This is a genomic window from Pseudarthrobacter oxydans (assembly GCF_034258515.1).
Classification (GTDB): domain Bacteria; phylum Actinomycetota; class Actinomycetes; order Actinomycetales; family Micrococcaceae; genus Arthrobacter.
Genome location: NZ_CP139438.1, coordinates 2,855,787 through 3,081,685 on the forward strand (window position 1 = coordinate 2,855,787; position 225,899 = coordinate 3,081,685).

209 protein-coding genes, 3 tRNA genes, 1 other RNA gene, 2 pseudogenes and 1 riboswitch (2 of these 216 cut by a window edge) are annotated in these 225,899 nt (G+C 65.1%); of the genes and pseudogenes, 76 read left to right on the top strand and 139 right to left on the bottom strand.

The genetic code is table 11. The annotated features are described in order from the left end of the window. From SMD14_RS12905 to SMD14_RS12955, 11 genes are all read right to left on the bottom strand, one after another. Positions 1 to 781, bottom strand: the 5' portion of a protein-coding gene (locus SMD14_RS12905) for a S1C family serine protease (RefSeq protein WP_157241793.1). 203 nt of this gene lie to the left of the window's left edge; only the first 781 of its 984 coding nucleotides appear in the window; its start codon is at positions 779 to 781; its stop codon lies off the left edge, out of view. A 207-nt stretch (positions 782 to 988) separates the two neighbouring features. Further along, positions 989 to 1,357: a transfer-messenger RNA gene (ssrA, locus tag SMD14_RS12910) on the bottom strand. 88 nt (positions 1,358 to 1,445) lie between these two features. After that, the gene (gene smpB / locus SMD14_RS12915) at positions 1,446 to 1,919 is read right to left on the bottom strand and encodes an SsrA-binding protein SmpB (RefSeq protein WP_009356865.1); all 474 of its coding nucleotides are present in this window, start codon (positions 1,917 to 1,919) and stop codon (positions 1,446 to 1,448) included. A gap of 86 nt (positions 1,920 to 2,005) precedes the next feature. Continuing rightward, positions 2,006 to 3,430 (bottom strand): peptidoglycan DD-metalloendopeptidase family protein, encoded by a 1,425-nt coding sequence (locus SMD14_RS12920; protein WP_321213891.1) that lies wholly within the window; start codon positions 3,428 to 3,430, stop codon positions 2,006 to 2,008. Positions 3,431 to 3,456: 26 nt separating this feature from the next. Then, entirely contained in the window at positions 3,457 to 4,371 is a 915-nt protein-coding gene (ftsX, locus tag SMD14_RS12925) for a permease-like cell division protein FtsX (RefSeq protein ID WP_157241791.1), read from the bottom strand. Next, positions 4,368 to 5,147, bottom strand: a complete 780-nt coding sequence (gene ftsE / locus SMD14_RS12930) for a cell division ATP-binding protein FtsE (protein ID WP_157241790.1) — start codon at positions 5,145 to 5,147, stop codon at positions 4,368 to 4,370. Before ftsE ends, ftsX begins: the two co-directional genes overlap by 4 nt. A 186-nt stretch (positions 5,148 to 5,333) precedes the next feature. Then, complete coding sequence (prfB, locus tag SMD14_RS12935) at positions 5,334 to 6,449, bottom strand: peptide chain release factor 2 (protein WP_157241789.1); 1,116 nt, start codon at positions 6,447 to 6,449, stop codon at positions 5,334 to 5,336. 86 nt (positions 6,450 to 6,535) lie between these two features. Then, positions 6,536 to 6,949 (bottom strand): pilus assembly protein TadG-related protein, encoded by a 414-nt coding sequence (locus SMD14_RS12940; protein ID WP_321216267.1) that lies wholly within the window; start codon positions 6,947 to 6,949, stop codon positions 6,536 to 6,538. A 44-nt stretch (positions 6,950 to 6,993) separates the two neighbouring features. Further along, a complete protein-coding gene (locus SMD14_RS12945; RefSeq protein WP_321213892.1) occupies positions 6,994 to 7,515 on the bottom strand; it encodes a hypothetical protein in 522 nt (173 codons plus the stop codon). Next, a complete protein-coding gene (locus SMD14_RS12950; RefSeq protein ID WP_409339684.1) occupies positions 7,496 to 7,921 on the bottom strand; it encodes a TadE family protein in 426 nt (141 codons plus the stop codon). Before SMD14_RS12950 ends, SMD14_RS12945 begins: the two co-directional genes overlap by 20 nt. Before the next feature lie 3 nt (positions 7,922 to 7,924). Then, positions 7,925 to 8,155 carry a hypothetical protein gene (locus tag SMD14_RS12955; RefSeq protein WP_157241787.1) on the bottom strand — a complete coding sequence of 77 codons (231 nt, stop codon included), beginning with the start codon at positions 8,153 to 8,155 and terminating at the stop codon, positions 7,925 to 7,927. 196 nt (positions 8,156 to 8,351) lie between these two features. Here SMD14_RS12955 and SMD14_RS12960 point away from each other — a divergent pair, with 196 nt between their 5' ends. Then, on the top strand, positions 8,352 to 8,531 hold the full coding sequence (locus tag SMD14_RS12960; protein WP_321213893.1) for a hypothetical protein: 180 nt from the start codon (positions 8,352 to 8,354) through the stop codon (positions 8,529 to 8,531). A gap of 78 nt (positions 8,532 to 8,609) precedes the next feature. Next, positions 8,610 to 8,924: a hypothetical protein gene (locus tag SMD14_RS12965; RefSeq protein WP_321213894.1), complete on the top strand. Its 315-nt coding sequence runs from the start codon at positions 8,610 to 8,612 to the stop codon at positions 8,922 to 8,924. 274 nt (positions 8,925 to 9,198) lie between these two features. On the opposite strand, the gene SMD14_RS12970 is transcribed toward SMD14_RS12965, so the two are convergent. The 3 genes from SMD14_RS12970 to SMD14_RS12980 all read right to left on the bottom strand — a co-directional run bounded on the left by SMD14_RS12970 (position 9,199) and on the right by SMD14_RS12980 (position 10,203). Then, on the bottom strand, positions 9,199 to 9,510 hold the full coding sequence (locus SMD14_RS12970) for a hypothetical protein (RefSeq protein WP_321213895.1): 312 nt from the start codon (positions 9,508 to 9,510) through the stop codon (positions 9,199 to 9,201). Beyond that, positions 9,507 to 9,686, bottom strand: coding sequence for a hypothetical protein (locus SMD14_RS12975; RefSeq protein ID WP_321213896.1), 180 nt, complete (start codon positions 9,684 to 9,686; stop codon positions 9,507 to 9,509). The genes SMD14_RS12970 and SMD14_RS12975 overlap by 4 nt, the downstream gene beginning before the upstream one ends. A gap of 265 nt (positions 9,687 to 9,951) precedes the next feature. After that, positions 9,952 to 10,203, bottom strand: coding sequence for a hypothetical protein (locus SMD14_RS12980; RefSeq protein ID WP_321213897.1), 252 nt, complete (start codon positions 10,201 to 10,203; stop codon positions 9,952 to 9,954). A gap of 157 nt (positions 10,204 to 10,360) precedes the next feature. Here SMD14_RS12980 and SMD14_RS12985 point away from each other — a divergent pair, with 157 nt between their 5' ends. Then, positions 10,361 to 11,614: an IS256 family transposase gene (locus SMD14_RS12985; protein ID WP_259460236.1), complete on the top strand. Its 1,254-nt coding sequence runs from the start codon at positions 10,361 to 10,363 to the stop codon at positions 11,612 to 11,614. Between the two features lie 289 nt (positions 11,615 to 11,903). On the opposite strand, the gene SMD14_RS12990 is transcribed toward SMD14_RS12985, so the two are convergent. From SMD14_RS12990 to SMD14_RS13095, 22 genes and pseudogenes are all read right to left on the bottom strand, one after another. After that, positions 11,904 to 13,157, bottom strand: coding sequence for an IS256 family transposase (locus SMD14_RS12990; RefSeq protein ID WP_259460236.1), 1,254 nt, complete (start codon positions 13,155 to 13,157; stop codon positions 11,904 to 11,906). A gap of 76 nt (positions 13,158 to 13,233) precedes the next feature. Further along, entirely contained in the window at positions 13,234 to 14,043 is an 810-nt protein-coding gene (locus SMD14_RS12995; protein ID WP_321213898.1) for a hypothetical protein, read from the bottom strand. 4 nt (positions 14,044 to 14,047) lie between these two features. After that, positions 14,048 to 14,236, bottom strand: coding sequence for a hypothetical protein (locus tag SMD14_RS13000; protein WP_321213899.1), 189 nt, complete (start codon positions 14,234 to 14,236; stop codon positions 14,048 to 14,050). 104 nt (positions 14,237 to 14,340) lie between these two features. Then, positions 14,341 to 14,640, bottom strand: a complete 300-nt coding sequence (locus SMD14_RS13005) for a DUF6907 domain-containing protein (protein WP_409339685.1) — start codon at positions 14,638 to 14,640, stop codon at positions 14,341 to 14,343. Between the two features lie 124 nt (positions 14,641 to 14,764). Then, on the bottom strand, positions 14,765 to 15,400 hold the full coding sequence (locus SMD14_RS13010; protein WP_321213901.1) for a hypothetical protein: 636 nt from the start codon (positions 15,398 to 15,400) through the stop codon (positions 14,765 to 14,767). Between the two features lie 3 nt (positions 15,401 to 15,403). Beyond that, positions 15,404 to 15,613, bottom strand: a complete 210-nt coding sequence (locus tag SMD14_RS13015; protein WP_321213902.1) for a hypothetical protein — start codon at positions 15,611 to 15,613, stop codon at positions 15,404 to 15,406. A 123-nt stretch (positions 15,614 to 15,736) separates the two neighbouring features. Next, entirely contained in the window at positions 15,737 to 17,143 is a 1,407-nt protein-coding gene (locus tag SMD14_RS13020) for a phage/plasmid primase, P4 family (RefSeq protein ID WP_321213903.1), read from the bottom strand. After that, positions 17,140 to 17,286 carry a hypothetical protein gene (locus SMD14_RS13025; protein ID WP_321213904.1) on the bottom strand — a complete coding sequence of 49 codons (147 nt, stop codon included), beginning with the start codon at positions 17,284 to 17,286 and terminating at the stop codon, positions 17,140 to 17,142. The genes SMD14_RS13020 and SMD14_RS13025 overlap by 4 nt, the downstream gene beginning before the upstream one ends. Next, positions 17,283 to 17,432 (bottom strand): hypothetical protein, encoded by a 150-nt coding sequence (locus SMD14_RS13030; RefSeq protein ID WP_321213905.1) that lies wholly within the window; start codon positions 17,430 to 17,432, stop codon positions 17,283 to 17,285. Before SMD14_RS13030 ends, SMD14_RS13025 begins: the two co-directional genes overlap by 4 nt. A 448-nt stretch (positions 17,433 to 17,880) precedes the next feature. Continuing rightward, positions 17,881 to 18,348: a hypothetical protein gene (locus SMD14_RS13035; RefSeq protein ID WP_321213906.1), complete on the bottom strand. Its 468-nt coding sequence runs from the start codon at positions 18,346 to 18,348 to the stop codon at positions 17,881 to 17,883. Continuing rightward, positions 18,345 to 19,760: a recombinase family protein gene (locus SMD14_RS13040; protein WP_321213907.1), complete on the bottom strand. Its 1,416-nt coding sequence runs from the start codon at positions 19,758 to 19,760 to the stop codon at positions 18,345 to 18,347. The genes SMD14_RS13035 and SMD14_RS13040 overlap by 4 nt, the downstream gene beginning before the upstream one ends. Positions 19,761 to 19,769: 9 nt before the next feature. Further along, positions 19,770 to 20,648, bottom strand: a complete 879-nt coding sequence (locus SMD14_RS13045; protein WP_321213908.1) for a type II secretion system F family protein — start codon at positions 20,646 to 20,648, stop codon at positions 19,770 to 19,772. Then, positions 20,645 to 21,502 (bottom strand): type II secretion system F family protein, encoded by an 858-nt coding sequence (locus tag SMD14_RS13050; protein ID WP_321213909.1) that lies wholly within the window; start codon positions 21,500 to 21,502, stop codon positions 20,645 to 20,647. The genes SMD14_RS13045 and SMD14_RS13050 overlap by 4 nt, the downstream gene beginning before the upstream one ends. Then, positions 21,499 to 21,753, bottom strand: a pseudogene (locus tag SMD14_RS13055) (CpaF family protein); the annotation flags it as partial. The gene SMD14_RS13050 and the pseudogene SMD14_RS13055, both read right to left, overlap by 4 nt. A gap of 36 nt (positions 21,754 to 21,789) precedes the next feature. Continuing rightward, entirely contained in the window at positions 21,790 to 23,025 is a 1,236-nt protein-coding gene (locus SMD14_RS13060; protein ID WP_321213910.1) for a hypothetical protein, read from the bottom strand. Between the two features lie 200 nt (positions 23,026 to 23,225). Then, positions 23,226 to 23,708, bottom strand: a complete 483-nt coding sequence (locus tag SMD14_RS13065; RefSeq protein WP_321213911.1) for a GNAT family N-acetyltransferase — start codon at positions 23,706 to 23,708, stop codon at positions 23,226 to 23,228. A 14-nt stretch (positions 23,709 to 23,722) separates the two neighbouring features. Beyond that, complete coding sequence (locus SMD14_RS13070) at positions 23,723 to 24,319, bottom strand: type II toxin-antitoxin system antitoxin SocA domain-containing protein (protein WP_321213912.1); 597 nt, start codon at positions 24,317 to 24,319, stop codon at positions 23,723 to 23,725. A gap of 366 nt (positions 24,320 to 24,685) precedes the next feature. Further along, positions 24,686 to 25,021 (bottom strand): hypothetical protein, encoded by a 336-nt coding sequence (locus SMD14_RS13075; RefSeq protein ID WP_321213913.1) that lies wholly within the window; start codon positions 25,019 to 25,021, stop codon positions 24,686 to 24,688. Then, positions 25,021 to 26,304 (bottom strand): phage major capsid protein, encoded by a 1,284-nt coding sequence (locus SMD14_RS13080; RefSeq protein ID WP_321213914.1) that lies wholly within the window; start codon positions 26,302 to 26,304, stop codon positions 25,021 to 25,023. The genes SMD14_RS13075 and SMD14_RS13080 overlap by 1 nt, the downstream gene beginning before the upstream one ends. Positions 26,305 to 26,590: 286 nt before the next feature. After that, positions 26,591 to 26,938 (bottom strand): hypothetical protein, encoded by a 348-nt coding sequence (locus SMD14_RS13085; RefSeq protein ID WP_321213915.1) that lies wholly within the window; start codon positions 26,936 to 26,938, stop codon positions 26,591 to 26,593. A gap of 168 nt (positions 26,939 to 27,106) precedes the next feature. Next, the gene (locus tag SMD14_RS13090; RefSeq protein WP_321213916.1) at positions 27,107 to 27,697 is read right to left on the bottom strand and encodes a hypothetical protein; all 591 of its coding nucleotides are present in this window, start codon (positions 27,695 to 27,697) and stop codon (positions 27,107 to 27,109) included. A 53-nt stretch (positions 27,698 to 27,750) separates the two neighbouring features. Then, positions 27,751 to 27,996 (bottom strand): hypothetical protein, encoded by a 246-nt coding sequence (locus SMD14_RS13095; protein ID WP_321213917.1) that lies wholly within the window; start codon positions 27,994 to 27,996, stop codon positions 27,751 to 27,753. A 503-nt stretch (positions 27,997 to 28,499) separates the two neighbouring features. Between SMD14_RS13095 and SMD14_RS13100 the strand changes: the two genes are divergently transcribed. Beyond that, positions 28,500 to 28,661 carry a hypothetical protein gene (locus SMD14_RS13100; protein ID WP_321213918.1) on the top strand — a complete coding sequence of 54 codons (162 nt, stop codon included), beginning with the start codon at positions 28,500 to 28,502 and terminating at the stop codon, positions 28,659 to 28,661. 370 nt (positions 28,662 to 29,031) lie between these two features. On the opposite strand, the gene SMD14_RS13105 is transcribed toward SMD14_RS13100, so the two are convergent. From SMD14_RS13105 to SMD14_RS13120, 4 genes and pseudogenes are all read right to left on the bottom strand, one after another. Beyond that, the gene (locus tag SMD14_RS13105; RefSeq protein WP_321213919.1) at positions 29,032 to 29,241 is read right to left on the bottom strand and encodes a hypothetical protein; all 210 of its coding nucleotides are present in this window, start codon (positions 29,239 to 29,241) and stop codon (positions 29,032 to 29,034) included. Between the two features lie 181 nt (positions 29,242 to 29,422). Beyond that, positions 29,423 to 29,872, bottom strand: a complete 450-nt coding sequence (locus tag SMD14_RS13110) for a hypothetical protein (protein ID WP_321213920.1) — start codon at positions 29,870 to 29,872, stop codon at positions 29,423 to 29,425. 1 nt (position 29,873) lies between these two features. Further along, positions 29,874 to 31,397 carry a recombinase family protein gene (locus SMD14_RS13115; RefSeq protein ID WP_321213921.1) on the bottom strand — a complete coding sequence of 508 codons (1,524 nt, stop codon included), beginning with the start codon at positions 31,395 to 31,397 and terminating at the stop codon, positions 29,874 to 29,876. Beyond that, positions 31,312 to 32,298 (bottom strand): annotated as a pseudogene (locus SMD14_RS13120) (CpaF family protein); the annotation flags it as partial. The gene SMD14_RS13115 and the pseudogene SMD14_RS13120, both read right to left, overlap by 86 nt. Positions 32,299 to 32,586: 288 nt before the next feature. On the opposite strand from SMD14_RS13120, the gene SMD14_RS13125 reads away from it, so the two are divergent. Further along, the gene (locus tag SMD14_RS13125) at positions 32,587 to 35,472 is read left to right on the top strand and encodes a GH25 family lysozyme (RefSeq protein WP_157241784.1); all 2,886 of its coding nucleotides are present in this window, start codon (positions 32,587 to 32,589) and stop codon (positions 35,470 to 35,472) included. A 63-nt stretch (positions 35,473 to 35,535) separates the two neighbouring features. Here the strand turns inward: SMD14_RS13125 and rfbA are convergent, their stop codons facing one another. After that, on the bottom strand, positions 35,536 to 36,405 hold the full coding sequence (rfbA, locus tag SMD14_RS13130; RefSeq protein WP_321213922.1) for a glucose-1-phosphate thymidylyltransferase RfbA: 870 nt from the start codon (positions 36,403 to 36,405) through the stop codon (positions 35,536 to 35,538). A gap of 55 nt (positions 36,406 to 36,460) precedes the next feature. Here rfbA and rfbB point away from each other — a divergent pair, with 55 nt between their 5' ends. From rfbB to SMD14_RS13150, 4 genes are read left to right on the top strand one after another with little or no spacing between them, the layout of a single operon-like run. Continuing rightward, complete coding sequence (gene rfbB / locus SMD14_RS13135; RefSeq protein WP_157241782.1) at positions 36,461 to 37,459, top strand: dTDP-glucose 4,6-dehydratase; 999 nt, start codon at positions 36,461 to 36,463, stop codon at positions 37,457 to 37,459. Positions 37,460 to 37,463: 4 nt separating this feature from the next. Further along, positions 37,464 to 38,888, top strand: coding sequence for a bifunctional dTDP-4-dehydrorhamnose 3,5-epimerase family protein/NAD(P)-dependent oxidoreductase (locus tag SMD14_RS13140; protein WP_157241781.1), 1,425 nt, complete (start codon positions 37,464 to 37,466; stop codon positions 38,886 to 38,888). A gap of 35 nt (positions 38,889 to 38,923) precedes the next feature. Beyond that, the gene (locus SMD14_RS13145) at positions 38,924 to 39,616 is read left to right on the top strand and encodes a glycosyltransferase family 2 protein (RefSeq protein ID WP_157241780.1); all 693 of its coding nucleotides are present in this window, start codon (positions 38,924 to 38,926) and stop codon (positions 39,614 to 39,616) included. 9 nt (positions 39,617 to 39,625) lie between these two features. Beyond that, on the top strand, positions 39,626 to 40,012 hold the full coding sequence (locus SMD14_RS13150; RefSeq protein ID WP_321213923.1) for a DUF2304 domain-containing protein: 387 nt from the start codon (positions 39,626 to 39,628) through the stop codon (positions 40,010 to 40,012). A gap of 73 nt (positions 40,013 to 40,085) precedes the next feature. Here SMD14_RS13150 and SMD14_RS13155 read toward each other — a convergent pair whose 3' ends face one another. Further along, a complete protein-coding gene (locus SMD14_RS13155; protein WP_157241778.1) occupies positions 40,086 to 40,967 on the bottom strand; it encodes a glycosyltransferase family 2 protein in 882 nt (293 codons plus the stop codon). Positions 40,968 to 41,131: 164 nt separating this feature from the next. Here SMD14_RS13155 and SMD14_RS13160 point away from each other — a divergent pair, with 164 nt between their 5' ends. From SMD14_RS13160 to SMD14_RS13190, 7 genes are all read left to right on the top strand, one after another. Beyond that, positions 41,132 to 41,893, top strand: coding sequence for a glycosyltransferase (locus SMD14_RS13160; RefSeq protein WP_321213924.1), 762 nt, complete (start codon positions 41,132 to 41,134; stop codon positions 41,891 to 41,893). After that, positions 41,893 to 42,828: a glycosyltransferase gene (locus SMD14_RS13165; RefSeq protein WP_321213925.1), complete on the top strand. Its 936-nt coding sequence runs from the start codon at positions 41,893 to 41,895 to the stop codon at positions 42,826 to 42,828. Before SMD14_RS13160 ends, SMD14_RS13165 begins: the two co-directional genes overlap by 1 nt. 57 nt (positions 42,829 to 42,885) lie before the next feature. Further along, a complete protein-coding gene (locus SMD14_RS13170; protein ID WP_321213926.1) occupies positions 42,886 to 43,929 on the top strand; it encodes a hypothetical protein in 1,044 nt (347 codons plus the stop codon). Positions 43,930 to 43,959: 30 nt separating this feature from the next. Continuing rightward, a complete protein-coding gene (locus SMD14_RS13175; protein WP_321213927.1) occupies positions 43,960 to 45,192 on the top strand; it encodes a hypothetical protein in 1,233 nt (410 codons plus the stop codon). Beyond that, complete coding sequence (locus SMD14_RS13180) at positions 45,189 to 47,165, top strand: DUF6541 family protein (RefSeq protein ID WP_321213928.1); 1,977 nt, start codon at positions 45,189 to 45,191, stop codon at positions 47,163 to 47,165. The genes SMD14_RS13175 and SMD14_RS13180 overlap by 4 nt, the downstream gene beginning before the upstream one ends. Before the next feature lie 67 nt (positions 47,166 to 47,232). After that, positions 47,233 to 48,300 (top strand): substrate-binding domain-containing protein, encoded by a 1,068-nt coding sequence (locus tag SMD14_RS13185; RefSeq protein WP_321213929.1) that lies wholly within the window; start codon positions 47,233 to 47,235, stop codon positions 48,298 to 48,300. Continuing rightward, a complete protein-coding gene (locus SMD14_RS13190; protein ID WP_321213930.1) occupies positions 48,297 to 50,000 on the top strand; it encodes a DUF2142 domain-containing protein in 1,704 nt (567 codons plus the stop codon). Before SMD14_RS13185 ends, SMD14_RS13190 begins: the two co-directional genes overlap by 4 nt. Positions 50,001 to 50,361: 361 nt before the next feature. On the opposite strand, the gene SMD14_RS13195 is transcribed toward SMD14_RS13190, so the two are convergent. Next, a complete protein-coding gene (locus SMD14_RS13195) occupies positions 50,362 to 50,841 on the bottom strand; it encodes a GtrA family protein (RefSeq protein WP_231754890.1) in 480 nt (159 codons plus the stop codon). A 224-nt stretch (positions 50,842 to 51,065) separates the two neighbouring features. Here SMD14_RS13195 and SMD14_RS13200 point away from each other — a divergent pair, with 224 nt between their 5' ends. Further along, on the top strand, positions 51,066 to 52,502 hold the full coding sequence (locus SMD14_RS13200; RefSeq protein ID WP_321213931.1) for a DUF2142 domain-containing protein: 1,437 nt from the start codon (positions 51,066 to 51,068) through the stop codon (positions 52,500 to 52,502). Positions 52,503 to 52,517: 15 nt separating this feature from the next. On the opposite strand, the gene SMD14_RS13205 is transcribed toward SMD14_RS13200, so the two are convergent. Next, entirely contained in the window at positions 52,518 to 54,542 is a 2,025-nt protein-coding gene (locus SMD14_RS13205) for a glycosyltransferase (protein ID WP_321213932.1), read from the bottom strand. Next, positions 54,539 to 55,726: a UDP-galactopyranose mutase gene (gene glf / locus SMD14_RS13210; RefSeq protein ID WP_321213933.1), complete on the bottom strand. Its 1,188-nt coding sequence runs from the start codon at positions 55,724 to 55,726 to the stop codon at positions 54,539 to 54,541. The genes SMD14_RS13205 and glf overlap by 4 nt, the downstream gene beginning before the upstream one ends. A gap of 188 nt (positions 55,727 to 55,914) precedes the next feature. Between glf and SMD14_RS13215 the strand changes: the two genes are divergently transcribed. Next, complete coding sequence (locus tag SMD14_RS13215; RefSeq protein ID WP_321213934.1) at positions 55,915 to 59,976, top strand: FtsK/SpoIIIE domain-containing protein; 4,062 nt, start codon at positions 55,915 to 55,917, stop codon at positions 59,974 to 59,976. Positions 59,977 to 59,998: 22 nt separating this feature from the next. On the opposite strand, the gene SMD14_RS13220 is transcribed toward SMD14_RS13215, so the two are convergent. After that, positions 59,999 to 60,487, bottom strand: a complete 489-nt coding sequence (locus SMD14_RS13220) for a hypothetical protein (protein WP_370460663.1) — start codon at positions 60,485 to 60,487, stop codon at positions 59,999 to 60,001. A gap of 230 nt (positions 60,488 to 60,717) precedes the next feature. Between SMD14_RS13220 and SMD14_RS13225 the strand changes: the two genes are divergently transcribed. Beyond that, positions 60,718 to 60,966: a WhiB family transcriptional regulator gene (locus tag SMD14_RS13225; RefSeq protein WP_015937605.1), complete on the top strand. Its 249-nt coding sequence runs from the start codon at positions 60,718 to 60,720 to the stop codon at positions 60,964 to 60,966. A 123-nt stretch (positions 60,967 to 61,089) separates the two neighbouring features. Here the strand turns inward: SMD14_RS13225 and SMD14_RS13230 are convergent, their stop codons facing one another. Genes SMD14_RS13230 through SMD14_RS13245 form a run of 4 tightly spaced genes read right to left on the bottom strand, consistent with a single transcriptional unit; the run spans position 61,090 to position 69,444 of the window. Beyond that, on the bottom strand, positions 61,090 to 62,556 hold the full coding sequence (locus SMD14_RS13230) for a PAS domain-containing sensor histidine kinase (RefSeq protein ID WP_321213935.1): 1,467 nt from the start codon (positions 62,554 to 62,556) through the stop codon (positions 61,090 to 61,092). A gap of 28 nt (positions 62,557 to 62,584) precedes the next feature. Further along, positions 62,585 to 67,438 carry an NAD-glutamate dehydrogenase gene (locus SMD14_RS13235; RefSeq protein ID WP_321213936.1) on the bottom strand — a complete coding sequence of 1,618 codons (4,854 nt, stop codon included), beginning with the start codon at positions 67,436 to 67,438 and terminating at the stop codon, positions 62,585 to 62,587. 57 nt (positions 67,439 to 67,495) lie between these two features. Further along, positions 67,496 to 68,803, bottom strand: coding sequence for a P-loop NTPase (locus SMD14_RS13240; protein WP_321213937.1), 1,308 nt, complete (start codon positions 68,801 to 68,803; stop codon positions 67,496 to 67,498). After that, a complete protein-coding gene (locus SMD14_RS13245; protein ID WP_321213938.1) occupies positions 68,800 to 69,444 on the bottom strand; it encodes a hypothetical protein in 645 nt (214 codons plus the stop codon). The genes SMD14_RS13240 and SMD14_RS13245 overlap by 4 nt, the downstream gene beginning before the upstream one ends. Positions 69,445 to 69,599: 155 nt before the next feature. Here SMD14_RS13245 and SMD14_RS13250 point away from each other — a divergent pair, with 155 nt between their 5' ends. Next, positions 69,600 to 69,815 carry a helix-turn-helix domain-containing protein gene (locus SMD14_RS13250; protein ID WP_009356834.1) on the top strand — a complete coding sequence of 72 codons (216 nt, stop codon included), beginning with the start codon at positions 69,600 to 69,602 and terminating at the stop codon, positions 69,813 to 69,815. 37 nt (positions 69,816 to 69,852) lie between these two features. On the opposite strand, the gene SMD14_RS13255 is transcribed toward SMD14_RS13250, so the two are convergent. Beyond that, positions 69,853 to 70,422 (bottom strand): hypothetical protein, encoded by a 570-nt coding sequence (locus tag SMD14_RS13255; protein ID WP_321213939.1) that lies wholly within the window; start codon positions 70,420 to 70,422, stop codon positions 69,853 to 69,855. Positions 70,423 to 70,551: 129 nt separating this feature from the next. Between SMD14_RS13255 and SMD14_RS13260 the strand changes: the two genes are divergently transcribed. Further along, a complete protein-coding gene (locus SMD14_RS13260; RefSeq protein WP_321213940.1) occupies positions 70,552 to 71,454 on the top strand; it encodes a LysM peptidoglycan-binding domain-containing protein in 903 nt (300 codons plus the stop codon). 91 nt (positions 71,455 to 71,545) lie between these two features. Beyond that, a complete protein-coding gene (locus SMD14_RS13265) occupies positions 71,546 to 72,055 on the top strand; it encodes an Rv3235 family protein (protein WP_321213941.1) in 510 nt (169 codons plus the stop codon). A gap of 98 nt (positions 72,056 to 72,153) precedes the next feature. Here the strand turns inward: SMD14_RS13265 and secA are convergent, their stop codons facing one another. The 7 genes from secA to mtrA all read right to left on the bottom strand — a co-directional run bounded on the left by secA (position 72,154) and on the right by mtrA (position 82,419). Then, complete coding sequence (secA, locus tag SMD14_RS13270) at positions 72,154 to 74,892, bottom strand: preprotein translocase subunit SecA (RefSeq protein ID WP_321213942.1); 2,739 nt, start codon at positions 74,890 to 74,892, stop codon at positions 72,154 to 72,156. 47 nt (positions 74,893 to 74,939) lie between these two features. Next, the gene (locus SMD14_RS13275) at positions 74,940 to 76,205 is read right to left on the bottom strand and encodes a DNA glycosylase AlkZ-like family protein (protein WP_321213943.1); all 1,266 of its coding nucleotides are present in this window, start codon (positions 76,203 to 76,205) and stop codon (positions 74,940 to 74,942) included. Between the two features lie 32 nt (positions 76,206 to 76,237). Then, a complete protein-coding gene (hpf, locus tag SMD14_RS13280) occupies positions 76,238 to 76,963 on the bottom strand; it encodes a ribosome hibernation-promoting factor, HPF/YfiA family (RefSeq protein WP_157241760.1) in 726 nt (241 codons plus the stop codon). Between the two features lie 144 nt (positions 76,964 to 77,107). Further along, complete coding sequence (locus SMD14_RS13285; RefSeq protein ID WP_321213944.1) at positions 77,108 to 78,031, bottom strand: phosphoribosyltransferase family protein; 924 nt, start codon at positions 78,029 to 78,031, stop codon at positions 77,108 to 77,110. A gap of 104 nt (positions 78,032 to 78,135) precedes the next feature. Then, positions 78,136 to 79,854 carry an LpqB family beta-propeller domain-containing protein gene (locus tag SMD14_RS13290; RefSeq protein WP_157241758.1) on the bottom strand — a complete coding sequence of 573 codons (1,719 nt, stop codon included), beginning with the start codon at positions 79,852 to 79,854 and terminating at the stop codon, positions 78,136 to 78,138. Further along, a complete protein-coding gene (gene mtrB, locus SMD14_RS13295) occupies positions 79,851 to 81,602 on the bottom strand; it encodes an MtrAB system histidine kinase MtrB (protein ID WP_321216270.1) in 1,752 nt (583 codons plus the stop codon). The genes SMD14_RS13290 and mtrB overlap by 4 nt, the downstream gene beginning before the upstream one ends. A gap of 142 nt (positions 81,603 to 81,744) precedes the next feature. Further along, on the bottom strand, positions 81,745 to 82,419 hold the full coding sequence (gene mtrA, locus SMD14_RS13300; RefSeq protein ID WP_102974915.1) for an MtrAB system response regulator MtrA: 675 nt from the start codon (positions 82,417 to 82,419) through the stop codon (positions 81,745 to 81,747). A gap of 560 nt (positions 82,420 to 82,979) precedes the next feature. Between mtrA and SMD14_RS13305 the strand changes: the two genes are divergently transcribed. The 6 genes from SMD14_RS13305 to SMD14_RS13330 are packed head-to-tail and all read left to right on the top strand — an operon-like array spanning position 82,980 to position 88,918. Continuing rightward, positions 82,980 to 84,005 carry a hypothetical protein gene (locus tag SMD14_RS13305; protein WP_321213945.1) on the top strand — a complete coding sequence of 342 codons (1,026 nt, stop codon included), beginning with the start codon at positions 82,980 to 82,982 and terminating at the stop codon, positions 84,003 to 84,005. Continuing rightward, entirely contained in the window at positions 83,995 to 84,669 is a 675-nt protein-coding gene (locus tag SMD14_RS13310) for a DUF4129 domain-containing protein (RefSeq protein ID WP_321213946.1), read from the top strand. The genes SMD14_RS13305 and SMD14_RS13310 overlap by 11 nt, the downstream gene beginning before the upstream one ends. Then, a complete protein-coding gene (locus SMD14_RS13315; protein WP_321213947.1) occupies positions 84,666 to 85,880 on the top strand; it encodes a DUF4350 domain-containing protein in 1,215 nt (404 codons plus the stop codon). Before SMD14_RS13310 ends, SMD14_RS13315 begins: the two co-directional genes overlap by 4 nt. Next, positions 85,877 to 86,872, top strand: a complete 996-nt coding sequence (locus tag SMD14_RS13320; protein ID WP_157241756.1) for a MoxR family ATPase — start codon at positions 85,877 to 85,879, stop codon at positions 86,870 to 86,872. The genes SMD14_RS13315 and SMD14_RS13320 overlap by 4 nt, the downstream gene beginning before the upstream one ends. Further along, entirely contained in the window at positions 86,872 to 88,164 is a 1,293-nt protein-coding gene (locus SMD14_RS13325) for a DUF58 domain-containing protein (RefSeq protein WP_321213948.1), read from the top strand. The genes SMD14_RS13320 and SMD14_RS13325 overlap by 1 nt, the downstream gene beginning before the upstream one ends. Positions 88,165 to 88,204: 40 nt before the next feature. Further along, positions 88,205 to 88,918: a DUF4166 domain-containing protein gene (locus SMD14_RS13330; protein ID WP_321213949.1), complete on the top strand. Its 714-nt coding sequence runs from the start codon at positions 88,205 to 88,207 to the stop codon at positions 88,916 to 88,918. A gap of 6 nt (positions 88,919 to 88,924) precedes the next feature. On the opposite strand, the gene SMD14_RS13335 is transcribed toward SMD14_RS13330, so the two are convergent. The 9 genes from SMD14_RS13335 to SMD14_RS13375 form a co-directional block, all read right to left on the bottom strand. Next, positions 88,925 to 89,929: a hypothetical protein gene (locus SMD14_RS13335; RefSeq protein WP_321216271.1), complete on the bottom strand. Its 1,005-nt coding sequence runs from the start codon at positions 89,927 to 89,929 to the stop codon at positions 88,925 to 88,927. A 65-nt stretch (positions 89,930 to 89,994) separates the two neighbouring features. Beyond that, entirely contained in the window at positions 89,995 to 90,402 is a 408-nt protein-coding gene (locus SMD14_RS13340; protein ID WP_157241753.1) for a chorismate mutase, read from the bottom strand. 98 nt (positions 90,403 to 90,500) lie between these two features. Beyond that, entirely contained in the window at positions 90,501 to 92,225 is a 1,725-nt protein-coding gene (locus SMD14_RS13345; RefSeq protein WP_157241752.1) for an ABC transporter ATP-binding protein, read from the bottom strand. Continuing rightward, positions 92,222 to 93,235: an ABC transporter permease gene (locus SMD14_RS13350; RefSeq protein ID WP_321213950.1), complete on the bottom strand. Its 1,014-nt coding sequence runs from the start codon at positions 93,233 to 93,235 to the stop codon at positions 92,222 to 92,224. The genes SMD14_RS13345 and SMD14_RS13350 overlap by 4 nt, the downstream gene beginning before the upstream one ends. 2 nt (positions 93,236 to 93,237) lie before the next feature. Beyond that, complete coding sequence (locus SMD14_RS13355; protein ID WP_321213951.1) at positions 93,238 to 94,329, bottom strand: ABC transporter permease; 1,092 nt, start codon at positions 94,327 to 94,329, stop codon at positions 93,238 to 93,240. 140 nt (positions 94,330 to 94,469) lie between these two features. Next, entirely contained in the window at positions 94,470 to 96,101 is a 1,632-nt protein-coding gene (locus SMD14_RS13360) for an ABC transporter substrate-binding protein (RefSeq protein ID WP_157241749.1), read from the bottom strand. Positions 96,102 to 96,338: 237 nt separating this feature from the next. Next, complete coding sequence (gene mnmA / locus SMD14_RS13365) at positions 96,339 to 97,478, bottom strand: tRNA 2-thiouridine(34) synthase MnmA (protein ID WP_157241748.1); 1,140 nt, start codon at positions 97,476 to 97,478, stop codon at positions 96,339 to 96,341. A 133-nt stretch (positions 97,479 to 97,611) separates the two neighbouring features. Continuing rightward, entirely contained in the window at positions 97,612 to 98,841 is a 1,230-nt protein-coding gene (locus tag SMD14_RS13370) for a cysteine desulfurase family protein (protein WP_321213952.1), read from the bottom strand. A gap of 53 nt (positions 98,842 to 98,894) precedes the next feature. Continuing rightward, complete coding sequence (locus SMD14_RS13375; protein WP_321213953.1) at positions 98,895 to 99,587, bottom strand: hypothetical protein; 693 nt, start codon at positions 99,585 to 99,587, stop codon at positions 98,895 to 98,897. 227 nt (positions 99,588 to 99,814) lie between these two features. Here SMD14_RS13375 and SMD14_RS13380 point away from each other — a divergent pair, with 227 nt between their 5' ends. The 4 genes from SMD14_RS13380 (at position 99,815) to SMD14_RS13395 (ending at position 103,007) form a co-directional block, all read left to right on the top strand. Next, entirely contained in the window at positions 99,815 to 100,765 is a 951-nt protein-coding gene (locus tag SMD14_RS13380; protein WP_321213954.1) for a J domain-containing protein, read from the top strand. Positions 100,766 to 100,807: 42 nt separating this feature from the next. Continuing rightward, positions 100,808 to 101,275: a tRNA (cytidine(34)-2'-O)-methyltransferase gene (locus SMD14_RS13385; protein WP_321213955.1), complete on the top strand. Its 468-nt coding sequence runs from the start codon at positions 100,808 to 100,810 to the stop codon at positions 101,273 to 101,275. Positions 101,276 to 101,488: 213 nt separating this feature from the next. Next, positions 101,489 to 102,127 (top strand): ECF RNA polymerase sigma factor SigK, encoded by a 639-nt coding sequence (gene sigK / locus SMD14_RS13390; RefSeq protein ID WP_321213956.1) that lies wholly within the window; start codon positions 101,489 to 101,491, stop codon positions 102,125 to 102,127. Between the two features lies 1 nt (position 102,128). After that, positions 102,129 to 103,007 carry an anti-sigma factor domain-containing protein gene (locus tag SMD14_RS13395; protein WP_409339686.1) on the top strand — a complete coding sequence of 293 codons (879 nt, stop codon included), beginning with the start codon at positions 102,129 to 102,131 and terminating at the stop codon, positions 103,005 to 103,007. A 100-nt stretch (positions 103,008 to 103,107) separates the two neighbouring features. On the opposite strand, the gene SMD14_RS13400 is transcribed toward SMD14_RS13395, so the two are convergent. From SMD14_RS13400 to SMD14_RS13415, 4 genes are all read right to left on the bottom strand, one after another. Further along, on the bottom strand, positions 103,108 to 103,887 hold the full coding sequence (locus SMD14_RS13400; protein WP_157241744.1) for a PIG-L deacetylase family protein: 780 nt from the start codon (positions 103,885 to 103,887) through the stop codon (positions 103,108 to 103,110). 4 nt (positions 103,888 to 103,891) lie between these two features. Further along, positions 103,892 to 104,845 (bottom strand): electron transfer flavoprotein subunit alpha/FixB family protein, encoded by a 954-nt coding sequence (locus SMD14_RS13405; protein WP_157241743.1) that lies wholly within the window; start codon positions 104,843 to 104,845, stop codon positions 103,892 to 103,894. Positions 104,846 to 104,859: 14 nt separating this feature from the next. Next, on the bottom strand, positions 104,860 to 105,651 hold the full coding sequence (locus tag SMD14_RS13410; RefSeq protein ID WP_104998470.1) for an electron transfer flavoprotein subunit beta/FixA family protein: 792 nt from the start codon (positions 105,649 to 105,651) through the stop codon (positions 104,860 to 104,862). 275 nt (positions 105,652 to 105,926) lie between these two features. Further along, positions 105,927 to 107,477 (bottom strand): trypsin-like peptidase domain-containing protein, encoded by a 1,551-nt coding sequence (locus SMD14_RS13415; RefSeq protein ID WP_321213957.1) that lies wholly within the window; start codon positions 107,475 to 107,477, stop codon positions 105,927 to 105,929. 283 nt (positions 107,478 to 107,760) lie between these two features. On the opposite strand from SMD14_RS13415, the gene SMD14_RS13420 reads away from it, so the two are divergent. The 3 genes from SMD14_RS13420 to SMD14_RS13430 all read left to right on the top strand — a co-directional run bounded on the left by SMD14_RS13420 (position 107,761) and on the right by SMD14_RS13430 (position 112,240). Continuing rightward, the gene (locus SMD14_RS13420) at positions 107,761 to 109,800 is read left to right on the top strand and encodes a TPM domain-containing protein (protein ID WP_321213958.1); all 2,040 of its coding nucleotides are present in this window, start codon (positions 107,761 to 107,763) and stop codon (positions 109,798 to 109,800) included. Positions 109,801 to 109,906: 106 nt separating this feature from the next. After that, entirely contained in the window at positions 109,907 to 110,698 is a 792-nt protein-coding gene (locus tag SMD14_RS13425; RefSeq protein WP_157241740.1) for a PspA/IM30 family protein, read from the top strand. 108 nt (positions 110,699 to 110,806) lie between these two features. Continuing rightward, positions 110,807 to 112,240 (top strand): deoxyribodipyrimidine photo-lyase, encoded by a 1,434-nt coding sequence (locus SMD14_RS13430; protein ID WP_321213959.1) that lies wholly within the window; start codon positions 110,807 to 110,809, stop codon positions 112,238 to 112,240. A 23-nt stretch (positions 112,241 to 112,263) separates the two neighbouring features. Here the strand turns inward: SMD14_RS13430 and SMD14_RS13435 are convergent, their stop codons facing one another. The 5 genes from SMD14_RS13435 to SMD14_RS13455 form a co-directional block, all read right to left on the bottom strand. Beyond that, on the bottom strand, positions 112,264 to 113,196 hold the full coding sequence (locus SMD14_RS13435; RefSeq protein WP_157241738.1) for a cytochrome b/b6 domain-containing protein: 933 nt from the start codon (positions 113,194 to 113,196) through the stop codon (positions 112,264 to 112,266). A 141-nt stretch (positions 113,197 to 113,337) separates the two neighbouring features. Next, positions 113,338 to 113,411, bottom strand: a tRNA-Met gene (locus SMD14_RS13440). Positions 113,412 to 113,513: 102 nt separating this feature from the next. After that, a tRNA-Met gene (locus tag SMD14_RS13445) sits at positions 113,514 to 113,587 on the bottom strand. Positions 113,588 to 113,754: 167 nt separating this feature from the next. Further along, a complete protein-coding gene (locus tag SMD14_RS13450) occupies positions 113,755 to 116,727 on the bottom strand; it encodes a UPF0182 family protein (protein ID WP_197432587.1) in 2,973 nt (990 codons plus the stop codon). Between the two features lie 167 nt (positions 116,728 to 116,894). Beyond that, entirely contained in the window at positions 116,895 to 118,094 is a 1,200-nt protein-coding gene (locus SMD14_RS13455; protein WP_409339687.1) for a PDZ domain-containing protein, read from the bottom strand. A 133-nt stretch (positions 118,095 to 118,227) separates the two neighbouring features. Here SMD14_RS13455 and SMD14_RS13460 point away from each other — a divergent pair, with 133 nt between their 5' ends. Then, entirely contained in the window at positions 118,228 to 119,721 is a 1,494-nt protein-coding gene (locus SMD14_RS13460) for a zinc-dependent metalloprotease (RefSeq protein WP_321213960.1), read from the top strand. A 33-nt stretch (positions 119,722 to 119,754) separates the two neighbouring features. Here SMD14_RS13460 and SMD14_RS13465 read toward each other — a convergent pair whose 3' ends face one another. Genes SMD14_RS13465 through nudC form a run of 3 tightly spaced genes read right to left on the bottom strand, consistent with a single transcriptional unit; the run spans position 119,755 to position 123,570 of the window. Beyond that, on the bottom strand, positions 119,755 to 120,309 hold the full coding sequence (locus SMD14_RS13465) for a M48 family metallopeptidase (RefSeq protein WP_321213961.1): 555 nt from the start codon (positions 120,307 to 120,309) through the stop codon (positions 119,755 to 119,757). A gap of 44 nt (positions 120,310 to 120,353) precedes the next feature. Next, positions 120,354 to 122,489: an ATP-dependent DNA helicase UvrD2 gene (locus SMD14_RS13470; RefSeq protein WP_321213962.1), complete on the bottom strand. Its 2,136-nt coding sequence runs from the start codon at positions 122,487 to 122,489 to the stop codon at positions 120,354 to 120,356. A 58-nt stretch (positions 122,490 to 122,547) separates the two neighbouring features. Continuing rightward, positions 122,548 to 123,570, bottom strand: coding sequence for an NAD(+) diphosphatase (nudC, locus tag SMD14_RS13475; protein ID WP_321213963.1), 1,023 nt, complete (start codon positions 123,568 to 123,570; stop codon positions 122,548 to 122,550). 143 nt (positions 123,571 to 123,713) lie between these two features. Here nudC and SMD14_RS13480 point away from each other — a divergent pair, with 143 nt between their 5' ends. Continuing rightward, the gene (locus tag SMD14_RS13480) at positions 123,714 to 124,961 is read left to right on the top strand and encodes a macrolide 2'-phosphotransferase (protein ID WP_321216274.1); all 1,248 of its coding nucleotides are present in this window, start codon (positions 123,714 to 123,716) and stop codon (positions 124,959 to 124,961) included. Here SMD14_RS13480 and SMD14_RS13485 read toward each other — a convergent pair. Genes SMD14_RS13485 through SMD14_RS13495 form a run of 3 tightly spaced genes read right to left on the bottom strand, consistent with a single transcriptional unit; the run spans position 124,948 to position 132,319 of the window. Next, positions 124,948 to 128,529: an ATP-dependent DNA helicase gene (locus tag SMD14_RS13485; RefSeq protein ID WP_321213964.1), complete on the bottom strand. Its 3,582-nt coding sequence runs from the start codon at positions 128,527 to 128,529 to the stop codon at positions 124,948 to 124,950. The genes SMD14_RS13480 and SMD14_RS13485 overlap by 14 nt on opposite strands. 8 nt (positions 128,530 to 128,537) lie before the next feature. Next, entirely contained in the window at positions 128,538 to 131,906 is a 3,369-nt protein-coding gene (locus tag SMD14_RS13490; protein WP_321213965.1) for an ATP-dependent DNA helicase, read from the bottom strand. Further along, positions 131,903 to 132,319 (bottom strand): MGMT family protein, encoded by a 417-nt coding sequence (locus SMD14_RS13495; protein WP_321213966.1) that lies wholly within the window; start codon positions 132,317 to 132,319, stop codon positions 131,903 to 131,905. The genes SMD14_RS13490 and SMD14_RS13495 overlap by 4 nt, the downstream gene beginning before the upstream one ends. A 63-nt stretch (positions 132,320 to 132,382) precedes the next feature. On the opposite strand from SMD14_RS13495, the gene SMD14_RS13500 reads away from it, so the two are divergent. From SMD14_RS13500 to SMD14_RS13515, 4 genes are all read left to right on the top strand, one after another. Further along, positions 132,383 to 133,093, top strand: a complete 711-nt coding sequence (locus tag SMD14_RS13500; protein ID WP_157241731.1) for a 3'-5' exonuclease — start codon at positions 132,383 to 132,385, stop codon at positions 133,091 to 133,093. A 332-nt stretch (positions 133,094 to 133,425) separates the two neighbouring features. Continuing rightward, positions 133,426 to 134,361 (top strand): ABC transporter substrate-binding protein, encoded by a 936-nt coding sequence (locus SMD14_RS13505; RefSeq protein ID WP_157241730.1) that lies wholly within the window; start codon positions 133,426 to 133,428, stop codon positions 134,359 to 134,361. 16 nt (positions 134,362 to 134,377) lie between these two features. Then, complete coding sequence (locus tag SMD14_RS13510) at positions 134,378 to 135,142, top strand: amino acid ABC transporter permease (RefSeq protein WP_104998485.1); 765 nt, start codon at positions 134,378 to 134,380, stop codon at positions 135,140 to 135,142. Continuing rightward, positions 135,139 to 135,876, top strand: coding sequence for an amino acid ABC transporter ATP-binding protein (locus tag SMD14_RS13515; protein WP_157241729.1), 738 nt, complete (start codon positions 135,139 to 135,141; stop codon positions 135,874 to 135,876). Before SMD14_RS13510 ends, SMD14_RS13515 begins: the two co-directional genes overlap by 4 nt. An 82-nt stretch (positions 135,877 to 135,958) precedes the next feature. On the opposite strand, the gene hemL is transcribed toward SMD14_RS13515, so the two are convergent. The 10 genes from hemL to hemE form a co-directional block, all read right to left on the bottom strand. Then, positions 135,959 to 137,290 (bottom strand): glutamate-1-semialdehyde 2,1-aminomutase, encoded by a 1,332-nt coding sequence (gene hemL, locus SMD14_RS13520; RefSeq protein ID WP_321213967.1) that lies wholly within the window; start codon positions 137,288 to 137,290, stop codon positions 135,959 to 135,961. Positions 137,291 to 137,326: 36 nt separating this feature from the next. Next, on the bottom strand, positions 137,327 to 138,424 hold the full coding sequence (locus SMD14_RS13525) for an LLM class flavin-dependent oxidoreductase (protein WP_321213968.1): 1,098 nt from the start codon (positions 138,422 to 138,424) through the stop codon (positions 137,327 to 137,329). Beyond that, positions 138,424 to 139,404 carry a porphobilinogen synthase gene (gene hemB, locus SMD14_RS13530; protein WP_157241726.1) on the bottom strand — a complete coding sequence of 327 codons (981 nt, stop codon included), beginning with the start codon at positions 139,402 to 139,404 and terminating at the stop codon, positions 138,424 to 138,426. Before hemB ends, SMD14_RS13525 begins: the two co-directional genes overlap by 1 nt. A gap of 60 nt (positions 139,405 to 139,464) precedes the next feature. Further along, positions 139,465 to 140,331, bottom strand: a complete 867-nt coding sequence (locus tag SMD14_RS13535; protein WP_321213969.1) for a uroporphyrinogen-III synthase — start codon at positions 140,329 to 140,331, stop codon at positions 139,465 to 139,467. 8 nt (positions 140,332 to 140,339) lie between these two features. Further along, positions 140,340 to 141,338 (bottom strand): hydroxymethylbilane synthase, encoded by a 999-nt coding sequence (gene hemC, locus SMD14_RS13540; protein WP_321213970.1) that lies wholly within the window; start codon positions 141,336 to 141,338, stop codon positions 140,340 to 140,342. Further along, on the bottom strand, positions 141,335 to 142,543 hold the full coding sequence (locus SMD14_RS13545) for a ferrochelatase (protein WP_321216275.1): 1,209 nt from the start codon (positions 142,541 to 142,543) through the stop codon (positions 141,335 to 141,337). Before SMD14_RS13545 ends, hemC begins: the two co-directional genes overlap by 4 nt. Positions 142,544 to 142,599: 56 nt before the next feature. Continuing rightward, the gene (hemQ, locus tag SMD14_RS13550; protein WP_321213971.1) at positions 142,600 to 143,301 is read right to left on the bottom strand and encodes a hydrogen peroxide-dependent heme synthase; all 702 of its coding nucleotides are present in this window, start codon (positions 143,299 to 143,301) and stop codon (positions 142,600 to 142,602) included. 116 nt (positions 143,302 to 143,417) lie between these two features. After that, on the bottom strand, positions 143,418 to 144,341 hold the full coding sequence (locus SMD14_RS13555; protein WP_321213972.1) for a hypothetical protein: 924 nt from the start codon (positions 144,339 to 144,341) through the stop codon (positions 143,418 to 143,420). A gap of 106 nt (positions 144,342 to 144,447) precedes the next feature. Beyond that, complete coding sequence (gene hemG / locus SMD14_RS13560) at positions 144,448 to 145,905, bottom strand: protoporphyrinogen oxidase (protein WP_321213973.1); 1,458 nt, start codon at positions 145,903 to 145,905, stop codon at positions 144,448 to 144,450. Positions 145,906 to 145,909: 4 nt separating this feature from the next. Continuing rightward, positions 145,910 to 147,004, bottom strand: a complete 1,095-nt coding sequence (gene hemE, locus SMD14_RS13565; protein ID WP_157241720.1) for a uroporphyrinogen decarboxylase — start codon at positions 147,002 to 147,004, stop codon at positions 145,910 to 145,912. Positions 147,005 to 147,162: 158 nt separating this feature from the next. On the opposite strand from hemE, the gene SMD14_RS13570 reads away from it, so the two are divergent. Next, entirely contained in the window at positions 147,163 to 148,479 is a 1,317-nt protein-coding gene (locus tag SMD14_RS13570) for a glutamyl-tRNA reductase (protein ID WP_321213974.1), read from the top strand. 200 nt (positions 148,480 to 148,679) lie between these two features. Here the strand turns inward: SMD14_RS13570 and moeB are convergent, their stop codons facing one another. Beyond that, a complete protein-coding gene (moeB, locus tag SMD14_RS13575; protein ID WP_321213975.1) occupies positions 148,680 to 149,879 on the bottom strand; it encodes a molybdopterin-synthase adenylyltransferase MoeB in 1,200 nt (399 codons plus the stop codon). Positions 149,880 to 149,962: 83 nt separating this feature from the next. Between moeB and SMD14_RS13580 the strand changes: the two genes are divergently transcribed. From SMD14_RS13580 to SMD14_RS13590, 3 genes are read left to right on the top strand one after another with little or no spacing between them, the layout of a single operon-like run. After that, positions 149,963 to 150,628 (top strand): TetR/AcrR family transcriptional regulator, encoded by a 666-nt coding sequence (locus SMD14_RS13580; RefSeq protein WP_104998498.1) that lies wholly within the window; start codon positions 149,963 to 149,965, stop codon positions 150,626 to 150,628. Positions 150,629 to 150,677: 49 nt separating this feature from the next. Continuing rightward, positions 150,678 to 150,902: a DUF3107 domain-containing protein gene (locus tag SMD14_RS13585; protein ID WP_321213976.1), complete on the top strand. Its 225-nt coding sequence runs from the start codon at positions 150,678 to 150,680 to the stop codon at positions 150,900 to 150,902. A 40-nt stretch (positions 150,903 to 150,942) separates the two neighbouring features. After that, positions 150,943 to 151,245, top strand: coding sequence for a hypothetical protein (locus SMD14_RS13590; RefSeq protein ID WP_321213977.1), 303 nt, complete (start codon positions 150,943 to 150,945; stop codon positions 151,243 to 151,245). Positions 151,246 to 151,337: 92 nt separating this feature from the next. Here SMD14_RS13590 and SMD14_RS13595 read toward each other — a convergent pair whose 3' ends face one another. The 4 genes from SMD14_RS13595 to thiO form a co-directional block, all read right to left on the bottom strand. Beyond that, positions 151,338 to 151,676, bottom strand: coding sequence for a 4a-hydroxytetrahydrobiopterin dehydratase (locus SMD14_RS13595; RefSeq protein WP_321213978.1), 339 nt, complete (start codon positions 151,674 to 151,676; stop codon positions 151,338 to 151,340). Between the two features lie 43 nt (positions 151,677 to 151,719). After that, the gene (locus tag SMD14_RS13600) at positions 151,720 to 152,535 is read right to left on the bottom strand and encodes a thiazole synthase (protein WP_157241714.1); all 816 of its coding nucleotides are present in this window, start codon (positions 152,533 to 152,535) and stop codon (positions 151,720 to 151,722) included. Between the two features lie 5 nt (positions 152,536 to 152,540). After that, positions 152,541 to 152,777 carry a sulfur carrier protein ThiS gene (thiS, locus tag SMD14_RS13605; protein WP_321213979.1) on the bottom strand — a complete coding sequence of 79 codons (237 nt, stop codon included), beginning with the start codon at positions 152,775 to 152,777 and terminating at the stop codon, positions 152,541 to 152,543. Beyond that, complete coding sequence (gene thiO / locus SMD14_RS13610; RefSeq protein WP_321213980.1) at positions 152,774 to 154,099, bottom strand: glycine oxidase ThiO; 1,326 nt, start codon at positions 154,097 to 154,099, stop codon at positions 152,774 to 152,776. The genes thiS and thiO overlap by 4 nt, the downstream gene beginning before the upstream one ends. Beyond that, positions 154,094 to 154,211, bottom strand: a riboswitch (TPP riboswitch). (Overlaps the previous gene by 6 nt.) A 28-nt stretch (positions 154,212 to 154,239) precedes the next feature. On the opposite strand from thiO, the gene thiE reads away from it, so the two are divergent. Together thiE and SMD14_RS13620 are read left to right on the top strand one after the other, a co-directional pair. Then, on the top strand, positions 154,240 to 154,995 hold the full coding sequence (gene thiE, locus SMD14_RS13615; RefSeq protein ID WP_321213981.1) for a thiamine phosphate synthase: 756 nt from the start codon (positions 154,240 to 154,242) through the stop codon (positions 154,993 to 154,995). 76 nt (positions 154,996 to 155,071) lie between these two features. Next, positions 155,072 to 156,592 carry an RNB domain-containing ribonuclease gene (locus SMD14_RS13620; RefSeq protein WP_321213982.1) on the top strand — a complete coding sequence of 507 codons (1,521 nt, stop codon included), beginning with the start codon at positions 155,072 to 155,074 and terminating at the stop codon, positions 156,590 to 156,592. Between the two features lie 137 nt (positions 156,593 to 156,729). Here the strand turns inward: SMD14_RS13620 and SMD14_RS13625 are convergent, their stop codons facing one another. After that, positions 156,730 to 156,870, bottom strand: coding sequence for a hypothetical protein (locus tag SMD14_RS13625; RefSeq protein ID WP_157241710.1), 141 nt, complete (start codon positions 156,868 to 156,870; stop codon positions 156,730 to 156,732). A 26-nt stretch (positions 156,871 to 156,896) separates the two neighbouring features. Between SMD14_RS13625 and SMD14_RS13630 the strand changes: the two genes are divergently transcribed. Both SMD14_RS13630 and SMD14_RS13635 read left to right on the top strand, forming a co-directional pair. Then, a complete protein-coding gene (locus tag SMD14_RS13630) occupies positions 156,897 to 158,585 on the top strand; it encodes a DEAD/DEAH box helicase (protein WP_321213983.1) in 1,689 nt (562 codons plus the stop codon). Positions 158,586 to 158,593: 8 nt separating this feature from the next. After that, the gene (locus SMD14_RS13635) at positions 158,594 to 159,508 is read left to right on the top strand and encodes a DNA methyltransferase (RefSeq protein WP_321213984.1); all 915 of its coding nucleotides are present in this window, start codon (positions 158,594 to 158,596) and stop codon (positions 159,506 to 159,508) included. Between the two features lie 26 nt (positions 159,509 to 159,534). Here the strand turns inward: SMD14_RS13635 and SMD14_RS13640 are convergent, their stop codons facing one another. Then, positions 159,535 to 159,765: a hypothetical protein gene (locus tag SMD14_RS13640; protein WP_157241708.1), complete on the bottom strand. Its 231-nt coding sequence runs from the start codon at positions 159,763 to 159,765 to the stop codon at positions 159,535 to 159,537. Positions 159,766 to 160,019: 254 nt separating this feature from the next. After that, the gene (locus tag SMD14_RS13645) at positions 160,020 to 160,874 is read right to left on the bottom strand and encodes a PHP domain-containing protein (protein ID WP_321213985.1); all 855 of its coding nucleotides are present in this window, start codon (positions 160,872 to 160,874) and stop codon (positions 160,020 to 160,022) included. A gap of 139 nt (positions 160,875 to 161,013) precedes the next feature. Between SMD14_RS13645 and SMD14_RS13650 the strand changes: the two genes are divergently transcribed. Continuing rightward, positions 161,014 to 162,600, top strand: a complete 1,587-nt coding sequence (locus tag SMD14_RS13650) for an aminopeptidase P family protein (protein WP_321213986.1) — start codon at positions 161,014 to 161,016, stop codon at positions 162,598 to 162,600. A gap of 98 nt (positions 162,601 to 162,698) precedes the next feature. On the opposite strand, the gene SMD14_RS13655 is transcribed toward SMD14_RS13650, so the two are convergent. Further along, the gene (locus SMD14_RS13655) at positions 162,699 to 163,604 is read right to left on the bottom strand and encodes a general stress protein (protein ID WP_321213987.1); all 906 of its coding nucleotides are present in this window, start codon (positions 163,602 to 163,604) and stop codon (positions 162,699 to 162,701) included. A 77-nt stretch (positions 163,605 to 163,681) separates the two neighbouring features. On the opposite strand from SMD14_RS13655, the gene SMD14_RS13660 reads away from it, so the two are divergent. The 3 genes from SMD14_RS13660 to SMD14_RS13670 are packed head-to-tail and all read left to right on the top strand — an operon-like array spanning position 163,682 to position 166,789. After that, the gene (locus SMD14_RS13660; protein WP_104998511.1) at positions 163,682 to 164,965 is read left to right on the top strand and encodes a magnesium transporter MgtE N-terminal domain-containing protein; all 1,284 of its coding nucleotides are present in this window, start codon (positions 163,682 to 163,684) and stop codon (positions 164,963 to 164,965) included. Positions 164,966 to 164,996: 31 nt separating this feature from the next. Beyond that, the gene (locus SMD14_RS13665) at positions 164,997 to 165,647 is read left to right on the top strand and encodes a DUF1003 domain-containing protein (protein WP_157243059.1); all 651 of its coding nucleotides are present in this window, start codon (positions 164,997 to 164,999) and stop codon (positions 165,645 to 165,647) included. Further along, on the top strand, positions 165,647 to 166,789 hold the full coding sequence (locus SMD14_RS13670) for an Mrp/NBP35 family ATP-binding protein (RefSeq protein ID WP_321213988.1): 1,143 nt from the start codon (positions 165,647 to 165,649) through the stop codon (positions 166,787 to 166,789). The genes SMD14_RS13665 and SMD14_RS13670 overlap by 1 nt, the downstream gene beginning before the upstream one ends. Before the next feature lie 7 nt (positions 166,790 to 166,796). Here SMD14_RS13670 and SMD14_RS13675 read toward each other — a convergent pair whose 3' ends face one another. The 3 genes from SMD14_RS13675 to sigE form a co-directional block, all read right to left on the bottom strand. Continuing rightward, complete coding sequence (locus SMD14_RS13675) at positions 166,797 to 167,204, bottom strand: Sec-independent protein translocase TatB (protein WP_104998514.1); 408 nt, start codon at positions 167,202 to 167,204, stop codon at positions 166,797 to 166,799. Between the two features lie 69 nt (positions 167,205 to 167,273). Further along, positions 167,274 to 168,089 carry an anti-sigma factor gene (locus tag SMD14_RS13680; RefSeq protein WP_321213989.1) on the bottom strand — a complete coding sequence of 272 codons (816 nt, stop codon included), beginning with the start codon at positions 168,087 to 168,089 and terminating at the stop codon, positions 167,274 to 167,276. 88 nt (positions 168,090 to 168,177) lie between these two features. Further along, positions 168,178 to 168,792, bottom strand: a complete 615-nt coding sequence (gene sigE, locus SMD14_RS13685; protein ID WP_139029816.1) for an RNA polymerase sigma factor SigE — start codon at positions 168,790 to 168,792, stop codon at positions 168,178 to 168,180. Between the two features lie 226 nt (positions 168,793 to 169,018). Between sigE and SMD14_RS13690 the strand changes: the two genes are divergently transcribed. Then, a complete protein-coding gene (locus SMD14_RS13690; protein WP_157241704.1) occupies positions 169,019 to 169,651 on the top strand; it encodes an O-methyltransferase in 633 nt (210 codons plus the stop codon). Positions 169,652 to 169,708: 57 nt separating this feature from the next. Here SMD14_RS13690 and SMD14_RS13695 read toward each other — a convergent pair whose 3' ends face one another. From SMD14_RS13695 to SMD14_RS13710, 4 genes are all read right to left on the bottom strand, one after another. Next, positions 169,709 to 169,876 (bottom strand): DUF3117 domain-containing protein, encoded by a 168-nt coding sequence (locus tag SMD14_RS13695; protein WP_009357720.1) that lies wholly within the window; start codon positions 169,874 to 169,876, stop codon positions 169,709 to 169,711. A 233-nt stretch (positions 169,877 to 170,109) separates the two neighbouring features. Next, a complete protein-coding gene (locus SMD14_RS13700) occupies positions 170,110 to 171,366 on the bottom strand; it encodes a hypothetical protein (protein ID WP_409339728.1) in 1,257 nt (418 codons plus the stop codon). A gap of 5 nt (positions 171,367 to 171,371) precedes the next feature. Beyond that, positions 171,372 to 171,755: a DivIVA domain-containing protein gene (locus tag SMD14_RS13705; RefSeq protein WP_321213991.1), complete on the bottom strand. Its 384-nt coding sequence runs from the start codon at positions 171,753 to 171,755 to the stop codon at positions 171,372 to 171,374. 49 nt (positions 171,756 to 171,804) lie between these two features. Then, complete coding sequence (locus tag SMD14_RS13710; protein WP_104998519.1) at positions 171,805 to 172,587, bottom strand: TIGR00730 family Rossman fold protein; 783 nt, start codon at positions 172,585 to 172,587, stop codon at positions 171,805 to 171,807. Between the two features lie 104 nt (positions 172,588 to 172,691). Between SMD14_RS13710 and SMD14_RS13715 the strand changes: the two genes are divergently transcribed. From SMD14_RS13715 to SMD14_RS13730, 4 genes are all read left to right on the top strand, one after another. Continuing rightward, positions 172,692 to 173,447: an amino acid ABC transporter ATP-binding protein gene (locus SMD14_RS13715; RefSeq protein WP_157241702.1), complete on the top strand. Its 756-nt coding sequence runs from the start codon at positions 172,692 to 172,694 to the stop codon at positions 173,445 to 173,447. Positions 173,448 to 173,517: 70 nt separating this feature from the next. After that, a complete protein-coding gene (locus SMD14_RS13720) occupies positions 173,518 to 174,405 on the top strand; it encodes a glutamate ABC transporter substrate-binding protein (protein ID WP_157241701.1) in 888 nt (295 codons plus the stop codon). A gap of 86 nt (positions 174,406 to 174,491) precedes the next feature. Continuing rightward, positions 174,492 to 175,142 carry an amino acid ABC transporter permease gene (locus SMD14_RS13725; protein WP_157241700.1) on the top strand — a complete coding sequence of 217 codons (651 nt, stop codon included), beginning with the start codon at positions 174,492 to 174,494 and terminating at the stop codon, positions 175,140 to 175,142. Beyond that, positions 175,139 to 175,978, top strand: coding sequence for an amino acid ABC transporter permease (locus SMD14_RS13730; RefSeq protein ID WP_157241699.1), 840 nt, complete (start codon positions 175,139 to 175,141; stop codon positions 175,976 to 175,978). Before SMD14_RS13725 ends, SMD14_RS13730 begins: the two co-directional genes overlap by 4 nt. A gap of 78 nt (positions 175,979 to 176,056) precedes the next feature. Here the strand turns inward: SMD14_RS13730 and dapE are convergent, their stop codons facing one another. Then, positions 176,057 to 177,193 (bottom strand): succinyl-diaminopimelate desuccinylase, encoded by a 1,137-nt coding sequence (gene dapE / locus SMD14_RS13735; RefSeq protein WP_321213992.1) that lies wholly within the window; start codon positions 177,191 to 177,193, stop codon positions 176,057 to 176,059. A gap of 50 nt (positions 177,194 to 177,243) precedes the next feature. Between dapE and dapD the strand changes: the two genes are divergently transcribed. Continuing rightward, positions 177,244 to 178,266: a 2,3,4,5-tetrahydropyridine-2,6-dicarboxylate N-succinyltransferase gene (gene dapD / locus SMD14_RS13740; protein WP_321213993.1), complete on the top strand. Its 1,023-nt coding sequence runs from the start codon at positions 177,244 to 177,246 to the stop codon at positions 178,264 to 178,266. Positions 178,267 to 178,272: 6 nt separating this feature from the next. Further along, complete coding sequence (locus SMD14_RS13745; protein WP_321213994.1) at positions 178,273 to 179,130, top strand: hypothetical protein; 858 nt, start codon at positions 178,273 to 178,275, stop codon at positions 179,128 to 179,130. Positions 179,131 to 179,168: 38 nt separating this feature from the next. On the opposite strand, the gene SMD14_RS13750 is transcribed toward SMD14_RS13745, so the two are convergent. Both SMD14_RS13750 and SMD14_RS13755 read right to left on the bottom strand, forming a co-directional pair. After that, positions 179,169 to 179,780 (bottom strand): hypothetical protein, encoded by a 612-nt coding sequence (locus SMD14_RS13750; protein WP_157241696.1) that lies wholly within the window; start codon positions 179,778 to 179,780, stop codon positions 179,169 to 179,171. Between the two features lie 101 nt (positions 179,781 to 179,881). Then, positions 179,882 to 180,484 (bottom strand): TetR family transcriptional regulator C-terminal domain-containing protein, encoded by a 603-nt coding sequence (locus tag SMD14_RS13755; RefSeq protein ID WP_321213995.1) that lies wholly within the window; start codon positions 180,482 to 180,484, stop codon positions 179,882 to 179,884. A gap of 134 nt (positions 180,485 to 180,618) precedes the next feature. Here SMD14_RS13755 and galE point away from each other — a divergent pair, with 134 nt between their 5' ends. Further along, positions 180,619 to 181,632: a UDP-glucose 4-epimerase GalE gene (gene galE, locus SMD14_RS13760; protein ID WP_157241695.1), complete on the top strand. Its 1,014-nt coding sequence runs from the start codon at positions 180,619 to 180,621 to the stop codon at positions 181,630 to 181,632. Positions 181,633 to 181,794: 162 nt separating this feature from the next. Here the strand turns inward: galE and SMD14_RS13765 are convergent, their stop codons facing one another. From SMD14_RS13765 to fdxA, 3 genes are all read right to left on the bottom strand, one after another. Further along, on the bottom strand, positions 181,795 to 183,081 hold the full coding sequence (locus SMD14_RS13765) for a citrate synthase (protein WP_157241694.1): 1,287 nt from the start codon (positions 183,079 to 183,081) through the stop codon (positions 181,795 to 181,797). Between the two features lie 241 nt (positions 183,082 to 183,322). After that, positions 183,323 to 184,474 (bottom strand): succinyldiaminopimelate transaminase, encoded by a 1,152-nt coding sequence (dapC, locus tag SMD14_RS13770; RefSeq protein ID WP_321213996.1) that lies wholly within the window; start codon positions 184,472 to 184,474, stop codon positions 183,323 to 183,325. A gap of 14 nt (positions 184,475 to 184,488) precedes the next feature. Continuing rightward, positions 184,489 to 184,815, bottom strand: a complete 327-nt coding sequence (gene fdxA, locus SMD14_RS13775) for a ferredoxin (protein ID WP_013601705.1) — start codon at positions 184,813 to 184,815, stop codon at positions 184,489 to 184,491. A gap of 136 nt (positions 184,816 to 184,951) precedes the next feature. Here fdxA and SMD14_RS13780 point away from each other — a divergent pair, with 136 nt between their 5' ends. Then, positions 184,952 to 185,191 (top strand): hypothetical protein, encoded by a 240-nt coding sequence (locus SMD14_RS13780; protein WP_321213997.1) that lies wholly within the window; start codon positions 184,952 to 184,954, stop codon positions 185,189 to 185,191. 48 nt (positions 185,192 to 185,239) lie between these two features. Here the strand turns inward: SMD14_RS13780 and SMD14_RS13785 are convergent, their stop codons facing one another. Both SMD14_RS13785 and typA read right to left on the bottom strand, forming a co-directional pair. Then, on the bottom strand, positions 185,240 to 186,049 hold the full coding sequence (locus SMD14_RS13785; RefSeq protein WP_321213998.1) for a hypothetical protein: 810 nt from the start codon (positions 186,047 to 186,049) through the stop codon (positions 185,240 to 185,242). Between the two features lie 198 nt (positions 186,050 to 186,247). Further along, the gene (typA, locus tag SMD14_RS13790) at positions 186,248 to 188,176 is read right to left on the bottom strand and encodes a translational GTPase TypA (protein WP_157241690.1); all 1,929 of its coding nucleotides are present in this window, start codon (positions 188,174 to 188,176) and stop codon (positions 186,248 to 186,250) included. A gap of 268 nt (positions 188,177 to 188,444) precedes the next feature. On the opposite strand from typA, the gene SMD14_RS13795 reads away from it, so the two are divergent. After that, the gene (locus tag SMD14_RS13795; RefSeq protein WP_321213999.1) at positions 188,445 to 189,287 is read left to right on the top strand and encodes an SGNH/GDSL hydrolase family protein; all 843 of its coding nucleotides are present in this window, start codon (positions 188,445 to 188,447) and stop codon (positions 189,285 to 189,287) included. A 67-nt stretch (positions 189,288 to 189,354) separates the two neighbouring features. Here SMD14_RS13795 and SMD14_RS13800 read toward each other — a convergent pair whose 3' ends face one another. The 6 genes from SMD14_RS13800 to ychF all read right to left on the bottom strand — a co-directional run bounded on the left by SMD14_RS13800 (position 189,355) and on the right by ychF (position 197,954). After that, the gene (locus SMD14_RS13800; protein WP_321214000.1) at positions 189,355 to 191,061 is read right to left on the bottom strand and encodes an ABC transporter ATP-binding protein; all 1,707 of its coding nucleotides are present in this window, start codon (positions 191,059 to 191,061) and stop codon (positions 189,355 to 189,357) included. An 11-nt stretch (positions 191,062 to 191,072) separates the two neighbouring features. Next, complete coding sequence (locus tag SMD14_RS13805) at positions 191,073 to 192,017, bottom strand: ABC transporter permease (protein WP_157241687.1); 945 nt, start codon at positions 192,015 to 192,017, stop codon at positions 191,073 to 191,075. Beyond that, positions 192,007 to 192,936, bottom strand: coding sequence for an ABC transporter permease (locus tag SMD14_RS13810; protein WP_321214001.1), 930 nt, complete (start codon positions 192,934 to 192,936; stop codon positions 192,007 to 192,009). Before SMD14_RS13810 ends, SMD14_RS13805 begins: the two co-directional genes overlap by 11 nt. A 122-nt stretch (positions 192,937 to 193,058) precedes the next feature. Further along, positions 193,059 to 194,744: an ABC transporter substrate-binding protein gene (locus tag SMD14_RS13815; protein WP_157241686.1), complete on the bottom strand. Its 1,686-nt coding sequence runs from the start codon at positions 194,742 to 194,744 to the stop codon at positions 193,059 to 193,061. Between the two features lie 267 nt (positions 194,745 to 195,011). Further along, complete coding sequence (locus tag SMD14_RS13820) at positions 195,012 to 196,784, bottom strand: ABC transporter family substrate-binding protein (protein ID WP_321214002.1); 1,773 nt, start codon at positions 196,782 to 196,784, stop codon at positions 195,012 to 195,014. An 84-nt stretch (positions 196,785 to 196,868) separates the two neighbouring features. Beyond that, complete coding sequence (gene ychF / locus SMD14_RS13825) at positions 196,869 to 197,954, bottom strand: redox-regulated ATPase YchF (protein ID WP_321214003.1); 1,086 nt, start codon at positions 197,952 to 197,954, stop codon at positions 196,869 to 196,871. 115 nt (positions 197,955 to 198,069) lie between these two features. Here ychF and SMD14_RS13830 point away from each other — a divergent pair, with 115 nt between their 5' ends. Next, positions 198,070 to 199,311, top strand: a complete 1,242-nt coding sequence (locus SMD14_RS13830) for a DNA recombination protein RmuC (RefSeq protein WP_321214004.1) — start codon at positions 198,070 to 198,072, stop codon at positions 199,309 to 199,311. A 19-nt stretch (positions 199,312 to 199,330) separates the two neighbouring features. On the opposite strand, the gene SMD14_RS13835 is transcribed toward SMD14_RS13830, so the two are convergent. Together SMD14_RS13835 and SMD14_RS13840 are read right to left on the bottom strand one after the other, a co-directional pair. Beyond that, the gene (locus SMD14_RS13835) at positions 199,331 to 200,410 is read right to left on the bottom strand and encodes a 4-hydroxy-3-methylbut-2-enyl diphosphate reductase (RefSeq protein ID WP_157241683.1); all 1,080 of its coding nucleotides are present in this window, start codon (positions 200,408 to 200,410) and stop codon (positions 199,331 to 199,333) included. A 9-nt stretch (positions 200,411 to 200,419) separates the two neighbouring features. Next, a complete protein-coding gene (locus SMD14_RS13840) occupies positions 200,420 to 201,268 on the bottom strand; it encodes a hypothetical protein (RefSeq protein WP_321214005.1) in 849 nt (282 codons plus the stop codon). Between the two features lie 194 nt (positions 201,269 to 201,462). On the opposite strand from SMD14_RS13840, the gene xseA reads away from it, so the two are divergent. Both xseA and SMD14_RS13850 read left to right on the top strand, forming a co-directional pair. Further along, on the top strand, positions 201,463 to 202,803 hold the full coding sequence (gene xseA / locus SMD14_RS13845) for an exodeoxyribonuclease VII large subunit (RefSeq protein WP_157241682.1): 1,341 nt from the start codon (positions 201,463 to 201,465) through the stop codon (positions 202,801 to 202,803). Then, positions 202,796 to 203,014, top strand: coding sequence for an exodeoxyribonuclease VII small subunit (locus SMD14_RS13850; RefSeq protein WP_321214006.1), 219 nt, complete (start codon positions 202,796 to 202,798; stop codon positions 203,012 to 203,014). Before xseA ends, SMD14_RS13850 begins: the two co-directional genes overlap by 8 nt. Before the next feature lie 10 nt (positions 203,015 to 203,024). Here the strand turns inward: SMD14_RS13850 and SMD14_RS13855 are convergent, their stop codons facing one another. From SMD14_RS13855 to SMD14_RS13880, 6 genes are all read right to left on the bottom strand, one after another. Then, on the bottom strand, positions 203,025 to 203,879 hold the full coding sequence (locus SMD14_RS13855; RefSeq protein ID WP_321214007.1) for a polyphosphate kinase 2 family protein: 855 nt from the start codon (positions 203,877 to 203,879) through the stop codon (positions 203,025 to 203,027). A gap of 51 nt (positions 203,880 to 203,930) precedes the next feature. Next, positions 203,931 to 205,151: a pyridoxal phosphate-dependent aminotransferase gene (locus tag SMD14_RS13860; protein ID WP_157241679.1), complete on the bottom strand. Its 1,221-nt coding sequence runs from the start codon at positions 205,149 to 205,151 to the stop codon at positions 203,931 to 203,933. Positions 205,152 to 205,318: 167 nt separating this feature from the next. Continuing rightward, the gene (locus SMD14_RS13865) at positions 205,319 to 206,281 is read right to left on the bottom strand and encodes an ABC transporter substrate-binding protein (RefSeq protein WP_157241678.1); all 963 of its coding nucleotides are present in this window, start codon (positions 206,279 to 206,281) and stop codon (positions 205,319 to 205,321) included. After that, positions 206,278 to 207,024 (bottom strand): ABC transporter permease, encoded by a 747-nt coding sequence (locus SMD14_RS13870; RefSeq protein ID WP_157241677.1) that lies wholly within the window; start codon positions 207,022 to 207,024, stop codon positions 206,278 to 206,280. The genes SMD14_RS13865 and SMD14_RS13870 overlap by 4 nt, the downstream gene beginning before the upstream one ends. Beyond that, positions 207,021 to 207,752 (bottom strand): ABC transporter permease, encoded by a 732-nt coding sequence (locus tag SMD14_RS13875; RefSeq protein WP_157241676.1) that lies wholly within the window; start codon positions 207,750 to 207,752, stop codon positions 207,021 to 207,023. The genes SMD14_RS13870 and SMD14_RS13875 overlap by 4 nt, the downstream gene beginning before the upstream one ends. Beyond that, positions 207,752 to 208,849 carry an ABC transporter ATP-binding protein gene (locus SMD14_RS13880; protein ID WP_157241675.1) on the bottom strand — a complete coding sequence of 366 codons (1,098 nt, stop codon included), beginning with the start codon at positions 208,847 to 208,849 and terminating at the stop codon, positions 207,752 to 207,754. The genes SMD14_RS13875 and SMD14_RS13880 overlap by 1 nt, the downstream gene beginning before the upstream one ends. Positions 208,850 to 209,098: 249 nt before the next feature. On the opposite strand from SMD14_RS13880, the gene SMD14_RS13885 reads away from it, so the two are divergent. Beyond that, on the top strand, positions 209,099 to 210,121 hold the full coding sequence (locus SMD14_RS13885; protein WP_321214008.1) for a pirin family protein: 1,023 nt from the start codon (positions 209,099 to 209,101) through the stop codon (positions 210,119 to 210,121). A gap of 5 nt (positions 210,122 to 210,126) precedes the next feature. Here the strand turns inward: SMD14_RS13885 and SMD14_RS13890 are convergent, their stop codons facing one another. Beyond that, on the bottom strand, positions 210,127 to 211,056 hold the full coding sequence (locus tag SMD14_RS13890) for a BadF/BadG/BcrA/BcrD ATPase family protein (protein WP_321214009.1): 930 nt from the start codon (positions 211,054 to 211,056) through the stop codon (positions 210,127 to 210,129). Between the two features lie 66 nt (positions 211,057 to 211,122). Beyond that, complete coding sequence (locus SMD14_RS13895; RefSeq protein ID WP_321214010.1) at positions 211,123 to 212,097, bottom strand: LysR family transcriptional regulator; 975 nt, start codon at positions 212,095 to 212,097, stop codon at positions 211,123 to 211,125. A gap of 173 nt (positions 212,098 to 212,270) precedes the next feature. Between SMD14_RS13895 and SMD14_RS13900 the strand changes: the two genes are divergently transcribed. After that, complete coding sequence (locus SMD14_RS13900; protein ID WP_321214011.1) at positions 212,271 to 213,512, top strand: MFS transporter; 1,242 nt, start codon at positions 212,271 to 212,273, stop codon at positions 213,510 to 213,512. Between the two features lie 131 nt (positions 213,513 to 213,643). Next, complete coding sequence (locus SMD14_RS13905; RefSeq protein WP_321214012.1) at positions 213,644 to 214,147, top strand: Lrp/AsnC family transcriptional regulator; 504 nt, start codon at positions 213,644 to 213,646, stop codon at positions 214,145 to 214,147. 17 nt (positions 214,148 to 214,164) lie between these two features. Here the strand turns inward: SMD14_RS13905 and SMD14_RS13910 are convergent, their stop codons facing one another. After that, entirely contained in the window at positions 214,165 to 215,418 is a 1,254-nt protein-coding gene (locus tag SMD14_RS13910; RefSeq protein WP_157241673.1) for an MFS transporter, read from the bottom strand. Positions 215,419 to 215,590: 172 nt separating this feature from the next. Here SMD14_RS13910 and SMD14_RS13915 point away from each other — a divergent pair, with 172 nt between their 5' ends. Genes SMD14_RS13915 through SMD14_RS13930 form a run of 4 tightly spaced genes read left to right on the top strand, consistent with a single transcriptional unit; the run spans position 215,591 to position 218,088 of the window. Continuing rightward, on the top strand, positions 215,591 to 216,070 hold the full coding sequence (locus SMD14_RS13915; RefSeq protein ID WP_157241672.1) for an Lrp/AsnC family transcriptional regulator: 480 nt from the start codon (positions 215,591 to 215,593) through the stop codon (positions 216,068 to 216,070). A gap of 31 nt (positions 216,071 to 216,101) precedes the next feature. After that, positions 216,102 to 216,527: a DUF1761 domain-containing protein gene (locus tag SMD14_RS13920; protein WP_157241671.1), complete on the top strand. Its 426-nt coding sequence runs from the start codon at positions 216,102 to 216,104 to the stop codon at positions 216,525 to 216,527. A gap of 37 nt (positions 216,528 to 216,564) precedes the next feature. Then, complete coding sequence (gene corA / locus SMD14_RS13925) at positions 216,565 to 217,560, top strand: magnesium/cobalt transporter CorA (protein WP_157241670.1); 996 nt, start codon at positions 216,565 to 216,567, stop codon at positions 217,558 to 217,560. Positions 217,561 to 217,563: 3 nt separating this feature from the next. Beyond that, positions 217,564 to 218,088 (top strand): hypothetical protein, encoded by a 525-nt coding sequence (locus SMD14_RS13930; RefSeq protein ID WP_321214013.1) that lies wholly within the window; start codon positions 217,564 to 217,566, stop codon positions 218,086 to 218,088. A 26-nt stretch (positions 218,089 to 218,114) separates the two neighbouring features. Here SMD14_RS13930 and SMD14_RS13935 read toward each other — a convergent pair whose 3' ends face one another. The 5 genes from SMD14_RS13935 to galU form a co-directional block, all read right to left on the bottom strand. Next, on the bottom strand, positions 218,115 to 218,879 hold the full coding sequence (locus SMD14_RS13935) for a PKD domain-containing protein (RefSeq protein ID WP_321214014.1): 765 nt from the start codon (positions 218,877 to 218,879) through the stop codon (positions 218,115 to 218,117). A 231-nt stretch (positions 218,880 to 219,110) separates the two neighbouring features. After that, positions 219,111 to 219,183: transfer RNA gene (locus tag SMD14_RS13940), tRNA-Ala, on the bottom strand. Between the two features lie 129 nt (positions 219,184 to 219,312). Then, a complete protein-coding gene (locus SMD14_RS13945; RefSeq protein WP_321216276.1) occupies positions 219,313 to 220,233 on the bottom strand; it encodes a hypothetical protein in 921 nt (306 codons plus the stop codon). A 105-nt stretch (positions 220,234 to 220,338) separates the two neighbouring features. Further along, the gene (locus SMD14_RS13950; RefSeq protein WP_157241666.1) at positions 220,339 to 220,959 is read right to left on the bottom strand and encodes a GNAT family N-acetyltransferase; all 621 of its coding nucleotides are present in this window, start codon (positions 220,957 to 220,959) and stop codon (positions 220,339 to 220,341) included. Positions 220,960 to 220,963: 4 nt separating this feature from the next. Beyond that, the gene (gene galU / locus SMD14_RS13955; protein WP_321214015.1) at positions 220,964 to 221,869 is read right to left on the bottom strand and encodes a UTP--glucose-1-phosphate uridylyltransferase GalU; all 906 of its coding nucleotides are present in this window, start codon (positions 221,867 to 221,869) and stop codon (positions 220,964 to 220,966) included. Between the two features lie 79 nt (positions 221,870 to 221,948). On the opposite strand from galU, the gene SMD14_RS13960 reads away from it, so the two are divergent. The 3 genes from SMD14_RS13960 to SMD14_RS13970 all read left to right on the top strand — a co-directional run bounded on the left by SMD14_RS13960 (position 221,949) and on the right by SMD14_RS13970 (position 223,838). After that, on the top strand, positions 221,949 to 222,572 hold the full coding sequence (locus SMD14_RS13960; RefSeq protein WP_157241665.1) for a 5-formyltetrahydrofolate cyclo-ligase: 624 nt from the start codon (positions 221,949 to 221,951) through the stop codon (positions 222,570 to 222,572). Between the two features lie 121 nt (positions 222,573 to 222,693). Beyond that, positions 222,694 to 222,966 carry an FmdB family zinc ribbon protein gene (locus SMD14_RS13965; protein ID WP_321214016.1) on the top strand — a complete coding sequence of 91 codons (273 nt, stop codon included), beginning with the start codon at positions 222,694 to 222,696 and terminating at the stop codon, positions 222,964 to 222,966. Between the two features lie 104 nt (positions 222,967 to 223,070). Further along, positions 223,071 to 223,838: an RcpC/CpaB family pilus assembly protein gene (locus tag SMD14_RS13970; RefSeq protein WP_321214017.1), complete on the top strand. Its 768-nt coding sequence runs from the start codon at positions 223,071 to 223,073 to the stop codon at positions 223,836 to 223,838. A gap of 85 nt (positions 223,839 to 223,923) precedes the next feature. Here the strand turns inward: SMD14_RS13970 and SMD14_RS13975 are convergent, their stop codons facing one another. Then, a protein-coding gene (locus tag SMD14_RS13975; RefSeq protein WP_321214018.1) for a DUF4011 domain-containing protein crosses the window boundary here: on the bottom strand, positions 223,924 to 225,899 show its 3' portion. 2,182 nt of this gene lie beyond the right edge of the window; 1,976 of the gene's 4,158 nt are visible here — the last part of the coding sequence; its start codon lies off the right edge, out of view; it ends in the stop codon at positions 223,924 to 223,926.

The following is a 225,899-nucleotide window of genomic DNA, read 5'->3' on the forward strand; positions in this document are numbered from 1 at the left end:
CGGCCAGCACCTCCACCACCCTGAGCCCCTCCCGCTGGCCCGTCCTGATCACCGCACTGGCGTTTAGCCGAATGGGGGTGCTGACCACTCCGAGGTAGGCCCGCCTGACCCGGCCATCTTTCAGCAGGGCTGCGATGATCCGCCGTGTCGTGGTGTTGATGGGCACGGCGAGGCCAAGCCCGGCGCCGGCCACTGCGGTGTTGATGCCCACGATCCTGCCGTGCGCGTCTGCCAGGGCGCCGCCGGAACTGCCTGGGTTGAGGGCCGCGTCGGTCTGGATGACGTCCTCGATCACCCGCCGGTTGCCGCCCGCCCAGACCGGGATGGAACGGCCCAGTCCGCTGACCACCCCGGCCGTGACCGATCCTGCCAGCCCGAGCGGATTCCCGACCGCAATGACCAGCTGGCCCACCCGCAGAGTCTCAGCGTCGCCGAACCGGGCAGGGGCCACCCTCGGTGCTTTGCCGCGGACCACGGCGAGATCCGACAACGGATCAACGCCAACCAGTTCGAGATCGGTCCGGCTGCCGTCGGCAAACGCGGCATGGCCCTTAGTGGTGCCGGCCACCACGTGGGAATTCGTCAGGAGATAGCCGTCCTCGGTAAAAAGGACTGCAGAACCTGCTCCCGCGCGGAACCGGCCGGTCCGGCGGGTGCTGGTCATTTCTATGGCCGCAACGTGCGGCGTAACCGTCTCAGCCACCCGCATGACCGTCTCCGAATATGAGTCCAGCGGGCCGTCGTCGAACTCTTCCGGGCTGGGCTTGCGCGTCTGGTTCATGGGGCACCTCCTGGCTGCTCCGGCTGCCTCCGGCCCAGCCCGGGCCGCGACGCCGGATCTTATAGAGGACAACCCATGGACGGCGGCTGCTAGTCCCGGACCGGCTACGCCGTCGGTGAACAGCCGCTTCTTGAGGCCGTGCGCTTAAACACTGAAAGACCCGGACGAGGGGTCCGGGTCTTTCAGTGTGCCTTGCGGCTTTTCAAAATGTGGAGATGGGGGGAATTGAACCCCCGTCCGATGTCGTGTTGTCAGGGCTTCTCCGGGCGCAGTTTGCGTCGGATTTTCTCGGCCCCAGCCATGCTGCAAACAGCTGGCTGATCCGGGCCCAGTCATCTAAGAGTCCCGCTCACCCCGATGACGGGGGTAAGCAGCAGTGGCTATCTAAATGACGCCAGGTTCCGGGGCAATAGCAACCTCGGGCTGACGGACTGTCTTACTGCTTAGGCAGCAAGAGCGAAGTCAGTGCGCTTAGAATTGGCACTTATTGGTTTGCAGACAGCGTTTACGAGATAATTCTGCATCCTCGGCCCGCTTCACCTGTCGCGACTAACATCGTCGAAACCGATCATCCCCGTATTTTGTTATCAAACCGGCGGGCTTCCCCTCCGGACTACTTATAGTAACGCATGTTCCCGGGGATTCATTCCCGGCCGCCGGATCACTAGCGGCGGCGGTTGCGTTCCCGCATCTCACGCTGCGCCTCACGGTTGTCCTGCTGCTCGCGGAGGGTCTGGCGCTTGTCGTATTCACGCTTACCGCGGGCCACGCCGATCTCCACCTTGGCCTTGCCGTCAACGAAGTACAGCTGCAGCGGCACGATGGTGTAGCCCGATTCCCGCACCTTGTGGGAAATCTTGATGAGCTCCTCACGGTGCAGCAGCAGCTTGCGGCGGCGGCGGGCGGCGTGGTTGGTCCAGCTCCCCTGGTTGTACTCGGGGATGTGGATGGCTTCCATCCACAGCTCGTCGTTGTAGAAGGTGCAGAACCCGTCCACCATGGACGCGTGGCCCTCCCGCAGCGACTTTACTTCGGTGCCCATGAGCGCGATTCCAGCCTCGTAGGTGTCCAGCACGTGGTAGTCATGCCGGGCCTTACGGTTGGTGGCCACCACTTTACGGCCACTTTCTTTAGGCAAGGGAAAGCTCCTCAGTTCGAGAATCGGATGTCCTCCGGCCCGGCCGGCGCGGAGTCATACCAGTCTACGGCAGGCTGACGGCCGCCCTACAGCAGGCGCATCGGGTCCACGGCGGCGCCGTTCAGCCAGGTCTCGAAGTGGGCGTGGCAGCCCGTGGAGTTACCTGTGTTGCCCGAGTAGGCAATCAGCTGTCCCTGCGAGACCCGCTGCCCGTTCGACACCACGATGCTGGCGTTGTGGTAGTAGATGGTGTTCAGGGTATTGCCCTCGATCAGGCCGTGGGAGATCTTGACCCGCCAGCCGCCGCCGTCAGCAGAACTCCAGCCCGAGCTGAAGACCTCTCCCGCCGCTGCCGCATAGACGGGCGTGCCGCAGGCGGCGCCGAAGTCGATGCCGGTGTGCAGGTACCCGCCCTGGCCGTAGAAGTCGATGGTGCCCGGCGGGGTTGCCCGCCAGCCGAAACCGGAGGTGATGGGAACGCTGCCGTCGAACGGGTGCCGGAGGCCAAAGGCCGACGGCGATCCTACAGAGGGCACAAAAGGCTGCACCGGGGGCGGCGGCTGGTTCCTCGCTGCCGCGGCGGCCGCGGCAGCGGCAGCGGCTTCCGCCGCCAGCCTGCGCTGCTCGGCTTCCCAGGCTTCGCGGAGTTTCCTGTCGCGTTCCTGGATTTCCGCGGCCACAGCGTTCTGGCTGGCCTGCACGCCGGCGAGCTGAGACTGGATGCCGGGCTTGGCCGCCTGGAGTTCGGCGTCAAGGCGGGTGGTGTCGGCGATCAGGCGGTCTACTTCTTCCTTCTTCGCGGCCGCTTCATCACGGGCCGCCTTCTCCCGCTCAAGGGCTGCGTCGGCCTTTGCCTTGAGGTCCTTGATCTCGGCTTCCACGGCCTGCAGGCGGGCTTCGGAGTTCACGTTGGTCGCGTTCTGCTGCGACAGCTTGTCCATGGCGGCGTTTTGGCTCCGCATGGCCTGGTCCGCCAGGTCCATGGTTTCGGTGAGGCTGCCGCCGTTGTTGGCCCCGAAGAAAAGTGACAAGTTGGACGGAACGCCGCCGGATTTGTACGCCTGGGTGGCGATCTGGCCGATCAGTTTTTTGGTGTCGGCAATCTTTTGTTTGTCCGTCTCAAGCTGCTGGGTGATCTTGGCTTTGTTCTGCTGCGCCATGTCCACACGGGCGGAGAGCGCCTCCACCTCCTTGACGGCACCGGCCACGCGCCCCTGCGCCTCGAGCAGTGCCTGCTGCGCGCCGGGCAACTGGCCCTGGTAGATCACCAGGTCGCTGGCCGCCTTGGCAATGCGCGAATCAACGAATTCCAGGGACTGCTGGACGCGGGCAGCCTCCGCTTCCAGTGCCCTCTGCCTGTCCTCGAGCTCGTCAGCGAAGGCCGGCGCCGAAGAGGAGGCCAGGCCCGCGGCTAGGACGACTGCCAGCACGCCGCTGAGAATGCTTTTGCGGTGCGCCGTGCGTCGGCTGTTGAGCCGGTGTCGCGGCGACGTTTGGTCCGTTAAGTTCATGGGCATTCCTAGTTCGGTTTGCATACCTAGACGCGAAGGTATCTGCGCAAGGTCAAGAGAGACGAAATTCCGGCCAAGGATCCGCCAAGGATTATCAATGCCGGCGCGAGGATCAGCGTCTGCCCGGCGGAGATGAAGGCTGTGTCCGGGTACTGCTGGGCCATGTAGTCGCCCAGGAAGAAGTGGGCCACGGCCCAGAGCGTGGCGGAGGCCAGCGCCGCGCCGATGACGGCGGCAATGACACCTTCCAGGATGAAGGGAAGCTGGATCACTGTCTTGGAGGCCCCCACCAGGCGCATGATGCCCGTTTCGCGGCGGCGGCTGAAGGCGGAGAGCCTGATGGTGGTGGCGATCAGCAGGATGGCGCACACAATCATCACGCCTGCGATGCTGACGGCCACCAGCGAGGCGCCGTTCATGACCGAGAACAGGCGCTCAAGGAGCTGGCGCTGATCGATCACCGTTTCCACTCCCGGCTGGGAAGAGAAGGTCTCGCTGATGATCTGGTACTTTTCCGGATCCTTCATGTTGATGCGGAAGGATGCCGGGAGCTGGTCCGGCGTGACCGAGTCAACGATGGGCGAATTCGAGAACTGGTCCTTGAAGTGCTTGTAGGCCTCTTCCTTGGACTCGAACTGGAAGTCGTTGATGTACTGCGCCACTGCGGGAGATTCCAGCAAGGCGTTGAGGCTCTCCTGCTGCTCGGGGGTGACTGGCCCGCTGGCGCAACCCGCCGCCGTCGACCCTTCACTGCACAGGAAGACGGCCACCTGGACTTTGTCGTACCAGTAGCCCTTCATCTGGTTGATCTGCATCTGCAGCATGCCGGCCGCGCCCACGAAGGTGAGCGAGACAAAGGTGACCAGGATGACCGAGACCACCATGGAGAGGTTGCGGCGGAGTCCGCTGCCGATCTCACCGAGGATAAACGCTAGCCTCATCGCTGTCCCTCGCCTTCGCCGGGCAGGCCCGCTTCGGGGTTTTCCCGGCCGCTGGCGTCCTTGAGCCTGCGCGACTGGCCGACAACGGGAATCATGGAGGTGTACAGCGCCTTGGCTTCGTCACGGATGACGATGCCGTTCTTGAGCTCAACCACGCGCTTGCGCATCTCGTTGACGATGTCGTCATCGTGGGTGGCCATCACCACGGTGGTTCCGTTTTGGTTGATCTTGTCCAGGACACCCATGATGCCCATCGAGGTGGTGGGGTCAAGGTTTCCGGTGGGCTCGTCGGCGAGGAGGATCCCGGGCCTGTTGACCACTGCGCGGGCAATGGCCACGCGCTGCTGTTCACCGCCCGAGAGCTCGTGCGGCATGCGGTGCTCTTTGCCCTCGAGGCCAACAGTCTTCAGGACCTCGGGGACAGTGTCCCTGATGACGCTGCGGCTCTTGCCGATGACCTGCATGGCGAAAGCTACGTTGGCGAAGACGTTTTTCTGGGGCAGGAGCCGGAAGTCCTGGAAGACGACGCCGATTCCGCGGCGGAGCCTGGGCACGCGCCAGCTTGATATCTTGGCGACGTTCTGGCCGGCGACGTAGACGGCGCCGGATGTCGCCCGGTCTTCCTTGAGCACCAGCCGGAGGAAGGTGGACTTGCCGGAGCCGGATGCGCCCACCAGGAAGGCAAATTCGCCGCGGTCAATCTCAAGGTTGACGGAGTCCAGCGCAGGCCGGGCTTTCTGGTCGTAGACCTTGGTGACATTTTCGAATCGGATCATGGCCCTAAGTACCCTGCAGGGCATGGCTGATTCTGATGCAGCCCAGTTCTGCAGCCGGTGCGCGGGTTTTCGTTTGGGGGAAGTAGGGCCCCGGCCCCTCGACTATACGCAGGAGTCTTTGCGTATCACGCTGTTATCCGGGGGCGTGTCGGCGAATTCGCTGTTGGGCCTTGGCGGCCGCGTGGCCTATTTTTCAGCGTTGCGGTTGTCGGTGCGCCAGCGGATTCCGGCGTCGATGAAGTCGTCGATCTCCCCGTCGAACACGGCCGAGGTGTTGCCCACCTCGTGCTCAGTCCGCAGGTCCTTGACCATCTGGTACGGGTTCAGGACGTAGGACCGCATCTGGTCACCCCAGGATGCCTTGACGTCGCCGGCCAGTGCCTTCTTTTCAGCGTCTTCCTGCTCCTTCTTAAGGAGCAGGAGCCGGGACTGCAGCACGCGCATGGCGGCGGCGCGGTTCTGCAGCTGCGACTTTTCGTTCTGCATGGACACGACGGTGCCGGTGGGGATGTGCGTGAGGCGGACTGCGGAGTCCGTCGTGTTGACCGACTGGCCGCCCGGGCCGGATGAGCGGAAAACGTCAACCCGGATCTCGTTGTCCGGTATTTCGATGGAGTCTGTCTGTTCGATCAGCGGGATTACTTCGACGGCGGCGAAGGACGTCTGGCGCCGGCCCTGGTTGTCGAAGGGGCTGATGCGGACCAGCCGGTGCGTGCCGGCCTCGACGCTGAGCGTGCCGAAGGCGTAGGGTGCCTTGACTTCGAAGGTGGCCGACTTCAGCCCGGCTTCCTCCGCGTAGGAGGTGTCCATGATCGTGGTGGGGTAACCGTGGCGTTCCGCCCAGCGGAGGTACATGCGCATCAGCATCTCGGCGAAATCGGCAGCATCCACGCCGCCGGCACCTGCGCGGATGGAAACCACTGCCTCCCGTTCGTCATACTCACCGGAAAGCAGGGTGACCACTTCCAGTTCCTTCAGGGCCTTCTTGATGGACTCGAGTTCAGCCGCTGCCTCCCCCATGGAATCGGCGTCGTCCTCGTCCTGCCCCAGCTCCACCAGGACCTCGAGGTCATCGATCCGTGACGCCAGGTTGTTGAGGCGTTCCAGTTCCGACTGTCGGTGGGAAAGGCGTGAGGTGATTTTCTGCGCCGCTGCGGGGTCGTCCCACAGGTCCGGCTCGCCCGCCCGCTCGCTCAATTCGGCGATGTCTTCCTTCAGTGCGTCTACGTCGGAGACCCGCTCAATGGACTCGTAGGTAGCGCGAAGGGCGCGGATTTCAGCAGAAAAATCAATATTGGCCATGGTTGTTTAAGCCTACGCTATCCGGGGCAGCGCACCGGCGTGCGCTAGTGGCGCCCGGAGCGCATACATTCAGCGCGTCCGGGAAGTCAGCGCGTCAGCCGCGAGCGGGCCGTCGACGTTGCTTCGATCCTGATGCCGTCGGGCACCAGGAAGTTCACCAGCGGCGGATGGACTGCTGCGGTCAAGACAACGACGGCGGTGGCGCCGTCGGGACTGCCTGTTGCCCCCGTGACCGCCAGGCCGTCGAAACGCTGCGATGCGGGGCTCCTTGCCAGGAAGTCGGCTGCGACGCTCCGGACCCGGGCGGGGTTGAGGGTGGCCGACGGGCTGCCGCCTTGCCCTTCCACCTCGCCCAGGGTGTAGCTGTCAGCGGCGGCCAGGGAGGCGCCGTCGGCCAGCGACAGCAGCCGCTTGTGCTCCAGGTAGACGGACGAAATGCCAACCACCACCGTTGCCACCAGCAACGCCAAGGTTACGTAGCCGAGGATCATCACCATCATCTGGCCGTCCTCGCCTCGTGTCCTGCCGGTCACGGTCCTGCTGGTCACCGGAACCGGCCCACCAGTTGAGTCGAGGATGCCTGTACCTCGCTCGCCGCCAGCCGGAAACCATCGTTAAAGGGCACGAACGGCAGGGGCACGGCCAGGGTCACTGTAACGGTGACTGCGGTGCCTGCGGCCTGGCAGTCTGCCGGATTGCAGGATGTGGCAACGGTCGCCTCCTCAGGCTGGTGCCCAAAGTCGGCAAGGGCGACGGCGACAGCCTGTTCTGCTGCAGCCTGGGCGGTTGTTCCGTCAGGCTGGGCCACATAAACCTTCGCGGCTTGGTCGGCTGCTCCCACCACGGCAAAGGAGCCGCCCTGGATCTGCCCCACGGTGATGACGAAGTAGACCAGCGGCACCATCAGCAGAAGGGCCAGGAACGTGAATTCGACCACCGCGCTCCCCTGTTCGTGCTTGCGGGCAGGTTCCTGCGGCGCATCGCTTTCCCGCGGTATCCGGCAAAGGGCTTCGCCCAGGCCGGCCCTGAGCGGGGACCACAGGCATTTATGGCTGGACCGCCGCATGCCCCTTCACCTCCAGCATCTCCCGGGGACCGATGAGACCGATCACGGGCATTGGAGCCCGGACTGTCACTTCGAGGGTGCGAAGCCCCTGGACGGTCACTTCGCTCGTGCTGACGTGTTCGGCGAATCCGGAAGTCAGGGCTACGCCAATCAGCCGACGGGTCCGTTCCTCTGCGTCTGCGGCTCCCCGGTCCGCCAGGGTTCCGTAGCGTGCCCCTGACGCCGCAGCATCGATCAAGGTATTCCGAACGTGCAGGATCAAGGTCAGCTGGATAATCGCCAGGAAGAACATGGTGAGGAGGCCTCCCACCAAGACAAAATCCACCACTGCCGAGCCCTGCTCCCGCGCCCCGGGCAACCCGCATTTGTTGCTGGCCTGGCCGGCGCGACGGGAGGATTGCGTCATCGGCTAGCTTCCGACCGTTTCCATCGCCTGGTTGAACATTGCTTCGAGCGCCGGTCCGGCAAGTGCCAGGAGCGCGGCCACCAGGACTGCTGACATCAAGGTGATCATGACCCACCCGGGGACGTCTCCCCTCTCATGGTCCTCAGCGTGGCGCCCTCCTGAGCAAAGTCCGGTGCCCAGCAGGGCACCCAACACCAGGAGCAGGGATGCCCAGCGGTTACCCATGGTTTTCATTTCTCGTCCTCTTCCTGATTTGATTCTTCGAGCTTCTTGCGTTCCGTGTCTTGTCTTCCTAGAAGCCCAGGTTGATGGCTGCAAGCCCGGGAAAAACGGCGAAGACCACAGTCAGGGGGAGCACGCCGAAAACAAGCGGCACCGCAAAGGTTCATTGTTACTAGTGCAAGCCCATCAAGTACTAGCGAGGAACAACGTGGATCTCCAGGACATGAAAGCCAAGTTCGCCGGTAAGCGCGTTCAATTCGTCGGAATGATGGGCAACACTGCCGGGCCTAGAGGCAAGGTCTGGCGTGTCACCAAGTGGGGCGTCTGGGTCACCTTCGAGGATGGGCACCGAGAACAGTTCCACCCTGAAGATATCCGCACCGTCTAAATGTCTGCCCTGATGGGTAGGCTCACTGCATCCGCTGGGGATGCGGTTTACAACAAAAATGAAAGCTGGGGGATCAGCATGAGCACTACAACCACCACGACCACTATGCCCGCAACCGTCCGGGATCTTGCCGAATATGCGGCAGCGCGAGGCGTGAAGCCTTCCGAGCTCATGCCGCCGGCTGGCTTCACCGTGGACGAATCAAGCTTTGGTGACTTCATCGCCGGATACTGGACAGGCCCCGCATTCCAGGGCAATCAGTGGAAGGTTACAAGCTTCTGGACCGCAGAAGATGGCGTCACGTTCTACGTTGACGGCGACGGAGACAACGCGATTCCAGGAGCAGAGGCCGGGAAGATCGCCGCCGCCCTGGCGGCAGTATCAGCGCTCTGACTTAGCCTAGGTGTGTGCAAAATGACGCACCTTACAGAATGGGGATATAGACATGGCAAAACCATCAGAGTCGTACGCGGCCGCTGCTTACTCATCAGCGTATGAGGCGCAGAATTCGGCCTCGGACCCTGCTCTGCGGAAATTGGCCGAGGCAATTCAGTACATGGCACTGAGTATGCAGGAGGCGGCTAAAGGCAACTAGCATTTAGCACAGGCGCGCTCCAAAGAAAGAGCCCTGCCGGGAATGATCCTGGCGGGGCTCTTCCGTGCCACTCTAACGGTCAGTCTCAACTCGGGGGCGGTCAGGGTCATCGCCGTCTGAATCTTGCTGCTCGGCTTCAAGCTGAGCGAATATCAGGAGCTGCCGGCGGATCTGCTCGTCAGCGTCCGGGGTGGGGTCTATAAACCTTGCCGCGGCCTCTGTGAGAGCCATGACAAGGTGTGCCACGGACTCTGGGTCACTGTCGCCCGCAGCCTCCCTAGCTACGAATTCAACTCCCATTTCATCGGAGTTACGAAACGCCAGGATTGCACGCAAGGCGCGGGCCTGATCAACCGGGCGGACGTTGGCCTTCGGGATGCTCATGACTCTGGAACCTCTCCCCTGTTCGGGCCATTGCCTGCCACCGCAGCATAAGCGCGGGCAAGAGCTTCCAGGGCGTCGGGGCGGCCCTCGTCCTCAGCGGCTTCAGCGATGGATTCGAGCAACGTTGCCTTAGTGGCGCGGGTGAGGTCTTCTATGGTCTTCGTTTCAACAGTCATAACGGGGAGCCTATCTGTCAGCGGGGCTAAATCAGGTGTTTTACTTCATCCCACGGCTGGTCCGGTGTGGACGCGGCGCGGGTAAGCATGTCGGGTAAGTCGTCCGCGCCATTAGGAAGGTGCTTCTCAGCCCAAGCCCGGCCCGCAGCGTCCCAAGCAACCCACCGCTGATACTCCGAACTGCCAGCCCAATCAGCGGAGACAAACACTAGAACGCTCTCCGGGATCCTGCCGCCGTCATAAGTGAAATCCCGCGGCCGGCGCCTCACCGCACACTCGAAACTGCCCGAACACCAACGCGGCGCTGAGTACGTCCCACGCCCTCTTCCTCATCAAAAGGGATCCGCAGAGAGGCCACAAGCTTGGCCAGCGTGACGCGCTGCTGGCGGGCCTCCACAAGCGCCGGGTGAGCCCTCACGCCCTGCGGTGAAACGTTCGTCACGCCCTCGTCCCTGACAATCTTTTCCAGCTCGTCCAAGGCGTCCACCGTGCGTGCCGCCTCAAGCAAGATGCTCAACTCGTGCTCGCCCAACTCAAATTCATCAGCAATCGAGCGCCACATCCTCTGCCCTGCCGCTCTCAAACCGGGACTGTCTGAATAACGGTGTGTGGAGTCCGGCCTGATCCGAAAGGAGACGGCCGTGTCAGAGTCCACGTCCGAGATGGCAGGGGTGATGATCGATCCTGTGACGGGAGAGATCATCGATCAGAAGGAGCTTGCGGAGCGGTTGCTCGCGCAGGCCAAGGAGCAGGGCGTGAGCCTGGTAGGCCCGGGCGGGCTGCTGAACCAGCTCACGAGGAATGTGCTGGAGACCGCTCTGGAAGCCGAGCTGACAGAGCACCTCGGCCACGAGCACGGCCAGACACCGATCGCAGCCAACATGCGCAACGGCACCAGGTCAAAGACCGTGTTGACCGAGATCGGTCCGGTCGAGATTGAGGTGCCCCGGGATCGGGACGGCTCGTTCGCGCCGGTGATCGTGCCCAAGCGGAAACGGCGTCTGGACGGGATCGACCAGATCGTGCTCTCCCTCTCTGCCCGAGGGCTGACGACCGGGGAAATCGCCGCCCACTTCGAGGAGGTCTACGGGGCCAGAGTCTCTAAAGACACCATCAGCCGCATCACGGAGAAAGTCGCCTCGGAGCTGGCCGAATGGTCGGCCCGGCCTTTGGATCCGATCTATCCGGTGCTGTTCGTTGATGCGGTCGTGGTCAAGGTCCGTGACGGGCAGGTGCGCAACACCCCGTTCTACGTCGTTATGGGCGTCACCACCAATGGGGAGCGGGAGATCCTGGGCATCTGGGCCGGCGACGGTGGCGAGGGTGCCCGGTTCTGGCTGCAGGTCTTCTCGGAGCTGAAGAACCGGGGCGTGGAAGATGTGCTGATCGCCGTCTGCGACGGGCTCAAAGGCCTGCCGGAGGCGATCACGACCACGTGGGAGCGGACGGTGGTGCAGCAGTGCATCGTGCACCTGATCCGCAACAGCTTCCGCTACGCCGGACGCCAGCACCGCGACGGCATCGTCAAGGCGCTCAAGCCGGTCTACACGGCCCCGTCCGAGCAGGCGGCGAAGGACCGGTTCGCCGAATTCACTGCCGAGTGGGGCCAGCGGTATCCGGCCATCGTACGGCTCTGGGAATCCTCCTGGGCCGAATTCGTGCCCTTCCTGGAGTACGACGTGGAGATCCGACGGGTCATCTGCACGACGAACGCGATCGAGTCGATCAACGCACGCTACCGAAGGGCGGTGAGGGCCCGCGGGCACTTTCCGAACGAGACCGCTGCCCTGAAATGCCTATACCTGGTCACCAGATCTCTTGATCCAACCGGCGGTGGCCGTGCACGCTGGGTGATGAGGTGGAAGCCTGCGCTAAACGCGTTCGCTATTACCTTCGCTGGCCGGTTCGAAAGAACCACTCAACAATGAAAACCGGCCGGACTCCACACACCGTTTATCGGACAGTCCCCTCAAACCTGCCGGTACTTCATGTTCCATCTTCTTAGTCCTCTCAATAAGGGGGCGAATTGCCCCTCGAATCCCCCGTAGGTCGATTCATCCAGCCCGCCATGAGTAAAAATGTCGCTATGCCGGAGGTGCGAACTGGGGGCGGTGGGGGGGAAGGGTGCCCGGGGTCTGAAGTCCTGGCACCCTTCCTCCTTTTGGCTTATGCCCGGCGGGACTGTCCGATAAACGGTGTGTGGAGTCCGGCCGGTTTTCATTGTTGAGTGGTTCTTTCGAACCGGCCAGCGAAGGTAATAGCGAACGCGTTTAGCGCAGGCTTCCACCTCATCACCCAGCGTGCACGGCCACCGCCGGTTGGATCAAGAGATCTGGTGACCAGGTATAGGCATTTCAGGGCAGCGGTCTCGTTCGGAAAGTGCCCGCGGGCCCTCACCGCCCTTCGGTAGCGTGCGTTGATCGACTCGATCGCGTTCGTCGTGCAGATGACCCGTCGGATCTCCACGTCGTACTCCAGGAAGGGCACGAATTCGGCCCAGGAGGATTCCCAGAGCCGTACGATGGCCGGATACCGCTGGCCCCACTCGGCAGTGAATTCGGCGAACCGGTCCTTCGCCGCCTGCTCGGACGGGGCCGTGTAGACCGGCTTGAGCGCCTTGACGATGCCGTCGCGGTGCTGGCGTCCGGCGTAGCGGAAGCTGTTGCGGATCAGGTGCACGATGCACTGCTGCACCACCGTCCGCTCCCACGTGGTCGTGATCGCCTCCGGCAGGCCTTTGAGCCCGTCGCAGACGGCGATCAGCACATCTTCCACGCCCCGGTTCTTCAGCTCCGAGAAGACCTGCAGCCAGAACCGGGCACCCTCGCCACCGTCGCCGGCCCAGATGCCCAGGATCTCCCGCTCCCCATTGGTGGTGACGCCCATAACGACGTAGAACGGGGTGTTGCGCACCTGCCCGTCACGGACCTTGACCACGACCGCATCAACGAACAGCACCGGATAGATCGGATCCAAAGGCCGGGCCGACCATTCGGCCAGCTCCGAGGCGACTTTCTCCGTGATGCGGCTGATGGTGTCTTTAGAGACTCTGGCCCCGTAGACCTCCTCGAAGTGGGCGGCGATTTCCCCGGTCGTCAGCCCTCGGGCAGAGAGGGAGAGCACGATCTGGTCGATCCCGTCCAGACGCCGTTTCCGCTTGGGCACGATCACCGGCGCGAACGAGCCGTCCCGATCCCGGGGCACCTCAATCTCGACCGGACCGATCTCGGTCAACACGGTCTTTGACCTGGTGCCGTTGCGCATGTTGGCTGCGATCGGTGTCTGGCCGTGCTCGTGGCCGAGGTGCTCTGTCAGCTCGGCTTCCAGAGCGGTCTCCAGCACATTCCTCGTGAGCTGGTTCAGCAGCCCGCCCGGGCCTACCAGGCTCACGCCCTGCTCCTTGGCCTGCGCGAGCAACCGCTCCGCAAGCTCCTTCTGATCGATGATCTCTCCCGTCACAGGATCGATCATCACCCCTGCCATCTCGGACGTGGACTCTGACACGGCCGTCTCCTTTCGGATCAGGCCGGACTCCACACACCGTTATTCAGACAGTCCCTGCCCGGCTGGCGTCGATGAGTGCTTTGCGGAGTGCGGGCTCGGAGTGTGGGTCTGCTTCCCGCTTGGTCCGTGCTGTGGCTGCTGCGGTTGCTGCCTGCTCTTCGGCTGTGGCCTGCGCTGCCTCTTCGATTGCTTTGGCTTCGGCGCTGGTGTTGAGGTTGAGGCTGTAGCCCTCGTGGGTGAGGTGGTGGAAGAAGTCGCCTGCTCCGCCCCAGTTGCTCTGTACGTTCCATACGTCCTGTGCGGTGAGTGGCCCGGCGGTGTAGAACAGTGCGGGGTGTGTGTTGTCGCGTTCGAGGTCGGCGATGATGGCGCGGGCGTTGCGGATTTGGGAGAGGGTGCTGCGTGCTTCGGTGAGGTCCTGCCAGGCTGCGGCGGCTTCCACTCCTGCGGCGAGGACGGTAGCGGCGTTCGCTTCGGGCTGGAAGTGCCGGCCTGCTGTGGTGACGGTTGCCGCGGCGGTGTTGAACGGTTCGCTGAGCTGGTCGATGAGGTTGTCGGCGTTGTCGCGGATGCCTGCGTTGAATGCGGCGGTGAGGGCTGATTCTGTGGCTTGTGCCGCCTGTGGGAGGCGTTCGGCGATGAGCATTGCCTGTGCTGCTTCGCGGAGTTTCTTGACCACGTTTGCCGGGGTGATGCTGCCGTCTGTGATGCCGTTGTTGAGTTCGGCCGCGGCGGTGGTGGTGGTCGCTTCGGTGATGGCTTCGGCGAGTTCGAGCGCCTGGGTGCAAGCCTTGGGAAGTTCGATGCCGAGGTTGGTAAAGGTGCGGGCGGTGGAGTGGAGGTTGTAGAACATTGGGTTAGTTCCCTTCGTTGGTGATGCCGAGCGCGGCTGTGAGTTTGGTGAGTAGCTGGTCTGAGTTGAGGGCTGGGGGTTCGGCGGCTGTGAGTGCCGGGGTTCCTGGTAGTGGCTCTTCGGGGTCGCCGTTCGCGTCGGTCAGTTCTAGGCCGACTGCCCGGCGTAACGCTGTTTCGAGGTTGTCCGTCATGGCTCGTCCTACTTTCTTGGCTTCGGGTTTTGCCGGGCGTGGCCGCGTTTTGCGAGTTCGCGGGCCTGCCGCTTCTTCCATCCGATGTCGTGTTTCTGAGGCATTTAGTTCTCCTGTTCGATGGTGTCTTGGAGGTTGTCGGCCATGTCGTGGAGCTTGTCCGCGAGGGCCCGGGCTTCGTCGGGCGTTAGGTGTGCTTTGAGTTCTTGGCCGCGGAACAGTCCGATACCTGGGGTGGTGTTGCGTTCGGTGTCTTTCCAGGACCACATTCGGGGCACCAGGTAGGGGCGGTAGCCAAGTCCCGAAGTTGTGGTGGTCCGGGAGGATCCGGCGGAGATAATCATGCTGGGGCCTCCGTGGGTGTTGGTTCTGCGGGTGTCTCGGGTGTGATGGGCTGGCCCCAAGGCCAGGGCGGGATGGGGTTGGGTCTGCCCTGCGCGGCTGGTGGAGGGGCTTCAAAGGTCAGCGGGGCCTCGCGTGCTTGCGCGGGGGTTTCGGGGGTCTGTGCGGTCATTTCTGGGAGTCCCTTCACTTGAGGAATATCGCTGTCGCCGCGATGCTGGCCTGGTTGGCTGGGTCTGCTACCCATGTGCTGGTGCCGGCGCGTGTGGCGACTCCTACGGTGATGGTGTCGCCGCCGGTGAGTCCCGTGAGCGTTGGCTGAAATGGAGACGAGAGGCTGGCGCCTATTCCCGCTGGTGCTGAGGTGTAGAGTTCCCCGCCGTTCACAAGCTGGACGGTCGCGGAGCAATACAGGTATTCGGCCGTGGTGCCGCTGTTGATGCCCCCGGCGGTGGCGTTGCTGATGACGATTGCGCGGGTAAATCCGGCTGGGACGGTCAGGGTCACGGATGCCCGGACTGTCGCTACTGTGTCGATGGCGTAGTTACTGATCCCTGCTGATGCCGTGGCGGTCTGGACGGGGTTAGTAGCGAGGGCGGCGTCCGGGACGCTGCCGGCGGGGAGGTCCAAGCTGCCGGTGATAGTCAGCGGCCCGTTTACGGTTTGGTAGCCCTCCACCACCATGCCGCCGTTTTGCAGGCGTAGGCCGGACAATCCAAACGGGTTCGCGGCGGCGAGTTCCCTTACTGTCCGTTCGAGGTCCTGAAGCTTCCTGACCAAAAAATCCTCGCCTTTTGGCTGGAAGGTTCCTGGCTGTGGCATGGTCTATTTCTCCTGATTCGTGAGGGTGCTGGCGGGCTCATAAGCCGTGCGGAGGGCGTTAATCTGAGCCCTGAGCAGGACGGCTTCATTTCGTGCCGCCCTGGCGTCGTCGTGGGCCTGTTGGGCCTTCTGCCGGTAGGTGTCGCATAGTTCGATGTACTGGGCTTTTGAGAGGCCCATGGCGGCTACTGAGGGCTGCTGGCCGGGGGTCATGCGTCGGCCCTAATTCCGCGTGTTTCCGGGGTTTTTGGGGTCCGGGTGTAGGGTGGTGTACCCATTCCGGAAACTTTTCTATGTTTCTTCTCGTGAGGAAGTTTGCAAAAGGGGTACATAGCCCTACACCCACCCCTCGTTTTCGTCCTCTTCGGCACGTAATCCGATGCCTGCCCGCACCATTCCGGCCTTAGTTCTGCGGGCCTCGAATCCGAGCCTGTCCAGCTCTTTGGCAAAGGGTGTTTCCTTGAGCGGGTCCGCGCCTTCTGCTGCCGCCCATGCTGTCCAGGCGTGGAAAAGGTCCCGCGTCTTGGCGTGGAAGTGTGGGCCGGTGATGCATGAGTCTTGAATAAACCGCTTTACGGCGTCGGATTCGGTCTGGTAGTTGTCCGTGGCGTTCACCACTGAGGCGGGCTCGTGCATCCCGCCCATATCCTCGTAGGCGTACCAGCCCTCTACAGACCAAGTCAGGATGGCGTCCGCAGAGTGCTTCAGCTTTTCCGGCAATTCGGGATCCCGGTCCTTGTCGGCAACCACAATGTCAAAGGGAATGACACGGACGCGGCGCCACACTGCCGGGTCGTTGCCCTTGACCTTGGGCAGATGGTTGGTGACGTAGACAAGCTGGTGCGTTGGGGACCATTTGACGGGTTCCTGGTAGAGCCTCCGGGCTGTGAGTTCATCGCCGCCGGTTAGACGTTTCATGGTGGCCGCGTCGAGCTGCCGGCCCTCTTCCGTTTCGGAGCCGATGACCAGCCGGGCGCCTAGCAGGGTCATCATTTCCGGGCCTCCCCCGCCCCGCTCTGAGGTCATGAGAATGTCCGGATTGATGATGGTTGCGTAATCCCCCATCGCGTTGGTTATCGCCCCGTAGGCGGTCCCCTTGCCGTTCTGGCCGGTGCCTGTCAGGACGGGAAACAGATGCTCCCTAACGGCACCGTAGACGCTCTGCCCGACGACGCGCTGTAGGTAGTCTCTCTCGTCCTTGTCAGGCAGCACAGAGCCTAGGAAAGCGTTCCAGTGCTGCCTGTCGCACATCATGTTGTAGGCGCCGCGGGTTACTCGAGTGATTCTGTCCGCTGGTGAGTGTGGCCGCAGTTCGCGGGTGCGAAGGTCCAGTGTCCCGTTAGCGCAGTTCAGCAGGTAGGGATCCGCGTCCAGGTCTGCTATCGCTGCCCTGAGCGCGGGGAGTGCTGAGGCAATGTCAAGGACTCCAGAAATGCCGGCGGATGACTCGCATTTCCTTACGTCTGTGCGGAGTTCCTTGTCTTCGATGGAGTCAGCGAGGGCGCGCCGCAGGGTTTCCAGTACGGCATTCTTGGCGCGGTCCTTTTCGTCTTCGGCCCATCGCTGCCCGTCCCAGAAGTGCCAGCCGATACCGCGGACGTACATAAGGCTTGACCTGTAGGCGGCTGCAAGCCGGTAGGCGATGCGGGCCTGTCCGCGGTGCTTTTCCCCTTCGGCACTGATGTCGTCGGCCGCGGCCATGTCGTCGAACGCTTCAGCGAGGAAGTAATCAGGAACTGTCATCGCTTGCCCCCGCCCATCGGCACGTAGCTTGATTCGGGGGATGCGCGGTGGGCCAGTACATCAATCCACTTAGCTGCCCGACGGGCAGCGGTGCGCTGGTCAGGGCAATCGTCCAGGGCTTCGCGGATCTCTTCGTCTGTCATGCGGCACCGCCTGACACGGGCATGAGCTGGCAGAGGATGAGAGTTGCGGGGTGACCGGCCATGATGGCCCTGTCAGCGGCCCGCTGCGCGCTGTCCAGCGACAGGAAGACGCGGCGGCGGTGCTTGCCTGTAGGCGTCTCCACCACCACGACATGAACACCAGTTACAAGCGCTACTGCCGTCGTTCTATCGATGCCGGCTGATAAGCTGGTGTTTGTTCCCCCCGAGAACATTTCGGCCGCCTGGTTCTCCGCCGGGCGGCTTTCTCGTGCCTGCTTCAAGCGGCACCACCACGCAGGAGGCCGGCCACACGGTCTATCTGTTCCTGGGTGAGTGGCGGGGCTTCAGCAACTACTCGGGCTACGTAGGCTTCAAGCTTTGCTGAAGCAAGATCGCGCCTGAGGGGGGAATCGTCGGATTCGGGGTGCCATCGTCTGGCTACTGCAAGCTTGCCTTTGGCGCTTGCGACTGCTCCGGTTTGGGGCATGGCGGAACCTCTCGGTTCCGGCGCCCTGCTGAGTTCCGGTTGCCTACATAGGCGGGCAGTTACTAGATACCAACTACTCTATCAGTTGGTAATGACATGCGTGTAATTTAGAGCCGTGTCGGCGCGCCCGGTTTGCCTGGAGTAACCCCAGCGCAGTCGCGCAAGACAGTTTCCGCGAGCACTGTTCCGCGGTGGTGACGGCAATTCATGCTCATCCCCGATTTGTTGGCACCTACTGAGAATTGCTCAAGCTGCGCCACGTCGTAGACATGGCCCGGCCAGTGCCGATCGCCGTCCAACGTGTTGCGCTCTCGGGCAGCGGGAACAGACGCCTGCTCATTCAGGCCGGGAGAGTACTTGTAGTCACGGACAGCGCAAAGGATCATCCCGCCGGCCATGAACGCAGTAGCGATCTGACAACCGCGTTTGCACATGTACTTATGGAGCGTGACGTTAGCGAGCAGGCCCCGCTGTTTCAGTTGCCGGTGCAATTCCTCCATCGCAGCCGCTCGGTCTTCCATCTGACTCAGCAGGGATGCAAACGCTTCTCCGGCCTGGCGGTCCGTCTCGTTCATGCCATTTTCCATTCGATTTTGACCTGCTCCGGGCTGAATCTGGTTCCCTTGCCTGCTGGCAAGACGGTTACACCGGCTAGCGCCCTGATTATCTGTCGTCGGATCCCCAAGGGCTGGCCTGCCCACGCCTCCCCAACGTTGTCGGCGGCGATGACCTCCGCGGCGGGGTTCAGGCTGTTCGCAGAGGACAGGGCGCTCTCCACCTGGTGCAGTTCAGTGCTTAGCCGCCCTGCCTGTTCCCGCACCGCGGAGGGAGAGAGTAAACCATCCGCCAGCATCGCCGCTAGCGCGTCGCGCCTGTCGCGTAGGTCGGTAGCCTTCTGCCGGAGAGCGGCCGTGTCATCCGATGCGGTAAACATTCGGGCGGCGTCGGGACGGGAGAGGCGTCCCACGATAACGGCGTTTACGACGTCGTCCACGAGGTCTAGACGGCGAGTGATGCAGTAGGCGCCGAAGCAGCGGTAGACCATCCATTCCTTTCCCTTGGATTTCATCGGAGAGGCGTACATCTTGTGCCCACATTTGCCGCAGATGCAGATTCCAGAAAGCAGATGCTTGCTATTTAGGTCATCGGGCGCGGTTCGCCGCCGTGGATCCGTTAGTAGCGACTCCAGCGCGTCCTGCGTTTCCTCAGTCAGAATTGGTTGCCACATGCCGCCGGCTTCCATTTCCTCGCCGTTGTAGAGGCGTTTGCCTGAGTAGCGGGGGTTGAGTAGCAGCCGGCGCACCTGCGTTACGCCCCATAGTCCACCCGCCTTGGTGATTGTCCCCTCAGCGTCTTTTCTAACATCTGTGGTCCGGATACCGGCCCGGTTCCATTCCCGAGCGATAGCGGCGAGCGTAGAGCCTGCCAGGACTGCGTCAGCGGCGGAGCGGATCAACTCTGCTTCCTGCTCCACAATGAACACGCCGTGCTCGTTCCTGTCGTAGCCAAATGGGCGCCGCGTCCAAAATGCTTTTCCAGCGACTGCACGTTGCCTGTTTGCCGCCTTCTGACGGGTTCCCTTGTGCTGCACTTCCATTGCGGCGATGGCCGTAAGGATGGTGGCCACTGCTACGCCCGTAGGGTCCCCAAGGTCCAACGAGACACCGTGAACGCAAGCGATATTTACGCGCTTTGTCTTGCCGGCTTCTATGACGCGGGTAAGGTCCCGGATTGTTCTAGTCAGCCTGTCCAGGTGAAAGACAACAACAGCGGTGACGCGGCCAGCGTCGATATCGCGCAACAGGCGTTCAAAGTCCGGGCGCTCCTTGCCGTTACTGGCAGATTTGTCGTTGTCCCGGTAGAGCGTGAGGTTTTCCCATCCTTTGGCTTCGGCCAGTTTGCGACAAGCTGTTTCCTGCCGGTCCACTCCGGCCTCATCCCCGGACTTGTCCTGCGACTGCCGGACATACACTGCAATTTGCATCATGTAGAAAGACTAACAGTTGACAACTACGACCATCATCGCGATCTCCTTCTTGCCCGCAGCTTCCATGAGGTCCCGTTTGGCTGTGTCCCGCACGTCCTGGGCCTGGGCACGAAGGACATCCGCGAGCGGTGTGCCTCGCTCAACTGCGACGATGATGCCGTCAACAAACCTGACCAGTGGCGCCAGATCCGTCCTGCCCGAGAATGCCTGCAGTGCCGTCACCAACGGTTTGCCGGCCCGGGTCTCGGCAAGAATGTTCGAGAACTCTTGGGACAGTTCGCCCTTGGCACTGCGGCAGACCCTCTCAAGCGCTCCGGTTGCGCTCTCCCCTGCGCTGACGGCGAGCGCCATCAGTTCGGCGAGACTCGGGAACTCCGCCATCATTCGTGCTTCCCGCCGACGGACCTGCGCGCCCAGCCAATAGTCACGCAGCATGAAGCCGCCCACGGCGCTGCCCAGGACTGCCAGGGCCGCAAACAAGGGGCTGAACCTCCCGGCTGCTGCTCCTATGAGGATTAAGCCAAGGGAAACCACGAAACCTGCAGCAGCCCACAGGAGCTGCTCCGCACGGAAGTCGATGGAAGATTTGTTGATGCCTGCCTGTGCCAGGCGTCGGGCGGTGGCTCCCGGCGAGGGGTTCAGCCGTCCCAGCGCCGCCATGCCGTCACGGAAAACCGGGCGAAGTATCCTTTCGAGCGGTCCGAAGGGCGTCAGGTTCTGCTCCGCGGAGTTCAGGAGCCGTGATTCGAGGTTCTGGGACCTCAGCTGCGGCTCGATGCGTTCTGTCAGTGTGGTGGCACGCATGAGCGGGGATCTAAACACGACGAGCCATAGGCCGACGCCCAGTACAGCCCCACATACAACTGCCGCCGGCGAAATCCCGATCACCTCAACACCCGCTCATCCTGCGGAAGAGCGCCAATCCTTAGCATGATGGAGTAGCAGACCAGCGAAACCACCAGTCCCCCGAGCAGGACTGCCGCGCCTACAGCCGTGTTGTAAGCCTGCACCGCTTCCGGCCGCGTTGCCAGCAGGATCATGACGATCCACGGGGCAGCGACAGCAAGGCGCGCCGCATTGACGGTCCAGGACTGCCTCGCTTCAAGTTCGCTGCGGGTGCGAGCACTTTCGCGGAGGAATTCGGCCAGCGTACCGAGCAGCCTGCCCAGATCGGAGCCCCCGACCTCGCGGGTGAGGCGCAGGGCCTCGACAATGCGGTCAGCGACAGGGTCGGCGAGCCGGTGTTTGAGCTTGTTCAGCGACGCATCGAACTGGCCTCCCGCGCGATAGTCGGCGGCGAATTCCCGAAAGACGTGCCGCAACTCTTCGGGGCCTTTGTCCCCCAGCTGAATCAGTGCCTCGGGCAGCGGCAAACCGGCGCGTATCGCGGAGCGGAGGTGATCGACGACGTCGGGCCACAACTGTCGCAACAGGGCGCTTCTCTTTTTCGCCCTCCAGCGCAGGACACTGACGGGGAGCCATGCCGCGAACAGCGCGAAGCAGCCAGCGATTGGCCAGGAGCGGCTAATGGCGTAGAACACCAGGGCCACGAAGAGCCCCAGGCCCAAGCACGTACCCAACAATCCGCCCGGAGATACTCTGTCCACGCCCGCGGAGGCGAGAAGATCGGCCAGGCGGCTGGCCTTCCGCTCCCGCGGACCGTGTGCCGGAGACTCCCAGCAGGACCACCAGATCAGGAAGAGGCCCGTCCCTGCCGTCACCCCCAGCAATGCTGACGTCATCGCGGATCCAGCAACGCCGCGACGTCGTAGCCTGCCCGGTTGAACTTTTCAGCGGCAGGCATCGAGTTGGCCCTGGCCTGCAGGGTGCCATCCATCATGGTGAACACCGGGGAGGACTCGATGATGCCGTTTTCGACGCGGCGGCCCAAGGACAGGATCTCGGTGACCTCCCTGCGTCCGTTGGCGTGCCGGCTGCAGTGCACCACCAGGTCGATGCAGGATGCGACGGTGGGGACAACAAAGGCGCTAGTGTTCTATGTCATGTCACCATTAGAGGAGACCAAGAGTCATCCTCCGGTGGTCTCGTCGAACGCTTCTAGCTCCGGAACCCCAGCCCCGTACTTACAGTCCCTGACGAGGAGCTTTTGAGCCGTTATGGGCAGAGCGTTAGGACCCCATTGAGGATCTTCGAAAACGTTCCCTTTAAAAAAGCACTCACTGAATGTAACGGTTCTCGAAGCAGCCCTCACAAACATTGAACCCGCTTCAAAACGGCACTCTTCGAAGATCACATCCCATCCCGGCGCGATCACGCTGAACGAGCCACCTTGGAGACTAAAATTGCGGATTCGCACCAGCTTCTGCTTTGCCGGCTTCGGGGAAGGAGTAGTCACCTTCTCCCCATCAAAATTTCTCTCTTGAAGGATGATCGAAATCGAACCGCTTTCCAGCACAGAATCAGTCAAATGGAACCGGGAGCCATCCATCTCTAGACAGGTGGCGGCATAACCAAGAAAACCACCTCGAACGTCTACGTCTTTAAGGCTCGCGAAATTGCAACTTGTTGCCCCCCGAATCCGCAATGCGCCAGGCCTCTCAATAACCACACCATCAAAGGAGGGCGCAGCCCCTGTAATGTCTAAAGCAATATTGCATCGCCCCCAAAACCTTTTCTCCGCGGTTTTCCCGTTGAGCCGGGTGGAGACCGCGTCAAGAGTGGCAGAACGGAGTTCTCTTCGGGCCGAGTCGCTCTCCCCCGGCTGAGCAGATCGGAAATAGGCTCCAAGCAAGTCGATACAAACTTGCCGCTCATCATCGTTGCCAATCACTGCCCAGTCATCTGCCAAGGCAGCCAAGCTGTAGATGCCAGCCATCCGAACAGCCAGATGATCGGAGCCCAGCTGCTCCACCGTCTTCACATAGCGAGATCGCAACTCCGCCGTTACAGTGTCTTGGCGCCTGGACTGATCCAATGCGTGCTGCTTGTTGGAAAGTTCTAAAGCGGCAGCTGCAGTCTGCTGGGCTTTTGCAGACGTGAGTTGCGCTTCCGAAGCTATGAGCTGGGTCTTCTCCGCGGTTTGTTGACGTCGATAGGAGAAGAATAGTGTTACGCCTACGCCCAGTGCGGCAGCGGTTGTTACAGCATTGCGAACAATTTCAAACCACTTGTCCTGGCTTAGTCTCGGTTCGTGGGACAGGGGCAATAGACTTGCGGTTTCGTATGCGGCGAAAAGCCAGATCATGCCACCTACGACGGCGAGCGAAGCAAGAAAGCCGAAGAGAAAGACGAACGGAAGCCGCATGGGTTCCCGCTTTCCAGACTCACGCAGAAGTGGCAATTCTTTTCCCCGATCCTTAGCCCAGCTGAAAGGTCAGATTACTGGAACAACGACCTTTCCGAGGCGGGGCACTCCGAACTTTCTTAGGGGGCTTTAAGAGACGAACCGCCCCTTGAGCTCGTCAGGAGCAGCGGTATGGCTGGGGTTCGCAGGGTTACAGAATATCAATTCGCGAGGGCCTTCACGACTGCCCCCATCGGCGCAATTAGCCTCAGCGTGTTGGGTATCAGCTGCATGCCGGGAAACTGATAAAAGCGCACCAAGTCCGCATTTGCAGCATCGACTAGGAACAGTTGGACAGGACTGCTGTGGTGCGCGGATGCTGCTTCGGAGAGGGCCTGTCGCAACAAGAGCTTTCCATGCCCGTTGCCCTGCACAGGCTTGGCCAACCCCATCTGGCACAGCAATATCCCTATCGACTGCCCATCCCGGGACCCGCTTCGAAGACGGCTAGAGTACCCTTCCGTGGCCACGATCACAGTCTTCAGGGCGAAGAACCCGACTACAACTCCAAACGAATCCAGGCAAACATGAGTAGCAACGTGTTGGGCATTCGCTAAGGCCTGCGTTTGAAACCACTCGTCTACTGATTCCAAGCCGCAGACCATGCGCGAAATATCGTGATTTGCGTGGAGTTTCTCCACCACGTCCCAAGGCGGTGTCACGAAGCCCAGTACGCTCGCATCTGCTCAGCAATTGCGTCCTCGTCCAAGCTCTCCACAAATCCCTCGGGGACCAGCACCACAGCCTCGTGGAAGACACGCTCCTGTGCTGGGACCTTCTGCCTGAAGAAGCTAACCATGGACTCGTCAGGAATCGTTACCCTGTAGGAGTTATCCATGTAGTGCTGTTTCCATGGGTCTTGGCAATGAGTCAGGTTGCGGAGCTGCCCGGCTGAACAATCCTTGTACTTATCCCAAACCGCATCCAAGAAGTGGGCGACATCCTCTGGGACGTGAACCCGCTGCTGTGCAACATGAGTACCCGAGGCGGCCAAGATCTGTCGGGTGCCGTTGTACTTTCGATAGGTCCTGTACACCACAGGGCCATGTTCAAACGCTTCAACGTCCTCATTGAAGAGTCGTTCATTAGTCGAAGCAAGATAATTGGCCTGCGCAAAATACAGAAGCTTCTGCAGCTTCAGATGGGTGACGTCGGGCTCTTCCCTGTCGGCGTCCCGAGTCAAAAAGTAATCTGCCACATCGTCAACATTCAGGTCATGGCTGAAGAGAACGCTGGCTTCATCACTGGCGCTCATCACCGCTCACATCCCCCCGGTACCCTTACCGACACGTACTCTGCCCCACTGCTGGCCCTATTTTGCAAGCAACTTTTCGCTTGCATTATCCACACCCCGCGCGTAGCTACTTATGAAACAACCTTACATCCCACCTATGACACCAAGGAACATGTAAGGGGTGCGATCCCTATTACTATGCGTGAAAGTGTGGCATTAGGTAGGGTGCAAGGCAAGCCCACCCGCGTGTTCGGCGAGCTTGCCCTGCATCGGGGTGCTGGCGAGGCCGTTCTGCGAGCAGTCACTGGCACGACTCGCAGCCTCCCATCGATCCGAACCGTTCAGCGAAAGGAAAAGCTCGGACGGTCGGTGACGTTGACACCCGACTTACTCCCCCGGTTGGGTAGCCTTTTTCGGTTTAGAGGCGCTGACGGCTCGTTTGGCGCCGCTGGCCACATCTGACACTGAGGTGTCAGTAGCGTTCAAGCGTGCAGCCTGGGCGTCGTTCTGGACGTTCATAGCCCAGGCCGGGAGTGCTTCTCCAGGTACGAACACCACCTCGTTCCCGGTGTCCGGGTGGACGGTGTGCAGGTACCCCTGCGAGATCCGCTCAGCCCCGCCACCGGTCGTCAGACCCGAGACGCCGATCTCCGGCACTGCCACAGCTTCCGCTTCCTCCCGGCTCAAACCGTGGTCCCGCAGTTCCTCGCTACCTTTGCTCATCACAGCGCCCCTTGGATCGCGCGGTACACAGCGAAGGCTGCTGGACGGGCGGGCTGCACATCGCCTCTCCAGTGAGCCACTATGCCGATCTGGCCCGTGTCCGCGTACTTCTCAGTCAGAACCTGGATCGTGATCCCGAGCCGCTGGCCGATCAGGAGCTGGTTCCAGTCGCCCACGAACAGATCCGTCGCGCGGTTCGTCATGGTTCCCTGAGTGTATGAAGGCACTTGGTTCGTCATGAGCCGCGGCAGGCCGTCCACGTCCGCCGGGAGCCTCAACGGCTGGCCGGTGGTGTCGTTGGCTCCGGCGTACTGCCGGGCCAGCTTCGCGTTCCAGATCAGAGCCGTAGGTTCCTCGTTCGCGTAACGGACCTTGAAGATCGTGTCCAGCACTTCGTTGTAGTACGTGGCCGCCGTCTGGGCCGTACCGTTGGCCGCAGCACCCAGGACGTTCCCCGGCAGGACTGCGTTCAGCGCTGCAAGCACGCCGCGCGGGTTCGGCGGTGTGGGGAGGTTGATTGAGCCAGCGCCCGCGACAATCCCGCCATAGAGACCAACCAGGTCGAGCCGCTGAGCCATCGCTTTGGAAATCGCGTCCTTCACAATCCGATCAGCGTTGGAAGCGTCCTGGAACCATTCCAGTGAGCCGATAACGAGAGTGCTCATGGTCGTGGCCGTCAGCGTCACGTTGTCGAACGTCGGATCACTCGGTGTGATCGCAGATGCCTCAGCGCGGAAAGCCGCCGTGGGATCCCCGGTCAGCCGGCCAATCTTCACGGTCCCGGCGTCCATCGGGATGATCGGAGCACCGGCCTGCATCACAGCGGACTTGTTCCGGGCCAGGTCGATCAGCTCCGCAGACCATACCGTCGGAATGACTGCTGCGCCGCCTGTCGTGGACAGGGCACGGATCATGTTGCCGAGATCCCCGTACTGGCTGACAGCGTGGTCCTCGTTCGGCTCTTGGTGTGCGGCGACCACGGGGTGGGACCGGAAGCTTTCATCCCGGCGAACCGCCGCGCGCTCCCCTGTGGCCTCGTAGACGAACGTCCCGGCACGGTTCTGGGCAGATGCTCCCCCGCCCAGCAGTCCGGCGTTCGCGCTCCTGACCTGCTCTTCGAACTCATCCTGGCTGCGGAGCTGCGCCTCGCAGGCATCGATCCTCTCCGCTACCTCGTCGAGGCCCCGGGCCTCGTCCTGGGTGAGGTCCCGGTTCTCGCTCTGCGCGTGATCCATGATCTTGCGGGCCTCGGCCCTGTGGGCGTCGAGCTTCTCCCAAATCATTTGCTTCATTGTCTTTGCCACGTCAATGGCCTTCCTTGGAAACCGCGCACTGGTGGCGCGGAAAGGTGAATGGTTGGTGTTTCTTCCCGGGATGCACTCGACGCCGCGCCCAGTGGCGCTGTAGCTGGTGCGGTTCACGCTGCCAGCGGCGGAGGGGTTCTCCGTGTGGTCCAACATGCGGTGGGTGTCGCCCTGCCGCGGGTACTGCCGCTCGCTCCCACTTACTTCGCCCGGGTGGTTTTCGACCTGCCCGCCGCGGTCCGTGGAAGCTCGCTTACCTCCAACTTTATCGCGCCGCGCTCAGCTCCTTCATGAGTGAAAGGAGATCCCGCGTCGACCGGCGCATCAGGTCCTGCCGCTGCCCCGTTGACCCTATGTGGTCAATCAGGCGGGCCGTCGTCATCGCCAGCGAAGCCAGCGACTCCCCATACGCCGACAGCGCCCCCAGACCGTCGATCCTCCGCAGCGTCAAGGCTTCCAACTCCCCACCCCCGGTCACCGGCAACGGCGCTTCCCTCTGCCGCTTCCGCTCCCGGTAGCGGGCCATCGAATCAGCCTGGGCGCGACCGCAAACACTGCACCGGCAACCCTGCTTCCAACCGCGATAGCCGTGCTTCACGACCTGCTCCTCCATAGTGACTCACTCCCCTATGCCCTACCCGGCGCCAGATCCGCGGAAATATATTGTGGACCACTGCGCGGTGGTCCAGCTTTCTCTCTGCTCAAAAACCCGGGCCCCTTTTTCGACCGCTTCTGTCTTCGGTTCCGCTTCTCCTGATCGCTTGGAGCCCTGTGGGCCTCCCTAGGCCTTTGGAAGGTCCTCCGTGGGTGTTTGCCCATCTGTGAGGCTGTGGCGAGGTGTGGGGTGTCGCTGGCTGTCCGTCTCCCGTAGGTCATGCCTCAACGCGTCGAGTATCTGCTTGCGGTGAGTATCCATATTCACCGGGAACCAATGCAATGTGTCCTGCTGGATTTCCTTGTGGTTGGTTGCCGCCCGTTGGACCAACTCTGCTACTGAACTAAGTTGCCAAGTGGCAGAGTCGAGAGCCTCCTGCAATTTGGGGTCGTCGTTGAAAAGCGCCACATGCGCCGCCGCTGCTTTGAATCTCACTTCAGCTTCCATCGCATGCTGCAGATCCCACTCGATCGGCTCCGCTGTGAAGGCCTTAGTAACCAGCACTTGGTATTCATCCATGCTCAGCAGGAGGTTCCGGTAATCCTCTTCCTTCTGGATGCGAAGGGACTCCTGCCGTGTGTGGTCCTTTTCAAGCTCCCACATCACGCGTTGGGCGTGATGGGTTCGCGCCGCGTTCCGGTTGGTGGAATATGCCGTGATGCCTGCGCCGACTAGACCGGACGCCACAACTCCTCCGGTGGAAATCAGGAGTCTCATAGTTTCAGGGTCCATACCCAGACATTAGCTTCAAGTGTTTCTTCGGTACGTCATCATTGTTCCGCGTCGGGTTCCGGGAGATTGCCGTCGACGGCTTCCGCTTGCTTGATCAGGTAGTCCAGAATCTGTTCCTGTTGCGGTCCGGCGGTCACGGCCTCGATGATGCTGATTGCCGTCATGAGTAACCCCTGCGCCTCGGGCAACGTCCTGGGAAGGAGGGCTTCCCCCGCTTCAAGGTCGCGTTCGAACGCTGCCCGGCGGAGGGCGATTATGGTCTGGATTGCTGCTGTCGTGCTCATTGACATGATGCTTTTCCCTTCGTTGTACGTCCGGCTGGTGGACGCCTGTGTGCGTTCGTTTTGCCCAAAGTGCGCGCTGGTCAAACCACCACGCCCTGATGAGCACAGAACTGACAAAACCTCGAACCCTTATTGACCTGCCCCTGATTCAAAGCGCCTTGGCAGCCGGTAGTGGCGCACGGATCCCCGAACCTCGGCGACGACTCAGTCCACGAGCCCTGAGGAACTTTCTCAATTTCAGGAGCTTCTTTCTTAAAAGCTTTCTGTTCCTGGCCTGTCCTGTACCTGTCCTGGGATTCTGAACTACTTTCTTCACCGCTTTCTGAACTCTTGGATGCACTACCGGATGCACTCCCGTCTGAACTTTTAGATGCACTCCCGGCTTTCATCGAGTCGCAGTTCTTCGGCTCACACAGGGAATGGTCACCGTGCTTGCACGCAGTCCTGCGCCGTTTGTCGGCCTTGTTCTGAGCCGTCTTGTTGCGGACCCACAAGGGCGGTGCATGGTTTTCCTCGAAGTCGAGAACGACGTATCCGCCCCCTTCGGCCTCTATGAGCCAACCGGCTTCCACCAACTGGGCAAGGCTCCCGGCAGGGTCGGAAACATCACTGCACCGCTCCGCCTGGACCTGGCTCAGATACCCGTCCCAGGACTCAAGCCGTGAACAAGTGCCGATCATGGAAGTCAGGTGATGCCTTGTTTCGTACGAGAGCTTGACGTAGCGCGGCTGTTCAAAGAAGTTATCGTCGTACCGCGTCCAAGCCATCAGGCCACCCCCTGCTTCAGTCGGCAGACCGGTCCCAGCTTGGCGGAGACGCTACGCGAGTTCCACAGCGGAGCATTGCACCGGCGGAAGCGGCAGCAGAGACTAAGCCCGAACGCGGCAGCGGACTTGCGGAGTATCTCCAGCGTTACGTCAGTGGGGTTGACGTGGATTGATCCAGTAGGAGCCACGTCGGCCGTAGAATTAGAGAGGTCGCCCAGACCACTTTGTATCCCCTCGGATCCCCCAACCGAGGGGATTTTCATTTCGCTCATGCCGACTTGCCCCCCGGCCTCAAAAGCATGGTGATGGCATCGACCTGGGCGTCTTGGAGAGGCGGCGCTTCACTGACAACGCGCTGGATGTACTGTGCGATATTCGCGGCGGCAAGGTCACGCCGCGCTTTCATCAGCCCCGGGGCGTCACCCCGGCGTGCTGCTACTCCGACCGCTGCACGGGCTTTAAGAACGTCCGCAGACATGAAAAGCTCCCTTGTGAAAAGCAGCATGTTGCTGCAACCTTCACCGGGAGCTGTTAGGCCACTTCACCAATATGGTGCCCTGCATCTTGCGGATCATGCGTTCATGCTTCGGAACTCACTTGTGTGGAACTCGAGCAAATTCAAGAGGCTTCCGCTGCCCCTGCATACTTACATTATAGGTCTAGGTCATCCACTTACAGGTCAGCTTGCCGTTGCCTGTGGTCAGAGCTTCAACCGCTGCCCTAATGCCGTATACGGCGCTCCTGCTTTGAGTTCTCCCGCAGCGGAGGCAGCAGATAGTGACAGAACCCCACTGTACGAATGGCCGCTCGACCGCGGGCCGGTCGTCAAAAGTGTCCCCGTCTCCAGGTTGGGCCAGCACATCGTAGAAAGCCTTCACCGTCGATTCCGCGAATGGGGCCTCCGCGATCATCAGGTAAACAAAAGACCCGGTGCCGTGCCCCTTGCAGCGCAGCTCTATGGCTGGCGTCCTGTTTGTATTCGCTATCGTGTGCTCTCTGACAAGAGCTAACAGTTCTGGAGCTGTGGTTATCGTCTTGAACTCATCAGGGGGATCCCCCACTGGGCCGCCGCGTGCTGTAAGCGTCACGCCCTTGGCGAAGTAGTGCACCTTATCCGACCTTCCACTCGATGCGGACCCGGTTAGGATCGAACACCCGCGGGGCGCTCCTCCGAATCGGATCCACAATAGGCACCATCAGAGCGTCAATGACTGCTCGCTGTCGTTCGAGCCCGGCCGCTTCCCACCAGCCGCGGACGTTCTCCGACGCTGTAGAAGGCACCACAGAGGCTCGGGCAGCTATCGCCAAGTCATGACTAATCGCTTCCAGCCTGGATCCCACGCGCTGGTTTATTGTTTCCAACTGCTTACGGGTAGTAAGGCCATCTGCGAAGCTGTCGGCTGCTTCGTCCATCCTGGCCCGCAACGTCGCCGCCTCGCTCTGTAAAGCATGCTGCTGCTCAGCATCTCGAGGGTCATTCAGTCTGGCGAGCACACCGGGCGTATTTAGACGCGCAATCACGGTTTCAGAAATGAGGTGCTCCACTGGTTCCGCCATTTGGAACGCGTGTCCCGATCCTGTGCTGGGGCATTTGTAGTAGAACTTGTCGCGAGATGTTCCTCCCCCGGCGCGGGAAGATGTTTTCATTGCTCCCCCGCAGTTTCCACACCGCAGCAGCCCGGCCAACAGGTGTTTCACGCGGGAGTCTGTCTGAGAACGTCGGGACGGGTTTGTGATGATCGCACAGACCGCCCGCCATTGGTCCTCGGTAATAATTGGCGGAAACGAGGATATTCCCACTACTTCGCCTCGATAAGCGGAAAGCCCCGCGTTTGTAGGCCGCAGGAGAAGGTTCCGGACGCTCGTAGAGGTCCATTTCTGTCCCCGCCGAGTGGAGACACAGCGGGCGTTCAAATCTTTCACTATGGAGCCTATGCTGGCCCCGGCAATGGTAGCTTCTATAGCCTTCCGGATCTCTGCAGCGTCCGCCTCCACGACAATGGCCTCTTTGTCCTTCAAAACCCAACCAAACGGCACAGGACCGCCCGAGAACGCTCCAGCCTGCGCGAGCTGCAGCTTCTTGCGGACAATGCGTTCGGATTTGTGTTCAGACTCGTACCTAGCCCAAGCTCCGAGCGTCCGGGCGACCGCCCGGCCAGACGGCGTGCTCAGATCGATCTCCCCTGCCCTTGCCGTGTGCGTTGCAATGCCGTGCTTCTCAGAAAGGTCAATGTATTCCTCAAGTTCGCGAGGCGACCGGTGGAGCCGATCTGTGTGCCAGGCGATGACCCTGCTCACGATGCCGCGCCTCATTGCCTCGAGAAGCGCACGGTACTGCGGCCGTGCTTTCCCGCTGAACGCACTTATGTCGTTGTCCACGAACACATGGGCGACTTCCCAGCCGAGCGCCTGGGCAACTTCCCGACAATCTTCTTCCTGGCGCTGCACGCCTAAACCGGCTCCTTCCCGGTCCTTTGAGATGCGGCAGTAGATCGCTGCTCTTACTGCAGGCGCCGGCTTTGTGGTCATGTAATAAGCGTAGTGCTTTGACATCAAGAACGCTTGAGATGTTTTCTCCCGCGAGCAGGGGCAGGGTGCAGATCTTCGTGACGGCGTCGTGTGCTGAATTTGCATGGACGGTGCACATGCCTGGAAGGCCACTGTTTAAAGCGATCAGCATGTCCAGGCTCTCCGCCTCACGGACCTCGCCCACCACCAGCCGGTCGGGCCGCATGCGAAGGGCTTCCTTGACCAACCGGCGAAGCGGGATCTCGCCTTCACCCTCCAGGTTCGGCTGCCGGCATTGGAGGCCGACGACGTCGCGCAGGGGAAACTGCAGTTCGAAGATCTCCTCAACGGTGATCACACGTTCCCGGCTGCCGATGCTCGCTGCCAGGCAGTTCAGCATCGTGGTCTTGCCGGCCTGGGTTGCACCGGAAACCAGGATGTTGAGGCCGCTTGATACGGCTGCACCCAGGAAACGGGCTGACTGCGGCGTGAGCGTGCCGAGCTCGACGAGATGTTCAAGGCGGCTGGCCTTCACCACGAACTTCCTGATGTTCACTGCCCAGTGCTTGCGTGTCACATCGGGAATGACGACGTGCAGCCTGGAGCCATCGGGAAGTGCTGCGTCCACAAAGGGAGACGACATGTCCAGGCGGCGCCCTGAGCTCTTGAGCATCCTCTCCACCAGGTCCCGGACCTGCTGCTCGGTGAGGCTCAGGGAGGTAAGTTCCGATTCGCCGTTGCGGGCCACAAAAATTTCATTGGGCGCATTGAGCCAGATCTCCTCAATTGAGGGATCGTCCAGCAGGGGCTGCAGCACGCCGAAGCCGGCAACAGCATCGAAGAGGAACCGGCGCGCTGCATCGAGTGGACCAATGGGAGGAAGAGGTCCCATGAGCGCTCGCTCGTCGTAGTCCGTAACCGCTGCCTCAACAAGCCGGCGCACCTCACCAGCCTGGTGCAGCGGATCCAGCCCTCGACGACGGATCAGCTCACGGACCTCGTCCTCGACAATTCCAAGCGCGTCCATACGTTCCCCAATACAACTGCCGCCCCCGGCGGAGGCAGTGCAACTGGGATAAAGACTAGGGACCATACAACATGCTGCCAAGTCATAAGGATTGTCTGTGGATAAGCGCAAGATAGCCACAGGATCAACACATGCACCATCAGCACCACTGTTTCCACCAGCAACACGGTGCTATGGTGAGCGCGTTAAGTGTCAAAAACCCCTGTCCGTCCGGTTCCTGGGGGAACCAGCCGGAACAGCAACCCAGATGAGGGCTCGTGGGAGCGCCTCATTGTCTCCGGAGCCAATATGAAACGGAACCTGTCTCAGTCCCGTCGCCCCGTCAGGAAGTCCCTTGGGATCGTTCTGCTGGCCGCTTCCCTGGTGGCCGGCCCAGGCCTGGCGGGTATTGCCTCCGCCGTTGAGCCTGCCCCGACGCCGACAACTTCCTCGCCGACGAGTGATCCGTCGCAAACTGTTTCACCTTCTCCGTCGGTCTCTACGCCGCCCCCTTCTCCCGAAGAAACAGCACCGGCGGCAGCGCCGGCCGCCCCGCCCACTGCAGAGGCTACCCAGTCCATGGCGGAAGCAGTCGGCGTCGGCGGAGCTGAGATGGGGCAGCGGTCCGCCCGCGTCACGGCCTCGGCTCCCTCGGACTCGTTCAAGCGGCTGAGCACGGAGTCACTGTCCACCGAAGGCACCTGGATGCCCACTTTTGGCATCCAGGGACTGGACGTGAGCGGCCACCAACCGAGCGTGGACTGGCAGCAGCAGTGGAATATGGGCGCTCGTTTTGCTTACGTAAAGGCCACTGAAGGCAATTACTACACGAACCCCTCCTACGGCCCCCAGTACCAGGGGTCCCGCAACGTTGGAATGATTCGGGGCGCCTATCACTTCGCCATACCCAACTGGTCTTCCGGAGCGGACCAGGCGCGCTACTTCGTGCAAAACGGCGGGGGCTGGTCCGCCGACGGGTACACCATGCCGCCCGTCCTGGACTTCGAATTCAACCCGTACGAGGGACGCACCATCAACGGGTTCTACTTCGGCAATACCTGCTACAACATGGCCCCAGCCCAGCTGCAATCCTGGGTTCGGGATTTTGGCAACACCATGCAGGCGCTGACCGGCAGGCTCCCGGTTATCTACACCAATACAAGCTGGTGGAACCAGTGCCTGGGAAATCCGGCCGGTTTTGGTGACTATCCCCTGTGGGTTGCGGCGTACCCAAGCTCTCCCACGAACAACGCCGGCCCGGTACCCACCGCCAGCTGGGGTACTTACAGCATGTGGCAGTACAGCAGCACCGGCCCCTTCGCCGGCGACTCCAATGTCTGGAACGGGGATTACGCGGGCTTGAAGGCATTTGCCTCAAGCGGCATCCCTCCTGCCGCGACCAGGGCCATTGATGCGCTCCGGTCATCCATGCCGTCGCTCGGAGCACAGACTTCTGACACGATCTGCGGGCTTAGGGATGGAGGCTGTTTTAGGGGCTACCAATCGGGAATCGTTATGTGGTCCTCCTTGTCAGGTGCCCAGCCGAGCATGATCGGGCCAATCCGCGATTCCTGGGCAAGGACTGGATTCGAGAACGGCCAGATGGGATATCCGGTCTCGGCTGTCATTTGCGGGATCAAGAACGGCGGCTGCTTCCAGAACTATCAAGGTGGATCAATCATGTGGTCGCCGGCGTCGCCGGCATCGCAGGTACCTTTCGGAGCGATCCGAGACTATTGGGCAGCCCAGGGGTACGAAAATGGCGCTCTGGGCTACCCCACAAGCGATCAGACATGTGGGCTCAAGAACGGCGGCTGCTTCCAGCTCTTCCAGGCTGGTTCTGTCCTCTGGAGCCCTGCCACAGGTGCCCGCCTGGTGAAGACAGGACCGCTCCTCGATGCCTGGTCCCGGGCGGGATTTGAGAACGGCCTGCTCGGCTACCCGAAATCGGAGGCCACCTGCAGCAGCTCAGCCTGCACCCAGGACTTCAGCGGTGGCGTTATTGCCTGGACGCCAACCTCAGGCGCCTGGCCTGTCTTCATGGGAATGGGCGAGACCTGGAAAGCGGCCAGGACGAACGGGGAACCCATCGGGTTCCCCGTGGCAGGGGAAGTCTGTGGCCTGCGGGAAGGCGGCTGCTATCAACTGTTCCAGGGCGGGACACTTATGTTCTCCCCGGCCCGCGGTGCCTTTACCCTTACCGGCCGCTTGCTGGATTACTGGCAGAAGTCCGGCTTTGAGAACGGCCGGCTGGGCTACCCGGCCGGCGCCGCGAGCTGCGGCGGAGTGCAGATCGAGTGCCGGCAGGCGTTTGAAAAGGGCGTTGTGGGCTACTCAGCCAGCACGCCCCCGGAAACGGTTCCTGCCGGTCCCCTGGCGGCAGGCTGGGAGCGTCTGGGGTGGGGCGCAGGAACCCTCGGCTACCCCGCATCTCCGCAGTATTGCGGGCTCAAGGACGGCGGCTGCTTCCAGATGTTTACCAAGGGCGCGCTTATGTACTCGCCGCTTACAGGGGCCCAGCCCAGCATTTGGGGACCGATCCGGGATCTGTGGCAGAAAACCGGCTTCGAGAACGGGGTACTGGGCTACCCTGCCTCCGACGTCATCTGCGGCCTCGTTGACGGCGGCTGCTTCCAGAACTACTCCACCGGGACCGTCATGTGGTCTCCTGCAACCGGAGCGAACGCCGTGATGTTCGGCCCCGTCCGGGATGCTTGGGTGGGCTCCGGATTTGAAGGCGGGAAGCTTGGTTACCCTGTCAGTGCACTGGTTTGCGGGCTCAAGAACAGCGGCTGCTTCCAGAACTTCGCCAGGGGAACGGTCATGTACTCGCCCACAACCGGGGCACATGCGATGACTTCAACGCCGATCAGGGAGCGGTGGGCGGCAACAGGCTACGAGTCAGGGTCATTGGGCTACCCCACAAGTGCCACAATCTGCGGCCTGAGGAACGGCGGCTGCTTCCAGAACTTCGAGAAGGGCACGGTGATGTGGTCCTCGGGAAGCGGCGCCCACCTTATGGTGCCGGGCCCGATCCAGCAGAGCTGGGCCAGCCAGGGCTTCGAAAACGGAACACTCGCCTACCCCACCAGCAGCCAGACGTGCACAGTCGACAGGACATCCTGCAGCCAGACGTTCCAGGGAGGAAGCATCAGCTGGACCGCCTCCGGTGGAGCGACAATCCGGCTGAACTAGCCAGGCGATAACGAAGAGCGGGACCCGGATCTCCGGGTCCCGCTCTTCGTTATGGACTATGTTCTAGTGGCCGTGCTCCAGCAGATCGATTAGATAAGATCCGTAGCCGCTCTTTACCAGAGGCTCGGCCCGCTCCCGCAGTTCGTCATCGGTAAGGAAGCCCAGCCGCCAGGCGATTTCCTCCGGTGCACCGATCTTCAGTCCTTGGCGATTTTCGGTTGTCCGGACGAAGTTCGAGGCATCGTTAAGATCGTTGAAAGTGCCTGTGTCCAGCCAAGCCGTCCCCCGCGGCAGGATCTCAACCTGCAGCTTTCCCCTCTCCAGGTACGTACGGTTGACGTCGGTGATCTCCAGTTCACCCCTGGCCGAGGGCTTGAGGTTCCTCGCGATCTCCACAACGTCATTGTCATAGAAATAAAGTCCGGGGACGGCGTAATGGCTCTTGGGTTTTGCCGGCTTTTCCTCCAGCGAGATGGCCTTGCCCTCGGAGTCGAACTCCACCACGCCGTAGGCCTTGGGGTCCGCCACCCAGTAGCCAAACACCGCCCCGCCATCGATGTTCTCGAAACGACGCAACTGTGTGCCCATTCCGTGGCCATAGAAGATGTTGTCGCCGAGGACCAGGGCCACGCTGTCATCACCGATGTGCTCTGCACCGAGCACGAATGCCTGGGCAAGGCCGTCCGGCGAAGGCTGCTGCTTGTAAGTGATGGACACTCCGAAACGGGACCCGTCCCCCAGCAGGCGTTCGAATTGCTCTGCGTCATGCGGAGTGGTGATAATCAGGATGTCCCGTATCCCGGCAAGAATGAGGGTGGAGAGCGGGTAGTAGATCATGGGCTTGTCGTAGACCGGGACCAACTGCTTGCTGACTCCCAGGGTTATGGGGTGAAGCCTTGAGCCGGTACCGCCGGCAAGTATTATTCCGCGCATGCTCCCATCTTTCCCTTCGCTAAGTGCGGCGGCAAATCCGGTACCCTTGGGAATTATGCAGCGACTTCTTGTTACCGGCGGCGCCGGCTTCATTGGCTCAAACTTTGTCCACTACGTTCTGGAGAATACGGACTCCCACGTCACTGTTCTGGACAAGCTGACCTACGCCGGCAACCTGGCATCGCTGCGGGGCCTCCCCGAGGATCGTTTTGAGTTTGTCCACGGTGACATTGGCGACGCGGCCCTGGTGAACCGCCTTGTCGCGGACACCGACGTCGTGGTCCACTATGCTGCCGAGTCGCACAACGACAACTCCCTGCACGATCCCCGCCCCTTCCTGGACACCAACATCATCGGCACCTACACGCTCATTGAAGCTGCCAGGCAGCACAACAAGCGGTTCCACCACATCTCCACGGATGAGGTGTACGGTGACCTGGAACTCGATGACCCGGAGCGGTTTACCGAACAGACACCCTACAATCCCTCCAGCCCGTACTCATCCACCAAGGCAGGCTCAGACCTGCTGGTCCGTGCATGGGTCCGGTCCTTCGGGCTCCAGGCAACCATCAGCAACTGCTCCAACAACTACGGGCCGTACCAGCACGTGGAGAAGTTCATTCCCCGCCAGATCACGAACGTCATCGACGGGATCCGCCCCAAGCTTTACGGCAAGGGCGAAAACGTCCGTGACTGGATCCACGCCAACGACCATTCCTCCGCGGTCCTGGCCATTATCGCCAAGGGCAGGATCGGCGAGACCTACCTGATCGGCGCGGACGGGGAGAAGAACAACAAGGACGTCGTCGAACTGATTCTCAAGCACATGGGCCAGGCGGCGGACGCCTACGACCACGTTGTGGACCGCCCCGGCCATGACCTGCGCTACGCCATCGACTCCACCAAGCTCCGCGAGGAGCTGGGCTGGGAACCGGAGTTCTCCAACTTCGACGAAGGCATCGAAGCCACCATCGCCTGGTACCGGGACAACGAGGACTGGTGGCGCCCCCAGAAGGCCCAGACCGAAGCGAAGTACAAGGAACAGGGCCAGTAAACGAATGCCGATCGAATTTTCCAAAAAGCTCGCCGCACACGAAACGCCCATTCCCGGCGTCGTGCTCTATGACCTCCCGGTCCACGGTGACAACAGAGGTTGGTTCAAGGAAAACTGGCAGCGGGAGAAGATGCTGGAAATCGGACTGCCGGATTTCCGGCCGGTCCAAAACAACATCTCCTTCAACGAAAAGGCCGGGACCACCCGCGGCATCCACGCAGAACCATGGGACAAGTTCATCTCGGTCGCAACGGGCCGGATCTTCGGTGCCTGGGTTGACCTCCGCGAAGGCCCCACTTTTGGTGCAGTCTTCACGGCGGAAATTGACCCGAGCCAGGCCATTTTCATTCCCCGCGGCGTAGGCAATGCCTTCCAAACCCTTGAGGACAACACTGCATACTCCTACCTCGTAAACGACCACTGGTCCGCTGACGCGCAGGGGCAGTACACCTTCCTGAACCTCGCGGATGAAACAGCTGCCATCGGCTGGCCGATTCCGCTGGAACAGGCGGAGCTTTCCGACAAGGATAGGGCGCATCCAGTGATGGCTGACGTCACCCCGATGCCGGCCAGGAAGATCCTCGTAATCGGTGCAGACGGGCAGTTGGGCAAGGCGCTGCGGAAGCTGTACGACGGCGACCCATCCGTCGAGTTCGCGTCCAGGGCCGAGTTCGACCTCACCACCGCGGAATCCTTCAGCAGCCGCAACTGGAAGAACTACACGGCGATCATCAACGCGTCCGCCTACACGGCGGTCGATGCTGCGGAAACTGCTGAAGGACGTGCGGCCGCCTGGAACGTAAATGTCACGGCCGTCGCGCAATTGGCCAGGACCGCCGTCGAGCACAACCTCACACTGGTGCATGTCTCGTCGGACTACGTTTTTGACGGCTCCCGCCGCGTTCACGACGAGAACGAGCCCTTCGCCCCGCTCGGCGTTTACGGCCAGACCAAGGCCGCCGGCGACGCCATCGTGAGCGTTGTTCCCCGCCACTACATCGTGCGGACGAGCTGGGTCATCGGAGCCGGCAACAACTTTGTCCGGACCATGGCTTCCCTGGCGGAACGCGGCGTAGCACCATCAGTGGTCAACGACCAGATCGGCCGGCTGAGCTTTACCCAGGACATCGCCGCCGGCATCAAGCACCTGTTGGAGCACGAAGCTGAATATGGCGTCTATAACCTCAGCAATGAGGGTGAGCCGCAGTCATGGGCCGACATTGCCGCCGACGTCTACGAGCTGTCGGGCAGCCCAAGGGAAGCGGTGAGCGGAGTTACCACCGAAGAATACTTCAGCGGTAAAACCGCCGCGCCCCGCCCCCTCGCAAGCACGTTGGACTTGACGAAGATCAAAGCGACGGGCTTTGAGCCGGCCTCCTCCAGCAACCGGTTGGCCGAATACTTGAAGAATGAGTTGATCAACCCGTGACACTAAGCAACCGCAGGCCCGAAACACTGGTCATCATGCCTGCCTGGAATGAGTCCGAATCCATTGGCAACACCATTCGGGAAGTGTACGAGTTTGGGCCTCTGTGCGATGTATTGGTCGTCGACGACGGATCCCGCGATAACACTGCCCAGGTGGCACGTGATGCCGGCGCCATGGTCCTCCAGCTTCCTTTCAATATGGGAGTCGGCGGTGCAATGCGTACCGGATTCAAATATGCGAAGAACCATGGCTACAGCCAAGTGATCCAAGTCGATGCTGACGGCCAGCACGATCCGCGGGATATCAAAACGGTGCTGGACGGCCTTCAGGATGCCGACATTGCCATCGGCGCCAGGTTCGCCGACAAGGGCAATTACACGGTGCGTGGACCCAGGAAATGGGCCATGAAAGTACTGGCGTGGACGGTTTCCCGTGTTGCCGGCACCACTTTGACCGACGTCACCTCAGGGTTCCGGGCCGCAAATACAAAAGCCATCCGCCAGTACGTGGATCACTATCCTGCGGAATACCTCGGCGACACCATCGACTCCCTTGTTGTCGCGATCCGTTCCGGCTGCACCGTTAAACAGGTTGGGGTTTCAATGCGCGCCCGCCAGGGCGGAACGCCAAGCCATGACCCCATCAAAGCCGCCATTTATCTCGGACGCTCAGGAATGGCTTTGCTGTTCGCACTGACGCGAAAGAAAACCGAGCCGTCCACCAACTAGGAATTCAACATGTCACTCCTTATGGGTTCCATCGTCGTCGTGGCGATCCTGTTCTTTGTGTTCGAAATGCTCCGCCGCCAGAAACTGCGTGAAAAGTACGCTGTGCTGTGGATCGTGATCGGTATCGGCACCCTCCTGCTCTCGGCCTTCCCCTCCGTATTGGAGAAAGCCAGTGGACTCCTCGGAATCCAGGTACCGGCAAACCTCCTCTTCATCATGACGCTGGTCCTCCTGGTGGGAGTGTGCCTGCACCTCTCGAGGGAGCAGTCTCAGGCTGAAGACGAGGTGCGGATCCTTTGCGAGGAAGTAGCCCTTCTCAGGGCGGACCTGGCCGATGTTCGACACCGCTTGGAAGCGGTCTCCACGTCTGGGAAGGAACCCGGGAACGGCCAATAGGAGAGCCCGGCCGCGGATGTGAGGGAAACAACAAAAAAGGACGCCCGAGGCGTCCTTTTTTGTTCGCTGCTCCCTATCTGACGACGTGCTTCGCCAGCCGGGGCAGTGAATCGAACTTGCCTTTCCCGACTGATTTGAAGATTAGCGACACAGCGTTGAGCCGGGAGGTGGTGTGGAAACTCGCAGCACGCGCGGCACCTTTCCAGCCAAGACGGCTGAACCGCTCAGCCTGCTGCTGAAAGAAGCGCCGCTCCTCATCAAAACGCCTGCCGTCCAGTGCACGCACCGACGAGTCGGACGCCTGGTGCCTGCGGTACAGGAAGGCCAGCACGGGATCAACAATCATCGAACCGTGCTCTGCGGCGATATCGAGCAAGAGGGCGAGGTCTTGGACAACGTCGAGACCTTCGGTGAACCCGATACGCTTGACCGTCTCTGAACGCCATGCCAGGGACGGGAAGTACGCCCAGTCGGCACGCACCAGGCTTGTCGCCATGGCCTCACCCTTAAGTTCGATGCGCTCACTGGTCTTGGGTGCATAGACCTTCTTCACAGCATCCACGAGCGGCGTGCACGCGATGCCCTGTTCATCAATTACCTGCACCCCCGGCTGGACAACGTCTGCCTTTGGGTACTCTTCGAAGGCGCTCACCACAACGTCGAGATAGTTGGGGAGCATGATGTCGTCGGCGCCCATAATGACGACGTAAGGGGCTTCTACGAGGGTCAGCGCCTTGCGGTAGTTGCCGTTTGCGCCCAGGTTCTGGTCGTTCTTGAGGTAGGTAACCCGAGGATCCGTGATGGTCGAAAACCATCGTTCGGGTTCAGGATCCGGGTACCCATCGTCGATGACAACAAGCCGCCAGTCCTGGTTCTCCTGATTCATTACGCTGCGGGCTGCAAGCTTCATCTGATGGACATCGCCGTAGTACGGCAACATTACGTCAACGGTCATGGACCTGAGGTTCCTTCCGTGGTTTCCGCGCGAAGAGCTCGGCGGCTGCGTCCCCTCGATTATAGTTGACTGGCATGCGTCCATTCGGGCAGGCACAGCTTGCTAGACTGCTTGGGACCTGCCCGCCCCGCTGGCACCGCCCGGAGGCCTGAGGAGAAAAACTGATGGAGCCCGAAACCGCCCCCAAGCCGCGCGTGAGCGTGTGCATGGCGGCGTACAATGGCGCGCGCCATATAGAGGAACAAATCGACTCAATCCTGAGCGAAATTGGCCCGCACGATGAGCTGGTAGTGGTCAACGATTGCTCCACCGACGAGACATCCCAGCTAGTGGCCGGCATCAATGATCCGCGGATCCGGCTCATCCAGGCCGAGCGCAACAACGGTTACGTCCGCACTTTCGAACGGGCCCTTGGTGAGGCGCGCGGAGAATTCGTATTCCTTTCCGACCAGGACGACGTGTGGCTCCCTGGCAGGGTGGAACGCATGATCTCCGCCATGGACGGCAAAAACATGGTTGTCAGCAATTGCCGGCACTTTGACGGTCCGCTGGGCTCGTTCCACGAAATTCGGCTGCGCTCCAAGGACTCGACACACAACCTCCGAAACATCCTCGGCATTGTCGTGGGCTACCGGTTGCACTGGGGGTGTGCCATGGCGCTCCGGCAGGAAATCCTCCAGCAGGTATTGCCTTTCCCCTCGTACATGACTGAATCACATGACCAGTGGGTGGCAACCGTGGGCAATGTCAACCGCTCCATTATCTACATGGAAGAAGACACCATCCTTCACCGACTGCACGGCGGGAACCTGACCCCTCACGGCATCCGCTCCGCCGCAAAGATAGTCCGGGCACGTATCGCGTTCCTCCGCAACGTTGTCGAGGCTGTACGACGACGCTTTCGCCACGCCAGGACGGCGCAGTAATGGCGCCTGCAGACTTTGAAGCCAAAGAACCGCACCAGGACGTGTGCGGGGTCGTTTCCGCATACAACCCAGGTCCGGAAAACGTCTCCAACGTCAAATGGCTGCTGCGCTTCGTCTCCCACGTTGTGGTCGTCGACGACGGCTCGCCGGGCGACGTTTCACAGGCGCTGGCGGAGATGGAGGACGCTGGCGCAATCGTGGTACGGCTGAGCAATAACTCCGGCATAGCACGGGCCCTGAATGTTGGAATCAAGGAAGCAGTGGAGCGGTGGGGTCCGGAGTGGATCGTCACCATGGACCAGGACTCCCGCTTTACCGGCGATTACATCACGTCCGCACTCGAAACCGCGGCTTCCTCCCGCGACCCTCGAAGCGTGGGCATGGTGTGCGCGGAGTCACATAACCATATTCCACTGCCCACCTGGGGCGATCGGCAGGAAGCCCAGATCTTCGACCCCATGACCAGCGGCAGCTTGGTACGGACAAGCGTCTTCAATGTCGTTGGGTTCTTTGACGAGGGCTTTTTCATCGACTGCGTGGACTCTGAATTCAATGCCCGCTTACGCGAGCATGGACTCCGTGCCCTCGCGGGACGGGGATGCAACCTGGAGCACAGCCTTGGCAGTGCGCGCCCCATGAAAATTCTGGGATGGCATGCCCGCGTCGGCTCAAAGAAGCTGTTCGTCTACTACCACGCGCCGTTCCGTGTTTACTACATCACCCGCAATTCACTCATCCTTGCCCGCCGGTATGCGATGAAACAGCCAACGTGGGTGCTTCGCAGGATTTACATGGAAATCCAAAGCAACGTTGTCCGCTTTGGATTTGGCCCCAATAGGCGGAAGCATTTCGTCGCGGCCGTGGCAGGTGTCCGCGATGCGCTCCGTCAGAAGATGGGCAAGATAGACGACGCCCTCGCCGCCCGCCTGCGCTAAGGAAGAATCCCAGTACTCAGGGCAACCCCCTGGCCCGGCCGAGATCGAAAGACACCCATGACCACCAACTCAGGAACCATCTTCGTCCTCTACCACAAGGGACTCAGGACCGGGGGGCCGGAAGCCCTCCACCAGCTCGTTGACATGCTGCGCGAGCTTGGCCAGGATGCCTTTCTCGTCCCGCATCCCCACACGGCCCGGAACCCGCGGGTGGAACAGTACAACATCTATGACGCACCGGAAGCCCCTGAAATCGTGGATGCGCCCGGGAACACGGTGGTTTTCCCGGAAACCTATGTTTTTGAGATGTCGAAAGTGAAGCACGCCCGGCGGATGTGCTGGTGGCTCAGCATCGACAATTCCCTGACGTTCATGGCCGAACGGATGTGGCACCGCAACCAGGCCGGCCTTTTGAAGAAGGCACGCGAAGCCGCCTTTCCCTATGCCCGGATGTGGAAGAACCGCGTTAATCCGGAGTCCCTTCGGAAGGACCGTGACGTTGTCCATTTGGTGCAGTCGTCCTATGCCTGGGCCTTTATCGCCACGCGCCTGGACGTCGTACCCTCACTCATCTCCGATTACACACCAACGGACGAGTTCCAGGGGACCACAGCCCTTCAGCGCAACCGCAACATGGTCACGTACAACCCCGCCAAGGGTGGGCACATCATCGAAGCCGTCAAGGCCCAATGCCCTCCTTCCTTGGAATGGCGTCCCATCGTAGGAATGACCCGGGCGGAAGTCGTCGAAACCCTCCAGGGCTGCGGCGTATACCTGGACCTGGGTCATCACCCTGGCAAGGACCGCATGCCCCGCGAAGCCACGTTGTCCGGCGCGCTCACCGTCGTTGCCCGCCGGGGCTCAGGTGCTTTCTATGCCGACGTCCCCATCCCCTGGGAGCACAAGATCACCCCCGGCGACGAAGAGGTGGCAACAGCCGTGGGGATGCTGCCTCGGCTCATCGAAAACTTCGATGTTGAAGTGGCAAAACAGGACACCTACCGGGCAACCATCCTGAATGAACGTTCCCGGTTCAAGCGGGAGGTTGAAGACGTGTTCGTGAACGGCCGGCTTGGCAAGGACGCGTATGACTACCTGTAGCAAACCAGCCAACCCCGGAGCAGCGACGGCATGATCAAAAGGATCGCGGCGTTCGCCGGGTTACCCTTGCTCGCCTCGCTGGCCTCCTTCATCCTCCTGCCAATCATTGCAAGGGTGGGCGGCGCTCCGGCGTGGAACTCTTTGGCTGTCGGGCAGGCCGTAGGCGCCATTGCCGCCATTGTCATCGGGCTCGGCTGGCCCCTCACGGGACCCGCCGCCGTCGCGTCAGCCAGCGAGGAAAGCGTGCGGCGCCGGCATTATGCCGTCAGCTTCGTCACCCGCTCGTTCATGTTCGTTTGCTCTGTGCCCCTGATGGCGCTCGCCCTGGGGTTCGCTAGCGGCACCAGCCAGTTCCCGGTCGCATTCCTGATGGCCTGCGCCCAGGCGGCGGCGGGCCTGACGCCGGCCTGGTACTGCATCGCGACCGGACACGCCGGCCGGATAGCCAAGTACGACGTCCTGCCGAGGATGGCAGCGACGCTCGGAGTGATACCGCTGATTTTCGCGACGAGTGAGATCTATCTGTACCCGCTGGCATTACTGGTGCTGGGCTTGACAGGAACCTTCTGGTTCAACAAGAACCACTCCGACCGCCAGGATTACAGGGGCCTGTCACTACCGGTTGTTTTCAGGGAAATCTGGGGATTGCGGGCAGGCGCAGGAATCACTGTAGCTGCCGGAGCTTACGCTTCAACGCCTGTACTGGTGGTTCAGTTTGCTGCGTCGGCAAGCGGCCTGGCCGCCTTTGTGTCGGCCGAGAAGCTGTACCGGATCGGTCAACTGGCTACTGCCGCGTTGGGCAACAGCCTGCAGGGCTGGGTCAGCGAGTTTGGTACGGACCACCGTCAGAGGCGGAAGTTTTCGCTGGTGGCGCTGTCCGGACTTGGTACCGCCGGGTGGCTGATCATGGCCCTCCTCGGGCCTTGGGCCAGCACGCTGCTTTTTGGCCCGGCACTGGCTGCGGACTTTTGGACGTGCTTCTGGTTTGGCCTGTCATTCCTCCTGGTATGTGTCACAACGTCGACTGGCGCCCATTGGCTGGTTCCGGCCAAGCAGATGCGGGTCGTGTTCACCAGTACCATCGCCGGTGCCGTTGTGGGCCTCCCCGCCATGATTGTCCTGGCCGGACTGATGGGCGGCCAAGGCGGGGCCCTTGGCCTGGCGATAGGTGAAATCCTGGTCACCGCAATTCAGTTCGCAGCCGTTTTGCGGCTCATCCGGGCCAAAGCCCCGGAGGACAAGGTGGGGGGATTGACTCCATGATATGGTTCGGCTTCCTCCCGGTGGTGGTTTTGGCAGCCCTCCTGCTGTACGTCCCCGGAGCCCTGATTGCCAGCTGCCTGAAATTCCGCCCGGGTGCTGTCCTTGGTCTTGCACCATTGCATTCGACGGCGGCCGCAGGCCTTGCGGGTGTCATTGCCGGACAACTGGGGATCCCTTGGAGTGTCCTGCCGTTTCTGCTGGTGAGCGCCCTGATTGCCGCGGCCGCACTGGTGATTACACGGGGCATTCCGTGGCGAATGCCCCGGATCCCGTCATGGCGGCAGTGTCTCCCCTTCGCTGCCATCGCCCTGGCTTCTGTTCCGATAACCTGGCGCTTCATCCAGCTGGTCGGCTCACCTGAGCATCCCTCACAGGTATTCGATAACGTCTTTCACCTCAACGCCATCCGGTTCATCCTCGACACCGGCAATGCTTCCTCGCTGAACCTTGCTTCTATCCAGGGGGTGAGCGGCTTGGATGCTGTCTATCCGGCGGCATGGCATTCTTTTGCCGCCTTACTGGTGCAGTTGGCCGCCGTCGATATCCCTACAGCGCAAAATGCACTGAATCTGGTCGTAGCAGCTGTTCTGTGGCCCGCTTCCTGCTTTTTTCTGGTGGCAAAGACCGTTTCGAGAAGGCCCGCTGCGCTTATCCTTGCAGCCGTTGTCGCCGGGACACAGGTGGCGTTCCCGTTCCTTATGATCGTCTGGGGACCGTTGTTCCCCTACGCCCTGGCAATTAGCATGATGCCCGCCGCCATCACTGCCCTGGCCGGGCTGGCACGGCTCGGACGGACCCGTACGGATCCGCTGCGGAGCTGGACCTGTGCGCTCGCCATCGCGATGGCGGGCCTTGCCTTCGCCCACACCAGTTCCATTAACACCACTATGGCTGCTGGTTTTCCGATCGCTGCCCTGCTGTGGTGGCGGCTTGCTGAGCGGGCTAAACTGCGGCAACCTGACCCGCGACGGGCCTGGCTGCTTATTGCCGGGACGTTGGCCGTTGTTGTTGTTGCAGCCGCCCTCTGGTTCAAGCTCCGCCCTGCTCCGTACGACAACTGGGGACCATCCGTTAAGCCGGGTGCCGCCGTCGGTGAAATCCTGACAATGAGCCCGATGCAGTCAGCCATCCCGGCTGTGGTGGTCTCGGTCCTGTCCATCGCGGGATTGCTCACGGTCTTCCGGATGGGCAGCCTCCGTTGGCTCGCCGCCTGTTATGGCATCGTCGGGGCGCTCTATGTCGTGGCAGCATCACTGCCTGAGAGCGCCCTTAGGGACGCTCTGGTGGGGACCTGGTACCAGGACACCTACCGGCTGGCGGCTCTCCTGCCGCTGTTCGCGACGCCGCTTGCCGTGGTCGGCGGACTGCGCATATGGGATTCCTGGCGCGCTTCCGCCGCGGCCTTCAAACTCCAGCGCGTGATCGGACACCGGTTTCGTTGGCGCTCACACACCGGGGCAACTGCACTGGCAACCATTACGGCCTTTGCCTTCGCTGCGCTCGCAACTGTCGCTGGCCCCTTGTCGCACTATATCGCCGGCGCCGCCACCGTCTATCGGTTCGACGCTGGATCCGACTTGTTGACTCCTGACGAGTTGGCGTTGTTGAAACGAATCCCCAGTCAGGTTCCTCCGGATGCAGTCATCGCCGATAACCCCTGGAACGGCAGCTCTTTGGCCTACGCTTATGCGAACCGGCGGGTACTGACGGCTCATCTGTTTGCGGAGAAGGACGCTGACACATCGCTTATCGACCGAGAACTGAAGGAAGCTCCGGACAACGAAGCCGTCTGCAGCGCGTTGAAGAAAAAGAATGTGCAATACGTTTTGGACTTTGGATCGCAGTACCTGATCGATTTGCCGGGATCCGAAACCTATCCCGGTGTAACCGACATAAGTGATGTCCAGGGGCTTGACCTTGTAGATTCACAAGGTGACGGGGCCAAACTTTACCGGATCACGGCCTGCCCATGACCATGGGCAACTGCCGGGAGACATCAGCCTGCCCGTACCTGCTCCGCGTCGGCATTAGGCTGGACAGGTGATTCCTGTTTCCCGCCGAACATCCCGTCTCCTGGCCGCCGCTTTACTGTCGGGGCTCTTCACCCTAACCTCGTGCTCCACCACTCCCCCCGGAACCATCCAGGGCGCTCTTACCGGCATCGGCAGCAACGCCGGGCAGGGAGCCGTCAGCGCTTGGGGTTTGGCATGGGGCAGCGCGGTCAAGGGCACTTCGGTCAGCTTCTCGCCCGATGGTTCCGCGGCGGGGCTCAAGGCGTTCCAGGACGGACAAGCGCACTTTGCAATCACTTCTGCTCCGCTGCCTGAGCGGGAGGCTGAAGCGGTGCGCGGTATGTGCACTGATAAGGGCGCATTATCGCTGGCAGCCGGAGTCCTGCCGGTAGGTGTTGCGGTCAAGATCAAAGGCGTAAATGACCTTGTGCTGGACCCTCGAACCCTCGCAGCCATACTGCGCGGGGAAATCACGCGATGGAACGATTCGAGGCTGGCTGAGCTGAACCCTGGAATTGCGTTGCCGGACCTGGCAATCACTGTTCTTGTTCCGGAAGGGCCGTCGGATACAGTGCGGCCCGTCAACAACTACATCAGTGAGCGGACAGGCACCGATTGGGATCCCGAGCATGAAGACCGCTGGCCAGCCGACGTAGTCGGGCAGTCGTCGTCGCCGCCGCTGGCTCTTGCGGACAAACTTGACGATACGAATGGTGGCCTCTCCATTCTCGATGGAAGCATTATCGGCAACAGGTTTACTGCAGCCCAACTGATGTTTGACGGGAAGCCCCGGAGGCTGCAAGCCTCCTCGGTGGTAGACGCTGTCAGTACGGGCGATGTAGAAGCCTCATCAACCTCAGTCGTCCAATCGTTGGATGGGCGCTCCGGATATGCCCTGGGCACTGTCATTTACCTGCACGTCTGCAGGGAGTACTCGGAACCGGCCCTGAGCCGGCTGGGCCGCTCGTTCAGCGAAAATGTCTTTGGCAGCGATGCCCAGAAGAACGCCAACGCATTCGCGTTTGTCATGTCACCTAGCAAAAAAGCCGCAAGCGAAGGACTGGCACTCATCAGCACCATTGGAGACGGACAATGACCCTGCTTTTCCGAAATGTTCGACGACGTGGGTTGCCCCGACCACTGCCTACTTTCGGTCTTCTCACGGCACTGTTCTTTCTGCTGTTCGGATTGTGGTCGGCCGCCACCCCCCTCATGGGCTCTCCAGACGAGCCCGCGCATACCATTAAGGCCGCAGCTGTAGTTCGCGGCCAGATCCTGGTGGAGGAAGGTACCTCGTTCGGCCACGGCGTCCACGTACGTGTACCCAACTATATTGCGAGCCTCCACGCCCAAAGCTGCTACAAGTTCAACCGGGCTCAGGCTGCCGATTGCACAGCTCCCATTTATGCCGACGACACCTTCACAAACATTGCTGTGACCTCTGCAGGCTCCTATAACCCGATGTACTACTTTGTTGTCGGGTTGCCATCACTACTGATGTCCGGCGCCCCGGCGCTCTATGCCATGCGGCTGGTAAGCGCTCTACTCTGTGCCGCTTTCTTTGCAGCCGGCTTCACCGCACTGACCGAACTGAGGCGTCCGAAGTACCCCGTCTTGGTTGCGGCCCTGACAATGACTCCGATGATCCTGTTCCTTGGCGGGGGCATCAACCCGAACTCCTTGGAGATTGCGGCCACCATGGCAGCATTCGCGGGGTTCGTGGTGATCCTCGACAACTGGCGGGACACAAGACGTGTGATCCCCGCGCTGGCCACTGTTGCCGCGTCCACGGTGGCACTCGCAAACGCCCGGCAAATATCGTTGATATGGCTTCTCTGCGCCCTGATCGTCGGTGTCTGCTCTTTCCGGTTCCGGCGCACTGTCACCGTCTTTAAGGACAGGCGGGTGCTCGCTGCCGTGGGTTTGGCCGTTCCAGGGGCATTGTTGGGGTTAGTTTGGATGTACCTGGCAGCTAACGGGCCAGCAAACGTCGGCGTGGCGCCAGAGGGAATTGCCAATCCACATCCCGACGCCCCCCTGTACCGCGGTTTCATGATTATGCTCGACCGGACGTACGATTTCTTCCCGCAGTACATCGGAACCATGGGATGGCTCGACACCCCTGCACCCGAACTGGTGACGCTGGTTTGGGGCGGATTGATGATCGCCGGCCTGCTGATCCCTTTCTGTGTCCGGCCGCTTCGCAACTGGACCGGATACTGGGTTGCCCTCGCAATGCTCTACCTGGTTCCTGCGCTGCTGCAGACCGCGCTATGGCGTGGGATGGGGTTCATCTGGCAAGGACGCTACACGCTTCCCCTTGTTGTGGTCCTATTCGTCAGCGTAGGTCTTGGGCTGAGGAAACTCAGATTCCCGGACGGCCCCGTTGCCTTACACGTTTCGCGGATCATGTTCTGGCTCATTGTTTTCTGCCACACCTTGACCTTCGCATATGTCTTGAGGCGCTACGTTGTAGGCATTAGTGAGATCGCCAATTGGCAGACGCTTTTCTCTTCGCCTGACTGGCAGCCGCCGTTCGGTTGGCTCCCCTTGACCATCGCTTACCTTCTTATAACCGCGCTCGCGGGCCTGATCCTGTTCCGCTACCTCTTCACCGGGCAGCCTTTGATAGCTCGCTCGGTGAGAGCTGGAAGGCCGGGCCGGCTCTCCACTTCGGGAGCCACCGCCCACGCGGAGCGGAACGCTGCGGCAGACCTTATTTCCGCATCCGGGGCCTCCCACCCCGTTTCCCCCGAGCCCGAAGTCTCCAGGGCGCCGCGGGAACCGTCCATGTAATTCGAAGGTGCCGCACGGCAGGGCCGTGATGCGTACGCTTCAAGCCTCCGGCACTCACAACGAGGGCCGGAGGCTGTTTTGGCTATGCACATGTGTAAAGCCCGGGCGTGGCCGAAGCGTTCCACCCAGCCTGGGCGGCGCCATAGCCCTCCCTGCCCCTTCAGAACGGGGCACTGGATGTGGTCACACCGTCGATCGTGCTGGACCGTTGGCCCGGGCTTGGATGTGTTCGGCTGGCCGCAGGGCCTGCTCACTGCGGAATGAAAGGTGCCCGGGAGCAGGCCCTTCAGGGTTTGGCGTCGTTCGTCCGGGCTGTCTGTTGCCCGAGTTGCCCCCCGGAAGCCCCCTACCGGGCAGAGAACTAGTTCGTTTCCACGTCCTGCGGTTCACGCCGGAAGATCCAGTGCCGGTAGAGGAAATAGTTCCAAACCGTGGTGAGAGTCGTTGCAGTGGTCTTGCCCAAAACATACGACCAGCCAAGAGCATCAAAACCGGTAACTATCACATCACTTACGACGATGTTCAGTAGAACCAGGAGCAGGTACTTTGCTGCGCTGACGCTTCCCTTGTTCGTTGCCTGGAAAGTGAATACTCGCTGGAGCAGAAAATTGAAAACCAGGCTAACGACGAACGCAATGGGCGTGGCAATCCAAAGGTCTACGCCGAACCCTTCGTGAAGCACCGCCAGCAGTCCCAGATCAAGCGCAAATGAAAGACCACCAACCGCCAGAAATCTGACTACGGGATGCCGGTAAAGGACCATAGCAAGGCGTGGCACAGGAGGAGCTGCCTCGGCGGAAGATTTATTGGATGACGGCATGCCAGAACCGGGAATTCGCATCGTGGGGTTGATCCTCTCCAGTGGAACGGAGTGTTCAGCCTCTTGACAGCCAGCCTCCAAGTACGCTTAAAGCTATCATGCCACATTCGACGCTCCCTCCCCTGTTAGCCAAGTTCAACCACCTAAAGACCCACCGACCCGCCCCCTCATCCTTCCGAGTCCTCATAGTTGCCTGGCTGCTCTTTGGATGCATCGGAAGCGTATGGAGTTTCGCTTCGCCCCTCATGTCCATTCCTGACGAACCCGCTCACACCATCAAGGCGGCAGCAGTAGCCCGTGGACAACTGTCGGGAACCAGCTCCGGAGTCCAAGGTGCCCCCTTGATGGTTCAAGTGCCCGGTTACATCGCGGATCTTAACCAACATGTATGTTTCGCGCAAAAATCAAACGTAACCGCTGACTGCGCGACTCCGATCGACTCCTCCGATCGAGGATGGAGAACCGGCAAGACATCCGCCGGAAACTACAATCCTGTGTATTACGGCATTGTCGGCCTGGGTAGCCGCGGCCTCAGCGGCGAAACTGCGATATATGCCATGAGGCTGATCAGTACGTGGATGGTGGCATTCTTCCTGGCTGCAATCTTCGCAGCCACCGCGTCCTTGCGTCGTTTCCACCGGCCAGTCATCGCGGCTTCAATAGCACTGACACCAGCTGTCTTCTTCTTAACCGGCTCGATCAACCCGAATGCGCTGGAGATTGCCTCCACGGGGGCCGTATTCGCGAGTCTTTGCGCCATCGCCGAGCAAACGGCCAGCAAGGTTAGGCTCAGCACTCTGCTCTTAGTTGTCTTCACCCTGTCCGCCTCAGTTCTCGCACATACCCGTCCGCTTTCCCTCTTGTGGTTGGCAATTGCCGCGACCGCCGCTGTGCTCTGTTTTGGCATCAATGCTTCTCTGCGCACGCTGGCACAAAGGAGATTCCAGGTAGCGCTGCTCATCGTCGGCGTATCGTGCGCTTTTGCACTGTGGTGGGTCGTGTCGGCGAAAAGCTTCGAAAGCCTGCTGGCGGGCGCCCCCATTCCTGCGGAGAGTGCAGCTGTTGCCATGCTCGACAAAACGGTTTTCTTCATGGTGGAGTACGTAGGTGTCCTTGGGTGGATCGACACTCTGCCGCCGCCGGCCGCTCTCTACGCCTGGGTCCTGGGGTTTGGGGCCATGTTGTTCCTTGCCTACACGGCCCGCCCTCTCAGGGCGCGCTGGGTCATGGTGCTGCTGACGGTTACCGTTATCGCAGTTCCAACCGCCCTGCAAGCAAGCTCAAGCGAACAGCTGGGTTGGATTTGGCAGGGAAGATACACGCTGGCAATGGTTGTCACCCTCATCTTGGCGGCTGGAGTCGCAACGCGCTTCCGGCCGTTCCGTATTACGCCTTGGACTAAGTCCATGGTCCGCTGGGGGTTGGTTCTTGGGGGATTGGCGCACGCCTATGTGTTCCTGGAAGGCTTGCGCCGCTACACCATCGGGATTCAAGATCACGTCAACTGGACAGAGATGTTTGAACCGCTGTGGCAGCCTCCAGGTACCTGGCAAGTGCTCGCGGTCATCTACATCCTGCTGTTGGCAACCTGCGGTAGTTTCCTCTACCGCCTCTTGACTACGCCGCCGGCACAGGCACGGCAGAAGCATATAGCCCCGTTGCAGCCACCGCTCAGCAGATGATGAGCGGCGGGAGATTCATTTAGAAGCGCCGGCGCTCCTGGTGGCAGGGTCATTTTTATGGCCCTGCGCCGGGGCGGCGGCATCGAAGGTGGCGCGCCAGGCCTCCATCGAAACAAGGGCCGGCAGCGCCGACCTGTAGTTATCAGCCAGCGCATTCCAGTCTTTGTACAGTCGTGCATGCTGTCTGGCCGACCGTGTCAGCATTGCCCTGAGCTTTTTCGGATCGCGCCTATACCAGGAGGCGGCCGTACCCTCCGCGTTTGAAACTACGACGGAGTCGTAGTGGGCTATCCGAAACCAGCGATTATCAAGGTGGGCGAGGTACGCCTGGGGGCGTTCCAGCGATTCCGGCGGGGGCTGCTTCATCAGCTGCCGCGCCACCATGGTCAAACCCCACTGGACCATGTCCTTCTTGGCGGGCATTTGGACATCGGCAGCGGCCGAGAGGCCGGCGCCCAGTGCAGGCGCAGGAAAATCGTCCACGTCCTCGCGCATCGTTGCGTCGGAGTATGACTCACGGAGTTCGTTGATCTCCGCGAGCTTTGTACTCAGGGAGGGATGCAGGTGCCCGGGACCTGTCAGGAGGTCGTCCCTTCCAGCCAAACGATTGTGCGCGGTGAAGTACTGCAGGGATACCAGATGTTTGACGTCTTCCTGGAAAGATTCCCGAAGGACGTTGCCCCCTTTGGGATAGGGACTATGGAGAAGTGCGGTAATGAGCCGGTTACGGTTGTGGAAGTAGGCCTGCCAGCCCACAAGGTCGTCTTTGTCTATCCAGGAGATGTGCCAGAGTGCCGCCCCTGGAAGGGATACCGTCCGGATTCCGGCAGCTCTGGCCCGAAGACCATACTCGGAGTCATCCCACTTAATGAACACGGGCAGGGGCAGGCCAATCGTCCGGATGACGGACGTCGGGATCAGGCACATCCACCAACCGTTGTAATCTACGTCGACGCGGCGGTGAAGCCATGGCGTCTGCCGAAGGTTGGAAACGCCAAAGTCGTGCCGCATCTGCATATCCTGATGCGGCTGGCCTGGCGAGAAGCGGCGGGCGTCGATGGTCTCGCCCATCGAATACAAGGTGCTCCTGCTGTAGAGGTCGAACATATGGCCACCAACGATGGTGGGATTCTTGCATCTGCCGGAAAAAGCCATCATCCGCATGATGCTCTCCGGCTCCATGACGACGTCATCGTCCAGGAGGAGAACGTAGTCGCTGCCGTTTTCGACAGCTTCGTACATTCCCCGCGCGAAACCTCCTGAACCCCCAAGGTTGGCCTGGTCGATCACCCTGAGTTTTGGGCCAAAGAGCTCCGCAACCTCTGCGAATCCGGGCTGGTGCGCCACTTTTCGTGACCCTTGGTCGACGATGATAACTTCCTTCGCCAGTTCAAGGGCATCCGGATGCTCAACGAGCGAGCGAATGTTGGCGAGGCAGAAGTCGGGCTTGTCCATAGTAGTGATCTGGATCGTCGCCCGCTCCCCGGACCTCAGCGGCTGGGGCCCTTCCCAGCGTGCCTGCTTTAGGACGAGGTCGCCGCGGCTCGACGCCAGATCGAACCAATACCAACCGCCATCACCGAATGGTTTGATGGACAACTCGAATGCCGTCGTCGTGTCGCCATCCAGCCTTGCGCCTTCAACACGCTGGATCGTTCCGCGGGCATTCGATTTGTAGACGGTGACCGAACCGTGTCCGGAGGTCTCAACGACAAGCCGGATTTGCCTGACATGGGTCCATCGCCGCCAGTAACTGGCCGGGAAGGCATTGAAGTAAGTTCCGAGCGAAAGCTGTTCGCCTGAACGCACACGAATGGAATAACGGGACACGAGGTCATCGAAATGCACCTCCTTCGGGCTTGCCCCAACAAGGTGCAGCCTCTCTCCAAGAGGCTTGGGATTCCGGGCAAACTCGTTGCTCTCCTGCATCCGAACGCCGCTTGCCGGGCCGGCGTCCGCATAGAGGGACATGGTGTCCACCCCTGATTCCGGAGGGAATATGACCCTCTGGAGCGTTGCCCAGCCCGGCGTGTCAGTCATGCGTCGACGCCTCCGCTTTCTAGCTTTACACCGCTTTCGAAGTGCGGCCGGATCTTGTTGTCAAACATGCTCAGTGCCGAACCGATGGCCATGTGCATGTCCAGGTACTTGTACGTCCCGAGACGCCCGCCGAAGAGGACGTCCTTCTCGGCCGCCGCCAGGTCGCGGTATTTCAGGAGCCGTTCCCGGTCAGCGGACGTGTTGACCGGGTAGTACGGCTCATCACCCTTCTCGGCGAAACGTGAGAACTCTCGCATGATGACGGTCTTTTCCGTCTGGTAGTCACGCTCGGGGTGGAAGTGGCGGGGCTCGATGACCCGGGTGTAGGGGACGTCGTCGTCGTTGTAATTCACAACGGAGGTGCCCTGGAAGTCCTCCATGTCCAGCACTTCTTCCTCGAAGTCGATGGTGCGCCAGGACAGGTCACCTTCAGCGAAGTCGAAGTAGCGGTCCACGGGGCCCGTGTAGATCACCGGGATGTTCCCGACCACCTTGTTCTTGCTGTACTCATGCGACTCATCGAAGAAATCGGTGTTGAGCCGGACCTCGATGTTCGGGTGCTCCGCCATCTTTTCGATCCACGCCGTGTAGCCGTTCGTGGGCAGGCCCTCGTACTTGTCGTTGAAGTACCGGTTGTCGTAGTTGTACCGCACCGGGAGCCGCGAAATGATGCCGGCCGGCAGGTCCTTGGGATCCGTCTGCCACTGCTTGCCGGTGTAGTGCTTGATGAAGGCCTCGTACAGGGGACGGCCGATCAGCTGGATGCCCTTGTCATTGAGGTTCTGCGGATCGGTCCCGGCGAGCTCGCCGGCCTGCTCCTGAATGAGTTCCCGCGCCTGGCCGGGTGTCAGGTTGGCACGGAAGAACTGGTTTATGGTCGCCAGGTTGATGGGGAGTGAGAAGACCTCCCCCTTATGCACGCCATAGACCTTGTGGACATAGTTCGTGAAGGTCGTGAACCGGTTGACGTACTCCCACACCCGCTCGTTGGATGTGTGGAAGAGGTGGGCGCCGTAGCGGTGCACCTCGATGCCGGTCTGCTCTTCTTTTTCGCTGTAGGCGTTGCCGCCGATGTGGTGGCGGCGGTCGATGACGACGACCTTCAAGCCCAGCTCAGTGGCGGCCTGTTCTGCGATTGTCAGGCCAAAAAAGCCGGACCCTACGATGACGAGGTCAGCGGTCACAAAATCTCCTGGATTGAATGCGGGCAGCGCAATTGTGCGCATTGTCTGCTGCTCTAGCCTACCCGAGGGATAGCGGGCCCCGTCGAATCGAATGCCCCTGCCACTTGTCCACATAGAAGATTCAGGCCGTGTTCCACACCATGCCAATTGCCTAGCGTGGATTCAAAGGCACCGAAGGATTCACGCCCATGACACTTCACTGCACACTGGTCCGCAGCCCCCACGCGCTTCCGGCCGGGCCGCCCATGGAACTTTCCATTACGGCACCACCGGGCACTTCCGGCGCAAAAATCCACGCCCTGCTGGTGGAGAGGTTCGGCACGGGGGCGGTCTCTATCGGCGGGGATGACCTGTGTTCCATGAGCCTCGGCAAAGCACCCCTTGTGAATGGCGCCATCCTGGTCGACGGCGGGAGCCAGCCCCCCAGCCGAAGAAGGCCGAGGAGTCCGGCTCCTGATCCCGCTGCACCCATCGCGCTGGCTGTGCACACCGGCGCCGGAGCAGGCATCCTGGTCCCCCTGAGGCGCGGCACCTACACGATAGGCAGAAGCAATACGCGCATCGTGGTTCCCGATCCTGAACTCTCCCGCGAACATGCCCGCCTGGTGGTCACCGAGAAGGACATCATGATCGTTGATCTGGAGAGCGCCAACGGCACCTATGTGGACGGCGGACGGGTCCGCCATGCGCGCGTCACCACTGACTCCACCATCCGCTGCGGCAACACGGCAATGTCGCTCGTCTTCCTGGACCTGCCTGACAAGGCACTGGCCGACGCCGGCACGTCAGTTAAGGAGCCCCTCACCGTTCCAGGCCTCACCGAGTCCGGCAATCGCGGAATCCTTCTGCTCACCGCAGTGCTCCCCCTGGCCATCGGCATAGAACTCGCGGTCCTCACAGGAATGTGGATGTTCCTTGCTTTCGCGGCCGTCTCGGCAGTCTCCGTACTCATCCCGCTGGCGACGGGCCGCCGCCAGGCGCGCGAGTTCGCACAACGGATCCAGTCGGCAGTGGAGGAGGACCGGAAGCGGCGGCAGCGGGCGGGGCCCTCCCTCCCGCTGCTGATGCTGGCTGCCCGCCACGGGCAGGTTGCGCCTTCGCGGGCCGAGGGGAACGGCAGGGTGTGGCTTCGCCTCGGGCAAGCGGCCCAGGAAGCCTGTCTGAAAGTCGAGTCGGGGACCGCGCCCCGCATTGTTCCGTCAGTCGGGGAAGTCCCCGTGCTGCTGGATCCGGATCCCCCCAACACCACGTTCCGCGGGCCTCGGACCGTGGCGGAGGCGATGATCAGGTCGCTCGTCATGCAGTTGGCAGGCTACCCGTGTGGCAGCAGGACCCGCATCATCATCTGCGGCCCGCTGGAAAGTCTTCCGCTCCCTGCCCGCTTTCTTCCCGGCGTGACCCTCGCAGGAACCCGGCGTGCCGGCATGAAGGCACTCGCGGACGGCTTCGGCTCCACCTATGATCACGGTGTCCTCCTGTCCATCGAAGCGTCACTCATGCACGAGGACGGACTACGGGAAAAGGCAGCAGGGTTGGGCTGGCAAGTGCTCCAGTTTTGTGAGCCTGACACCGTTCCGGGTGTCCCCGAAGTGGTACTCGCCGAGCGGCAGTCGTTCCTGCGGGAAACGGGGCGCCGCATTGCGTTCGTCCCGGACCTGGCACCCGAGGACGTGTTCAGCAGCTTCTGTCGGCAGGTAGCGGCCTCTCCGAGGCCGCCGGAGGGCCAGGAGCGCCCGGTCCCGTCTGCCTGCGCACTGGACGAACTGCTGCCGATCACTCCCGCAGACACTGCTGCCCGCTGGGCTGCGAGCGCCGGCGTCCGCGGTCTAGGCGTTCCGCTGGGACTCGGAGCAACGGGGCCTCAACTTCTTGACCTGCTGAATGACGGTCCCCACCTGCTGGTGGCGGGAACCACAGGCTCGGGCAAATCGGAACTGCTCCGAAGCCTGGCGCTGGCGCTGGCGCTCACCCACCCCCCGGACAGGGTCAATTTCCTCTTTGTCGATTTCAAAGGCGGATCGGGCCTGGGTCCGCTGGCGGGCCTGGTCCACTGCGTCGGCGTCCTGACGGACCTGTCCACCCACGAACTCGAACGGACCCTCGCATCACTTCGGGCGGAAATCAGGGTCCGGGAGGAAGCCCTCGCCGCTGCCCGGGTTCCGGACCTCACCGCCTACCGTTCCACACGCGCATCCCTTAGTTGTCCCCTTCCCCATCTGGTCATCGTCATCGACGAGTTTCGGATGCTCGTGGACGACGCTCCAGAGGTAATCCGCGAACTCATGCGGATCGCTTCCATCGGGCGCTCGCTCGGTCTGCACCTCGTCATGGCAACCCAGCGTCCCCAGGGAGCGCTGACCGCCGACATCCGCGCCAACGTCACGTCCAGCATTGCGCTTCGCGTCCAGTCGGAGATGGAGTCCCACGACGTCATCAGGACCGCGGCGGCGGCCGGCATCAGGCTGGCAACTCCGGGGCGTGCCTTTATCGCCCGCGGCATGGAGGAGCCGGAGGAATTCCAGGCGGCAGCAACTGGAGCGTGCCGTGCCATGGCAGTCGAAGACACGGACGTACAGCTCGCCACGGAGTATCTGGAGGCCGTGGGAGAAGACACCGCGGCCACCGCCGGCACCGCAGACCTGACACCGGCAGAAGCAGCAGCTCCACTCGTCTCGCTTGTTCGAAATCTTTGGGCCTCACAGGCAGGGGCAGCACCACGGCCGCCGGTTGCCCCTCCCCTGCCCCGGAAGCTCACTCAGCCCCAAAGGAAGATATCCCGTGGCGGCCTGACCGCCGGGGCAACGGCGAAGGATGGCACCAGCCAGTGGACCATTGATCTGGGCCTGGTGGACTTGCCCGAGCGCCAAGAGGTGACGCCCCTGCTGTGGAAACCCGCAAAGGACAGCCACCTCGCCTTTGTCGGAGGTCCGACGTCCGGCGCGGCGGAGGCCCTTGACCTGGCCGCCCGTGAAGTGGCCGGTCATACAGCGGAATCACACTGTTATTTCCTGGACGCCGGCGGATCCTTCCTCGGCCTGGCCGCGCACACCCGGACGGGGGCCCACGCAGGGCTGCACGAGCTGCGGCGTGCCGTCCGCATACTTGAACGGCTGGCCCAGGAACTGGCCAGCCGCCTGAACCGGGCTGACAGCTGCGTTCCGCTTGTCCTTGTGATCTCCGGCTGGGGGTCCTGGGTATCGGCTTTTCGGGCAGGACCGCTGGCCTGGGCCGAAGACCTTGTCCAGGATCTGGTCCGCGACGGCGCCAACGCCGGAATCACGGTCCTCATCTCCGGTGAGAGGGAACTGGTTACGGCCCGGTTCTGCGGATCACTTCCCAACCGCATCTACTTCCCCGCAGGCTCCAATGAGGACAGCCGAATGGCATGGCCAAAGATGCCTTCCACGGCCCCGGTCAAAGGCAGGGGCGCGGCCTTCGGGCCGATCGTCGGCGGCCCAGCAGCCGTCTGCCAGCTCTTCGAACCCGCTTCGGCCAGTGCAGCGCAGGACGGCACCAGCCCGAACGAAGTCGTTGCGGCGGGGACCCGGCCTTTCCGGGTTGAGCCGCTTCCCTCCCTGGTATCAGTCTCGGAGGTTGAGGCTTTGGCTGCCAGGATGGATGACGTCGGAGCGACGGTTCCCGAAGCGCCGCTCGCGAACGGGAAGGGACCACGCCAGAGTGACGGCGACGCCCACTCGCGGGACCTGCTCCTGGGCCTTGGTGGCGATGAACTTCAACCTGTCACCGTTCGGATTCCGGCCGGAGGCGTCTTCGCCGTCCTCGGTGGAGCCGGTTCGGGAAAGACGAACGTCCTGCGTACCCTGCAGGCTCTGAACCCGGCCGCGGGCCGGTGGACCTGCCCGGACGGCGGCACGGATCCGGAGGAATTCTGGAAGTGTTCGCTGGCCAAGGCCAGGGAGGGGGAACTGCCGAGGACGGCGGTGCTGCTGGCAGACGACATTGACCTCTTGCCTGCCGGCGCCTTACAGGACCTGACTGAGTTGCACGCCCTCGGCCACCCTGTGGTCCTGACCGCAAATTACAGTCCCTTGCTGCTTCAGCGCGTTCCGTTGGTCATGGATTGCCGGGCCGCCGGACGGGGACTCCTGCTGTCTCCGCGGTCCGCTTCGGAGGGCGACCTGTTCGGGGTCCGGTTCGACATCGAGCCGGATCCCCCTGCGGGCAGGGGGATGCTGATATCCCGGGGGCGGTCCTCCCCGGTCCAGGTTGCCTGGGCGGGGATGGAATAAAAGGACCGGGCGGCAGAACCTGCTAGAGTGCCGGCGTCCCCCCACCGGTGCGCGACGCATAACTGATCACCTTGCTTTGGAACAGAAGGACGATGGCAGTGACGGCCGGAACCAGCATAGCCAGCCCGGCAAGCAGGAGGCCGCTGCTGACCGTTGGAAATCCGATGGTCAGAACGAACAGCTGCGCTACAAGGGCAGCAGCCCGGGTCCAGCGGAAGCCACGGTTCAGGAAGAGGGCCACCGCATACAGCCAGGCGGAGAAGGCAAGCAGGAGTACAAGGGTGAACACAGCTCCCCAGAATGACAGGACAGGGCTCCCTGCCAGCAACTGGTAGCCGTACCACCCCGCCGCGACCAGGAGGGCAGTGGCCTCCGCGGCCACTACCAGGGCCACCACAAGCACCGCCGCGGGCCGGCCACTCGGGCCCTTATCGTGCTGGCCGTTTCGGCCCTGGCCGGGGTCCGGTGCGGGTGAAGGGGGCTCTGCTGGGTTTACCGGGGGTCTTGACACACTGGCACCCTACCGGACATAGTCGGACAGTGGTGAGGGCCAGCAGCGCCGGTGTGATGTATCGCTCAGCTTTCGGGGGATATCAAGCGTTATTACCCCTTGTTTACACAGCGTTAACATGACAGGCTTGATTCAGATGACCAAGGGGGCCCCGCCGGGCCCTTTTCCTTTGTAGCTACTAGTGAATAATTTCACAAGGGCTCTTCCCAGAAATGGAGCAACTGATCAGCATGGATTGGCGTAACCGCGCAGCGTGCCTCGAAAAGGACCCTGAACTCTTCTTCCCCGTCGGGAACACCGGGCCTGCCCTCCTGCAGATCGAGGAAGCAAAGAGCGTCTGCCGCCGGTGCCCCGTTGTGGATACCTGCCTGCAGTGGGCCCTCGAGTCCGGCCAGGACGCCGGCGTCTGGGGCGGCATGAGCGAAGACGAGCGCCGGGCGCTGAAGCGCCGCGCTGCCCGCGCCCGCCGCGCTTCCTGATTCCACCGGAAACCTCCAAGCACAAACAGCCCCGGCTGCAACCTTCCAAGGCTTGCAGCCGGGGCTGTTTCAGTTGTTCCTCCTCGGTAGTCCGGCTCCGGCGAAGGTAGCCGGGCTCCCGACCTACTTCCCGGCGAGGCTGAGGCGGATCTCGACGGCAGTGCCGCCGCCCTCCCGTGGCCGCCACTGGATGGTCCCGCCCAGTTCGCTCGTCACGAGGGTCCGTACGATCTGAAGCCCCAGCCCCTCAACGTGGGGTGTGTCAGGAAGCCCCACGCCGTCGTCGGCGATGGTGACGGTGAGCTCCTCGCCGTCATCCCCTTCCGACCGGTCAGCGATCAGCGAGACCGTTCCGGCCCTTCCCTCCAGTCCGTGCTCCACGGCATTGGTTACCAGTTCGTTGATGACCAGGGCCAACGGGGTGGCGAGGTCGCTGGGCAGCTCGCCAAAGGTGCCGGAGCGTTCCGTCCTGACCTGTTGCGAGGGCGAGGCGACTTCCGCGGAAAGACGGAACTGACGTCCGATCAGCTCATCAAAATCCACGCTCTGGGTGAGGCCCTGGGACAGGGTCTCGTGGACGAGCGCGATGGTGGCCACCCGCCGCATCGCCTGCTCCAGGCCCTGTTTGGCTTCGTCGCTGACCATGCGCCGGGACTGCATGCGCAGCAGCGCCGCCACGGTCTGGAGATTGTTCTTGACCCGGTGGTGGATCTCCCGGATAGTGGCGTCCTTGGTGACAAGCTCCATTTCCCGCCGGCGCAACTCGGACACATCGCGGCACAGGACCAGCGCGCCGAAGCGCTGCTGCTCGTCGCGCAGCGGAATCGCGCGCAGGGACAGGCTCACCCCCCGGGACTCGATCTCACTGCGCCAGGGCATCCGGCCGGTCACTACGAGGGGGAGCGTCTCGTCCACCATGCGGCGGTCCTTGAGGAGGCTGGCGGTCACCTCCGCGAGGGACCGGCCCTCAAGGGATTCCCCGTCACCAAGCCGCCTGAAGGCAGAAACACCGTTGGGACTGGCGTACTGCACGATGCCTTCTGCATCCAGCCTGATCAGCCCGTCCCCCACGCGCGGCGCACCGCGCCGGGAACCCGTAGGCGACGCGAAGTCCGGCCAGAGCCCCAGCGTGCCCATCCGCAGCAGGTCATATGCGCACTGGCGGTAGGTCAGTTCGAGCCGGGACGGCATCCGCGAGCTGGACAGGTCCATGTGCGTGGTGACCACGGCAAGGGTGCGCCCGTTGCGGACCATGGGGACCGCCTCCACCCGCAGGGCCATGTCACTGCTCCAGTTCGTTTCGCTGGAGCGTTCGATGGAACGGCTGTTCCATGCCTTGTCCACGAGCGGCTGCAGGTCGGACCGGATGCCCTCGCCCACGAAGTCGCCGTGGAACACCGTGTGCGTGGTGGAGGGCCGGACATGCGCCAACGCCACATACCCGTGGTCAGGGTGCGGGAACCACAGCGCAAGGTCCGCGAACGCCAGGTCCGCGACCATCTGCCAGTCCCCCACCAGGAGGTGCAGCCACTCGGCATCGCCCGGCCCAAAATCAGCATGTTCCCTGATAGGGTCCGTAAAGATTGCCACTGCACCTCCATTTGCGACGCCGGCTTGGCTAGCGTCGAACGATTGACCTCAAGAGCCTCAATGCTACCGACAGTGACGCCATATCGTCGGCCTCAAGTGAATTGACCTCGTCGAACATGGACTTGGCCCGGCTCAGCTGCTCGGCATTTTGAGCCTCCCAGTCCTTCAGGCGGGCCTCCGGCGAGTCGCTGGCAGCGGTGGCGTCCAGCACCGCCATCGTCATGTCCGAGATGGTGGAGTACAGGTCATCCCGCAGGGCCGCCCGGGCCAGGGCCTGCCACCTGTCCTGCCGGGGCAGGCTGCTGATCCGTTCCAGCAGCGAGTCGGCGTGGAACCGGTTGAAGACGGTGTAGTAGACGGCCGCGATTTCATTCACAGGCTCCTTGCGCCCATGCGCGATCTTGGCAATGTCCAGCAGCACGAAGCTCTCGAAAAGCTCCGCCCATCGCAGGGCGAGGCCTTCCGGCAGCTCCCATTCACGCGCTGTCTCCAGCCAGCCTGCCACCCGTTCCCGGTCATCACCCCGCAGGTAGTCCAGCAGGTGGGCCCGCATCGGCTCCATCACGGGTTTGAACTCCGACACGACGTCGGCTATCGGCCGGGAGACCGTGCCCTGGCCCAAGAGCCAGCGGACTGCACGGTCAAGCAACCGCCTGATGTCCAGGTGGACGGCGCTCCAGTGCTCGGTGGGGAAGGACGCCGGAAGGCTGTTCAGCTCCCCCACCATGTGGTCCAGCTCGTAGATCTCCCGCAGGGCCACGAATGCCTTTGCCACCGCTGCTTCGCTGGCCGACGTTTCCTCCATCACCCGGAACGCGAACGTGATGCCGCCGAGGTTAATCATGTCGTTGGCAACCACAGTGGCAATGATCTCGCGCCGCAGCGGGTGGGTGTCCAGTTCAGCGTCAAAACGCTCCCGCAGCTGCGCGGGGAAGTAGGCGCGCAGCGTCTGCCTGAACCAGGGGTCGTCTGCCAGGTCGCTTTCCCGCAGTGCCGTCGCGAGCTCGATCTTGGCATACGCGGCGAGTACCGACAGTTCAGGAGATGTCAGCCCCTGGCCCTGCTGCAGCCGCTCCCGGAGCGCTTCGGTGGAGGGAAGCGCCTCAAGGTCCCGTTTCAAGTCGGCCGTCTTCTCGAGCCAGTCCATCAGCCGTTCGTAGCTCGGGCTCCACTCGGCCACCTTGGTCCGGTCGTTCAGCAGCAGGATGTTCTGGTCAATGTTGTCTTCAAGAACCAGCCGGCCCACTTCGTCGGTCATCGATGCAAGGAAGCCGGAGCGTTCTTCCGCCGACAGCTTTCCGGCAGCCACCATCCGGTCCACGAAGATCTTGATATTGACTTCGTGGTCGGAGCAGTCCACGCCGGCGGAGTTGTCGATGGCGTCCGTGTTGAGGATGACACCCTGCAGCGCCGCTTCAATGCGGCCGCGCTGTGTCATGCCGAGGTTTCCGCCTTCGCCCACCACCTTGACGCGCAGGTCCCGGCCGTCCACCCGGATCGCGTCGTTGGCCTTGTCCCCCACCGAGGCGTTGGTCTCGGCGCTCGCCTTGACGTAAGTCCCGATGCCGCCGTTGTAGAGCAGGTCGGCGGGGGCAAGGAGGACTGCGCGGAGGAGTTCCGGCGGGCTGAGTTCGGTGGTTTCGGCCGGCAGTCCCAGCGCCGTGCGGACCTGGGGCGAAACCGGGATCGACTTGGCCTGCCGGGCGAAGACTCCGCCGCCTTCACTGATGAGCGACTTGTTGTAGTCATCCCACGAGGACCTCGGCAGCTCGAACAAACGCTGCCGCTCCGCAAACGAGGCTTCCTCGTCCGGGTTGGGGTCGAGGAAAATGTGGCGGTGGTCGAAGGCCGCCAGGAGGCGGATGTGGCGGGACAACAGCATGCCGTTACCGAAGACGTCCCCTGACATGTCCCCCACGCCCACCACGGTGAACGGCTGGGTCTGGGTGTCCAGGTCGAGTTCGCTGAAGTGGCGTTTCACCGACTCCCACGCACCCCGCGCCGTAATGCCCATCGCCTTGTGGTCGTACCCCACGGATCCGCCGGACGCGAATGCGTCCCCGAGCCAGAAACCGTACTCGGCAGCGAGCCCGTTGGCGATGTCGGAGAACGTCGCGGTGCCCTTGTCGGCAGCCACCACAAGGTAGGAATCGTCGTCGTCGTGCCTTACAACGTCCGACGGCGGCACGAGCCTTTCGCTGTCACCCTCGGTGAGGAGGTTGTCTGTGATGTCCAGCAGGCCCCTGATGAAGGTCTTGTAGCTTTCGATCCCTTCCGCCATCCAGGCGGCGCGGTCAACCGTGGGGTCGGGAAGCTGCTTGGCAAAGAAACCGCCCTTCGCACCCGTAGGCACGATGACGGCGTTCTTCACCGTCTGCGCTTTCACCAGCCCAAGGATCTCGGTGCGGAAATCCTCGCGGCGGTCGGACCAGCGAAGCCCGCCGCGTGCCACCTTGCCGAAGCGGAGATGGACCCCCTCCACCCGCGGCGCGTAGACCCAGATCTCGAACATGGGGCGCGGGAAGGGCAGGCCCTCAAGCCGGGCGGGATCGAGTTTGAAACTCAGGTGAGGCTTGTTCTGGTAGTAGTTGGTCCGGAGCGTCGCCTCGATCAGGTTGACGAACGTGCGGAGGACCCTGTCGGCGTCGAGCGTCTCCACCTTTTCAATGGCCAAGTCCAGGTCCTTGCGGGCGGACGCCTGGGCCTCATTGCGCTCTTCGTCGTTGAGGGAAGGATCGAAGCGCGCGGCGAAGAGCGCAGTCAGCCCCTTGGTCACGCGGGGGTTGGCCAGCAGGGTATCGGCCATGAAGCCGAAGGAGTTGGTGTTACCCATCTGGCGCATGTACCGCGCGTAGGCCCGCAGCACGGTGATCTTCCGCCACTGCAGACCCTCGCGCAGCACCAGCCGGTCGAAGCTGTCCGACTCGGCTGCACCCGTCACTGCAGCGCCGAAGGACTCGGCAAGGAGCTGGCCCGTGGAGACCGGGTCCACCTTTGCCGGGTACTTCAGGCCAAGGTCGTACAGGAAGAAGTCGCGGCGGTCCGCCGTTTCGATTTCGAAAGGCCGCTCGTCCAGGACCTCCAGTCCGAGGTTGTGGAAGTACGGCAGGATCTGGCTGAGGCTCTTGGGCTCCAGCATGTAGAGCTTGACCCGCGCGTCCTCCTCCAGTGTTGCCCCCGCACCTTCCGGGAGATAGACGTGCACGCCGGGGCGCTCCTGGACAGCACCTTCAGCCCGTTCCGCGGCGGCACCGTACTTCTCGAACCGTGCAATGTCTTCGAGTGCGTCCTCGACTTCGTAGTCCACCCGGTAGCTGGCGGGAAACGCTTCCGACCAGATGGCGGCAAGCTCCTTTGCCTCAGAAACGTCCCGCCCCTCGCGCAGGACCTCCGCGATCCCTTCGCTCCAGGAGCGGGCAGCCCGCACAAGGCGCTTCTCCAGCTCCTCCGCATTGACGTTGCTGATGTCTGCGTTCTTGGGCAGCCGGATGCGGAAGAACAGGCGGGCCAGCGCCGACTCCGTCATGCGGGCTTCGTAGTCAATGGAGACGGCCTGGAACGTTTCGCGCAGCTCCTGCTCGATGCGGAGGCGAACGTTCGTGGTGTACCTGTCCCGTGGAAGATAGACGACGGCGGACATGAACCGGCCGTAGATGTCAGGCCGAAGGAACAGCCTGGTGCGCCGACGCTCCTGGAGTTTCTGGATACCGAGGGCAGTGGCGGCGAGGTCCGGGACCTCAATCTGGAATAGCTCGTCCCTGGGATAGGTTTCCAGGATGCCCAGCAGATCCTTGCCGGAGTGGGAGTCCGGGGGAAAGCCGGCACTTCGAAGCACCGCGTCAACCTTCTCGCGCACAATCGGAATATTCCGGACGGAGCCGGTGTAGGCGCTGGTTGCCAGGAGGCCGATAAAGCGCCGCTCGCCGTTGACATTCCCCGCGGCGTCAAAGCTCTTCACACCGATGTAGTCCAGGTAGGCCGAGCGGTGGACGGTGGAGCGGGAGTTTGCCTTCGTGATGACCAGGGCGCGTTTTTCCCGTGCCTTCTTCCGGCCGGTGTCCGTCAGGTGCTGAATGTGGGGCGAGTCGGTGGAGGGCCGCAACAGCCCAAGGCCGCTGTCTTCACGGAGCTCCAGGACGTCTTCCCCGTCAACGTTGACCAGGTCGTATTCCCGGTAGCCCAGGAAGGTGAAGTTCCCGTCGTCGAGCCAGCGAAGGAGGTCCTGCGCCTGCCGCAGTTCGGCGATTTGCGAGGAGTTGGCTGTCTGGTCAAGGCTTTCCGCGATTTGGATGGCCTTCTGGCGCATCTTTGGCCAGTCCTCCACGGCGGCGCGGACATCCTTGAGGACCCGTTCAAGGCCTTCGAGGAGGGAGGCTTTCGCGTCTTCCGAGACGCGGTTGATCTCGACGGCGATCCAGGACTCCATGTGCGAGGCGTTCTCACCCTGGGCAATGAGGTGGGACAGGCTGGGCATGGCGGCCGTGTCGCCGCTGGAAATCCCAAGGTGCGCCGGGACCCTGCTGACCTTGGTGAGCTCGCCGCTCTCCCTGTTCCGGGTAGCCACGAAGAGGGGGTGGATGACCAGCTTGATGGCGGCATGCTGCCGGACGAGTTCGGCGTTGACCGAGTCCACCAGGAAGGGCATGTCATCTGTGACAACGAAGACCACGCTGCTGTCTTCCTCGTCCGCAATGGCGACCTTCGCCTGGCCAGGCCTCCGGACGGAGGCGATCTCCCGGTGATGGTCGGCACGGGCAACCAGCACGTCCCGGGGGTACGTTCGGGCATCCTCTTCGGCTAGGTGCTGGTAGTAGTCCCCAATGAAGCCCTCATCGCCTACAAGGGAAAGGGGCTGATCCTCCACGCTGGATCCAGACGACATCGACAAACGCCTCCATCACAAGATATTCGCTGCACCCTTGCAGCTCTTATGGCGAGCCTAGTCCTTCGCCCGGCGCCGTGCTGTGGAAGAAAATACAGAGGATTTCCGATTTTGCTGGTCGGATGCACAAACCAAATTGCGGATGGCGTGGCGGAGGGACGAATCTGGAGCAACCTCAAGCAGCAGGGACCCTCCCAACAGTGCGGCATCCGCCGCAGACACGTCGTAGGGAAGGAAAGCCTTAAGCTCAGACGCGGGACCGTACCGCTCCCAGGCATCCATCAGCTGCCTCTCCGGCCCTCTGCCTACCGACGAGGCGCGTACGCGGTTCATCACAACAATGGGTGATGCCTGCGGAACAGCCAACTCGAGCTCTGCGAGGCCACGGACCAGCCTCGGCACTCCCACCGGGTCCGCGGCACCCACAGCGTAGAGCGTGTCAGCCAGCTCGAGCGACCGCAGCGTGGCTGCGTTCCGCCGCGGGGCCAGCGTATCGAAACTGAGTTCTTCGTCCGCTTCAAGGCAGAACCCGGCATCCACCACCACGACTTCCGCAATCTCCCGGGCGCGTTCGAGGACCAGCGCAAGGGCGGAGGCCCGGAGCTCCGTCCAGCGGTCCGCCCGGGTAATCCCGGTAAGGACCCTGAAGGTGCCCGCTTTGGTTGCCACTGGCGCGGCGATCTTCTCGAGCGCCTCCCTGTCCAGCAGGCCCTGGTCCGCGAGCCTGCATGCCTGTGCCAGGCCCGCCGACTCATCGAGGAGGCCCAGGACAGCCGCGATGCTGGCGCCGTAACTGTCGGCGTCAACAAGAAGCACGGCCGTTCCTTCCGCAGCCAACTCACCGGCGATATTTGCAGCAACGGTGGTCCGTCCGGGAGCTCCGGCCGGCCCCCAGACCGCAATGATCCTGCCCGGACCCGGTTCATCCGGCCCCGCCGGCGGCTCGGCCTGGACGGACTTCAGTGCAGCCCCGGGGTCAGCCGGGCCGCTTCTCCGGGCAACACCTGGCCCCCGCCCTGTAAGTTGGGCTACCGCCTCCGCGATCCTGTCCGAGAGCGCCGCGGACTCCACGCCGGTCAGCGCTGAAGCTACCCCTATTGACCGCAGCCGGGCGGCTTCGTCGGCGTTGTCAGTCAGGGCAATGATTGCCACCCCAACTGCCGAAAGCCTGTCCACGAGCGAGGAAGTCAGTCCTTCGGACCCGTCCGCCACAACCGCAGCCCTGGCCAGGCCGCTTTGGCACGCCGCCAGAAGTTCGGGAAGTTCCGTGCACCTCCTGACCACCGTTACCGGTCCATGCAGGCGCTCGAGCCCGCCCACCAGATCGTCCCTGCTCTGGCCGACGGTAACTACCGGGATGCTCACCTGGCACCGCCGCCCGGGTTCCAGACCACAGAGATTTTCGCCTCGTTGGCCTGGGCCCCCAGAAGGGCCGGCATTTGACCATCCTCCACCAACACCATCAGGACGGTGGTTTTTGATGATCCCAGAGTCGTCGAGCCGGAAGTTACTTCCGCGATCTCAGCGCCGGGAAGGAGGAGTTTCGGTTCACTGAATCCGTTGCGGGCATCCGGCTGCGCAACCCAAACGTCCACCCTCGCGCCGGCGACGGCTTGCGTCGGGAGGGTTTCCTCGATGGTGAGGGCTACCGGCTTCCGGTCGAGTTGGTCGACTGAGCCAAGGCTGGCGCGGGGCACCAACTGGTCCTTGCCGATGCGCTGGACCGCCACCACCCCTTCGGGGATGCCTGATTCGGCCGTAATATACTGCTCCTCCGTCTCACCCAGGCGCACCTTTGCGCGCACAACGTTATCCCGGGTCAGCCTCTCCCCTACGGCGATGCCGTCACGGGCCGCATATACCTCGGTGGTCCGGTCCGCACTGCCGACAAGGAACACAACACCCGCCACGGACACCAGGACCAGGAGGACACCTACCAGCAGGCGGGGGTCCTTCCATGATGGCCGTTTCAGCCTGGCCGCCGTGGCAGATGAATCAGGAACCATGAAAATTTCTCCCCCTATGTGCGCCGGCCCTGCTCGCCGTGTCCAAACACCCTCATTGTTACCGCCGTGACGCTGGAACGAAAGTCACGATGCCAAACAGGGCCAATCTGTGGATAACAGCAGCATAAGGTCCCATTCGATGGCAAAATGGAGGCATGCCAAGGTTCCTAACGCTCGCAGATGTCGCCGAGCAGCTTCAGATCAACTCGCCGGCCGCGTACGCGCTGGTCCGCAGTGGAGAACTGAAGGCCATCCAGGTGGGCGGCCGCGGCCAATGGCGGGTTGAAGAAAAGATGCTGGAGCAATACATCGAGGAGCGCTACGCCGAGGCCAGCCGGATGATCCAGGAATCCAAGTCCAGGTCCGTCTGAGCTCCGTCCGGGACTTCGGCGCCAACAGCACCGCCGGCTAAGAATCGCCAGTCCGCCGTGACCTGACGGCCGCCAACGCCGCCAAGGGGATGACTGACACTTGGCCGACTTGGTTGCTGCGGCGCACCTCTCCCGGAGTGAACGTCGCCAGGTCCAGATAATCCTTCCCCACCCGGTCGATGACCCCGGCCAGCCTCACCGCACCGGCACCATGCGCCAACGTCACCGCCAGTTCCGCGCGGTCCCGTGCCAAAGCGCGCAGCGCGTGCGCAAGTCCCAGCGCCCTGCGCACCGCCGACGGTTCAGCCACGGAGAACCTGCCCAGGCCCACATAACGTACAGCGGCGGCATACGGGACCAGGACCTGGTGCCGCTCCTCATCGAGAACCAAGGCGTCCGCGCCAGCGTGGCTCAGCGCGCCGCGGACAACATCGCCACACGCGAGATGCACGGCGAGGCGGCACCCCAAGGCGCCGCGGAGCCGGTCCGCGAGCCCGACGTCCACCATCTCCGCCCGGGTCCGTTCGTTGATCTCCGCGTCCAGGGAAAGCCGCTCCGATTCGGCAAATTGGCTTTCCATGTCATTGAAGAGTGCATCCCAGCGCATTGCGTCAGCGTAGGACCGGGCCGGGCGGCCGGTCAATGCATCAAGTAATTCTTTCCAGCGTATGGACAAACCTGCACGCACGGGCTCAAACTTTCCTTATGCGTATCAAACAACATCAAACTGCATCAAATGAGCAGTTCTGTGGCTAGGCCGGGATCACCGCGGTTGTCTGCCGACGCCGTGGCAGCGGCAGCTGTTCTCCTGTTGGGCCTTCTACTGTGCCTCATCGGCTCGGGGCTGCTGGCACAGTGGAAGGATTCGTACGCGCGGCAGCAGCTGCCCGGCGTGGAAATTCATCTGGCTGCCGCAGCAGGCATTGCAGGAGCGGGCATTGTGGCCTGGTGGTTCGTGTCGCTGGCGTGCGCGGCCGCTACCGCCGTCCTGGCCAGAACAGGCAGAGCCCGGGCCGCAGCAGCCACGCGGAAGCTTTCCCCCGCTTTCATGCAGCGGTTGGTGCTTGGCGCGCTGTCCGTTCAACTCCTGGCCGGACCCGTGGCCCACGCCTCGGTACCGGCGCCCGGCCCGGTGTGGGCACCCACGCAAGGCCACTCATCCTCGGCGCCCGCCGGCCCTGCCACTGCGACAGCCCAAGATCCAGCTAAATCCCCGCCGGCCCATACGGAGACGCTGGCCGGTGCAGTGACCCGATCCGGGAATGAAGCACCGGCCGGCAACGTGGCGCCGGTCCATACAGGGAAGGAACACGCCGTCGTTGAAACAACGGCGCCACCGCCACCCGTCCACCCCGGCTGGCAACCGGTCCCGCCGGTGGTGAATCCGGGCATGCTTGCGGCTCCTGCCATCCGTGCCACCCGGGAAGCAGCGCCTGCGGAGGTTGAAGGCGTCACCGTCCAGGCGGGAGACACCCTGTGGGACATCGCTGCCCGTCATCTGGGACACGGTGCTTCGGACCTGGACATCGCGCTTCAATGGCCCCGCTGGTACCAGGCCAACCTGGCACTCATAGGACAGAACCCTGACGTGCTGCTCCCGGGACAGATTCTTCAGCCACCTTCACCCGCCCACAAATAGCCGGGCCGCGAATAGCCAGGCCACACCCTACGAGCCAAGCCCGATCCCGTCCGCCATCCCACTGACGGGCAATCCAACCAAGGGGAAACCAATGAGTGCAGTGACACCGATACGCACGGCCAAGACCACAAACAGGGCGGGCCAAGGGACGGCCCCGGGAGCGGAGGCAGGACATGCGCCGCGCCGGCCAACCACGCCACCGTTGTCTCCGGGCCGCCAGGCAGCTTCCACGCCTTTGCGTCCCGTCGACGACATGGCGGAGGTCCGCGCAGTCACCCGCACCACAGTGCAGGCGGCCATGGAGGTACTTGCCGGGATCCGGCCGATCCATCAGCTTGCCCGGCGCCTTGACCCCCGTTGCCTGGCGGCCCTGCAACACCGGGCCGCCCTTATCCGCCGCGAGCTCACGCGTACGGGCAGTCCGGCCCTGGCAAGGCTCCATCGCAACTCGACTGTCAGGTCGGTCCGGGTCTGCGAGGTCGCCGACGGCATTTACGAGGCCAGCGCAGTGGTGGTGGACGACGTACGGGCCCGTGCCGTTGCCGTCCGGCTGGAGCAAAGCAAGCAGGTTTGGCGGGTGACCGAACTTGTCATTGGTTGACGACGCAGCGGAAAGAAAGCAGGGCCGGGAACCACTGTTCCCGGCCCTGCCCGCACTCATTGCCTGGCACCGCGGCCGGCAGGCAGGTCGTTCTGTGGTCAGCGGCGCTTTTTCTTTGCGGGGCGCTTTGCCGCATCCTGCGCGGCCGCCTTGGCCGGATTTCCGGAACGGCCGGAGGAACGGGTCTCTACCCTGGTCTGCGTGCCACCGGTTTCGCTCGGAGCCGTGTACTGCAGCTGGGCAGGCTTTTCCGGAGCTTCCAGACCGGCGGCCCGTACCTGCGGTTCGACATGCTCGGTGTGTCCGCCCTGTGCATCCGGCACCACCACGTCCTGGGCAGGAGTGACTTCCACTTCGAGATTGAACAGGAACCCCACGCTCTCTTCGCGGATGGCTTCCATCATGCTCTGGAACAGGAGGAAGCCTTCACGCTGGTACTCCACGAGGGGATCACGCTGTGCCATGGCGCGCAGGCCAATGCCCTCTTTGAGGTAGTCCATCTCATACAGGTGTTCCTGCCACTTCCGTCCAATGACGGAGAGGACCACCCGGCGCTCAAGTTCCCGCATGCTTTCGGAGCCGATGGCTTCCTCGCGCGCCTGGTACACCAGCCGTGCGTCGGACAACAGCTCCTCTTTCAGGAACTCAACAGTGAGCCTGGACTTCCCGCCGGCTTCCTCGATGATCTCGTCCGGAGTAACGCTGACGGGGTAGAGCGTCTTGAGGTTGGTCCAGAGCAGGTTGTAGTCCCAGTCGTCCCCGTTACCTTCGGCCGTTGCGGCGTCGATGAAAGCGGTGATGGTGTCTTCGACGAAGAACTGGACTTTCTCATGCAGGTCGTCGCCTTCGAGGATCCGGCGCCTGTCGCTGTAGATCGCTTCTCGCTGGCGGTTAAGGACGTCGTCGTACTTCAGGACGTTCTTGCGCTGTTCGGCGTTGCGGCCCTCAACCTGCCCCTGGGCGGAGGCGATTGCCCGGGACACCAGCTTCGATTCCAGTGCGACGTCGTCGGGCACGGAGCTGTTCATGAGCCGTTCCGCCGCCCCTGAGTTGAAGAGCCGCATGAGGTCATCGGTCAACGACAGGTAGAACCGGGACTCGCCGGGATCGCCCTGGCGGCCGGAACGTCCGCGGAGCTGGTTGTCGATGCGGCGTGATTCGTGGCGCTCGGTGCCAAGGACGTAAAGTCCGCCGAGATCCAGGACTTCCTCATGCTCGTCCTTGACGGACTGCTTGGCAGCCTCAAGGGCGGCGGGCCACTGGGACTCGTACTCCTCGGAGTTCTCTTCAGGGTCCAGTCCGCGCTTCGCGAGCTCGGCGACGGCGGTAAACTCAGCGTTGCCGCCGAGCATGATGTCGGTACCGCGGCCGGCCATGTTGGTTGCCACCGTAACGGCACCCTTTCGGCCCGCCTGGGAAACGATGGCGGCTTCGCGTGCATGGTTCTTCGCGTTGAGGACCTCGTGGCGAATGCCTTCCTTGGCAAGGAGCCGGGAGAGGTATTCGCTCTTTTCAACGCTGGTGGTGCCCACCAGGACAGGCTGGCCCTTTTCGTGGCGTTCGGCAATGTCCCGCACAACGGCGTCGAACTTGACCGTTTCATTCTTGTAGACGAGGTCCGGCTGGTCGATGCGCTGCATGTCCCGGTTGGTGGGAATGGCCACTACGCCCAGCTTGTAGGTGCTCATGAACTCGGCCGCCTCGGTTTCGGCGGTGCCGGTCATGCCCGAGAGCTTGTCGTACATGCGGAAGTAGTTCTGCAGCGTAACGGTGGCCAGGGTCTGGTTCTCAGCCTTGATCTCGACGCCTTCCTTGGCCTCGATCGCCTGGTGCATGCCCTCGTTGTAGCGCCGGCCGGCCAGGATGCGGCCGGTGTGCTCGTCGACAATCAGCACTTCACCGTCCAGGATGACGTAGTCCTTGTCCCGCTTGAACAGTTCCTTGGCCTTGATGGCGTTGTTAAGGAACCCGATGAGGGGCGTGTTCGCGGACTCGTACAGGTTCTGGATGCCGAGGTAGTCCTCCACCTTTTCGATGCCGCTCTCCAGGACGCCGACGGTGCGCTTCTTCTCGTCGACCTCGTAATCCTTCTCCGGCTGCAGCCGCTGGACCACTTTGGCAAATTCGCTGTACCAGCGGTTTGTGTCCCCCTGGGCGGGGCCGGAGATGATGAGCGGGGTACGCGCCTCATCGATGAGGATTGAGTCCACCTCGTCAACGATGGCGAAGTTGTGCCCGCGCTGGACGAGCTCGTTCCTGTCCCACGCCATGTTGTCGCGGAGGTAGTCGAAACCGAACTCGTTGTTGGTGCCGTACGTGATGTCCGCGGCGTACTGCTGGCGCCGGACCGCCGGGTCCTGGTTGGCCAGGATGCACCCGCTGGTCAAACCAAGGAAACGGTAGACGCGGCCCATGAGGTCGGACTGGTATTCGGCGAGGTAGTCGTTAACGGTGACCACGTGGACACCCTTGCCGGTCAACGCGTTCAGGTAGGCGGGAGCGGTCGCCACCAGGGTCTTGCCTTCGCCGGTCTTCATTTCCGCGATATTGCCCAGGTGCAGGGCGGCACCACCCATCAACTGGACATCGAAGTGGCGCATCCCCAGGGTCCGTGACGAAGCTTCGCGGACTGCGGCAAAAGCCTCCGGAAGCAGGTCATCCAGCTCCTCGCCATCCTGGTGGCGTTCGCGGAGCCGGGCAGTTTCTTCCCGGAGTTCGGCATCCGTGAAGGTCTTGAAGGAGTCTTCCAGGGCATTGATGGAGTCGGCATAGTTCCTCAGCTGCCGGAGTGTTTTTTTGTCACCGGTGCGGAGAAGTTTTTCGATAAGTGATGCCACGTGAAGATGCTCCCAGTCTCATGCCGCCGAATTCTGGCGTTTTTAGTCTACGGGAGAGACGCCGCCGCGAGCCCCGTTTGTTCCCTCAGAGCGGATACTCCCCTGCCGCTGACCGCCGCGGCGAGGCTCCCGGCGAGGTCGCCAACCGGGAAGACTTCCACTTCGGACAGGCCGAGCCAGTCGGCCATGAGCCGAAGCTCCGCAGCGAGTTCGACGGCGGTGTCCGGTGGGGCGTAAGGCTCCGCGAAGGCGGACCTCGCCAGCAGGATCCCGCGTTGGCGGTCCGCCTTCAGGTCCACACGGGCCACGATCCTGTCGCGGAGGAGGAAGGGAAGGACGTAATACCCGTAGCGCCTCTTGTGTTCGGGCGTGTAAATCTCGATCCGGTAGTGGAAGCCGAACAGTTCCTCAAGCCGCCGGCGTTCGAACACCAGGGAGTCGAACGGACTCAGCAAGGCGCGGCCGGTGGCGCGCCGAGGCAACCTCGCTTCGACATGGCGGAAGACATCACGCTCCCAGCCCGGAACTGTGACGCGTTCCAGCCTGCCCATCCGCACCAGATGTTCGACGGCGGCCGCCGCGGCCTTCGGAGGGGTGCGGAAGTAATCCGCGAAACAACGTAGGGTGCCGATGCCATGTGCCTGGGCAGCGGCGTCGATCAGCCGGTGCATCGCTTCCGCTGGACCGGCGTCGCCTGTCGCCGGCCCGGACAACTCCGGCAGCACCCTGGATGTCAACGTGTACCTGCGCTCGAACTGCTCCGTCCGCGCTGCCGCGGAGACCACGCCCTCCTCGAACAGGTGCTCGAGCACCCGTTTGACGGCGTTCCAGTTCCAGCCCCAGTTGGCAGTCTCCTTCTCCTCGACGTGGCCCATCCTGGCAGTCAGCTGGGCCGCGGTCAGGGGCCGGGAGCGTGCCAGCGTGTCCAGGATCTTCCCTGCGATTGCGGCGCGAAGGTCAGGGTCCATGCGGGAGGCGCCGACCCAGGAGCGCTTCTGCCACAGGAGGAGGTCCGCGTAGTGCTCCGGGCGGATGTAGCTCGCTTCGTGTGCCCAGTACTCCACCATGCGCCGCGGATGGACGGCGGTCATTCGCTGGAGGATGGTTCGGTCGTAGTTTCCCAGCCGCGAAAAGAAGGGCAGGAGGTGGCTCCGGGAGACGACGTTCACGGAATCGATCTGGACGAGCTGGATCCGGGCAAAGGTGCGGCCCACCGCCCGTGAGGTCACGGGGCCGGTGGGCCGTCCTTTGTCGAGTCCCTGGGCTGCCAAAGCGATCCGCCGTGCCTGGTCCAGGCTCAGCGTCGCTGACACTTCAGTCCTCTCTGTGGATGGTGTCAACCACCCTACGCGTTTGCGGCGGCGTCGTCCGAACGGTACGCAATGACCTTTTCCTCCACCACGGTGTCTCCGGGTTCGCACTCGTGATCCAGCGTGATGACCCCGTAGGTCCAGCCGCGGCGCCGGTACACGACCGACGGCGTGTTGGTGGCCTTGTCCACGAAAAGGTAGAAATCATGGCCCACAAGTTCCATGTTGTCCACGGCGTCGTCGAGGGAGAGGGAGGCGGCAGGAAAAACCTTGCGCCGGATCAGGACGGGCGAGTTGCCGGCCGGGATGTCGTTTTCAACATCGTAGGGAGACTTGTCCTCGGGGGCGGCGACGGCCTCATTCCGGTGGCTGGCCTCGACATAAAGCGGTTCTTGCGTGCTGGCGGGTTCCAGGGTGGCCGTCGCTTCCCGGACAGCCTTAGGGGTGTGCCGTCCATGGTGGACCTTCTTGCGGTCCTTGGCCCGACGGAGCCGTTCAAGCAGTTTGTTGTAGGCAAGATCAAAGGCCGCGAACTTGTCAGCGGCGCTGGCTTCGGCACGAATCACGGGTCCCCGGCCCAGCACCGTCACCTCAACGGTCAGCTGGTCGCCGGTCTGCCGGGCATTGGTCTCCTTCGAGACTTTCGCGTCCACCCGCTGGACCTTGTCCCCAAGCGACTCGATTTTCGAAATCTTTTCCCCGGCATATTCACGGAACCGGTCTGAGACTGTCAGATTTCGTCCGCTGATCATAAACTCCATGGTGCCCTCCAAATGACTTCGGTGACACGACGGCGGCGCTTCCCTGGGCCGATCTGTGTGACAGTCGAGCCCCTCTCCGAGCCGCCATCGAAAGGTACATTCTGTTCTTGGTACCCACCACCGACGTTAGTTCATAGGCACCCGTTATTCATCCTTTCTTGGTTTATTTTTTTCTAAGTCATGGCGGCTTCCGCGGGTCTTCGGGAGTGGGGCGCCGTGGCCCTCGGCGTCCGGCGGGCGTGTCGCAGCGAGGACGACGGCACCCGTTACCTTTGCCCCTGCTGCATGGAGCGCGCGGGCTGCTTCGGCCAGCGTGGAGCCGGTGGTCAGGACGTCGTCGATGATGACGCAGCGGCGCCCGGCCACCTTTGCCCGCCCCCGCCTGGAGACCCGCATGGAACCGCGCACCCGCTGCGCCCGGGCGCCCCGGCCCAGGCCTTTTTGGCCGCCCGGCAGCTGCAGGACGGACCCGCCGGCCTTGGTGAGGACATCTGCGACAGGCAACCCTGCAAGCTGCTGCGAGGCCCTGGCCAGCAGCAGGTGGACAGGGCTGAAACCCCGATTCAGGTAGGCCTTGGTGCTGGTGGGCACGGGGACGAGGCAGATCTCTCCGGAGCCCTCGGCGGCTGCGCGAACCGCCCCGGCGAGCGCGCGGCCCAGGCTTCGCTTGAGCTGCTGCTGGCCGTGCCTCTTGAACGAAAGCAGGGCCTGCGCGAGCTCTTCGCGGTAGACGCCGGCAGCCACCACCGGAAGCAGCACCGACCCGTCCACATCCATGAGTGCCGGCGCTCCGCTTTCTGCCCGGAACGGGGCTGCGGTGAGGTGCCGGATGCGACGATCACAGGGGATGCAGAGCGCCCGGTCTTCCGCGCCGCAGCTGACGCAGTCAACCGGAACAGCAAGCGACAGGAGGTCCGCCGCCGCTCCCGTGAGCTGGTCGGTGAACCGGAGGAAGGCGCTGCCGTGGTCTGAGCGGTGCCGGGCGGCAATTCCGTCGGGCGGGTCAAGGTCGGGATCGAGCCGGACACCTGTCACGGCCCGCCCGCCGGCTGAGGGTCTGCGGCTCACCCCACCATCTTCGGCCTGCGCCCCGTCGCCGCGCAGCGGGCAGGCGCGCTATGTGGACAGTGCCCCGAAGCGCTACTGCCGGCCACGATGTCCGGCCGCGGTTCTCAGCCGGGAAATGCCGGATCGATCGGGCCCTTGATCTGCGGAGACCAGCCGTTACCAAGCCGCTGGAAAATCCCTTCAGCCGACTGTGCATAGATTTCCTCAGCCCCGTTGCCCGCGCTGAGGGCCACGAGGCCTGGCCACGGTGCCAGCTGCTGCGGCTGCCCGGAGGTGAGGGACAGCAGTTCCGGGGTGACGTTCTGCCCCGCTGATGCCTTCATCACGGCAACAGTTGTATCCGTGACCCAGACGCCCTGGTCCGGATCGCTGCCGGTGGCCAAGGTGGCCGGCGGTGTCAGCTCCCGCGGGGTGCCGTCGGCGCCCCGGATGATTCCGGTTACCTGAACCCTGGTTTTGCCGTTCTGCTCCGAAATCACCAGCGCCCGGACCCCTTCCCTGGAAATCCGGAACTCCTTGACTGTCCTTCCAGCCAGCCATGCGGGCGACAGGGTGACAGTTGGAACGGCGGCGCCCTCCGCAATCCCGGCCGGGCGGAACGCCACAACTTCAGTGCCGCCCGTGGCACCCGGACCTGCCGACCACACCCATTCGCTGAGGCCGAAGGATGGCCGGCTCAGGGTGCTCCTCGTGGTCAGGGCCCGGGCGGGTTGCCCGGGACTGATGCTGTACAGCGTCGTGCGGCTTTCGTTGAGGAAAGCGGCCGTCTGCGAAACCGGGGACTCCGCGGGGAACCGCGGCGCGAACGATGATACGGGCTGCATGTCCGGAAGCGGCGAAACCCTGTTGTTCTCGTACCGCACCAGCTCGTTGCCGCTGATGGCAATCTGGCGGGACGGCACGCTCTTGTCCTGGACCGGCGGGAGGACGGCTCCGTTGTCTTCCACCCGCACCAGGTCCTGGTTGGCGCGCAGCTCGACATTGACGACGTCGGGCTGGCTGCGGAACGTCAGCGTCAGCTGCATCTGCATCCGGAGCCGGTCCTCCGGGGACGTCTCCATCAGTTCCTTGGCCGTCAGGTCCACCTGCGCAGCCCCTGAGACGACGGGGACCGACTCCCGCGCGAGCTTGATGCCGGACGGAAAGGCACTCGCCACCGCCCCGCGCAGGTACGGCGCCGGCCCTGCCAGCAGTGCGCTGGTCATCGCCTTGACGGTCTTGTTCTTGATGAACCAGCGGACGTCCGGGACAGCGAACGTGAATGTGGGGTCGTAGAAGTAGATGGGGTAAGCCCCGTAAATCACCTTGAAGGTTTCCTCAGCAATGGCGGTGCCGTCCGGGAGGCCTGAAATACGCCATTCACCATCCACCTGGGTGAGAGTCACCGGGATATTCTCAATGGTTCCCTCCGGCGACTGTGTGGCGATGCCGTCCGCATCCACGGTGTAGGCGACATCCAGCTCGTAGTTGTAGACGTTCTCGTTTCCCGTTGCCACCACCCGCGCCTCCCGGTAGACGAGCGCCCGCTGGTCCGGCTTCCAGGACACCGAGGCGGCCTGGGTCAGGTACTGGCGTGCCACAGCGTAGTCGTCCTCATAGCCGCTGCCGGCCCGGTAGAAGTAATCGATGATGGTTTCCGGCAAGGCACCCGGTTGGGGAGCTGCCGGCAGGAACACCGGCGCGCTGACGTTGCCCGCGCTGCCTTCGCTGCTTTTGCCCACCGGCCCCGAGGTGGGAATACGGGCGCAGCCGGCCAGCAGCACCAGCAGGAGGACCAGCAGTGAAGCATGCAGCTTGGCCCGGCGGCCGGCGCGACCGATCATTTTCCCTCCTTCGGGGACGATGCCGGAGCAAGCGACGCGGCACCCGTTTCCAGGACGAGTATGTTCTCTGAGCGCGGCTCACCGGGAAGGGTGATGTCCTCCGGCTCCAGCTGGACCGGCGACTTGTCGATCTCTTCTCCTTGGCGGAGCGGCAGCGTCAGCCGGAAGTTGGCGCCGCTTCCCTTCCTGCCCCACGCCTGGAGCCAGCCATTGTGCAGTTTGGTGTCTTCCATGGCGATGGACAGGCCGAGGCCGCTTCCGCCGGTAGTGCGCGCCCGCGCAGGGTCTGCCCGCCAGAAACGGTCAAAGACGCGCGCCGCTTCCGCGGGATCCATTCCGATCCCCTGGTCCCGGACGGCAATCCCGACGGCGGTCTGGCTGGCCGCCACGGTGACAGTGACTGGCTTACCTTCGCCGTGTTCCACGGCGTTGAGGATCAGGTTCCGCAGGATCCTGTCGATACGGCGGGCATCCATTTCCACGATGACGGCACCCTCCGGTGCCCTGAGGACAATCTCGGAACCATATTCGGCAGCCACCGGGGCCGCACCCTCGATGGCGTGGGCGATCACCTGCAGGATGTCCTCCGCTTCCGCATCCAGTACCGCCACACCGGCGTCGAACCTGGAGATCTCCAGCAGGTCCGAGAGGAGCGACTGGAAACGCTCCACCTGGTTGTAGAGCAGTTCCGCCGAACGCTTGTTGATGGGGTCGAAATCGTGCCGGGCGTCGTACAGGACCTCCGCAGCCATCCGGACGGTGGTCAGCGGTGTCCGCAACTCGTGGGAGACGTCCGAGACGAAGCGCTGCTGCATCTGGGAGAGGGTTGCCAGCTGGGTGATCTGTTCCTGGAGGCTGGCTGCCATGTGGTTGAAGGAGGCGCCGAGGCGGGCCACTTCATCTTCACCCCGGACCACCATCCGCTCCTGCAGCTGGCCCGCGGCGAGCTTCTCGGAGACCATGGCGGCGTGGCTGACCGGGCTGACCACGTTCCGCGTGACATACCAGGCGACGGCTCCGATCAGGAGCACCAGCACCGCACCGCCCGCCCACAGGACGCTCTGGATCTCGTCCAGCGTCTTCTGGGCGGTATTCAGGTCGTAAATAAGGTAGAGCTCGTAGACGGTGCCGTTGAAGGTCACTTTGTTGCCCACGGCAATGCCTGGCCGGTCCTCGGTGCCGACCGGGATGACCGTGGATGCCCAGTACTGGTCCTTCCCGGATTCCTGCACGGCCTTGCGAAGCGCCGGCGGAATGACGCTGACGGTCAACTGGTCGGAGGCCCGGGATTCGACCCAGCGGTTCCGCGGTTTGGTCTGTTCAGGCACGGCCTCGAAGACGTACCTGCGCTGGATGACCGACCCGCGGCCCTCCACGGCGTTCAGGGTGTCGTAAACGAGGGTGATCACGCTGGCCTGGTCGGTGACCTGCGCGCCGTCGAACGTGTCCTGCACCTGCTTGACGTTGTAGCGGGTCTCCGACTCGGCCTGCGTCAACCGCTCCTGGAAGAGGTTGTTGGCAATCTGGTTGGACAGGTACGCGCCCACCACAGCGAAGGAGGTGACGGCCAGGAGCAGGGTGGTGAGGACAGTCCGGAACTGCAGGGACCGGCGCCACCGGCGGTGGAGGGAACGTCCGACGTACCGCAGCGCCGGCAGGAACCGGCGGACTCCGGTCTTGACCAGCCGCGCAACGCGCAGGCTGACAACCAGGGACCGCCGCTGCCAGAGATGGGCGCGGAACGTCAGGCCCCGCAGGCTGATGGCGTCCGTGTGTTCGGGGGGAGGCGGCGGCCCGGTGCCGCTGCTGTGGTGCCCGGAAGTTTCCCCCGGAGCGGGGTTCGCGGAAGCTGGCACGCCCGTACCGGGTGTACCGCCTTGCGCCGCGGGTTCAGGCCCCTGCTTTGTAGCCGACACCACGCACCGTCAATACGACTTCCGGAGCTTCCGGATCCTGCTCGATCTTGGAACGAAGCCGCTGGACATGGACGTTCACAAGGCGCGTATCGGCAGCGTGCCGGTAGCCCCAGACCTGCTCGAGCAGCAGTTCGCGGGTGAACACCTGCCAAGGCTTCCGGGCGAGCGCCACCAGGAGGTCAAACTCCAGGGGCGTCAGAGAGATCCGCTCGTTGCCCCGGCTGACGGTGTGCCCGGCGACATCAATGGTGATGTCCGCGATGCGCAACGTTTCGGGCGCTTTCTGGTCACCGGGTCGGAGCCGTGCACGGACGCGGGCCACGAGTTCCGCCGGCTTGAACGGCTTGGGCACGTAGTCATCGGCGCCGGACTCGAGTCCGCGGACGACGTCGGACGTATCTGACTTGGCGGTGAGCATGACAATCGGAACATCCGACTCCGCGCGGACCTGCCGGCAGACCTCGATGCCGTCCACACCGGGAAGCATGAGGTCCAGCAACACAAGGTCCGGCCGGGATGACCGGAAAACGTCCAGCGCCTGGGCGCCGTCCGCGCAGAAGACGGGCTCGAAGCCGTCGTTGCGGAGAACAATTCCAATCATTTCGGCCAGCGCTTCGTCATCATCTACCACCAGAATGCGTGCCTTCATAGCTATATATTCCCTTATGAGGATGGCTTTGTCCTATTGGACGCCCTCCGGCATGGCGGGGCGCTAGGATGCCCGACGCCGGAACTATAGGCTGGTGCCACGCCGTGCGTTGGCGCGCCGCGCCTGCGTCAATGGAGCGGGCGCCTGGCTGACGGCGCACTGGTACGGGGGAAGGAACATCGGTGTCACCACAGGATTCGGACGCGCAGGAGCCTCAGGACCGGCAGGCTGCCTGGCGGCACCCCTCCGGCCACCAGCCGCCAGGACCGCAGCCATCGGGACAACAGCCGTCCGGGCAACAACCTCCGGAGCAGCAACCACCGGCCCGGAACCCGTGGGGGCCGCCGTCGTGGCAACCGCATTCGGCGCAGCAGCCTTGGGGGCCGCCGCCGTTTCAACAGCCCTCGCCGCAGCAGCCTTGGGGGCAGCCCGGTTCTGCCTATCCCGGGTTGCCGCAGCCCCGGTATCCCAGCCAGCACTTTTCGAACCAGGGCCCTCCCTACGGCCAGCCGCGGTATGTTGCTCCCCCGAAGCCGGGCATAGTCCCGCTGCGTCCCCTGATGTTCGGGGAAATCATGGACGGGTCCTTCCAGGTGATCCGGCGGAACGCGAAGGCCATGCTGGGCGCTTCCCTGCTGGCGCAATCCCTCGCCGCCATCCTTACCGCTGTCCTCACCGCGGCCACGGCAACTTCGGCGGGCTCCATCGAAGGCTGGGCAAACAGCGCCAGTAATGCCGATCTGGCAACCCTCGGCCTGGGATTCGTGGCCGCCATGCTGCTGGTGGCCGTCCTCAGCCTCTTCATTGCCTCCGTCCTGCAGGGCGCCATGGTGGTGCCGGTGGCCCGGTCCATCCTCAACCGGCCCACCAGCTTCAAGCAGATGTGGTCGCTCGCCCGCCCGCGGGTCGGAGCCCTGGTCCGGCTTGCTGCCTTGCTGATGGCCGCCGGCCTGCTGGCGATGCTTGTCCCCGCAGCGTTGGCCGTCGCGCTGATCGCAAGCATGGAAGGGATCGGGATCCTGCTGCTCATCCCCCTGTTCCTCGGTTTCGTTGCCCTGTACGTATGGATTTACGTGAAGCTGATGGTAGCCCCGGCCGCGGTCGTGATTGAGGAGCTGGGTGCGCTGGACAGCCTCCGCCGGTCATGGGAACTGACCAGAGCCAACTGGTGGCGGATCCTGGGGATCACGCTGGTGGTGGGCATTCTGGTCGGCGTCGCCAGCCAGATCGTCATGATCCCGGTAGGCCTGCTGCCCCCGCTGGTGGCCAGTTTCCTGTCTCCGCACGGCGGCAGTGAGCAGGAGGTGGCCCTCGCCGTGGCAGTCGGAGTCATCACAGCAATCCTCGGCGCGCTGGCCGGGGCCCTCGGTTACGCCTTGCAGACGTCTGTGATGGCACTGGTCTACATGGACCTCCGGATGAGGAAGGACGGGCTGGACATCTCACTGCTCCGCCAGATGGAGTCCGGCGCCGATCCGGACGGCATTCCGGGCCGGGGCCACACAAGGGGCACGCCAGGCTGGAGCCAGCCTGGCTGGAGCCCCGGACCCGGACCCGTGGCGGGGGCATGGCCGGATGGCCGCTGAACCCCCGGTCCTGCCCGCGGCAGAGGAAGCCCGGCGGTGGGCGGCCGAGGAACTGGCTAAACCGGAGTACCGCGAAGCTGCTCCGGGCTGGCTTGAGGAGCTCTGGAAGGACTTCGTGGACTGGCTCCAGTCGCTGGACGGCTCCGCGGCTGACGGGAGCACAGTGCCCAGCCCGGTCATTGGGATCGTCATCGCCGTGGTCATCGCCGCCGCCGTGATCATTGCCAAACCCCGGCTAAATGCGAAAGTGCGGCGGGCCAGGGAGGTCTTTGAGCCTGACAGCGTCTTGACGCCAGCGGATTACCGGCAGCGCGCCGAAACGTCCGCTGCGGCCGGGAAGTGGGGGGACGCCGTTGTCGACCGCTTCCGGGCACTGGTCCGTTCTGCCGAGGACCGCACCATCCTGGATCCGCAGCCGGGACGGACGGCTGACGAGGTGGTCCGTGAGCTTGCTGCACCGTTCCGTACCGAAGCGGACCGACTGGGCAAGGCAGCAGGGACCTTCGACGCTATCCGGTACGGGAACTTGGCGGCGGACGCCGCCGACTACCGGGCAATGGCCAGCCTGGACAAGAGCCTCGAAGCCATGAAGCCCGCCCGCACCCCCGCCCAGCAGGAGCAGGCCCGGCAGGATTCCCTGCCGCACACGGCGGCGCGCCCATGACCGCCGTGTCTCCGGCACCCTCAACCCGCGAGGTGCCTGAGCCGGGCGCTGCACCGGACAGCGGCACCGGGAAAGCCAAGGGGCTGTGGGGGTGGCTGGGGCGGCACCGTGCACTCGCCGCACTGTGGGCCCTCGTCGGCGCAGCCCTGGCGCTGGTTCTCTGGGCGCAGCTCGCTCCGAAAGGTGACGCCGTTCCCCTGTCCCTCAACAACGCCGGCCCGGACGGTGCCCGGGCCGTCACGCAGATCCTGGGCCGGCACGGCGTCAAGGTCCACGGCGTCGGGAACTTCGAGGCGGCCATGGCGGCGCTGGAGGCGGGAACCTCCCCGACCCTTCTGTTGTACGACAGGAGCGGCTTCCTCGACGAGCCGCGGCTCCAGGAACTGGCGGCGTCCGCGGAGAGGGTGGTGCTGGTTTCGCCCAGGCTGCAGACCCTGGCCGCGCTCAGCGGCAGCATCCGCCAGGCAGGGGTGGTCCCGGACGCCTCCTCCGCGCTGGATCCCGGGTGCAGCCTTCCTGACGCGGAAGCAGCCGGACCGGTGTCCGGCGAGTCAGGCTTTATTTACGACGGCGGGACCTCCTGTTACCGGCCTGCCGGTTCTGCCGCCGGAGTGCTTGCCGTGGAGGGTCACGGGCGGCTCACTGTCCTGGGAAGCACCGGCATCCTCAATAACGGACGGCTGGACGATCCCGGCCACGCTGCGCTGGCCATCCGCACCCTCGGCACCTCCCCGGACCTGGTCTGGTACCTCCCGACCATCGAGGACCTGGAAACCGGCGCTTCCCCGCAGACCCTCGACGAACTCGCGCCCGACTGGGTGCGTTTCCTCGGGCCGTGGCTCGCCCTGGTGGCCGCCGCGGCAATAGCCTGGCGGGGCAGGCGCCTTGGCCCGCTGGTGTTTGAGCCCCTTCCTGTGGTGGTCAAGGCAGTGGAGACAGCAGAGGGCAGGGCCCGGCTCTACCACGATTCCCGCGCCGTGGACCAGGCCCGGGACAACCTCCGGGCCGGAACCCTGGTTCGGCTTTCAGGGCACCTGCGGGTTGGCGCCGCGGCCACGGCCGACCAGGTGGTCAACGCCGCAGCACGGCACCTCGGCCAGCCGGCCCGGCAGATACACGAACTCGTCAACGAACATCCGCGGACCGAGGCAAGGCTTGTTGCCTGGTCGCGGGAGCTGGACAACCTAGAGAAAGAAGTCAAAAGGCGATGAGCGAGCAAGGCAGCGGCCCCCGGGTCCTGGACCACATGGAACATGACTCCGCCCGGCAGGCACTCCTGGACGTGCGCAGTGAGGTGGCAAAGGCCGTGGTGGGCCAGGACGCCACCGTTACCGGCCTGTTGATCGCGCTGCTGTCACAGGGGCACGTGCTGCTGGAGGGCGTTCCGGGGGTCGCGAAAACCCTGCTGGTCCGCGCGTTGTCCGCCGCATTGAGCCTGGACACCAAGCGCGTCCAGTTCACTCCGGACCTGATGCCAGGCGACATCACGGGCTCGCTGGTTTATGACTCGCACACCTCGGAATTCACCTTCCGGGAGGGGCCGGTCTTCACCAACATCCTGCTGGCGGACGAGATCAACCGGACGCCTCCCAAGACGCAGGCTTCCCTGCTCGAAGCCATGGAGGAGCGGCAGGTGTCCGTGGACGGCGAGTCCCGGCCGCTGCCCGGACCGTTCCTTGTCGCTGCCACCCAAAACCCGGTGGAGTACGAAGGCACCTATCCGCTGCCTGAGGCGCAGCTTGACCGGTTCCTGCTCAAGCTGACCATGCCGCTGCCAGGGCGCCAGGACGAAATGGAAGTCATCCGGCGCCACGCCGCCGGCTTCGATCCGAGGGACCTTACCGCCGCCGGCGTCCGCGCCGTTGCAGGTGCGGAGGACCTGGCACGGGCGCGGCAGGCGGTGGCCTCCGTGGCGGTGGACCCTGAAGTCATCGCGTACATCGTGGACCTGGTGCGTGCCACCCGCTCCGCACCTTCATTCCTGCTTGGGGTCTCGCCCCGCGGCGCCACTGCCCTGCTGAACACTTCGCGGTCCTGGGCCTGGCTCTCCGGCAGGAGCTTTGTCACCCCCGACGACGTCAAGGCCCTGGCCCTCCCCTGCCTCCGGCACCGCGTGGCGCTGCAGCCTGAAGCCCAAATGGACGGAGTACGCGTGGACGACGTGCTGGGCAGCATCCTGGCGTCCGTTCCCGTTCCCCGCTGATGGCCGTCTCCGGGCGTTTCGTGCTGCTGGTGCTGCTGGGCGCCGTGCCGGTCCTGGCATTGCCGGGCTGGGGAACGGTGCTGCTGGTGGCCGCCGCGCTGGCGGCCCTTGCCGCCGTCGACCTCCTGCTGGCGGCTTCCCTGCGTCCGGTGCACGTCCTGCGTTCCGAGCCCGGCAACGTCACGCTGCATGCGGGTACGGACGCCGTGTTAAAGGTGCAGAACGACGGCGGCCGGCGGCTCCGAGGTGTCCTCCGCGACGCATGGCAGCCCTCCGCGGGAGCGCAGAATCCGGTGCAGGACATCGACGTCCCGGCCGGGGAAGGCAGGCGCGTCACCGTCCGGCTGCGGCCGGTCCGGCGGGGCGACCTGAAAGTACCCCACGTCACCCTTCGCTCTTTCGGCCCGCTGCTGCTGGCCGCGCGGCAGCGGACCATTGACTGCCCCGGCTCGCTGCAGGTGCTGCCTCCCTTCCATTCCCGGCGGCACCTGCCGTCAAAGCTGCGAAAACTGCGTGAGCTCGACGGCAAGGCTGCGGTGCAGATCCGCGGCGCGGGCACCGAGTTCGATTCACTGCGGGACTACGTCCGGGGAGACGACGTCCGGTCCATTGACTGGCGGGCCACCGCGCGCCGGTCAGCGGTGGTGGTGCGCACGTGGCGGCCTGAACGGGACCGAAGGGTGGTCATGGTCCTGGACACCTCACGGACCTCGGCGGCAAGGATCGACGACGAAACCCGCCTGGACACGGGCATGGAAGCGGCGCTCCTGCTGGGTGTGCTGGCCGAGCGGGGCGGGGACCGCGTGGACTTCGTGGCGTTTGACCGCCGCACCCGCGCCCGGGCGGGCTCTGCCGGGCAGGGGAACCTCCTGGGCCAGCTGGTCCAGGCGATGGCACCGCTTGAGGCTGAACTCATCGAGATGGACTGGCCAGCGGTCCCGGCCCAGGTCCGCGCCGTTTCCGCGCACCGTTCCCTGGTGGTCCTGCTGACGTCGCTGGACGGCGGCGCACCCGAGGAAGGCCTCCTTCCCGTCGCGGCACAGCTGGCCCGGCAGCACGTGGTGGTGGTGGCAGCCGTCCGGGACCCCCAGCTCGGTGCCATGCTCAAGGAACGCGACGACGCCACCGGTGTATTCCGCGCCGCCGCCGCAGAGCGGGCGCTGCTGCAGCGCGCGGCCATCAGTACCGAGCTCCGGCAGCACGGCGTGGAAGTGGTGGACGCCGAACCGCACCAGCTGCCGCCGAAGCTGGCCGACATGTACATCAGGCTCAAGGCCGCCGGTACATTGTGAGTTCACAGCATCTTGTCCTACCGTTTCGCAGGAGGCCCCATTGAACGTTCCCATTTACCAGCAGGCGCTCGGCGCGCACTTTTCCCGGCTCCAGCCGGAGCTCCAGGATTACTTTTCCCTGGCCCCGGGTTCCGGCAGCTACGGAGTGGGGGAAGGGACCTTCGACGTCGTTGGCTGCCGGCAGGAATGGCTGCGCCCCCTGCTGCGGCTTACCAGCGGGGAGGAAGCATTCTTCCCCGAGTACGGCGAGAACATTCCTTTCCGGATTGAGAACCATGCCCACCAGGACCCCTTTGGCCGCTCCAGCCTGACAGCCCGCCGCGAAATCCGGTTCCCGGGCCGGACGCGGATCTTCCAGGACACCACCAGTGCGACCCGCCGGGCCGGCGCCACCCAGCTGATGGACTACGTGGGACGGTACCGGAGGCTGGTGACCGACCTGAACCTGAGCGTCACGCCGGAGGGCCGGCTTCGCGGCATCTCCGAAGCCTCCCGGCTCTTCATTGGCCCCCTCCGCATCCCCCTTCCCGCCGCCTTGGATGCCAAAGCATACGCGGAACAGTGGTGGGACCCGGCCGACGGCGCCGCGGGCAAGCACCGCATCCAGGTAAAGGTGATCCAGCCGCAGATCGGCCTGGTGCTGGTGTATGCCGGCAGCTTCGACTACAGGCTGCGCCCCTACACCGGCGGCAGTTCAGCCCAGAGTTTCCTGCCCCGCTACGCGCAGCCGGACCGTTGGGAAAACCGGGTCTGAGTCCCGCTATCCCAGCGCCAGCTGGTTCAGCCCATCCGCCACCTGCGTGAGGCGTCCGAGGACCGCCGTGGCGTGTGCCGGGGTGCCGCCGGCCAGCCCCTGCGAGGGAGTGATCCGCACGGTGCCAAGCGCTGTGGCGGGCAGCCCCAGCTGGCGCCAGGGGCGCCACACGCCCTCGACGCAGTCCGACACCTTTGGCAGGGACCGTCCCGCAGTATCCAGCGCGCCGATCCACAGGCGCTTGTCCGCCTCAACCGCTCCAGCCAACTGTTCCCACTGCCGGGAAGTCAGGGCGTCAAACGGAACGGCAATGCCGTCGGCTCCTGCCGCGAGGATCTGCTCGAAGGGCGCCTCGATCGCCGGCACGGCTATGACGACTTCGGCTGCGCCGAACCCGCGCAGTGCGTCCAGGACCACCCGCCACGATTCCCGTACTTCGGAGGCGGCCACAGCACGCAGGGTGCGGTAGCCGCTGGAGGTGGGGATGGTGCCGGCCAGCACCGCGGCGATGTCCGGCTCATCCACCTGGACCACCAGCCGGGCACCCGGCACGGCAGCGGCAACCCGCGAGAGGTACCGTCCCACACCGGCGGCAAGGGAAGCCGCAAGGTCCCGGCGGGCCCCGTAGTCGATGAGTGCCCGTTCGCCGTTGTGCAGGTGGAGCCCGGCCGCAAGGCTCAGCGGCCCCACCAGCTGCACCTTGATTTCGGCTGCCGGATTTTCCTCGGTCCCGGCCACGTCGGCCAGGACATTGATGTCCGTGGCAAGGGCGGAGGCCGCACGCCGGAAGTCCTTGCCGGGACGGTCCACGAGCCGCCAGCCATACGGCTGGACGTCGACCGCCAGCTCCTCCAGGAGGCAGGCAGTGCGTCCCAGGGCATCAGAGCCGACGCCCCGGTCCGGCAGCTCGGCGAGGAACGGCAGGTGGGGGCTGCCCAGCTCGCCGCGGATGATTTTTGCCGCTTCCACCGGATCTTCACCCGGCCAGGGTCCCAGCGCGGTGGCCGTCACCTGACGCGTCGGAGCCCCGTTCTCCGGTCCGGTGCTGGCGTCGGCGCGGCGCCGTTCGTCCCGGCTCACGCGCGTGCTGGTGCCTGCGGGTGCTGTCCGGAGGCCGCCTCGTGGTCTTCGGCAATCGCCTCGTGATGCCTGATGACCTCGCCGATGATGAAATTCAGGAATTTTTCCGCGAACGCTGGATCCAGGTGCGCATCCTCGGCCAGCCTGCGCAGCCTGGCGATCTGGGCTGCCTCACGGCCGGGGTCGCCGGCGGGGAGCCGGTGGGCGGCCTTGAGGAACCCCACCTTCTGGGTGGCTTTGAAGCGCTCAGCCAGCAGATAGACCAGGGTCGCATCGATGTTGTCGATGCTGGAACGGATGGACAGCAGCTCAGCCATCACCGAGTTGTCCACCTGGCCGGCCAAAGAACTGGCGGAGGGGTCGTAGTCATCGGAATCAGGAGAGTGGGGGTTGTGCTGCGTCATGGCTCAAGTCTATGGGAGGGCACGCGGATAGCCCGGGTGTTAAGCGCCGGCGCCGCAACCGGCACCGGCGCCGCAAACCCCGGGCTTGCCGCGACCCATCAGATGCCGAGCAGTGCCCGGTGCTCCTCCCGGCGCCGTGCCTGTTCCTGCGGGTCCGGCACCGGCAGTGACGCGATGAGCCGCCGCGTGTAGTCATGCTGCGGGCTTCCCATCACCTGGCTCCCGATTCCCTGCTCCACCAGCTTCCCCTTATAGAGCACGCCCACCCAGGATGACAGCGTGTCCACGACGGCCAGGTCGTGGCTGATGAACAGGCAGGCAAAACCGAACTCCTCCTGGATGTCCTTGAACAGCTCCAGGACCTTCGCCTGCACCGACACGTCCAGGGCCGACGTCGGCTCGTCAGCTATCAGCAGGCGGGGGTTCAGGCTGAGTGCCCGGGCCAACGAGGCGCGCTGCCGCTGCCCGCCGGACAGTTCGTGCGGGTAGCGGCCCGCGTACGACGCCGGCAGCTGGACTGATTCGAGCAGCTCGCCTACGCGCTTGCGCGCCTGGGCCGGGCTTGGCTTCGTGTGGATGACCATGGGTTCGGCAATGCAGTCCCCGATGGTCAGCTGCGGGTTGAAGGACGCCGCCGGGTCCTGGAACACGAAGCCGATGTCCTTCCGGAGCGGCTTGAAGGTGCGTTCCTTTAGGTTCAGCATCTCGTAGCCCAGGACCTTGAGGCTGCCCCCTGTGGTTCGGTTCAGGCCGGCGATTGCGCGCCCGATGGTGGTCTTCCCGGAACCGGACTCCCCCACCAGCCCGAAGACTTCGCCCCTGGAGACGGTGAAGCTGACGCCATCCACTGCCTTGAACGCCGGCGTTCCCAGCCTGCCGGGGTACTCGATGGTGAGGTTCCTGGCCTCCACAAGGATTTCCTCATCCTGGTGGGCCCGGCTGGTCAGGCCCTCCGACGCCGAGTTGCGCCCCAGGTGCGGCACTGCTGCGAGCAGTTTCCGGGTGTAGTCCTGCTTGGGTTCAGCGAACAAGGTGCGGGCCGGCGCCTCCTCCACCACGTCCCCCTGGTACATGACCACCACGCGGTCGGCGAGGTCCGCGACCACACCCATGTTGTGGGTGATGAGCACGATGGACGTGCCGTACTTGTCCCGCAGGTCCCGCAGCAGTTCCAGGATCTCTGCCTGGACCGTGACATCGAGGGCGGTGGTTGGCTCGTCGGCTACGATCAGCCCCGGATTCAGGGCCAGCGCGGCGGCGATCACCACCCGCTGCTTCTGTCCTCCCGAAAACTGGTGGGGGTAGTAGTTGACGCGGTGTTCGGGGTCGGGGATGCCCACCTTGCGGAGCGCGTCGACGGCCCGGGACTTGGCTTCCCTGGCCGAAACCCGCTTACCGCCGCTGCCGGCGTGTGCGCGGATGCCTTCGGCGATCTGCCAGCCCACGGTGAACACCGGGTTCAGGGCTGTTGACGGCTCCTGGAACACCATGGCTACGTCGCGGCCACGGATCTGGCGCAGTTTGGCGGCACTGACGCTGATCACGTCAGCGCCGTTGATCACCACTGCCCCGGAGCTGCTGGCTGTTTCCGGAAGCAGGCCCAGAATGGTCTTGGCGGTGACCGTCTTGCCGGACCCCGACTCCCCCACGATGGCCAGCACTTCCCCCTTGCGGACCTCCAGGCTGACGTCCTTGACGGCATGGACCGGGCCGCCGTCGGTGGCGAAGGTGACCTGGAGGTGGTCGATGTCGAGGACCGGACGGCCGCCGCCGGACTCGTGGCCGGAGCCGGCCCCGGACGACGGATCGATGTTGACGGTCATGATGCCCTCACTTCTGTTGCGATGGCGGCGTTGTCCACCGGCGCGGGCGAACCGCCGCCCGTGCTCTTGCGGCCCCGGAGCCGCGGATCATTCAGGTCGTTGATGCTCTCGCCCACCAAGGTCAGGCCCACCACGGTGAGCACAATCGCCAGGCCCGGGAACAGGCCGGTCCACCAGATCCCGGAAGTCGTGTCGGCGAGCGCCTTGTTGAGGTCGAATCCCCATTCAGCGGCCGAGCTCGGCTCGATGCCGAAGCCAAGGAACCCCAGCCCGGCAAGGGTGAGGATGGCCTCGGAAGCGTTGAGGGTGAAGATCAACGGCAGGGTGCGGGTGGCGTTGCGGTAGATGTGGCGGGTCATGATGCGGATGTTGGAAGCGCCCACCACCTTGGCCGACTCCACGAACGGCTCGGCCTTGAGCCGGACCGTCTCCGCCCTGATCACCCTGAAATACTGCGGAATGAACACCAGTGTGATTGCCGTGCCGGCGGCAAAGATGCCGCCAAGCAGGCTGGACTGGCCGCCGCTGATGACAATGGCCATGACAATGGCAACCAGCAGGGACGGGAAGGCGTACACGGCGTCGGCGATGACCACCAGGATCCGGTCGAGCCACCCGCCCAGGTAGCCGCTGACCAGGCCGAGGGCAACACCCAGGACGATGGACATGGCGACGGCGACGACGATCACCAGGATGGCCGTCTGCGCTCCCCAGACGACACGGGACAGGACGTCGTAACCGCCCACCGTTGTGCCCAGAAGGTGCTTGCCTCCGGGGGCCTCCTGCGTGGGGAAGTTGCCGTCGGCGTCGGAAAGCTGGGAGAAACCGTAAGGTGCCAGCAGCGGCGCGAAAAGTGCCGTCAGGACAAAGAGGCCGGTGAGGATCAGGCCCGCCATTAGCATGCCGCGCTGGAGGCCCACGCTCTTGTTGAAATGTGAAACCACCGGCAGGCGCCGGTACCAGGGCGCCCTGGGATTTTCCATGGGGACGGGAACAGTGGGGATGCTCATGGTCAGTACCTCACGCGGGGGTCGATCAGCGCGGCGATGATGTCCACGATGAAGTTGGTCATGGCCACGATGATGGCGAGCAGCACCACGATTCCCTGCACCGCGACGAAGTCGCGCGCGGTGAGGTAGTTGGCCAGCTGGAACCCCAGGCCTTTCCATTCGAACGTCTTTTCGGTCAGTACCGCGCCGCCAAGCATGACCGCTATCTGCAGGCCCATCACCGTGATGATGGGGATGAGCGCGGGCTTGTAGGCGTGCTTGGTGACCAGTCGGTATTCGCTGACGCCCCTGGACCGCCCCGCTTCTATGTAGTCCCGGCCCAGGGTGCCGATCACGTTGGTCCGGACGAGGCGGAGGAAAATCCCTGCCGTCAGCAGTCCCAGCGCCACCGCAGGCAGGACCGCGTGCGCCAGGACGTCTCCGAGTGCGGCCATGTTGCCGCTCCGCAGGGCATCGAGCCAATAGATCCCGGTGGGGGCCTGGAGGGAGGTCAGGGCGAGTTCGCTGGAGGTCTTGGCCCGCCCGGCCACCGGCAGCCATCCGAGCCAGACAGAGAAGGTCAGCTTCAGGAGCATGCCGGCGAAGAAGACGGGGGTGGCGTAGCAAAGAATGGCAAAGACCCGCAGGACGGCGTCCGGCGCCTTGTCCCGGCGGTGGGCCGCCACCATGCCCAGGGGAATGCCCACCAGGAGGGCGACGAGCAGCGCGTTGATGCTCAGCTCCAGGGTGGCTGAGCCGTAGGTTGTCAGCATTTCGACGACGGCCCGGTTGTCGGTGAGCGTCCGGCCGAAGTTGCCGGTGGCCAGCTGGCCGAGGTACTCGAAGTACTGGACCAGGATGGGCCGGTCGTAGCCTGCAGCCTGGATCCGCGCCTGCAGCTGGTCCTCGGGCAGGCGTCCGCCCATGGCCGCGGTGATGGGGTCTCCCGTGATCCGCATCAGGAAGAAGACCATGGTCACCAGGATGAATATTGTGGGGAAAATCAGCAGGAAACGGATCAGGATGTACTGTCCCAATCCCCCGCCGGAGGATTTCTTGGCCGCCGGAATCAGGCCGTCCGCGTCTGTTGGCGGCGCGTCGATCAATGTAGTCATGGTGCCTCAGGTTGTTATTTGCGGTGCCCGCGGTGGGCGTTCACCGCTTCCCGACCAGCAGACGGGGCGGGACACGCGCACCTGTGCAGGCGCACCGCGTCCCGCCCCGTCTTAGGTCAGAGCCGGATTGTTCAGTGGACCTACTTGGACATCACGCCAAGACGGGTCTTGAAGGACGCGTCCAGGGTCTTCTCGACTCCCTTGACATCCGTTCCGGCCACCATCACCTGGGCGCCCTGCAGCAGCGGAAGCGTGGAGAGATCCTTCGCAATGGCTTCCTGGGCCTGGCCCAGGAGATCGCTGCGTTCCGCCTTGTCCGTTGTGACGAGCTGTTTCTTCACGATTTCCGTGACGGCGGGGTTCTCGTAGTGGTTGCCGAGGAAGTTGCCCGGGATAAAGAACGGGGTCAGGTAGTTGTCCGCGTCCGAGTAGTCCGGGAACCAGCCCAGCTGGTACACCGGGTACGCGTCCGCGCGGCGCTCCTTGGTGTAGGTGGTCCATTCCGTGGACTTCAGGTCAACGGCGAAGAGACCTGACTTCTCAAGCTGCTCCTTGACCAGGGCGTACTCGTCGGCAGCTGACGTACCGTAGCGGTCCGTGTACTGCAGCTTCAGGTCAACCACGGAGGTGACGCCGGCGTCGGCCAGGACCTTCTTGGCCTTGTCCACGCTTGGCTTGCCGTTTCCGTCGCCGTACAGGCTCTTCAGCGGCTCCGCTGCTCCTTCGAATTCCTTGGGGACGTAGGAATAGACCGGAGTGTAGGTGTTCTTGAAGACCTGCGAGGCGATGACGTCGCGGTCAACGAGGTGTGCTATCGCCTGGCGCACGGCCAGCGACTTCGCGGGATCGGCTTCGGGAGTCTTCGCACCGAACGGCATGGTGTCGAAGTTGAAGACCATGTAGCGCAGTTCCCCGCCCGGGCCCTTGTGGACCTTGACCTTGGAATCCTTCTCGAGGTCGGCGACGTCCGTGGCCGTGAGGATGCGGCCGGCAACGTCAATGTTGCCCTGCTGCACGTCGAGCTTCAGGTTGTTCGGGTCGGCATAGTGCTTGAGGGTTGCGCCGTCGTTGGCCGCCTTGCCAAGCAGGCCCTGGTAGTCCGGATTGGGTTTGAAGCTGACCAGTTCGTTCTTCTTGTAGCTTTCAATCGTGTACTGGCCGGCGAAGGGCTTTGCGGCGACGATGGCGTCGTCGTCCATGACCTTGTCCGCCGGGAAGACCTGCTCGTCCACGATCGGCCCGGGGTTGGAGGCGAGGACGCCAGGGAACACCTGGTCATTTCCGGCCGCAAGGGTGAACACGACGGTGTTGGGGTCCGTCGCTTCGATCTTTTCCATGTTCGAAAGCAGTGAGGCCGGGCCGTTGGGATCGTCAATGGCCTTGACCCGCTTGAAGGAGAATACGACGTCCGAGGAGTCCAGCGTGTTGCCGTTGGCGAACTTCAGGCCGGGCTTTAGCTTCACCGTGTACTCGGTGGGGCTGGTGAAGGAGGCGGACTCGGCGATGTCCGGCGCGGCGTCTGCAGTGCCGGGCTTGTAGTTGAGCAGGAACGGGTAGATCTGGTTCATCACCATGAAGGATCCGCCGTCATAGGATCCGGCGGGGTCGAGGGTGACCACCTTGTCCGTGGTGCCGTAGGTGATGGCACCGCCTCCTGCCTCGCCGGTTGAGGTTCCGCCGCCGCCTGAGGGGCCCGTGCAGGCTGTCAGTGCGATTGCGGAGATGCCTGCCAGCGCGATTGCGCCATGCAGTGCTTTGTTGCTCTTCGTCATCTGTGAACTTTCTGTTCGATGAGTGCGCGCCCGCCGACCGCTGACGGGTACATGTGCTCAGGCGGGAAGCGCGCGGTGCTGATGCCTAGATTCAATCAGAGAGTCAACCCTCAGACGGGACGATTTTGTGAGTTGAGACACAAAATTTACCTGAATGAGCCCCGGTCCTCCCGCCAGGGCGCGCACAACAAAGAACACCGCCCCGGCGGAACCGGGGCGGTGCTCGAAATTAAGGGTCTAGAGCGCGGCGCGCTGAAGCGAGCGGGCAGCGTCGATCGTTGCCTGGCCCAGCACGCGGCTGCCCTGGTAAAGGACTATCGTCTGCCCGGGGGCCACTCCGCGCAGCGGAGTGGCGAGCCGGACGACGAGCTGGCCTCCGCCCGCTTCCGTATCCCGGCCGGCCGGCTCCATGCGTGCCGTGGCAGGAACGGGATCGCCGTGGGCACGGACCTGCGCGTGGCATTCGAAGTCCCCGCCCGTCCCTACTTCAGCGATGGGCATTCCGGCCCAGGACACTTTGATGCCGCGGATCTCGTCAATCGCCAGCAGCGCCTCGGGGCCCACCACAACCTTGTTCTCCTTGGGCCGGATCTCAAGGACAAACCGCGGCTTGCCGTCGGCGGCGGGGGTGCCCAGCTTCAGCCCGCGGCGCTGGCCCACGGTGAAGGCGTTGGCGCCAGGATGTTCGCCCACCTTGGTGCCTGTTTCATCCACGATGTCACCGGTGGACATATCGATCTTTTCCGCCAGCCATCCGGCGGTGTCGCCGTCGGGGATGAAGCAGATGTCGTGGCTGTCCGGCTTGTTTGCTACAGACAAGCCGCGCCGCTCCGCCTCTGCACGCACTTCAGCCTTGGACGGCGTATCGGCGAGCGGGAACATGGAGTGCTTGAGCTGCTCGTGGGTCAGGACGCCCAGGACGTAGCTCTGATCCTTGGCCCAGTCAGCCGCGCGGTGGAGTTCGCGGTTACCGTCAGCGTCCTCGATCACCTTGGCATAGTGCCCCGTGCACACGGCGTCGAAGCCCAGCGCGATGGCCTTCTCCAGCAGTGCCGCGAACTTGATCCGTTCGTTGCAGCGCATGCAGGGGTTGGGCGTGCGGCCGGCGGCGTATTCATCGATGAAGTCCTGGACGACGTCTTCCTTGAACCGCTCGGAGAAATCCCAGACGTAGTACGGAATGCCCAGCACATCGCAGGCGCGCCATGCATCGCGGGAGTCTTCAATGGTGCAGCAGCCCCGGCTTCCGGTGCGCAACGTTCCGGGCATGCGGGACAGCGCCAGGTGGACGCCGACGACGTCGTGCCCTGCCTCGACGGCGCGGGCGGCGGCAACGGCGGAGTCGACTCCGCCGCTCATGGCTGCTAGAACTCGCATGTTTGCTTTCTGTTGGGGTACTTCCGGGGCCGAACTGCCGGAGGCCGGCTTAAAAGGCGGGCAGTCACCCGGAAACGATCTTCGCCTATCTATTCTACGGCGGTGTCAATTCGACGGGCGCGGCAAGCTCCCGTCATTCCTGGGCCGGCACCCGGCGGGCCAGGGTTCCTGCGGTTTGGATACTGGACTCGTGTCCTGCCATGCCCGCCTGCCGCGCCCGTGCATAGGCTCCCGGAAGCGCGGCCAGCAGCGCATCGACGTCGGCCTCCACGGATGCGTGGCCCAGGGTGAACCGCTGCGCTCCGCGCGCCGTCTCCTCGTCCAGGCCCATGGCCAGCAGGACGTGCGAAGGCCTCGGCACCCCTGCCGTGCAGGCGGAACCCGTGGATGACTCCACCCCTGCCAGGTCCAGGAGGAACAGCAGGGAGTCCCCTTCGCAGCCGGGGAAGGTGAAGTGCGCGTTCCCGGGGAGCCGGCCGTTCCCTGGGGCACCCCGCAGGACGGCTTCCGGAACCTGTGCATGGACGCCGTCAATCAGCCGGTCGCGGAGGGCCGCGATCCGCGCCGACTCCTCGCCCAGCGTGGCCGCAACCTTTTCCGCAGCCGCGGCGAAGGCTGCGATGGAGGCGGTGTCCAGCGTGCCTGAGCGGACGTCACGTTCCTGGCCGCCGCCGTGCTGGACGGGCGTCAGTTTCACCGCCCGCCCTAGCAGGAGGGCCCCCACCCCCACCGGTCCGCCGATTTTGTGCCCGGAGATTGACATGGCGTCCAGGCCGGAGGCCTTGAAGTCCACGGGAAGCGAACCGAATGCCTGTACCGCGTCCGAGTGCACGGGCACCCCTGCGGCGTGGGCCAGTTCCACGATCCGGCTGACGGGCTGGATGGTGCCCACCTCGTTGTTCGCCCACATGACCGTTGCCAGGGCAATGGTGTCCGGGTCACGGGAAAGTTCCTTTTCAAGGGCGGTCAGTTCCACGACCCCCTCGCTGTCCACGGGAAGCCATGCCACCTCGGCGCCTTCGTGCCGCTCCAGCCACTCCACGGTGTCCAGGACGGCATGGTGCTCGACGGCGGAACATAGGATGCGGCGACGGGCAGGGTTTTCTGCCACCCGGGACCAGTAGAGGCCCTTGACGGCCAGGTTGTCAGACTCCGTGCCCCCCGAGGTGAAGATGACTTCCGAGGGGTGGGCCCCCGCTGCAGCCGCAATGGCCTCCCGCGCGTCTTCCACCGCGCGGCGGGCGCGTCGGCCGGAGCCGTGCAGGGAGGAGGGATTCCCGGTGCGCGTGAGCTCACGCGTCAAGGCAGCCAGCGCCTCAGGTGAGAGGGGCGTGGTTGCGGCATGGTCCAGGTAAACGGGCACCTCCCAATTCTACTGTCCATGCCTTGAGGCAGGAGCGGCTGCGCCTGGGGCTGCTAGCCGGCCGGCGGGACCAGAGGCAGGAAACGCACGACGTCGGACCTGGCCGACGCGAGCGAGGCGGCGTCCGGGCAGGAGATGGAGACATAGACCGACGAACCGGCCGTGCCGAAAAGCCTGGCCAGCACAGCCGTTGCCCTGCCGCCCGGCTGCGGTGCCGGCTCCAGGGCCAGCACCTCCACCGCGCGCCCTGGCCCTTCCGGGGATGCGCCCCACTGCAGGGTCTCCGTTTTCAGGTAGCCGGGCAGGATGGACGGATCAAGGTATTCGAAGAGGGCAATGGTCGATTCCCGGTCATCAGCTCTGGCAAGGGCGTCCTGGTTGGTGCGGGCTTTGGCGGCAACCAGGCATCCGTCGGCCTTGGTGTACCGGCTTTCGCCCGCGACGTTGCGGCTCCCGGCCTTCCAGCCCGGAGCTTCCTTGAGTCCATCCGAGATTCCAACCGGCACCCCCGGGGCCAGGGTGCCGCCGGCAGCAAAGGGCAGGTCCCGGCCGGCTACTGCCTCAGCGTCGTGGCCCGGCGTTATGGTGGGCGTAGCCACTGCGGGCGTGCTGGCCGCAGGTTCCGGAGCCGCCGGGTCCCGTACTTCAACGCTGCAGCCGCCCATGAGCAGGGCCGCCAGTGCGGCTGCCAGTATCGGCACGGTCCGCTGCCCGGCCCAGCCAGCCGTTCCCGCCGTCGCCGGCATTTCCATTCCTACCCCAATGCATCCCGCCGCGGCCGGACGGCCGCGCATGCACGAGTCTAGAGGTATCCGGGCCCGGGCCAACGCCCTGGTCCCCGCCCCGCAACGCCAGCCCCCGCCGGCCGCAGGGAACCCGGCGGGGCCGGAACGTCGTTGTTCAGGCAGGGCCATTAAACTGTGCAGACCGGGCTACCCGCGAAGACTGGCCGAATCAACCAAAGGATGGGTGCTTGACCGAGAGCAGCGGCTCGTATTACCAGGTGCTTGGTGTGCCGGTGACAGCCACGGAGAAGGAAATCAAGGTGGCCTACCGCCGGGCTGCCCGCACGGCCCACCCCGATCACGGGGGAGATGCCGCAGCATTCCGGCGGGTGACAAAGGCCTATGAAACCCTCATCGACCCCATCCGCAGGAAAGCCTACGACCGCTCCTACGCCGCCGGCACTGTCCGCGGGGACGAGGCCGGGAGGGAGCCGCACTTCGACGCCCCGGCGGCAGGCAGCCGCGCTTCTGCCACCGTGCACCGGCCAGGCAACGCCCGCAACACCGCCGGAGATCCCCCGGTCTACGTCCCGGCGTACGACAGCGTTCCTGCCAGCGAAGTTCCCCTTATTCCGCTGGAACTCGCCAGCCGGCAGGTCCACGGCATGCCCCGGAAACGTGGAATATTCGGCGCCGAGGCACGCATTCAGCGGGAAATGCGCACCGTCCAGCTCCTCACCCGACAGGTCCTGCCGGCAATTCCGGCCGCCAGGCTCATCAATGGCCTCCAGTCCCCCGCGGACAACAGCCACATCGACCATGCTGTGCTGTCCGGGTACCGGCTGGCGCTGATCGGCTCCATGCTGTTGCCCAAAGGAGCCTATGCCTGGGACGGCCGGACCTTGAACCACGGCGGCCGTGCCATCCCCCCGCCGCAGCTCGCACACGTGGTGCGTGCCATGCAGGACATCTTCCCGGAACTGAATGTCACAGGCTGGACCGTCGTGCTCAGTCCGGGCGGCAACCTCCATGAGCCGGTGATCGACAACCACCGCCGGTCGGCAGGCGGGCTGGAAGCCGTACAGGTGGTCAATGCCGCGGGGATGGTGCGTGGCCTCAAGGAATTCCTTGCCGCCGGGCCGGCCCCCAACACGGTGAACGTTCCGGTGCTGGCCAGGCTGCTGCGCGGCATGCACTGACCCTGGACGCCCTGCGCCTGCAACGGTCGCTAGGATGGAACCGTGTTCCGCATCCTTTTCCATGCCCCCGAAATCCCCGGCAATACCGGCAACGCCATCCGGCTGGCAGCCATCACCGGGGCCGAACTGCACCTCGTGGAACCGCTCGGCTTCGACTTTTCGGATGCGAAACTCCGACGGGCCGGCCTCGACTACCACGACCTCGCCGTCGTCACTGTGCACCCGAGCATCGAGGACGCCTGGCAGCACCTGAAGCCGGAACGGGTGTACGCCTTTACGTCGGACGGAGCCGCCAGCTACACGGACATCTCCTACCAGCCGGGTGACGTCCTGATGTTCGGACGGGAATCCGTGGGCCTGCCGGCGGAACTGAAGGCAGATCCCCATGTCACCTCCACCGTCCGGTTGCCCATGCTGCCGGCACTGCGCTCCCTGAACCTGGCCAACGCCGCCTCCATCGCCGTGTACGAAGCGTGGCGCCAACAGGGCTTCGCCGGCGCCAGGATCTGACCCGCTCCGTTCCAGGCACACAACGGGCGGGCCGTATCATTTTTCCCAGCCAACCCATCCGCCCCTGCTGCGGCGTCGAATCACTCCCGACAACATTCCATCGTGTTCAAGGAGCTGCAGGTGACATTGCTGGAGTCACGTTCCAGGACCGCCCGCAGCAGCCGGGGCGGCACTGCTGAGGATTCACGGTCCGGACACTTATGCTTGGTAGTAATGGAAACCCCCAATGCCCCGCATTCCGAGGCCCAGCATTCCGAGGCCCCGCATTCCGAGGCCCATGCCGCGGTGACAGACCCTCCGGCCGATCTCAGCCACCGGCTTTCAGTCCTGCTGGAAGGCATAGGCCGGGGCGACCAGGCCGCCTTCGCCGAGTTCTACCGACTCACGTCGCGCCGGGTTTTCGGTATGGCCCGCCGCGTGCTGATCGACCCCGAACTCAGCGAAGACACCACGCAGGAGGTCTTCCTCCAGGTGTGGCAGAACGCGGCGAAGTTCGATCCCAAGGCCGGGAGCCCGCTCTCCTGGCTAATGACCATTTCGCACCGCCGCGCTGTGGACAGAGTCCGGTCCTCGCAGTCCTCCACTGACCGCGAGGCCAAATACGGCGCCAGCACCCAGGACATCGACCACGACACAGTGTCGGACCAGGTCGGGAGCAGACTGGAAGCCGAGGCCGTGGTCCGTTGCCTGGGAACGCTGACCGAAACGCAGCAGGAGTCGGTGCGGCTGGCCTACTACGGCGGCCTCACGTACCGGGAAGTTGCCGAACGCCTGAACGCAGCAGTACCGACCATAAAATCCCGGATCCGTGACGGATTAATCCGGCTGAAGACCTGTCTGGAGGTGAGTTGAGATGAGTGACATGAACCATGGCCGCGACGGCCGTCCAGGTTCGTTTGGTGACACCGTAGCCATGGACCTGGCTTCCGGCCGGGTCGTAGAGCTGGCGGAGCTGTATGCCCTGGACGCGGTGACCGACGAAGAACGCCGGGCGATCGAGCAGTACATCTCGGCTGCCCCGGAATCGGAACGTACCCTCTTTTTCGACCGGGTACGCCAGGCAAGGGAAACTCTGGCCAGGACTTTCCGGGTCGAGGAAGAGCCGCCGGCCGACCTTTTCGACCGCATCGTCGCACAGCTTCCTGCACAGGACAACCGCCCGGAAGCGGACGACCCGGCCCCCGCCGCGGGGCCTGCCGCCGCGCCCGCCGGGCCGTCGGCAACAGGGCAGCCGGTTGCCGGGGACGAGCTCGCCAAGGCGCGGCAGCGCCGGGAGGAACGGCGCCGGCCTTCCGGCACCCGCCGCTGGCTGGCCGGAGTGGCCGCCGCGGCCGCCATCGCCCTCGGCGGCGTGGGAGTGGGTTCATACCTGGCGGACCTGAACGATCCCATCAACCAGGTGGTGCGGGCAGGGGACCTGCGGGAGGCCTCGGTGGATGTGGCCGGCGGCGGCACCGCCACCCTGCTCATTTCGTCCTCCGAGGATGCCGCCGTTGTCAAGATGAACGGCGTTCCTGCGCCGCCCGCCGGCAAGGTGTACCAGATGTGGCTGATCCCCAAGGATGGTTCGGCACCCGTATCCCAGGGCCTGATGGACGAGGAAGCCCTTTCCAAGCCGGCTGTGGTGGAAGGGATCTCCTCCGCAGCGGCGCTGGGAATCACCGTGGAGCCGGCGGGCGGGTCCCGGTCGCCCACGTTGCCCACGGTGGCTGCCGCACCCTTGGGCGCCTAAGGGGAACGCTCCCGCACCAGCTGAAAGCGCCCCGTTCCATCTTCCGGAAGGACATGGAACGGGGCGCTTTCGCCTGTGGTCTTCCCAGCGGGGAAATGTGTCAGAAGCCCGCGATGGTTCCCGGACCGTTGACCGCAACCACATGGAATGCCTCGGCGCTTCGCCCCTCCGGCAGGCCGGCGCGTGCGGCATTCAGCTTCATGCCCCGTCGGACGGTTGCCTCCATCGCCTCCACGTCGGGATGCTGGCTGACGTGGACATGGATTGCCCGAAGCTTGGACTCCACGTGCTCCGTGACGTCCACAAAATGGTTCTCCCGTTCTTCCGGCCCGGCATAGAGCCACAGCCACGGCAGTTTGTAGGCCCCCAGGCCGGCTTCCGCCAGTTCAGGGTAGGCGAACGGATTCTCCACTGCCGGGTAGACAGCACGCGTCACGGCCTCGCCTACGGCCAGATGGTCGGGATGGCTCTTCTGGATGCGCTTCCAGTTCCGTTCCGGGTGCATGGAAAGCACGACGTCGGGACGGATTTCCCGAATCAGTTTCACCACGCCCTTCATCACCTCGTGCGACGGCTCAAGGTAGCCGTCACGCTGGTGGAGGTAGTGGATGTCAGTGACCCCCACCAGTTCGGCGGCCCGGCGCTGTTCAGCGTCGCGCAGGGCGATGATGTCCGCCCGGTGGGCGGGGTCGAAGCCGCCGGCGTCGCCGTCGGTCATGATGCAGTAGCTGACATGGACTCCGGCCGCCGTCCAGCCGGCGATGGTGCCCGCAGCACCGAAGTCGATGTCGTCGGGATGTGCCGCAAAACAGAGCACCCGCCCAATCCGGTGGATGTCCGGGTTGAACGGGCCCTGTTCCTGTGCAGGAGAGGAAGTCAAGGAGTCAGCCTTTTCGCTTCTTGATCTCGGCTGTGGCCTGCGGGAGGACGTCGAAGAGGTCGCCCACGATGCCGAAGTCCGCGATCTCGAAAACCGGTGATTCAGCGTCCTTATTGACGGCTACGATCACTTTCGCCGTCTGCATGCCGGCCTTCTGCTGGATGGCACCGGAGATTCCCGCCGAGATGTAGAGCTGCGGGGACACCGTCTTGCCGGTCTGCCCCACCTGCGCGTCATGGCTGATCCAGCCGGCGTCGGTGGCGGCACGGGAGGCACCCACGGCTGCGCCCAGCGCGTCGGCAAGTTCCTCAACCGGACCAAAGTCACCGTCAAGGCCGCGGCCGCCGGCGACGACGATGCGGGCGTCGGTCAGGTCCGGGCGCCCGCTGGCTACTTTCTGCTCCCGGGCGGTGATCCGCGCGGCCGCGGCGGTGCTGCCGGCGGGAACGTCCACCGTGGCCGTCTCCGGTGAGCTTGGCGCCGCAGCCGGCTCCGGGGTGACGTTGTTGGCCTTCACGGTCAGCACGCTGACCGCGGTGGAGGCCTTGCAGGCGGTGTTGTAGGAGCCCGCGAGGACTGACTTGTGCGCGGTGCCGTCAGCGTCCACGGCTACCACGTCGGTGATGACGCCGGCGTTCAGGCGGATGCCCGCCCGCGCGGCGATCTCCTTGCCCTCAGGCGAATTGTCCAGCAGGACGATGCCGGCCCCGGCCTGTTCAGCCGCAGCTGCCAGGTAGGCAGCCTTCGGGGCAACAAGGAAGTCATCGAGGTCCCCTGCCGAGGGGAACAGCACCGTGCTGACGCCGTACTCGGCAAAGGTGGCCGCAACGTCGTCGTGCAGCGTCCCGTTCAGCGCAACTGCCGTCTCGCCGAGTGAGCGGCCCAAAGTGAGCAGTTCAAGGTTGCTCTTCTTGAGCGCAGCCCCGGGGTTGTCAATGAATACAAGTACTTTTGCCATGTCTGTGGTCCCTCTTAGAGCAGCTTCTGGGCGGCCAGGAAGTCAACGAGCTTGATGCCGGCATCGCCTTCGTCGGTGATGATGGTCCCGGCGGTCCGGGGCGGTCGTTCCTCCGCACTGAGCACGCGGGTCCAGGAACCGGCGTGCCCCACCTGCGCCGGGTCCACACCGATGTCAGCGAGGGAGAGCGTGGTGATGCTCTTGCGCTTGGCTGCGATGATGCCCTTGAAGTTGGGGTAGCGCGGCTCATTGATCTGGTCCGTCACGGAGACGACGGCCGGGAGCGGTGCTTCCACCGTCTCGGACGACGTGTCAGCGTCGCGGCGCGCGGTGAGGCGTCCGCCGTCGACCTCCAACGTGGAGGCGAAGGTGACCTGCGGGAGGCCGAGCCGTTCGGCCAGCTGGGCGGGAACGAGGGAGGTTTCACCGTCGGTTGACGCCATGCCGGTGATGACCAGGTCCACGCTGCCCAGGTGCCGGACTGCTGCTGCCAGCGCCAGGGACGTGGCGGCGGCGTCCGAACCGGCCAGTGCGTCATCCGTGAGGTGCACGCCCTCGGTGGCCCCGATCTGCAGCGCCTTCTTGATGGCGTTAACGGCGCCCGAAGGGCCCATGCTCAGCGCGATGACCTGGTTGCCTGCCTTGGCTCCCCCGCGGGCTTCGGCCAGCTGCAGGGCTGCCTCGAGTGCGTATTCGTCAAGCTCGGACAGGATGCTCTCGTCGCGGTCAGTCGTGTAGTCCTCCCCATTGAGGTGGCGGTCAAACTGCGCGTCCGGTACATGCTTGACCAGGACGATGATCTTCAATGTATCTTCCACTGTATTTACAGCAGCCTTCCATGCTTGTGGACAGCCAGCCGGGTGAGGTCATGGCCGCGGAATGCCCCGGCATACGGGTAGCTCCTAGCTAACCATATAGGCGCGCCCCGGCGCCCTCTTCCGTTAACGCCTGTGTCAGTGGGCTGGACATGCGCGCCGCTGCCCCCGCTGCCGGCCCATCGTTTAATGTCCGACGGCGGCGCCCCCAAGGTGGGGACGCCGCCGTCGGGCATTGCTGACTACGCCTTGGCGGGCCGCCGCTGCTAGCCGGCAGCGGTGCCGAGGGTGACGTCGAAGGTCTGTTCCGCGCCGTTGCGCAGGACGGTGATCTTCACGGTGGCACCGGCACGCTGTTCGCGGACAGCCGCGGTCAGCTGGTTGGGTTCACCGATGGCGAGGTCGTTGAACTTCGTGATGACGTCGCCCACCTTGATCCCGGCCTTGGCCGCAGCCGAATTGGCTTCCACCGTGGCCACGTCCGCGCCGACCGAGAACTCGGACGAGGTGCTGGATGCCGCCTTCTTCCGAACGCTGACGCCCAGCTGGCCATGGGAAGCCTTGCCGGTGTCAATGATTTCCTGGGCGACGCGCTTGGCGTGGTTGATGGGGATACTGAAGCCGACGCCGATGTTGCCGCTGGTGGACGATGCGTTTGAGCCCGCTGATGCGATGGCCACGTTGACGCCGATGATTTCGCCGCTGCTGTTCACCAGGGCACCGCCCGAGTTGCCGGGGTTGATGGCGGCGTCTGTCTGGATGACGTTGATGGAAATTTCGCCCTGGTTGGCCGGCTGCTGGCTTTCGCCGCCGCCGGGAGGTGCGAACTGGAAGCCGCCGCCATCGTCCTCGGCCTTGTCGCCTTCCGGTGCAGCGGCGGAGGCCACGCTGATGGTCCTGTTGAGGGTGGAGACGATTCCGTCCGTCACGGTGCCTGTCAGGCCCAGGGGCGAACCGATGGCAATGGCGGTGTCACCCACGTTCAGCTTTCCGGAGTCGCCCAAGGTCGCCGGGGTGAGGCCGGAGGCGTTGTCCACCTTGATGACCGCGAGGTCGGACAGCGGGTCGGTGCCCACGAGTTTGGCGCCGAGGACACGCCCGTCACTGGTACGCACTTCGAGCGCGGCGTTGGCCGTTTGGCCGTCCAGGGTGACCACGTGGGTGTTGGTGAGGATATGCCCCTGGTCGTTGAGGACGATGCCGGAGCCGGTGCCGCCGGCGCTGCCGGTGGACGCGCTGATGGTCACCACGCTGGGTGACGCCTTAACGGCAGCAGCCGTGATGGCATTCACGTTGTCCTTGTTGTTGACGATGACCGTGCCCGGCTGGCTGTTGCCGGTCACCGTCGAGCCGGCACCGGTGTTAACCAGTCCCGCGGAACCGACCGTGGCCACTCCGCCTCCCACCAGCCCGGCAGCGAGGATGCTGGCCACCAGCGTACCGACGCCGAACGAGGCCTTCCGCCGCGGCGCGTCCTTGGGGTTGGGGGCAAGGCCCACGGCTCCGTACTGGCCGCCTTCGCCGTAGAAGCCATGGCCGGGCTGCGGCGCCTGCTGTTGGCCGGGTGCCGGCTCCTGCGAAGTGTTCTGTCCGTAGAACGGCTGCCGCTGGGGATAGACCGGACGCGGAGCGCCGGGGATCTCCTGCGTGGGATTGTCCCCGTGCCGGTCCAGCCGCTCGGTGGGGTACTCCCGCGGGCCGGGTTTACCGGTTCCGGCAGCATTGCCCTCCGGCTGGCCGGCGTGCTGCTGCTCCCAGGGATCCCGGTCCGGGCCGTCGTTCCTCGGGCCCTGCCCGGGCGTCTGGTTCTCAGTCATGGGACTTCCTTTCATCCTCGTCTGCATTAACTATGGACTCCCCGGCTGGAACAATCTCTTATGTTTGCTGAGAGCTTGCTGAAGACTTTCCAGCCCCGGCGGCGGTGGTTCCGGCGTTTCGCTGGTGGCATAGTCGGGCCGATGGACTGGCTCTGGGGTGCACCATAGAATCAAGATGAATTGCCACAGCGACCTGCGGCTTCACACCAAGCGTGGGGGCGCTGTGCATTCTCAGACGACCGGTTCGTCCCGAACTGGCGTCAGGCGTGCTGAAGGGTTGCACATGCGGTCAAAGTTCAAACGTATCCTCGCCGTGATCGGCCTAACCGCTTTCCTGGCGATGCCCGCCGGCGCGGCCTGGGCCGAACCACCGGTCACTTTGGATCCCGCAACGAAAATTGTGGATCCTTCGGGAGTCCTGGGTTCGAAAAAGGGTGAGGTCCAGGACGCCATCAAGAAGCTTGGTGCGGACCACGCCACCGTGCTGCACGTCGTCATCGTCAAGAAGTTTGAGAACCCCGCCGATCGTGAAGCCTGGTCAGATGCGGTGGCCGAAAAGGCCAACCTCGGATCCAATGCGCTGATTTTCGCGGTCGCCACCGATACCAGGCAGTACGTCCTCAACAAGGGTGGCAGCAAGATCACCACCGCCCAGATCGAGAACATCAAGAGCAAGGCAATCGGCCCGCAGCTCGCGAACGACAACTACGCGCAGGCGGCGATCAACGCCGCAGCGGCCATTGGTGATGCAGCCGGGGGCGGCAGTGGCAATGTCCCCGGTGATGGTGCCGGAGCGGCTGTCCTGGTGGGAACCGGAATTGTTGCTGCCGGTGGTGCCGGCGCCTACCTTTATTTCCGGAACAAGCGAAAGAAGGCCGCAGGACAGGCGGCGGGCGCGGGACACGGCGGACAGGAAGCTCCGGCGGATCCTCTGGCCTCGCAGAGCATCGAGGAACTGCGCCGCAAGAGCGGCTCCCTGCTGATCGAGGCGGACGACGCCATCAAGTCCAGCGAGCAGGAGCTTGGCTTCGCCCAGGCGCAGTACGGAGATTCCGCCGTCGGGAACTTCACCAAGGCGCTGGCCGAAGCCAAAGCCCACCTGAGCGAATCCTTCAAGCTGCAGCAGCAGCTGGACGACCATATTCCTGACACCGAGGAACAGCAGCGGACCTGGCTTGTCGAAATCATCCGCCGGTCCGAAGCCGCCCTGACCTCGCTGCAGGAGCAGAAAGCGGACTTCGATTCCCTGCGCGAACTCGAGAAGAACGCTCCGCAGGCCCTGGCCACGGTCAACGCCGGGGCGCGGGAAGCAGACGCGAAGATCAACACGGCCGAGCAGTCACTCACTGCGCTGCGCTCAAAGTATGCCGAGAGCGCCCTCACCCAGGTCTCGGACAACATTCTGCAGGCCAAGGAGCGCCTGGCGTTCGTTCAGAATGCAACCGCCACCGCGCAGCAGAAGCTGGGTGAGGGCGAGGACAGCCTGGCCGCGGTAGCTGTCCGGGCAGCCGAGGAGAGCCTGCACCAGACGAACGTCCTCCTCGATGCCATCGCCAAGGTTTCATCCAACCTCGACGAGGCCAGGAGCAGCCTCGAGAGTGCCGTTGTGGACACCTCGCAGGACCTCGCCCAGGCAAGGGCCATGGTCCAGTCCGGGGCACACCCGGAACTGGCCGGACCGGTGGCCGGCGTCGAAAGCGCCCTCGCGCAGGTCAAGGCGGAAATCCAGGGCGGCAAGATTGACCCGATCGCCACGTTGCAGCGGGTGGAAACTGCCCACCAGTCGCTGGACCAGGCCCTCAGCGGCATCAGGGACCAGCAGGAGCAGGCGCGCCGGGCCCAGGCCTCCCTCCAGCAGACCATCATGTCCGCCCAGGCGCAGATCAGCGCAACGTCGGACTACATCACCGCTCGCCGCGGCGGTGTGGGCACTGAGGCACGCACCCGGCTTGCCGAGTCGCAGCGGAACCTCGATTACGCCCTGTCCATCTCGCGCACCGATCCGGTCACGGCCCTCACCTACGCCCAGCAGGCCCACGCGCTGGCGGCGCAGGCCGCCCAGCTGGCGCAGGCGGATGTGGACCACTTCGGCGGCTACGCCAACCAGGGCTACGGCCGCGGCGGGATGTTCGGCGGTGGCGGCGGCGGGGGCCTGGGGGGCGCCATCCTGGGTGGCATCCTGATCAACTCCATCCTCCATGGAGGCGGCGGCGCAGGCTGGGGCGGCGGCCACAGCGACGGCGGCGGCTGGGGCGGCGGCGATTTCGGCGGCGGAGACATGGGCGGCTGGGGCGGCGACTCCGGCGGCGGCGGGGACTTCTAGACGCCCGGCTGGCCCAAAGGCTGTGCAGTCCGGCCCACGGGCACGCACCACATAATTGTTCACTGGATTCAGTGGTCACCACAGAGCAGGACGAAAGGGTAACACCATGGTTAAGCAGTCCATTTTCGGCCGCATCGCGCAGCTGGCAAAGGCTAACGTCAACTCGTTGCTGGACAACGCTGAGGATCCGCAGAGGATGCTGGACCAGATGGTCCGGGACTACACCAACAACATCGCAGAAGCAGAGTCTGCCGTTGCCCAGACCATCGGCAACCTCCGGATGCTCGAGGACGACTACAACGAGGATGTCAAGAACGCCCGCGACTGGGGCAACAAGGCACTCGCGGCCTCGCGCAAGGCTGATGAATTCCGCGCCAGCGGCGACGTGGTGGACGCCGAGAAGTTCGACAACCTCGCCAAGGTAGCCCTGCAGCGGCAGATGGCCGCCGAAAATGAGGCCAAGGGCGCGGAGCCGAGCATTGCTTCCCAGCGCGAAGTGGTGGAGAAGCTGAAGACCGGCCTGGACCAGATGAAGGGCAAGCTCAACCAGCTGACCAGCAAGCGCAACGAACTGGTGGCCCGGTCCAAGACCGCTGCAGCGCAGTCCCAGGTCCACGACGCCATCAAGAGCATCGACATCATGGACCCCACCAGCGAGGTTGGCCGGTTCGAAGAGAAGATCCGCCGCGAGGAAGCCAAGGTCCGCGGCCACGAGGAGCTCGCAGCTTCCAGCCTGGACGCCCAGTTCAACCAGCTTGAAGACCTCGGAGAGCAGGTGGAGATCGAAGCGCGCCTGGCCGCCCTGAAGTCGGGCAATTCAACCAAGCCGGCCCTCGGCACTTCAGGTTCCGCGGCCTCGGCATCCACCGTCGAGGAAGCTGACTTCGACAAACTCTGAACGGAGGCGGGACATGCCGCCACTTCCGTCGTGAAGAAGTAGGGCCGGGGCCACGGACGGGCCCCGGCCCTTCCTGTCCCTGTCCCTGTCCCTGTGTAGCGTGGTGCTATGGACTCCTCCGGTGTGACCTCGATCGTCTGGCTTCGCGACGACCTTCGGCTGGACGACAATCCGGCCCTGGTGGAAGCGGCTGCGCTGGGCCTGCCCCTGACGGTCGTCTTCATCCTCGACGAGGAGTCCGAGGGCGTCCGGCCACTCGGCGGGGCCACCCGGTGGTGGTTGCATCACTCCCTCACCTCCCTGGCGGCGGCGCTCGAGGCCACCGGCTCCCGACTGGTCCTCCGCCGCGGCCCCGCGCTGGAGGTAATCCGGCAACTCGCCGCCGAGACCAACGCAGGCCACCTGTTCTGGAACCGCCGCTACAGCCTGCCGGAACGCACACTTGACGCCGCCGTCAAGGCGTGGTGCGGAGAAAACGGTATTGAAGCCTCCAGCTACCAGGCGAACCTCCTGTTTGAACCATGGACGGTCCGCACCGGTGCCGGCGGCCCCTACAAAGTGTTCACACCGTTCTGGCGGGCCTGCCTCGCGAACGGTGATGTGCGCGGCCCCCTCGACGCTCCGCTGAAGTTGCCGGCGCCGCCCAAGGGAACAGGTGGCATGCCGGCCGGGGACGAGCTTGAGGGCTGGCAGCTCCTGCCCTCCTCCCCCGACTGGAGCGGCGGGCTGGCCGAAACCTGGGAGCCTGGGGAAGAAGGTGCCCACCGGCGGCTGGAGGATTTCCTGGACGGTCCTGCACGGGACTACGGCACCGGCCGCAATGTGCCGGGGGTGGAAGGAACAAGCCGCCTGTCTCCGCACCTGCGCTTCGGCGAAGTCAGTCCTTTCAGGATCTGGCGGGAAATCCGCAGCAGCTTTCCGCGGGAGGTGCCGGCCGACGTCGGGATCTTCCGTTCCGAGCTCGGCTGGCGCGAGTTCTGCTGGCACCTCCTGTACACCAACCCGGAACTGGCCACCCGTAACTACCGGGCGGAGTTTGACCGCTTTGAGTGGCAGTCCCTGGGCAGCGAGGAACTGAAGGCCTGGCAGCAGGGCCGCACCGGATATCCGTTCGTTGATGCCGGGATGCGGCAGCTCTGGCAGACAGGCTGGATGCACAACAGGGTGAGGATGGCGGCAGCGTCCTTCCTGGTCAAGAACCTCCTGGCGGATTGGCGGACCGGGGAGGCCTGGTTCTGGGACACCCTGGTGGACGCCGACGCCGCGAGCAACCCCGCCAACTGGCAGTGGGTGGCAGGCTCAGGAGCGGACGCGTCCCCGTACTACCGGATCTTCAACCCGGTGACCCAGAGCAAGAAGTTCGACGCCGCCGGGAACTACCTGCGCCGCTACATCCCTGAGCTGGCAGGACTGGACGGAAAAGGCATCCACGAGCCGTGGAAGGCCGGCGGTGACCTGCGGGGGTATCCCGCTCCCCTGGTGGACCTCCCGGAGTCCCGGGAACGGGCACTCGAGGCCTACCAGCGGCTTAAGGACGGCTGAAATCCCAGGCAGGCGGGCCTGGGTCAGCGGCTGACCTTGCCCATCAGGGAGGCGACGGGCCGCAGGAAAAGCGGGCGGGCCAGGAACCAGGCCGCCACCATGACCACCACCGAAGCGAGGAAGACCCAGAAACCGAACCACCCGTCGTTGTCCTGCACACCGTACATGTGGTTGAGGTTGCGGAGGGCTCCCGTGGCGAGCACCAGGAACACGTGCACCACAATGAACGCCACGAAGTAGATCATCACGGGGAAGTGCACAGCCCGTGCCCATTCAATGGGGAAGGCCTTGTTGAGGCCTGCCGCCTTTTTGGGCCAGGCACCGGACATGCGGAGGCCGGTGATGAAGGCCAGCGGAGCCGCGATGAAGACGGTCACGAAGTACGTCAGCAGCTGAAGCGCGTTGTAGTTGATCCAGCCGTTCTCGGTGGGCCAGTCCAGCGAGGCATACTGCAGGGCGGCCGACAGCGCGTTGGGGAAGACGTCCCAGCTCGTGGGAACAATCCGCATCCACTGCCCGGTGGCAAAGAGCAGTACAGCGAACACCAGGCCGTTGAGGATCCACAGCGCATCGAGTGTCAGGTGAAACCACAGCTCAAGCGTGATTTTGGCGGGCGGGTTCTTGGTCTTGATCAGGCCCTTGTTGTTCCGCGTCCAGTGGCCGCTGGGACGGGTGGTGGTGCGCACCTGCCACCCGGTCCGGATGATCAGGAGCAGGAAGAAGGCGTTGAGAAAGTGCTGCCAGGCAAGCCAGGCAGGAAAGCCCACGGGAGCAGCGGCCGGAAGCCCGGAATGTCCCGGATAGTCGGCAACGAAGGAAGCCACGGCAGGAAGGCCCATCAGCCACCTGGCAATCAACACCACGAGGACCAGCCCTCCCAGGGCGGCAGGTACCCCCCAGTAGAGTCGCGACCGCTTACCCGCCGCGGTACCGGGCTTCTTCGTGGGTGTGGACATCGAACAACATTCCTCTCGAGAATGACTGGCCAAGTGCTCACGACGTGTGAGGCTCTGCGAAAGAGAATACTAGGAACTACTCGTATCCAAGGAAAAAGAAGACCCCGGCCGGCTGATATGCCGGTCGGGGTCTTCTCATAGTTGCGGGGACAGGATTTGAACCTGTGACCTCTGGGTTATGAGCCCAGCGAGCTACCGAACTGCTCCACCCCGCGTCGCTGAAACAACACTACCCTATTTTCCCGGCCCGCATTTCCACCTGCCGGGGAAACAAAAAAGTCCGGACACTGTTTCCAGTGTCCGGACTTCCCCATCAGTTGCGGGGACAGGATTTGAACCTGTGACCTCTGGGTTATGAGCCCAGCGAGCTACCGAACTGCTCCACCCCGCGTCGCAAGGTCTACTTTACCGGCACGTGAACTCCAGGCCAAATCGGAGCGGCGTGATGTCCGTCTCGCCAAAACGGACGCGGCACCTGCTCCCCGAAGGAGCAGGTGCCGCGTCCCGCCGTCGTACGTAATCAGCTACCGGGCGGTATCAGTCAGGTACCAGTCACAATCACTTACTCGGCGAGGGCGAAGGCGTAGCCGTGGACGCCGGAGCGGGAGATGCCTCGGGAGCCGCCACGGGGATCTTGGCCTCCGCCTCGACGGCCCTCTTGAGGGCAGCGGCGATCCGGTTCTGCGCCTCACCGTACGCCGCGAAGTCGCCGGCAGCCAGTGCCGCCTGCCCTGCCTGCATGGCCGCGTTGGCTTCGTCCAGCGCCGCCTTCAGGTCCGCCTTGGCATCCGCACCAGCGGGGCTGGCAGGGGCGCCGGGACCGGCGGGCGCCTGGCCGTTGTTGTCCGAGTCGCCGGCAGCAGCTCCGGAGTCTCCACCGAACAGCTGCTTCAGCGCCTCATCCAGGGTGGGCGCAAAGCCCACCTTGTCGCCGAACGCCACCAGGACGCGCTGCAGCGTCGGGTAGGACGTCTCGCCGGTGGACTTGAGGTAGACAGGCTGCACATACAGGATGCCGCCGCCCACCGGAAGGGTGAGGAGGTTGCCGTTAAGAACTTCCGACGCGCCCTGGCGCAGCAGGTTCAGCGCCTGCGACACCGTGGGGTCCGAGTTGAACTTGTTCTGCGCCTGGCCCGGACCGGGGACCTGGATCTCCGGTGGGATCTGGAGCAGCCGCAGCTTGCCGTAGCTCTCCGCCTTAACCCCTGCCTGGTTGCCGGCATCCGAGTCAGCAGCAAGGAAGCCGTAGAGCACGTTGCGGGCGTTTCCATTGACAATCTGCGGGATGAACGACGACGTCAGCTGGAAGGCGGGCTTGTCCTGGTCCGGCATCTGCAGCGACATATAGAACGGCGGCTGCTTGACGCCGCTGGTGGAATCAACCGTGGGATCCGCCGGAACGCTCCAGACATCCTTGGTCTGGTAGAAGGTGGACGGGTTGGTCACGTGGTACTCGCCCAGGAGCTGGCGCTGGACCTTGAACAGGTCCTCCGGGTACCGGACGTGGCTCATGACATCGCCGGACATTTCCGAGTACGGCTTCAGCGTCGAGGGGAACACCTTCTGCCAGGACTTCAGCAGCGGGTCCTGGTCGTCCCATGCGTAGAGCGTGACCGAACCGTCGTACGCATCCACCGTTGCCTTGACGGAGTTCCGGATGTAGTTGACCGTGCTGTTGGGCAGGGCAACCGCCCGGCCGGACGTGGTCTGGGTGTCAGCGGTGGCATCCGAGAGCTGCTCCTGCTGGGAGTACGGGTAGTACTGGCTGGTGGTGTAGCCGTCCACGATCCACTTGACCCGGCCGTCCACCACTGCAGGGTAGGCATTGCCGTCCACGGTCAGGTAGGGAGCTACCTTTTCCACGCGCTCCCGGGGGTTGCGGTCGTACAGGATCTGGGACTCCTGGTTGACGCCGTCCGAGAGCAGCAGGTCCGAGGACTGGAACTTGATGGAGTACAGCACGCGGTTGAAGAACGTCCCCACGTTGGGTCCGCCGTTGCCTTGGAAGGTGTACTGGGTCTCGCCCTCGCCTTCCCGGCCGGAGGGCCTGTCCTGCTCGCGAGCACGAGCACCTTCCGGCGCGCCAACAATTGAGTAGTCCGGCGAGGACTCGCCAAAGTAGATCCGCGGTTCATAGGTGGAGTCGTCGCCGAGGACACCGGTTGACGGGATGCCCGACTGCAGGAACTCCGGCTTGCCGTCCACTGTGAATTTGTTGCCCTTGGCTGCCACCACGCCGTATCCGTGTGTATAAACCACGTGCTGGTTGAGCCAGCCCTGCTGGTTGGTTGCGACGTTGGCGGGGTTCAGTTCACGGACCGCGATCACGGTGTCCTGGATCTTGCCGTCCACCTCGTAGCGGTCAACGTTGAGGGCTTCGGGGAACTGGTAGTACGGCCGGTACTGTTCCAGCTGCGAGAACGCGTCCGAGATCAGGTTAGGGTCCAGCAGCCTGATGTTCGCGGTGGTCTGGGCATCAGGCGCGAGGGCTCCGGTGCTGGCCGTGTTGGTGGCGTTGTAGCGGTCCACCTGGATCTTGTCCAGGCCATACGCAGCCCGAGTGTTGTCGATGTTGCGCTGGATGTATTCCTTTTCCAGCGTCTCTTCCGAAGGACGGACCTGGAACTGCTGGATCACCCACGGGTAGACGCCCCCGGCGAGGATGGACGTGATGACCAGCATCGCGGTTCCAATGACGGGCAGTCGCCATTTGCCGATCACCGCGGCGACGACGAACAGGATGGCAACGAGGACCGCAGCCACCGCGAGGATGGCCTTGGTGGGGATGACGGCGTTGACGTCCGTGTAGAGGGCGCCGGCCCAGCGGCCGCTGTTGCTTTGCACTGTCGTAAAGCGGTCAAGCCAGAAGTTGATGCCCAGGAGCACCAGGAAGGAGGCGCCGGTGACAGCGATGTGGATCTGCGCCGCCCGGCTGGTGAAGACGCCGCGTTCCATCAGCCGGATGCTGCCGTAGAGGTAGTGGGTGAGGATGCCTGCGATGCCGGCAATGACCACCACGCTGATCAGGAATCCGGTCACGAAGCCGAAGAACGGAAGCGTCATCAGGTAGAAGCTGATATCCATGTTGAACTCGGGATCCGCTTGCCCGAAGGGCTCCTGGTTGAAGAACAGGAGGACTTTCTGCCATTGGCTGGCGGCTGCGCTGCCGGCGAAGAGGCCGAACAGGACGGGCAGGCCCACCATGACTACCCGGCGGACGGGTTCCAGCTGCGCCTGGTACCGGTTGAGGTTGTCCCGGATCTCGGAGTCGGGCGCATAAACCGGCCTGGCGTGGTAGGCGATCCGGATCGCGAAGAAGACCGCCAGGAACATAACCGCGAAACCGGCCGCGAAGATGCCGATCCGGGCCAGGTTCTCGGTCACGAACACTTCAATGAAGCCGAGCTGGCGGTACCAGAGGACGTCGGTCCAGACGTTGGCGAAGAAGATGAAGCCCACTACCACCAGGGCAACAACGATCAGGGTGGGCGTCAACGCCCCGCGTCGTGAAGGGGGCCTGCCTGTGGACATGGTGCTGGCGGGACGGGACAAACTGGGTACCTCATAGCTGGTCGTCAGATTATTCGATGCGTGCGTGCGAGCGACGTCCGGCACCGGTCAAACAGCTGGTTTCGTCCGTCACAATTGCCACGAGTGGCGGTAAGGCTTAGTTCCTGTCGAGTCTAGTTGCGCCCAGTCTAGTTGCTTGTGCACGCCGGAAGGCCGGACGTGTCCTGGCCGCTGCCGGCGCGTTGGACGGCGTCACGCGCCTCCGCGAGGTTCTCCACCCGGACCACCTGCAGCCCGTCGGGGATCTGCCCCACCACTTCCCGGCAGTTGGCGGCCGGCGCGAGGAACATGGTGGCTCCCCCGGCCCTTGCACCCTGCATTTTCTGCTCGATCCCGCCGATGGGTCCCACGAGGCCGTCCGGGGAGATGGTGCCGGTCCCCGCGATGTGCTTGCCGCCCGTCAGGTCGCCCGGGGTGACGGTGTCAATAATGCCGAGCGAGAACATCAGCCCGGCGCTGGGGCCGCCCACCTTCTCAAGCGAGATCTCGACCGTGAAGGGGAACGTGAACAGGTATTTGAGCATCACGCCGAGGATGAAGCGGCCCTCGCCGTTGTCCTTGGGGGTGATGGTCTCCGTGACCGGCTGCCCGCCGCGCTCCACCACCACGGTGGCCGGCGCGCCTTTTCCTGCCGCCAGTTCCTCCTGGACAACGGCCAGTGAGGTGATGTCCCGGCCATTGATGGTTTTGAGGATGTCCCCGGGCTCGATCTTCCCGGCGGATGCGGAACCTTCCGAGAGGCCCGCTGCCTGGAGCTGCTGCCCGAAGGGAATGTCCAGCTCCTTGAGGGCCGACGCCACGGCGTTCTCCTGGGAGGTGGTCATGGCCACGGAACTCTGTTCCTCAGCCTCTTCCCTGGTTGTGCCGGTGGGGTAGATCAGTTCCACCGGGTGGACGGCCTTGGAGGGGGCAAGCCAGGCGGAAAAGGCATCAAGGATGCTGACGGGCCCGTTGGGTCCGCCGTCCACGTAGACCGTGGTGAGGTCCAGGTTGCCTTTCGCCGGGTACGCATCCCGGCCCGTGATGCTGATAACCGGCTTTCCCTGGCTCTCACCCAGGGTGTTGTACGTGGGTCCGGGTGACTCGATGACGTACGGCACCGGAATGGTACCGACGGCGATTCCCAGCCCAAGGGCCGACATCCCGGCCAACAGCATGGCGGACACTTTAGGGTCGCGCGGCGCAGGGTCCGGCAGCAGCCTGCCGACGGCCGGACCGCCGTCGTTGGTTTCTTCTGTTGGTGCTTCTTCTGTCTGCGCAGGTAACCCGCGGGTGAAGAGCTCAGGAGCGTGGTCCTCTGAGGGGTGGCCGCCACGGGTTGTAGTCACCCAACCAAGACTACGCGGTGACCAGTGCCTGCCAACGCTTTGCCTAGAGCGAACGGCCCGGCGGTCCGGCAGACAGCCGGGCATGGCCGGGGTACCGTGAAGGTTGACAGTCAAACCGACGATCGGCGGGATCATGGCCTCCAATCCACTCAATTCGTCCAATGGGGATGACACCCCCAAGGATCCGTTGACCGAAATGCTGCAGAACCTCATGGGCGGCAAGGGGATGGAAAATTTCGACCCCGCCGAGCTGGCCAAGGCTGCCGGGCTGCCCAACGACCCCAACCTGCTCGCGCAGATGTTCTCCCAGGTGCAGGCAATGATGAGTGCGCCTTCCGAAGGTCCCGTCAACTGGCAGCTTGCCCATGACAACGCCCGCCGGGTCGCGGCGAGCAGCAGCGACCCTTCAGTCACTGCCCAGCAGTCCCGCGAAATCGACGAGGCCCTGCGCCTTGCGGAACTGTGGCTTGACCCCGTGACAGACCTTCCCGCCACCGGCCTGATCGGCCACGCGTGGTCCCGGGCGGAGTGGGTGGAAGCCACCCTTGGAACGTGGAAACGGCTGACCGAGCCGGTTGCGAACAGCATCGCGAACGCCCTGTCCTCCGCAATGACGGAACAGATGCCCGAAGAGATGAAGTCAATGATGGGCGGGGCATCCTCGATGCTCCAGAACATGGGCGGGGCGATCTTCGGCATGCAGTTGGGGCAGGCCATCGGCGCCCTGTCCGCTGATGTGGTCAGCTCCACCGATATCGGTGTTCCGCTGGCCGACCTCGAGATGGCGCTGCTGCCGGCCAACGTTGCGGCGTTCGGTGAGGGCCTGTCCCTGCCCGAGAATGACATCCGGCTTTTCCTTGCGGTACGGGAAGCTGCGCACGCGCGGCTCTTTGTCCAGGTGCCGTGGCTGCGCGGCCATCTGCTGGGCGCCATCGAGGCCTACGCCCGCGGCATCCATATCGACACCTCGCGGATTGAGGAACTTGCGCGGGACCTTGATCCCGGCAACCCCGAGGGCATCCAGGAGGCCCTGTCCCAGGGCGTGTTCATGCCGCAGCGGACACCCGCACAGGAACAGGCCCTTGAGAAGCTTGAGACGGCGCTTGCGCTGGTGGAAGGCTGGGTGGACGAGCTCACGGCGGCCGCCACAGAGAAGCTGCTGCCGTCCGCGGGCGCGCTCCGCGAAACAGTGCGCCGCCGCCGGGCAACCGGCGGTCCGGCCGAGCACGCCTTTGCGTCCCTGGTGGGCCTGGAGCTGAGGCCCCGCCGGCTGCGGGATGCCGCCACGCTGTGGGCCACTTTGAAGGAAGAGCGCGGCATCGAAGGCCGCGACGCCATCTGGCACCACCCGGACCTGCTGCCCACCGCCGAGGACCTGGATGACCCCAAGGGCTTCAGCGGGCGCCGCAAACTGGCCGAAGCCAGCGACAGCGAAGTGGACGACGCCCTGGAGAAACTCCTCAGTGGCGGCTTCGACGCCGCCCCCGAAGGCAGGAGCGGCGCTGAGGGCCAGGGCGGCGCTGAGGGCCAGGGCGGCGCCGAAGGCCAGGACCAGGGCGGCACCGCAAAGGACGACGGCGACGGCGGGCGGCCGGAGGAGGGGCGGGACGGCCAGCCGAAAGGCTAGGACGTCCGGGCCCGCATTGTTGCGGGTGCGGCTTCAGTCCGCGTCCGGATCGGCCATGCCGCGCCCGGTGGCGAAGGAGACACCTTCCAGGAACGCTTTGGCCCGCTGGGTCTCGGGATAGGCCTCCAGCAGCTTCCAGAACGCGGCATTGTGCGCGGCCACCAGCAGGTGGGCGAGCTCGTGGAGCAGGACATAGTCGATGACCCACTGCGGCATTGGCCGCAGCTTGTTCGAGAGCCTGATGGTGCCCTCAGCGGGAGTAGCCGAACCCCACCGGGAATTCTGGTTGCTGACCCAGCGCACCGACGTCGGCACTGCCCGCCCCCCGAGGTACTGTGCGGACAGGTGGGCGGCATGGGCGGCGAGGGCGGCGTCCGTGGCCGGGCGCCGCTTGCCCGCTGCTGCCCGCGGCTCCCCCTGGCGCTGCAGCTTGGCCACCATCCGGTGGACCCATTCGGCCTCCTGGGCGGCGGTAAACCGCGCCGGGATGGCCACAACTGCGCTTCCGTTCTCCCAGAAGGCCGCCACCGTGCGGGTGCGCCGGGCCGAACGCCGCACGACGACGGGCGCACCGTCGTCAGTGGTCAAGGGGGCAGTAACCGCTCCGGCCGTCTTTGCGCCCTGGCCGGGCCTCACAGGGAAGTGCTTTCCGTGAGGACGCGCAGAACGTCCTCCCCGTACCGTTCCAGCTTGGACGGGCCCACTCCTGCCAGTCCGGCCAGCTCTTCGAGCGAGGCTGGGCGCGCCTCGGCGATGGCCGTGAGCGTGGCATCGGTGAACACGACGAACGCCGGCACCTCGGCGGCGAGGGCAACTTCGCGGCGCCAGTTCCGCAGGGCATCGAAAGTCTGCTCCTCATAACTCGGCGGACAGGAATTGCACCGGCCCACCTTGCGTTCCGCGCCGGTGGCGAGCATGCTTCCACAGACCCGGCACATGGCAGGAGCGGCGGCCTTCCGGCGGGACACCGTGACCTTCCCCCGGGTGGTTGAAGTCGCCACCGAATCCGGGCGCAGCCCGTCAAGGAACCTGGACGGTTTCCTGTTTGCCCGTCCGCCCGGGGTCCGGGCAGTGGACCAGGACAGCGACAGGTGCTCCCGGGCACGGGTGATTCCCACGTAAAGGAGCCTGCGTTCCTCGTCCACCGATTCCGGCGAGTCAGCGAAGGAGATGGGCATCAGCCCCTCGCTGAGGCCCACCAGGAACACCGCATCCCATTCGAGGCCCTTGGCCGCGTGCAGCGAGGCAAGAGTCACGCCCTGGACCGTGGGGGCGTGCTGGGCGAGGGAACGTTCCTGGAGTTCGTTGACGAAGTCGGCCAGGCCAAACCGGGCACCCCGGGTTTGGACCAGTTCGTCGGCAAGCGCCACCAGGGCCGCCAGCGATTCCCACCGCTCCCGCAGTGCGCCGCCGCTGTGGGGGGCGGAGTCCGTGTAGCCGAGGGACGAGACAATGTCCCGGACCAGTTGCCCCAGCGGCTCGGGGGAATCCGTCTCCGCGACGGCCCGGGTTGCGGCCCGAAGCTGCAGGATGGCGTCCCGGACCTCCTTGCGGGCGAAGAACCGCTCGCCGCCGCGCAGCTGGTACCCGATGCCGGCCGCAGCGAGGGCCTGTTCGTACGCCTCGGACTGGCCGTTGGTCCGGAACAGGACGGCCACCTCGCTTGCGGGCGTGCCGGCGTCGAGCAGGGCCTTGATCTTCTGGGCAACAGTGGCAGCCTCTGCTTCATCGTCCGCGCACTCGGTGAACTGGGGTGCCGGGCCCGCCGGCCGCTGGGCCACGAGCTGGAGCGGTGTTGCCCAGGCGGCGTCGGCCAGTGGACCGCCGCTCCGCCGGCCTGCCAGGAGGTCGTTGGCGAGCTTGACCACCTGGGGCGTCGAACGGTAGTCCCGGATCAGTTTGACCACGTTGGCCTGCGGGAAGCGGGCTTTGAAATCCAGGAGGTGCTTAGGGGAAGCCCCCGTAAACGAATAGATGGTCTGGCTGGCGTCACCGACGACGCAGAGTTCGTCCCGGCCGCCGAGCCAGAGGTCCAGGAGCCGCTGCTGCAGCGGGGAGACGTCCTGGTACTCGTCCACCACAAAGTGCCGGTACTGCTCGCGGACGGTGGCAGCGACCTTCTCGTCCTCCTGGAGAATTCCCACCGTGATCAGCAGGACGTCCTCGAAGTCAATGACGTTGCGGTCCGTCTTCACGTCCTCATACGACTGGAAGACCCTGGCCACGGCGGTGAGGTCGAACCCTCCCGGGGCGCCCCTGTCCTGGGCATTTTCCAGGTAGTTGGCCGGCGTGAGCATCGACACCTTGGCCCACTCGATTTCGGAGGCGAGATCGCGGATGGAGGCCCTGTCCGTGCTGAGCCGGAGCCGCCGCGCGGCCTCGGCCAGCATCTGTGCCTTGTGGTCCAGGAGGTTGGGCAGCGTTCCGCCAACCGCCTGCGGCCAGAAGAACTGCAGCTGGCGCAGGGCGGCGGCGTGGAATGTCCGTGCCTGCACGTTGCCCACCCCGAGATCCCGCAGCCGGCTCCGCATCTCGGCAGCGGCCCGGGCCGTGAACGTCACCGCAAGCAGCCGTTGCGGCGAATAGACGCCGGAGTGGACGCCGTAGGCGATGCGGTGGGTGATGGCGCGAGTCTTGCCGGTCCCTGCGCCTGCCAGGACACACAGCGGGCCGTTCAGGGTGCTGGCGACTTCGCGCTGCTCCGCGTCCAGGCCGCCAAGGATGCGGTCCTCCAGGGAGGCTGTCCCGTCAATATGTTCTGTAGTCACTTCTGCTGCTCTTGGTCTCGACTACCGCGTGCTGGAGTCTGGTGGATACGTAAAGGAGTCAGGCCCCGGCCCGGTCCTGGATGCGTCCGCCGTACCAGTGCTCAATCAGCGAGCGGGCAATGGAAAGCCGGCTGGAGATGGTGATCTCCCCGCTGAGCACGGCTTCCTGGAGTTCCTCCCGGCTGAACCAGCGCGCCCTGGTGACCTCGACGCCGTCGGGCGTTGCTTCGGAGTCTTCGGTGACGGCGGTAAATCCAAGCATAAGCGAGGCAGGGAACGGCCAGGACTGCGATCCGAGGTACTGGCATGCGGTCACCCGGACCCCAACCTCTTCGTAGATCTCGCGGACTACTGCCTGTTCCAGGGACTCCCCGGGCTCCACGAAGCCTGCCAGCGTGGAATAGTTCCTGGCATCCGTAGGACCTCCGCCGCCCAGCAGCAGCCGGCCGTCAGGGCCCTCGACCGTGACGATGATGGCGGGATCCGTCCGCGGGTAGTGCTCCGACAAGTCCACCGGGCAGCGACGCACCCAGCCCCCGGCTTCCACCTCGGTGGGCTTCCCGCAGCGCGGACAATGCGTGTGGCCGGCATGCCAGTTGGCGATGGCACTTGATTCGACAAAGAGCGCGGTGTGGGTTGGGGTCAGCCCGGCAGCCACGTCGCGGAAACCGGCCCACTGGGCGTCGGAGGGGATTCCGGCTGTTCCCGGAGCCGCCTGCTCCGGCAGGACAAACAGCAGCAGGCCGGTTCCTGCGGGAAAGTCCGAGTCCGGGAGGGCGGTGCCCAGGAAGATGACCAGTTCCGGGGCTGAGCCTGCCGTGGTGAGTTCCTCAAGCAGGGGCGCCGCAGCGGCCGTAAACAACCCGCCGTCCTGTACCAGCCCCTGCCGGCCCGACAGGACAACGGCCAACGTTGCGGGGTTGGCCAGCTGGCTGGCAACTATTCCGGGAGCCGTGCGCTCGGCCGATCCGCGGTCCACCAGCGCCGGCCTGACAGGGAGCAGTGTGTCCCTGAGGTGGTTGGCGGGCAGCATTGCCTGCTGCCCCTGGTAGACCGGTGTAACAGACTCGGCGTGGCTCATAGGTCCACCGTACTGACTGGCGCTGACAATTGACATTTCGAGGCCGTTTCCCGGCCGACCTCCCCTCCCCTGATTTGCAGGTATCTCAAGACTCGCCGCCGCCGGACCGGCCTCCCGGACGGCAGGCAATCTACCGTGGAATGGTGAGAAGAAAACCGATTGAACTGGCAGCCGTTGCAACCGCGGCAGTCCCCGGACTGACCCCGACGGCCGTTAGCTCTGCCCCGGACGATCCCGCGGACTTCGACTCTGCCCTGCTCCTCGATTCGGAGGGGAAGCGCTGGCGGGTGAGGTCCCCGCGGCATGCCGAGGCCAGCGCACGGCTGGAAACCGAGTTCCTGGTCTTGCGCGCCTTCGCGCCGGGCATTCGGGCTGAGCTGCCTTTTTTGATGCCCACGGTTGCGGGCAGTGTGCGGCTGGGCAGCCTGAGCACCTTCGTGTATTCGCATCTGGGCGGGAGCACCCGCAGCGTCGAAGAACTCACGGCTGGACCGGATGCCCTCGCCCGCGAAATCGGCGTCGCGCTGGCGGCCATTCACGATCTTCCCCGGGCCCTGGTCAGCAACGCGGACCTGCCCAGCTACACCCCGAATGAATTCCGGCAGCGCCGGCTGAATGAGCTGGACCAGGCAGCCACCACCGGGAAGATTCCCCCCGCCCTGCTGCTTCGCTGGGAACACGCGCTGGAAGACGTGTCCCTGTGGCGCTTCAATCCCTGCGTCGTGCACGGGGACCTGCATGAGGACAACCTGATGGTGGAGGGCCAGCGGGTCACGGCGGTGACCGGCTGGACCGATCTCCGCATCGGCGACCCCGCGGACGACTTCGCATGGCTGGTCGCCTCCAACGAGCATGATTTTGTGGATGCCGTCCTGGCGGCCTACACCTCCGGCCGCCGTGACACCCCCGACAACCACCTCCTCCGGCGGGCCGCGCTCTCCGCTGAATTCGCCCTCGCGCAGTACCTGGTGAAGGGGATCGCTGCCGGCGATGCCTCCATGATTGCCGAGGCAGAAGAAATGCTGGACACGCTGGCAAGCGACATCGCTGAGCACGGCGGGCAGCCCATCAGCGTTGAGCCCCTCCCGCCCGCGGCAGCTGCCGGGGCCCCGGGCGCCCCCGCTTCCGGGGCACCTGACGCGGTACGGCCTGAGGGCGTTGCTCCCGAGGCTGTCCCAGGCATCAGGGCGGCCGACGACGACGTGCCGGCAGCCGTGCCGCCGGTCACCGTCCTGCCCGTCCCTGCCCAGCCCGCCGTCGTCGTGACTCAGATTCCGGTCGCCGTGACTCCACTTCCGGTGGAGCCGGAGACCCCCGGCCAAGGGTCCACCGGCGGACCGGACGACACCTCCACCGCGGCGCTCTCAATCGTCGACATCAAGAAGGACTAGGGGAAGCTAGGGCTGCCGCCACGATCCCCTCCAACTGGCCTGCTGTACCCAGGTCGTGGGGCCGCACCACCTCGTTATCGGCAACGTAGAAGAACGCTGCGCGCACGTCCTCCAGCGGCACGCCCTTCAGCCGCGACCATGCCAGCCGGTACACCGCCAGCTGGACGGCCTTGGCCCGAAGCAGGTCCCCGGAGGGCCGCCGGCCGGTCTTCCAGTCCACCAGGTCCCAGCGCCCGTCAGGATCCTGGAACACTGCGTCAACACGTCCACGGACCACCACGTCCCCTATTCGTGTCTCCACCGGAACCTCAATGAAGGCCGGAGAGCGGTGGGCCCAGGGGGACGACCGGAAGGTGGCCACCATGGCGTCGAGGTCGTACGCCGCGTCGATGTGATCATCCGAGCCCGGCGCTTCACCGAGGTCCAGCATGCCGGCCGTGCCAAAGTACTCTTCCACCCACGCGTGGAAAGCCGTGCCCTTCCGGGCCGACATGCCCGGTTCCCGGGGCACGGGCCTGCGCAGCCGCCAGGCCACGGCTGACGGGTCCTCGCCAAGGTCAACGAGCGTGGATGCCGAAATGTGGGCGGGAAGGTGGACGTCGTTGGCTGAAGACCTCCTCGCCCGGCGTTCGAGCAACAACGCTGCTTCCCGGGCCCACCCAGCGGCAACCCCTGTAAGTTCGGGCTCCCGGGTGGCTGTCCGCGCGCGGGGAGCGTCCTCCAGCGCCGCGGCCACCCGGGCAGCCGCGGTTTCCATAGCGCGCCTCCGGCCGCCTGCCAAGCGCAGGCGCTCCCCCGTGCGGGGGTCCACCGGCCCCTCCAGGGGATCGTACGGCCAGCCGGCCACCTCAGTATCGAGCGTCAGCGGACTGGTCTCAGGCAGTGAGGACTCCTCCACTGAGCGCGGATGGATGACGGCCGGCGCCGTGCCCTCGCTTGCCGCGGCGGCCAGAGTTTCAAGCTCTGCCAGGAAGGGCGACATTTCCGCCCGTCCCGACCTGGACCCCACCCAGGCGGCGCTGGACGCCCACAGGACATGCTTGGCCCGGGTGTACGCCACGTAGGCCAGGCGGCGCTCCTCCGATTCCGCGTGGGCCTGGACAGCTGCCTTGAAGTCCTTTTCCGCATCCAGCCAGCCTTTTTGGTCAGGCTGGTCGAGGTCCCACTGGGGAAGGTCTGCCCGGTCACCGCGCAGCGGCCAGGGCAAGGCTGCGGACCCGCTGCTCCAGCGTGAGTCGCGGTCGCTGGGGAAGTCCTTGGCGTTCAGTCCCGGAACAAAAACGACATCCCATTCCAGCCCCTTGGAAGCATGGACCGTAAGCAGCTGCACGGCCTCCCGGTTGACGTCGCCCGGTGGTGCTTCCAGTCCGTTTTCTTCTGCTGACGCAGCCTCCAGCCAGGACAGGAAGGCGAGGATGTCCACGCGTTGGGACGTCCGCAGGAACCCGGCAGCGGCATCCTGGAAGGCATCGAGGTTCCGGCGCGCCTGGTGGATGCTGATGCCGGGCCTGGCGGCAACCTCGATATCAAGGAGCATGGCCCTTTCCACCTCCCCGAGCAGGGTGGTGAGGTCATCCCCAAGGTAGCCCCGGAGCTGACGCAGCTCCGTGGAGAACCGGACCATCCGCTCCCGCGCAGCGGGGGTTAGGGACCTGCCGTTCGATGAGGTCCATCCTTCCCGGGGCAGCCAATCCAATGCCTCCACCAGGCTGGCACCGTCGGTAAGGTCGCCTTCGAGGACGGCCGGGCCGTCATCCGGAAGCTGGTCATCGCCCCGTCCAGCCTGGGCCCGACGCCGGGCAAGCTGGCTGGACCAGTCCCGCAAGGCCATCAGATCTGCGGGGCCGATCCGCCAACGCGCCCCTGCCAGCAGGCGCATCAGCGCATCGGAACGGCCGGGGTCGGCGAGGACACGCAGGGTGGCAACAAGATCCACGATTTCGGGGGTATCAAGGAGCCCGCCCAGTCCGACTATCTCGTAGGGAATGCCTCGGGCCTCCAACTGCCGCCGGATGGGCTCCATTTGTGCGCGCCGCCGGCAAAGGACGGCGATGGCGGGCGGAACCGGCGAACCGTCGGGCTTCAGCTCGAAATCCGTCACCCGGTACTTCAGGACGTCATCGGCGAGCGCTGAGGCTTCATCCACATCGCTTCCGAACCGCCCCAGCACCACAGATCCCGCTGCCGCATACGGGCTCGGCTGCAGCGGCGGCACCTTGGGCGCGGCCGGCCCTCCCCCGCCCGCCGGTCCGCGCTGCGCCGCTGACCGGGCCAGGGATTCAGACATCACGTTGGCAGCGGCCAGGATGGACCGTCCGTTCCGCCACGCCGTTGTCAGGTACGACGTCGGCGCGGGAGCCCAGTCGGCCCCGCCTTCCGCCATTCCCCCTGCCGGGGTGCCCTCCGCCCCGGTTGGCTCTGTCCCATGTCCTGGCCTCCCTTTCCACACGGGGAACTCGCGCACGAAATGGAACAACTGGCCTGCCGACGCACCGCGGAAACCGTAGATCGACTGGTTGGGGTCGCCAACGGCGGTCACCGCGTGCCCGCCGCCGAAGAGCCGGGAGAACAGGACCAGTTGGGCGTGGGACGTGTCCTGGAACTCGTCGAGCAGGACCACTTTGTAGCGCTGCCGTTCCATGTGGGCGGCCAAAGGCACGTCCTGCGCCACGCGGGCGGCAAGGGCCACCAGGTCGCCAAAATCAAGTGCTCCCCGGGCCCGCTTGGCCGCCGCGTACCGGCCAACCATGTCCGCCACGCTTGCCCTGGTCCTCAACATGCCGGCGAGGTCAGCCGCTGCCTGCGGGGCGTTCCTTTTCTTGGTGGCGAGATACGGCAATGACTCAAAGTCGGACAGCCGCGCCATCAGCCAGGCTTCGACGTCTTCGGGTTCCTGGAGGTGCTCGGCGCATTCACCGGCAAGTTGGATGACTGCTTTCACGAGCGTGGACTTGGCGGCGCGGAAATGCCCGTACTCGCCGTCGTAACCCTCCACGACCTCGCTGGCCAACTGCCAGGCCTGCGCGCCGCCCAGCAGGACCACGTCCCGCTCCACTCCAAGGCGGAGCCCATAGTCAGAGACGATGCCGCTGGCGAAGGAGTGGTAGGTGGAAACTTTCGGTTCGAGCGCATCACTGCTGAGCAGCCCGTGCTGGAACACCCTGCCCCCGCTGTCCGCGTCGGCGCCGTCCTGGACACCTCTATCCTGGACAACCACGCGCTGGAGGGCGGCCAGTTTTCCCCTGATGCGCGAGGCGAGTTCACCTGCTGCCTTCCGGGTGAACGTCACGCCCAGCACTTCCTCGGGACGGACCCAGCCATTGGCCACGAGCCACACCACCCGGTCCGCCATGGTGGCTGTCTTGCCGGATCCCGCCCCCGCAATGACCAGCCTCGGCGCGAGCGGCGACGAAATGATGGCCGACTGCTCGGGGGTAGGAACGTTCTTCTCCCCGAGGAGCACCGAAAGCTCCTCGGGGCTGAAGCGGGGCTCCGGGGGTGGCCCTGCATCCCCGCCGGGCCCGGAAACCGGGGCAAGGGCGGAGAGGGCAGTCGGGGAGTTTTGCATGTCCGGCCTCATTCGGTCACTTGCCTTCCGCGCACGCACAGCGGACACACCTCGGGGAGCCTGCAGCCGTGGCCGCCATGGCTTCCCTTCGAGGGATCGTGCCGTGCTTCGAACGTGGTGCCTCCCATTACGGCGGCTGCATCCTTCACCATGTCCATCGCCCAGTTCTCCTGAGGGTCTATGGCGTCCTGATGCTGGATGGCGGGATTCTTTGCCCCGGTGCCGAGCTGGGCCAGGACGGCACCGCCAGGGAGCGGAGCGGCGGGGCTGTCCGGTCGGTCCCGGAAGCCCCCGGCGAGCACCGCGGCCTGGTAGGCGCCGAGCTGGGGATGCCGTGACAGTTCCCCCTTACCGGGCTGGCGTTTTCCGGTTTTGAGGTCCACGATGACCAGCCTGCCTTCGGCGTCCACCTCAAGCCTGTCCACCTGGCCGCGCAGGACAGCGTCCCGGGCGGGAGCATCATCGACAGGAACCTTTCCGAGGGCGACGTCGAAATCCTGTTCCACTCCGAGCAGGCTTCGGCCTTCGCTTCGCATGAGGAGTACATACTGTGCCAGCTTGCGCACCATGGACTCGGCACGCTGGAAGTCCAGCCTGCCCTCCCAGTTGTCCTTCATTCCCAGTGCGGGCCAGCGCCGGACCAGTTCTGCGACATACTCACTGCCGGACGCATCCGGCAGGTCCTGGGCAATGGCGTGGACCAGGGTGCCAAGGCTGCGGGCGAAGTCAGTGGCAGCTTCGCCTCCCGCGGCCTGGATAAACCAGTCAAGCGGGGATTTCTGCACGGTCTCGACTTTTGACGGTGAGACAAAGACGGTACCGCCAGGCGGAACCACCGCTGCCGCCGACGTCAGCGGAAGAAGGCCCCACCAGCTCTGCGGATGCGCGCCGGGCACCGGCGGGTCAGCCTTTGCCAGCCGGGCGAGGACCCTGGCCGCCTCATCCGCCTGCGGAGCGTCCCCGCCGTCCAGCTGGGCGTGCTGCCGGAGTTCGGCAACAAGGGCCCGCAGCGCCATGGGCCGCTGCACTGCCGTGAACGGACGGCCCTCCTGGCCCGGTTCCAGGGGCACAACGTAGTCCAGGAAGGAGGACGGCTGGTCATCCTCGGAGGAAACAGCCGTGCATACGAGCAGTTCGCGGGCGCGGGAGACCGCAGTGGAAAAGCTTCGCAGTTCGTCATACCGGATGTCGCGGAGCCGGCTCAGGGGATCACGCTGCAGGGCGTACCCCGGCCCGTGTTCCACCGCGTCGCTGTACAGCGTACTTCCCAGAAGTTCGCCGCGGAGCCGGGTATTGGGCCACACACCTTCCTGGAGGCCCGCCACTATCACCACCGGCCATTCCCGCCCGGCCGCACTGGCTGGAGTCAACAGTTCCACGGCGTCGTCCACCTGGGCACGGGCAGCGAGGGTGTCCATGGGAAGCTCCTGGTTCAGGAGATACTCGAGGAACTGCTCGGGGCCGGCCCCGGGCATCTGGTCCACGTAACGCTCCGCGGTGTGGAAGAGGGCCATCATGGCATCCAGGTCCCGGTCCGCACGCGCGCCGTGCGGACCGCCGGCAAGGGCGGTTTCCGTCCAGGAACCGGCGAGTCCGGTGGCATCCCAGAGTGCCCACAGCACTGATTCGGCGTTGGCGCCAGGTTGCGCAGCGGCGTGGCGGCCCGCCTGGATCATGCGTGCGCCACGGCGTGCGGCACGGCCTTCGATGCCGAGCGTTTCCAGTGCGCCGGGTTCCAGCAATGCTTCAACCAGCAGGGCGTCGCTGGTCCGGCCTCCGCCGCCCAGGATCTCGTCCCTCCTCAGCGACTGCCGCAGCCGGCGGAGCTCGATCGATGTGGCACCGCCGATCCGGGAGGTCAGGAGGGATACTGCGGCCTCCGGGGTCAGCAGCGCTGGATCCAGTGCAATCGCGAAGGCATCAAGCAGCGGGCGGACTGCCACTTCGTCCCGGACCGCGGACTCCGCCACCGGGACCCGCACAGGAATCCCCTGGCCCGACAGGTAACGCTGGAACTCGCTCACCTGGGCGCCGTTGCGCACGATCACCGCGAGTTCGGCAAGGTCGCGCCCGTGGTTGATGTGCTGGTCCAGGATGCGCTGGGCAACGTAGCGCAGTTCGTGCACGGCGGACGGAACAAGGTGTGCTTCCACTGCCCCTTGGGGCCTGGCGTCGTCGGGTTGATCAGGGTCGGGTTGGTCAAGCCGCCGGGCCAGTTGCCCGCCAGCGCGCTGTGAAATCCGCCCGGCCACTCCAAGCCAGGCTTCGGCCACCGCGGGCGCTTGCCGGTGGGCGTACCGCAGTGGACGCTCCGCCACGGGTGCACCGGGCGACAGCAGCCCGGGCAGTTCTGCCACGAGGTCGGGCCTGGCACCGCGGAAGCCCTGCACCACAGTGTCCGGTGAAAACGCCACGTAGCAGTCCTTCCCGCCGGCGATGTCGGCCAAGAGCTCAAAGACTGCGGGGTTGGCTTCCTGGATGTCGTCCACCAGGATCACCTGCAGCCGGTCCCGTTCCGCCGCCAGGAAGCCGGGAGAGTCCTGGAAAATCTGCCGTACTGCCGTGATGATGCCGGCCGGATCGAAAGCCTCAGGCATCCGCAGGTCCAGGACGTCCCGGTACTCGGCGTACAGGGACGCAGCGGCGATCCAGTCAGGCCTGCGGCACTCGTGTCCCAGCCCTACCAGGTCGCCGGGGGTACGGCCCGACTCGATGATGCGGTCGAACAGCTGCCGGACTTCCTGCCGGAAGCCCCGGGTTTCCAGGGCACCTTCAATGTCGGCGGGCCAGGGAAGCTCCAGGCCGGGCAGGCGATGGCCTTCAAGGAGCTCCTTGATGATGAGGTCCTGCTCCGGGCCTGAGAGGAGCCTGGGCGGCCGGGACAGGGGAAGGATCCCTTCCGCCTTGGCACGCCGGATCACATCAAAGGCGTAGGAGGCCCAGGTCCGCGCGGGGGTGGTGCTCAGGCTCCTGTTCAGCCGGGCCGTGAAGCGGTCCCGCATGGCATCGGCAGCCAGGCGGCTGGGCGCCAGGATCAGTATCCGCTCGGGATCCACGCCGTCACGGGTGACCCTGCTGACGGCGGCCTCCACCAGGACGGTGGTCTTGCCAGTTCCCGGAGCGCCGGGCAGCAAAACCGGCCCTGTTCCCTGGGGGACGTCGACGGCCGCCTGCTGGTCGGCGGAGAGCAGGGGCGCCACGACATGCACCTGGCGGGGCGGCAGCAGCCGCAGGCCGGTTCCTGCAGCTCCGGCCTGCCGCGGGGGCGTACGGCCGTCTCCCGGGCCGGCGGGTTCACCGGAATGACGCGCGGGGCCGTCCGCGGAGCCATCCCGGGATTCGTCAAGGGGGCCGGTGAGGGGCATGGTTACTGTCACAGGGACATTCCATCATCGGCCGCCGACAATCTGTGCAGCCGCCGCTCCAGCATCCCGGCGACCACATCAATCCTGTCGAACTGGGCATCGCTTGGCGCCCAGCGGGCGGCCGAAAGATCCACCCGCCAGCGCCCCTCGCCGGTCCGCTGGAAGTCGAGGTAGGCGCCCAGCAGGGGTGTGCCCTCGGCCAGGTAGCGGCGGAGGGCCTCAGCCTCGTGTCCGTCCGGTGCGTGGCCGCTCGCCTTGAGAATCCGCCACCAGGGGGCTCCGCGCCCGTAGCGACTCATGACCGCACCGACCTGCCTTGGCCCGCCTGAACCCAACAGCTCGGCGACGTCGCCATACGCGACGGCGGATCCGGCGGGCACCAGTTCCACAATGGCCAGCACCGCCTCCACATACTCAATCCGCATTGATCCAATCTAGCCGCAGTGGCGTTCCACGGAATTGTCGGTGGTGCCCTTTAGCGTTGAAGCATGAGCACCTGGAACACCCTCCCCCGCGCAGCCTTCGACCTCGAAACCACAGGGCGCAACTCCCGGGCTGCACGCATCGTCACCGCCTCGGTGACGGTGGTGGACCACACGGGCGACGTCATCCAGGAACACGAGTGGCTGGCGGATCCCGGGGTAGAGATACCCACCGAGGCCAGTGACGTGCACGGCATCACCACCGAACAGGCACGCCGTGAGGGCAGGCCTGCCCACGAAGTGACCCGGGAGGTTGCGGCCGTGCTGCAGGGACTGTTCGACGACGGGACCCCCGTCATCGCCTTCAATGCCAGCTATGACTTCACGGTGCTGGCTGCCGAGTCGGCCCGGTACGGGGTCCCTCAGCTGACCCGCTTCCCGGTCCTGGACCCGTACATCATGAACAAGCAGGTGGACCGCTACCGGAAGGGCAAGCGGACCCTCACGGCGTTGTGCGAGGAATACGGCGTGGTCCTGGACAACGCCCATACGTCGGCCGCTGATGCCTTGGCCACCTTGAGGGTCCTGGACGCCATGGCCGGCAAGTTTCCCAAACTCAGCATGCCGGCCAGCCAGCTGCACCAGCTGCAGGTCGAGTGGGCAGTAAGCCAGGCCGCCGATTTCCAGGACTACCTCCGCAAGACGAAGCCCGCAGCCGTCATCGAAGGTGACTGGCCGGTCCTTCCGCCGCAGGACGCCACTACGGCCGGCTTCTGACCGGGACCTTCTCCGGCAGGGCCACGGCGAGAGATATTTCACAGTCGCACTGCTCACACAACGGGGCCGGTGAGGGACTCAAGGATTCGTCCGCACGGGGCCGCAGGACTCCAGTATGAGGGCCATCAGCGCCTATACGAAAGTTCCTTCGATCCTTTGCCTTCAGAGCCAGCACTTGTTCGCCTCACGGCCGCCAAACACTGAAGTGAGACAATAAAGTTTTGCGGTCACCCCTGCCATGCAGTGCTTGAACAGCCTCGGGCAGGTGCCAGGCGCCACCAGCGCAGCCTTGCGGCCCGGTTGACTTATGACTCAATGAAAGCGACAGACTGATGAAAATCAAAGCGATGAAGTGGCTGACAACCGCTCCCGTGGCAATCGCCCTCGCGGTTTCCCTGGCAGCGTGCGGTTCAGGATCAGCCCAGCCGAGCGGCACGCCCACGGACGCCCTCGCCGGCAGCGACCAGCAGACGCTGGACAAGTACACCACCGCTACCGTCACCCCGATTGACCAGATCGACAAGACCAAGCTCGGCCTGAACACCGAAGGCAAGCTTGAGGTGGGCACCCTGTCGGACGCCCCGCCGAACATCTTCATTGACCCCTCGGGCAAGTTCACCGGCTACGACAACGAGCTGCTGCGGGCCATCGCCGGCAAGCTCGGCCTTGAGGTCGAGTTTGTTGCCACGGACTTCTCCGCCCTGCTTTCCCAGGTTTCCACCAAGCAGTTCGACGTCGGATCCTCCTCCATCTCCACCACGGACGCGCGCCGCCAGAACGTCGGCTTCACCAACGGCTACGACTTCGGCTTCATGGCCGTGGTTGCCAAGACCGACAGCGGCATCAAGGGCTTTGCCGACCTTAAGGACGATCTCCGGATCGGCGTCGTCCAGGGCACCGTCCAGGACGACTACGTGACCAACACCCTGAAGATGGAACCCATCCGCTTCCCGGACTACGCCACGGTTTACGCCAACGTGCGCAACGGCCAGGTGGACGCCTGGGTGGCTCCGTCGCAGCAGGCCAGCGGCCAGGTGAAGGAAGGCGACGGCACCGCGATCGTCGAATCCGTCGTCAACACGCAGAACTTCACTGCCTACGCGGTGGCCAAGGACAACCAGCCGCTGATCGACGCGCTGAACTCCGGCCTTGACGCTGTCATCGCCGACGGAACCTGGACCAAGCTGACCAAGGAATGGTACCCGGACCGCGAGATGCCCTCTGACTGGAAGCCGGGCAGCAAGGCCGCCACGGTTCCCCAGAGCTGATTGAGCCGGGACGTTCATGGATCTCTTGGACCAGCTGGCTGACACCTTCTTCAACTGGGAGGAAATGGCCAAAGTCATTCCCGCCCTGTTCATGGTGGGCCTGCCCAACACCCTGATATTGGCCGTCGCCTCCGGCATCCTCGGCTCCCTGCTGGGGCTGGGGCTCGCCATGATGGGGATTTCCCGCAACGCGGGCGCCCGTTGGGTGGCACGCATCTACACCGATATCTTCCGGGGCCTCCCTGCCATCCTGGTGATCCTGGTCATCGGCATTGGCCTCAGTCCCATCGCCCGGGAAATCACCGGATCCAGGAACCCCTACCCCCTGGGCATCCTGGCCTTGACGCTGATCGCGGCCGCCTACATCGGCGAGATCTTCCGCTCGGGCATCCAGAGTGTGGAGAAGGGCCAGCTGGAGGCCTCCCGGGCCCTTGGCTTCAGCTACGGCAGTTCCATGCGCCTCGTGGTGGTGCCGCAGGGAATCCGGCGGGTCCTTCCCGCCCTGGTAAACCAGTTCATCTCGCTGCTGAAGGATTCCTCACTGGTGTTTATGCTCGGGCTTGCCGCCTCGGACCGGGAGATCTTCCGGATCGGAAACGACGCGATGGCCAACACCGGCAACCTGTCTCCGCTGGTGGCCGCAGGTGTGCTGTACCTGATCCTGACCGTCCCGCTCACCCACTTCGTGAACTTCATCGACCACCGGCTGCGAACCGGCAAGCCGGAAAAGAAGGAACCGGATGAGCTGGCAGCACCTATCGGCAAGGGGGCACAGGCATGACGGAATTCGCTTCCGGAACCCTGACCGGCAAGAACCTGCACCTCTCCTTCGGCCACAACCATGTTCTCCGCGGCATCGACCTGCACGTGGAGAAGGGCACCACTGCCTCGGTGATCGGCCCATCGGGGTCGGGCAAGTCCACCCTCCTGCGCGTCATGAACCGGCTGATCGAGCCGGACCAGGGCGACATCCTCCTGGATGGCCGTTCGGTCCTGAAGGACAACCCGGACGAGCTGCGGCAACGGATCGGCATGGTGTTCCAGCAGTTCAACCTGTTCCCGCACAAGACCGTGGTGGACAACGTATCCCTCGCGCTGCGGAAGCTGCGCAAACTCTCCAAGGAGCAGGCACGCGCCGAGGCCCTGGAGCAGTTGGACCTGGTGGGCCTGAGGCACAAGGCCGATGCCCGCCCGGCAAACCTTTCCGGAGGCCAGCAGCAGCGCGTTGCCATCGCCCGGGCACTTGCCATGAAGCCGGAGGTGATGTTCTTTGATGAGGCCACCTCCGCGCTGGACCCCGAGCTTGTTAAGGGAGTCCTGGCGCTGATGGCCGACCTCGCGAAGGGGGGCATGACCATGGTGGTGGTGACCCACGAAATGGGCTTCTCCCGCAACGTCTCGAACACCGTGACGTTCATGGACGCCGGAGTGGTTGTCGAATCCGGGCCGCCGGAGCAGATCTTCACCGCACCGGCAACGGACCGCCTCAAGGGCTTCCTCTCGGACGTCCTGTAGTTCCCGAAGCACATAAAGAAATCCCCGGCTGCAGCCCGCAGCCGGGGATTTCTTTATGTGTGGCCGGGATGTTCCGGAGTTTCTAGCCCCGGGCCGCTGCTGCCGCCTTGGCTGCGGCAGGCAGTGCATCATAGATCCGGTTCATGGCCGCGTCGTCATGAGCAGCGGACAGGAACCAGGCCTCAAAGACCGACGGCGGCAGGTACACCCCGGACTCCAGCATCGAGTGGAAGAACGGCGCGTAGCGGAAGCTCTCCTGCGCCTGGGCGTCAGCGTAGTTGTGGACGCCGTTGGCTGAGGTGCCGAAGGCCACCGAGAAGAGGTTGCCGGCAAACTGGATGGAGTGGTCCACCCCGGCGGAGTCCAGAGCGCTGGACAGTGCCGAGGAAAGTTCCAGCGAGCGGACATCGATAAAGGAGTAGACGTCCCGGGTGGCATGGGTCAGGGTGGCCACACCGGCCGCCATCGCCACCGGGTTTCCGGAGAGCGTTCCGGCCTGATAGACGGGACCCGTCGGGGCCAGGTAGTCCATGACGTCGGCACGCCCGCCGAGGGCCGCCGTCGGCATTCCTCCGCCGATGACTTTGCCAAACGTAAGCAGGTCCGGGGTCCACGGCTCGGCAGCGTCCGGCGCTCCGCCGGTAAGCCCCCAGTAGCCGGAATAGCCGGTGCGGAACCCGGTGAGCACTTCGTCCACGATGAGCAGTGCCCCGTGTTCGCGGGTGATGCGGGACAGGCCCAGGTTGAAGCCTTCCTCCGGTGTCACCACGCCCATGTTCGCCGGCGCTGCCTCCGTGATGACAGCGGCGATGTTGGGCCCGTGGGTGGCGAAGGCTTCCTTGACGGCGGCAAGGTCGTTGTAGGGAAGCACCAGCGTTTCTGCGGCCGTGGCCTCGGTGACGCCGGCGGAACCCGGCAGGGCGAGGGTGGCGACGCCGGACCCTGCGGCGGCAAGGAGTCCGTCCAGGTGGCCGTGGTAGCAGCCGGCAAACTTGATGATGAGGTTGCGTCCGGTGAAGCCGCGGGCCAGGCGCACGGCGGTCATGGTGGCTTCGGTGCCGGTGGACACCATCCGGAGGCGTTCGACGGCGGGTACGCGGTCCTTCACGATTTCCGCCAGGTTGGCCTCGTCCGGGGTGGACGCTCCGAAGGACAGGCCGCGGTCCACGGCGGCGTGGACGGCCTCCAGCACAGCCGGGTGGGCGTGGCCCAGCAGCGCCGGACCCCAGGAGCAGACCAAGTCCACGTATTCCTTGCCGTCGGCGTCCGTGAGGTACGGTCCCTTGGCGGAGACCATGAAGCGCGGGGTACCGCCCACGGACCCGAAGGCGCGGACCGGTGAGTTGACCCCGCCCGGCATCAACTGGCGGGCGCGGTCGAAGAGTTCCTCGTTGCGAGGGTTGCTGGCAGTCATGGTTCCTATTCTCTCAGGTGGCCGGCGCCGGGTGCGTCAGGTGCCGAGCAGTTCAGCCACGCGCGGCGCCACGGCCGTACCCAGCAGCTCGATGGAGCGCATCATTGCAGAGTGCGGCAGCGGCCCGTTGCTGTATTTGAGGTCGAAGCGGTCCACGCCCAGGTTCTGTTTCAGCAGCACGATCTTGCGCGCCACCGTTTCCGGGGAGCCGACATACAGCGCCCCTTCCGGAGCGCACAGCGCCTCAAACTCGCCCCGTCCGGCAGGCCCCCAGCCCCGTTCAGCGCCGAGCTTGTTCCGCAGCTTCAGCCAGTGCGGGAAGAGTTCCTCCCTGGCCTGCTCGTCGGTCTCCGCCACGTGTCCGGGAGAATGCGTGGCAACCTGCTGCATCGGGTGGCCGTACTTGGCCATGGCCTCGCGGTACAGGTCCACCAGCGGCCGGAAGCCACGCGGCTGCCCGCCGATGATCGCGAAGATGATGGGATAGCCGTATTGGGCGCACCTCAGCACGGACTCGGGGGTGCCGCCGACGCCGATCCAGGTGGGCAGCAGGTGCCGCTCGAGCGGCGGGTACACGCTCAGCCCGGCCACGGGCGGCCTGGTACGGCCCTCCCAGTGCACTGGTTTCTGTGCCCGCACCTTGTCAAAGAGCTCGAGTTTTTCCTCGAACAGGATCTCGTAGTCTGCGAGGTCCAGTCCGAACAGCGGGAAGGACTCGATGAAGGAGCCGCGGCCCAGCATGACTTCAGCGCGGCCGTTGGAAAGGGCATCCACTGTGGAGAAACGCTGGAACACGCGGATGGGGTCATCGGAACTCAGGACCGTGACGGCTGAGCCCAGCCGGATCCGGGTGGTGCGGGCGGCAGCGGCGGCGAGGAAGACTTCCGGCGCTGAAACGGCATAGTCCTTGCGGTGGTGCTCGCCCACGCCAAACGCATGGAGTCCGACGGCGTCCGCCATCTGAGCCTCTTCAAGCAGCTGGCGGAGTACCCGGGCATGCGGCTGCGGGCTTCCGTCCGGATTCTCGCCGACGTCGCCGAACGTGTTCAGGCCCAGGAGTATCCGGTCCGGTGCCACCGGGGCGGTGGGACTCTCCGGAACAGCGACGGGCCGGGGTGTCGGTGAGCCAGCCATCAGGACTCCTTCAGCCAGCCGGCCAGTTCGGCGGCCCAGTAGGTCAGGACCATGTGGGCACCGGCGCGGCGGATGCCCAGTACCGATTCGGTGATGGCGGCGCGCCGGTCGATCCAGCCGTTGGCGGCCGCGGCCTCGATCATCGCGTATTCTCCGGAGATCTGGTAGGCGGCCACCGGCACCGGACTCATGGCGGCGACGTCTGCGACGATGTCCAGGTAGCTCATGGCGGGCTTGACCATGACGACGTCGGCCCCCTCGGCGAGGTCCAGTTCCACTTCGCGCAGGGCCTCGGTGCGGTTGCCGGCGTCCATCTGGTAGGTCCGCCTGTCCCCCTTCAGCTGGGAATCAACGGCTTCGCGGAACGGGCCGTAGAACGCCGACGCGTACTTGGCTGCGTAGGCGATGACGGAGGTGTTGGTGTGCCCGGCTTGGTCAAGGGCGGACCGGATCGCGGCAACCTGGCCGTCCATCATTCCGGAGGGCCCCAGCATGTGGGCGCCGGCGTCTGCCTGGGCCACGGCCATCCGTGCGTAGATCCCAACCGTGCGGTCGTTGTCCACGTAGCCGTCGGCGTCGAGCACTCCGCAGTGCCCGTGGTCCGTGAACTCGTCCAGGCACACATCGCTCATGATCACCAGGCTGTCCCCGACTTCGGCACGCACGTCCCGGATGGCCTTGTTCAGCACCCCGTCCGGGTCAAGCGATGCCGTTCCCTCGGCGTCGCGGGTTTCCGGGATGCCGAACAGCATGATTCCGCCGAGCCCCAGCTCCACGGCTTCCGCCGCGGCGCGCTTCAGGGTGTCGGTGGTGTGCTGGACAACCCCTGGCATGGAGGTGATGGGGTTGGGCTCGGCCAGGCCTTCGCGGATGAACGCCGGAAGAATCAACTCGGCGGGCGCCAGGCGGGTTTCGGCGGTAAGCCGGCGCATGGCCGGCGTGGTGCGGAGGCGGCGGGGGCGGTCGCTGGGAAAAGTCATGATCCTGTCCTTTGCTTTGGTTCAAGCGTGGTGGGTGTCCGTTGGCGGGCGTCCCCCGCGTCAGGGCGGCTTCCCTGCGTCTTGTTCCGGCTGGAGGGCTGCCGCCACGGCAGCAACAAGCCCGGCCGGCGTGGGCCGGGCCGCGATGGCGGCCACCGGCAAGCCAAGCGCGGAAGCCTGGTCCGCCGTCGGCCGCCCAATCGCCACGAACCGGCAGCGGCCCAGGGGAAACAGCTCATGGAGGCGCCGCGCGGCGCTCGGTGAAGCGGCGATCACGGCGTCGATGCGTCCCGCGGCGAGTTCGGCGGCGGCGGTTGCCGGGGTCAGCAAAGCGTACGACGGCGGCTGCCCCTCCCCTGCCCCGGCCTCCGCCGGGATGGCGAGCCTGCGCTCCGCTGCCGCCGGGTAGTCCACCGTGCGGTAGGCCGTGACGGCGGTGACGCTGCCGCCGGCCCCTGAAAGTCCCTCCGCCAGGCGCGGCGGCGCGATGTCCGCCTGCGGCAGCAGGACCTTGCCGCCCCCGTCCGGCCACACGGACAGCAGGCCGGCGGCGGACTGATCCTCCTCCGGCGCCAGGGCCACAGCAACCCCATGGGCCTCCAGTAGCCTGCGGGTCGCAGCGCCCACGGCTGCGATGCGGGTGGCAGCCGGGATCCAGCGGGCCAGCGCCAGGCCACGTTCGGCGGCCTTGGCAGCGAGCACATGGACCGTGGTGGCGCTGCTGACTACCAGCCAGTCGAAGGCCCCGGCGGCCAGGGCATCGCAGGCAACGTCAAGCGAATGCTGGTCCGGAGCCCGTTCGAAGTCGATCAAGGGCAGCAGCAATGCGTCGGCTCCAGCCTTCCGCAGCGCCTCCACGAGGGGCAGCGAGCGCTCCGGGCTGCGGGTGATGAGTACCCGCGCCCCCGCCAACGGTGCCTTGGGCATGGCCGGGATCAGGAAGCCTGCAGGTCCGCTATGTCAGCGGCGCCGGCGGCCAGGAGTGCTTCGGCAAGTTCGATGCCGAGCAGCGTGGCACCCACCTCTGTCAGGCCGTCGGTGGCGCGCTTGTCCCGGACCGAGGCGGTGCCGTCCACGGCACATACCGCCGCCTCCAGGTGGAGCAGGCTGCCCTTGCGGTAAGCGTAGGCGCCGACGGGCGCCGCGCATCCGGCCTCAAGCCGTGCAAGCAGGGCCCGTTCCGCCGTGACGGCAAGCCGGGTGTCCGGATCATCCAGCGCAGCCAGCGCCTGCGCCAGGACTTCCTTCGAACCTTCTGCGAAGCCGGGCCTCGGCGGAGCGTCCGCGGTGCGGCACTCGATGGCGAGCGCGCCCTGGCCTGCAGCGGGCAGCATAACGTCCGTTTCGAGGAACTCGCTGACCGTATCCAGGCGGCTGATGCGTTCCAGGCCTGCGGCTGCGAGAACCACGGCATCCAGGTCGCAGGACTTGCCCGGAACCACGTCGCTGACGGTGTTGCCCGGCAACCCGGGAACCCGCCCCAGGCGGGTGTCCACGTTGCCGCGGATGTCCACGATCTCCAGGTCCGGGCGGGCGGTGCGGAGCTGGGCTGCGCGCCGGGGCGAACCGGTACCCACCCTGGCACCTGCGGGAAGGTCAGCCAGTTTCAGCCCGTCGCGGGCACACAGGACGTCGCGGACATCGACGCGCCGCGGGGTGGCCGCGAGGCTGAGCCCCACTGCCGCCCCGGTGGGCAGGTCCTTGAGCGAGTGGATCGCAACGTCGCATTCATTGCGCAGCAGCGCATCACGCAGGGCGGCAACGAAGACCCCGGTGCCCCCCATCTGCGAGAGCGAGCCGGTGAGGACGTCGCCGTCGGTCCTGATGTGGACGAGTTCCACCGGGAAGCCTCCGACGGCGGCAAGCTGGTCTGCCGTCTGCTGCGTCTGGGTGAGCGCCAGCTTGCTGGCCCGGGTGCCGATGCGGACCGTCACTGCTGCGGCGCTCCCCCGGAAGAGGCCGGCTGCCCCGTCCCGGCTTCGCCGGGATAGGGGTCGTGCCCGGTGCCAACGGTGGTGTCTGCTCCGGCGATGGTGGGCTTCTCGCCACGGAAGTTCTGGCAGCATCCCGGCCGGCAGACGTCGTACCAGGGACCGAGGTCCGTCAGCGCCGGACGGCCGCTGATGTTGTTCGCCACGGTGCGTTCGGAGATCAGGTCCACCAGGCCGTTGACGAATTTGCGGTGCGTGCCCGGCGTGGGGACGCGGGTGGCGGCGAGTCCAAGCTTGGCGCAGGTTTCCAGGGCTTCGGTGTCAAGGTCCCAGACAACTTCCATGTGGTCGCTGACGAACCCCAGCGGCACAATGACGATGCCCTTGACGCCCTGGCCGGCCAACTCCTCGATGGCGTCATTGATGTCCGGCTCGAGCCATGGCACGTGCGGAGCGCCGGAGCGTGACTGGTACACCAGGGACCAGGGGGCGGTCAGGCCGGTTTCGTCCTTGACGCGCTGTATGACGGCATCCGCGGTGGCAAGGTGCTGGGCCACGTAGGCCGAGCCTTCCTCGAACTCGCGGGGTTCGCCTTCGGACCGGCCTGCCGCTTCCGCGTCCCGGGTGGGAATGGAATGGGTGGCGAACAGGATCTGGACGGGCGCGTCGGGAGTGCCGGCCGCAGCGAGCTTTTCCCGGACCTCGGCGAGGCCTGCAGCGGCGCCCTCAATGAAGGGCTCCACGAAGCCGGGGTGGTCGAAGTACTGGCGCACCTTGTCCACTTCCAGCCGGCCGTCCAGGCCGGTCTCCGTCAAGGCCATGCCGATGTCCTCGCGGTACTGGCGGCAGCTGGAGTAACAGGAGTAGGCACTCGTGGTGATCATCAGCAGTCGGCGGTGGCCGGCGTCGTACGCATCCTGCAGGGTCTGCGGGATGTACGGTGCCCAGTTGCGGTTGCCCCAGAGGACGGGCAGGTCGATTCCCCGGGCGGCGAGTTCCGCCTCCAGGGCAGCCTTGAGCTCGCGGTTCTGCTGGTTGATGGGACTGATGCCGCCGTTGGCGCGGTAGTGGTGCGAGACCTCTTCCAGCCGCTCGTCCGGGATGCCCCGGCCGCGGGTGACGTTGCGGAGGAAGGGGATGACGTCCTCCTGGCCTTCCGGCCCGCCGAAGGAGGCGAGGAGCACGGCGTCGTAGTTCTTCGGCGCCATCCGCCCGGCCTCGGTGACCGGATTGACGGCGGCGGCGTTGCTGGAAACCGGCAGGCTCACGCGAGGACCTCCGCCACTTCGGCCGGGGAGATCCGGCGTCCGGTGTAGAACGGGACTTCCTCACGGACGTGGTTGCGGGCCTCGGTGTTGCGCAGGTGGCGCATCAGGTCCACCAGGTCCACCAGTTCCGGGGCCTCAAGGCCCAGGATCCATTCCCAGTCGCCCAGGGCGAACGAAGAAACGGTGTTGGAGATGACCTGCGGGAACTCCCGGCCCAGGAGGCCGTGCTCGCGAAGCATGGCGCCCCGCTCGTCCTCGGGGAGGATGTACCACTCGTAGGACCGGACGAAGGGGTAGACGCACAGCCACTCCGCCGGCGCAACCCCACGGGAGAACGCCGGGGTGTGGTTCTTCGCAAACTCGGCCTCGCGGTGCACGCCCATGGCGGACCACACAATCTCGGTGCCGGCAAACAGGCTGCAGCGGCGGATGTCCCGGATGGCCTGCTGCAGGGCTTCCGGCTTCGGGCCGTGGAGCCACACCATGACGTCGGCGTCAGCCCGCATCGCGGAGACGTCGTAGCTTCCGCGGTGGGTCACCCCGGCCTGGGCAAGCCGCTCCAGCAGGGTCTCGAAGTCAGCGGCGGCGTCGGCGCTGCGGATCAGGTTTTCGGAGCGCTTGAATACCGTCCAGAGGGTGAAAAACTGCTCGGCTGATTCTTCGGTTTTAGTGACAGATTCGGCAGAAGTGTGGCTCATGGTTACAAGTTTGCCCCCTTCTGCCCACCAAGGCGAAACCAGCGACTTCTACAAGCGGTAGAAGTGATTAAAGTCACGCCGGCGCCGGGACTGCATGCGGCATCCGCCGGTTTCGGCTACGGCTTCCGCATTCGGAAGTAGGCTGCACCGGCCGCGGCAGCCAGGCCCACCAGGCCAACGCCGAGCCCGACCATCACGGCTTCCAGTTCCGGCTGCGACTTGACGATGGCGCCAACGCTCTGCGCCGCGCTGCGGGGGACGCCCGCGGCCTGCGGGGCGGGGCCTCCGGCTTCCTGTGGTGCGGCGGCAGCCTGCGTTGCGGCGGCAGCCTGCGTTGCGGCCGCGGGTACCGGCGCTTCAGCCCCGGCCACGGATTCCCCGCCGGGCCCGGCCTGGCCGGCTCCGCTTTCGCCTGCCGGCAGTTCCATCGCGGGCGGGTTTCCGCCGGCTGCCGCGGCGCCGTTCACCTCTCCGGCAGATTCCGACGACGGCACGGGCACCGTACCCGGAGCCGCGGCCTGGGCAGCGGTTTCCGGGGTGGGGGCGGCAGGAGCCTCGGCTGCGGGAAGTTCCTGGGCCTGGGACTCCGGCGATGGCGAGGATGGCACCGGAACGATTACTGCCGGAGCCGTCGCGGCCGGGAGAAGCGGAACGTCCGACGGCGTCGGGAGTGGTATCGACGGCAAGGGTGCCGGAAGTGCCAAGGAAGCTGTCGTGGGAGCCGTGGTCACGGCCGGCGCCAGCGAAGTCGTGACCGCCGGCAGGAGCGCTGTGGGGACGGACAATACCGAAAGGGTGGCCGCCTGCCGCGCTTCCTTCCCATCCCGGCCCTGGCCCGTGGCGTCCTGGCCCGTGGCGTCCTGGCCCGGGCCGGCATCGACGCCGGATTGCGGATTCCCGTCATCACCGTGGGATGCCGGAACGCCTGTTGCAAGGACCAGTACCGCTCCGACTGCCGCAGCCGCAGTGCCGCGCCGGAGCCCCCCATGGATACCGGTCCGGGATGTGAAAAGTTCGGACCTGATGTAAACCATAGTCATCGACCCTAGCCATATCGGAAGGGGAAACGGAAACCGGCGAAGTACCCGGCCGCAACGCCTGTGGGGCGCCGTAACGCCCTGCTGCGCCGCTGACCAGCGGCAACATTTAGCGGGCCAGGGCCCGGATCTGTTCGTTCGTGTCGGACACCACGGCGGCAAGCCCGTTGCCGGCCACCCAGCCTCCCACCACGGCCAGGTTCCCCGCCGACGCGCAGGCTTCCCGGATTTCGGCCACCCGCGCTTTATGGCCTACGGCGGCGAAGGGCAGCGACCCGCGCCAGCGGACCACGTCCCAGCCCAGCAGGTTTTCCTTGGTGATGGGGACGCCCAGCAGGGCCCGGGCATCGCGCAGCGACGCGGCCAGGAGTCCTTCATCCGTGTCCGGGCCACCGGACTGTTCGCCGGCCCCGTCCACGCGCCCGTACGAGAGCCGGACCACGTGCCGTCCCGGCCCGGCGGCATCGGCCAGCCAGTCCCACTTTCCGGTCGCGTGCGTCAGTGCCTTCGCTTCAATACCGGGAGTCTGCGGTGCCACCAGGACGCCTGAGCCGCGCGGCCGGCGGTCAAGTTCATGGCCGGCCAGGACCAGCGTGACAAGCTTGACGTCCGGGCCTGCCGGCGGCCGCTTCCCTGCAAGGCCGGGCACCGCGTCTTCAAGCAGTCCGACGGCGGCCGGACCGTCCACTGCCACTACCAGCAGGCCGGCGTCGAACGTTGCTCCTGCCGACCTGACGCGCCAGCCTTCAGGGGTGCGGATCACGGACTCGGCCGGGGTGCCGGGCAGCAGCCTGACTCCCCGGCGGCGGAGGTCGGAGACCAGGGCGGAGATGAGCGTGTGCATGCCGCCCTCCAGCCCCGCAACCGCGGAGCCTGCCTTGGCCGGACCGGCAGGGGCCGGCGTGTCCCCCTGCGCGGCAGGAGCAGCCCCCATGCGGCGCTGGGCGGAGACGGCGGCGGCCAGGGACCCGTACCGCCGCAGCCCCTCGCGCAGCCCGGGTGCCACCATGTCGACGTCGAGCATCCCGGGATCCGCCGAGTGGACGCCGCCCACAACCGGCGCCACCAGCCGCTCCAGGACACGGGTGCCCATGCGCGCCTTGACCAGTGCCGAGACACTGATAACGTCCGCTGTGGTCCCAACCGAAGCCGGGAGGAACCTATCGAGGGAGGCCCGGAGGGTGCCGATGAGGCCGAGGGAACGCCGGACTTCGGGATCCCACGGGTTGGCCGGAATTCCCAGCACACCTGTCTTCGGCAACTCGCGCGGGCCGTCCGGGAGCTGGACCCAGGCACCCCCCGGGCGGGGCGGCACGATCTTGGCCGACAGTCCCAGCTCAGCGGCCAGCGCTGAGACAGCGTCGGACCGGGTGGCGAAGGATTCGGCGCCGCTGTCAAGGGTCAGGCCGGCCACCGTGTGGCTGCCCACGCAGCCGCCCCATTCAGCTCCGGCGTCAAGGAGCGTCACCTGGTGCCCGGCGGACGCCAGCCCGCGGGCGGACAGCAGTCCCGAGATGCCGCCGCCCAGCACCAGTGCCGTCCCGGTTGTTGCCGACGTACTGCCCATCGGCCTACTCCGGGGAGATGGAGTGGATAAGTTCAACCACGCGGGTGAGGACGGCGGGGTCCGTCTCCGGCGGAACGCCGTGCCCCAGGTTGACCACGTGCCCGGGAGCAGCCGCGCCTGCGGCTATGACGTCGCGGACGTGGGCCTCAAGGATTTCCCACGGAGCAGGGAGCAGGGCGGGGTCGATGTTTCCCTGCAGCGGCACCGTGCCGCCCAGCCGGCGGTTCGCCTCATCGAGCGGAAGCCGGTAGTCCACGCCCACAACGTCCACACCCACATCCCGCATTGCCACCAGGAGCTCTGACGTTCCGGTGCCGAAGTGGATCAGCGGCGCCCCGAGGTGCCGGACATGGTCCAGGGCGCGGCCCGAGGCCGGCGCCACGTACTTCGTGTAGTCCGCCAGGCCCAGGGAACCGGCCCAGGAGTCAAAGAGCTGGGCCGCCGAGGCACCGGCCTCAAGCTGTGCCTGGAGGAACATTCCGGAGGCGTCCGCGGCCCAGTTGGCCAGGGCGTGCCAGGTTTCCGGATCAGCGTGCATCATGGTGCGCGGACCCAGGTGGTCGCGGGACGGCTTTCCCTCCACCATGTAGGCGGCAAGGGTAAAGGGTGCGCCCGCAAAGCCGATCAACGGTGTCTTGCCGAGCTCGGCCACGGTGAGGCGGACCGCTTCACGGATGGGTTCCAGCGATTCCCAGGTGAGCTGCGGCAGCGCCGCCACGTCCGCAGCAGTGCGGACCGGGGTGTCCAGGACCGGCCCCACGCCCGGAACGATGTCCACGCCCACGCCGGCGAGCTTCAGGGGAATGACGATGTCGGAGAAGAAGATGCCGGCGTCAACGTCGTGGCGGCGGACGGGCTGGAGGGTGATCTCGGAAGCCAGTTCGGGGCGCAGGCAGGAGTCCAGCATGGCGACGCCTTCGCGGACCTTCAGGTACTCCGGCAGTGAACGTCCGGCCTGGCGCATGAACCAGACGGGACGCCGGGACGGCTTGCCTCCGCGGTAGGCCGTGATGAGGGGTGAGTCTGCGGTGCGGCCATCCACCAGCGGGTGGTCTGCGGCGAGGACGCCGGCAGCGGATGTGGCGGGGCTGGAAGTCATGCCTTTGATTGTGCCGAAAAATGACTGCAAAAGATAACGACAAAGTGTCACGCGGGAGCCCTGCCGCCGCGCCGTGGCAGGAATCACAGCCCGCGCTCCCGTCCGGCAGCCCGGGGAGTTGTTCTACCGAGTAACGAAAAAGCTATGATTGACCTGCTGTGGTTCTTTTTTCATTGGTGGCTACACACGCCGACATCGATCTTGAGACCGTTGCTCAGTTGAGCAACGGTTCTTCGGAGATCGCCACATCCGCCCTCTCCGGATCGACGGCAGTGACGGGTGCGATTGTCCTTGCCACCTGCAACCGCTACGAAATCTACGGCGAAGCCGCCCGGCCTGACGATGTGGAGGCGGCCCGCGCCGCCCTGGTTGCCAAGATCAGCGAAACCAGCGGACTGAGCGAACCGCTCGTCTCACGCTCCTTCAGCACCCGCACGGGTCCTGAAGTCAGCCAGCACCTCTTTGCCGTCAGCGCCGGCCTGGACTCCGCAGTGGTCGGAGAGCGGGAGATCGCCGGACAGGTACGGCGCGCACTGATCACCGCCCAGCATGAAGGCACGGCAAGCTCCGGTTTGGTCCGGCTTTTCCAGGCGGCGTCCAAGACCGCCAAGGACGTGGGAGCACAGACTGCCCTCGGTTCCCGTGGCCTCTCGATCGTTTCCGTCGCACTCGACCTGGCCTCTGATCTTTCCGAAAACCCGGACTGGACCAGCAAGAAGGTTGTGGTCTTCGGAACCGGCGCCTACGCCGGGGCCACCATGGCGCTCCTGCGTGAACGCGGCTGCACCGACATCTCGGTTTTCTCCTCGTCCGGCCGCGCCGAAGGATTTGTTGCCACCCGCGGCGGCACGGCGCTGGACGCCGATTCACTCCGGCCGGCGGTCGCGGCAGCAGACGTGATGATCGGCTGCAGCGGTTCCGATACCCGGGTGGAGGCCGACGAGCTGGCCGAAGTCCGGGCCGACTCCCCGCAGCCCCTGATCGCCATCGACCTTGCGCTCACCCACGACTTCGATCCGGGGGTCGGCGAGCTTGACGGCGTGGAGCTGCTCACCCTGGAATCGGTACGCCTCGCCGCACCCCAGGAACAGGCCGAGTCGCTTGCCCAGGCCAGCGGAATCGTCAGCGGCGCCGCCAAGGCGTTCGAGCAGGAACGCGAGGCCCGCTCCGTGGATTCCGCGATCGTTGCGCTCCGCCGCCACACCATGAGCGTCCTGGACTCCGAAATGGAAAAAGTCCGGGCCCGGCACGGCTGCACCGCCGCTGCCGAGGAAGTGGAGTTCGCACTCCGCCGCATGGTCAAGCAGCTTCTCCATGTGCCCACCGTGCGGGCCCGCGAACTTGCCGCCAACGGCCAGCAGGATGACTACGTGGCCGCCCTGGAAGCCCTCTACGGCATCACCGTGGAGCAGCCGGCATCGGTGGCGCCGCAGGCCGAATGCCCGGTGGACCACCGGGGCCTCGAAACCGCCTGACCGCGCCTCCCGCCGCGCGGACCCTCTCTCACTTAATGCGCCCTTTCCGGCGATGCTCTCTCACTTAATGCGCCTTTTCCGGCGATGCTCTCTCACTTGCCTGAGGAAAGTGAGAGAGCATCCCTCAAAACAGCGCATTAAGTGCGAGAGCGTCGTGTTAGAAGGCACGTCAGGTGAGAGAGGGCTGAAAGGGGCGGGGATCAGTAAACGGGCTTGTGGGGTTCCACCTCGCGCACCCAGGCGAGGATGCCGCCGTCGAGATGGCTCACCCGCTGGTAGCCCGCCTTCTGCGCCGCGGCGAGCACATTGGCCGAACGCGACCCGGCCTTGCAGTGGAACACAATATCCCTGTCCTGCGGGAGCTCATTCCACGCCTCGCCTGCAAGGATCCGGCCCTGCGGGATGAGCTTCGCGCCGTCGATCCGGACGATGTCGAACTCCCCCGATTCGCGGACGTCCACCAGCTCAAAGTCCTTCAGCCCCGCCTTGCGCGCGGCGAGCATGGTGGCCAGCTGGATGGCCGTGACGGTGTGCTCCGTGTCGGAGGGGGCCGCCGGCGTGACGCCACAGAAGGCCTCGTAGTCGGTCAGCTCCGTGATGGGCGCGGCCGCGGGGTCCTTTGAAACACGGATCTCGCGCCAGCTTCCGCCCAAGGCGTCAAACAGTGCCACACGGCCCAACAGGGAACGTCCGACGCCGGTAATCAGCTTGACTGCCTCCGTCACCATCAGCGATCCCACGGCTGCGCACAGCATGCCGAACACGCCGCCCTCGCCGCACGAGGGCACCGAGCCTGCCGGCGGCGCCTCAGGGTAGAGATCCCGGTAGGTGGGCCCGAACTTCTCCCAGAAGACACTCACCTGGCCGTCGAACCGGAAGATGGAACCCCAGACGTAGGGTTTGCCCAGGATGGCGGCGGCGTCGTTGACCAGGTAGCGGGTGGCGAAGTTGTCCGCGCCGTCGAGGATCAGGTCGTATCCGGCGAACAGCTCCAGCGCGTTGGACGCGTCCAGCCGCACATTGTGCAGCCGCACGTCCACCAGCGGGTTGAGGGCCGCGATGGCGTCCCGGGCGGACTCGATTTTGGGGCGGCCAACATCCGCCACGCCATGGATGACCTGGCGCTGCAGGTTGCTAAGGTCAACGTCGTCGTCGTCGATGATTCCCAGCGTTCCGACGCCGGCGGCCGCAAGATACAGGAGTGCCGGGGAGCCGAGCCCGCCGGCACCGATAACGAGCACTTTCGCATTCTTGAGCCGCCGCTGACCCACCGAGCCGATCTCGGGGATGATGAGGTGCCGGGAATAGCGCTCGACCTCGGCAGGGGTAAGGTCCGGGCCCGGTTCCACCAGCGGATCCAATGACACGGGTGAAACATTTGCGGTGAATGTCGAAGCCATACTTCAATGTATCCCCCGGATACTGCCGGGTCATATTACCCCGCAGTAAAGTGGAAGTAACTGCAACGGAAAGTAGGACAACTGTGGTCCATGAAGCACGGGCTGACCGCCCGTCAGCCGCCGAACCGCAAACTCCCCCGCGTCCCGCGGGTCAGCGGTCGGCCAGGCTTCCGCGTGACGAGCGGCGCGCGCAGCTCCTCAACGCAGCCCAGGAAGTCTTCGTGGCCAACGGGTACCACGGCGCGGCCATGGACGAGATTGCCGAGACGGCGCACGTCAGCAAACCCGTCCTTTACCAGCATTTTCCCTCAAAACGCGAGCTGTACCTCGCCTTGCTTGAAAGCCATCTGGCCTCCCTCACCGAACTGATGCTGGGTGCGCTGAACTCCACCACCGATAACGACGAACGCGTTCAGGCCGTCATGCGCGCCTACTTCCAGTTCATCGCCAGCGATGACCAGGCCCACCGGCTGGTGTTTGAGTCCGACCTGATCAACGATCCCGACGTCAGCTCGCGGCTGGAGACGTTCAACAGGACATTTGCCGATGCCATCGCCCGCGTCATCGCCGAGGACACCAAGCTCCCCCATCTCGAAGCGCAGTTGCTGGGCCGGGGACTGGCCGGGATGGCGCAGGTCAGTGCCAGGTACTGGCTTGAAACGGACGGCAACCTGGACATCAATGTGGCCAGCGACCTCATCTACCGTTTAGCTTGGCGCGGAATCTCGCGCTTCCCCAAAGAGTCCTAGACTACAAATAAGACATCACCAACGAACTTTGACTGGCTGGGAGGCCCCTGTGGAAATTAAGATCGGCGTTCAGAATGTTGCCCGCGAAATTGTGCTCGAATCAACCGAGGACGCGGCTTCTGTGGCCAAGGTCGTGGGGGAAGCCATCACCGCGGGCAGCGAACTTCGCCTGAAGGATGAAAAGGGACGCGTGATCATTGTTCCCGGAAATGCGCTCGGCTACGTGGAAATCGGCGCAGAAGAGGCACGGCGCGTAGGTTTCGGCCAGTTCTAGCGCCCGGCCGAAAAACCGCGTCCGAAGCCCAAGGAGATCCATGCTTTCGCTGACCATCGTTGTACTGGCTGCCGCCGCGGCAGGCTTCATCATCTGGGCAAACGACAAGCGGCACGCCAAGTATGGCGCAGGCCTGCCCGCCGGGGTCGCCGTAGCAATGGCGGCGTTGACCTGGATTGTCCTGATGGCGGCCGGTTTCGGCTACCTGCCAGGGCTGACCTGGATCCCGTGGGTCCTGCCCATCGTGCTGGGCGCCGGCGCCGCAACAGGAGCAGCCGTGTATCTTGGCCGCACGCGTGCGCGCCGGGACGCCGAAAGGCTTACGGCGATCCTCCGGGCATAGGGCCGGCGCAAGGCAACCGGCAGCAGCGGCCGCCATCCCGCCAGGGGTGGCGGCCACTGCTGCTTAGGGACCAGTGGCTGGTGGCGAGGCTACTAACGCCCCGGCACGTACTTCGCCGGCTCGGCCACGGCCCCCGACGCTGCCGCAGCTTCACTTGCTCCCGCAGCTGCCGCGATGTCCCGGTCAGTCACCTGTCCCCCGGCGTCGTGGGACGTGTAGCGGATAAAGACGCGGTTGTAACGCCAGTCGAGGTCGGGATGGTGGTTTTGTTCCTCGGCCAGACGTCCGACGGCGGCAATCAGCTCAAGTGCGGCAACCGCCGTCGGCATCTTGAAGACAGAGACCAATCCGCCATTGTCGGCCCGCCAATCAGGCAGTCCAGCCAAGGCTTCGTCGATTCGTTCCGGGGGAAGGGCGTCTTTGCCGGCCACTGCTGCTCCTTGAATCAAGGCGCCGGCCGGCGGAAAGCGGGCCCTACAGGAACTCGGCCCGGCCTTCCATCGCCGACGACGCCAGCGCGTGTTCACGGCGAGGTATGCGACCTGCCGCTTTCGCCAGCCTACCTGCGATGACGGCGTGCTTGAAGGCGGCGCCCATCATGGCCGGGTCCTGTGCCCGGGTCACCGCCGTGGCCAGGAGCACGGCATCACATCCGAGTTCCATCGCGAGGGCGGCGTCGGACGCCGTGCCGATTCCCGCATCCAGCACCACCGGAACCGAGGCCCGGGACACGATGAGCTCGATGTTGTGCGGGTTGAGGATGCCCAGGCCGGTGCCAATGGGCGAGCCGAGCGGCATGACCGCGGTAGCTCCCAGGTTCTCGAGCCGAAGCGCCAGGACGGGGTCGTCATTGGTGTACGCAAAAACCTTGAACCCCCGGTTGACCAGCTGTTCGGTGGCGTCCACGAGTTCCACGGCATCCGGCAGGAGGGTGTGTTCGTCAGCGATGACTTCCAGCTTCACCCAGTCGGTTTCCAGGGCCTCCCTGGCGAGCTCCGCGGTGAGGACGGCGTCCCGGGCAGTGAAGCACCCCGCCGTGTTGGGCAGGACCTTGATGCCGTGGTCCAGGAGGAGCTGGAAAAGCGAGCCTGCCTCCTGGGGTGAATAGCGGCGCATGGCCACGGTGGTGAGGGAGGTGCCGGAGGCCAGGAGCGCGGCGCCGAGGCCGTCAAGGCTGGGCGCGCCGCCCGTGCCCATGATGAGCCGGGACGCGAGCGCGACGCCGTCGATCACCAGGGGATCATGAAGGTCCGGCCGGGTGCCGTCGAGGGTGCTGCGGGTTTCCGTCATGGTGTTCAGCCTCCCTGTACTGCCGTGACAAGTTCGACGTCGTCACCCTCGGAGAGTGCGGTAGCGAACCATTGGCTCCGGGGCACCACCTGGGCGTTGCGCGCAACGGCGACGCCCAATTTCCGGCCGTCGGTTGCGTGGCCGTCAGCGGCCAGTGCGCGGCCGGTGACCTCGGTGACGAGCGCGGTGATGGACGCGCCGTCGGCGACTGTATGTCCGGTTCCGTTCAGGGTGATGTTCATGCTGTCTCCTTGGGGTTGGGTAGGGTGGCCGCTGCAGCAGGCCGAACGGCGACGCCGGAAAAGCGGCCGGGATTAAAGGGGGCCCAGCGGGGGTCCTCCCTGCCTTCGAGCAGGTCCCGGCATATCGCGGCCGCTGCCGGGGTGAGGAGGACGCCGTGGCGGAAGAAGCCGGTGGCAATGATGAGCCCTGCCACGCGGCTTTGCCCTGAAGGGCCGTCCTCCAGGGGGACCCGCCCGAGCAGCGGGGCGTTGTCAGGTGTGCCGGGACGGGCCCGGGCCGTGCATTCCAGCAGCTCAAGTTCCGCCACCGCAGGCACCAGGACCTGGGCGTCGCGCAGCAACTGGTAGACGCCCCCTGCCGACACTGCCCCCGCGCTGGTTCCGCTGTCCTTCCCCAGTGCGTCCTCACGCTGCGTTGCCCCGATCACCACGGTGCCGTCCTGCCGGGGGACGATGTACACAGGGATCCCGCGGACCAGTCCGCGGACGGTGGAGGTCAGCAGCGGCTGGAGGTGGGCGGGGACGGCGAGGCGAAGGATGTCACCGTGGACCGGCCGCAACGGCAGGTGCAGGTTTTCCGGCAGCCCGGTCAGGGCCGCAGCGTGCAATCCGTTGGCCGCTACGGTCTCCCTGGCCGCCACCGTTCCTCCGCCCTCCAGCGTGACACCGGCGACGGCTCCGTCCCGCCAGAGCAGGCCCGCTGCCCGGTCCGGCACGGCGTAGCCCTCGGCGGCTCCGGCCACGAAGCTTCCGCCGCTGCCGGTTCCGCCGGCGTGCCGGGCCAGGGCACGGCGGAAGCAGGCGACCAGCAGCCTGGGGTCCACCTGGTGGTCCGCCGGTGTATTCAGCGCCGAGGCAATGGCCGGGCTCAACAGCGGCTCCCGGCGCCGGGCTTCACGGATGGTGAGGGGCTCAACCGTCAGTCCATTGGCCTGCTGCACCTCGCGCAGGTCCAGCAGCGCCTGCCGGTCCGCAGCGTCGGCACCCACGGCGAGGGTCGGCGTCGTAAGATACCCGGGATCCGAACCGGCAGCCGCGGCAAGGCCAGCGGCGAAACCCGGCCAGCGCCCGGAGGCCTCCAGCATGAGCTCCAGGAGGTCCTCCTCCTGGTAATGCAGTTCGCTCACCGGGGCAAGCATCCCCGCCGCGGCCCAGCTGGCACCGGAGCCGGGGGCGTCATCGATTACCACCGCTGAATATCCGGACCGCCTCGCCTCCCAGGCGATGCCGTGGCCGATGACTCCCCCGCCGATGACCGCAACGTCGGCCTCCAGTGCGGAGCCGGGCGCGGGCCGGTACGGGGCGTCGAGCGCATTGGGCATAAGTGTCTCCTTCCCTACGCCGGTATTAGCCGGATCAGGTCAAGCGGTCGGCTCTGACGCCCTCTCAGCCCGGCGCTTTATGACAGCTGCCGCGGCTCCCGCAGTACGAGGCCCAGTGTAGAGGAACTAGGCTGGCACCCATGAATGTGTCCCACCCTCCTGCCGCTGCATCCCCCGTCCCGGCTACCGACGCCTTTCTCAACGCCGAAGGCAGTTCCGGCGTGCAGGCCGCACGCCTTTACCTCTGTACGGACGCGCGCCGGGAGCGGGGCGATTTCGGGCAGTTCGTCGATGCCGCCTTCGCGGGCGGGGTGGACATCATCCAGCTGCGGGACAAGTCCATCGAAGCCGCCGAGGAGCTGGAGCTCCTGGCCGTACTCAAGGAATCGGCGGTGCGGCACGGCCGGCTGTGGGCGGTGAATGACAGGGCGGACATCGCCGTGCTGTCCGGAGCCCCGGTGTTCCATATCGGCCAAAAGGACCTGCCCCTCAAGGCGGCCCGGACGCTGTTGAACGGCAACGCGGCCATCGGCCTGTCCAGCCACAGCCCGGAGCAGGTGGACGCCGCCCTGGCTGCCGCCGCCGGCCCCTCGGCGCTGGACTACTTCTGCGTGGGGCCGCTCTGGGCAACACCCACCAAGCCCGGACGGGCCGCCGTCGGGCTTGACCTGGTGAGGTACGCCGCCACGGCTGTTGCCGGGGCGGACGGGCAGGAGGACACGCCCGACGGCGGTGTCCCCTGGTTCGCGATTGGCGGCATCGACCACTCCAACGTCGAAGAGGTGGTGGAAGCCGGCGCACGCCGGATCGTGGTGGTCCGGGCCATTACCGAGGCTGACGATCCGGCCGCGGCCGCCGCTTCGCTCCTCAGCGCCCTGGACGCCGCCCGCCCATAATCCCGCGCCGGAACTGCCGTGCCTCTCCGGGCCGCTTCCGTGCACTATTGACGAAATTCGGGCTACGCTGATTTTCGTGTCACACCATCGGCTGGCCCCCAATGTCCACGAGCACACCAACGCACTCGAAGCGGCGCTGGGCGCGCTCCGGAGTGAGCTTGAGCTGCCGGGTGCCTACCCTGATGATGCCGTGAAGGACGCCGAGGCCGCCGTGTCCGCATTGCAACTGCCGTCCCATGACCTGACTTTCGTTGAATTCATTACCATCGATCCGGCATCGTCCACCGACCTGGACCAGGCGCTGTTCATCGAGCGGGACGGCAACGGCTACCACGTTCTCTATGCCATCGCCGACGTGCCGGCGTTTGTTACTCCCGGCGGCCCGCTGGACGCTGAGACGCGGCGTCGGGGACAGACTTTTTACACGCCGGACGGCCGCATACCGCTGCATCCCGAAGTCATCAGCGAGGGGGCGGGAAGCCTCCTGCCGGGACAGGACTGTTCCGCGTTCGTGTGGGACTTCCGTCTTGACGTTGACGCGGAGGTCACGGCCGTGGCCGTGCGGCGTGCCCGGATGCGCAGCCGCACCAAGCTCAGCTACAAAGGCGCCCAGGCGGAACTGGACGCCGGCAGCCCTTCCCCTGTGCTGCGCCTCCTTAAAGAGGTGGGGCTCAAGCGCGTGGAGCTGGAGCGCGCCCGGGAGGGTGCCAGCCTGAACATGCCGGACCAGGAGATTGTCCAGCTTCCCGACGGCGGCTACCGGATTGCCGCCGCCCCGCAGCTGCCCGTGGAGGACTGGAACGCACAGATATCGCTGATGACCGGCATGGCAGCCGCACAGCTCATGCTGGCCGGGAAAGTGGGCATCCTGCGCACCATGCCGGCCCCGGACGAGCGTTCCCTGAACCATTTCCGGCTGCAGACAGAGGCCCTCGGAAAGCCCTGGGACGGCGAAGTCAGTTACGGCGAATACCTCCGCAGCCTGGACCCCACCCATCCCCGCCAGCTCGCAATCCTCCACTCCGCAGGGATGCTCTTCCGTGGGGCCGCCTATACGGCCTTTGACGGCACCGTCCCGGATGACGCCGTTCAGTCCGCCATCGGCGCCGCGTACGCCCATACCACCGCCCCGCTTCGCCGCCTGGTGGACCGCTTCGTGCTGGTCACCTGCGAGGCCTTGAGCAATGGCGGCGAGGTGCCCGCGTGGGTGCGGGACGCCCTGCCGTCGCTTCCCGAGATCATGGCGGGCTCGGACCAGCTGGCGTCCCGGATGGAGCGAATGGCGCTGGACACGGTGGAGGCGGCACTGTTGATCAACCACATCGGACAGGAGTTCGACGCGATCGTGATTTCAGGGTCGAAGCCCCAGAAGGAGAACGGGAACGGCGGCCTGAGCCGGAACGGCAACGGCAAGGGCAAAAACGGCAACGGCAAGAACGGCAACGGCGGCTCCGGGATCATCCAGATCGCCGAACCTGCAGTGACAGCGCGCTGCGCCGGTGAGTTGGAGGCCGGAACCAAGGTCCGGGTGCGCCTCATGTCCTCGGACATCGCTACCCGTGAAGTGCATTTCGAGCTGGTGCCGAAGGCGCCGTGACCCGGGGCGGTTTTGTGGCATATCCGGCCCGCAGTGCGGGCAAAAGCCGGATTTCGGTGCCCTTGCGGCTAGACTGAAGAGGTAGAAATGGATGCCCGGTCGTTGATTTCCTTGATTTGAAACCAACAAGCCCGCCCCTACGCGATCTTGAGAACCACCCGCTGGTCACCAGTGCCAGCATAAAGATAGCCCGCGATCGGCTTCCACTGGAATTGCTTGCGCGCCTGAGCGTGCTCCGGAACGGCCTGCCGGCCGGCCCGTTGAGCAGGCAGCGCCATTGCCCAAATGAATAAGGAAACTCCACGTGAGTGAATTGCATACCCACCAGCTTCTGACGGACGACTCCGGCACCGAAACGCTTGAGCCCGAAGAAACCATCATCTCCGACGAGAAGCCGCACGAGATTGAGGAGAAGTCCTTCGCGGACTTCAACGTCCGCGCCGACATCGTGGAGTCCCTGGCCGACGCCGGCATTACCCACCCCTTCCCCATCCAGGCCATGACCCTGCCGGTTGCCCTCTCCGGACACGACATCATCGGCCAGGCCAAGACCGGCACAGGCAAGACCCTCGGCTTCGGCATCCCCGCCCTGCAGCGGGTAGTGGGCCGGGACGACGCCGGCTACGAAAAGCTTGCCGTCCCGGGTGCACCGCAGGCACTGGTCATCGTCCCCACCCGTGAACTGGCGGTGCAGGTGGCCAACGACCTGCAGACGGCATCCCGCAAGCGGAACGCACGCATCGCCACCATCTACGGCGGCCGGGCCTACGAGCCCCAGGTGGAAGCCCTGAAGAACGGCGTGGAAGTTGTGGTGGGTACCCCCGGGCGCCTCATCGACCTCTTCAAGCAGAAGCACCTGAGCCTGAAGAACGTCAAGGTCGTCATCCTGGACGAGGCCGACGAAATGCTTGACCTCGGCTTCCTGCCGGACGTCGAGACCCTGATCGCGGCCACGCCCGCGGTCCGCCAGACCCTGCTGTTCTCCGCCACCATGCCCGGCCCCGTCATTGCCATGGCCCGCCGCTACATGACCCAGCCCACCCACATCCGTGCTGCTGATCCGGATGATGAAGGCCTCACCAAGCGCGATATCCGCCAGCTGATCTACCGCGCGCACAGCATGGACAAGATCGAGGTTGTCGCCCGCATCCTGCAGGCCCGCGGCCGCGGCCGGACCATCATCTTCACCAAGACCAAACGCACTGCCGCCAAGGTTGCCGAGGAACTCGTGGACCGGGGCTTCGCGGCCGCCGCCATCCACGGCGACCTCGGCCAGGGCGCCCGCGAGCAGGCCCTCCGGGCCTTCCGCAACAACAAGGTGGACGTCCTGGTGGCAACCGACGTCGCCGCGCGCGGCATCGACGTCGACGACGTCACCCACGTCATCAACTACCAGTGCGTGGAAGACGAAAAAATCTACCTGCACCGCGTGGGCCGCACCGGCCGCGCCGGCAATAAGGGCACCGCTGTCACCTTCGTGGACTGGGACGACATGCCCCGCTGGGGACTGATCAACAAGGCCCTGGGCCTGAGCGTGCCGGAGCCTGTGGAGACCTACTCGTCTTCCCCGCACCTCTTTGAAGACCTGGACATTCCCGAGGGCACCAAAGGCCGGCTCCCGCGCGACAAGCGCACCCTGGCCGGAGTCGACGCCGAAGTCCTGGAAGACCTGGGCGAAACGGGCAAAAAGAACGCCCGCGGGGGCCGCGACGCCGGCAGTTCCCGCGACCGCGACGGCCGGGGACGCGACAGCCGGGACCGCGGCGCCAAGCGCGAAGGCGGGCGCAGCGGCGACTCCGCTGCCCGCACAGGTGAGCGCCGCCGTCGTACGCCCGATTCAGCAGCAGCACCCGCTGCTGCCGGTGAGGCTCCGGCAGCTACCGAGACAGAGCAGCCCTCCCGCACCCGCCGCCCCCGCACGCGCACCCGCCGCCGCAACGGCGAGGTAGTGGGCGCCGACAAGGCCACGCAGCCCGGCAGCACCGAGGCCTAAAACCCTCCATGACTGACACTGTCTGGGCGCCGGACGGCAGCAGCCTGGTGGTCCACGCGGACAACGCGGACTTCCTTCCCTCGCTGCCGGACGGCGCCTTCACACTGATATACGTGGATCCGCCGTTCAACACCGGCCGGGCCCAACGGCGCCAGCAGACCACCATGGTGGCCAATGCGGAAGGCGCCGGCGACCGCGTCGGATTCAAGGGGCGCTCCTACGACACCATCAAGGGCGCGCTCCACCGGTATGACGACGCGTTCAGCGACTACTGGTCCTTCCTGGAGCCCCGGCTCGTGGAAGCGTGGCGCCTGCTGGCCGATGACGGCACCCTCTACCTGCACCTCGACTACCGCGAGGTGCACTACGCCAAAGTGATGCTGGACGCCATCTTTGGCCGCGAGTGCTTCCTGAACGAGATCATCTGGGCCTACGACTACGGAGCCCGCGCCAAGAACCGCTGGCCCACCAAGCACGACAACATCCTGGTGTACGTCAAGAACCCGGCGAAGTACCACTTCGACAGCGCGGAGGTGGACCGCGAGCCGTACATGGCACCGGGCCTTGTGACGCCCGCCAAGCGCGAACTGGGGAAACTGCCCACCGACGTCTGGTGGCACACCATCGTCTCCCCCACCGGCAAGGAGAAAACCGGATACCCGACGCAAAAGCCCGAGGGCCTGGTCCGCCGGGTGGTTGCCGCCTCAAGCAGGCCCGGAGACTGGTGCCTGGACTTCTTTGCCGGCTCCGGGACCCTGGGTGCAGTGGCGGCCAAGATGGACCGGAAGTTCGTGTGCGTGGACCAGAACCAGCCGGCGATCGACATCATGGCCAGGCGCCTGGGTGCCCACGCGGAGCTCACCGCGTTTCCGCCCAACCAGGTAGCGCCAAGTGTCGTTTTGACCCAGCAAAACGACACTTAGCGCGACTTACTTCACCCTCACCGGCTTTACGGGCAGCCCTCCATCAACTGGATCCCGTGGTCCGTCTGCCGGCTCACGAGTACTGACCCCTGGGAATCGCAGATTGCATTGACGAGTAGGGCATGGCCTTCGCCGCCCTGGAAGTTGCCCTTCTCGCCGGGCAGGCCGAACCCCTGGACTGTTCCGGGCGGGACAAATGCCCAGACTTCCGGAGCACCCTCGAAGACACTGGGAAGCCAGGCCCAGTTCCCGTTCAAAATAGGTCCGTCAGTACAGGTGGACCCGCACGCGGCAGGCGGCCGGCTGACGTTGATACAGTCAAGCGCGTTGGCTGCTGCGGGAACGAACAAAAAGGCTGTGGCTAGGCCGGCCGCAGCAAGGGACTTTTTCAGCATCGATCTCTCCGTCATCAGTTGGTAGTGACTCGATGAGACCTGGACCGGCTGGCGCCGCTCCCCCAGTACGCGCAAGGTTACTCGGCCCTGCCTGCTAGTCAATGCGTGGGAGCAAGTTACTTCCCCGCGCGCACGACCTTGGTGCCCGTCCCGAGTTCCTCGATCCGGGCGAGGACGTCCGGTGAGGTGAGGTTTTCCCCCAGCACGTTGGGCTTGCCGGTGCCGTGGTAGTCCGAGGAACCGGTAATCAGCAGGTCATGCTTGGCCGCCAGCCGCCGCAGGAAGCCGCGCCCCTCCTCCGGGTTGTCCCGGTGGTCGATTTCCAGGCCCGCCAGGCCGGCGTCGATCATTTCCTGGTAGACGCGCTCCCCCACGATGCGTCCCCGGGAGGACGCCACGGGGTGGGCGAAGACCGGGACGCCGCCGGCGGCGCGGACCAGTTCGACGGCGATGGCCGGCGCGGGTGCGTAGTGCTGGATGAAGTAGCGCGACCGTGAGGTCAGGATGGAGGCAAAGGCCTCCGAACGGTCCTCCACGACGCCGGCAGCCACGAGGGCGTCTGCGATGTGGGGCCGGCCGAGGGTGGCGCCGGGGGCCACATGATGGATGACGTCGTCCCAGGTGAGGGGGTAGTCCTCGGCAAGGAGGGTGACCATCCGCTCGGCGCGGGTGTGCCGGGCGTCCTTGGCCTTGGTGATTTCCTCAAGGAGCCCCGGATGCTTCGGATCGTGAAGGTAGCTCAGGAGGTGCACGCTGATGCCCTCCTCCGTCCGGCAGGAAACCTCCATCCCGGGTACCAGGGCAACACCGTGTTCAACAGCTGCCAGGGAGGCTTCGTCCCAGCCGGCAGTGGAGTCATGGTCCGTCAGCGCTATCACGTCCAGGCCGGCGCGGGCAGCGGATGCCATGACGTCTGCCGGATTCTCGGTACCGTCGGAAACATTGGAGTGGGCATGCAGGTCGATCCTCACCTGTCCAGAGTAGTTGACCTTGAGTTCACCCCGCGTATGCCCTGCTGCAACCCACGTCGGCGGACACGCCCCGGCAGAACCAGCCCGGCCGGTGGTCCGCCTGTTCGCGCAGCCGCGGAGCTGGTGAGACGATGGTGCCGTGAACGATGCCGAAAACACCCCTAACTCTGCTTCCCAGCCCTTGGACGAGCGCGTCAACAACCGCTCCCAGCGGCCCAGTTCCGACGCCTTCAAGGCCTTCATGGCCAGCAACTGGGCGCCCTCCCGCCAGGAACTCCCCGAGCGCGACGCCGTGGCCGGTTACGCCGCGGCCCGGCGCAAGGCCATCTCCAGCCAGTTCAAAGGTGAACGCCTGCTTATCCCCGCGGGCCCGCTGAAGGTCCGCTCCAACGACTGCGACTACCGTTTCCGCCCCCACTCCGGTTTTGCGCACCTCACCGGCCTGGGCCTGGACCACGAGCCTGACGCGGTGCTGATCCTGGAGCCGGTGGAGGAAGGGAAAGGCGACGACGGCGGCAACCACCGTGCCACGCTGTACTTCCGGCCCTTGGCCGGGCGGGACACAGAGCAGTTCTATGCAGACTCCCGGTCGGGTGAATTCTGGATTGGCGCCCGCCCCACGCTGGCCGAGTTCGAGGCACGCCTGGGCCTTGCGACGGCACACATCGACCAGCTCGAGACGGCAATCACCAAGGATGTGGGCGCCCCGGAGATCGGCGGCATTTCCATCCGCCTGGTCCGGAAAGTGGACGAAAACATCGACGCGCTGGTGGACACCGCCCGCTACAACACGGCAAAGGACCCGGAGAACCTGGACCTCGAGGTCCTCGATGCCCTCGACGAAAAGCTAAGCGAAGCCCTGTCCGAACTGCGCCTGCTGAAGGACAGCTGGGAGATTGAGCAGATGAAACTCGCGGTGGCCGCCACCGTTGAAGGTTTCGAGGAAGTGGTCAAGGTCCTTCCCCGCGCCCTCACTCATGCCCGCGGTGAACGGGTGGTGGAAGGGGCGTTCTTCGCCCGTGCGCGCGAAGTCGGGAATGAGCTGGGGTACGACACCATCGCCGCCTCCGGCAACAACGCAACCGTGCTGCACTGGACGCGCAACACCGGGAAGATCCACGCCGGCGAGCTCCTCCTCCTGGACGCCGGAGTGGAAGCAGATTCCCTGTACACGGCAGACATCACCCGGACCCTTCCCGCCAGTGGCGTGTTCAGTGACATCCAGCGCAAGGTCTACGAAGCGGTGCTGGATGCTGCCGACGCCGGGTTTGCCGCCGCGCAGCCCGGCGCGAAGTTCCGCGACATCCACACAGCGGCAACCACGGTGCTGGCTGAGCGGCTTGCCGAGTGGGGACTCCTGCCGGTCACGGTAAAGGAAGCCATCAGCCCCGAGGGCCAGCAGCACCGCCGGTGGATGCCGCACGGCACCAGCCACCATCTGGGGCTCGATGTCCACGACTGCGCCCAGGCCAAGCGTGAACTCTACCTTGACGGCATCCTCACGGAAGGCATGGTGTTCACTATCGAACCCGGCCTGTACTTCAAGAACGAGGACCTCGCCATTCCGGAGGAATACCGCGGGATCGGCGTCCGCATCGAGGACGACATCCTGATGACGGCCGACGGGCCGGTCAACCTAAGCGCCGCCCTGCCGCGCAAGGCCGGGGACGTGGAGGACTGGATGGCCGGGATCTACCGTGAAGCCGAGGGAACCAAAGAGTCCTAGCCGGACAACAGAAAGCGGGGCTACCGGAGGAATTTTCCGGTAGCCCCGCTTTTGCCTGTGGCGCCGGCGTTTGCCTGTGGCACCAAGTCGGCCGTTCGCTACTGCCGCCCCTCGCCCGGGTGCTGCTGTTTGTCTGCGTCTTGCTGCCCGTCAGCGGGTTGCCCGTGATCCCCGTGCTGGTCGTCTTGGGGCTGGGCGGTCCCGGCAGCGGGACCCTGCGGCAGCCGGACACCATATTGGGGCCGGCCGTCCGGCAGGTCCGGGTACCGGACAGCACGTGCCGGGGCCGGCTGCTCCTGGACGGCAGCGTCCTGGCGCGGCCCGGCCCCGGCGTGGTCACCGGCCTGCTCCTGCGCGGATGAACCTGCGGAAGACTGGCCATAGGGGTCACTCCATCCCGAGGGACGGGCGGGCGCCTGGCCCGGCTGCGGGGGCTGGTAGGGCTGGCCCTGGAAGTCACGCTGGGTGTACGGTCCCCCGCCGGCCGCCGCGTCCGAGCGCGTCATGGGCAGCTGCTGAAGGAGCCGGCGCGCCTCGTGTGCGGCTTCCGGCGACACCACGACGTCGTAGCTGGTGGCCACCACCTGGCTGGTGGAGGTGAAGTCGCGCTTGCCCCGCTGCATGGCGTAGGTGACGATGCCGAAGAGCATAAAGAACGCCGCGCCCATCAGCACCGACGTGAGGATGGAGAAGTACCCCGGTGACGGTGCGAAGAAGGAGAGCATGACGCCAACGAACAGGCCGAACCACATGCCGCTCAGCGCTCCGGACAGGGCAACCCGGGGATAGCTCAGGCGCCCGGTAACCCGCTCCACCATCTTCAGCTCGTTGCCCACGATGGACACCATGTGCACGGGGAACTGCTGGTCCGCGAGGTAATCCACGGCCTTCTGGGCATCCAGGTAGGAGGTGTAGGAACCCACGGTGTCGCCGACGGGAACGGCCCGGGACTCGTCCATTCCGCCGGGCCCGCCGGCCTTGGGAGCACCAAATATGTTTGCCATACCCCCATTCTTGCCCATGCGCATGTGTGCTGCCTGTAAATTCAGCTAAAAGAGAGCAGACTCGGTAGCCTGTAGGAGTGAGCACAACTCCTACCCGCGTCTTCGTGGCGCGCCTTCTGGGCCTCGACGTCTTCGACCCGCTGGGCGACCGGCTGGGCCGGCTGCGCGATGTTGTTGTGCTGTCCCGTGGAACCCAGGGCGCTCCGCACGTGGTGGGCATCGTCGTCGAAGTTCCCGGCAAGAAGCGCGTGTTCGTGCCCATGACCCGGATCACCTCCATCGACCAGACGCAGATCATCTGCACCGGACTGGTCAACCTCCGCCGCTTTGAGCAGCGCGGCGCCGAAACCCTGGTGGTGGCCGAAATGTTCGACCGCCGCGTCACGCTCCGGGACGGAAGCGGCGATGCCACGATTGAGGACATTGCCATGGACCAGACCCGTTCCGGGGACTGGTTCGTCAGCAAGCTCTTTGTCCGGCGCGGCCACTCCCTTTCCCCCCTGAGCCGGCTCCGCCGCAACGAGACCCTGATCATCGACTGGGCTGACGCCCTCCAGGGCGCGCGCACCGAGCCGCAGGCTGCCACCCAGTTCGTGGCCAACCATGAAGACCTCAAACCCGCGGACTTCGCCGAAGCCCTGCAGGAAATGAGCGATAAACGCCGTTTCGAAGTGGCGAGCGAACTGCAGGATGAGCGCCTGGCAGACGTCCTGCAGGAACTTCCGGAGGACGACCAGGTGGAAATCCTGTCTGCCCTGGACGTCCAGCGCGCCGCCGACGTGCTGGAGGAGATGGATCCCGACGACGCCGCCGACCTCCTCGGCGAACTCCCTTCCGCCCAGGCCGAAGAGCTGCTCCAGCTGATGGAGCCTGAAGGCGCAGAGGACGTCCGGCGCCTGCTGGAATACGACGAAGACACCGCCGGCGGCCTCATGACCCCGGTGCCGGTCATCCTGCCGCCCGAAGCCACGGTGGCCGAGGCCCTGGCGCATGTCCGGCGCGAGGAACTCTCCCCTGCGCTGGCCTCCTCCATCTTCATTGCCAGGCCCCCGCTGGAGACCCCCACCGGCCGTTTCCTGGGCGTGGTCCACATCCAGCAGCTGCTCAGGTTCCCGCCGTTCGAACCTCTCGGCAACCTGGTGGACAAGAACCTCGAGCCGCTGTCGGACCAGGCGCACATCAGTGAAGTCGCCAGGACCCTGGCTACCTACAACCTGAACTCCCTCCCCGTGGTCAATGACGCCGGCCGGCTTGTGGGGGCGGTGACTGTTGATGACGTTTTGGATCATCTGTTGCCGGATGACTGGCGAGCCCATGACGGCGAAGCCCCGATAAGAAGGCTTGGTGGCCGTATTGGCTGACAGCAGCGCTCCCAAGAACCCCAACCAGCGGATGCCGGCCAAGACCGCATCGAAGGGCAGCCTCGACACGCCGCTCAGCGGCCGCCAGCGGATCCTGCCCAAGTTCTCCCCGGACCCCGATGCCTTCGGCCATGCCACGGAAGGCTTCGCCCGCTTCATGGGCACGCCGCAGTTCCTTGTCTACATGACCGTCTTCGTGGTGATCTGGCTGGCCTGGAACACCTGGGCGCCGCTCGAGTGGCAGTTCGATTCCCGCGCCCTCGGTTTCACCCTGCTGACGCTGATGTTGTCCCTGCAGGCCTCCTACGCCGCACCTCTGCTGCTCCTGGCACAGAACCGCCAGGACGACCGCGACCGCGTCTCGCTCCAGCAGGACCGCCAGCGGGCCGAACGCAACCTGTCAGACACCGAGTACCTGACCCGGGAGCTCGCGTCCCTGCGGATTGCGCTCCGCGAGGTTGCCACGCGCGACTACGTCCGTGCCGAACTGCGCTCCCTGCTGGAAGACATGCTGGAAGCCCAGGAAGAGCTCCGGACCCATGATCCCGCCGGGCAGGCGCAGCACGAATCCCCGCGCGACAAAATCAGGGAAAAACTGAAGGAACAGCGTGACCGCCAGCGGAATCCCCGCACCCAACAGATTCCCCGGGTTAAGCCCGGCCACTCTACCCAGGACCGCTAATGAACGCACCGATCGCCAACACCGCGTTGGCTGACGCAGTCGCCGCTGCCCTGGCCACGGTCATTGACCCCGAGCTCCGCCGCCCCATCACGGAGCTGGGCATGGTTGAATCCGTCGACATTTCCGACGACGGCAGGGTCAGCCTTGCTGTCCTGCTCACCATCGCCGGCTGCCCGCTCCGGGACACCATCACGGCCGATGCCACACAGGCGCTGCTGGCCGTTCCGGGAGTGGCCGCCGTCGACGTCGAACTCAAAGTGATGACGCAGGAACAGCGCGATGCCCTCAAGGAGCTGCTCCGCGGCGCCGGCGGCCAGCGCGGCATCCCGTTCAATCAGCCGGATTCGCTCACCAAGGTGTATGCGGTGGCGAGCGGCAAGGGCGGGGTGGGCAAATCCTCCGTGACGGTCAACCTTGCCTGCGCCCTCGCCGCCCAGGGCCTGCGGGTCGGGATCGTGGACGCGGACGTGTATGGCTTCTCGGTTCCTGGCCTCATGGGCATCACCCAACCGCCCACCCGCGTGGATGACATGATCCTCCCCCCGGTGGCCTATGGGGTGAAGGTGATCTCCATCGGGATGTTCGTCAGCGGCAACCAGCCCGTGGCCTGGCGCGGACCCATGCTTCACCGCGCCCTTGAGCAGTTCCTGACGGACGTGTACTTCGGTGACCTGGACGCCCTTTTCCTGGACCTGCCGCCCGGCACCGGTGACATCGCGATCTCCGTGGCCCAGCTGTTGCCGAAAGCCGAAATCCTGGTGGTCACCACACCGCAGGCCGCCGCGGCCGACGTCGCGGAGCGCGCCGGTGCCATAGCCACGCAAACTGGCCAGAAAGTGGCCGGCGTCATCGAGAACATGTCCTACCTGGAAATGCCCGACGGCGGCAGGATGGAATTGTTCGGAAGCGGCGGCGGGTCAGTCCTCGCCGGCCGGCTGACGGCAACAGTAGGCGCAGAGGTGCCGCTGCTGGGGCAGATACCGCTTGATATCCAGCTGCGGGAAGGCGGCGATTCCGGGGTTCCGATAGTCCTCGGGCAGCCGGATACACCCGCTGCCGCGGCGCTGTCCGGCATCGCCGGCCGGCTGGCAGCAAAGCCGCGCGGCCTCGCGGGGATGAAACTGGGGCTGCAGCCCCGCTAAGAAGCGGCTAGGTGGCCTCGGTGTCGAAAGGCGCGGCCTCGCCGGGGGGCAAGGACTGGAGCACCCGTTCCGGCCGCCGCGGCGCCGCCTCCGCTGCCACGGCCGCTGCGCCGGAGACGGCAGCCACTGCAGCGGGCGCGCCGGCGCTCACCGGCTTGGAGTCGTCATCCAGGAGCGCTTCTTTGATGATGCGCCGCGGATCGTACTGGCGGGGATCGTACTTCTTCCAGTCGACATCGTCGATGTCGATCCCCACTTCTTCCTTGATCTGCTCACGGGCGCCGGATGCCATGCGCCGGACTTCCTTGACCAGATTAGCCAGTTTCTGGGTGTATTCGGGCAGCCGCTGGGGACCGATCACCAGAACCCCAATGATCAGCAGAAGAAAGAACTCCGGGCCGTTGATTCCAAACACTTTAGGAAGATTACCCTCTCCGGGCTGCCAGTGACGATTTCCGCCCGGGGTCCGGGAAGACTGTGCGTTCTACGGGGTGAAAAAGGCAACGATGCGGTTAACTCCACGTTGCAGCCGGGTGATGATTGGTTCCTCCGCCGCTTCCGGGGAGGGATCCGGGATTCGGGCCGCAACGCCTTCCTCAGCCTGGTTGCCGAGCCGCTGCAGGATAGGCAGGGCATCGTCAGCCGCCTCGGCGGGCAGGTCGGACTCGTAGAGAAAAGTGTGGCCGGGCGTCCGGTAGGTTGCCGACCACGGCGAGGACCGCCCCACCCGCAGGGGGCTGTCCTGGCTGGCCATGTCCGGCCCGGCACCTTCCTGTCCCGCAGCGCTTTGTCCGGGAACGGCCTGCAGGGCGGTCCGCTGTTCGGTCACCGTTGCCTGGTGGGTGCCGTCGGTAAGCCGCAGCTCCACTGCCGGCTGGCCATCGAGCACGGTGGCCCTCGCCGACTCGAGACGGAAGCCCATCGCTTCAAGCTCCGGACAGGCCCATCCTTCGGAACGCAGCTGGGTGAGCTGTTCCCCTGTCAGCAGCCTGCCGTCCGCAGGTGTCCGGGACGAGACGTGGGAGAGTGCGGCCTGGTTGCCTGCAGTGTCCCCCGGCGGGGGATCTCCTGCCGCGGCAAATGCACCGACGGCCAGCACGCCGGCAGCTGCCATGCTGCCACCGGCAGCCAGGGCCAGCACGCGGACGGCGCTACGGGACGATGCTGGCCGGTGCGCGCCTGCAGGCGGCATGGCGGCCAGTTCCTGCGTTCGGGCGAGCAGGCGGGCCGTCAGGTCATCGCTGGCCGGAGGGATGGGAGCATCACGGAGCCGCTCCAGGTACTGGCGCTCCCTCCGCACGGCTGAATGGCATTCCTGGCAGGACTGAAGGTGGCTGCCGGTGCGCTGATGCCTGCGTCCGAATGGACTACGGGACCTCATGCGCCGTTCAGAGGATACCGGCGATGCGCGGCATGGACAGTTTCCGGCGGGACTGCTGCGGACGCGGATCCCGGTGGGCCAGCTTTTCCCGCAGCATGGTCCGTCCGCGGTGGATCCGTGAACGGACGGTGCCCAGCTTCACGCCCAGGGCTTCCGCCACTTCGTCGTAGGACAGCCCTTCAAGGTCGCACAGAACGACGGCGGCACGGAAGTCCGGCGGCAGTTCCTCCAGCGCAGCCTGGACGTCCACATCGAGGTTGTTCAGTTCGAAGCTCTGCTCGGGGCCTGGTTCACGGCCGGGAAGCCGTGACTCTGCGTCCTCGGCAAGGGCATCGAACCTGATCCGCGTCTTTCTCCGTGCCTGGTCCAGGAAGAGGTTCGTGGTGATCCGGTGCAGCCAGCCGTCCAGGGTGCCAGGCTTGAAGTTTTCCAGCGAGCGGAAGACACGGACAAACACCTCCTGGGTGAGGTCCTCGGCGTCGTACTTGTTACCGGTCAGGCGGTAGGCGAGCCGGTAAACCTTCGCCGAGTGGTTGGTGACCACTTCTTCCCAGGTGGGACGGACCCACTCCGGATCAGGATGATTTGCTGCAGGGACAGGTGCCACTACTGAAGATGACATCGTCCACTCCCCTCGTGGAATGCTAACGCCCGGATACTGTTGACATCACTGATTCGGCGCCGGTCACCTTTCGGATGAGCGGATAATAATCATTTCAAACTTGTCTGGGAATTTCCTGATTGTTCGGAAGTTCAGCCGTGGGCGCAACCGCCCGCCTCCGCTGCTGTTGCCACCGGACACAGTAGGCTGTAAAGGACATTCCCCTGCCGCCCAGAAAGCGAAACCCATGAGCGCCGACAAGTCCACCAGCTGGTCCTATGCAGAAGATCTGCCCGCTGAGGATGAGGTCATGCTTCGGGCCCGGGAGCGCTCCTTCGAGCTGGGTGTTACACCGGTTGGACCAGGGGTGGGCGCAGTCCTGACCGTGCTGGCGGCGTCGTCCAAAGCCCAGACCGCCGTCGAAATCGGGACCGGCGCCGGGGTGTCCGGCGTCTGCCTGCTCCGCGGCCTCGGCCCGCAGTCCGTCCTCACCACCATCGATGTGGACGTGGAACACCTCAAGGCCGCCCGGGAGGCATTTTCCGAGGCAGGGAGCCCGGCCAACCGCACCCGCACGATTTCCGGACGGGCCGGCGACGTCCTGCCGCGCCTGACTGACAACGCTTATGACCTGGTGTTCATCGACGCCGACAAACCAGGGCTCCCGGGCTATGTGGAGCAGGCCATCCGGCTCCTGAAGCCCTCCGGGCTGCTGATCATCAATGATGCGTTGGACAAGGACAAGGTTGCCAACCCCGCCGGCCGTGAAGCCACCACGGTGGTCTTGCGCCAGGTCGGTAAGGCAATCCGCGACGACGAGAGGCTTGCGTCCGCCATGCTTCCCACCGGCGACGGACTGCTGGTGGCGGTCAAGAAGTAGCCACCAGGATACGGGCAGGGCCCGCAGCCTGCTGGCTGCGGGCCCTGCCCGGCACGATTATTCGGTAACGCCGACGAGGCATTCCTTGAGGTTTGCTGCCTCGGCAGCGTTCAGCTCGACCACCAGGCGCCCGCCGCCCTCGAGCGGGACGCGCATGATCAGGCTGCGGCCCTCCTTGGTGACTTCCATTGGGCCGTCGCCGGTGCGTGGTTTCATAGCCGCCATGAGGAATTCCCCTCCATTTTGTCCCAGGACTGATCAGCCCGGACGGGCTGTGTCCGCATGTCGATCAAGCCGCTATGGCGGAGTGGATGGACACCGCCAAGGCTGAGCGTATTCTGAATGCTTTTTGTCCTTGCTTACTTACCATTATCGCGGAATTACCCGCCCGTAGCTAATCGATGGACATTTCCAACGTCTTGCCATTTGAGTCCTGACCTGCGCGGAAGTCCCATTGGCTAGGGTGGATAATCCCCTCCCCCGGGCAATTGGGCCCAGGCCCACAACCAGACGATCCAGACGATCTGCAGCAGCAGGAACATGGTGACCACCGTCCACCGGTAGGCCCGCGAGCCGGACACCAAAACAGCACCCAGCGCAAGCGGAAACAGCGGCAGGAGCATGCGGAAGGTGCTGGTCTGCGGGTGCAGGAAGATCACCAGGTAACCCATGTAGCAGGCGCACCACAGCCGGAGCTCCACGCCGAGTTGCCGTACCGGCGGCAGGAACAGCATGGCGCCGAAAAGCGCCACGAAAACGACCGGCGCCAGCAGGCCCAGGACGGGGCCAAAGAGGTCGACGCCGGTATCGAACCAGGGTTTGAAAGGCACCAGGTCGTGGCCCCGCCACACGGTTTCGGTCTTTGTGTACGCCTGGATATCGCCCGTTGCCGCCCAGGCGGCCGCCGGCCAGGCAAGCGCCATGGCCCCTCCGACGGCGGTGAGGGCAGCCAGCGCCGCGAGGTCGCCGTTCGAGTGCGTTCCTTCCCGCTGCCCGTTGTCGGCCTGCCGGGCACCGAACCGCTCCCACAGGTGGCGCAGCAGAACCAGCCCGAGCATGGCCGCGAACGGGACTCCCACCGGACGGGACAGGCACAGGAGCACCACCACCGGGATGGCCCACAGGTACTGCCTGCGCACCACCAGCAGCAACGCCGCCGCGAGCAGCAGCAGCGACAGCGACTCGGCATAGGGCACCTGGAGGATGGCGGACACGGGGAAGGTGGCGAAGAAGGCCACTCCCCATAGGGCGGACGCAGGGGCGGCCTTGTGCCGGAAGAGGATGTAGACAACCAGGCCGGCTCCCCACCCGGCCAGCATGGCGATGATGGTCAGTGAGGCGGCGGGGACAAGTCCGGTCAGTCTGCTGAGGCCTCCGGCCAGGGCAGGAAACAACGGATAGAAAGCCCACGCATTTTCCTGGACGTTGCCGGCGGCATCCGTCGGCAGGACGGAGGGGTAGCCACCGGCGATGACTTGGCCGTACCAGCGCGCATCCCAGATGTTAATGAAGTTCCAGTAATCGGGCTTGGCCGGGAACCAGGGGTTGGGACCCTGGTGCAGGGCGGCAGCCATGAAGATGCAGGCGCTGACCAGCCGGGCCGCGAAGTAGACGGCGGTGGCCTGCAGCCACCATGGCCAGCCTTGGACAGCCCGCCCGGCCTGTGCGGCCAACGCCTGAAGGGACGGGACAAGACCTGCCCGGCGCCGTGCCATTGTGCTCACAGCCGGTCCTCTTCAGGCGCAGTGCTCTTTTTGTCGGGTTCCGGTCCAAGAGGAGCTTCCATAGCCGCCAGCGCTGCCCGGAGCCCGTCAATTTCCTGCTGTTTGGAGGCGAGCTGGTCCCGCAGTTCATCCAGGACCTGGTCCACCTGGTCCATCCGGTAGCCACGGAGGCCAAGGGAGAAACGCACGCGGTCAACGTCCTCCGGGGCTGCCTGTGCGGGCAGCAGGACCGGAGGAAGGTTGGCTGGCGGCTGCTCGAAACCGCCGCCGGGCAAGCCGGGCAAGAGGCCGTCGCCCGTTTTGCCGGAACGCAGCCCCGGGCCGATCCAGAAGACCACCCCAATCAGCACGATGGCCAGGAAAACCAGAAAAAAGCTCACCGCTCCATCGTGCCAGACGGGATGGAGCGCCGCCGTCCGGACGCTCGGGCTACTCCGGCCGCTGCTCCCCGTTAAGCGAGGGGGTAATGGCCACGTGGAGCACCCTGTCCACCGCCTCTGCTGGATCATCAACCACCTGGATCAGGTCCAGGTCCTTTTCGGAGACCATGCCTTCCGCAACCAGGGTTCCCCTGATCCACTCGATCATGGGACCCCAGAATTCGACGCCCAGCAGCACGATGGGGAACGAGGTCACCTTTCGCGTCTGCACCAGCACCATTGCCTCAAAAAGTTCGTCGAGCGTGCCCAGGCCGCCCGGCAGGACGATGAACCCCTGCGCGTACTTGACGAACATGGTTTTGCGGGCAAAGAAATACCTGAAATTGATGCCCAGGTCCACCCACTGGTTCAGGCCCTGCTCAAAAGGAAGTTCGATGCCCAGGCCGACGGACACGCCGTTGCCTTCAACGGTGCCGCGGTTGGCGGCTTCCATGGACCCGGGACCGCCGCCGGTGATGACGGCAACGCCGGCCTCGGCCAGTTTCCGCCCCACTTCCACACCCATTTCGTAGTAGGGGCTGCCGGGTTTGGTGCGCGCCGAGCCGAAGACGCTCACGGCCTTGCCGATGTCCGCCAGGGCGCCGAAGCCTTCCACGAACTCGCTCTGGATGCGCAGGACGCGCCAAGGATCGGTGTGGACAAACTGCCCGGGGCCCTTGGTGTCGAGCAGATGCTGGTCAGACATGTCCACGGCCGCCTGCTTGCGGCGCAGTTCAAGGGGGCCCTTACGGCGCGGCTGGGAATTTCTGGCCGGATCTGCGTTGATGCTCATTCACCAAGGCTAACCTCCCCCGGGAGGTATCTCTTGAATCACGATCCGCAGGAAGTTGCGGTGATTCGCGTCATAAACAGTTGTTGTTCGCTAGATTCTTTCCTATGACTACTCATGTGCCCGGAGATGCGCTTGTCTCCCTGAACGGCGTAAATAAGCACTACGGCCAGCTGCACGTTTTGAAGGACATCAACCTGCAGGTCCGCAAGGGCGAGGTTGTTGTGGTCATCGGGCCCTCCGGCTCCGGTAAGTCCACCCTCTGCCGTGCCATTAACCGCCTGGAGACCATCGAGGCCGGAACCATCAGCATCGACGGGAAAGTGCTTCCTGAGGAAGGCAAGGAACTCGCCCAGCTCCGCGCCGACGTCGGGATGGTTTTCCAGTCCTTCAACCTCTTTGCGCACAAAACCATCCTGGAGAATGTGACGCTCGGCCCCATTAAGGTCAAGGGCGTCGCCAAGGCCACGGCGGACAAGGACGCCATGGCCCTGCTTGAACGCGTCGGCGTAGGCCACCAGGCCCCCAAACTGCCGGCACAGCTCTCAGGCGGGCAGCAGCAGCGCGTGGCCATCGCACGGGCTTTGGCAATGAAGCCGAAGGTCATGCTGTTCGATGAGCCCACGTCAGCCCTGGACCCGGAAATGATCAACGAGGTTCTGGACGTCATGGTCCAACTGGCCAAAGAGGGCATGACCATGATTGTGGTCACGCACGAGATGGGCTTTGCCCGCAAGGCCGCGGACCGCGTCGTCTTTATGGCCGACGGCCAGATCGTCGAAGACGCAACCCCGGAAGAATTCTTCACCAACCCGAAGAGCGATCGTGCCAAGGACTTCCTTTCCAAGCTCCTGACGCACTGATTCACACCTGAACAAACACTCCCAGTTCGCACCGAGGCCGTGACCCACGGCCATCAATGAAAGGAATGTCATGAAGGCATTTATGACCCGGCGGAAATCATTCGTCGTGGCGGCCACCGCTGCCCTGGCCCTGTCCCTGAGCGCCTGCGGCGGAGGCGGCACGGGCACCACCACCAATCCCACTGTGGCCGAGAAGCCGTCCTTCGCTGCGGGCACCACCATGGAGAAGCTCTCCAAGGCAGGCAGCATCAAGATCGGCACCAAGTTCGACCAGCCGCTCTTCGGCCAGGTCGGCCTGGACGGCAAGCCCGTCGGATTCGACGTTGAAATCGGCAAGCTTATCGCTGCCAAGCTGGGCATCGCCGCGGACAAGATTGAATGGTCAGAGACCGTCTCCGCCAACCGCGAACCCTTCATCGAGCAGGGCAAGGTGGACCTGGTGATCGCCACGTACACCATCAACGACAAGCGCAAGCAGGTTGTCAGCTTCGCCGGACCGTACTACGAGGCCGGACAGGCCCTCATGGTGAACAAGGACAACGACTCCATCAAGAAGCCTGAAGACGTCAAGGGCAAGAAGGTCTGCTCGGTGACGGGTTCGACGCCGGCCGCCACCATCGTGGAGAAGTACGGAGCAGAGCTGGTCCCCGCCGCAACCTACTCCGCATGCCTGGAGCCGCTGCGCAACAAGCAGGTTGAAGCGGTCACCACCGACAACGTCATCCTCGCCGGCTTCGTGGACAAGGAACCGGACGCCTTCAAGCTGGCCTCCGACGAAACGTTCACCAAGGAGCCCTATGGCATCGGCCTGAAGAAGGACGACACCGAGTTCCGCAACTGGATCAATGACCAGCTGGAGTCCTTCGAAAAGGACGGAAGCTACAAGAAGGCCTGGGAGGCCACTGCCGGCGAGGTCATCAAGACTGCGCCCAGCCTGCCCGCAATCAACCGCTACTAGGCTGCCCGTTCGTTGCCGGGACCGGCCCGCCGGTCCCGGCAACGCCACGCCTTCACTTCCGTCCACTCCCAGAGCCGAAGGATCCTATGGACGTCATTCTTGAAAACCTGCCCCTGTACTGGAACGGTTTTCTCCGTACCCTCTTTCTTTCAGCCGTATCCGGGATCATCGCGCTGGTGTTGGGCACGCTCCTTGCGGCTGCCAGGGTTTCCCCGGTTGCTGCCCTGCGCGGCTTCAGCACCGTCTACGTCGAGGTTCTCCGGAATACACCCTTGACCATCGCCTTCTTCTTCGCGGCCGTCGTGCTCCCCCGCCTCGGGGTCAAGTTTGAGCAGTTCGAGATTGCCGCGATCATTGCCCTCAGTACCTACACCGCAGCGTTCATCGCCGAAGCTGTCCGCTCTGGTGTCAACAGTGTCCCGGTGGGACAGGCTGAAGCCGCCCGCAGTATTGGCATGAAGTTCAGCCAGGTGCTGTCCCTCATCATCCTGCCGCAGGCCTTGAGGACGGTGATCCCGCCGCTGATCAACATCCTGATCGCCCTGGTGAAAAACTCGTCCGTGGCCGGTGCGTTCTTTGTCCTGGAACTTTTCGGCTACGGCCGGCAACTGGCCAACGCCAACGGTGACGCCGTCATCGCGGTGCTGCTGGGTACTGCGTTCTTCTATCTGCTCCTCACCGTTCCGCTGGGCATCCTCGCCAGCACGGTGGAACGAAAGGTGGCGATTGCCCGATGAGCTCAGTCCTTTATGACGTTCCCGGCCCCAAGGCCCGGCGCGTCTCCCTGATCGCTTCGATCGCCGGTTCCGTGCTGATCCTCGGCCTGCTGGCGTGGATTGTGATGACCCTCGCGCAGCAGGGAATTTTCGAAGGCCGACGCTGGCAGATCTTCACCCGCGGCGACGTGTGGACCCTCCTGGCCAACGGCCTCGGCGCCACCCTGAGCGCAGCAGCCCTGGCGGCGGTTATCGCCTTCCCCCTGGGCCTGCTCCTCTGCCTGCTGCGCATCTCTGATGCGGCCTTCATCAGGATCCCCACCCGGGTGGTGCTGGAGTTCCTCCGCGGCATGCCCGTGGTCCTGATGATGCTGTTCGTCCTGCTGGGCTTCGGTACCTCGCCGTTCATTGCCGTTGTCACCGGCCTGGTGCTCTACAACTCAGCCGTGTTCGCCGAAATCATCCGGGCCGGCATCCAGTCGCTGCCGAAGGGGCAGCGTGAGGCCGGGCTGGCCATTGGCCTGACGAGCTTCCAGTCCCGCATGCAGGTCGAGCTTCCGCAGGCGATCCGTCGCATGATGCCCTCCCTGGTGGCGCAGATGGTGGTCCTGCTGAAGGACACTTCGCTCGGCTACATCGTGGCGTACGGCGAGCTACTGCGCGCTGTGCAGGTGATGGCGGACTTCCTGGGCACCCAGTTCCTGTTCCCCATCTTCTTTGTCGCCGCCGCAATCTACATCGCCATCAACATCGGCGTTTCCCGCCTCGCGGTGTGGATCGAGCGCCGCGGATCCAAGAAGGCCGCGGGCGGAATGGCCAAGGCGGAGCCCGCCGCAGTTGAGGCCGGAGCGCCCTAGGCGGTCCCACCGAAAGCAGCGGCCCGGATCGTAGGATCCGGGCCACTGCTTTTTAACGGGGTGCGAGGCCTGGCGAACCTAGCCTGCCAGCCAGTCCTTCAGTGCCCGCAGGCACGTACGAATGGCTTCAGCATCGACGTGCTCGTTGTCCTTATGCGCCAGCAGCGGGTCGCCGGGGCCGAAGTTCACCGCCGGGATCCCCAGCTCGCTGAAGCGCGCGACGTCGGTCCAGCCGTACTTGGGCTTCGGCTCGGCCCCCACCGCCGCAACGAAGGATGCCGCGGCGGGGTGGTGGAGGCCGGGCCGGGCCCCGGCGGCGGCATCGGTACGGACCACGTCGAATCCTTCAAGGAGTTCCCGCACCACGGCTTCGGCCTGGTCCGGCGTCTTGTCCGGGGCGAAGCGGTAGTTGATCTCCACCACGCACCGGTCCGGAATGACGTTTCCGGCAGTGCCGCCGTTGATCCTTACCGCGTTGAGGCTCTCCCGGTACTCCAGCCCGTCCACGTTGACTGTTCCCGGCCGGTAGGCTGCGAGCCTCTCCAGGACGGGCGCCGCAGCGTGGATGGCGTTGCGGCCCATCCACGCGCGTGCTGAGTGGGCAGACTCCCCCACCGTCGTCACCTCAAACCGGCTGGTGCCGTTGCAGCCGCCTTCCACCGTCCCGTGGGTTGGTTCCAGCAGGATCGCGAAATCGCCGCCCAGCAGGTCGCCGTGGTTCCGCACCAGCCGCCCAAGGCCGCTCTTGACGGCCTCGACTTCCTCGTGGTCGTAAAAGACAAAGGTGACGTCCCGCTTCGGCGAGGCCCCGTCGTCGAACATTGTGGCGGCCAGCGCAAGCTGCACCGCGACGCCGCCCTTCATGTCCGTCGCGCCGCGGCCGTACAGGATCCCTTTGCCGGGAACACCGGATCCCCAGGTGGAGGGCACGGTCCCCTTCGCACCATCCGCCAGGGGCAGCGGGACGGTGTCCAGATGCCCCGCCAGGATGACCCGTTCCGCACAGCCCAACTCAGTCCGGGCGATCATCGAATCCCCGTCCCGGAGCACGCTCAATTGGGGAATTCCCTGCAGCGCGGCTTCTATGGCGTCCGCCAGTTCCGTTTCATTGCCGGACACACTGTTGATGTCCATGATGGCGGCTGTAAGGAGCGCAACGTCCTGGCGGAGGTCGAGCGTCAAGGTGGAAGGGTCCGGAGTGGTTTCGGCAGTCACGAAGCCAGTCTAGTTCGGACCCTGTCGCTGCCCCTCGATAGACTGGGGCCATGACTGAGACTGCTTCTTCCGCCGTGCCCGAAACCTCGAACGCAACCACCGACGAACGCTCTGCCTACGGGTTCGGCGTGGCCACCATTTCCACCGGTGACGCCACCGTACTGGACGTGTGGTTTCCGGCACCGGCCCTCGGTGTTGCCGCCGAAAACCTGCGTTCCGTTGAGAACGCGGATGAGTCCCTCACCCTGATCGCCAAGAACGGCGCCGATGAGGACCGCGGCACGGAACAGAAAGTGGTTTTTGTCCAGATCCACCTCGATGAGGCCCCGGCCGATACCGCCGATGCGTACCTGCGCCTGCACCTCCTCTCGCACCGCCTGGTCAAGCCCAACACCATCAACCTGGACGGCATCTTCGGCAACCTGCCCAACGTCGTGTGGACCAACTTCGGCCCCGCCCCGGTGGAGGGCTTCGAGCTCACCCGCGCGCGGCTGCGGCGCCGTGGCGCCGTCACTGTCTACGGCATTGACAAGTTCCCGCGGATGGTGGACTACGTGGTGCCCACAGGTGTAAGGATTGCCGACGCCGACCGCGTGCGCCTCGGTGCCCACCTGGCCGAAGGCACCACCGTGATGCACGAAGGTTTCGTCAACTTCAATGCCGGAACCCTGGGCACCTCCATGGTGGAAGGCCGCATCTCGGCCGGCGTAGTGACCGGCAACGGCAGTGACGTCGGCGGCGGAGCCTCCATCATGGGCACGCTGTCCGGCGGGGGCAAGGAAAAAATCACCATCGGCGAGCGGGTCCTGCTGGGCGCCAATTCAGGCGTCGGCATCAGCATCGGTGACGATTCGGTGGTTGAGGCCGGGCTGTACGTGACGGCGGGAACCCGCGTCCGCATCCCGGGACCAAAGGATGAGGTGGGTGAAGACACCACCAAGATCGTCAAGGCCGCGGAGCTGTCCGGCGTGCCCAACTTGCTGTTCCGCCGCAACTCCACCACGGGCGCGGTGGAGGTCCTCCCCCGCCAGGGCCAGACCGTGGAGCTGAACGACGCCCTGCACGCCAACTGATCCTTCATGGCACGAAGACGCAGCCTGCGCACCCTCGCGGTACTGGTGCTCACCCTGGCACTCGTAGCCGGCGGCATCTACTCGGCCGTGTTCTTCCTGCAGCGTTCCGAAACCCTCGTTTCGGAACGCTGCAGGGCCGTCATTGACGAACGGACATCCGAGCTGGCCCCGGACCAGGCCGTCTATGCCTCGCTGATCACTGCTGTTGCCGTGCAGCGCGGACTTCCGCCGCGGGCAGCAAGCATAGCGCTGGCCACCGCCATGCAGGAGTCCAAGCTGCGGAACATTGAGCACGGAGACCAGGCCGGCCCGGATTCGCGCGGGCTGTTCCAGCAGCGTCCTTCCCAAGGGTGGGGAACCGAGGCGCAGATCATGGATCCGTACTATGCGGCGAACGCCTTCTACGACGCCCTGGTGAAAATCCCCGGGTATGAGTCACTGGAGATTACCGAGGCAGCCCAGCGTGTTCAGCGCTCCGCCTACCCCGCCGCCTACGCGCAGCACGAGGAAATGGGACGGACTTTTGCCTCCGGCCTGAGCGGCCAGACGCCCGAGGCCGTCCAATGCACCCTTCGGGCGGCCGGCACCGGCGGCGACGCCGCAACGGTGTCCGCCGAGCTGGACCAGGCGTACGGCCCGCTGGAAACAACTGTCGACGGTGAGACCCTGGTGGTCGAGGCCGCGGGAAGCCAGGCGTGGTCCGTGGCCCAATGGGCGGTTGCCAACGCCAAAGGCTTTGAGGTCACCCGGGTCGAGGTGGCGGGCAGAAGCTGGAACCGTGCATCGCGGGACGGCTGGCAGGAATCTGCGGGTCCGGAGGGCGGGGTCCGGATCACGGTGGCGGCGGGAGACGCCCGCAGCTGAGGACCGGCGGGCTGCGGGCAGGTGGAGGCGGAAGGTCCCTAGACCAGGATCTCCACCACTGGCTGGACGTAGCTGCGGAATAGCTCCGGCTCGCCCATCAGCTTGTTGCTCATGATGATTTTGTCCGGCTCCATGTACCAGGCCCGCTGTTCGTTCAACGGCAGCTCGATGATGGTCAGCTTGAAGTCACGGGAATCACGGCCCACCTCCATCAGCCTGTCATCCACCATGTCCTCAAGAATCTGGTCAGCTCCAGTGGCAGCACGCTCCGCCTCAATCTCGGCGTACTCACTCCTGCGCTCCCGCGCCCAGGTAAGGGCAGCACCGAAGTGTGCCTGCAGCACCCGCTGCAGCGCGGGCGAATTGCCGAAGGCCTCGAAGTTCGGCGGTGACAATTCAGGGGACGTCTGGGGGTGGGCTTTGAGCAGCTGTTCCCACCAGGCTTCCCACTCCGTCTTCAGGGCACTCAAACCACCAACGTCGGCGGTCAGGTGCGAATGGTCGGCGCGGCGGACCTTGGGCGCTGCATGCGACAACGATGGCTGACCTGCCCCGTCAAGCCCTGCAGTATCCCGGACGTACAGGGCTATCATCATGGGCCCTGACGTGTCCGTGGTGATTTGCCACCTGGTGCCGCTTGTCTGATGCATCCGACGTCCTTCCGTGGTGTGCCCGCACCGGGGTTGGGTGACCGGGCAGCGCCCCCTGCTAATCAGTGTATTCCCCTCAATGCCCACGTTAGTGGCTGGCATCACATCCCGTCGAGGTGCCGTTCCAGGACGTCAACGCACATTTCGCGGGTCATCCATCCGGGTTGCAGCAGCGCATGCATGCACAGCCCGTCGAGCGTCGCCAGGAGGCGCTCCGCCTCCAGCACGAGGCTGTCCTGCGGCTCGTCCTGCGGCATTAAGGCGCTAACCACCCGCCCCGCGATGACAGCCACCTCGCGGTGGCTCCGGTCTGCCTCAGTGGCAAGGAACGGCCTGACCCGTGCAGCATTCTTGAACGCCATCCAGGCGCACGCCTCCAGCGCCCGCTGCTCATCCAGGGGCAGGATTCCGCACAGCAGGGTTAACACTGCCTCGCGGTGCTCGGCGGAACCGGGCACTGCATCGTGTACCGCAGGCAGGGATGCTCCAAGGCGGCCCACGATGCGGTCCACTACCACTGCGAAGGAGAAGGAGAGCAGTTCCTCGCTCCCGGAGAAGTAGTGCCGGACGGAACCGACAGCCAGCCCGGCCTCATCGGCGACTTCCCGCAGCGAGGCCCGCTCCAGCCCGTCACCTGCGATGATCCGGAGAACGGCTTCGACCACGTCCTGGCGCCGGGCTTCGGCATCTACGATTTTGGGCACTACTTGTATTTAGCACGGATGTGTTCTTCCGCGGGGCGCGGCATGCCGTGCAGCCGCACTTCGGGCAGCATCCTTCTTGCCCGGCATCCGGGACGCAGCGGCGGCGGCACGTGTTGTTGGGATAGCGTTGAGGCATGAAAATTCTCGTCACCGGAGGCACCGGCTACATTGGTTCCCACACTGTTTTGTCCCTGCAGGAAGCCGGCCATGACGTCGTGGTCATCGACAACCTGGTCAACTCCAGTGAAGAGTCCCTCCGGCGGGTAGCCGAACTCAGCGGGAAGACTGCCGAGTTCCATAATGTCGACCTCGTGGACGAGGCCGCCGTCGAAAAGGTCTTCGCCGCCGGCGCCATTGACGCCGTGATCCACTTTGCAGGGCTGAAAGCCGTGGGCGAGTCCGTCCGTGAGCCGCTCAAGTACTACTACAACAACCTGGTAGGGACCCTGAACCTCATCCGGGTGATGGACCGCCACGATGTCCGGTCCATCGTCTTCAGCTCCTCAGCCACGGTCTACGGCGAGCACAACCCCATCCCCTATGTCGAAAAGATGGAGATCGGGGCCAACAACCCTTACGGCCGCACCAAGGAGCAGATCGAGGACATCCTCTCGGACCTCGGGTCAGCCGACACCCGCTGGCACATTGCCCTGTTGCGCTACTTCAACCCGGTGGGCGCCCACCCCTCCGGCCGGATCGGCGAGGACCCCCAAGGGATCCCCAACAACCTGGTTCCGTTCATCGCCCAGGTGGCCGTGGGCCGCCGCGAAAAGCTCATGGTGTTCGGCGGCGACTATGACACGCCCGACGGCACATGCCTGCGCGACTACATCCACGTCGTCGACCTTGCCGAGGGCCACGTGGCCGCACTGAACCACGTGGCGGACCGCGCCGGTGTGTTCCGCTGGAACCTGGGCTCCGGCAAGGGCTCCTCCGTCCTGGAAGTCCTCCGCTCGTTCGAAAAGGCTGTGGGCAGGCCCATCCCCTATGAGATCACCGGCCGCCGCGCCGGCGACCTCCCGGCCTTCTGGGCCGACGCAACCTCCGCCCTGGCCGACCTCAGCTGGTCCACCACCAAGACAGTGGACCAGATGTGCGAGGACCACTGGCGCTGGCAGAAAAACAACCCCCAGGGCTACGCCTCCTGACCTGCCCACCGATTGCTCCGAAGTTGTCGTTTTGGTACGCCTAAACGACAACTGCGGAGCACTCGATGGGATTAACGACGTCGGCCGCCCACCTCAGGAAGGTGGGCGGCCGTCGTCGTACTGGAGCCGGTGGGCGGGCCCGCACCGGCGAGGGAGTGGGGACTAGCGGACCGGGTAGTCGCGCTCGGGCTCACCGATGTACAGCTGGCGGGGGCGGCCGATCTTGGTGTTGGGGTCGCTGATCATTTCGCGCCACTGGGCAATCCAGCCCGGAAGGCGGCCGATGGCGAACAGGACCGTGAACATCTTCTCCGGGAACCCCATGGCCTTGTAGATCAGGCCGGTGTAGAAGTCCACGTTCGGGTAGAGCTTGCGCTGGATGAAGTAGTCATCGTTCAGCGCCTTCTCTTCCAGGCGGAGGGCGATGTCCAGCAGTTCGTCGTTGCCGCCGAGCTTGGTGAGGATCTCGTGGGCCGTGGCCTTGACGATCTTGGCGCGCGGATCGTAGTTCTTGTAGACGCGGTGCCCGAAGCCCATGAGGCGGACGCCATCTTCCTTGTTCTTGACCTTCTCCATGTAGTCCTCGGGCTTGGTGCCGTCGGCCTGGATCTGGCGAAGCATCTTGAGCACGGCCTCGTTGGCGCCGCCGTGGGCGGGGCCAAAGAGCGCGTTGATGCCTGCGGACACCGAGGCGAAGAGGTTGGCGTTGGAGGAACCCACCAGCCGCACCGTGGAGGTGGAGCAGTTCTGCTCGTGGTCCGCGTGCAGGATGAGCAGCAGGTCCAGTGCCTTCGCGACGACCGGGTCCACCTCGTACTGCTCCGCCGGAAGCCCGAAGCTGAGGCGCAGGAAGTTCTCCACGAGGTTGTGGGAGTTGTCCGGGTACAGCATGGGCTGGCCGATGGACTTCTTGTGCGCGTACGCCGCGATGACCGGGAGCTTGGCCATGAGGCGAATTGTGGAAACTTCCACCTGTTCTGCATTGAACGGATCCAGCGAGTCCTGGTAGAACGTGGACAGCGCGGATACGGCGGAGGACAGGACGGGCATGGGGTGCGCGTCGCGGGGGAAGCCGCCGAAGAAGCCCTTGAGCTCCTCATGCAGCAGGGTGTGCCGCCGGATCTTCTGGTCGAACGTGTCCAGTTCCGTGGGCGTGGGCAGGTTGCCGTAGATCAGCAGGTAGGACACCTCGAGGAAGCTGGAGTGCTGCGCCAGCTGCTCGATGGGGTATCCGCGGTACCGCAGGATGCCCGCATCGCCATCGATGTAGGTGATGGCCGAGGTGGTGGCTGCAGTGTTCATGAAGCCGGGGTCGAAGGTGACTGCGCCCGTCTGCTTCAGCAGCTTGGAAACGTCGTAGCCTTCGTTCCCTTCAATAACCTGGATGCGCGGGAGCTTAAGCTCGCCTCCTGCGTGGAGCAGGGTCGCTGCGTTGTTGGTCTCAGTCATGGAGTCCCCTTCATGAGGCATCTGGGCCTCTGTCGAAAGCTTGATCCAACATCAGGTGAGCCGCGCACTGACCCTGAGAACACAGGTTCCAACACCCGGGCTGCCTTCTTGTAGAGGGCCACCATTGATAGTCACTTAAAAAGTACCCGCTCATTGGCGGGTGTCACTAATCCAAGACGTGGCTGAAGCCCCTAAAATAGGGCTCTTGTGGCGCGAGTCACACCATTGTTACGGTGCTGTTTTATTGCCGCGCCGCTGCCAGCCGTGACACTGCGGCGTCGATGCGCTCGTCCGAACCCGTCAAAGCCACGCGGATGTAGCCGTTGCCCGCCTCGCCGTAGAAAACCCCGGGGCCCACAACGATGCCGCGCTCAGCCAGCCGTGCCACTGTGTCCCACGTGCTCTCCCCCGCCGTGGACCAAAGGTACAGTCCGGCGTCGGAATCCTTGATCTCCAGGCCGAAGTCCAGCAGGGCCGGGACCAGCCGATCGCGGCGTCCGCGGTACAGGTCCTTCTGCGCCTCAACGTGGGCGTCGTCTCCAAGCGCTACGCGCATGGCCTCCTGGACCGGGTACGGGACAATCATGCCTGCGTGCTTGCGGCTGTTGACCAGGTTGGGCATCAAGTCAGGATCTCCGGCCACAAACGCTGCACGGTAGCCTGCCACGTTGGACTGCTTGCTGAGGGAGTAGACGGCCAGGAGCCCCCGATGGGAGCCTCCCGCGACCCGGGGGTCCAGGATACTGGGAACGGCCTGGCCGCCGCGCTGGACGTCCCAATCGCCCCACCCCAGCTCGGCGTAGCATTCGTCCGAGGCCACCACGGCGCCCAGCCCACGGGCCTGTTCCACGAGCGCTTTCAGGGATTCGACGCCCCGGACGCTGCCTGTGGGGTTGCCGGGCGAGTTGACCCAGATGAGCCGTACCCGCGCCCGCGTCTCGTCGTCGAGTTCATCCAGGTTGTCGGTCGCCACGGACGCGGCACCGGCGAGGGTGGCCCCGATGTCATAGGTAGGGTATGCCACCTTCGGGCGCACGACGACGTCTCCGGGCTTAAGCCCCAGCAGGAGCGGCAGCCATGCCACGAGTTCCTTGGAGCCCACGGTGGGCATGATGTTGCGGGGATCGAGGCCGGTAACGCCGCGGCGCCGCTCAAACCACCCGGCAATCGCTTCACGGAGGGCCGGGGTGCCGTGGACGGTGGGGTACCCCGGGGCGTCGGCGGCCGCCTTCAGCGCGTCCTGGATCAGGGCGGGGGTGGGGTCAACCGGGGTGCCAATGGACAGATTGACCGCCCCGTCCGGGTGCTGCCCGGCCTTGGCGACATACGGCGCCATGGCCTCCCACGGGTAGTCAGGCAGGTCCAGGCCAAAGGTTCTTGCTGCTGCGGTCACGGTCCCTGCCCGGGTCAGTGGTCTTGGTTCTGCGGCGGCAACGCGGCGATCATCGGGTGGTCCTTGCCCGTGTTGCCGATTTTCGCGGCACCTCCGGGGGAACCGAGGTCATCAAAGAACTCGACGTTGGCCTTGTAGTAGTCCGCCCATTCCTCCGGGGTGTCATCCTCGTAGTAAATGGCTTCAACCGGGCAGACCGGTTCACAGGCGCCGCAGTCCACGCACTCGTCCGGATGGATGTACAGCGAACGCTCACCTTCGTAGATGCAGTCGACGGGGCATTCCTCAATACATGCCTTGTCCTTGACATCTACACACGGCTGCGCGATTACGTACGTCACGTCCCTGGCCTCTCCACGTTGGTTCCGGCAACCCGCCGGTTCTTGCATCCGGCAACTGCGGCCGGACTCTTGACATCTGAGCCTATTATCTCCCAGCCCGTTCCCGCGAACCTAGCCGGGCACCTAGTATGAACTGGTGAGTCAGCCTATACCCGCTCCTTCCGGGTTCCTCTCCACCGCAACGCCTGGAACGAGGGTTGTGGTGCGCTACCGCATCGAGGACGGGCTCACGGATGCCCTCGGGCACCTCCTGGCCTGCGACGCCGGTGCGTGCACCATCCGCACCCGGCAGGCCGACGTCGTCATTCCCTTGGACCTGGTGGTGGCTGCCAAAGAAGTGCCACCGGCGCCGGAGCGGCGCCGGCCGCGCGCCTAGGGCGATCCACGCTGCGCAGGGACAGTCCCTGCGCAGCGAACCCGGGCTTCACTGCGCAGGGCGGTACGTCGCGAGTGCCTGATGCACCATGTGCACGAACTTCTTGGGTTCGGCGAGCAGCATCTCGAACGTCACGCGAAGGGTGGGAACGCCCCGGACAACGGTAACGTTCCAGCGCCGCCTGTCCTCCCGGTACGCTGCGCGGCTGCTGTGGTGGGTGTAGCCATCCGTCTCGATGCCCAGCAGTCCGTCCACAAGAAGATCCAGGTGGCCCATCCCCGGAATATTGACCTGAAGTTCGACTGTTAGCCCCGCTTCTTCCAGCAGGTACCGGGCCATCGTTTCAATGATGGAACCCGATTGCGGCCGGATTCTGCCCACAAGTGCAAGAACGCTCTTCTCCCGCGCCGCTGGAAAGCGTTCCCTCAACGCCGGAAGTTGAACCACCCCCTTCTTCACCGCAGATTCCGCGATGGTCAGCGCCTCAAGCGGCGGCAGGCAGCGGAGGGATTGGCACACAAAATCCAAGGGCGTCAACGGAAGGCTGCTTCGATGGACCACGCAGCCCGGAACTGGCCTCCCGTGCCGGGCGGCCAGATGCGGTTTCTCCGGTTCCCTGACTACCCACAGCCCCGCTGCCAAGGCGGCCGTGACACAGCCCGGAACCGCGTGATGGCGGCCGGCATGGATGAGCACGGGTTCTGCCTGCGGCAGCGCGTACATTCCCCTGGCAACCCTCTGGACGGAGGCGTCAAGCACACCGGCTTCAATGAGGCGGCGGGGAACTCCGGCTTGCCTGAGTGAGCTTGCGCTGGCGACTCCCCCCAATGCCGCCAATGCATCAATGACAGTTCGCATGGGTGCATGCTGCCCGGTCCGAGGAGTCCGACCCAGGGCCCGTGCCGGCCATGTGGAAAACCTCCGGGTGCGGTGAAGGCGCCGGTCAGTGTACGGGGACTGCCCCTGCGCGCCGAACCCGGACATGACTGCGCAGGGCGGAACGCAGAATGCCACCGGCACGGGGCCGGTGGCATTCTGTGGAAGAAACTAGAGTTGCTAGACCTTGGCGCGGGCGCGGTTGGCCTTGGCACGCTCGTTGGTGTCCAGGATGACCTTGCGGATGCGGATGGCTTCCGGGGTGACCTCGACACACTCGTCCTCGCGGGCGAATTCCAGGGACTCTTCGAGGGTAAGGTCGCGCGGCGGCGTCAGGTTCTCGAAGGTGTCGGAGGAGGCTGCACGCATGTTGGTGAGCTTCTTTTCCTTGGTGATGTTGACGTCCATGTCGTCGGCGCGGGAGTTCTCGCCCACGATCATGCCCTCGTAGACCTCGGACGTGGGCTTCACGAAGAAGGAGCCGCGTTCCTGCAGGTTGATCATGGCGAACGGAGTCACGACGCCGGCGCGGTCAGCGATCATCGAACCATTGGTGCGGTACTCGATGGGGCCGGCCCACGGCTCGTAGCCCTCGGAAATGGAGGCTGCGATGCCGGCGCCGCGGGTGTCCGTGAGGAACTTGGTGCGGAAACCGATCAGGCCGCGGGCCGGAACGATGAACTCCATCCGGCACCAGCCGGTGCCGTGGTTGGCCATGTTGGTCATGCGGCCCTTGCGGGCTGCCATGAGCTGCGTGACGGCGCCGAGGTACTCTTCCGGCACGTCGATGGTCATGTGCTCCATCGGCTCGTGGACCTTGCCGTCGATGGTCTTGGTGACCACCTGCGGCTTGCCTACGGTCAGCTCGAAGCCTTCGCGGCGCATCTGCTCAACAAGGATGGCAAGGGCGAGCTCGCCACGGCCCTGGACTTCCCAGGCGTCGGGACGCTCGGTGGGCAGAACCTTAATGGAGACGTTACCGATCAGTTCCTTGTCCAGGCGGTCCTTCACCTGGCGGGCCGTGACCTTGGCGCCCTTGACCTTGCCGGCCAGCGGCGAGGTGTTGATACCGATGGTCATGGAGATGGCGGGATCGTCCACGGTGATCAGCGGCAGCGGCTGCGGGTTCTCGGCATCGGTCAGCGTCTCACCGATGGTGATTTCCTCGATGCCGGCGACAGCGACGATCTCGCCCGGTCCGGCGGATTCTGCCGGCACGCGGTCCAGCGCCTTGGTGGCCAGGAGCTCGGTGATCTTGACGTTCTTGAGTTCACCGTTGGCGCGGGCCCAGGCAACTGTCTGGCCCTTGCGCAGGGTGCCGTTGTAGATGCGCAGCAGCGCCAGGCGGCCCAGGAACGGGGACGCGTCCAGGTTGGTGACGTGCGCCTGCAGGACACCGTCGGGGTTGTAGGTGGGAGCCGGGATGTGCTCGATGATGGTCTTGAACAGCGGCTCAAGGTCCTCGTTGTCCGGGGCTGCACCGTTGGCGGGCTGCTCCAGCGACGCGCGGCCAACCTTGGCGGCAGCGTAGACAACCGGAACTTCCAGGACCTTGTCCAGGTCCAGGTCCGGCACTTCATCGGCAAGGTCGGAGGCCAGGCCCAGGAGCAGGTCCATGGACTCGTGGACCACTTCGTCGATGCGGGCATCGGGACGGTCGGTCTTGTTGACCAGCAGGATCACGGGAAGGTGTGCGGCGAGGGCCTTGCGCAGCACGAAGCGGGTCTGGGGCAGCGGGCCCTCAGAGGCATCAACGAGGAGGACGACGCCGTCAACCATGGACAGGCCGCGTTCCACCTCGCCGCCGAAGTCGGCGTGGCCCGGGGTGTCGATGACGTTGATGGTGATGGTTTCGCCGTGGGAGGACGGACCGTTGTAGGCCACCGTGGTGTTCTTGGCCAGGATGGTGATGCCCTTTTCGCGCTCCAGGTCACCGGAGTCCATGACGCGGTCTTCGAGGTGGTTGTGCTCGGCAAAGGAGTTGGTCTGCTTGAGCATGGCGTCGACCAGGGTGGTCTTGCCGTGGTCAACGTGGGCCACAATCGCGACGTTGCGCAGGTCACTGCGCGATGCAGTGGCTACCGCAATGTTGGTGGTGGTTTCAGACATGCGTTATTGCTCGATTCAGTGGGTCAGCTGTAATGTATCGCGACATTTCCAACTGGAACGCACGACGGATCAGGCCCTTAGCACAGGGCACCTTCCCCAAGTCTAGCCGGTGTGCCTTTTATTGGCCTAAATTTTTCCGCCGACCGCGGATCCGGTGGCCGGCCAACCGCCGCGCCACGATGCTTATTTGTGGGCAAAATCACTGGCGGATCCGGCGGCGATGCCACATGATTGCTCTGACATACAGCGCAAGCCCGAAAGACACCAGATGCGAAATGCCTTGGCCGCTGCGGCCCGGTACCGCCGCCGTACCGTCGCGGCCGCCGTTGCGGTTATCGCCGTGGCAGGCGCCCTTGTCCTCTCCGGCTGCGCCCTGCCCGCCACGTCCGGCGAGGGTCCGGCCCTGGTGGACGCGGCGCCTGCCGTTTCGCGTGTCCTCAACCCCGGCAACGGCCGGCTTGAGGCGGTGGTCCCGGAGATCGGCAGGACCGTCCTCCTGATCGGCGATTCACAATCGGAGCCGGCCGACGGCTGGCCGCGGCTGGGCCTGGCCGCGGCGGGATACCGGGTGTACTTCTGCGGCAGGGGCGGCACCGGTTTTGTCACGTCGAAGGGTGCCACGGGCAACTACATCGATGCGCTCCTGCGCGGCGACTGGCTGCTCCCGGCCGGCACGCCCGCGCTGATCGTGGTGCAGGGCGGCGGCAACGATGCCACCAGCGGAGCCAGTGACAGCGACATCGTTGCCAACGCTGAGCGGCTGATCGGGGAGCTCCAAAGGCGGTACCCGGGCACGCGCCTGGCGATGATCGGGACTCTGGCCCGCGGCGAAGGCCATGGCGGAGGCCGGCGAAGCGAGGTGGACGCCCTGCTGGGATCCGTGGCGGCGGACCACGGCCTGCCCTTTGTAGCCGTGGGTGACTGGCTGACCAAATACGGCCTGGTCCAGGATCTCGCGGACTCCGTGCACATGAACCCGGGGGGCCGCCGGGCGCTGGGTACGCTCCTTGAGCGCCGCCTCCGCGAACTGGGCCTGGAGCGAACGCCGACGGCGGACGTTGCCCCGCTCCTGGATGCCCGCACCGGAGGCGCAGGCGCGGGCCAGGACTGAAAACAGCAACGGCCGGCGCCGGAGTCCAATACCCCGGCGCCGGCCGTCGCGCGTTGGTGCCGCGTCGCTAGGCCACTTCCGGCGGCAACATCAGCTTGGCACCGGGAATGGCATTGAGCAGGGCCTTGGTGTACTCCTGCTGCGGCGATTCGAAGACGTCGTCCGTGGATCCGGTCTCCACCAGCCGCCCCTTTTCCATGACACAGACGTGGTCCGCGATCTGGCGCACCACCGCAAGGTCGTGCGTGATGAAGAGGTACGTCAGTCCGAGTTTGGATTGCAGGTCCGCCAGCAGGTTCAGCACCTGCGCCTGGACCAGGACGTCGAGGGCGGACACCGCTTCGTCACAGATGATCACTTCCGGATCCAGCGCCAGTGCACGGGCGATGGCCACGCGCTGCCGCTGGCCGCCGGACAGCTCGTTGGGGTAGCGCTGCATGGCCGACTGCGGAAGGGCCACCTGGTCCAGGAGTTCCCGGACCTTTTTCTCACGGCTGGCTTTGTCGCCGATCTTGTGGACGCGCAACGGTTCTTCAATAGTGCGGAAGATGTTGTACATGGGGTCCAGGGAACCGTATGGATCCTGGAAAATGGGCTGGACCCGGCGGCGGAACTTGAAGAGTTCCGCCGGCTTCAGACCTGACGTCTCCACGCCATCGAACAGAATCCTGCCCTCGGTCGGCTTCTCCAGCTGGAGCACCATCTTGGCCACTGTGGACTTGCCGGAACCCGATTCCCCCACGATCGCCGTCGTGGTTCCGCGTTTGACGTCGAAGCTCACACCGTCAACGGCGGCGAAGTCCGAAGCTCTCCCGAAACCCTGCCGGAGCTTGTAGACCTTGCGCAGGTCCTGGATCTGCAGGACATTGTCTGCCGTTGCCGCCTCTGCGGCCGGGGCCAGGAGATCGGCCGTTTCCACGCCCTGTTCCTTGGCAGCCTGGATCCGCCGGCTGGCGAGGGAAGGTGCGGATTCGACAAGCCTCTTGGTGTAAGGGTGCCGGGGGTTTCGCAGCAGTTCCAGGGAGGGCCCTGCTTCCACGACCTGTCCCTGGTACATCACCACGACCTTGTCCGCCCGTTCCGCAGCCAGGCCCAGGTCGTGCGTGATCAGCAGTACCGACGTGCCCAGTTCCGTGGTCATGGTGTCCAGATGGTCGAGGATCTGCCGCTGCACGGTCACATCCAGCGCCGAAGTCGGCTCGTCGGCAATGAGCAGCCGCGGCTGGCAGGAGAGGCCGATGGCAATGAGGGCGCGCTGCCGCATACCGCCGGAGAACTCATGCGGATACTGGTTGGCACGCCTGTGCGCATCCGGGAGGCCGGCTTCGGCAAGTACCTTGGCAATGTCCTCCGGCCCGCTCGGCCTGCCGTTGGCGCGCAGGGTCTCCTTGACCTGGTAGCCGATTTTCCAGACGGGGTTGAGGTTGGACATGGGATCCTGCGGCACCATGCCGATGGTGTTGCCGCGCAGTTCGATCATCCGCTGCTCGGTGGCGTGGGCAATGTCCTCACCGTCCAGCAGGATCTGGCCACCGGACACACGGCCGTTATTGGGCAGCAGCCCGATGGCCGCCAGCGCCGTCGTGGACTTGCCGGAACCCGACTCCCCCACGATGGCGACGGTCTCACCGGGCATGATGCTCAGGTGCGCATTCCGGACTGCCTGGATGTCCCCGCCGCCGGTCTTGAACGTAATGGCCAGGTCGCGGATTTCCAGCAGCGGCTGGACGCCGGTGGCGCCGGCCTCGTCGATGCGGATTTGTGGAGTGGTCATCTCGTTATCTCTCATCGCTGACGGCTCTTGGGATCGAGGGCGTCACGTACAGCATCGCCCAGCATGATGAAGCTCAGGACCGTGATGGACAGGGCCGCGGCCGGATACAGCATGATTTCCGGCCTGGTTCGAATGGACGCCTGGGCGCCGGCGATGTCATTGCCCCAGGACATGATGCTTTGCGGCAGGCCGATACCCAGGAAGGACAGCGTGGCTTCTGCCACGATGAACACGCCGAGTTCCAGCGTGGCAAGGACGATGATCGGCGCGAGGGCGTTCGGCAGTACGTGCCGCACAAGGGCCCCGAATTTGGAGACGCCCAGGGCCCGCGCCGCAGTGACGAAGTCAGCGTTGCGTACCTCAATGACGGCACCGCGCGTGATGCGTGCCATCTGCGGCCACGCCAGCAGCGAGATGACAAAGACCACCGTCCAGACGCCCCTGTTCTCGCGGAACATGGGAAGCTGGGTGATGACCAGCGCGCCAAGGATCAGCGGCAGGGCGAAGAAGATGTCACCCAGGCGTGCGAGCACGGCGTCAATCCAGCCGCCGTAGTAACCGGCCAGGGCACCGATGGTGACACCGATGACCAGGACGCACAGCACGGAGAGAAGGCCCACTGACAGCGAGGCCTGGGTCCCGTGGATGACGCGGGAGTACACGTCGCAGCCCTGGAAAGTGAAACCAAAGGGGTGGCCGGCCATGGGTCCGCCCTCGGAATTGGCCAGTTCGCAGCCCTCGTTGGGAGCCACGGAGGTAAAGAGTCCGGGGAACAGCGCTATCACGGTCAGCATCACGATCAGCAGCGCGGAAATGATGAACAGCGGACGACGGCGGAGCTTGCGCCAGGCGTCGGACCACAGGCTGAGCGGGGCCTGGTCAGTCTTTACGGCATCCGTTGCCAGCAACGGGGTTTCGTCGATGGGCGCCACAAAGTGGCTGTTATTACTGGTCATAGCGGATCCTCGGGTCAAGCCAGGCGTAAAGGAGATCGACAAGCAGGTTGGCCACTACGAAGACCAGCACCAGCACGCTGACGATGGAAACGATGGTGGGACCCTCGCTGCGGAGGACCGCCTGGTAGAGCTTGTTGCCGACGCCGGGCACGTTGAAGATACCCTCCGTCACGATCGCGCCACCCATGAGGCCGCCGAGGTTGGCACCGAGGTAGGTCACCACGGGAATCAGGGAGTTGCGCAGGATATGGGCCAGGACCACGCGGGGCCGCGACAGGCCCTTGGCAGTTGCAGTGCGCACGTAGTCGGCATTCATGTTTTCGCTGACCGAGGCGCGGGTGAGGCGGAGGACATAAGCGAAGGACACCAGGCCCAGGACAATGGCGGGCAGCAGCAGGCTCCCCCAGTCGGCGTTGGCGCCGACGGTGGGTTTCGCCCATCCGAGCTTGACGCCGAAGACGAGCTGGAAGACGAAGCCCAGGACGAATGTGGGCACGGCGATGACCACGAGCGACGCCACCAGGACGGTGGAGTCGAACCAGCCGCCGCGGCGCAGGCCTGCGAAAACACCGAATGCCACGCCGAAGATCGCCTGGATGGCCAAAGCCTCAACGGCCAGCATCGCGGTGACCGGGAAGACGCGGGCCAGGCTTGCCGCAATGGGCTGGCCGGTGAAGTCGTTGCCAAGGTTGAACGTAAAGAGGTTCTTGAGGAACAGGCCGTACTGGACCCAGAACGGCTCATCAAGGTGGTACTGGCTGCGCAGCGTGTCGATGACGGCCTGCGGAGGCTGACGGTCCCCGAAAAGCGCAGCGATAGGGTCACCCGGGAGGGCGAACACCATGTAATAGACCAAAAGGGTGGTGCCGATGAAGACGGGGATCACTTGAAGGAGTCGGCGCAGAATAAAGCGGACCACCGGATCACCAGCCTTCCGGTTGGGAAGAAAACAGGTTCATTGGTGCCTTCCTGCCGTGCAAGCCAATGGGGGCCCGGCGGTAGCCGGACCCCCATGTGCTTACCGACAAGTTAGTTCTGGGACTACTTTGCGGTGATGCCGTAGTAAAGGATGCTGCCGTTCCAGCCGGTTTCAGCCTTGGCGACGTTGTTGCTCCACACGATCGGCCGTGCCTGGTCCCAGAGCGGCAGGCCGGGAAGGTCCTCGAAGAGGATCTCCTGTGCCGCGTTGAACTTGGCGTTGGCCTCATCCGTGGTCTTGGCTGCCAGGCCCTCCTTGAGCAGCTTGTCGAACTCGGGGTTCGAGTACTTCTCGTAGTTGGAGGATGCGCCCGTGGCCCAGACCGGCCCCAGGAAGTTGTAGAGCGACGGGTAGTCGCCCTGCCAGCCGGCGCGGCTCAGGCCCGGGAGGGACTGGGACTTGCGCAGGTTCAGGACCTCAGCAAACTTGGCGAAGGGCTGGATTTCAGCCTGGATTCCCAGGTTGTTCTTGAAGCCGTTAGCTACGGCGTCGATCCATTCCTTGTTGCCGCCATCGGTGTTGGATGCAATCTGCAGCGGCTTGGAATTGTCGTACGGCTGGATCTTGTCAGCCTGTGCCCAGAGGTCCTTGGCCTTTGCGGCGTCGAACTTCAGGACTTCGCTGCCCTTGAGGCCTTCCTTGAATCCGTCAATGACCGGCGGGGCGAATGCCTTGGCCGGGGTGCGGGTGCCGTTGAAGACAACCTTGGCGATCTCCTCGCGGTTGATGGCGTAGGAGAGTGCCTGGCGGCGGAGCTTGCCGGCTTCACCCTGGAAGTTCGGGTTGTAACCCGGGATGTTCAGGGTGGAGTTGGTGGCAACGGGCTTGGTGGCATTGCGGTCCGGGAAGTCCGAAACGTACGTCTTAAGCGCATTCGACGGGAGGACGTCGGTTACGTCCAGGTTGTCCGACTGCAGGTCGGTGTACGCGGGGCCCGGATCCGTGTAGAACTTGAACGTCACGCCACCGTTCTTCGACTCGCGGGGACCGCTGTAGTCCGGGTTCTTCACGAGGGAGATGGACTGGTCGTGAACCCAGGCGCCTTCTTTCTCCATCTTGTACGGGCCGTTGCCTACCGGGTTCTCGCCGAATGCCTTCGGGTCTGCCAGCGCAGCGGAGGGAAGCGGGAAGAAGGCGGAGTAGCCGAGTCGCAAGGACCAGTCAGCTTCGGGCTGGGCCAGCTTGACGGTAAGGGTGGAGTCGTCCTTGGCTTCGAGGCCGGACATGGTTTCCGCGGTGGGTGCGGGAGTGGTGGTGGTCTTGCCGTCCGCAGACTTCTCTTTGGTAACCGCCGAGACTTCCTCATAGCCGGCGATGGATTCAAAGAAGAACCCGTTGTTCTGCAGGTTCTTCGAGTTCGCCGCGAAGTTCCAGGAATCCACGAACGTCTTGGCCGTGATCTCTTCACCGTTCGTGAACTTCTGGCCCTGCTTGATCTTGATGGTCCAGTTCTGGGCATCAGGCGACTCGATGGATTCTGCCAGCGCGTTCACCGGCTTGCCATCAGCGTCGTAGGTCCGCAGGCCTTCGAACAGAAGCTCGACGACGCGGCCGCCGTAGACTTCGTTCGTGTTCGCCGGCAGCAACGGATTTTGTGGTTCGTTGCTGTAGGCAGTGATGACCTTGTTCGGGTCGCCGGCGGCGTTGCTGGCTCCGTCAGTGCTGCCGCCTCCAGCGCCGCAGCCGGTCAGGGCAAGCGCGGCTATTGCCACTATGCCCAGTGCTTTGGAAGTGCGCGTAAAACGCATTCCGCCTCCTATGAGTTGTGGGAGATAACGAGGGGGAATCTTGTGCTCCCCCGCAGGCGAGACCCAGCTGTCCGCTGTGACGCAGCCTACATATACGAGTAGCCTAACTGCACGAAGTCCAGATACTGGTACTCCGTTGCCAAACCGTGACCGGCCAGCCCTGAACGCTTAGTCGGTCAACAGAAGTTGTGCACGTCACATGCTACTCGCCGGTAGCCGCGGCGGCGAATCGGGACAACCGGGAGCTGCCTCTCCCGCGCTCCGGCGTCATGACGGGTTGGCCAGCCGCCAATCCCACACGTTCCACCAGATGCCCAACGGACCTGAACTGGTCTTGACGCCGGCAACCCGGGCGTTGAAGGCAGTGGTACCAATCGTCTGGTACAGCGGGAGACCATAGGCGCTCTCCCAGATCTGCCTGTCGATCTCCGCCAGGAGTTCATCCTGCTTGCCCAGATCGGTTGTTCCGGCAAGCTGCTCCATCGCCTTGTCCGCGTCGCCGTCGGAGAAACCGTTGAAGTTGCTGCCCGCGCCGGTGCGGAAGATTTGGGGGACACGGCTGACGCCTGCACCCGTGCCGATCCATCCGAGCAGCGCGGCATCGTAACCCCCGCCCCCGAGTGACCGTGCCCAGTCCGCACTTGCCTGCCCGCCGTCAACCACCTGGAACCCTGCCCGCGCTGCCGAGTCGCGGATCAGGGCAAACGCTTTCGCGCGGTTGGGGTTGTCGCGGTTGTACAGGATCCGGACGGTGGGGGTTTCGCCCTCCAGGAGCGCCTTCGCCCCTTCGATGTCGACTTCGGCGTAATCGGCCGAGCCGTTGTTCTTCACGGTGTCGTTGTACTTGGGCTGGGCAGGCAGGAAAACGTGGGAATCCAAGGGCTTCGCGTCCGGCAGCAGGTCCCCCACCACGGCGTCGACGATGGCCTGCCGGGGAACCGCTTTGAGAAACGCGCGGCGGACGTTGTCGTCCAGGAAAGGCCCGGAGAAGTTGAGGTCCAGGTGGTCGTAGCCGGACTGGTTGTACCGTTCAATGGTGATGCCCTGGCCAGCCAGTCCTGCAAGGAGCTCCTCGGTGTCGGCGGAAGGCTGCGGGGAAATGATGTCGGCCTGGCTGTTCCGGAGCGCATCGACTGCCGTAGGAACGGAGCCGGTGAAGCGCACGTTGATTTCATCCAGCCATGGTTCCTGCCCCCAGACGTAGTCACGGTTCCGGACGAGTTTCATGGAGACTTCCGGGATGATCTCACGCACGATGTACGGGCCGCTGGAAAGGAACACGGCAGGATCCCCGGGAAGGCCCTTGGAGTCGAATCCGGAGTTCCAGAAGTCGCTGACCTGCTTCAGCGGTGCGTTCAGGGCCGGCTTTTCCTCGTCCCCGCGCGGTGAGTTCCTGATCAGGTCGATCAGGTCTTCTTCGTCGTTGAGGCCACCTTTGGCTGCAACCACGTGCGCCGGCAGTCCGACGTCGAACGCCACTTCCCAGTCGGCGAAGGGCACGGTGTACTCCAGGGTGATGGACCGGCCGTCCGCCCCGATTTCGGGGAGCACGGTGCCGGCGAGGCCGCTGGTGTCGGAGGCAGTGGAAAAGTATTTGGTGCCCGTCCCCGCCAGGGGGTCGGCATCGTCAAAATACCCCGAACCCGCGGCCCAGCTGAGAAGGAGGTCGCCGGCGTCGATCGCTTCGCCGTCGGACCACGTGACGCCCTCGTTGACGGTATACCGCACCTTGAGCGGCTGGTCCGAAACCTTCTCGAAGCGCCCAAACTTTTCGTTCCGCACCACCTTGGCGGCATCATCGAGGTAGTAGAAGCCCGAATGGGTGATGTGGCCGATTTTGGAGTTGATATCGGTGTTCCCGTCCGCACTGTACGGGTTGAAGGACGAGAAGGCGTTGACCTCAGCGACGGTGACGCTGCCGCCGCGTTTGGCCTCCCCCACCACCACGGGTGCGCTGCCTTGACTGCCGGAGCAGCCCGACAGGACCATGGCAGCCGCGACCGCCGCGGTGATGTACTGCATCAGACGCCTGACCGGCATGCCGCCTCCTTGTTTGCTTCTGCGGGAGGGGCTCCTGGAATCGCCAGGATCACGCCCTTTATTCAGGATAAGGCGTCCGCCGGATCAGACGTTGAAGCGGAACTCCACAACGTCGCCGTCGGCCATGACGTATTCCTTGCCCTCAATCCTGACCTTACCGCGGGCCTTGGCCTCAGCCATGGATCCGGCCTCGATGAGGTCGTTGAAGGACACCACCTCGGCCTTGATGAATCCGCGCTGGAAGTCGGAGTGGATTACCCCTGCTGCCTGCGGTGCAGTATCCCCCTGGCGGATGGTCCAGGCACGGGTTTCCTTGGGGCCTGCCGTGAGGTAGGTCTGCAATCCCAGGGTGTGGAACCCGACGCGCGCCAACTGGTCCAGGCCGGATTCGTCCTGGCCGTTCATTTCCAGCATTTCGCGGGCCTCTTCCTCATCGAGCTCCACGAGGTCGGCTTCGAGCTTGGCGTCAAGGAAAACGGCGTCGGCCGGGGCAACCATGGCCCGCAGTTCTTCCTGCTTTTCCGGGCTGCCCAGGATGGCTTCGTCGGCGTTGAAGACGTAAATGAACGGCTTGGCCGTCAGGAGGCCGAGCTCCTTGAGGTGTTCCATTTCCAGCTTGTCGCTCTTAATCGAAGAGAAAATGGTGTCGCCGCGCTCCAGGACCACCTGGGCCGCCTTGATGGCGGCAAGCTCGGCAGCCTCCCGCTTCTTGATCTTGACTTCCTTTTCGATCCGCGGAATGGCGTTCTCGATGGTCTGCAGATCGGCGAGGATCAGTTCGGTGTTGATGGTTTCCATGTCGGAACGGGGGTCCACCTTGCCGTCCACGTGGATGACATCCGGGTCATCGAACACGCGCACCACCTGGGCGATAGCTTCGGCCTCGCGGATGTTGGCCAGGAACTTGTTACCGAGGCCCTCACCCTCGGACGCGCCCTTGACGATGCCGGCAATGTCCACGAAGGACACCGGCGCGGGCAGCAGACGCTGCGAGCCGAAGATATCGGCCAGCTTCTGAAGGCGGGGGTCGGGCAGGTTCACGACGCCGACGTTGGGTTCGATGGTGGCGAACGGGTAGTTCGCGGCCAGGACCTGGTTGCGGGTGAGTGCGTTGAAGAGAGTTGATTTGCCGACGTTGGGCAGTCCGACGATGCCAATAGTAAGAGCCACGAGTATTGATTCTACCCGCAGGGCGTCCACGCACAGTAACGGCCGGGGAGCCCTGTGCACGCCAGGCGAAATGTCGCTTCGGCAAAATGTCACAGCCCCGTGCGACAGTGAGGGCATGGATGCTTTCGCCTTAATTCTTGCTTTGTTTATGCTGCTGCTGGGCGCCTTCGCGGGTGCGGCGGCTGCGTTCTTTGTGCTTCGGAGAAGCGCCAAGGGCCTGGAGGAGGATTTCGACGCCGTATCGTCCCGGCTTTCAGAGGTCAGTGCGCAGTTCGCCGCGGCCGACGCCGAGCGGCGCCTTTTGGCGGCACAGAACAGGGAGTTGGGTGAAGCCAGGTCCCAGGACGGCAGCGTGCTGCGGGCGCTTGCCCCGGTGGCGGAGAAACTGACGGCCGTGCAGCAGCAGGTTGCGCTGCTTGAGCGTGACCGGGTGGAACAGTACGGCCAGCTTGCCCAGCAGCTTCAGGAAGCCCGGCTCTCGGATGAACAGCTGATCCGTTCCACCCATGCGCTGGAGTCCGCACTCCGGTCCAACAGCGCGCGGGGGCAGTGGGGCGAAGTCCAGCTGCGGCGCGTGGTGGAAGTGTCCGGGATGCTCCGGCACGTGGACTTCGTGGAACAGGTCCACAGTCCCGGGGGCGATTCCAGCGTGCGGCCGGACCTGGTGGTGCAGCTGCCCGGTGAAAAGCAGCTGGTGGTCGACGCCAAGGTTCCGCTGTCCTCCTACCTGGAAGCCCAGGAACTGGGCCCGGACGTCCGCACCGCGGGTGGTTCCAGCGCCTTCCCCGCCGGTCCGGCCCCAAGCAACGGCCACCGCAGCCAGCAGGCGCTGCTGCAGGCCCATGCCAAAGCGCTGCGGGCACACGTGGATTCCCTGGGCAATAAGAAGTACTGGGACATTCCCGGCAACTCCCCGGAGCTGGTGATCTGCTTCATCCCGGCTGAGTCAATTCTCGCCACGGCCCTCATGGCCGATGCCGGCCTCCTTGACCACGCACTCTCGAAGAACGTTGTCCTGGCCTCGCCCAGCACGCTCCTGGCCGTCTTGAAGTCGGTGGCATTCACGTGGCGTCAGGATGTCCTGACAGACAGTGCGCGGGAGCTGTTCGAACTGGCGCGGCAGCTGTACGACCGGATGGGAACCCTGGGCGAGAACGTCACCAAACTCGGGTCGTCGCTGAAGTCATCCGTGGACCGCTACAACGCCATGGTGGGGACGCTGGAAGCGCGTGTCCTTCCTACCGCCCGGAAACTGAACTCACTGGAAGAGTCCGGACTTGCCGCGCCGCCGGTGGTGGAAGCCACCCCGCGCGCCCTTGCTGCACCGGAACTCCAAAGCGATGACGAAGCCGCGTGAGCAGCGGGCTTCCCGGTGATCAGCTGCGCGCCCGGCGCCCGCCGAGCGCGCGGCTGACGTCGCCGGCCTGCTTGAGGGTGGCACGGAGTTCCTTGGGCAGCGAGAAGAGCAGGTCTTCCTCCGCCGTGACGACTTCCTCCACGGTTCCGTAGCCGTAGTCGGCCAGCAGGCGCAGCACCTCCTGCACCAGCACTTCCGGGACGGACGCTCCAGACGTCACGCCGACGGTGGCAACCCCTTCAAACCAGGTTTCGTCGACCTCGTTGGCGAAATCGACCCGGTACGACGCCTTCGCCCCGTACTCGAGGGCCACCTCCACCAGACGGACGGAGTTTGAGGAGTTGGCCGAGCCCACCACGATGACCAGGTCTGCCTGCGGCGAGATCTTCTTGATGGCCACCTGCCGGTTGGTGGTGGCATAGCAGATGTCGTCGCTGGGCGGATCCTGCAGGGTGGGAAACCGCTGCTTGAGCAACCGGACCGTCTCCATGGTTTCGTCAACGCTCAGGGTGGTCTGCGAGAGCCAGATGACCTTTTCCGGGTCCCGGACCGTCACCTTGTCCACCTCGTGGGGACCATTGATGATCTGGATGTGTTCCGGTGCTTCGCCGGCCGTGCCTTCCACTTCCTCATGGCCGTCATGGCCGATCAGCAGGATGTCGAAATCGTCCTTGGCAAACCGGACGGCCTCCTTATGCACCTTGGTAACGAGGGGGCAGGTGGCGTCGATCGTGCGCAGGCCGCGGTCCTCGGCAGACTGGACCACAGCCGGGGAGACGCCGTGTGCGGAGAAAATGACCAGGGCACCCTCGGGCACTTCGTCTGTCTCGTCGACGAAGATGGCTCCCTGTTCCTCCAAAGAGCTGACCACGTGCACGTTGTGGACGATCTGCTTCCGCACATAGACCGGCGGTCCGTAGTGCTCCAGGGCCTTCTCCACGGCGATGACGGCGCGGTCAACGCCGGCGCAGTAACCGCGGGGAGCAGCGAGCAGCACCTTCTTGGTTCCCGGCACCGGGGCTGCGGCAGCTACTTCCTCAGGTGACCGGCGCCGACGCGGGATGGTGGGCATCGAAAGGGAAACAGCTGAGGGGGTCATTCCTCCATGCTACCGGTTTGCCCGCTGCGGCTTCCGCGAGGTGAACCCGGCCACGACGCCCAGCACCAGCAGCACGCCGCCGGTGACCGCCGCTGCCAGGGTCCAGGCCTGGAAATCCGCCGCGGAGGCGGCCACAAATTCGTCCCGGAACATGTTGGCAACTTCATTTCCGCTGTCCGCGGACACGACGGCGGCGGACGCCGCCTGTGAGCCCGCCGCCCAGGCAGCCGCGAGGAGCAGCGCGCCGGCGCCCGCCCCGGCCAGCACTGTCCAGCGGCGGCGTGCAGCCACCAGGGCAAGGAGCAGCGCTACGGCGGATCCACCAGCCAGCAGGTAGCCCGCAGGCGCATAGGTGGTGAGCCGTTCAGTCCACTCCTTGTACATAGGCTGGCCCACGTTGATCAGGGTTTGTTCAGGTGGGTCCAGGGGCAGCCTGGTAGTGCGCGAAATCTCCTCCGCGCCCAGCGCCACCAAGGGGGCGACGTCCAAAGTGAGGGACGAAGCCGAGGCCGCCCCGCCGTCGTCCGTCGCCGGGGCGAAGCTGAGCCGGTGGCTCCTGCGCAGCGTTTCCTCCCACGCGGCTGGATAGCCCGGCAGGCCTGTCAGTGACGAAGCCGCGTCTTCCAGCACCGGCTGGACGAGGTCGGAGAGGAAACCGGGAACGGCGCTGGTGTCGATGGTGCCCACCGCCGCTACGGCCAGCTCCTGCTGGAACGCTGAATTTGTTGCGAGCGGGGCCGCCAACTCCACGAAGCCCTGTTCCTGGACGATGTTGCGGTCCAGCCAGATGGCCGGAACTGCCACGGCTGCCAGCAGGACTGCCAGCACGGTGGCGGCAGCAGAAACAAAAGTTCGCACGGCGGTTCCTTCGTCGTTGGTGGGGTTATCCCATCCTAGGCAGGCTTGGCGGGGGTTCTTTGTCAGCCCCGGGTGGTACAGCTTATGGATAAGGTTGAATGACCGCCGACCTCAGCCCACAGCCCGACACCAGGCAGCCAAACACCGGACGAAGGACCCCATGCCCGCAGCTCCAGCCCCGCGAGGGAGTTCGCATGTCTGAACAGGCGTCACTCCCGGGCACCGGCCAGCAATCCACCGCGCCCACCACGCTGCCTGCCACGGCCGCCGAAACCACCCCTGACAATCCGTGGCCGCTCCAGTTGCTGTCGCAGAAGCTCAAGGCCCACATCGACCGCACGCCGTCTGCTTGGGTTGAGGGCCAGGTCATCGAGCTGAACCGCCGGGGCACCAATGCCTACCTCACGTTGCGGGACGTGGACGCCGAAGTTTCCCTGCCCGCCTCCGTTTGGACCAAGGTACTGGAACGCCAGGACCTGCCGCTGGAGCGCGGATCCCGTGTGGTTGCCCTGCTGAAGCCGGAGTTCTGGATCAAGACCGGACGGCTGAACATGCTGGTCCGTGACATCAGGCCGGTGGGCCTGGGCGATCTCCTTGCCCGGATTGAACGGCTGCGCCAGGCGCTCTCCGCCGAGGGCCTTTTCGCTGACTCCCGCAAGAAACCCCTTCCCCTGCTGCCGCACCGCATCGGGCTCATCACGGGGCGCGATTCGGATGCCAAAAAGGACATCCTGCGCAACGCCGCCCTGCGCTGGCCCGCGGTTGAGTTTGAAATCAGGGAGGTGGCCGTGCAGGGGAACACCGCCGTCGCCCAGGTGGTCCGTGCCCTGCGCGACCTGGACGCCCTGCCGGAGGTGGACGTCATTGTGATCGCCCGCGGCGGCGGCGCCCTGGAGGACCTCCTGCCGTTCAACAGTGAAGAACTGATCCGCGCCGTCGCAGCAGCCGTTACCCCGGTGGTGAGTGCCATCGGCCACGAGGCGGACAGGCCACTGCTCGACGACGTCGCAGACCTGCGTGCATCTACCCCCACGGATGCCGCCAAGCGGATTGTCCCGGAAGTTTCCGAGGAACTTGCGGGCGTCCGCCAGGCCCGGGAGCAGCTGCGCCGCTGCATTGAGCGGCTGGTGGACCGGGAATCGGACCGGCTGGCCTCCCTGCATTCACGGCCCGTGCTGGCTGCGCCGGAAGGACTGGTAACCGTCCGTTCAGAAGAAATCGAGCGGCTGCTGAGGAGGTCTTCGGCCGCAGTCAGTTCCACCGTGGTCCGCGCGGCTGACCAACTGGACCACCTGAAGGCGCAGGTGCGGGCGCTGTCGCCGCAGAAAACCCTGGACCGGGGGTACGCCGTCGTCGAACTCGCCGCGAAGCGCGCTGCGCAGTCAGGCGCCGCGGGCCACGCTGTGGTCCGCCGCCCGGCTGAGGCTCCCGCCGGCGCCCCGCTGTCCATCCGCGTGGCGGAGGGCCGCTTCGGCGCAACCTCCACCGGAACACCTGAAGAGACCACTACCGAAACCGGAGAACTACATGACTGAGCAGACGGCAGGGGCCGGAATCGCGGCCCTGAGCTACGAAGAGGCCCGCGAGCAGCTCATCGCGGTGGTGGGGAAGCTCGAGGCCGGCGGGGCAAGCCTTGAGGAATCCCTGGCGCTCTGGGAACGGGGCGAAGCCCTGGCCGCCCGGTGCGAGGAATGGCTGGAAGGTGCCCGGAAGCGGCTGGCAGCCGCCCGCGACCAGCCGCTCTGACAGCAAGGGCTCAGGAGCGCGCGGCCAGTTCCCGTTCCATCGCTACATCAAACTCCGCTTTGGGCCACTCAAGGTTAAGGTCAGTGAGCGCGCCCAAGAGCAGCTGCTGGACGGCAATCCTGGCAAACCATTTCTTGTTCGCCGGGACAACATGCCAGGGAGCTGCAGCGGTGCTGGTCTCCTCGATTGCCGCCTGGTAGGCGCTCATGTAGTCGTCCCAGAAGGCGCGCTCCTCCAGGTCTCCCCGGCTGTACTTCCAGTGTTTGGCCGGGTTGTCCAGGCGGGCCAGCAGCCGCTGCTTCTGCTCCTCGCCGCTGATGTGCAGCATGACTTTGACCACCTTCGTCCCGGAGTCGGTCAGCCGCGTCTCGAACTCGTTGATGGCCACGTACCGCCGCTTGATTTCCGCGGGAGTCGCCCAGGCACGCACCCGGTGGATCAGAACGTCCTCGTAGTGTGAGCGGTCAAAAACACCCACCATCCCGGCGGCCGGCACCTCCTTTTCGATGCGCCACAGGAAGTCGTAGGACTTTTCCTCCTCCGTGGGCGCCTTGAAGGCTTTGAACTGGACGCCCTGGGGGTTCATGGCGGCCATGACGTGGTTGACGATCCCGCCCTTGCCGGCGGTGTCCATGGCCTGGAGGATCAGCAGGATCCGCTTCCGTCCGCCGAACCGCGACTCGGCGAACAGCTTTTCCTGCAGTTCCGTCAGTCCGTTGTCCATTTCGGCGAGCAGGGCCTGGCCGTCCTCCTTGGTGCCGCTGTAGCCGGGGGTGGCGTCAGGATCGACTTTGCTCAACAGGAACCCCTTCCTCGCCCGCAGGGTTTCAGAGGGGTGCTGGTCGAAGCCGACGGCGTCGGGCATGGGAATCCTTTCAGCGAAGTTCCACGGGTCCGGGGTGCCCGTGGACACAGGCTAGTTCCCCTGGTACCTGCTTAGGAAGTCCCCCATCCGGCCCACGGCTTCCTCGATGTCCTTGACGTTGGGCAAGGTCACCATGCGGAAGTGGTCCGGGCGCACCCAGTTGAACGCCCGGCCGTGGGAGACCAGGATTTTTTGCTCCCTGAGGAGGTCCAGGACGAACTTCTCGTCGTCACGGATGTGGTACACCTCGGGGTCGAGCTTCGGGAAGAGGTACAGGGCGCCCCGGGCCTGCTGGGTACTCACGCCCGGAATGGCGTTGAGCATGTCGTACGCCTTGTTGCGCTGCTCCAGCAGCCGCCCGCCCGGCAGGATCAGGTCGTTGATGCTCTGGTAGCCGCCCAGCGCTGTCTGGATCGCGTGCTGGGCCGGCACGTTGGCGCAGAGGCGCATGTTGGCAAGAAGGCTGATGCCTTCCAGGTAGTCGGCTGCATCCTTCTTCGGACCGGAAATGGCCATCCAGCCGGCCCGGTACCCGCACACCCGGTAGGCCTTGGACAGGCCGCTGAAGGTGAGGCACAGGACGTCGTCGCCGGTAAGCCCCGCAAGGTTTACGTGGACGGCGTCCTCGTAGAGGATCTTCTCGTAGATTTCGTCGGCAAAGAGGACCAGGCCGTGCTTCTCGGCGAGGGCCACGATCTTCTTCAGCGTCTCTTCCGGGTAGACGGCTCCGGTGGGGTTGTTCGGGTTGATCACCACAATGCCCTTGGTGCGGGGCGTGATCTTGGCTTCCATGTCCTCCAGGTCGGGCTGCCACCCGGACTCCTCGTCGCAGAGGTAGTGGACTGGCTTGCCGCTGGCCAGCGCCACCGAGGCCGTCCAGAGGGGGTAGTCCGGCGTGGGGATCAGGACCTCGTCGCCATCGTCAAGGAGGGCCATCAGGGACATGGTGATGAGCTCGCTGACGCCGTTGCCCAGGTAGATGTCGTCCACATGGATGTTCTGGATGCCGCGGGTCTGGTAGTACTGCGACACTGCGGTCCGGGCGGAAAAGATGCCGCGGGAGTCACTGTAGCCCTGGGCATGCGGCAGGTGGCGGATCATGTCCACCAGGATGGCGTCCGGCGCTTCAAATCCGAACGGCGCCGGGTTTCCGATGTTCAGCTTGAGGATCCGGTGACCCTCCGCTTCCATCTGCTGGGCGGCCTGGAGGATCGGTCCACGGATGTCGTAAAGCACGTTGTTGAGTTTCGTGGACTGCCTGAATTCTGCCATCCCTCAAATATGCCACAGGAAGGATGGGCGGCAGCTGAGACGTCAGCCACACGGTGCGGCGGGTTCCGGCAGGCAGGACGGACGACGGCGGCTGCCGGACCTCCGAAGGTCCGGCAGCCGCCGTCGTACTGCTGAGCCATCGCACCGATGGCGGCGCGATGCAGTTGCTACTTCACGATGCCCTTTTCCTTCAGCCACGCCTGCGCGGCTTCCTTGGCACCCTGCTTCTGGCTGCCGCTGACGGCCCTGTTCAGGTTGATCAGGTCCTCGGTGGTCAGCACGCGGGACACCGAGTTGAGGGCTTCCTTCGCCTTGTCCGTCATCTTCGCCTCGTTGTACAGCGGAACCACCTGCTGGGCAATGAAGTTGTTCTTGGGGTCCTCGAGCACCACAAGATCGTTGTCCGCGATGGACGGGGTAGTGGTGTAGATGTCCGCCACCTGCACCTGGTCCTCCAGGAGTGCCTTCAGGGTCACGGGACCGCCGCCGTCACTGAACGGCTCCAGCTTCTTGGGCTCGCAGTTGTAGTTCTTCTTCAGGCCCGGCAGGCCGTAGGCGCGCTCAGCGAAGGTGGCCGGAGCTCCAACCACGATCTCGCTGCAGACCTTGGCCAGGTCCTCAATGGACTTCAGCTGGTACTTTTCGGCGGTTGCCTTGGTGACCACCATGGCGTCCTTGTCTTCTGCCTTGGCCGGTTCCAGGATGGCCAGCCCGCCGGGCAGCTTGTCCGGCAGCGCCTTGGCGATGTCTTCCGCTGACACCTCGGAGGCTTCCTTGTCCACGTGCAGCAGCAGGTTGCCGGTGTAATCCGGAATGACGTCCACGGAACCGTCCTGGACTGCCTTGAAGTACACCTCGCGGGAGCCGATGTTGGGCTTGGTGGTGGCCGTGACGCCGGCCGCGTTCAGCGCCCCGGCGTACAGTTCGCCGATGATCTGGCTTTCGGTGAAGTCGGCTGAGCCAATCACCAGGGATGTTGCTCCCCCGGAGGCCGCTCCGCTGCTGGCCGGCGCCTTGCTCAGTGGATCCGAGGATCCGCCGCAGGCAGACAGCGCCATGGCCAGGCCGAGTCCTGCGGCGAGGCCGCCGAATGCCCGCCTGCCGGGATGGTATGGACGGCTTTCTTTCATGATTTACCTCCTGGTACCACAGCCTCCGTGAGGACGGGGTCTGTGAGATCGGCCGTAGCCTGCTGGCTGCGGCGGGACTGCCCCGAGGCGCCTGTTGCCAGGAACAGCCTCTGGAAAAGGGAGAGGACAAGGTCGACGGCGATCGCCAGCGCCGCGATGAGCAGGGAACCGCCGAGCATCTGGGGGAAGTCGCTGAGGACCAGTCCGTCGAAAAGGTACCGGCCCAGGCCGCCCAGGTTGATGTACGCCACCACGGAAACCGTGGCGATCACCTGCAGCACGCCGGTGCGGAAGCCGCCGAACATTACGGTGAGCGCGTTGGGCAGCTCCGCCCGGAAGAGGACCTGCAGTTCGGTCATGCCCATGGCACGCGCGGCGTCCACCACGTTGCGGTCCACGCTGGAGATGCCGGCATAGGTGCCCGCGAGCAGGGGCGGGACAGTGAGGATGACCAGCGCCCAGATGGGGGGCATCAGCCCGATCCCGGCAAGCAGCACAAAGAGCGTCAGCAGGCCCAGTGTGGGCAGCGCACGCAGCGCGCCGGCGAGCGCAACCACCGCAACCCGTCCCCTGCCGGTGTGGCCTACATACATGCCTACGGGGACGGCGATGGCGGCCGCGATCAGCATCACCAGGCCGGTGTACTGGAGGTGTTCGCCCAGCCGGGCGGGGATCCCGGCGCTTCCTGTCCAGTGCAGGGGGTCGGCCAGCCAGGCGAAGGTATCGGCGAAAACGTTGCTCATGCGTTTCCGCCTCCCGTCTTGGGCCGGGCCAGCCCGAGGGCCGGGTCAAGTGCCTCGCCAACGGTCCCCGCTTCCGGCTGCCGGTCCGGCCGCTTCCCCGCCCGCTCCCATGGAGTGAGGATGCGTTCCAGCAGGACCAGGACCGCATCCATCAGCAGCGCAAGGATGAGGATGGCGATGATGCCCACCACGATTTCGGTCACGAAGCCCCGCTGCAGTCCTGATGTGAACAGCATCCCCAGGTTTCCGATGCCCAGCAGGGCTGCCACGCTGACAAGGGAGATGTTGCTGACCGACACCACCCGGAGCCCTGCGAACAGGACCGGCAGGGACAGCGGAAGGTCCACGCGGAGGAACCGGGCCAACGGCTTGAACCCCATGGCGACGGCGGCCTGGCTCACGTCCTGGCTGACCGAATCGAAGGCGTCCAGGGCGGCCCGGACCAGCAGGGCAACGGCATAGATGGTCAGGGCCACCACCACGTTGACCGGATCCAGGATCCTGGTGCCCAGGACGGTGGGCAGGATGATGAACAGCGCCAGCGAAGGAATGGTGTACAGGAGCGAGGAGGCTGTGAGCAGCACCGAGCGGAGCGCCCGGTTCTGCCGCGCCAGCTGCGCGAGGGGGATGGAGATGACCAGCCCCAGGACCATGGGGACGAGGGCCAGCACCAGATGCTGGCCGGCGCGCTCCAGGACCATGCCGCTGTTGGCGAGGAACCACTCCATCAGAGTGCAGCCTGCCGGAGCTGGCGTGCCTCTTCAATGAGGGCCAGCACTTCTCCGCCGCGGATCACGCCCATCACCTTGCCCTCTCCATCCACTGCCACGCCCAGGCCCGACGGCGAGGAAAGCGCGGCATCAAGCGCGCGGCGCAGGCTTTCCCCCGGGCGGAACAGGGAACCGCCGGGGATGAGGCCTTCGTCAGTGCCGGGAGTGGACCAGCCGAGCGGGCGCATCTCCTCGTCCACCACCAGCTGCCAGCCGTCGGCGGCGCCCGGATCCGTGTTGACGCTGCGGCCGCGGACGAGCGTTGGCACCGGATGGATGGTGACGCCGTCGGACGGGGTGAAGCCCAGGTGCCGGAAGCCACGGTCCCGTCCCACGAATGAGGCCACGAAGTCATTTGCCGGCGCGCGGAGGATTTCCTCAGGGGTGGCGTATTGGGCGAGCTTCCCGCCCACCGCGAAGACCGCCACTTTGTCCCCCAGGACGGTGGCCTCGTCGATGTCGTGGGTGACGAACACGATGGTCTTGGCCAGGTCCTTCTGGAGCCGCAGCAGTTCCTGCTGGAGTTCATCGCGGACCACCGGGTCCACGGCGCTGAAAGGTTCGTCCATAAGCAGGACGGGAGGATCGGCGGCGAGCGCACGCGCTACCCCCACGCGCTGCTGCTGGCCGCCGGAGAGCTGCGACGGGTAGCGCCTGCCGAGCGGGCGGGCCAGGCCCACAACGTCCAGGAGTTCCTCGGCGCGCCGCCGGGCTTCGGACTTGGACACGCCGTTCAGCCGGGGAACGGTGGCGATGTTGTCCAGCACCGAGCGGTGCGGCAACAGCCCCGCTGACTGCATCACGTAGCCCATCGAGCGGCGCAGTTCAGCTGCCGGGACGGCGGTCACGTCCCTGCCGCCCACCGTGATGGTCCCGGAAGTGGGCTCCACCATCCTGTTGATCATGCGCAGCGTGGTCGTCTTGCCGCAGCCGGACGGACCAACCAGAACGGTGATGGAGCCTTTGCTGATGGACATGGAGAGGTTGTCCACGGCCGGCTGTCCGCCCTGGTACTGCTTGGTAACGCTCTCAAACTCGATCATCGCCTGGTCCATGGTGCGGACTTACCTGTTCTCTGGGACGGGCTCCTGGAAGCACCGCGACATTGTCATCAGGACGCTGATAGTTACGGTAACCCAATCCGGGGCCGGCAACACCCTGCAGCGTCCCGAATCCGGGCAAAGGAATCCCTACTGTAACCATTCGGAGCCGGGAGCGGCCCGGATGGGAGCCCATTTTCGGCCGGAACAACTGGAGGGCCTGGAACCGTGCCCGACGTGCTTCGTCCGGCCTAGAGTGGATTCGTGACCAACTTGGAAATAGCACCCCAGCAGGAAGTGTGCCCGCCGGCAGGCGCGGACGGTACATCCGGGCCTTGCCTGCAGCTGTGGCCGCAACGCGAAGTGCCGCTCGGCGGCGTCCGGGCCATGAACGTCCAGCGGACCCTGCCGCAGCGCGGCCTCCCCACCATCGGGGCGTGGTGTTTCCTGGACAGCTTCGGCCCTGACCGGACGGCGATGTCCGTGCTCCCGCATCCCCATATCGGCCTCCAGACCGTGACCTGGCCCCTCGCCGGCCATATCCGGCACCGCGACAGCGTGGGCAGCGACGTGGTAGTCCGGCCTGGCGAGCTGAACATCATGACGGCCGGCCACGGCGTCTCCCACTCGGAGTTCGCCGTGCTGCCGCCTGCCGGGGAGGCCCTGCCGGTTCAGCGTGGCCTGCAGCTCTGGGTGGCCCTGCCTGAGGGTGAACGGCACCGACAGCCGGCCTTCGAGCAGCACCGAGAACTTCCCCGGGCCGGCGGCCAGGGGTTCACGGCCACCGTCATGGTGGGCGAACTCGCCGGCGTCACCTCGCCGGCAACGATGTACTCACCGATCGTGGGCGCGGACGTTTCGTGCAGCGGCGCAGCGGTGTTGCCGCTCAACGCCGGCTTCGAGCACGGAATCCTGGTGCTCGACGGCGGCCTGGCGGTGGACGGCCAGGAGGTTCCGCCCGGCCCGCTGGGCTACCTGGGCACCGGGCGTACGGAACTCCAGGTGCAGGCGCTCCCGGGGACGCGCTTCCTCCTCATTGGAGGCGAGCCGTTCCAGGAGGAACTGCTGATGTGGTGGAACTTCGTTGGCCGTACCCACGACGAAGTGGAGCAGGCACGGAGTGACTGGGAAGCCCAGGCCGGACTGCCCGAAACGGAGGAGGCAGCAGCCCGGTACGGCGTGGTTCACGGCCACGGTCCTGACGCTGGACCGGAGGCGGGCCGCATTCCTGCTCCGCCCCTGCCGGGCGTGCGGCTCACGCCCCGGAAACGGCTCCGGGGCGACTGATCCACTCAGGTCTGCTCGGCCACCAACTGCAGCACACCGAACACCGGTTCCTGGTCCAGCACCCGGATGTCGGTCACGCCCGCGTCCTTGAGGTGGCGGCGGAAGGAGTGCTGCAGCGGGGCAACATTCATGCCCAGTCCGCCGCCCAGGATCACCGGCCCGGTGATGCCAAGCAGGCCCAGCACCTGCAGGGCCAGCGCTGAAAGGTCTTCACCTGCCTGGTCCAGCAGGGCCTGGCTCTCCGGGTGGCCGCCGGCCGCCGCCTCCACTACCAGCCGGGCCTGCTGCGCCCAGAAGCGCCGGCCGGTTTTCGGTGAATGGAACAGCGCAATCAGCCGGTTGGGATCGTCCACCCCGCAAGACTGCAAAAGGGACGCAGTCAGGACGTCCACCGGCAGGCCCTGGTTCATCCGCCGGAGGCTGTGCCGCACCGCTTCGCGGCCCAGCCAGTATCCGCTGCCTTCATCGCCCAGAAGGTAGCCCCAGCCGCCAGCCCGCGCTTCGCCGCCGTCCGCATTCCTGCCCCAGGCTGCAGAGCCGGTGCCCGCAATCACCGCAACACCGGTGCTCGCGTAGCCTGCCGCGAGCAGCAGGCGCGAATCGTGGACCACGGTGACCCGGGCGCCGGGGACATGCGGCTGGATCAGGGACGCCAGGGCGGCGGCGTCGTCGTCGGTATCAATGCCGCCGGAACCGGCGTACACCTGCGACACCTGGCCCCCGCCGATGCGTGCAAACAGGTCGGCAAGGTTGGCGGCCGCCTCGTCGCGGCTGACGTTCTGCACATTGGAACTGCCGGCCGACTCATCCGCAACCGGAGCCCCGTCCTCAAAACGGACACCGTGGGTCTTCGTCCCGCCGATATCCAGCCCGATGATGGCGCCGCGGAGTGGACTGGGGGCCGGGAGTGCGGAGGAGTTTTCAGCGTTGGTCACGTCACAAGGGTAATGGTGCCGGAGCGGCGGGACACCCCGGCCGCCTCACTTTCGGGCGCTCGCGCTTCAGCGGGACCGCTGCCTGACCAGCCCGGCCAGGAGCCTGGGCCCTTCGGTCACCACCATGTCCCGGAACAACCGTACCGGCACGGGTTCGGACCCGGGCTTGCGCCGCCGCCAGGACAGGCCCACTTCGCGGAAAGCCAGGCCGGACTCCAGCGGGACCTCAACCCAGCCGAGGTTCCCGGTTTCGGGGCTGACCGTCCGTCCGGGGGCATCCCCGCCTGGCGGCAGGATGCTGACTCCGAGGCCCGCCGAGACCAGGCCGCGGACCGTGTGTGAATCCTGGCTTTCGAAGGCGATGCGGGGCCGGTAGCCGGCCTCGCGGAACATGGCATCGGTGAGCGACCGCATCCCGTATCCGGGCCCGAGCGCCACAAAAGGCTCTCCCCTGATGTCGGCAAGCCGGGCTGCCGGCCGCGTGGCAAGGGGATGGCTGTGGTGCACAACCAGGCGGAGCGGCTCCCGGTACAGCGGCGCCGAGGACACGTTCCGGCCCGGCGGCGCCACCGGTGCGGTCAGGGCGAGATCGGACTCGCCCGACGCCAGTTCGTCAAGGCACGCGTAGCGGGCGCCCTGGCTCAGGGTGAAAACTGCGCCCGGGTGCCTGCTCCGGAAAGCACTGATCAGGAGCGGCAACGTCGCCTCACCGAAAGTGTGCTGGAACGACAGGGAGACCCTCCCCCGGGCCACGTCCGACTCGTCCCGCACAACGTCCAACCCTGCCTGGAACGCCGTCAGCGCCTGCTCAATGTAGGGCAGCAGGGTCCGTGCCGCGGGCGTCAGCCGGACTCCCCTGCCGTCCCTGACCAGGAGTTCGGTACCGACGACGGCGCTCGCCCGGGCCAGCGCCCGGCTCACCGTGGACTGGGGTACTCCAAGGAGTTCCGCGGTTTCCGTGACGTGCTCCGTCCGCCCCAGCTCGGCCAGCACGGGCAGCAGCGGAAGCAACTGCACCAGCTGTTTCTGGTCCGGTTCCACGGGCCGGCCTCCTTCCTGCTCCGCGCGAGCCCAAGTAGGTAGCGCTAAGTGTCGTTTTCGGCGTTCAAAACGACACTTAGCGCTACCCAGTTGGGAAAGCATGCAAATCGGCTATCAGTTTTACACGAAGCATGCATTGGAGGCATCTATTGGGTGAAAGCTAGGCTGGCCGGATGGCACACATCGTCCGTTCCGCCGGCAGCAGCCCTTCCCCTCGTTGGGAAGGTCATGCCAAGGGGTCGACGGCGTACGCCAGGATCCTCGCGGGCCTTTCCTTTGCGGGTGTTGCCACCTTCGCGCAGCTCTATTCCACCCAGGCCGTCCTGCCGATCCTGGCCTCGGACCTGCAGGTCACGGCGGCCGAGGCGGCCCTGACCATCTCGCTGGCCACCGTGGGCCTTGCGGTGACGGTGATCCCGTGGTCCTTCCTGGCGGACCGCATAGGCCGGGTCCGGGCGATGACGTGGGGTATCTCATTGGCCACCGTCCTGGGACTGCTGGTTCCCTTGTCCACCAGCTTTGGCATGCTGCTCACCCTCCGCCTTATAGAAGGCATGGCACTGGGCGGCATCCCGGCCATTGCCATCGCCTACCTCAACGAGGAGGTCACCAAAGCGCATACGGCCCTGGCAGCGGGAAGCTATGTTGCCGGCACCACGCTGGGCGGGCTTGCCGGCAGGCTGGTGGCCGGGCCGGCCGGTGAACTGTGGGGCTGGCGGGCCGCCGCACTGGCTGTTTCATTCCTTGCCACGCTGGCCGCGGTCGCCTTCCTGGTCCTGGTGCCGCGGGCCCGGGGCTTCGTCTCCGCCCCTGCATCCGGGCTGCGCGGCGCCATCCGGACCTTGGGCGGCCACCTGCGGAATGTCCGCTTGCTGGTCCTCTACGGCCAGGCCTTCCTGATGATGGGCGGGTTCGTGGCGGTCTACAACTACCTGGGGTTCCGGCTTTCGGGCGAACCGTTCGGCCTGCCGGCAACGTTGATCAGCCTGATCTTCCTGGCCTACCTGTCCGGGACCGTCACCTCACGCTGGTCCGCAGGGCTGACCCTGCGCTTCGGGCGTCGCAATGTCCTGCTCGCCGGCCTGGCACTTTCGACGGCGGGCCTTGCCCTGACGCTGACGCAGGCCCTCCCCCTGATACTCGCCGGCCTTGTGCTGTTTACCGGCGGCTTCTTTGCCGCCCACAGCATCGGGGCAGGCTGGACCGGCGCCCTCGCCAGCACCGGCCGGGCGCAGGCCGCCTCGCTGTACAACCTCGCCTACTACCTGGGGTCCAGCATCATCGGCTGGGCGGGCGGACTGGCCTTCCAGTCCCTCGGCTGGAACGCGCTGGCCGCGGCAGTCATGGTCCTGGCCTGCCTCACCGCGGCTGCTGTCGCCGTCGTCCATCCCCGGGCAGAAGGACCTCGCGCGTAACAGGCAGCGCCACGAATTATCTGCCCCTGCCAATCACGCGGCGGCGCAAAAATTCGGCTGCGCGGCCCGTACAAGCGCGAAAGCGCATATTCGCAGGTCTAGGATGAACAGAGGACCATTGAGGAGTTGCAGTGAGCACGAACGCCAGGAATCCCAGGCCGGGAGCGCACCTTGAGCCGCTGGATGCGATTGACGAACGGCTCCTGGCCGCGCTGGTGGCTGATGCCCGGATCTCCAACAAGCAGCTTGCGGAACTCGTCGGGATTGCCCCTTCCACTGCCCTGATGCGGACACGCGCCCTGTCCGAACGCGGGATCGTGCAGGGCTACGAGGCCAAGCTCAGCCTTTCTGCCATCGGGCGGTCCGTGCAGGCATTGGTTGCCGTGCGCCTCCGCGCCCACGACCGCGACCAGATTGACCGCTTCACTGCCCGGGTGCCGCACCTGCCCGCGGTGCTGTCCACGTTCCACACCTCAGGCTCCGTGGACTATCTGCTGCACATCGCCGTCGCCACTACCGAGGACCTGCGGGACTGGGTGCTGGACAACCTGGCAACTGATCCGGTGGTGGGGCACACGGAAACCACCCTGGTGTTCGAACACATCCAGGGCAATCACGGGCCGCTGCCTGAGTAAGTGCCCTGCGGAACGGACTAAGCTGCACCCCCGCGGCCGATGACCGCGAGGCGGAAAGTCACGGCGGAGAGGATTAGCGCCGCCGCGCCGCACAACAGAACGAAACCCGCTATGGCGGCCGGCACACCGACCACGCCGGAGGCCCAGCCCAGGCCAAGGACCGGCACAGCGCTTCCCAGGTACGTGATGACATAGACGGTGCTGACGATCTGGGCGTGCCGTGATGCCTCCACCTTGGCCGCCACCTCGTTGAAGACAGTGCGGAAGGCGATGCCCTGCCCTACCCCGGCCGCAAGGGCGGCTGCCACGAGCAGCAGCGGATTCCCCCAGGCTCCCGCGGCCCCCAGGAGAAGCACGGAAACCCCCAGGACGCCAAGCCCCGCCGGAACCACGTAGCGGCCCCGAAGGGTCAGCAGCTGGCTCAGCGCCGAGGACCCCAGGGCCAGGCCGGCCAGCACGCCGACCAGGGGGCGGGAGTCTGTGGCCAGGACCTGGGCAAAGTAGCCGGGTGCAAGCGATAGGCAGAAGCCGAAGACAGCGAAGCTGAGGAAGCCGACGCCGGCAGCGAGCCAGAAGGCGCCCCTCGCCTCCCGCGATACGGAAGGGCGGCGGGGTGCCAGTGCCTGCAGCGGCCTGGCGGAGGCCGGAGGATTGATCGCCGGGCGGGCATGAAGCAGGTACAGCGGCACCAGGAGGCCGGCCAGGACCAGCGAATGGACGTAGTAGGGTGCGCTGGTCGGGCCAGGGAGGAGGGACAGCAGTCCGCCAATCACCGGTCCGGCCGCCACTCCCCCGGACGACGCCAGCAAGGTGAATCGGGATGCCCACTCGGGACGGGTCGGGAGGAGCTCGCGCAGGGCTGCGGCACTGGCCCCGGTTGCCAGCGCAACGGCTGCGCCCTGCAGCGCCCGCCCGGCGCACAGGGCAGCGAGCGTCTGTGCCTCGGCAAAGAGCCAGCCGCCTGCCAGCCCGATGACGACCGCGAGGATGAGCGCGGCCCGGCGCCCGATGTGGTCCGACCAGTGCCCGGCCAGCATGAGCGTGGCCACCAGGGACAGGACATAGCTGGCAAACGCGGCGGTCACGCCCAGCGTGGACAGCCCGAGTTCCGCCTGCAGGAGCGGATACAGCGGCGTCGCGAGGTTGGCGCCCACCAGCAGGACGAAAATGACAGCGCCGGCCATCACCAGGCGCGCCGTGGTGGACGCATCCCAACCCGCCCTGGCAGCAGCCGGGGCAGGACGCATCCGGAGTTCGCTGAAGACCGTCATGTGGCGCCGCCTTTTGGTTCTACCGCGGCAGGTGGACCTTGTGGGAGCCCGGCGCGGGATGGATATCCGATGGCACAAGAATGCGGTACTTCTGCTCCATTGCTCGGAGATCTACGGACCTATTGCGCAAGAACGTCAAAATCTTCCCGGCCATGTGATGCAGAATGACAATATGAACAATCTGGATGCCACCGACCTGAAGATCCTGCTGGCCCTCATCCGGGACCCTCGGATCCAGGTCGGTGAACTCAGCGAGTCCCTGGGCATCGCCCGCAACACGGCCCAGACGCGGCTGCGCCGCCTCATCCGGGCAGGAGTACTGAGGCCGGGCGGCCGCGAGGTGGACCTGGAGGCTGTGGGCTATGACGTTGTGGCCTTCGTGACGATCGAGGTCTCGCACCGGGAGCTGGACGGCGTGGTGGCCGCACTCCGACTGATCCCGCAGGTACTGGAAGTTCATGAAATCTCCGGACGCGGCGACGTCTGGTGCCGGGTGGCAGCCACGGACACCCACAACCTCCAGTCCTCCCTGAGGCAGGTCCTGAGGATCAAGGGCGTGATCCGGACCGAAACCGTACTGGCCCTGCATACCCATATCCCCTACCGCACCGAGCCGCTGATCAGCGGCCTGGCCAAGGCGTCGAACACCTGACGTCCGCGCCCGGGCGGCTAGGATTTCCAGAATGGACTGGCTCTCGTACGTTTCACAGATCAACTGGCTCGCCGTGCTGCTGGCCTTCGTCGCAACCATGGCCATCGGCTTTGTCTGGTACATGCCCTCGGTCCTGGGCAACCGGTGGATGGCCGCCATCGGCAAGACGGAGGACGATCTCAAGAACATCAGCGGCGGGGCAGGCATCTGGGTCCCGATGATGGCGGCCGCGGCCCTGACGGCGGTCCTGCTCGCTGTCCTGATCACCAGGCTCGGACTGGACAGTGCCGTGGCGGGCGGCTTTTTCGCCTTGGTTGCGGGACTCGTCTTCAGGGCAGGCGGCCACGTCATCCACAACGGCTTCGCCGGGCGCCCGGCAGCCGTCACGCTGATCGACTCCGGCCATGACATCGTGGCCATGACGGTGGCCGGCGCCATCATCGGAGGAATGTCGTGATGGTGGCCGCTGCCCTCGCGGCGGAAGACCGGCGCCCATGACCATCATTGACAACGCCGTCTACGTCAACGGGGTCCGCCACGTGGAGCCCGAAAACCTGGAACAGACCTTCGAGACACTGGCCCGGCATGGAGGAATGGCCTGGATCGGCCTCTACCGGCCCACCGAGCAGGAAATGGCTGCCGTTGCCGCTGAATTCGGCCTGCACGCACTTGCGGTGGAGGACGCCATCTCGGCCCACCAGCGCCCGAAAATCGAGCGCTACGAAGACAACCTGTTCACTGTCCTCCGGCCTGCACGGTACCTGGACGCGACTGAAACGGTTGAATTCGGCGAGCTGCACATCTTCACGGGGAAGAACTTCGTGGTCACGGTCCGTCACGCCGAGACGGCCGGCGTGGCACAGGTGAGGCAGCGCCTCGAAGGCCGGCCCGACCTGCTCCGGCACGGCCCCGAGGCCGTGCTTTACGCCCTGCTCGACCGGGTTGTGGATGACTACGGGCCCGTGGTTGCCGGACTTGAAAACGACATCGACGAAATTGAAGACCAACTTTTCAGCGGTGACACCGCCGTATCCCGGCGCATTTACGAGCTTGCCCGTGAAGTCATCCAGTTCCAGCGGGCCATCCATCCCCTGCCGGACATCATGCGCCAGCTCAAGCAGGGCTTTGAAAAGTACGACGTGGAGACCGATCTCCGGCACAGCCTGCGTGACGTGGAGGACCACGTGGAACGGGTCATCTCCCGGGCCGATTCCTTCCGCGACCTGCTGCAGAACGCCCTGACCCTGGACGGCACCCTCACCGCCAACCGGCAGAACGAGGCCAGCGCCGAGCAGAACGAACAGGTGAAGAAGATATCCTCCTGGGCTGCGATCCTCTTCGCACCGTCCTTCGTGGCCGGGATCTATGGCATGAATTTCGACCACATGCCCGAGCTCCACTGGGAGCTGGGATACCCGATGGCGATCGGACTGATGATCGGGACGGCGGCCCTTATGTACGGCATCTTCAAGAAGAAGGGCTGGCTGTAAGGCATGGAATCGCGGTCACAGCCTCCAGCCCTCCGGGAAGGCCGCATTATTGTTCCCGGCAGCAGCCGCCAGTTGGCTGCCTACGGCCTGTTCCGTCCGCAGCCCGACCGGCACCGGGCTCTCCCATCCGGTTCCCGTACGTTCGATGCCAAGGCCCTGGAGCCTGACCTGCTGTGGATCAGCTTTGACGAACTCTGCGCGCCGGGCACGTCGGCGGAGGACTACTCCGTCCTGGCGGCCGGTCCGGAGCTGTGCGTTATTGACGGCGTGCCAGCACCGGAACCTGCGGACGCAGGGTCCCGGGCTGAGGCCTGGGAGCAGTTCGCCGCCGTTCTTGCCGTCCTCGCGGCCAGGAATGCGACGCTTTTTGTTGTCGGCACCGGGCCCATGGACTGGGCGGCCGCCGCCTCTGGCGCCGCGGACGCCCGGCTGCGTGCCTCCCTTGCCGGCATCGACCGGCTCCTGGCGGGCCTTGGGAGGGTTGAATCGGACGAGGCCATCGCCGTTGAGGGCGTTTCAGGGAGTTAGGCAGGGGAACTCCCTGCCGGAGCCTGCTACTTTGCCGCCGGCAGCGTGGTGCCAGCGCGCCGCCCGACCTCCATGCCCGCGGTCAGGCCGAAGATTTCGACGCTCACGTCCTCGTCCCTTTGGATGTCTGTAACCGTGACGGAGCGTGCCGTCTTTTCGATCCGGCCGACCGGCATGCCGTTGATCGCGACAGCCCAAGAGTCTGCGGCCGGGTCATCGGACTCCCAGGTGACCTTGATTGTGCTGATTCCATTCACCGTGGTCAGGGCCTCGGCCTGGACATTTCCCGGCGGGGCCAGTTGCTGATGGAACGGCTTCGTGCTGACGTGAACGGGGACCCGGAGGACGTGGGTGCTGCCGATCGGGTTCGAGACCCGCAGCGCCAGTTCTCCCTCGAATTCATCCTCATAGGTGTGCTTGTAGGCCGGCCCGGTGGTCGTCGCATCGTAAGTGCCGTCGCCGTCGAAGTCCCACTCGTACTTGCTGATCGCACCGACGGACCCGGAGGCGTCGAAGGTGATCTCCATGCCTGGTGCGGCGTAGTAGCCGTTGATAGGAAACCTGGCCTCGACGCCGTTGTTCTTGCCCAGCGGGATGACGGTGACCTGCAGCGGAGAGTCCCCGCCCTGGCCGGTCGGCGGGCTGGCCTGGGGGGAGGCGGTGGCTGCAGGGGCCGGAGGAGGGGCTGCCGGGGTTACCTCCGGCCCGTACAGGGCACCGGGGCCTTCGGCACAGGCGCTGAGCATGAGCGCAAGCCCACTGGCCGCCAGAACTGCTGCGTTCCTGTTCATCGATCTCCCCATTGATCTTTTCCTTCAGGAAGAAGCATGCCCAGATAATGGCCGGTTGCGCTACGGGGGCGGCAACAAGATTGCCGCAATAAAGTCTGTGCCTACAGCCAGGCGCCCAAGGCGTGGCGTGCTCCAGCCTTGACCAGGCGTTCGGCGTCGTGTCCCAGGTCCAGGTTGAGCAAGAAAGTGCCTATCGAAACAGCACGATGGCCAGGAAACTCCTTCAAACGGTGGAGCTAAGGGGATTCGAACCCCTGACCTCTTCGATGCGAACGAAGCGCTCTACCAACTGAGCTATAGCCCCGGAACCATCCGCCCCTGCAGGTGCGGCACCGGTGACCCTAGGCTACAAATTTTCCGGGGAGAATGCCAAACCGCCATGCCGACCCCGGTTTACGGGAACCGCGCGGGTGGCCTGTCCGTACTGCCCGGGTCAGGCGCGGCGGCGCTGCAGGACGTCGTCGAGATTGCTGAGGGCGCTCTGCGCCTTGGAAAGCTGGGGCCCGTCCGCGGCAGCAGTACCCGCCGGCGGCTCGGCGGCAGCACCTTGCTTCAGGGACGGCTTGCCAACAGCCTTGGGCGATTCGGGGAGCTCCAGGGGCTCGGGGTCAGGGCGCTCGGCCTTGGCTGCCTCAACATAAACGGGCTTGGGGACCTCTACGGGCTCCCACGTGGCGGACGCCGGTGCAGCGCCCGCGGCACCGGCTGCTGCGGCGCTCGGATCCCCCGCGGCGACCGCGACCGCAAGTGCAGCCTCGCGCAGTTCCACTGCGGTCAGCGGCTTTACCTTTGGCTGGTGCGCCTCGGCGTCGAAAAGCGGGTTGTCCGGCCTGGCCGGCGCTGCTTCAGGCCTCGGCGGGACATTCCCGGCAGCCTTGGACTGCCGGGGCGGTGCGGTCATCGCGGACCGGAAGGCTGCGTTGACCTTGGCTCTCCTGTCCCGGACAGCCAGCCAACGCAGGAGGACCACGGATCCGGCGGTAAGTCCGAGGCACGCCAACGGAAGGACCGGAGCGCCCAGCCCGAAGAGGAGGAGCACTCCGGAAACGAATGCGGTGGCCAACGACAGCAGCCCGATGAGGGCGAGTGCCGTCCGGCCATAGCGTATGCGGAACTTGGCCCCGGCCGGCGTGCCGGCAGCAGCGGTCCCGGGTCCGGCGCTCTTCCTGGTGTCCATGGCTTTCTCCTGCTGGGCGGCAACGTTCATAACCAAAACGGCTGGCGATTCCGGTGTTTCATCGGCTGCGGCGTCTGCCAGGAAATCGCCGGCGGGCTGGAACTGGTGCCTGCGGTTCCGGAGGACGTAGGGCGCAACCCACACAATCCAGAGCACAACGGCAACCACAAGGATCACTGAGCTGCTAAGGGGGAAGTCCACACTCAAAACCGTATGAGCATCCGGCCCGCTGCGGCAGCATTAGCTGCGGTGTGTCGTGGCGCAGACGGCAATTCACTGGATTTATGACCGGTGTGAGGCAAGCCACGGCCTAAGTAGTCCCTCCGGGACCTCTTCAGACGTCAAGGCAAACGAGCGGTGGTCGGCCCATTCACCGTTGATGTGGAGGTAGCGCGGCCGGTAGCCTTCGTCCCGGAACCCGAGTTTCTCCACCACCCGGAGGCTGGGTCCGTTCTCTGGCCTGATGTTGATTTCCATCCGGTGCAGGCCCAAGGTCTTGAAGCAATGGTCCGTCACCATGGCGACGGCGGTGGGCGCGATGCCGCGGCCCGCACAGGCCTGGTCCACCCAGTAGCCGAGGGTTGCCATCATGGCCGAGCCCCAAACGATCGACGATACGGTCAGCTGGCCAACAATGGGCGGCTTGACGCTGCCGGGCCGCCTCTCGGTGATGAGGAAGGGCAAAGCCGTTGCCTGGGCCGCCTGCGCCTTCAATGACCGGACCATCTGCCGGTAGTCCGGCAGGCCGCCGGATGGATCCGGGTTGGATGCTTCCCACGGCGCCAGCCACTGGCTGTTGCGGGACCTGACTTCCGTCCATTCCTTCTTGTCCCGGTACCGGATGGGCCGCAGGACCAGATCCCCGCATTCCAGGGTCACGGGCCAGATGGGACCAGGGCGCATGGCGCTACTTGGACAGGCCGGCGGTGAAGCCGGGCAGCCATTCCCGCAGGCCGGGGCCGAGGTCCTCGCTGTCAATGGCCAGCTGGACGCAGGCCTTGAGGTAGCTGAGCTTGTCCCCGGTGTCGTAACGCCGCCCCCGGAACACGACGCCGTAGACACCGTGCCCTTCGCCGTCACCGGTGGCCAGTTCCTGGAGGGCGTCTGTCAGCTGGATTTCGCCGCCCCGTCCCGGCCCGGTGCGCTCAAGGACGTCGAAGACGGCCGGATGGAGTACGTAACGGCCAATCAGCGCCAGGTTGGAGGGCGCTTCCTCCGGGCTCGGCTTCTCCACGAGCCGGTTGACCCGCACGTATGATTCGCCGTCGATCGGTTCGATGTCAGCGCAGCCGTAGGCGCTGATCTGCGAGGCTTCCACTTCGATCAGCGCGACGACGGAACCACCGGTTTTGGCCTGGACATCAATCATGGTGCTGAGCAGTTCGTCCCGGGCATCGATCAGGTCATCGCCCAGCAGCACGGCGAAGGCTTCGTCGCCAACGTGCTGCTTCGCGCGGAGTACGGCATGGCCCAGTCCGTGCGGGTCCCCCTGCCGGACGTAGTGGATGTCACCCAGGTTGCTCGCAGCCTGGATGGACGCCAGCTTCTCGGTATCCCCCTTGCCTTCAAGGGCGGACTCCAGGGACGGCACACGATCGAAGTGGTCTTCCAGCGCCCGCTTGTTCCGCCCGGTGATCATCAGGACATCGTTGAGGCCGACGTTCACGGCTTCCTCAACCACGTACTGGATGGCAGGCTTGTCCACAACGGGAAGCATTTCCTTGGGCATCGCCTTGGTTGCCGGCAGGAACCTGGTGCCAAGTCCGGCGGCAGGAATGACAGCTTTGCGTACTCTCGGATTACTGGTAGTCACCGGACTAATCTAACGTCAGCGTCAAGCATTCAGTAATCAGGGGATGGCCGACGCCATGCGGCAGCTACGGAGGAAACACATGACGCTTGAGGATTCAAAGGCGGCCAAGGACGAGATACGTGCTGCCCATCGCCGCCGTCGTGCTTTACTTACGCTCCAGGAGCGGCAGGATGCCGGGGAAGCCTTGGCGAAGCACGGGGCAGCGTGGGCAGATTCGGTAACCCGGGGGAAGGCAGCGACGGTCTGCGCCTACCTCGGAGTCGGGGCGGAACCGCCCACGCTGCCGCTGATCGCGGCCCTCCACGACGCCGGCCACAAAGTCCTGCTTCCCGTCTGCGAGCCGGGGCGGGAGCTGAAGTGGGTCTTCTGGGCGCCGGGCGTCGATCTGGTCAAGAGCAGGTATGCCCCCATCCTGGAGCCCGTGGGGACACGGCACGAAATTGAGGTGGCCGGGGAAGCTGCCGCCCTCTTTATCCCTGCCACCGCGATTGACCTCGCGGGCAGCAGGGTAGGCCAGGGCGGAGGCTACTACGACAAGTTCCTGGGCCACCTCGAATCAGCCGGGAAGCACATTCCGCTGGCCGCGGTGATCTACGACGGGGAACTGCTGCCTGCCGGCAGGATTCCGGTGGAGGCATTCGACCGGCCGGTGCCTGGCGTCGTGCTTCCCTCCGGGTTCCGGAGCCTGGCGGACGCCGCCTGACCGGGGAAGTCCCCGCGTACGAGGATGGTAGAATTAGCACTCAGGCCCTGCGACTGCTAATGGACATCCATAATCCAGAGGCAGTCCGGGACCTCTCGTTTGCCCAAGAGGAGGAGCACCAGTGCCAACGTATGCGTACGCCTGCAAGGATTGCGGCCATGCCTTTGACATCGTCCAGTCGTTCTCGGACAGCTCTCTGTCGTCGTGCCCTGAGTGCCAGGGTACCCTGCGCAAGAAGTTCAACAGCGTGGGCGTTGTCTTCAAGGGTTCCGGCTTCTACCGCACAGACTCCCGGGATGCCAAGGGCAGCACGGCTTCTGCCGCTCCCGCTGCCTCGGCGGCAACGCCTGCGGCTGCACCAGCTGCTCCGGCTCCGGCTGCTGCCGCCAGCTGATCCGCGTTCCGCGGTCCAGGCTGCTGCCTGGCAGCTGACTGCGTTGTCCACATAGCTGCCGGCGCCCCTGCCGCGGCCGCCATGCGCGGCTTTAGCGTGGGCACATGCCTGCACACGGACAGCAACACCGGGTTGTATCAAGCGCGTCGCACGGACCTGGGCTCCCCGGGGCTTTACGGCGCAGTGGCGCCCACGGCGGGAGCCGCGCCGCCGGCCACAACGCACGCCGCCGCCCGCCGGCCCGCTTTGCCTCCTGGCTGGGCCGCAACAGGCGGCTGGCCGCCGCGCTTCTCCTTTGCGCCGCAGCCGCCATCACCGTCCAGCAACTTACGCCTGCACCGGTCTACACGGTGCCTGCGCTCGCCGCAGCCCGCGACCTTCCCGCCGGCACAGCCATGGCGGCTGCGGACCTCGCCTCTGTCCAGGTACCGCCGGGCATGCTGGCCGACGGATTCCTCAACGGACCGGGCGAGGCGGCCGGGAAACAACTCGCGGCGCCGCTGCGCAAGGGACAGCTGCTCACGGATGCCCAACTGCTTGGTCCGGGGCTGCTCGCCGGCACTCCCCCAGGGTCAGCGGCTGTTCCCCTTCGCATGGCGGATCCATCGTCCATCCAGCTCGTCTCCCCAGGCCAGCTCGTGAACGTGGTGCTAACGGCAGCCGGCGGCTACGACCAGCAAGAGCCACCGGAGGTCCTGGCTTCAGGGGTTCCGGTGTTGTGGACTTCCGGTCAGGGCGGGCAAGGCGGCCAGTGGCTGGGCACGGCGGAGACGGACGGACTCATAGTGGTGGCCGCCAACCCGGAACAGGCGGTTCGGCTCGCCGGCGCCTCCACCCAGGGAAAGCTGTTTTTCGTCCTGGTGGGGCCGTAGCCCTGCGAGCGATGGTCCGGGCCGGCGCGGAGCCACAGCGCCGGACTCCACGGACGCAGGCTCCTGCCCCGGCTGCGATCCTGCCTCAGCCCCAGTGCGGGGGTTTCTGTTCCTTCAGCCACGCATCGTGGTCGTCGTCTTCGCGGTCGCCCCAGCCCCGGGCTTCGTCTTCGGCCGCCTTGTTCGGCAAGGCGGACGTGCCAGGCAGGGCGGCCGTGCCCGGGGTGGATGCGCTGCCGGGAACGGGGCCGCCCTCCTGGTCCTGCCCGGCTGCAGCTTCTGCGGCGACGGACGGCTCGGTGTCCGAAGAGTCGTTCTTCTCGTGGTCCGGGGCCATGGCACCCGCCTCCTTGCTGTCCAGGCGTTCGGCCTGTGCTGGTTCATGGTCCGATGCCGCGCGCCGGGACACGGCATCGATTCCGTTGAGCGCCTGGTCCACGTCATCGTCCAGGAAGGCGATGGATGTGGACGTCCGCCCGGAGAGCGCGTTCTTTTCGAGGCCGAGGTATCCTGCGATGCGGTCGGCGCAGGCGGACGGATCCGTGAACACCTCGATGGTCCACAGCGGCATGTAGCGCCAGCCGAGGCGCTCCAGCAGCTGGGGGCGCAGCCGGCTCCGCTCCCGGACGCTCAGGGCGCGGTACTGTTCGGTGCCATCCGATTCAATCGCCACAGGCCAGGGGAGGTCGGCATCCTCCTGACCCATGGTGCTCAGCGGATCTGCGGCAGCCACCACGTCGATGGCGCCGTCATACTGGTGCCACACCCGGGCGCCCCGGGCGCGCAGGCGGTCTCCAAGGTCAGCCACCAGAGGATCGGCCCCAAGGGCCTGCTCGCTGGCCGCGGCCCGCGAGGCCGGAGTTCCGAGGTCCGTGTTTCCCGCAATTTCACGGTCAAGGAGCGAGTAGAGGTCCACGGCGCCGTGCGTCAGCCTGGTGTGGTCCAGGTCCTCGGGCCGGAAGCAGGTGAGAACGTGCATCGACCTGCGGGCGCGGGTCATGGCCAGTGCGAACTTCTCCCGGCCGCCCTCGGCGGAGAGGGGCCCGAAGTTGTGCAGGGCCCGCCCGTGCGGTGTGCGGCCAAAGCCGGGCGAGAAGATGACATGGTCGCGTACCAGCCCTTGGGCCCGTTCAAGATCGACAACGCGGAACGACTCGGGGCCGGCTCCGAAGAAGCCCGCCAGGGCCGGGTAGTTGGGCAGCTGGAGCCGGATGGATTCCCCGATCCTGGCCGCATGGCGGAGGCTTGCCGTGACCACGGCCAGCGACGTACGCGGGCGCAGCCGGGCGTGCTCGAAGACCAGCTGGACCACGCGGTTGACTTCCGCCACCACGGATTCCACGCCCTCATGGTCTGCACTGGGCAAGCCGGTGCCGTCCGGCAGGTACTCCACCAGCAGCGACCGGTCCAGTCCCGTGGCGGACTGACCCTCCGGGAGCCGGCGGAGGCCGCCGTCGTAAAAGTTCTTGCTCAGCTGCAGCACGAGGTCCTCGTCCACAGCCCGGTAGACGAAGTTGAGCCGCCACACCGGAAGTACCCTGGACAAGGCACCAAAGGCGCTCTCCACGCGCTGGTGCGCCGATTCGCCAGGCGCCAGGCGCTCGACGCCGACAGTAAACGTGCGGGGGCTGGCGATGCGGGAGTCGCCGAAGGCAATGACCTGCCTGGCGCGGGCGATGGACGGCAGCACCGCCTGGAGCGACGTCGCCTCGGCGTCCAGGATGACCACCGCGTCAAAGCGCTGCTCCGCCGGCAGCAGGCCGGTCATGAGATAGGGGCTCACGGACCAGACCGGCACCAGGGTTCCGATCAGTTCAGGCGCCTGCGCCGTCAGCGACGGCAGCGACACCCTGCCATCCTTGAGCAGGCTCCGGAGGAGATCCGCTTGGCGGGGGTGCGCGGCGATGGCGCTGCGCCACCGCTCGGCGAGGTCCCAGCGGAGGCGGGCGGCGCCGCTTGCAATGTGGGCGTTGTCCGCAAGGCGGTACTCGGCCTCCAGCTTCCGCAGCGCGTCGCCGTCGGACATGGCCAGATAGTCGTCGCCGCTGATCATCGCTTCAA

Excerpts from the sequence above, each read along its gene's own strand:
- SMD14_RS12920 (WP_321213891.1), bottom strand. The coding sequence starts at position 3,430 with ATGAACTTAACGGACCAAACGTCGCCGCGACACCGGCTCAACAGCCGA.
- ftsX (WP_157241791.1), bottom strand. The coding sequence starts at position 4,371 with ATGAGGCTAGCGTTTATCCTCGGTGAGATCGGCAGCGGACTCCGCCGC.
- ftsE (WP_157241790.1), bottom strand. The coding sequence starts at position 5,147 with ATGATCCGATTCGAAAATGTCACCAAGGTCTACGACCAGAAAGCCCGG.
- prfB (WP_157241789.1), bottom strand. The coding sequence starts at position 6,449 with ATGGCCAATATTGATTTTTCTGCTGAAATCCGCGCCCTTCGCGCTACC.
- SMD14_RS12940 (WP_321216267.1), bottom strand. The coding sequence starts at position 6,949 with ATGATGGTGATGATCCTCGGCTACGTAACCTTGGCGTTGCTGGTGGCA.
- SMD14_RS12945 (WP_321213892.1), bottom strand. The coding sequence starts at position 7,515 with ATGCGGCGGTCCAGCCATAAATGCCTGTGGTCCCCGCTCAGGGCCGGC.
- SMD14_RS12950 (WP_409339684.1), bottom strand. The coding sequence starts at position 7,921 with ATGACGCAATCCTCCCGTCGCGCCGGCCAGGCCAGCAACAAATGCGGG.
- SMD14_RS12955 (WP_157241787.1), bottom strand. The coding sequence starts at position 8,155 with ATGAAAACCATGGGTAACCGCTGGGCATCCCTGCTCCTGGTGTTGGGT.
- SMD14_RS12965 (WP_321213894.1), top strand. The coding sequence starts at position 8,610 with ATGAGCACTACAACCACCACGACCACTATGCCCGCAACCGTCCGGGAT.
- SMD14_RS12970 (WP_321213895.1), bottom strand. The coding sequence starts at position 9,510 with ATGAGCATCCCGAAGGCCAACGTCCGCCCGGTTGATCAGGCCCGCGCC.
- SMD14_RS12975 (WP_321213896.1), bottom strand. The coding sequence starts at position 9,686 with ATGACTGTTGAAACGAAGACCATAGAAGACCTCACCCGCGCCACTAAG.
- SMD14_RS12985 (WP_259460236.1), top strand. The coding sequence starts at position 10,361 with ATGATCGATCCTGTGACGGGAGAGATCATCGATCAGAAGGAGCTTGCG.
- SMD14_RS12990 (WP_259460236.1), bottom strand. The coding sequence starts at position 13,157 with ATGATCGATCCTGTGACGGGAGAGATCATCGATCAGAAGGAGCTTGCG.
- SMD14_RS12995 (WP_321213898.1), bottom strand. The coding sequence starts at position 14,043 with ATGTTCTACAACCTCCACTCCACCGCCCGCACCTTTACCAACCTCGGC.
- SMD14_RS13000 (WP_321213899.1), bottom strand. The coding sequence starts at position 14,236 with ATGACGGACAACCTCGAAACAGCGTTACGCCGGGCAGTCGGCCTAGAA.
- SMD14_RS13010 (WP_321213901.1), bottom strand. The coding sequence starts at position 15,400 with ATGCCACAGCCAGGAACCTTCCAGCCAAAAGGCGAGGATTTTTTGGTC.
- SMD14_RS13015 (WP_321213902.1), bottom strand. The coding sequence starts at position 15,613 with ATGACCCCCGGCCAGCAGCCCTCAGTAGCCGCCATGGGCCTCTCAAAA.
- SMD14_RS13020 (WP_321213903.1), bottom strand. The coding sequence starts at position 17,143 with ATGACAGTTCCTGATTACTTCCTCGCTGAAGCGTTCGACGACATGGCC.
- SMD14_RS13025 (WP_321213904.1), bottom strand. The coding sequence starts at position 17,286 with ATGACAGACGAAGAGATCCGCGAAGCCCTGGACGATTGCCCTGACCAG.
- SMD14_RS13035 (WP_321213906.1), bottom strand. The coding sequence starts at position 18,348 with ATGAACGAGACGGACCGCCAGGCCGGAGAAGCGTTTGCATCCCTGCTG.
- SMD14_RS13040 (WP_321213907.1), bottom strand. The coding sequence starts at position 19,760 with ATGATGCAAATTGCAGTGTATGTCCGGCAGTCGCAGGACAAGTCCGGG.
- SMD14_RS13050 (WP_321213909.1), bottom strand. The coding sequence starts at position 21,502 with ATGACGTCAGCATTGCTGGGGGTGACGGCAGGGACGGGCCTCTTCCTG.
- SMD14_RS13060 (WP_321213910.1), bottom strand. The coding sequence starts at position 23,025 with ATGCGGCTTCCGTTCGTCTTTCTCTTCGGCTTTCTTGCTTCGCTCGCC.
- SMD14_RS13070 (WP_321213912.1), bottom strand. The coding sequence starts at position 24,319 with ATGAGCGCCAGTGATGAAGCCAGCGTTCTCTTCAGCCATGACCTGAAT.
- SMD14_RS13075 (WP_321213913.1), bottom strand. The coding sequence starts at position 25,021 with ATGAGCAAAGGTAGCGAGGAACTGCGGGACCACGGTTTGAGCCGGGAG.
- SMD14_RS13080 (WP_321213914.1), bottom strand. The coding sequence starts at position 26,304 with ATGATTTGGGAGAAGCTCGACGCCCACAGGGCCGAGGCCCGCAAGATC.
- SMD14_RS13085 (WP_321213915.1), bottom strand. The coding sequence starts at position 26,938 with ATGGAGGAGCAGGTCGTGAAGCACGGCTATCGCGGTTGGAAGCAGGGT.
- SMD14_RS13090 (WP_321213916.1), bottom strand. The coding sequence starts at position 27,697 with ATGAGACTCCTGATTTCCACCGGAGGAGTTGTGGCGTCCGGTCTAGTC.
- SMD14_RS13095 (WP_321213917.1), bottom strand. The coding sequence starts at position 27,996 with ATGAGCACGACAGCAGCAATCCAGACCATAATCGCCCTCCGCCGGGCA.
- SMD14_RS13100 (WP_321213918.1), top strand. The coding sequence starts at position 28,500 with ATGGTTTTCCTCGAAGTCGAGAACGACGTATCCGCCCCCTTCGGCCTC.
- SMD14_RS13105 (WP_321213919.1), bottom strand. The coding sequence starts at position 29,241 with ATGTCTGCGGACGTTCTTAAAGCCCGTGCAGCGGTCGGAGTAGCAGCA.
- SMD14_RS13115 (WP_321213921.1), bottom strand. The coding sequence starts at position 31,397 with ATGCAAATTCAGCACACGACGCCGTCACGAAGATCTGCACCCTGCCCC.
- SMD14_RS13125 (WP_157241784.1), top strand. The coding sequence starts at position 32,587 with ATGAAACGGAACCTGTCTCAGTCCCGTCGCCCCGTCAGGAAGTCCCTT.
- rfbA (WP_321213922.1), bottom strand. The coding sequence starts at position 36,405 with ATGCGCGGAATAATACTTGCCGGCGGTACCGGCTCAAGGCTTCACCCC.
- rfbB (WP_157241782.1), top strand. The coding sequence starts at position 36,461 with ATGCAGCGACTTCTTGTTACCGGCGGCGCCGGCTTCATTGGCTCAAAC.
- SMD14_RS13140 (WP_157241781.1), top strand. The coding sequence starts at position 37,464 with ATGCCGATCGAATTTTCCAAAAAGCTCGCCGCACACGAAACGCCCATT.
- SMD14_RS13145 (WP_157241780.1), top strand. The coding sequence starts at position 38,924 with ATGCCTGCCTGGAATGAGTCCGAATCCATTGGCAACACCATTCGGGAA.
- SMD14_RS13150 (WP_321213923.1), top strand. The coding sequence starts at position 39,626 with ATGTCACTCCTTATGGGTTCCATCGTCGTCGTGGCGATCCTGTTCTTT.
- SMD14_RS13155 (WP_157241778.1), bottom strand. The coding sequence starts at position 40,967 with ATGACCGTTGACGTAATGTTGCCGTACTACGGCGATGTCCATCAGATG.
- SMD14_RS13160 (WP_321213924.1), top strand. The coding sequence starts at position 41,132 with ATGGAGCCCGAAACCGCCCCCAAGCCGCGCGTGAGCGTGTGCATGGCG.
- SMD14_RS13165 (WP_321213925.1), top strand. The coding sequence starts at position 41,893 with ATGGCGCCTGCAGACTTTGAAGCCAAAGAACCGCACCAGGACGTGTGC.
- SMD14_RS13170 (WP_321213926.1), top strand. The coding sequence starts at position 42,886 with ATGACCACCAACTCAGGAACCATCTTCGTCCTCTACCACAAGGGACTC.
- SMD14_RS13175 (WP_321213927.1), top strand. The coding sequence starts at position 43,960 with ATGATCAAAAGGATCGCGGCGTTCGCCGGGTTACCCTTGCTCGCCTCG.
- SMD14_RS13180 (WP_321213928.1), top strand. The coding sequence starts at position 45,189 with ATGATATGGTTCGGCTTCCTCCCGGTGGTGGTTTTGGCAGCCCTCCTG.
- SMD14_RS13190 (WP_321213930.1), top strand. The coding sequence starts at position 48,297 with ATGACCCTGCTTTTCCGAAATGTTCGACGACGTGGGTTGCCCCGACCA.
- SMD14_RS13195 (WP_231754890.1), bottom strand. The coding sequence starts at position 50,841 with ATGCGAATTCCCGGTTCTGGCATGCCGTCATCCAATAAATCTTCCGCC.
- SMD14_RS13200 (WP_321213931.1), top strand. The coding sequence starts at position 51,066 with ATGTCCATTCCTGACGAACCCGCTCACACCATCAAGGCGGCAGCAGTA.
- SMD14_RS13205 (WP_321213932.1), bottom strand. The coding sequence starts at position 54,542 with ATGACTGACACGCCGGGCTGGGCAACGCTCCAGAGGGTCATATTCCCT.
- SMD14_RS13215 (WP_321213934.1), top strand. The coding sequence starts at position 55,915 with ATGACACTTCACTGCACACTGGTCCGCAGCCCCCACGCGCTTCCGGCC.
- SMD14_RS13225 (WP_015937605.1), top strand. The coding sequence starts at position 60,718 with ATGGATTGGCGTAACCGCGCAGCGTGCCTCGAAAAGGACCCTGAACTC.
- SMD14_RS13235 (WP_321213936.1), bottom strand. The coding sequence starts at position 67,438 with ATGTCGTCTGGATCCAGCGTGGAGGATCAGCCCCTTTCCCTTGTAGGC.
- SMD14_RS13245 (WP_321213938.1), bottom strand. The coding sequence starts at position 69,444 with ATGGTTCCTGATTCATCTGCCACGGCGGCCAGGCTGAAACGGCCATCA.
- SMD14_RS13250 (WP_009356834.1), top strand. The coding sequence starts at position 69,600 with ATGCCAAGGTTCCTAACGCTCGCAGATGTCGCCGAGCAGCTTCAGATC.
- SMD14_RS13255 (WP_321213939.1), bottom strand. The coding sequence starts at position 70,422 with ATGCGCTGGGATGCACTCTTCAATGACATGGAAAGCCAATTTGCCGAA.
- SMD14_RS13260 (WP_321213940.1), top strand. The coding sequence starts at position 70,552 with ATGAGCAGTTCTGTGGCTAGGCCGGGATCACCGCGGTTGTCTGCCGAC.
- SMD14_RS13265 (WP_321213941.1), top strand. The coding sequence starts at position 71,546 with ATGAGTGCAGTGACACCGATACGCACGGCCAAGACCACAAACAGGGCG.
- hpf (WP_157241760.1), bottom strand. The coding sequence starts at position 76,963 with ATGGAGTTTATGATCAGCGGACGAAATCTGACAGTCTCAGACCGGTTC.
- SMD14_RS13290 (WP_157241758.1), bottom strand. The coding sequence starts at position 79,854 with ATGATCGGTCGCGCCGGCCGCCGGGCCAAGCTGCATGCTTCACTGCTG.
- mtrA (WP_102974915.1), bottom strand. The coding sequence starts at position 82,419 with ATGAAGGCACGCATTCTGGTGGTAGATGATGACGAAGCGCTGGCCGAA.
- SMD14_RS13305 (WP_321213945.1), top strand. The coding sequence starts at position 82,980 with ATGTTCGGGGAAATCATGGACGGGTCCTTCCAGGTGATCCGGCGGAAC.
- SMD14_RS13310 (WP_321213946.1), top strand. The coding sequence starts at position 83,995 with ATGGCCGCTGAACCCCCGGTCCTGCCCGCGGCAGAGGAAGCCCGGCGG.
- SMD14_RS13315 (WP_321213947.1), top strand. The coding sequence starts at position 84,666 with ATGACCGCCGTGTCTCCGGCACCCTCAACCCGCGAGGTGCCTGAGCCG.
- SMD14_RS13320 (WP_157241756.1), top strand. The coding sequence starts at position 85,877 with ATGAGCGAGCAAGGCAGCGGCCCCCGGGTCCTGGACCACATGGAACAT.
- SMD14_RS13325 (WP_321213948.1), top strand. The coding sequence starts at position 86,872 with ATGGCCGTCTCCGGGCGTTTCGTGCTGCTGGTGCTGCTGGGCGCCGTG.
- SMD14_RS13340 (WP_157241753.1), bottom strand. The coding sequence starts at position 90,402 with ATGACGCAGCACAACCCCCACTCTCCTGATTCCGATGACTACGACCCC.
- SMD14_RS13345 (WP_157241752.1), bottom strand. The coding sequence starts at position 92,225 with ATGACCGTCAACATCGATCCGTCGTCCGGGGCCGGCTCCGGCCACGAG.
- SMD14_RS13350 (WP_321213950.1), bottom strand. The coding sequence starts at position 93,235 with ATGAGCATCCCCACTGTTCCCGTCCCCATGGAAAATCCCAGGGCGCCC.
- SMD14_RS13355 (WP_321213951.1), bottom strand. The coding sequence starts at position 94,329 with ATGACTACATTGATCGACGCGCCGCCAACAGACGCGGACGGCCTGATT.
- SMD14_RS13360 (WP_157241749.1), bottom strand. The coding sequence starts at position 96,101 with ATGACGAAGAGCAACAAAGCACTGCATGGCGCAATCGCGCTGGCAGGC.
- mnmA (WP_157241748.1), bottom strand. The coding sequence starts at position 97,478 with ATGCGAGTTCTAGCAGCCATGAGCGGCGGAGTCGACTCCGCCGTTGCC.
- SMD14_RS13375 (WP_321213953.1), bottom strand. The coding sequence starts at position 99,587 with ATGCCGGCGACGGCGGGAACGGCTGGCTGGGCCGGGCAGCGGACCGTG.
- sigK (WP_321213956.1), top strand. The coding sequence starts at position 101,489 with ATGGAAACCCCCAATGCCCCGCATTCCGAGGCCCAGCATTCCGAGGCC.
- SMD14_RS13395 (WP_409339686.1), top strand. The coding sequence starts at position 102,129 with ATGAGTGACATGAACCATGGCCGCGACGGCCGTCCAGGTTCGTTTGGT.
- SMD14_RS13405 (WP_157241743.1), bottom strand. The coding sequence starts at position 104,845 with ATGGCAAAAGTACTTGTATTCATTGACAACCCCGGGGCTGCGCTCAAG.
- SMD14_RS13415 (WP_321213957.1), bottom strand. The coding sequence starts at position 107,477 with ATGACTGAGAACCAGACGCCCGGGCAGGGCCCGAGGAACGACGGCCCG.
- SMD14_RS13420 (WP_321213958.1), top strand. The coding sequence starts at position 107,761 with ATGCGGTCAAAGTTCAAACGTATCCTCGCCGTGATCGGCCTAACCGCT.
- SMD14_RS13425 (WP_157241740.1), top strand. The coding sequence starts at position 109,907 with ATGGTTAAGCAGTCCATTTTCGGCCGCATCGCGCAGCTGGCAAAGGCT.
- SMD14_RS13430 (WP_321213959.1), top strand. The coding sequence starts at position 110,807 with ATGGACTCCTCCGGTGTGACCTCGATCGTCTGGCTTCGCGACGACCTT.
- SMD14_RS13435 (WP_157241738.1), bottom strand. The coding sequence starts at position 113,196 with ATGTCCACACCCACGAAGAAGCCCGGTACCGCGGCGGGTAAGCGGTCG.
- SMD14_RS13450 (WP_197432587.1), bottom strand. The coding sequence starts at position 116,727 with ATGTCCACAGGCAGGCCCCCTTCACGACGCGGGGCGTTGACGCCCACC.
- SMD14_RS13460 (WP_321213960.1), top strand. The coding sequence starts at position 118,228 with ATGGCCTCCAATCCACTCAATTCGTCCAATGGGGATGACACCCCCAAG.
- nudC (WP_321213963.1), bottom strand. The coding sequence starts at position 123,570 with ATGAGCCACGCCGAGTCTGTTACACCGGTCTACCAGGGGCAGCAGGCA.
- SMD14_RS13485 (WP_321213964.1), bottom strand. The coding sequence starts at position 128,529 with ATGCAAAACTCCCCGACTGCCCTCTCCGCCCTTGCCCCGGTTTCCGGG.
- SMD14_RS13495 (WP_321213966.1), bottom strand. The coding sequence starts at position 132,319 with ATGCGGATTGAGTATGTGGAGGCGGTGCTGGCCATTGTGGAACTGGTG.
- SMD14_RS13500 (WP_157241731.1), top strand. The coding sequence starts at position 132,383 with ATGAGCACCTGGAACACCCTCCCCCGCGCAGCCTTCGACCTCGAAACC.
- SMD14_RS13505 (WP_157241730.1), top strand. The coding sequence starts at position 133,426 with ATGAAAATCAAAGCGATGAAGTGGCTGACAACCGCTCCCGTGGCAATC.
- SMD14_RS13510 (WP_104998485.1), top strand. The coding sequence starts at position 134,378 with ATGGATCTCTTGGACCAGCTGGCTGACACCTTCTTCAACTGGGAGGAA.
- SMD14_RS13515 (WP_157241729.1), top strand. The coding sequence starts at position 135,139 with ATGACGGAATTCGCTTCCGGAACCCTGACCGGCAAGAACCTGCACCTC.
- hemL (WP_321213967.1), bottom strand. The coding sequence starts at position 137,290 with ATGACTGCCAGCAACCCTCGCAACGAGGAACTCTTCGACCGCGCCCGC.
- SMD14_RS13525 (WP_321213968.1), bottom strand. The coding sequence starts at position 138,424 with ATGGCTGGCTCACCGACACCCCGGCCCGTCGCTGTTCCGGAGAGTCCC.
- hemB (WP_157241726.1), bottom strand. The coding sequence starts at position 139,404 with ATGACTTTTCCCAGCGACCGCCCCCGCCGCCTCCGCACCACGCCGGCC.
- SMD14_RS13535 (WP_321213969.1), bottom strand. The coding sequence starts at position 140,331 with ATGCCCAAGGCACCGTTGGCGGGGGCGCGGGTACTCATCACCCGCAGC.
- SMD14_RS13545 (WP_321216275.1), bottom strand. The coding sequence starts at position 142,543 with ATGGCGCCGAAGAACTACGACGCCGTGCTCCTCGCCTCCTTCGGCGGG.
- hemQ (WP_321213971.1), bottom strand. The coding sequence starts at position 143,301 with ATGAGCCACACTTCTGCCGAATCTGTCACTAAAACCGAAGAATCAGCC.
- SMD14_RS13555 (WP_321213972.1), bottom strand. The coding sequence starts at position 144,341 with ATGACTATGGTTTACATCAGGTCCGAACTTTTCACATCCCGGACCGGT.
- hemG (WP_321213973.1), bottom strand. The coding sequence starts at position 145,905 with ATGGGCAGTACGTCGGCAACAACCGGGACGGCACTGGTGCTGGGCGGC.
- hemE (WP_157241720.1), bottom strand. The coding sequence starts at position 147,004 with ATGACTTCCAGCCCCGCCACATCCGCTGCCGGCGTCCTCGCCGCAGAC.
- moeB (WP_321213975.1), bottom strand. The coding sequence starts at position 149,879 with ATGGCTTCGACATTCACCGCAAATGTTTCACCCGTGTCATTGGATCCG.
- SMD14_RS13590 (WP_321213977.1), top strand. The coding sequence starts at position 150,943 with ATGCTTTCGCTGACCATCGTTGTACTGGCTGCCGCCGCGGCAGGCTTC.
- SMD14_RS13600 (WP_157241714.1), bottom strand. The coding sequence starts at position 152,535 with ATGACGGAAACCCGCAGCACCCTCGACGGCACCCGGCCGGACCTTCAT.
- thiS (WP_321213979.1), bottom strand. The coding sequence starts at position 152,777 with ATGAACATCACCCTGAACGGAACCGGACATACAGTCGCCGACGGCGCG.
- thiO (WP_321213980.1), bottom strand. The coding sequence starts at position 154,099 with ATGCCCAATGCGCTCGACGCCCCGTACCGGCCCGCGCCCGGCTCCGCA.
- thiE (WP_321213981.1), top strand. The coding sequence starts at position 154,240 with ATGAATGTGTCCCACCCTCCTGCCGCTGCATCCCCCGTCCCGGCTACC.
- SMD14_RS13625 (WP_157241710.1), bottom strand. The coding sequence starts at position 156,870 with ATGGCGCTGCCTGCTCAACGGGCCGGCCGGCAGGCCGTTCCGGAGCAC.
- SMD14_RS13635 (WP_321213984.1), top strand. The coding sequence starts at position 158,594 with ATGACTGACACTGTCTGGGCGCCGGACGGCAGCAGCCTGGTGGTCCAC.
- SMD14_RS13655 (WP_321213987.1), bottom strand. The coding sequence starts at position 163,604 with ATGGCAAACATATTTGGTGCTCCCAAGGCCGGCGGGCCCGGCGGAATG.
- SMD14_RS13665 (WP_157243059.1), top strand. The coding sequence starts at position 164,997 with ATGCCGGCCAAGACCGCATCGAAGGGCAGCCTCGACACGCCGCTCAGC.
- SMD14_RS13670 (WP_321213988.1), top strand. The coding sequence starts at position 165,647 with ATGAACGCACCGATCGCCAACACCGCGTTGGCTGACGCAGTCGCCGCT.
- sigE (WP_139029816.1), bottom strand. The coding sequence starts at position 168,792 with ATGTCATCTTCAGTAGTGGCACCTGTCCCTGCAGCAAATCATCCTGAT.
- SMD14_RS13690 (WP_157241704.1), top strand. The coding sequence starts at position 169,019 with ATGAGCGCCGACAAGTCCACCAGCTGGTCCTATGCAGAAGATCTGCCC.
- SMD14_RS13695 (WP_009357720.1), bottom strand. The coding sequence starts at position 169,876 with ATGGCGGCTATGAAACCACGCACCGGCGACGGCCCAATGGAAGTCACC.
- SMD14_RS13700 (WP_409339728.1), bottom strand. The coding sequence starts at position 171,366 with ATGGCACGGCGCCGGGCAGGTCTTGTCCCGTCCCTTCAGGCGTTGGCC.
- SMD14_RS13710 (WP_104998519.1), bottom strand. The coding sequence starts at position 172,587 with ATGAGCATCAACGCAGATCCGGCCAGAAATTCCCAGCCGCGCCGTAAG.
- SMD14_RS13715 (WP_157241702.1), top strand. The coding sequence starts at position 172,692 with ATGACTACTCATGTGCCCGGAGATGCGCTTGTCTCCCTGAACGGCGTA.
- SMD14_RS13720 (WP_157241701.1), top strand. The coding sequence starts at position 173,518 with ATGAAGGCATTTATGACCCGGCGGAAATCATTCGTCGTGGCGGCCACC.
- SMD14_RS13725 (WP_157241700.1), top strand. The coding sequence starts at position 174,492 with ATGGACGTCATTCTTGAAAACCTGCCCCTGTACTGGAACGGTTTTCTC.
- SMD14_RS13730 (WP_157241699.1), top strand. The coding sequence starts at position 175,139 with ATGAGCTCAGTCCTTTATGACGTTCCCGGCCCCAAGGCCCGGCGCGTC.
- dapD (WP_321213993.1), top strand. The coding sequence starts at position 177,244 with ATGACTGAGACTGCTTCTTCCGCCGTGCCCGAAACCTCGAACGCAACC.
- SMD14_RS13745 (WP_321213994.1), top strand. The coding sequence starts at position 178,273 with ATGGCACGAAGACGCAGCCTGCGCACCCTCGCGGTACTGGTGCTCACC.
- SMD14_RS13750 (WP_157241696.1), bottom strand. The coding sequence starts at position 179,780 with ATGCATCAGACAAGCGGCACCAGGTGGCAAATCACCACGGACACGTCA.
- galE (WP_157241695.1), top strand. The coding sequence starts at position 180,619 with ATGAAAATTCTCGTCACCGGAGGCACCGGCTACATTGGTTCCCACACT.
- SMD14_RS13765 (WP_157241694.1), bottom strand. The coding sequence starts at position 183,081 with ATGACTGAGACCAACAACGCAGCGACCCTGCTCCACGCAGGAGGCGAG.
- SMD14_RS13785 (WP_321213998.1), bottom strand. The coding sequence starts at position 186,049 with ATGCGAACTGTCATTGATGCATTGGCGGCATTGGGGGGAGTCGCCAGC.
- typA (WP_157241690.1), bottom strand. The coding sequence starts at position 188,176 with ATGTCTGAAACCACCACCAACATTGCGGTAGCCACTGCATCGCGCAGT.
- SMD14_RS13795 (WP_321213999.1), top strand. The coding sequence starts at position 188,445 with ATGCGAAATGCCTTGGCCGCTGCGGCCCGGTACCGCCGCCGTACCGTC.
- SMD14_RS13800 (WP_321214000.1), bottom strand. The coding sequence starts at position 191,061 with ATGACCACTCCACAAATCCGCATCGACGAGGCCGGCGCCACCGGCGTC.
- SMD14_RS13805 (WP_157241687.1), bottom strand. The coding sequence starts at position 192,017 with ATGACCAGTAATAACAGCCACTTTGTGGCGCCCATCGACGAAACCCCG.
- SMD14_RS13815 (WP_157241686.1), bottom strand. The coding sequence starts at position 194,744 with ATGCGTTTTACGCGCACTTCCAAAGCACTGGGCATAGTGGCAATAGCC.
- SMD14_RS13820 (WP_321214002.1), bottom strand. The coding sequence starts at position 196,784 with ATGCCGGTCAGGCGTCTGATGCAGTACATCACCGCGGCGGTCGCGGCT.
- SMD14_RS13830 (WP_321214004.1), top strand. The coding sequence starts at position 198,070 with ATGGATGCTTTCGCCTTAATTCTTGCTTTGTTTATGCTGCTGCTGGGC.
- SMD14_RS13835 (WP_157241683.1), bottom strand. The coding sequence starts at position 200,410 with ATGACCCCCTCAGCTGTTTCCCTTTCGATGCCCACCATCCCGCGTCGG.
- xseA (WP_157241682.1), top strand. The coding sequence starts at position 201,463 with ATGTCTGAACAGGCGTCACTCCCGGGCACCGGCCAGCAATCCACCGCG.
- SMD14_RS13850 (WP_321214006.1), top strand. The coding sequence starts at position 202,796 with ATGACTGAGCAGACGGCAGGGGCCGGAATCGCGGCCCTGAGCTACGAA.
- SMD14_RS13855 (WP_321214007.1), bottom strand. The coding sequence starts at position 203,879 with ATGCCCGACGCCGTCGGCTTCGACCAGCACCCCTCTGAAACCCTGCGG.
- SMD14_RS13860 (WP_157241679.1), bottom strand. The coding sequence starts at position 205,151 with ATGGCAGAATTCAGGCAGTCCACGAAACTCAACAACGTGCTTTACGAC.
- SMD14_RS13865 (WP_157241678.1), bottom strand. The coding sequence starts at position 206,281 with ATGAAAGAAAGCCGTCCATACCATCCCGGCAGGCGGGCATTCGGCGGC.
- SMD14_RS13870 (WP_157241677.1), bottom strand. The coding sequence starts at position 207,024 with ATGAGCAACGTTTTCGCCGATACCTTCGCCTGGCTGGCCGACCCCCTG.
- SMD14_RS13875 (WP_157241676.1), bottom strand. The coding sequence starts at position 207,752 with ATGGAGTGGTTCCTCGCCAACAGCGGCATGGTCCTGGAGCGCGCCGGC.
- SMD14_RS13880 (WP_157241675.1), bottom strand. The coding sequence starts at position 208,849 with ATGGACCAGGCGATGATCGAGTTTGAGAGCGTTACCAAGCAGTACCAG.
- SMD14_RS13900 (WP_321214011.1), top strand. The coding sequence starts at position 212,271 with ATGGCACACATCGTCCGTTCCGCCGGCAGCAGCCCTTCCCCTCGTTGG.
- SMD14_RS13910 (WP_157241673.1), bottom strand. The coding sequence starts at position 215,418 with ATGACGGTCTTCAGCGAACTCCGGATGCGTCCTGCCCCGGCTGCTGCC.
- SMD14_RS13915 (WP_157241672.1), top strand. The coding sequence starts at position 215,591 with ATGAACAATCTGGATGCCACCGACCTGAAGATCCTGCTGGCCCTCATC.
- SMD14_RS13920 (WP_157241671.1), top strand. The coding sequence starts at position 216,102 with ATGGACTGGCTCTCGTACGTTTCACAGATCAACTGGCTCGCCGTGCTG.
- corA (WP_157241670.1), top strand. The coding sequence starts at position 216,565 with ATGACCATCATTGACAACGCCGTCTACGTCAACGGGGTCCGCCACGTG.
- SMD14_RS13930 (WP_321214013.1), top strand. The coding sequence starts at position 217,564 with ATGGAATCGCGGTCACAGCCTCCAGCCCTCCGGGAAGGCCGCATTATT.
- SMD14_RS13935 (WP_321214014.1), bottom strand. The coding sequence starts at position 218,879 with ATGAACAGGAACGCAGCAGTTCTGGCGGCCAGTGGGCTTGCGCTCATG.
- SMD14_RS13950 (WP_157241666.1), bottom strand. The coding sequence starts at position 220,959 with ATGCGCCCTGGTCCCATCTGGCCCGTGACCCTGGAATGCGGGGATCTG.
- SMD14_RS13960 (WP_157241665.1), top strand. The coding sequence starts at position 221,949 with ATGACGCTTGAGGATTCAAAGGCGGCCAAGGACGAGATACGTGCTGCC.
- SMD14_RS13970 (WP_321214017.1), top strand. The coding sequence starts at position 223,071 with ATGCCTGCACACGGACAGCAACACCGGGTTGTATCAAGCGCGTCGCAC.